Raw genomic sequence first — 224,523 nt, 5'->3', positions numbered from 1 at the left:
CCGGCGGCACCAGGAGCCCGACGACCGTGGCGATGCGGCGCGCGAGCTCGGCGGCGTCGGCACCGGGGCGGTGGGCCGGGGGCAGGCGTCGTACGCCGAGGGCGTGCGGCAGCGCGGTCGGGTCCAGGACGACGACCACTCCCCCGGGCGAGGCCGCGTGCCGCTCGGCCACGGCGGTCAGGTCGACGCGGGGCGGCAGCTGACCGCGCTGCTGCCAGAACCGCAGCCACTCCAGCCAGGCTCCCGAGCCGCGCTCGAAGCACCGGCGGGTCCACACGTCGGCGAGCATCTGGTCCAGCGGGGCCCCGATGACGACCATCCGGCCGCGACCCAGGCGGCGCGGGCCCAGCGCCCCTCGTGCGGCCGTCGCAAGGATGGGGTCACCGGCGACCCGGTGGTGGCGGGCCCATGGTCGTGGCAGGCCGCGCGGCTCGCGGGGGAGGCCGATCCGGACGACGTCCTCGGCGAGCACGCTGGTGGCGACGCGGACCAGCTCGTCCGCGGGCAGGGTCACGGGGTCGACCGGCCGGGGACCGTGGGCCGAGCCAGCCACACCGACGAGGGCCAGGTCGGGCTTGCCGCGGCCGGGGGCGGCGGCGGTCAGCACCCGGTGCGCCAGGTCCGGGGTCAGCGGCGCCGAGGCGGCGAGGTTGAGCCGGCGAAGGAGCTCCAGCTGCTGGGCGCCGGGCAGCACGCGCCCGGAGGCCGGTGCCTCGCCGGTCCACGCCGACCAGGGCGTCGTACCGCCGTGGCGCAGGTGGGCCACCCAGCCCCACGCTCGCGCGGCCCCGGGGCTCCCGGCGGCCGGTGCGGCCGCGGCGTGGCTCACCGCTCGCGCAGCCGGCGGGCCTGGTCGCGCAGCCGCCGGACCGGGGTCTCGGCGGCGGTGCGCTCGGCGGCCTCGCGGGTCATCACGGTGAGGGCGTCGAGGGCGGCACCGAGCTGGAGCTTGGGGCTGACCCGGTCGGGGTTGCGCCATGCGGCGTCCGGCTCCGGCCGGCGCGGACGCAGGTCCTCGACGTCGCCGATGACGTCGACGCCGCTGCCCTTGATCCAGTCGATCCACAGCTCGGCCTGCGCCTCCGCGTGGTCGAAGCGGTCCGGGGGCAGGCGCACCGGGATCGAGTCCCGGCTGACCAGCACCTCCTGGGCGAGGAGCTCGCGGATGAGTCCGTCGTACGTCGCGTCGCGCCACATCGGCAGCTCGAGGCGCCGGTTGAGGCGCCGCAGGAGCTGGGTCTCGGCGATGCCGAGGCTGCGGTTGGCGCGCTCGGAGTCGAGCGGGGCCCACGCGGGGTCGATGCCGAAGGCGCGGCAGAAGCGGAACCACAGCTCGTTGCCGGTCGGGCCGCGGTCGTGCGGCACGGTGACGACGTGCACGCGCTCGGGCGGCAGCTTCGCGCCCCAGTTGCTGAGCACGCTGGGCAGGTCCATGGCGCTGCGGAACCACGTCTGGCCCCGCTCGACCTTCGTCAGGAAGCGGTTGAAGGTCCACTTGCGACCCTGCTTGATGCTCTCCTGCCAGGCGGCCGGGAGCTGGCGGCCGAGGTCGCGCGCGGAGTAGACGACGTGGATCTCGCTGCCCTCGAGGTCGTTCATGACCCGGGCGATCTTGTCCGGCTTGGCCGGGGCGAGGATCTCGTGGCTGATGATGACGGTGCCGCTGGAGCGGTGCACCCGCTTGACCATCGTCTCCCACGCGCCCTGCGCGTGACCGGGCGTGCCGCCCCAGTCCTGCTCGAGCAGGTCGAGGGCCGCGCGGAAGTGGAAGAGGTCGGCGTCGACGAAGCGGTTCTTGGTCGGGATCGTCACCCCGTGGTCCGACAGCGACGACTGGTTGAGCATCAGCCGGTCCTGCAGGTAGGTCGTCCCCGTCTTGGGGGCGCCGATGTGGAGGTAGACGACGCGACTCATGGGCTCATCCTGCCAGCGCGCGTACGACGGCGCTGGGACTGGGGCGCCCGAGCCGTCCGGCCATCCACACGCTGGTCTCCACCACCGCGTCGAGGTCGACCCCGTGCTCGATGCCGAGGCCGGTGAGCATCCACACGAGGTCCTCGGTGGCCAGGTTGCCCGTCGCGGACTTCGCGTAGGGGCAGCCGCCGAGGCCGCCCGCGCTGGCGTCGAAGGTGGTGATCCCCTCCTGGAGCGCGGAGAAGGCATTGGCCAGCGCCTGGCCGTAGGTGTCGTGGAAGTGCATGGCGAGCTGGTCGGTGCGCATGCCCGCGCCGACGAAGGCGTGGACCAGGTCCTTGACGTGGCCGGCCGTGCCGACGCCGATGGTGTCGCCCAGGCTCAGCTCGCTGGCGCCGAGGTCGAAGAGGCGCTTGCCCACCGAGACCACCTGGTCCACCGGCACCGCCCCCTCCCAGGGGTCGCCGAAGCACATGGAGACGTAGGCACGGACGTCGAGCCCGGCGGCGCGGGCCCGGGCCACGGTGGGCTCGAACATCGCGAACTGCTCGTCGAGGCTGCGGTTGAGGTTTTTCTGCGCGAAGGTCTCGGTGGCGCTGCCGAAGATCGCGATGTGCTTCATCCCCAGCTCCAGGGCCCGGTCGAGGCCGCGCTCGTTGGGGACGAGGACGGGGTGGGCCCGGCCCTCCTCGCCGAGCATCGTCATCAGGTCCGCCGCGTCCGCCAGCTGGGGGACCCATTTCGGGTGGACGAAGCTGGTGGCCTCGACGACCGGCAGGCCGGCGGTGACCAGGCGGCGTACGAACTCGGCCTTGTCCTCGGTCGCGACGACCGCCTTCTCGTTCTGCAGGCCGTCGCGGGGGCCGACCTCGTAGATCGTGACGCTGCTCGGGAGCGGTTTCGAGGCTCGCTCCGCTCGCACCTCAACCATCGAGATCTCCCTCCTCGACGACGAGGAGGACGGCGCCGAGCGGGACCTGCTGGCCGGGCGCGACGTTGACCTCGGTGACCGTGCCGGCGAAGGGCGCGGTGAGCGCGAGCTCCATCTTCATCGCCTCCATGGCACCCAGCGTCTCACCCGCGGCCACCTCCTGCCCGACCGTGACGAGGACGTCGAGGACCGTGCCCGGCATCGGCGCGAGCAGGGTGCCGTCGCCGGCCGCGGGGCCGTGGTCGGCGAACGCGTCGGGACGCTCGAAGGAGTGGCGCTGGCCGCGGTGGGCGACCTCGACCTTGTGGGTGGTCGCGTTGACGTACGCCGTCTCGCGGTGGCCGTCGAGGGACAGCTCCGCCGTGTGGTCGGCGAGGCGGTGCTCGCTGACGACGACATCGTCGACGCGGTGGCCGGGTACGTCGACCCGCAGCTCGCGGCGCCCGTCCGGCGTCTCGAGGGTGACCAGCGTGCGGGCGGGCTCGCCCGCGACCCGCCAGCCGTCGGTGGCGAACGGGTCGCCGGGCCGGTCGGTGAACCGGGGGCTGTGCAGCACCGCGTCGACCCAGGCAGCGGCCACCAGGGCCACCTCGGCCTCGGGCGCCTCGACGGTCGCGTGGTCGAGCCACGCGGTGTCGATGGTGGCGTCCCGGAACTCCGCTCCGGCCGCCAGAGCCCGCACGAAGCCGGTGTTGGTGGTGAGGCCGAGGATGCCGGTGCGGTCGAGGGCGTCGACCAGCCCGGTGCGTGCGGCCTCGCGGTCCGCGCCCCAGGCGATGACCTTGCCGAGCATCGGGTCGAAGGACGAGCTCACGACCTGGCCGGACTCGAGCGCGGCGTCCACGCGGACACGGCCGGACCTCGACCCCGGTCGACCACCCGCGGCGCCCTCGGCGAAGGGGGTGGTCGGCCACCGCACCAGCTCGGCGGTGCCGGCCTGCGGGAGGAACCCGCCGAAGGAGTCCTCGGCGTAGATCCGCGCCTCGATCGCGTGCCCCTCGACGGTGACGTCGGCCTGGGTGAAGCCGAGCGGCTCGCCGGCAGCCACCCGGAGCTGCAGCTCGACCAGGTCGATGCGCTCGCCGCGGACCCGCACGACCTCCTCGGTGACCGGGTGCTCGACCTGGAGGCGGGTGTTCATCTCGAGGAAGTAGACCTCCCCCGAGTCGCTGTCCAGCAGGAACTCGACCGTGCCGGCGTTGGTGTAGCCGACCGCCTGTGACAGGGCCACGGCGCTCGTGGTGACCGACGCACGCTGGGCGTCGGTGATCGTGGGGGCGGGCGCCTCCTCGAGCACCTTCTGGTGACGACGCTGGGTCGAGCAGTCGCGCTCGAAGAGGTGCACCACGCTGCCGTGGTGGTCGGCGAGCACCTGCACCTCGATGTGGCGACCGTGCTCGACGTACTTCTCGACGAGGATCGTGTCGTCGCCGAACGCGCTCAGCGCCTCGCGGCGGGCGGCGGCCAGCGCGGCGTCGTACTCGCTGCGCGAACGCACGATGCGCATGCCCTTGCCGCCGCCACCGGCGGCGGCCTTGACCAGCACGGGGTAGGCGAAGTCGGCGGGGTCGGCGTCGAGGTCGTACGACGGGACGACGGGCACGCCGGCGGCCACGGCGATGTCTCGCGCGGCGTCCTTCTTGCCCATCGCCTCCATGACCCCCGAGCTGGGACCCACCAGCACCATCGTCTCGGTCCGCTCGATCGCGCGGGCGAAGGCCGACCGCTCCGACAGGAAGCCGTAGCCGGGGTGGATCGCCCCGGCACCGCTGCGCCGGGCGGCGTCGACGATCGCGTCGACGTCGAGGTAGCCGGGCACCTCGAGGGCCTCGTCGGCCTCCCGCACGTGCGGGGCGTCGCGGTCGGGGGCGGTGAAGACGGCAACGGTGCGCAGGCCCAGGGCCCGGGCGGTGCGCATGACGCGCAGGGCGATCTCGCCGCGGTTGGCGACCAGGACGGTGTCGAAGGAGGACAAGGCGATCACATCCGGAAGATGCCGTAGGAGGGGTCCGGCACCGGGACGTTGGCCGCCACCGCCAGGCCCATGCCGAGCACCCGGCGGGTGTCGGCGGGGTCGATCACGCCGTCGTCCCAGAGGCGGGCCGTGGAGTAGTACGGCGAGCCCTGGGTCTCGTACTGCTCACGGATCGGCGCCTTGAACGCCTCGACCTGCTCGTCGGTCTCGAGGTCGGTGCGCACGGTGGCCAGCACGCTGGCCGCCTGCTCCCCGCCCATCACCGAGATCCGGGCGTTGGGCCACATCCACAGGAACCGCGGGTCGTAGGCACGCCCGCACATGCCGTAGTTGCCGGCGCCGAACGAGCCGCCGATGACGACGGTGAACTTGGGGACCACGCTGCACGCGACCGCGGTGACCAGCTTGGCGCCGTCGCGGGCGATGCCGCGGTTCTCGTACTCGCGGCCGACCATGAAGCCGGTGATGTTCTGCAGGAAGACCAGCGGGATGCCGCGCTGGTTGCACAGCTCGATGAAGTGCGCGCCCTTGAGGGCGGACTCGCTGAAGAGGATGCCGTTGTTGGCGACGATCCCGACGTCGTAGCCGTGGATCTTGGCGAAGCAGGTCACCAGCGTCTCGCCGTAGAGCTTCTTGAACTCGTGCATCCGGCTGCCGTCGACGATGCGGCGGATGACGTCGCGGACGTCGTACGGCGTGCGGGTGTCGGTGGGCACGACGTCGTACAGGCTCTCGGGCGACTCGTGCGGCTCCTCGACCGGGCCGGGCTCGAGCCGACGCCCCGGCTGCGGGTAGCCGGACGTGGCGGGGAGGGTGTCGACGATGCTGCGGACGATGGCCAGCGCGTGCGCGTCGTCGTCGGCGAGGTGGTCGACCACGCCCGACTTGCGCGCGTGGACGTCGCCGCCACCGAGGTCCTCGGCCGTGACGACCTCACCGGTCGCGGCCTTCACCAGCGGCGGACCGCCGAGGAAGATCGTGCCCTGCTCCTTGACGATCACCGTCTCGTCCGACATCGCCGGGACGTAGGCGCCGCCGGCGGTGCACGAGCCCATCACCGCCGCGATCTGCGGGACGCCCTTCGCGCTCAGGTTGGCCTGGTTGAAGAAGATCCGGCCGAAGTGCTCCCGGTCGGGGAACACGTCGTCCTGCATCGGCAGGAACGCGCCGCCGCTGTCGACCAGCGCGATGCACGGCAGGTTGTTGTCCGCGGCCACGGTCTGCGCACGCAGGTGCTTCTTGACCGTCAGCGGGTAGTACGTGCCGCCCTTGACCGTCGCGTCGTTGGCGATCACCACGACCTCGCGGCCGTTGACCCGGCCGATCCCGGTCACGATGCTCGCGCTCGGCACCGCGTTGAGGTCGTCGGCGTCGCGCCCGTACATCCCGTACGCCGCCAGCGCGCTCAGCTCGAGGAAGGGGCTGCCCGGGTCGAGCAACCGGTCGACCCGGTCGCGGACCAGCAGCTTGCCGCGGCCGGTGTGCTTGGCCCGGGCCGCCTCGCTGCCACCCTGGCGCACGACGGCCAACCGCTCTCGGAGGTCGGCGACGAGGTCACGCATCGTGGGTGCGGCCGCGGGGGCGGGGCCGCTCGAGGGATCGCTGCTGGCGTCGGTCACGAGGTCAGGTTAGCGATCGTTAACCTGCCCTGTCGACCGGCAGGTCCTCAGGACGTTGATCGTCGTACGACGGGTCGACCGGGTCGGCTACGACCTGCGGGTGCTCGGTCAGGACCGCGCGGAGGTGCTGGGTCAACGCGGCGCGCACCCCGCGGTCGGTGAACCGGTCGGGCAGCCTCATGGCGGGCTCGCCCTCCGGAGGCCCCGCAAGCGTCACGACCTCTTCCGCGAGCCCTGTCACGACCGCGCGCAGGATCCTCGCCTGGCGCTGCGCCTGCGGGGTCGGCAGGCCCAGGCCCACAAGCACCCGGTGGGACAGGTCGAGCAGTCGTCGGTCGAAGCCCCCGACCGTGACCGCCATGTCCCAGTCGTGCCGCCCCCACGCCTTGTAGGCGTGGAGCAGGCGGAGCCGCTCCAGCCCGGCACCATCGGTGGGCAGGTGGACGGCCAGGACGTCGACGGCGTCCTCGACGCGGGGCTTGTCACCGCGACCGAGCCTGCCGGGGGCGAACGGGTGCCGACCGAGCTCGTGGGAGAAGTGGTCGTCGACCGCGGCGAACGCGCACGCCAGGAGGTGCGACTGGTTGCGGTAGTAGTAGCGGACCGTGCTGGCGCTCAGGCCGCCCTCGGCCGCGACGGCCCGCACCGTGGCGGCTCCGCAGCCGGACCGGAGGACGATCCGCTCCACGGCGGCGTACACCTCGACGTAGTAGCTCAGGTTCTGTGGTCTCATGCCGGGCTCGTACCCCGTCCGGCCGAAGTCGCATCTCGTTGTCCACAGGCACCGCGCCTGCGCACGTGCGCAGCCATGCGGAGGGGCCTGGATGCCTTCCCTGCGCGGATGCGCGGCTCTGCGGGTGGCCCCACGACCCTTCCCTGCGCAGGTGCGCGGGTATCCGGGCGGGCCTACTGCCCTTCCCTGCGCACGTGCGCAGGGAAGGGGTCCACCGTGGCTGCCATGGCTGCGCACCTGCGCAGGGAACCGACCGCGGCCGACCTCCAGAGCTGCGCACGTGTGCAGGAACACCATGGACGACACCGGGGACCGCGGTTAGCGGGCGCTAACCTTGGCCGGTGACCCCGCGGCGCCAGCAGATCCTCGACATCGCCGCGGACCTCTTCGCCCAGCGGGGCTTCCACGGCGTCTCGGTCGCCGACCTCGGCGCGGCGTGCGGCATCTCCGGACCGGCGCTCTACAAGCACTTCCCCAGCAAGGACGCGGTGCTCGCCGAGATGCTGGTCTCCATCAGCGAGGAGCTGCTGAGTGTCGGGCGCCAGCGTGCGGAGGCCGCCGGGAGCCCGGCGGCGGCCGTCGAGGCGCTGATCGAGTGGCACATCGAGTTCGCCCTCGCCCACCGTGCTCTCATCGTCGTCCAGGACCGCGATTGGTCCTCGCTCGCCGACGACGCCCGCGAGCAGGTGCGCGCGCTCCAGCGGGAGTACGTCGACGTGTGGGCCGCCGAGCTCCGCCGCGTGCACCCCGGCCTCACCCTCGACCGCGCCCGGGCGATGGCCCACGTGGCCTTCGGGCTCATCAACTCCACGCCGCACAGCGGACTGCTGCCGGACGACCAGATGCACGGGCTGCTGCACGACATGGCCCTCGGCGCCCTGGTCGCGCCCGCGTAGGACCGCTCACCCCGGAGGGTGTGGGCCACGATTAGGCTGGCGCCATGAAGCTCAGTGACACGCTCGAGACCGCGTTCAACGCGCAGATCACGCTGGAGTTCCAGGCGTCCCTCGTCTACCGCCAGCTGGCCATCGAGCTGGAGCTGATGGACCTGCCCGGGATGTCGGCGTGGCTGCGCCACCAGGCGGACGAGGAGATCGTCCACGCCAACAGGTTCATCGACCACGTCGCCGACCGGGACAACCACCCCGCCATCGGCGCGATGCAGGCACCCAGCGTGACCGGCGGGTCGGTGCTCGACGCCTTCAAGGCGGCACTCGCCCACGAGCAGAAGGTGTCGGAGTCGATCCGCAACCTCTACCGGGCCGCCGAGTCCGAGGGTGACCTCGACTCGCGCCCGCTGCTCAACTGGTTCCTCGAAGAGCAGATCGAGGAGGAGGCGACGGTCAGCGAGATCATCGGTCGGCTGGTCATGATCGACGACGACGGTCCCGGCCTGCTGCGCCTCGACGAGGAGCTCGGCATGCGCCCGATCGCGACCACCGAGCCCAAGGCCTGACCGACCCCTCACTGCCGTCCGCCCTCAGCGGCCCTCACCGCCCGCCCCGGCGGGCCTCACCACCAGCGCGCCAGGTCGACCTCCGGGTCGGCCTCCAGCGCGCTCAGCATCCGGGCGGCGCGCAGGGCGGCGTCCTCGGCCACCGCGAGGTCGTCGGTCCGCGGGTCCGCGCCCTCGCCGGCCCGGCCAGCCCCGCCGGCAGCACCACCGGACCCCATCGTCAGCTCGTGCAACCCGGCCAGCACCGCCTCCCGGGACAACCCGCGCAGCTGGATCAGCACGAACGGGTCGTTCTGGAGCAGCCAGCCGACCTGCGTGAGCACGGCCACCGCGTGCGGGCACGGGTCGAGCCACGAGTCGCACGTGCAGGTCGAGCCCAGCTCCCCGCCGTACGGCAGCAGCTCGATGCCCGCCTCCTCACAGGCCTCGACCAGGGCGTGCGGCAGCTGTCCGGCGAGCAGCGCGGCGATCCGCCCGGACTCGGCACCGACCAGCTCGACGAAGGTCGCCGCGTCGCGGTCGTCAAGGGGCGGCACGCTGATCGTGACCGTCCAGGCGTCGTCGCCGTCCTTGACCGCCGCGATGGCCGACCCGGTGTCGACCGCGATGGCGCCCACCTCGCCCGCCCGGGCCAGGGTCCGGCCGCGGCGCAGCTCCGCGACCGCGAAGGCCGACTCCTCCACCGCCCGGCCCCACGCCTTGCTCCACCACGTGCCGGCACCCCCGCCGCGACGCGGCGGGATCCGCGGGTGGGTGACGGTGTGCGCGCCGGTCACGGCGACGCCACGCCACCCGAGCCCGGGTCGCGCAGCTCCACCAGGTCTCGGAGCTCGGCGTTGCTCAGCTCGGTGAGACCGGCCTCGCCGCGACCCAGGACCGTGTCGGCCAGCGCGCGCTTGCGGGAGAGGAGCTCGGCGATCTTCTCCTCGATCGTGCCCTGGGTGACGAACCGGTGCACCTGAACCGGCCGGGTCTGGCCGATCCGGTAGGCCCGGTCGGTGGCCTGCTCCTCGACGGCGGGGTTCCACCAGCGGTCGACGTGGATGACGTGGTCGGCCTGGGTGAGGTTGAGCCCGGTGCCCCCGGCCTTGAGCGACAGCAGGAAGACCGGCACCTCGCCGGCCTGGAAGCGCGCCACCATCGCCTCCCGCTCCGCGACGGTCGTACCCCCGTGCAGGAACTGGTGCGGCACCCCCGCCCGGGACAGGTGGCGCTCCAGCAGCCGCGCCATGGCGACGTACTGCGTGAAGACGAGTGCCGCCCCGCCCTCGGCGAGGACCGTGCCGATCAGCTCGTCGAGGAGGTCGAGCTTCTCCGAGCGGCCCGACAGGCGCGGGTTGGACTGCTTGAGGAAGTGGGCCGGGTGGTTGCAGATCTGCTTGAGCCCGGTGAGCAGCTTGAGCACCAGGCCGCGACGGGTGTCCTCGTCGGCCTCCTCGATGCGGCGCATGCAGTCGCGCACGTAGGTCTCGTAGAGGACGACCTGCTCGCGGGTCAGTCCGATGAGGTGGTCGGTCTCGGTCTTGGCCGGCAGCTCGGGGGCGATGCCGGGGTCGGACTTGCGGCGGCGGAGCAGGAACGGCCCGATCAGGTCGGCGAACTGGCGCGCCTTGGTCGGCTCGAGCCCGGACTCGATGGGCGCGGCCCACACCTTGCGGAAGGCGTTGCGACTGCCCAGGAGCCCCGGGATCGCCCAGTCGAGGATCGCCCACAGCTCGGTGAGGTTGTTCTCGACGGGGGTGCCGGTCAGTGCGACCCGGGCCGCGCTCGGGATGGTGCGCATAGCGCGCGCCGTCGAGGACTGGGCGTTCTTGACGTGCTGCGCCTCGTCGGCCACGACCAGCCCCCACGGCACCGCGGCGAGCTGCTCGGCGTCGTTGCGCATCGTGCCGTAGGTCGTCAGCACGAACCCCGGGTCGCCCGCCGCTGCCCCCTCCAGCGGGGCCAGGAGGTCGTCCGGATCCGAGACCAGCCCGTCCAGCGTGCGACCGGCACCGTGGAGGCGCCGGACGGGTACGCCGGGGGCGAACCGCCGGATCTCGGCCTCCCAGTTGCCCAGCAGCGACGCCGGGCACACCACCAGCGTCGGCCCGCCGGGTGCATCCGCCCCCTCGTGCCGGTGCAGGTGCAGCGCGATGACCTGCACCGTCTTGCCCAGCCCCATGTCGTCGGCGAGGCAGGCACCGAGCCCGAGCGAGGTGAGCTCGGCCAGCCACGAGAAGCCGTGCCGCTGGTAGTCGCGCAGCGTCGCAGCCAGCCCCGTCGGCACCTCGATCGGCTCGCGCACGGCGGCGGTGCGCAGCTGGTCGCGCACCTTCAGCAACGACGCCCCGACGACCGCCTGGTGCTCGACGTCCTCGACCTGGACGACCTCGGTCAGCGTCGCGGCGAGCGCGGCCGCGGGTGCCACCCGCTTGATGAGGCGCTTGCGGGCCCGCTTGAGCACGGCGGAGTCGACGATGGTCCAGTTGTCGCGGATCTTGATGATCGGCGTGGCCGCCGTCGCCAGGTCGTCCATCTCCTGGTCGCTCAACGCGTCGCCGTGCAGCGCCAGCTGCCAGGAGAACCCGAAGAGCGCGTCCGGACCGAAGAGCCCCGTCTGGAGGGGCTCCTCGCGGCTCGCCGGCGGGCCGGAGAGCACCACCCGGGACGTCACGTCACGGTCGAGGTAGCGCGGCCACAGCACCTGGACCCCGATCGCGTCGAGCGCGAGCGCTCCCCCGTCGAGCAGGCTCAGCAGCTCGTCGCTGTCGAGGGTGATCTGGTCGGGCACCCGGAGCTCCAGCAGCCGGTCGAGCACCGGCCAGGCCTCCGCGGCGGCCCGCAGGGCGATGGAGGCGTGGGTGCGGGCCCGGTCGCCGAAGCCGTGGCTGCTGCCCGGCTCGTCGGCCTCGGTCCACAGCAGGGCCGCGTCGGCGACGTGCGCGGCGTTGTCGGCGGCGACGACCTGGAGCACGAGGCGGACGGTGCCCGCGACCAGCTCCTCCTCGTCGGCCTCCACCCGCAGGGCGATGTTGACCAGCTGGGGCCGGTCGTCGTTGCCGCGCGAGCGGGCCCGGGCGATCCGCTCCTCGAGACGTCGGGTGAAGTCGGGGTCCACCCGCGGTGGGGCCGGCGACGCCGCGACGGACCGGGCGGGACTGCGACGGGTGGCCAGCGGAGCGGCGCGCGGCATGGCGTCGGCCACGGCCTCCAGCACCGCGCGGACGATGCCCTCGGCGGTGTCGACGTCGAGGCCCTCGCGGGCCCGGGCCTGGGCCAGCCGGGCGATCCGGTCCTCGTCGGAGGCGTCCAGCCCGGACACCTGCCAGCGGGTGCCCGTCTCGTCCGGGGCGAACCGGCCGGCCGCGACCAGTCGCATGCCGAGCAGGGCGGCGCCGCTGAGCAGGGCGACGCTCGGGTGCACGTCGGGCTGCGAGTGGGCCCGGGTCAGCACCGGGAGCGCCCCCCGCATCGGGAGACTGACCGTGCGGCGCTCGTCGGAGAACTCCACCGTCCCGTCGCGGGGCTGCTCGCCCGCCCGGAAGGTGGCGGGACCGCTGACCGGGACGAAGCTCACGCCTCGCAACCTAACGCGCGACACCGACACCCCACCGCGGCGAGGTGCACACGGCCAGCCGCTAGCGTCGTACCCATGAGCATCCTCGACGCACCCCTCGCCCGCCTCGACGGCACGCCCGGCACCCTGCGCGACCTCACCGGCGGACGCCCCGCCCTGCTCGTCAACGTCGCCAGCAAGTGCGGGCTGACCCCGCAGTACAACGGACTGGAGGAGCTCCAGGAGAAGTACGGCCACCGCGGCTTCACCGTCGTCGGCCTGCCGTGCAACCAGTTCGGCGCCCAGGAGCCGGGCAGCTCGGAGGAGATCGCGGAGTTCTGCTCGGCGACGTACGGCGTCAGCTTCCCGATGAGCGAGAAGGTCGAGGTCAACGGCGAGGACCGCCACGAGGTCTACCGCGAGCTCGTCGGGACTCCCGACGACAAGGGGAAGGCCGGCGACGTGCAGTGGAACTTCGAGAAGTTCCTCGTCGACGGCGACGGCGCCGTGGTCGCTCGCTTCAACCCGACCGTGGAGCCGCAGGACCCGCAGCTGGTCGGTCGCATCGAGTCGCTCCTCGACTGAGGTGGACCTCCCCGCGCTGCTCGCCCAGCACCCCGTCGTCGACGGGCACAACGACCTGCTCTGGACCGCCCGCGAGGAGACCCGCTACGACTGGGACGCCCTCGACGTCGGCGTCGGCGGCACCCCGACCCACACCGACCTGCCGCGGCTGGCCGCCGGCGGGGTGGGCGCCCAGTTCTGGTCGGTCTACGTCCCGACCCGGCTGACCGGTGACCACGCGGTGAGCGCGACGCTGGAGCAGGTCGACGCGGCGTACGCCCTCACCACCCGGTACGCCGACCGGCTGGCGCCGGCTCGGACCGCCGACGAGGTCGAGGCGGCCTGGGCCGACGGCCGGATCGCCTCGCTGATGGGCGCCGAGGGCGGACACTCGATCAACTGCTCGCTCGGGACCCTGCGCCAGCTGCACGCCCTCGGGGTGCAGTACCTGACGCTCACCCACAACGCGAACACCCCCTCGGCCGACTCGGCCACCGACCGCCCGGTCGCGGGCGGACTGACCGCCTTCGGCCGTGAGGTGGTCCGGGAGATGAACCGGATCGGCATGATGGTCGACCTGTCCCACGTCTCGGCCGACACCATGCGCGACGCCCTCGCCGTCGCGGAGGTGCCGGCGATCTTCAGCCACAGCTCCGCGCGGGCGGTGACCGACAGCCCCCGCAACGCGCCCGACGACGTGCTGGAGTCGCTGCGTGACCAGGGCGGGGTCTGCATGGTCACCTTCGTCCCCAAGTTCGTGAACCAGGCGTGCGCCGACTGGCACCGCGGTGCCGTGGAGGCCGCGGCCGCGGAGGGGATCGCCGAGGCCGACGGCGCCCGCTTCTCGCCGTTCTACGCGGCGTACCGCGCCGCCCGACCGGAGCCCGTCGCGGACCTGTCCGACGTCGTCGCGCACTGCGAGCACGTCCGCGAGGTCGCCGGGATCGACCACGTCGGGCTGGGTGGCGACTACGACGGAGTCGAGGTCCTCCCCACCGGCCTCGAGGACGTCACGGGCTATCCGGCGCTGCTCTCCGCGCTGGCCGACCGCGGCTGGTCCGCCGACGACCTGGCCCGGCTCACCTGCCGCAACGTGCTGCGGGTGATGCGGTCCGTCGAGGCGGGAGCCCGGGAGATCCAGCGGCACCGAGGGCCGAGCCTGGCCCGGATCGAGGACCTCGACCACCCGGCAGGGTGAGGCAGCACACGTCCACAAGGACTGGGTGGTTGTCGGTGGCAACTGTCACCATTCCCGCGTGACCACAGACATCCAGCAGCACCCCGCCGGGACGCCGGCCGGCGACTCGGACAAGCTCGACAAGAACGTCCTCCTGGTGGCGGGCGTCGTCGTGCTCGGCGCGATCATGTCCATCCTCGACATCACCGTCGTGTCCGTCGCGCTCGAGACCTTCCAGCGCGAGTTCGACGCCACGGCGGCCGAGGTCGCCTGGACCATGACCGGCTACACGCTGGCCCTGGCCAGCGTCATCCCGCTGACCGGCTGGGCGGCCGACCGCTTCGGCACCAAGCGGCTCTACCTGCTGGCCGTGCTGCTCTTCACCGCCGGGTCCGTGCTCTGTGCCGCGGCCACCAGCCTCGAGATGCTGGTCCTCTTCCGCGTCCTGCAGGGCCTCGGCGGCGGCATGCTGATGCCGCTCGGCATGACCATCCTGACCCGCGCCGCCGGCCCCGAGCGGGTCGGTCGCGTGATGGCCGTGCTCGGTATTCCGATGCTCCTCGGCCCGATCTTCGGCCCGATCATCGGCGGCGCCCTGATCGACAGCGCGTCGTGGCACTGGATCTTCCTGATCAACCTGCCGATCGGCATCGCCGCGATCGCCTACGCGTGGGTCGTCCTGCCGAAGGACGAGGTCGAGCCGTCGGAGACCTTCGACTGGCTGGGGATGCTGCTGCTGTCACCCGGTCTCGCCCTGTTCCTGTACGGCGTGAGCTCCATCCCCGAGCACGGCACGGCCGCCGCCAGCGAGGTCTGGGCCCCGATGGTCCTCGGCCTCGCGCTCATCGTGGCCTTCGTGCCCTGGGCGCTCAACCGCCGCAACCTGCACCCGCTGGTCGAGCTGCGCCTGTTCAAGAACCGCAACATGACCGTCGCGGTGATCGCGATGATGCTGTTCGCGATCGCGTTCTTCGGCGCCTCGCTGCTCTTCCCGCTCTACTTCATCCAGGTCCGCGGCGAGGACGCCCTCGGCGCCGGCCTGCTGCTCGCCCCGCAGGGCATCGGGGCCATGATCACCATGCCCATCGCCGGGATCCTGGCCGACCGCATCGGACCCGGCAAGATCGTGCTCTCCGGCATCACGGTGATCACCATCGGCATGGCCATGTTCACCCAGATCGGTGCCGACACCTCCTACCCCTACATGCTCGGCGCGCTGTTCGTGATGGGCCTCGGCATGGGCGGCACCATGATGCCGATCATGACCGCGGCGCTCGCGACGCTGACCGCGCACAACGTGGCCCGGGGCTCGACGCTGCTCAACATCACCCAGCAGGTCGCGGCCTCGATGGGCACCGCGCTGTTCTCGGTGATCCTCACCAACGAGATCAAGGGCAGCGACACGGCCCCCGTCTACCTCGCGGCCCGGTCCGCCGAGGGCGATCCCTCGGCGCTGGCCGCCCTCGCGGAGCAGCTCGGCCTGCCGATCGACCAGTTCACGGCCGTGGTGGCGCAGGGCCAGGTCGCGCTGGCGGACTCCTTCGCCACGGTGTTCGTCGTGGCGACCATCCTGGTCGCCTGCTGCCTCATCCCGGCCGCCTTCCTGCCGCGCACGAAGGTCACCCCGGCCGACCCCGCGGCGATGATGGGTCACTGACCCCCACTCCGACCCGCGCTCGTCGAGCGAGCCAAGGCCGTCCCTCCTCACGGAGGGGCGGGCCGTCGGCGTTCGCGGGATGACCCGGGTCTCGGGTGCGGAGCCTCACCGGTCCCGCAGGTGTGGCACCGGCCCGGGCCACCTCCCGGCCGCCTCGGGCCGACCGCTCAGGCCTGCGTGCCGAGCGCCACGGGCAGCACCGCCGAGGCACCGGCGTCCCGGAGCGCGACGGCGGCGACGGTGAGGGTCCACCCGGTGACCACGAGGTCGTCGACGAGCAGCACCGGGCCGGCCGGCACGTCGGCGCGCAGCTCGTAGCGCCGGGTGACGGCCGCGACGCGCTGCGCGGAGTTGGTGGCTCCCCGACCGGGCCCGACCGAGGGGTCGGCGATCGCCCAGGTGCCGACGACGGGGAGCTGCATGACCCGGCTCAGGCCGGCGGCGAGGTCCGCGACCAGCTGGGGCCGGGTGGCCGACTCGACGTGCACGATCGCGACGGGACGCTCGGCCCACTCGCTCGACCAGTCCTTCATCACCGTCATCAGGCCGGCCGCCAGCGACGGCGGCACGGGGCCGTCGGGAACACCCTCGGCGAAGAGCTCGCGCAGCGCCTGACCGTGACCGAGGTCGGTGAGCCGGGCGATGGCGCGCCCCTCGGAGGGGCCGCTGCCGATCTTGCCCTTGAGGCCCAGGCCCAGGTTGGCCAGCGCGGTGGGCCACATCTTGCGCGGCTCGATCGCCACCCCGGGGCGTGAGAGCCGGGCGCTGGCGGACGCGACCGCCTCGTCGGACACCGTAGTGGTGAGCGAGAGGCCACCGCAGTTGTCGCAGCGCCCGCAGTCGACGGCGTCGGGGTCGTCGAGCTGCTCGCGCAGGTAGCGCATCCGGCACACGTCGCTGTCGAGGTAGGCCAGCATCGCGGCCTGCTCGCGCTCGCGGGCGGCGCGCACCCGGTCGTAGCGCTCGGCGTCGTAGACCCACTCGCGGCCGGTCGCCTCCCACCCGCCCTGCACGCGCCGGACGGCTCCGTCGACGTCGAGCACCTTCAGCATCGCCTCGAGGCGGTTGCGACCGAGCTCGACGTAGGACTCGAGGGTCGCGGTGGACAGCGGCCGGTCGGACCGGGCTAGCACGTCGATGGTCTGGCGGACGAGCTGCTCGGGAGGGAACGACAGGCCGGCGAAGTAGGCCCAGATGTCGCGGTCCTCGAGCTGGGGCAGCAGCACGACGCTGGCCTCGGACGTGCCACGGCCGGCGCGACCGACCTGCTGGTAGTAGGCGACCGGGGACTGCGGCGCCCCGAGGTTGATGACGAAGCCCAGCGACGCGTCGAACCCCATGCCCAGCGCCGAGGTGGCGATGAGGGCCTTGACCCGGCCCCCGACCAGGTCGGCCTCCAGCGCCTGGCGCTCGGTCGGGTCGGTCTGGCCGGAGTAGGCCGCCACCTCGTGCCCGCGCTCGCGCAGGTAGGCCGCGACTTCCTGGGTGGCGGCGACCGTCAGGCAGTAGACGATGCCGGAGCCGGGCTGCTCGGAGAGGTGGTCGGCCAGCCAGGCCAGCCGCTGCTCGGCCGTGCGCAACCGCAGCACCCCCAGCCGCAACGACTCGCGGTCGAGAGAGCCGCGCAGCACGAGCACCCCGGAGCGCTCGTCGGCGGCCGGGTCGAGCCCGCCCCCGAGCTGCTCGGCGACGTCGGCGGTCACCCGGGCGTTGGCGGTCGCGGTCGTGGCGAGCACCGGGATCCCCTCGGGCAGGTCACCAAGGAGGGTGCGGATGCGGCGGTAGTCGGGACGGAAGTCGTGGCCCCAGTCGGAGATGCAGTGCGCCTCGTCGACCACGAGCAGCCCCGACGTGGCGGCCAGCCGGGGCAGCACCTCGTCGCGGAAGCCGGGGTTGTTGAGCCGCTCGGGGCTGACCAGCAGCACGTCGACCTCGCCGGCGTTGATCGCGTCGTTGATCGGCTGCCACTGCTCGATGTTGGTGGAGTTGATCGTCACCGCGCGGATGCCGGCCCGCTCGGCCGCCTCGATCTGGTTGCGCATCAGGGCGAGCAACGGCGAGACGATCACCGTCGGGCCGGCCCCCTGCGAGCGCAGGAGGAGGGTCGCCACGAAGTAGACCGCCGACTTGCCCCACCCGGTGCGCTGGACGACGAGCGCGCGGCGCCGGTCGACGGCGAGGGCCTCGATCGCCGACCACTGGTCCTCGCGGAGGACGGCGTCGTCGCGACCCACCAGCGCCTTGAGGTGGCGCTCCGCCTCGGCGCGCACGTCGGGGCGTACGGCGTCTGTCGTCACGGTCGTCATGCGCCCTGTCTACCAAGACCTGCCGACAGTGCTCCGCACCCGCTCCCCCGCCAGCATCCGGAGGTCCCGCCCCGTCGGGAACGGGTGGTGGCTGAAGTCGCCTGCGTAGTAGCCGTCGTGCCGCCGGGGTGAGCGGACGTAGGTGCCGTGTTCGTCCTCGGTGTTCATGGCGAGCTCCTCGATGACTGGTGCGGTGGACTGGTCGAGATGACGTCGACGCTATGCCCGCGGGCACCCCGAGGGCGTCGTCGGAAGGCCGCGTCACGGGGGGCACCCGCCGACGAGGCGACGTCCTCCTTTTGATGGACGCGGGGCGGCTCCGGGCGTCGTACCGTGGCGGGGTGAGCCGAGCGGGACAGCTGCTCTCCCGGCATGGTCTCGACCTGCTGGTCGTCGTCACGGCGGTGGTGACCGCCGTGGCGACCGTCGTGCGTGACGACCTGGTGCACCCGGACGGTCCCCGCTTCGTGCTGGGCCTCGTCGGCATCACCTCGGCCGTGCTCGTGCTCCTCGCTCGGCGCCGCTTCCCCTTCGCGGCGCCGGCCACGACGTGGCTGCTGTGCAGTGCGCTGTCCTTCATGGACGCCCAGCTCGTCGTCAACGGCGCCGGCATCCTGATCGCAGGCATGGGTGCCGCCGTGCTGCTGGGCGCGCAGCGCAGCGTGGCGCTCTCGCGGCTCGGGCTCGCGATCGTCCTCCTGGGGTCGGTGGTGGTCGTGAGCAACGGGCCGAGCTCCACCTCCGACGACCTGATCTCGGTGCCGGCGATGTTCGCCATCGGCTGGCTGGTCGGCTGGGCCCTGCGTGAGCGCACCGAGCGGACCGAGGCGGCCGAGGAGCGTGCCCAGCGCGCGGAGCGGGAGCGGGAGGCCGCTGCCCGGGTCGCGGTGGCCGAGGAACGCAGCCGCATCGCGCGCGAGCTGCACGACGTGGTGGCCCACGCGGTCAGCGTGATGGTGCTGCAGGTCGGCGCCGTCCGCCACCGGATGCCGGACTCGTCCGCCGCGGACCGGGAGGCGCTGCGCAACGTCGAGGAGTCGGGTCGCAACGCCCTGGCCGAGATGAGGCGGTTGCTCAACGCCATGCGGGACGAGGGGGACGAGGCCGAGCTCGCGCCGCACCCGGGACTGGCCGACCTCGACCGGCTCGTCCACGACGTGACCGCGGCCGGGATGGCGGTCGACCTCCGCGTGGTGGGGGAGCCCGCGCCCCTGCCCGCCGGCCTCGACCTGTCGGCGTACCGCATCGTGCAGGAGGGCCTGACCAACAGCCTGAAGCACTCCGGCGCCGGACGGACCGAGGTCACCGTGGCCTACGAGAGCGATGCCCTGCGCCTCGAGGTCCGCGACCACGGCAGCACGAACGGGAGCCGCCTCGACGGACACGGGCGGGGACACGGCCTGGTCGGCATCCGCGAGCGGGTGAAGGTCTTCGGTGGCGAGATGTCCGCCGGACCTGCCCCGGGCGGCGGGTTCCTCGTCCGCGCCCGGTTGCCGCGGCACCGGGAGCCGGCATGACCGTCCGGGTGCTCGTGGCCGACGACCAGTCCATGGTGCGGGCCGGCTTCCGGCTGCTGCTCGCCGACGAGCCGGACATCGAGGTCGTTGCCGAGGCGAGCAACGGCCGCGAGGCGGTGGTCCATGCGGCACGGCTGCACCCGGACGTGATCCTCATGGACATCCGGATGCCCGAGCTCGACGGCCTCGAGGCCACCCGGAGGATCCTGGCCACGGACACCACCGCCCGGGTCCTGGTCCTCACCACGTTCGACCTGGACGACTACGTGTTCGAGGCACTGCGTGCCGGCGCCAGCGGCTTCGTGCTGAAGGACGACCCCCCGGAGCAGCTGATCGCCGCCGTGCGCACCATCGCCGCCGGCGAGGCCCTGCTCTCCCCGGCCGTCACGCGCCGGGTCATCCGGCACTTCACCAGCGCGCGGCACCAGTCGCCGCCCGCCGGACTGTCGGAGCTGACCGCACGAGAGCTCGAGGTCTTCGAGCTCATCACACGCGGGCTGTCCAACGCCGAGATCGGCCGGGAGCTCTTCATCAGCGACACGACCGTCAAGACCCACGTCACCCGGCTGCTGCAGAAGCTCGGGCTCCGGGACCGCGCCCAGGCGATCGTGCTCGCCTACCAGTCCGGGCTCTTCGAGCAGTCCTAGTCCGACCTGCGGAGTCCGACCTGAGGAGGACCCCGCACCGCCGGTTGGTCGCACCACGGTCGCGACCTGACGACGACGCGCGGACGCGGCGCCGTACCTAGCGTCGGTGGCACCCCTTGCAGAGAGAGGACCACCAGATGATCACCATCGACAACCTCACCAGGAAGTACGGCCACACCGTCGCCGTGGACGACGTCAGCTTCGTCGCCGAGGCGGGCCGGGTCACCGGCTTCCTCGGACCCAACGGCGCCGGCAAGTCCACGACCATGCGGATGGTCGTCGGCCTGACCAAGCCCACGTCGGGCACGACGACGGTCGCGGGCCGTCGGTACGCCGACCTCCCCAACCCCGGCCTCGAGGTCGGCGTGATGCTGGACGCCTCCGCCCAGCACGCCGGTCGCACGGGCCGGGAGATCCTCACCGTCGCCCAACGGACGATGGGGGTGGCCGCCACGCGCGTCGACGAGATGCTCGAGCTGGTCAGCCTCACCCCCTCCGAGGCGGACCGACGGGTCGGCAACTACTCGCTCGGCATGCGCCAGCGCCTCGGGATCGCCACCGCACTGATCGGCAACCCGGGCGTGCTCGTCCTCGACGAGCCGGCCAACGGCCTCGACCCCGCCGGCATCCGCTGGATGCGCGACCTCCTGCGCGACTTCGCCGACCGGGGCGGGACGGTGCTGCTGTCCTCGCACCTGCTGCGCGAGGTCGAGATCGTGGCCGACGACATCGTGATGATCGGCGGCGGGCGGATCGTCCGCCAGGGCACCAAGGCGGACCTGCTGAGCGGAGTGGGCAGCACCGTCCGCGCCGCCGACGTGGCCGCGCTGCGGGCGGCCCTGCACGCGGCCGGCGCGGACACCACGGCGTCCGACGACGGCACCGTCACCACCGACGCGGACCCCGCTCGGGTCGGCGAGGTCGCCCTGCGGGCCGGCGTGGCCGTCATCGAGCTGCGCCCGGCCGACAGCGGCCTGGAGGACGTGTTCCTCCAGCTCACCGCCGACACCCAACGAGAGACCGGGCGCGACACCAGGAGAGACAGGAGAGCAGCATGACCACCACCATCCCCACCGTCCACGAGGAGCGCGTGGCCCCCGTGCCGTCGATCCCCCTGGCTCGCGTCGTGGGCGTCGAGCTCCGCAAGATGTTCGACACCCGCTCCGGGTTCTGGCTGATGGCCAGCCTGGTGATCCTCGGCGTCCTCGCCACGATCGGGACCATCCTCTTCGCACCCGACGAGGACCTGACCCACAACACGTTCGCGGCGGCGATCGGCTTCCCGATGACCATCGTGCTGCCCGTCATCGCGATCCTGTCGATCACCGGGGAGTGGAGCCAGCGCACCGGACTGACGACCTTCACCCTCGTCCCGCACCGGGAGAAGGTCCTGCTGGCCAAGACCCTGTCGGCGGTGGTCGTGGGCGTCGCGGCGATGCTCGTCGCCCTCGTCGTCGGCGTGGTCGGCAACGTGGTCGGCACCGCCATCGCCGGGACCGACCCGGTGTGGGACCTCTCGGCCGCGCAGTTCGGCACCATCGTGCTCGGCAGCCTGCTGTGCCTCCTGACGGGGACGATGCTGGGCATGCTCCTGCGGAGCTCGCCGGGCGCGCTGGTCGCCTACTTCCTGATGGCCCTGGTCCTCCCCACCGTCTTCGGCATCCTGGCCACCAGCCAGCCCGACTTCGTGGACGTCAGGCCCTGGATCGATGCCGAGCTCGCCCGCTCCTTCCTCTTCGAGGGCCCGCCGACGGGCGAGCAGTGGGCGCAGGTCGCCGTCACCGCGGCGTTGTGGCTGGTCCTGCCCGCCCTGCTGGGACTCCGGCTGGTCATGAGGTCCGAGGTGAAGTGAGGAACCCCGACGCACCGCCCGGGCGCATCGCGCCGCCCGGGCGGTGCGTCACGCGTTGGCGTGGTGCGGTGTGGCGAGAACCCGCCGCGGGTCACCGGGTCGGCGGAGCCGCCGCCACGAAGGCCTCCCCGTCCAGCACGGGGACGACGTCGCTGGCATCGACCTCGGCCGCGACGACGACGTCGTCGGCGAAGCCGGCGGCCGCCAGCTCGCGCCCACCGGCGCAGTCGTGGAGGTCGGACGGCAACCCCGCCCCGGACCAGGCGTGGGTCGCGGCCCGGGCCTCCGGGCTGAGCCCACCGACCCCGAGACCGACCAGGCCGGACAGGATCGCGCCCGCACCCCACAGGTCCTCGACGCACGGACGCAGGGTGCCGTCGGGCCACCGCTCGCCGGCCGGTACGACGACGCACGTCGCGCCGTCGCGCAGCAGCGGGGCGAGGTGCGCGGCGACCGCCGAGGCGTTGCGCAGCGACCCGGCCACGACCCGGGCCCCGGTGCCGGCCAGGGCGACGGTGATGGTCGAGCCGTTGGGCGAGGGCAGCACGATCCGGTCCACGCCGGTGACCTCCGTCATCGCCGCCGGCGACAGGCTGACGCTGCCCGCCTGCTCGCGCGCCTCGAGACGGCCGACCGCCAGCAGCGCGTCGCGGGACGCGGCGTACGCACGGGCCCGCTCGTCGCGCCAGCCGAAGGGCAGGACCTCGATGCCCTGCCCGACCGCGACGGTCACCGTCGTGGTGAAGGAGAGCACGTCGACGACGACGGCCACGTCCGCGGGGACGAGGGCCGCGCCGACGGGGCCCCACTCGCAGCGGACGGCGTACGCGGCCTGGTCGTGCCCCGGCTTGATCACCGACCCATTCAACAACCCACCGGTGGGCGGGGCCGGAGGAGGCTCAGGCGCTCGCGTGCGTGATCGGCACGACCACGACCGGGCACGGCGAGTGCCGCACCACCTGGTCGGCGGTCGAGCCGGTCAGCAGCCCGCGGAAGCCGCCCGCACCGCGCCGGCCGACCACGAGCATCTCGGCACCGGCCGCGGCCTCGAGGAGCTTGGCCGACGACTGGCCGTGGGCGGCGTGCAGCTCGACGGTGCAGTCCTGGCGCAGGTGCAGGGCCTCGACGTCGTGGGCGAGCTGCTCGAGCACGGCCTCCTCGAAGTCCTTCTCCGGCGGGACGAAGCCCGGCTCCATCGTCTTGGGCCGCGGCGCGTTGGTGAGCACCCAGGCCCGCAGCACGTGGAGGGGCACCCCGAGCCGGGCGGCATGGCCGGCGGCCCAGGTCACCGCCTCGCTGGAGGACTTCGACCCGTCATGACCCACGAGGATCCCGCCATCGATGCTGACCGCTGCTCCCATGGCCCGAGGGTAGACCCGTCGGCGGGTCCGGGGAATCACCTCGATCGCGCCCGTGCCGTATCACCGGCCGACCGCGCGTCTCTTTACCTGGTGAGCCGGTGTCACGGGGGCGTCGGGGTCGAGGGGAGCACCACATGTCCATGAGCGATCTGGTCCTCGAGGGCGGGGGCGTCAAGGGTGCCGGGCTGGCCGGAGCGGTGCACGTGCTCGCGGGCCAGTACGACTTCCACCGGGTGGCCGGCACGTCCGCAGGCGCCATCGTGGCCTCGCTGGTCGCCGCGGGTCTCGGAGACCGGGTGGAGGCGCTCACCATCGACACGGACTTCGCGAGCTTCCTCGACGAAGGGCCCTACGGCCGTCTCCTCGGCCCTCTCGGCAACGGCCTCGACCTGCTCACCGGCGAGGGGATCCACCGCGGCCGCAGCCTGCACCGCTGGATCCAGGAGACGCTGGCGGACGCAGGCGTGTGGTCCTGGGGGGACCTGCGCCTGCCCGGCACCACGTCGCGGACCCCGATCGAGCACCGCTACCGGCTCGTCGTCATCGTCTCGGACGTCTCCCGTGGCCGGATGCTGCGCCTGCCGTGGGACTACGAGCGCCTGCTCGGCTGCTCCCCGGACGGCATGCCGGTCGCCGACGCGGTCCGTGCCTCGGCGTCCATCCCCTTCTTCTTCCGGCCCTGGCGCCTGCCGGTCGATCCGGCGCTGACCGGCGGCCGCACCGAGCTGGTGCTCACGGACGGGGGCATGCTGTCCAACTTCCCGATCGGGCTCTTCGACGACGAGCCCGACCACCCGACCCTCGGGATCCGGCTGTCGGCGGGCCTGCCGCTGTCGGAGGAGCGGTGGTACGACGCCGACGACCCGATGGCGCTGGCCCGGGCCCTGGTCGCCACCATGACCAACGCCCACGACCGGGTGGTCGAGGAGCGCCCGTCGGTGGTGTCGCGCACCGTCTTCGTCGACACCGGAGAGGTGCGCTCGACGGACTTCCGGCTCTCGGCACGGACCAAGAGGGAGCTCTTCGACAACGGGGTCGGGGCAGCGACGGCGTTCCTCGGTCGCTGGGACTTCGACTCGTGGCGCCGGGAGCACGGCTCCCCCCTCGTCACGGGGGGAGCCGCCTGACTCACCAGATGCGGACGCGCCGGTCCGGCTCGACCCAGAGGGCGTCGTCCTCCGAGGTCTCGAACACCTCGTGGAACTCGTCGAGGTTGCGCACGATGTTGGCGCGGAACTCCGGCGGCGAGTGCGGGTCGATCGTGAGGTACTGCTGCTCCTGCTCCTTGCGCCGCTTGGTGCGCCAGACGTAGGCCCAGTTGAGGAAGACCTTGCGGCGGTCCTCGACGGACGCCTCGCCACCCTCGGCGATCACGAACGCCTTGTGGCCGATGGTCAGCCCACCGAGGTCGCCGATGTTCTCGCCGACGGTCAGGGCCCCGTTGACCTTCTCGCCCGGCAGCGCGCGCGGCTCGAAGTCGTCGTACTGCTCGATGAGGGCCTTGGACTTGACCTCGAAGGCGGCCTTGTCGTCGGCGGTCCACCAGTCGTTGAGGTTGCCGGTGCCGTCGTACTGGGCGCCCTGGTCGTCGAAGCCGTGGCCGATCTCGTGGCCGATCACCGCGCCGATGCCGCCGTAGTTCTCCGCGGGGTGGGCGTCGGGGCTGAAGAACGGCTTCTGGAGGATGCCCGCCGGGAAGCAGATCTCGTTGGTGCCGGGGTTGTAGTAGGCGTTGACGGTCTGCGGCAGCATGAACCACTCGTCGCGGTCGACCGGCGAGCCGATCTTGGCGAGCTCGCGGTCGGTCTCGTACGCCGCGGAGGCGGCGACGTTGCCCATCAGGTCGCCGGGCGTGACCCGCAGGTTGCTGTAGTCGCGGAACTTCTCCGGGTAGCCGATCTTGGGCCGGAAGGTGTCGAGCTTGTCGTAGGCCCGCTGCTTGGTCTCCTCGGTCATCCAGTCCAGCGCCTCGATGGAGACGCGGTAGGCCTGGAGCAGGTTGGCCACGAGGTCGTCCATCATCGCCTTGGACTCCGGCGGGAAGTGGCGGTCGACGTAGACCCGGCCGACGGCCTCGCCGATCGCCCCCTCGACCAGCGCGACGCCACGCTTCCAGCGCTCGCGCAGCTCGGGCGTGCCGTTGAGGGTGCGGCCGTAGAAGTCGAAGTTGGTCTGCACGAAGGCGTCGGGCAGGTAGGGCGCGGCGGAGCGCAGCACGTGGAACAGCAGCCACGGGCGCCACTGCTCGATGTCCACCTCCTCGAGCACCGTGGAGAGGTGGGCGAGGTAGGACGGCTGCCGGACGCACGACTCGGCGATCGTCTCGGCGCTGCCGCCGAGGTTGGTGGCGTAGGCCTCCCAGTCGAAGGCCGGCGCCAACGCCTGGAGCTCCTCGAGGGTCATCAGGTTGTAGGTCTTCTGCACGTCGCGGGTCTCGGCGCGCTCCCAGTGCCCCTTGGCCAGGCGGGTGTCGAGGTCGAGGACCGTCTGCGCCGCAGCGGCGGGGTCGCCCAGCCACGAGGTCCCGGCGCCGCCCAGCTCGAGCAGGCGGGTGAGGTAGCCGACGTACGCCTCGCGGATCTCGGCGAACTTGTCCTCGCGGTAGTAGCTCTCGTCGGGCAGGCCCAGCCCGCCCTGGGTGATGTGGAACAGGTAGCGGTCGGAGTTGCGGTCGTCGGTGTCGATGTAGGACCCGAAGAGGCCGGCGCCGCCGATGCGCTCGAACTCGCCGAGGAACGCCGCCAGGTCGCGCACGTCGCGCAGCCCCTCGACGGCGTTGACCAGCGGCTGGATCGGGCGGGTGCCCATCCGGTCGATCGCCTCCTCGTCCATGAACGACGCGTAGAGGTCACCGATCTTGCGGGCCTCCTCGTCGAGCTCGTCGGCCGGCGTCTCGGCGAGCGAGGTGATGATGTCGCGCACCTGCTGCTCGGCGACGTCGGCGAGCTGGACGAAGGGGCCCCAGCTCGACCGGTCGCTGGGGATCTCGGTCTCGTCGAGCCAACGCCCGTTGACGTGGCCGAACAGGTCGTCCTGGGGACGGATGTCAGGGTTCATGCCCGGGCGGGCGTCGTCGAGGATGCTCACGGGGCCGACCCTAACCGGCCGCACCCACAGTGGTCAGCCGGCAGGGTCAGCCTCCCGGGTCAGCGCACCCGTACGACGCTCTTGCCGAGCGTGCGCCGCTCGTCCATGTCGACCAGCGCACGACCGAAGTCCTCGAGGGCGTACGTCGCACCGATCGGCGGCTTCACGACTCCGCTCTCGATCATCGGCACCAGCTCGGCCCACTGCTGCTGCATGAAGTCCTGGCGGGTCATCGCGTAGGCGCCCCAGCCGACACCGCGCACGTCGATGTTGTTGAGGAGCAGCCGGTTGACCTTGACCTCCGGGATGCCCTGGCCGGCGGCGAAGCCGACGACGAGGAGCCGCCCCTGCTCGGCCAGGCAGCGCAGCGAGTCCGTGAAGAGGTCGCCGCCCACCACGTCCAGCACGATGTCCACGCCCCGTCCGCCGGTGAGCTCCTTGACCCGGTCCTTGAACCCATCCACCAGCACGGCCTCGTCGGCGCCGGCCCGGCGGGCCACCTCGGCCTTCTCCTCGGTGCTGACGACGGCGATGGTGCGGGCGCCGTACCCCTTCGCGACCTGGATCGTCGCGGTCCCGACGCCGCCGGCGGCCCCGTGCACGAGCACGGTGTCGCCCTCACGCACCGAGCCGCGGTCCTTGAGGGCGAACTGCGCGGTGAGGTAGTTCATCGGCAGCGCCGCGCCCTCGTCGTACGACGAGACGTCGGGCAGCGGGAAGGTCCAGGTCTTGGGCGAGGCCACCCGCTCGGCCGCGTTGCCCCAGCCGGCAACACCGGCGACGCGCTGGCCCACCACCAGGTCGCTGCTGCCCGGGTCGAGCACCTCGCCGGCGAAGTCGACGCCGAGGTTGAAGGGCGGCTCGGGCTTCATCTGGTACTCCCCGCGGCTCAGCAGGAGGTCGGGGAAGGACACCCCCACGCTGTGCACCTCGACCAGCACGTCGTCGGGTCCGGGCGTGGGCTCGGGCACGTCGTTGACGACGACGTCGAGCGGACCGGTGGGCGTGACGACCTGGGCTGCGCGCATGCCGAGGAGGCTAGCGTCCGGGCGCGGCCCGGTGGTCAAGCAGAGCCGGGCCCGGTGGTCGAGCGGAGTCGGGACCTTGACCTCAGGTGCACGTGAGCACGGACCATCGCCGGATGAGCAACAAATGCGTGGCCCGGTGTCGGTGCCGCCCGTCAGACTGTGCGACATGCCGGACCCGCTGATCGACCAGCTCCAGGACACGGTCGGCGACCAGCGGGTCGGCCGGCGGCTCCCCCGCGCCCTGACCCCCTTCCGCACGCCGGCCTACCGCTGGCTCGCCCTCGCCCTGGCGGCCAGCTCGTTCGCCAGCGGCGTGTGGATCGTGGCGCTCATCTGGGAGGTCATCCGCCTCGGCGGCGGTCCCGCCCAGCTCTCCACGGTCATGACCGCCAGCGCCGTCGGTGTGCTCGTGCCGGCCCTGCTCGCGGGCGTGGTGGCCGACCGGTTCCCGCAGAAGCTCATCCTGCTCGCCGTCGCACTCGTCGAGCTCGTCGGCATGGCGCTGGTCGCGTTCCTCTCCAGCACCGACACCAGCACCCTGTGGATGCTCGCGTCCGTCACCTTCGTGACCGGCATGGGCATGGCGTTCTACTACCCGGCCTACTCCGCCTGGCTGCCCGCCCTGATCCCCGAGTCCGACCTGCAGGCCGTCAACGGCTTCGAGGGCATGGTCCGCCCGACGATCGGGCAGGCCGTCGGACCGGCCGTGGCCGGCGCCGTGGTGGCCGCGGCCTCCCCCGGGGCGGCGTTCACGGTCGCCGCCGTCTCGTCGGCGGTCGCCCTCGTCGTCCTGACCAAGGTCCCGTCCACGCCCGTACGCCGCACGCTCGACGCCACGCACGCGGGTCACCCGGTGCGCGCGGCCTTCGCCGACATGCGCGAGGGCTTCGTCTACATGGTGCGCACGCCGTGGCTGCTGGCCACGCTGCTCTTCGCCTCGCTGATGATCCTGGTGATGATGGGTCCCCTCGAGGTGCTCATCGCGTTCCTCGTCAAGGACGGCCTCGGCGGCGGGCCCAGCGACCACTCGTACGTCCTGGCCGCCTTCGGCATCGGCGGGGCGCTCGGGTCGCTGGCGATGGCCTCGGTCCCGATGCCCCGGCGCTACCTCACGGTGATGAACCTCGGGTGGGGCCTGGGCGCGCTGCCCTTCGTCGTCATCGGCCTGGCCGACTCGCTGTCGGTCGTCATCGCGGCCTCCTTCGTGATGGGGGCGATGTTCTCCTTCCCGATGGTCATCTGGGGGACGCTGCTCCAGCGCCGGGTGCCGCCGCACCTGCTCGGCCGGGTCGCCTCGCTCGACTTCTTCGTGAGCGTCTCGCTGATGCCGGTGTCCATGGCGTTGGCCGGGCCGGTCGCCGACGCGATCGGGCTCCGCAACACCTTCTTCATCGCCGGGCTGGTCCCGGTCGTGGTCGCGGTGGTCGCGATCCTCTGGGCGCGGCTGCCGGCCGACGAGGTCGCGCACCCGCTGCGCGACTGAGGCGACCGCCCAGCGGCGACGACGTGTCGACGACCCAGGTCGCCTAGGGTTGATCCGTCGTAGAGCGAAATGACGGGAAAGCATGCATGTCGATGGAATCGGAAGACCGGCCGTGGGGCTCGTGGCACGTCCTCGATGAGGGCGACGCCTACAAGGTCAAGCGCATCCACGTGAACCCGGGCCAGCGCCTGTCCTACCAGACGCACGAGCACCGCTCCGAGCACTGGGTGGTCGTGGCCGGCACGGCGACGTGCGTCGTGGACGGCGCGACCGTCGTGGCCGAGTCCGGCCAGTCCGTCGACATCGCGGTCGGTGCGGCACATCGCATCATCAACGCGCACGAGGACGCCCTCGTCATCATCGAGGTCCAGCGCGGCCACTACACCGGGGAGGACGACATCCGTCGTCTCGAGGACGACTACGGGCGGTCGGACGCGTCGACCTGACTCCCGCACCTCGAGCGGTGGTGGCTCACTCCGGGTCGACGATCGCGTTCATCTCGAAGTGCATCGGGTCGGTGTAGCCCCAGTCGCCGCCCCACGCGAAGCCCCACCGCTTGAAGATGCTCACCACGTCGCGGTCGATCTCGCCGACGGTCCCGCGCTGGTTGCCCGGCACGTTGATGTCGAAGGCGATCCCGAAGGAGTGCAGGGAGAGCTGCTGGGAGCCGGCGATGAAGCGCGGGTAGAAGCACCCGGCGTACTCCTCGACGTTGATCTCGTCGGCGAGACCGCGCTGCTCGATCTCGAGCAGGGCCGCCCGCAGCTGCGGGAAGACCACCCGGTGGCACGTCATCGTGCCGAGGATCGGGACCGGCTCGGTGCGGATGTTGGCGTCGACCCATGACTGCTCCGGGGCGATCCGGCCCGCCTCGAGCACGGTGTAGCGGAACGTGCCGACCGCGTCGGCGACCGAGCCACCGGTGAGCACGGCGGTCTGCGTGGCGCCGGGGTCGAGGTTGGGGCCGAGGATCGTCACCGACGCGTCGTCGCCGACGAGCCGGACGAGGTCCTTGCGGACGTCTCGGGGGGAGTGGATGCCGGTGTAGACGAGGAGCGCGTTGCCGGTCCCGATGCCGAGCTCCTGCCCCCACTTCTCGTTGACCACCGCGTCGACCTGGGGCACCTGCGGTGCGAAGGCCCCGATGTGCACGCGGGCCGCGTCCTTGTCGTTGCCGAGCTTGAGGTAGCCGTCGCCGTCCTGGAGGCGACGCCCGAGGGCCTTGTCGATGGCCAGCTCGCCCCCGGCCACCCGGTCCCAGATCTCCTGCAGCTCGGCCGCCTCCCGCACCGCGTAGTTGCGGTAGGTCGCCGGGTCGACCGCGGCGACGGTGATGACACCGTTCTGCACGCCGAAGTCACCCAGGGAGATCCGCTCGACCCGCTCCACGCGCCGGTTGCCGGTGATGCGCTCCACGAGCTCGTCGCCGAGCGGCTCCTTGGAGTAGATCCGCAGGTCCGGCCCGACCAGGGTGCCGGTGCGCTTCCCGGGCGGGTCGACGGCGTGCTCGGGGTCGGCGACCGGGACTGCGGTGGAGCCGTCGCCCGGGTCGTCGGTCCCCTGGTCGTCCGCCGGGGGCTCGGAGGCGGGAGCGGAGGGGCCGGACGGCGGCGGGTCTCCTGCCGATCCGACGGGGTCGTCGCTGCACCCCGTGGCCAGGGCGAGGGAGAGCAGCGTGGCGACCACCGCCGCGCGCAGGCGTCGTACTCGCGTCATCGTGCTCCCCCTTCCGCAGCCCAGCGTAGGCACCCGGCCCCGGGGGCGTGCCTGCCAGCCCGTCGCCGCCGCCCGCGGAAGGCTCGCTGGGCCCGACATTCCGTATGCTGTGCGGCGTCAGACGCAGGCGATCCGCGAGGTCGTCCTCCTCTCCGACCACGACGTCCTCCATCGAAAGGTCCCCTCACCCATGACTTCCTCGCTCGGCACGGTGCTCGTCACCGGTGGTGCCGGATTCATCGGGTGCGAGCTGTCGCGGGCCCTGGCGCCCTCCGCCGACCGGTGGGTGGTGCTCGACAACATGCACCCGCAGGTGCACGCCTCGCCGACCTCGCGTCCGGAGCGGCTCGCTGCCGAGGCCGAGCTCGTCGTCGGTGACGTGACCGACGACGCCGCGTGGGACGAGCTGCTCTCGCGGGTCCGTCCGGACGTCGTGTTCCACCTCGCTGCCGAGACCGGCACCGCGCAGTCGCTCTCCGAGAGCAACCGCCACGCCAGCGTCAACGTCGTCGGCACCACCCAGATGATCGACGCCTTCACCCGGGCCGGTCACGACCCCGCACACATCGTGCTGACCAGCAGCCGCGCGGTGTACGGCGAGGGTCTGTGGCGACGTGCCGACGGTGAGACGTTCTACCCGCCGCAGCGCACCCGCGCCCAGCTCGAGGCCGGGCAGTGGGAGGTCGAGGGTGCCGAGCACGTCCCCAACGCCGTGGCCACCTCCCTGCCGGCGCCCGTCAGCGTGTACGGCGCCACCAAGCTCGCGCAGGAGCACGTCCTGTCGGCGTGGGTGGGGGCGCGCAGCACGGCCCTGTCGGTGCTCCGCCTCCAGAACGTCTACGGCCCCGGCCAGTCCCTCAGCAACCCCTACACCGGCATCGTGCCGCTCTTCTCCCGGATCGCCGGCGAGGGTCGGTCGATCCCCCTGTACGAGGACGGCGACATCACCCGCGACTTCGTCTACATCGACGACGTGGTGTCGGCGCTGGTGGCCGCCGCGGCGACCCCGCCTGCCGGCCTCCCCCGGACCGCCGACGTGGGCACCGGCACGCGCACCACGATCCGCGATCTCGCCGAGACCGTCGCGGCCATGCACTCCGCGCCGGCACCGGAGGTGACCGGGCAGTTCCGCGACGGCGACGTGCGCCACGCCAGGTGCGACGTGGCCGCGACCACCGCAGCCCTGGGCTGGACCCCGCAGTGGAGCCTGGACGACGGCGTCCGCGCGCTCCAGGCCTGGATCGACGAGCAGAACGCCGGGGCAGGCCGCTAGATGTCGGCCCCCGCCCCCCGCTCCAACAACCTGGACGCGCTCCGACTCCTGGGTGCCGCGGCGGTCATCCTCGGTCACGCCTACCACCTCACGGGGCGGCCGCTGCTCATCCCGGGACTGTTCGGCTACCCGGTGCAGACCCTGGGCGTCGTGGTGTTCTTCAGCATCAGCGGCTACCTCATCACCGCGAGCTGGAGCCGCTCCCCCAGCGTGGTGAGCTACACCGCCGCCCGGGCGTTGCGGATCTTTCCGGCGCTCATAGTCGTGGTGCTGATCACCGTGTTCGTGCTCGGGCCCCTGGTCACGACGCAGACCGTCGGTCAGTACTTCGACAACCCGCGCACGCTGCACTACCTGGTCAACATCGTGATGCAGCCGCAGTACGACCTGCCCGGTGTGTTCGCGACCGACGTGCCCTACCCGAACGCCGTCAACGGGTCCCTGTGGACGCTGCCCGCGGAGCTCTTCTGCTACCTGATGGTTCCCCTGCTGTGCCTGGTGCCTCGCTTCGCCCGACCGGTCACGTTCGCGGCGGCGCTGGTCGTCTCCCTGGTGCTGGCGGCCATCCCGGCCGTCGACTCCCCGGTCATCTGGGGCACCCGGGTCTCCGACGCCGCCCTGATGTGGGTCTTCTTCGCCGCGGGGGCGCTGCTCAGGCTCGCCCACGAGCGCTGGCGCGGGCTCTTCCGGACCGACGTCGCGGTCGTCCTGGGGCTGGCGTACCTCATGCTGAGCGCCCTCCAGCCGACCTGGACCACGAAGATCTCCTGGATCGCGCTCCCCTACATCGTCCTGACGATCGGCCTCGCCAGCACCCCCTACGTCCGACGCGCCGCGCGGTACGGCGACCTGTCCTACGGCATGTACCTCGTCGGCTTCCCGGTGCAGCAGCTCGTGGTGGTCTACGTGGGCGTCGTCGCGATGTCGCTCAACCTGGTGCTGGTGGTGGCCATCTCCGCGATGCTCGCCCTGGTCTCCTGGCACCTCGTGGAGGCCCCCAGCATGCGCCTCAAGAACCGTCTCGTCGGACGCAGGACCAGCAGGGCGGCCCAGGTCCCGCGGGCCGGCGATCCGTCACCGAGCCTCGTCGACGAGCCCGCGGCCGAGACCGCCGCCGCCCAGGTCACGCCCATCCGGCGATCGAGCTCCGCGTAGCGGCTGCTCAGCTCGGCATCCGCGCCGGGATGGTCAGCCACGAGACGAGCCCCCCGAGGGCGAGGAGCACGGCACAGACGATCATCGCCGAGCCGTACGCCGCGTCGAGCGCGACCGGGTCGGCGTACGCGTCACCACTGAGCCCGAGGGCGACCGGGAACGCGGCGACGGCGATGAGCGACCCGGCGCGGGCGATCGCGTTGTTGATCCCGCTGGCGATGCCGGCGTTGTCGTCGGGGGCGGCGGCCAGCACGGTCGCGGTGAGCGGGGCGACCATCAGCGCGAGGCCGAGGCCGAAGACGGTCAGCCCGGGGAACACGTCGACCCAGTAGTCGACGTCCTCGCCCACCCCGAGGAGGAGCAGCGTCCCGACCGCCATCACCACCGGACCAACCGTCATCGGGATCCGGGGCCCGATCCGGGCGCCCAGCGCACCGCCTCGTGCGGCGAGGAGGAGCATGCACACGGTGATCGGCAAGGTGGCGACCCCGGCCCCGAGGGCGCCGTAGCCGCTGACCGTCTGGAGCTGGAGGACGAGGAAGAACAGCACGGCGCCGAGGGCCGCGTAGACGAGGAAGGTCATCGCGTTGCTCGCGCTGAAGGTGCGGTCGCGGAAGAGCTCGGGCGGCATCATCGGGGACTCCTCCCTCCGCTCCAGGGCCACGAAGGCGACGGCGGCGATGATGCCTGCCGCGGCGGCCCAGGGCGCGCCCCGCCCGCCCCACTCGATCAGCGCGTAGGTCGTCCCGGCCAGCGCCAGCGAGGCGAGCACCGCCCCGGTGTAGTCGAAGGTGGTCGGTGCGTTCGGGTCCCGCGTCTCCGGCACCGAGCGCATCGCGATCACCACGGTGACGACGGCGAGCGGGAGGTTGATGAGGAAGATCCACCGCCAGCTCGCGTGGTCGATCAGGACGCCCCCCACGAAGGGGCCGATCGCCGACGCCACCCCGCCGAGGCCGGACCAGGCCCCGATCGCCCGCGCCCGGTCCCTCGGCCCGAACGAGCCCTGGATCATCGCCAGGCTGCCCGGCGTGAGCAGCGCGCCGCCGACGCCCTGCAGGATCCGCGCGGCGATGAGGACCTCGGCGGTGGGCGCGAGACCGCACAACAGGCTGGCCGCGGCGAAGAGCACCGTGCCGAGCACGAACATCCGGCGCCGGCCGAAGCGGTCCCCGAGCGACCCGCCGATCAGGATCAGGGAGGCGAGCATCATGAGGTAGCCGTTGTTGATCCACTGCAGCTGCGCCAGCGAGGCGTCGAGGTCCTCCCCGATGGTCCGCAGCGCGACGTTGACCACCGAGCCGTCGAGCCAGGTCATCCCCGAGCCGAGGCTGGCGGCCGCGATCACGGCGCGCGCACGCGGCGTACCCCACCCGATCGGATCCGCGCCCACCTCCGCAGGCTAGGGCACCGCGAGGATCGAGGGGGCGCTCCAGCCCTAGGATCCGTGGTCGTGAGGACACGTTCGACCGAGCTGCGGCTCGCCGCCCACGTCGACCGGCTGGGCGAGGAGCACCCGCCGATCGAGCTCGCCTCGGTCGACTGGACCGTCCACGACCCGGCCGCGTTCTCCGCGCGCTTCGGCCACGTCCTCGACTACATGGCGCGCGTCGAGCTCGAGGTCGACCGCAACGTCCTCGAGCTGGTCACGATGCTGCCCGACCCGCCGGAGGTCGACCGGCGCTTCTACGCCGACGTGTGGCAGCCGCAGGAGATCCGGCACGGCCTGATCCTCGACGAGCTGCAGACCCGGGTCGGCCGTCCGCCGGCGACGCCGGACCTCGACACCGTCTCCGCCAAGCTGCGGGTGCTCGGCGTGCTGGGACACCTCGACCGGGTCCAGGACGTCACCCGGATGCTCTACTACCTCACCGGCATGGCCACCGAGCGCTCCGCGGTGCTGGCCTACAACCTGCTGCACGACGGCGTCGTCGAGATGGGCGAGACGGCCGTCGCGGAGACCGTCGTGGCGCCGATCCGCCGCCAGGAGCCCGGTCACTACGCGTTCTACAAGATGTCGGCGATCGGGCTCGCCGAGCAGCTCGCGCCCTGGCAGCGCTGGCTCGTACGCCGCCTGCGCCAGCTGTCCTTCGCCCCCGTCGGCGCCAACGACGCGGCCCAACGTGCCGACTTCGGGGACGTGATGGAGACCCTGGGGATCAGCGACGACCTCGAGGACTTCACCGAGACCATCGCCCGCGTCGAGCGCGATCTGCTGTGGGCGCAGGCCGACGGGATGCGGGTCCCTCCCTACGTCCTCGCGGCCTTCCGCGACGCCGCCGAGCTTGCCGCCCAGCGCCGCTCGGCCTGACCGCGACCGTCAGCCGGCTCGGGCTCAGCCGCCGAGCACCTGCCGGGCCATCCAGGCGAGGTCGGCGGCGGTCTGCTGCGCCGAGCCCGACGGCTGCATGATGTGGCTCAGCACGACCCGGACCACCATGTCGATCGCCGGCGCCAGCCGGTGCGGGGCCAGGTCGAGGTCGAAGGCCTGCACCCGCTCCTCGATGACGGTCTTGGCGGTCGCGAGCAGGGTCCCCGCGTGGGTGGTCAGCAGCGGGAGCAGCTCGGTGTCGGCGCCGTGCGTGGCGCTCACGACCGCCTTGAGCAGGGCGTTGTCCTGGGCCAGGACCAGCACGTCGTACGCCGCCGCCTCGATCGCCGCGGAGATGTCGCCGGGGTGCCGCTCGAAGGCCCCGTCGACCACCGTGAGGAACCGGTCGAGCTCGCCCAGGATCATCGCCTCGGCCAGCGCGTCCTTGGTCCCGATCTCGTTGTAGACGGTCTGCCGGCTGACCCCGGCCGCCTCGGCGAGGCGGGCCATCGTCACCTTGGCCCACCCCACGTCGGTGGTCATCACGACGGCGGCGGTCACGATCCGTTCGCGCAGGGTGGGCACGCGAGGGGTCGACATGGCGCCGAGTCTAGGCAGGCGCGTGCGGGGCGGCTCCGCTCAGTCGGCGAGCAGCAGCTCGACCCTCATCGGGCCGCCGCCCTGCTCGGGTCGAACGGCACGAAGTCGGCCTTGTCGCGGACCCCGCAGTCCGGGCAGGTCCAGTCGGCCGGGACGTCGGCCCAGGCGGTGCCCGCGGCGAAGCCCTCGTGCTCATCGCCGGCGGCGACCTCGTAGGTGTAGGCGCAGCCCGGGCAACGGGCGGCCAGCACCTCCTCGGCGAGGCCGGGCGTCTCGTCCTCCCGCTCGTCGACGACGGCGACCGACAGGGCGCCGTACCTCCGGAGGTAGCGCTCGCGCCGGCCCGGGCTGATGTTGGCGCGGCTCACGTCGCCGCCGAAGTGTGCGACCACGCGGGGGTCCATCACCCGGCGCCAGACGGGCGGGACGATGGCCAGCACGATCATCCCGGCGTAGCCGGTGGGCAGCACCGGAGACTCCTCGAAGTCGCGCAGCGCCTGGTAGCGCCTGGTCGGGTTGGCGTGGTGGTCGCTGTGCCGCTGGAGGTGGTAGAGCAGGACGTTGGTGGCGATGTTGTTGGAGTTCCAGCTGTGGCTGGGCAGCACGCGCTCGTAGCGCCGGCGCTCGCCCACCCCGACCTTCTGCCGCAGCATCCCGTAGTGCTCCATGTAGTTCACGACCTCGAGCAGCGAGAAGCCGACCACCGCCTGGAGCACGAGGTACGGCGCGACGCCGGGGCCCAGCCAGGCCACCAGGCCGCCCCAGAGCACCGCCGTCATCAGCCAGGCGTTGAGCACGTCGTTGCCGAGGTGGAAGGGGTGCTGCTTCCTGCGGGCGTAGCGGCGCTTCTCCAGGCGCCAGGCGGACCTCAGGGAGCCGAGGACCGTGCGCGGCCAGAACCGGTAGAAGCTCTCGCCGAGCCGGCTGCTCGCCGGGTCCTCGGGGGTGGCGACGCGGACGTGGTGGCCCCGGTTGTGCTCGATGTAGAAGTGGCCGTAGGCGACCTGGGCAAGCGCGATCTTGGACAGCCAGCGCTCGTTGGCCTCCTTCTTGTGGCCGAGCTCGTGGGCGGTGTTGATGCCGATCCCGCCGATGCAGCCGATCGAGACGGCCATGCCGACCTTGTCGAGCACGCCCATCCCGCCGATGGCCTCGGGGTGCGCGAGCAGGTAGAACGCGCCGACGAACCCGGCGTACTGGATCGGCAGGAAGAGGTAGGTGATCCAGCGGTAGTAGCGGTCGTTCTCCAGCGCCTCGATCACGTCGTCCGGCGGGTTGGCGCGGTCGAGCCCGACGACCAGGTCGATGGCAGGGACCACGCCGAGGATGACGATCGGGCCGAGCCAGAACCACACCCCCCAGCCGGTGAGCTGGTGCAGGCCGATGCCGAGGAACGCCAGGCTCGGCACCACCAGCCCGATCAGCCACAGGTAGCGCTTCTTGTCGGTCCAGCCGTCGGTGGAGCCCGAGGGGACCGTGCCGCTGAGCGAGTGCTCGAGGCTCATGGCCAACACCTTCCGTCAGGGGAACGCCGTGGTTCCGGGGTTTACAGGACCATAGGGTTTGTAAACCTGTTTGACAAGAGTGTGCTGTTTGTAAACCTGTGGAAGTCCCCTCACCCCCAGGTGATGCCGGCGTCCCGCCAGGTGTCGTCCCAGTCGTCGTCCGAGCAGGGCGTGACCTCGTCGCTGCGGTTCCAGAGGGTCAGGTAGAGCGCCACGGCGGAGCCCCGGAGCAACGAGTCCCCGTCGGGGCGCGCGGCGGGGTCGACCCGGGTGGTCACCGCGGGCGTCGGGCCCACGTCCACGGTCCAGGCCACGCCCCCGTCCTCGGGGAGCACGACGATGCGGTGCGGCTCGGGCGACCGCAGCCGGGAGCGCGGCCGGGTGACGAAGCCGGTGAGCAGCTCGTCGATGCCGTCGAGGGCGACCTCCTCGGAGATCCAGTCGGCGTCCGCGGCCCGCGGGAGGCGACCGAGCTGGGCCGCCAGCGCGTCCACGGCGTGGATCGTCGTCTCGTGGCACTGCCGGCGCGCCCAGAACTCCCGCGGCGCAGGCGCGTCGCGGAGGAACACCGGGGCGCTGAGGTCGTCGGGCGCACGGACCAGCGCGGTGACGAGGTCGATCGCACCGTCGCCGAGCCAGTCGAGCGGGTCGGCCGCGTCGATCCCCTCCTGCTCGAGGGCGTCCGGGTCGACCGGCCGGCCCTGGATCGTGGCGACCGCCCAGCGGTGCACCATGCCCTGGTGGGCGACGAGCCGCCGGACGGTCCAGTCGGGCGTGGTCGGCACGGGCGCGCGCAGCCCGGCGCGATCGGCGTACCGCACGAAGGCGACCATCGCCTCCCGCAGCCCCTCGAGGTGGCGCGGGACGCCGAGGCGGGGTCGGGCGGACGAGTTCGTCATGTCGCCACGGTGACAGAGGACGGGACGCGTCCGCTCGTGGTTTTCGCCGTCCCCGCCGCCCCCTAGCGTGGGCGCCATGACCGACATCCTGCTGTTCCCCTCCGTCCTGGGCGTCCGCACCGGGGTCACCGACACCGCCGCCCGCCTGCGCGCGGCCGGGCACCGCGTGGAGGTGGTCGACGTCCTCGACGGCACGACCTTCGACTCCTACGAGCCGGCGCTCGAGCGGGCTCGGGCGGCCGGCGCGACCAACGAGGCCACGGCCCTGGAGCGCTCCCGGGTGGTCGAGGGCCCCTTCGTCGCCGTCGGCTTCTCGTCGGGTGCCGCGCTGGCGATGTACGTCGCGACGCAGCGCCCCGACGACGTCCGCGGCGTCGTGGCCATGGGCGGCGCCATGCCCACCAAGTACCTCGGCGACGGCACGACCCCCTGGCCCTCCGGCGTACCGGCCCAGGAGCACATGGGTGCCCACGACGACTTCGACGACGGCCCCGAAGTGCGCGCCGAGTTCGTCGCGGACGTCGAGAAGGCCGGGGCGACGCCCGAGCTCTTCCGCTACGAGGGCGGCGGCCACCTCTTCAACGAGCCGGGCCTGCCCGACGAGCACGACCCCGCGGCGGCCGAGGAGTTCTACGCCCGACTGCTGGCCTTCGTCGCCGACTGACGCGGGCGCCGTCGACGGGGCCGACTGGTCCCCCGGGACACCCTGCGGCAGGGTGGACCCATGAGCAACGACCCCTTCGGCATCGACTTCGGCGGCACCGGCATCAAGGGAGCGCCGGTCGACCTCGACGCCGGCGACTTCGCCGGGGAGCGATTCAAGATCTCCACGCCCAAGCCGGCCACCCCCGAGGCCGTGGCGCAGGTCTTCCGCGACCTCGTCGGCCACTTCCCCGCCTCGACCTCGCCCGTCGGCGTCACCGTGCCCGCGGTCGTCCGCCACGGCATGGTCTCCTCGGCCGCCAACATCGACCCGTCCTGGATCGGCACCGACGCCGACGCCGTCTTCACCGAGGCGCTGGGCCGCGAGGTGCACGTCGTCAACGACGCGGACGCCGCCGGCCTGGCCGAGGTCGAGTACGGCGCGGCGCGCGGTCGCACCGGACTGGTCATCGTCACCACCCTCGGCACCGGCATCGGCTCGGCGCTCATCCACGACGACGTGCTCGTGCCCAACTCCGAGCTCGGGCACCTCGAGATCGAGGGGTACGACGCGGAGTCCCGGGCGGCCAACAGCGCCCGCGAGAAGGAGGAGCTCTCCTGGGAGGACTGGGCCGAGCGCCTCACGACCTACTACCGCACGGTCGAGCGGCTCTTCTCCCCCGAGCTGATCGTGGTCGGCGGCGGGGTCAGCAAGAGCTTCGACAAGTTCGGGCACCTCATCGACATCGAGACCGAGATCGTCCCGGCCAAGCTCCGCAACAAGGCCGGCATCATCGGCGCCGCCCTGGTCGCGACCCGGGCGGCGCACGGCGCCTGAGGATCAGGCCACGGGATAGGGCGTCAGCAGCTGGTCGACGGGGGCGAGCTCGTCTGTGAGCACGTCGGCACCGTCCACCCACGACCGGAGGTCGCGGCCGGTGATCACCCGCCAGTCGGTGCCGCGCTCGTCGAGCCGGGCCTGCCAGGCGGCGGTGTCCAGCGGGCGGTCCGAGGCGAGGGCGACCAGGTTGCCGCCCGCTGCCGCAGTGCGGCCGACGGTGTCCGCGTCGGCGGCCAGGGCCACGTGGTCGAAGGTCGAGGCGAGGGTCGCCACCTCGGCCCGGGCGAAGCCGAGCGGCCCGTGGTCGATGAGGTTGGCGACGTACACCCCGTCGTCACGCAGCACCCGGTCCACCTCGCCGACGGCCTCACGGGTGGCGAGGTGCCACGGCGCGCTGACCCCGCCGAAGGCGTCGCCCACGACCAGGTCATGGGTGTCGTCCCCGAGCCGGCCGAGCCCGAGGCGACCGTCCTCGACGCGCACCTCGATGTCCGGGGGCAGGTCCACACCCACGCGCGAGACCGCGGCGTCCACGACGCCCCGGTCGATCTCCGAGACGAGGCTGCTCGAGCCCGGCCGGACGGCGTCGAGGTAGCGCGGGACGGTCAGCGCCCCGGCGCCCAGGTGGTAGGCGTCGACCGCCTCCTGCCCGGGGAGCGCCGTGTCCACGGCCGACGCGATGGCCTGGACATAGGCGAACTCCAGGTGCGTGGCGTCGTCGAGGTCGACGTAGGAGTGCCGCAGGCCGTCGAGCACGAGCACCCGGCCGGACTCCCGCTCGGGGTCCTGCTCGACCACCACGCAGTGGTACGTCGTCTCGGCGTCGCAGCCGCCCGGGCCGACCGCCCCGCCGAGCCCGCCCAGCGCCACCAGCACGAGCGAGGCACCCGCGGCCCCGCGCACCAGCCGGAGCCGGGCCTCGACCGCGACGGCGGCGACCACCAGCGCCAGCCCGAGGCCGACCATGATGCCGGTCACCGGGACCCGGGAGACGAGGACGAAGCCGGTCACCACGGTGCCGACGACCGCGCCCGCGGTGCCGATCCCCGACAACCGGCCGACGACGGTGCCGGTCTCGGCGATGCTGGAGAGCCGCAGCTTGGTCACCGCCGGGGTGACGGCCGAGAGCAGGGCGCCGGGCACGAAGAGCGTCAGCCCGGCCGCGAGCAGGAGCATCGAGCCGTCGGCCGACTCGGCCGCGAGCCGCACGAGGAACGGCGTGGCGGCCACGGTCACCCCGGACACGAGCAGCAGCGGCCCGATCAGGCGCCGGGCCGGCACCAGGTCGGCCAGCCGGCCGCCCCACCAGGACCCGACGGCGATCGCGGTCAGTGCGACCCCGATGACGACGGTGTTGGTCTCGAGGGTGAGCCCGAGGTACGGCGCGAGGAGGCGCAGCGCCACCAGCTCGACGACGAGGACCGCGGCCGAGGAGCCGAAGACGAGCGCCGCCGCGGCGGGGCCGCCCATCGTGGACGGGGCAGGGGGCGGACCGGGCGGCGTGACGGTGGGTTCGGGTGCCGGGTCGCCGTCGCTCATGGGCCGATCATGACAAGCGGGGTCACGGGGCGGGATCGGCAGGCGGCTCGGTGACCGCGCGGAAGGCGTCCAGCGCCCCCCGCAGGTAGCGCTCGACCACCGCCCGCTCCTCGGCGTCGAACGACGCGTCGAGGCGCTGCAGCGACATGAACATCGGCATCAGCCGCCGGAGCACCTCCTCGCGTCCCGACGGGGTGACCGTGACCTGCGTACGACGCCGGTCACCCTCGTGCGGCTCACGGGTGACGTGCCCGTGGCTGGCCAGGCGGTCGACGATGCCGGTGCCGGCGGCGGTGCTCACCTCGAGGAGCCGGGACAGCTCCGCGGGGCCGAGCGGCCCCCGCACCAGGTGCTCCAGGGCGCCGAGCTCCGACTCGCTGAGGCCGGCCTGCCGGGCCACGATCGGGCGCATCCGGGCTGCCGCGTCGGAGAACTCGCGCAGCGCCTCGAGGCTGCCCGTCTGCTCCCACGCGTCCGCGAACGCGGTGGCAGGAGCAGCGTCGGCGGGCGCCTCGGCAGCGCCGCCTCGCGAGTCCGGCGTCGTGTTCATGCTTGGTCTTTCACCTACTTAGCGACTAAGGTACTGAACGATTATTCCACACAAGCCCCCGCCAGGAGACCGTCATGTCCACCTCCACCCTTCCACGCGGTCGCGCAGACGAGGACCAGCAGCGGGTCTCGCCGCTGCTGCGCCGTCGTACGGCGTGGCTCGTCGCCCTGCTCCCCCTGCTGGTCGCCGTGGCCCTGATCGTGGGCATGGGCGAGGGCAGCCGTGAGCGCACGAGCCTGGACAACCTGCCCGAGGGTTACGACAGCACGCTGGGCACCGAGCTGCGCGACGCACTCCCCGACGAGGACGCCCCGGTGGCGGTGGTGCTGTGGACGAGCGACGACGGTGAGCTCAGCCGCGCGGTGGTCGCCGACCTCGGCCGCCAGGCCGAGGCGCTCGGCGCCGTGCCCGCCGGCCCGACCGGCCCCGTGACGGTGGCCGAGGACGGCACCGCCGCGATCGCCGTGGTGCCCGTCGAGTCCACCTCGGCCACCGACAACTCCGACCAGGTCACCGAGCTCCGCGACACCCTCGCCGCCGACCGGCCCGACGGGGTCACCAGCCAGGTCACCGGCCCGGCCGCCGTCGAGGCCGACCTGGCCGCCGTCTTCGAGGGCGCCGACGCCAACCTGCTGCTGGTGACCGCCGGCGTGGTGGCGCTGCTCCTGCTGATCACCTACCGCAGCCCGGTCCTGTGGCTCATCCCGCTCACCGTCGTCGGCATCGCCGACCGGCTCGCCGCCGTGACCGCGACGCAGGTGATGGCCGTGCTGGACGTCGCGTGGGACGAGTCCACCGTCGGCATCCTGTCCGTGCTCGTGTTCGGTGCGGGCACGGACTACGCCCTGCTCCTCATCTCCCGCTACCGCGACGAGCTCAAGACCCACGAGTCCCGGTACGTCGCGATGAGCGTCGCCGTACGTCGTACGGCCGAGGCCGTGCTCTCCAGCTCCACCACCGTCGTCCTCGGCCTCCTCACCCTGCTGCTGTCGGTGGTCCCCACCACCCGCGGCCTCGGCCTGGCCTGTGCGATCGGCGTGGTGATCGCGGCGACCTTCGTCCTGCTCGTGCTCCCCGCGGCCCTGGTGCTCTTCGGCCGGTGGGTCTTCTGGCCGCGCGTCCCGCACGTCGGGGACCCGGCCCTGGTCGACACCGACTCGCTGTGGCACAAGGTCGGCGCCCGCGTCGCCAAGCGGCCGGCCGCGTTCGTCACCGGCACGCTGGTGGTCCTGGCGATCATGGCGATCGGCGTCTTCCGGATCGACACCGGCCTCGACCAGGCCGACCAGTTCCTCGTCGAGCCCGAGGCGATCTCCGCCTCCGAGCGCCTAGGCGAGTCCTTCCCGGCCGGCGTCTCCGACCCGGCCCAGGTGCTCAGCCGGGACGACGGCGAGGAGGTGCTGGCCACGGTCGAGTCCGTGGACGGCGTCGGGACCGCCGCGATCACCCAGCAGGGCGACGGCATCACCCAGATCGACGCCGTGCTCACCGCCGAGCCCGGCACCGACGAGTCGCGGTCGACGATCACCGACATCCGGGACGCGGTCGCCCCCTTCGAGGACACCCACGTCACCGGCACCGAGGCGACCTTCATCGACCAGGGCGAGAGCGCCCAGCGGGACCGGCTGGTGATCCTCCCGCTGATCCTGCTGCTCGTCCTCGGCGCGCTGTTCCTGCTGCTGCGGGCGGTCGTGGCGCCGCTGCTGCTCGTCGCGACCGTGCTGGCGACGTACGCCGCGAGCATGGGCGTCTCCTGGTGGCTCTTCACCGGACCGCTGGGCTTCGAGGCCCTCGACTCCGGGGTGCCGCTGCTGGCGTTCCTGTTCCTCGTGGCGCTGGGCGTCGACTACAACATCTTCCTGGTGACCCGCGCCCGGGAGGAGGCGGCGGTGCACGGCTCGCGCCAGGGCATGCTGCGGGCGCTCACCGCGACCGGCGGCGTGATCACCAGCGCGGGCATCCTGCTCGCGGCGGTGTTCGCCGTACTCGGCGTGCTGCCGCTGGTCGTGCTCGCCCAGCTGGGCACGGTGATCTGCATCGGCGTGCTGCTCGACACCCTGGTGGTGCGCACGGTGCTGGTGCCGGCGCTCGCGCTCACGCTCGGCGACCGCTTCTGGTGGCCTCGCTCGGTCGGGCCGGCCGCTGGTCACCAGGACGCCCCGGCCTGATCCGGGACGAGGACCCGCGGGGTCGGGTCAGCGCTGGCGCTGGCCCGACACCGCGGCGTAGAAGTCGCTCGACTCCCGCTTCCACAGCAGGAAGACGATCACGGCCCCGAGCACGAGGTTGCCCACTCCCAGGAGAGTGGTCACCAGCGGCTGGGGCTGGGTGAACGAGAAGAGGAACGACGCGGCCGAGAGGCCGAACAGGATCGACGACACGATCCTCGCCCAGCTGCGGCCGCGGCCGTTGGCCCAGGCCATCCACAGCCACAGCGCCACCCCGACCAGGCCGAAGAAGATCGCGAACGCCACGCCGACCGCGACGGCCGCGTCGAGGGTGGTGCCCGTCAGCTCGGTGCCCTGCTCGGACAGCGACCGCTCGGCCTCGTCGCGGATCTGGTCGATGAGGAAGAACGTCGACAGCAGGCTCACCAGGGAGAGCACGGCACCCGCGCGCATCAGGAGCACGGCGGTCCGGATCGACGCGGGCGGCTCCGCCGGGACGGGCGGTGCGCCGTACGACGCCCCCGGCTGGCCGTACCCGGGCTGCTGCCCGTAGTCGGGCTGGCCGTACGCGGGCTGCTGCCCGTGGTCCGGCTGGCCGTACGGGGACTGCCCCGGTGCCGGTGGCTGCTGGCCGGTGTACGGGTCCTGTCCGTCGGGCGTGCTGGTGCCGTCGTTGCTCATGTCCGTCTCCCCCTCCGTGCCACGACCGGTCGGTCGTCACGAGGGGGAGCCTAGTGAAGCGCGGCGCTCAGGACTCCTGGTGACTGATCGCCGCGGCGACCTTCTTGGCGACGTCGGGGTGGAAGACGCTGGGGATGATGAAGGAGGCGTTGAGCTCCTCGTCGGTGACGACGAGGGCGATCGCCTCGGCCGCCCGCAGCAGCATGTCGGTGGTGACGTGGTCGGCGCGGGCGTCGAGCAGGCCCCGGAAGACGCCGGGGAAGGCCAGCACGTTGTTGATCTGGTTGGGGTAGTCGGAACGGCCGCTGGCCACCACGGCCGCCCGCTTGCCGGCCTCGGCCGGGTCGACCTCGGGGTCGGGGTTGGCCAGCGCGAAGACGATCGCGTCGTCGGCCATGTCGTCGATCCACTCGGGCGCCAGGATGCCCGGCGCGCTCACCCCGATGAAGACGTCGGCGTCGACGAGCACGTCGTGGAGGCCGCCGGTGACGCGGCGCGGGTTGGTCGCGCCCGCCAGCTCGATGTGGGCGGGCGACAGGGTGGTGTCGTCGGCCGAGAGGGCGCCCTCGCGGTCCACGACCACGACGTCGCCGGCCCCGGCGGCGAGCAGGAGGGTCACGATCGCGGTGCCGGCGGCACCGGCGCCCGAGACGACGATGCGCACGTCACCGAGCGACTTCTTGACGCAGCGCAGCGCGTTGGTGAGCGCCGCGAGCACCACGATGGCCGTGCCGTGCTGGTCGTCGTGGAAGACCGGGATGTCGAGCGACTCGCGCAGCCGGCGCTCGATCTCGAAGCAGCGCGGGGCCGCGATGTCCTCGAGGTTGATGCCACCGAAGCCGGGCGCGATCATCTCGACCGCACGCACGATCTCGTCGGTGTCCTGGGTGGCCAGGCAGATCGGCCAGGCGTCGATGTCGGCGAAGCGCTTGAAGAGCGCGGCCTTCCCCTCCATCACCGGCAGGGCGGCGCCGGGACCGATGTTGCCGAGCCCGAGCACGGCCGACCCGTCGGTCACCACGGCGACCGAGTTGCCCTTGATGGTGAGCCGGCGCACGTCCTCGGGGTTGTCGTGGATCGCCATGCTGACCCGGCCGACGCCCGGGGTGTAGGCCATCGACAGGTCGTCGCGGGTGCGCAGCGGGACCTTCGACTCCACCGAGATCTTGCCGCCGATGTGCAGCAGGAAGGTCCGGTCGCTGACCTTGTGGACCACGACGCCCTCGAGGCCCTCGACCATGGCGACGAGCTCCTTGGAGTGGCCCTCGTCGGAGGCGGAGCAGGTGACGTCGACGACGAGGCGGTCGTGCCGCGACTCGGTGACGTCGATGGCGGTGACGATCCCGCCGCCCTCCGCGATCGTCGTGGCGACGGTCCCCACGACGCCGTGGTCGGGCGCGGTGTGCAACCGCATGGTGATCGAGTACGACGAAGCGGTGGCGGCCATGGGTCGACCCTCCCCCGGCCCGGAGGTTACGGGCAAGTCACCTGCGATCCGTGAGACGCACACCGCCCGGTGGGATCAGAGGACGCGCTCGATGTCGGAGGTGATCTTCTCCGGCTTGGTCGTCGGTCCGAAGCGGTCGACCACGGCGCCGTCGCGGCCGATGAGGAACTTGGTGAAGTTCCACTTGATCTTGCCTCCGAGCAGCCCCGACTTCTCCTTGCGCAGCCACGCGAAGAGCGGGTGCGCCTCGTCGCCGTTGACGTCCACCTTGGCGAACAGCGGGAAGTCGACACCGAAGTTGCGCTCGCAGAACGCCGAGATCTCCTCGTCGGTGCCGGGCTCCTGGCCGCCGAACTGGTCGCACGGGAAGCCGAGGACGGTGAAGCCGCGCTCGCCGTACGTGTCCTGCAGCTCCTGCAGGCCCTTGTACTGCGGGGTGAAGCCGCACTGCGAGGCGGTGTTCACGACGAGCACCACCTGTCCCTCGTACGACGCGAGGTCGGTCTCGGTGCCGTCGATGCCGGTGGCCTTGAAGTCGCCCAGGGAGGTCATGCCCGTCCTTCGGAGTGGGGGGTGGATCGGATGGGTGGGGTGCTCACGCCTCGGGCCGGGGGTCCGAGCCCGGCCCCGGCTCCCGACCCGGCTCGGCGTCCTTGCGACCGAGGACGCGGGCCCTCCAGACCAGCACCAGCACGGCGACCAGGATCGCGTCGAAGAGCAGCGTGCTCCACAGCCCGACCCAGCTGCGCACCTCACCGGAGACCGTGTGCCGCGACGGTGCGCCCTCGAGGACGCGGACGGTGATCGACCCGCTCTCCTCGGCGGCCGTCCAGGTGGCGCGGTCGACCTCCCCCGCCCACGTGCCCTGCTCGGGGTCGACGTCCTCGGGGAAGCGGTAGCTCACCCACCAGCGCGGCTCCTCCGCCGTGCCGAGGTTGCGGGCAGCCGTGACCTCGGCGGTCACGTCGGTGCCGGCGCTCTCGACGCGGAGGTTGTTCCACGTGGCCAGGGCCAGCGGGAGGTTGACCATCACCACCACGAAGGCCAGGACGGCGACGTTCTTGGCGCGCCGCCGGTCGGCGAGCAGCGCCTTCAGCCACTCCACGGCGCGGCCTCGGCGGTCGACGGGAGGACGGCGTCGGTCGCGACGGCTGGTCCGGACATGTCGACCAGTATCGGCGAGGGGGGTTTGCGGGCCGTCCCCCGGTGGCACAAGGCACCTGATCGCGACCACCACGAGGGGACACCCATGACGCACCGATCTCGCCTGGGAGGCATGGCGCTCGTCGCCGTGCTCGCCCTGGTCCTCACCAGTCTCGCCGCCTCACCGGCCTCCGCCGCCGGCAAGCGCACGCAGGGCAAGGTGTCCTACGGCAACACCTCCTGGACTGCAGGCACCTCCGGCTACGCCATCAGGGGCAAGGCCTCCGGGCCCCGGCGCAAGGTCGCCCTCCAGGTGAAGTGGGCCGACGGCTGGCACACGATCGACAAGACGCGCACCAAGCGCAAGGGCACGTACAAGTTCACCGGCTCGTTCGACTGGTACGGCGCCCACAAGCTGCGCGTGCTGGTCCCGCGGAAGAAGAGCTTCCGGGCCAGGACCTTCAAGGCGAAGAAGTTCTCCGTCGCCGTGCCGTGGACGCCGCGCGGCTCCGCGTCGGCGTACCTCCCGTTCTCCGACCGCGGCCTCACCTTCCGCTGGAACCCGTGCGAGACCGTGAAGTACCGCATCAACCCGGGCCTCGGCGGCCCCGCCGCGGTCCCGGTGACCCAGCAGGCGATGGAGCTCCTCGAGCGGGCGACCGGATTCAAGTCCAAGTACGTCGGCACCACGACCGCCGTGCCGATCCGTGGCGACCGCCACCCCCGGGGCACCGACCTCGTCGTCGCCTGGTCGCACCAGGACCTCGACCCCCGCCTCGTCGGCGCGGTCGGCGTCGGTGGCACCGGCCCCTCGCCGGTCGCGCAGTTCAAGAAGGGCAAGAAGCCGACCTGGCGGATCAAGACCCCCGGCGTCACGATGAACATGGCGTACGGCGCGGAGTACCCCATGACCATGGACGACCCGGGACACGAGACCATGGGGCTGGTGCTCATCCACGAGCTCGGCCACGCGTTCGGTCTCGACCACTTCGCCGACGACGTCCAGGTCATGCACCCGGGCAACCGCTCGCCCGCCGTGGGCGGCTACTACTCGCGCTACGAGGCCGGCGACCTCGCCGGGCTCCGTTCGCTGGGTGCCTCCAAGGGCTGCCTGACGAAGTACCGCGGCCGCTACCAGGCCCGGACCGGCGGTCAGGTCCTCACCGGCGGCGTCGTCTCGCCCGGTCGCGAGGTCGTCGACCTGGTCGAGGAGCACGCCGACCACTGACCCCCGCGGTGGCGGCGGACGACACGGGATGCTCGGGTCCCGGCGTCGTCCGCCGCCACTGTGGCGTCCGGACCCCAGGGCCATCTCACCCGGTCAGGAGGATGCCCCGCCCGCAGGACGTGGCCATGCTCGAACGCGGGTCCGAGGAACTACCCGGTCTGGACCGCACCGATGGCCCACCCGGCGGGCGCCGGCAGGCCCGATGGGAGCACGTCATGAGTGACACCCAGATGCTGATCGTCGCCGGCTACCCGGACGTCGACACCGCCGAGGCGGAGTTCCGGGCACTCGCCGCGAAGGTCGAGGCCAAGGAGCTGAGCAGCGCCGGCATGATCCTGGTCGGCAAGGACAGCGACGGCGAGCCCCGGCTCATGGACACCGGCAACCACGTGGGACGGCGCGGTGCCGGGTGGGGCGGTGGCACCGGTGTGCTCATCGGGATGTTCGCTCCACCGATGCTCGGGGCCGTCGCGGTGGGTGCGGCTGCCGGTGCCGTCGTGGGGCACTTCGCCGGCAACAAGCTGACCGCTGCCGTCCAGGAGCAGGTCGGCGCCGCCCTCGAGGCCGGCACGGCCGTCATCATCGGTGTCTTCCCGGCCGACGCCCGGTTGGCCGTCGAGCGCGCGCTCCCGGGTGCGCCCCTGAAGTCCGTCGTCGAGAGTGACGAAAAGGGCATCGACGAGCTCAAGGTGAAGCTGGCCGAGGCCATGGGCAAGTTCTCACCCGACCGCTCCGTGCTCCCCCTGCCCGACAAGCAGTTCAGCGGGGTGGCGGGCCGCACCATCGACGACTCGGTCGGCGACTGGACCATCGTGGCGGGCAAGAAGCCTCCGGACGACGCCCCGAACGTGCTCATCGTGCTCATCGACGACGCCGGCTTCGGCGGCCCGGACACCTTCGGTGGCGGCATCCGCACCCCGAACCTCACGCGCGTGCAGCAGCAGGGCATCACCTACAACCGCTTCCACGTCACCGCCGTCTGCTCCCCGACCCGCGCGGCCCTGCTCACGGGTCGCAACCACCACCGGGTGGGCATGGGCGGGATCGCCGAGTTCCCCGGCCCCTTCCCCGGCTACACCGGCGTCAGGCCCCAGGCCTGCACCGCCCTTCCCCGCATCCTGCGGGAGAACGGCTACATCACCGGTGGTTTCGGCAAGTGGCACATGACACCGGGGCGCGACATGGGCGCCGCCGGGTCGTTCGACCACTGGCCCACGGGATGGGGGTTCGACCACTGGTGGGGCTTCCTGACCGGCGCGGCGGGCCAGTACGACCCGATCATCACCCAGGACAACTCCACCCTCGGCGTCCCGGAGGACGAGGACGACAAGGTCTACTACTTCCCCGACGACATCACCGACAAGACGGTCGAGTGGCTGCACGCGGTGCGGGCGCAGGACGCCGAGAAGCCCTGGTTCGTCTACTACTCCACCGGCGCGACCCACGCGCCGCACCACGTCGCCAAGGAATGGGCCGACAAGTACAAGGGCCAGTTCGACGACGGCTGGGACGCCTACCGCGAGCAGACCCTGGAGCGCCAGAAGAAGCTCGGCGTGGTCCCTCCCGACACCGAGCTCGCGCCGCGCCCGGACGCCTTCCCCGCCTGGGACACCCTCTCCGAGGCCGAGCGCAGGCTCTACGCCCGCCAGATGGAGGTGTTCGCCGGCTTCTCCGAGAACGCCGACTGGAACGTGGGCCGGCTGCTGGACTCCGTCGAGGAGCTCGGCGAGCTCGACAACACCCTGGTCATCTACATCTGGGGCGACAACGGCGCGTCCATGGAGGGCACCGTGACCGGGTCCTTCAACGAGACGACGTTCTTCAACGGCGTCGTGTTCGAGGCGGAGGAGCAGCTCGCGCTCATCGAGAAGTACGGCGGCATCGCCGAGCTCGGTGGCTTCCACACCGCACCGCACTTCGCCGCGGCCTGGGCACACGCCAACAACACCCCCTTCCGGTGGGGCAAGCAGATGGCCTCCCACCTGGGCGGCACCCGCGACCCGATGGTCATCTCCTGGCCCCGCAAGGTCCCTGCCGGTGGTGACCTGCGCACACAGTTCACCCACTGCATCGACGTGGTGCCCACGGTGCTCGAGGTCATCGGACTCCCCGAGCCCACCGTCGTCGACGGCGTCGACCAGGAGCCGATGGACGGCACGAGCTTCGCGTACACCTTCGACGCCCCGGCAGCGGAGGAGCAGCACACCGTGCAGTACTTCGAGATGTACGGCAGCCGCGCCATCTACAAGGAGGGCTGGTGGGCGTGCACCAAGCTCGACAAGCTGCCCTGGGACTTCTCTCCCGAGACACTGGCCCGGTTCGGCCCGGGCAGCGACTGGGACCCCGAGAGCGACGTCTGGGAGCTCTACTTCCTGCCCGACGACTTCTCCCAGGCCCACGACCTGGCCTCCGAGCACCCCGACAAGGTGAGCGAGCTGGTCGAGCTCTTCTGGGCCGAGGCCGAGCGCAACCACGTCCTGCCGCTGCTGGGCGGGTTCGCGGCCTTCTTCGGGATCCTGCCGCCCATGCCGACGCAGACCCGCTTCACGTTCGCCGGCGACGTCCAGAACATCCAGACGACGATGATCCCGCGCATCTACGGCCGCTCCTACAGCATCGAGGCACACGTCCACGTGCCCGATGACGGCGCCGAGGGCGTGCTCGTGGCCTTCGCGGACTTCATCGGCGGCTTCGCCCTCTGGGTCGACGAGAAGGGCCTGCTCAACCACACCTACCAGTTCCTCGGCGTCGACACCTACCGCCAGACCTCGACCGAGCCGATCCCGACCGGCGACGTCACCCTCACGATGCTGTTCGAGGCGGACGAGTCCAGGCCGGGCACCGGTGGTCACGTCACCCTGTGGGCCGACGACCGGCAGATCGGCGAGGGCGACATGCCCCGCAGCATCGCCATGCTCTTCACCACGTACGCCGGCATGGACATCGGACGGGACAACGGCGGTGTGGTCGACCTGGACTACGAGGACCGCGCGCCGTACGCCTTCACCGGAACGGTGCGAGACGTCGTGTTCGACCTCGCGCCACACGCCCACGACTCGGAGGTCTCGCTGCACGAGGCGACCGCGCGGGCCGCGGTCGCGCACGGGGCCGCCGGCTGAGGGAGCCGCCCCCAGGAACAGACAAAGCCCCGGGTCCGAAGACCTGGGGCTGTTGTCATGTGGTGCGCGAGGGGGGATTTGAACCCCCACGCCCTTTCGGACACTGCGACCTGAACGCAGCGCGTCTGCCGTTCCGCCACTCGCGCGTGAAGCGAGGGCAAGGCTATCCCACGGCCGCGGAGGCGTCACAATCGCCGTCCCGGGGCGGCGTTCGGTCGCGGTGGTGCCCGGACGGCCGGTCCCCTGACAGTACGATCGGCCAGACCCGACGGCCGTCGAGAGGAGGCGCACGACGTGAATGCACTGCAGCGATTCGAGCGCAGGCTCGAGCAGATGATCTCCGGGGTGTTCGCCCGCGCGTTCCGCAGCGCGGTGCAGCCCGTCGAGATCGCCGCGGCGCTCCAGCGCGAGTGCGACAACAACGCGCAGATCATGAGCCGCGACCGTCGGCTGGTGCCCAACCGGTTCCTCGTGCAGCTCGCCGGCGTCGACCTCGAGCGCCTGCAGGGCTACGACGACGCGATGGAGCGCGAGCTCGTCGACCAGCTCAAGGACCACGCCGACGCCCAGGGCTACGTCTTCACCGGGCCGGTGCACGTCGACTTCGAGGCGGCCGACGACCTGACGACCGGTCGCTTCCGCATCCTGAGCCGTGCCGAGGCCAGCGTCACCGACAACGACCAGCGCACCCGCACCCGGGCCGCGCGGGCCGTCCTCGAGGTCAACGGCACCCGCCACCCGCTGCGTGCCCCCGGCCTCGTCGTCGGGCGCGGCACCGAGGCCGACCTCCGCATCAACGACCCGGGCGTGAGCCGCCGGCACATCGAGTTCCTGGTCAACGGCGAGGACCTCGAGGTCGTCGACCTCGGCTCCACCAACGGCATGCTCGTCAACGGCGCCAAGGTCGGCCGTGCGGGCCTGCGCGACGGCAGCGAGGTCAAGATCGGCCACACCACCATGACGGTCCGCGTCACCGAGGAGGGCTAGGTCGTGTCCGAGCTCACCCTGTTCCTCATCCGCTTCGCCTACCTCGCGATCCTGTGGATCTTCGTGCTGTCGGCGATCTCGGTGATCCGCTCCGACATGTTCGGCGCCCGGGTCCCCGAGACCGCCCGCGGCGCGGCCGCTCCCGCCCGTGGCAAGTCCAAGGCCAAGACCCCGTCGCGCCGCCGCGGCTCGCCCACCCACCTGATCGTGGTCGAGGGCGACAACACCGGCGCCCGTGCCGAGCTCGAGGACGCCCCCCTGCTGATCGGACGCGGCAACGACGCGGCGATCCGCCTCGACGACGACTACGTCTCGACCCGCCACGCCCGGGTGGCCGCCAGCGGCGACGACTGGTTCGTGGAGGACCTCGGCTCGACCAACGGCACCTACGTCGGCTCCGTGCGCATCACCCAGCCCACCACCATCGGCCTCGGCATCCAGGTGCGCATCGGCAAGACCATCCTCGAGCTGCGGAAGTAGGGACCTCCTCCCCATGACCGGACCGCTGCACCTGGCGTACAGCGCCATCTCCGACGTCGGCCGCGTGCGCCGCGACAACCAGGACTCCGGCTACGCCGGACCCTGGCTGCTCACGGTCTGCGACGGCGTCGGCGGGGCGGCGCGCGGCGACCTGGCCAGCAGCACCGCCGTCCAGCAGCTGCGCAAGCTCGACGCCGAGCCCACCGACGACCTGCTCGCCCTGGTCGCCGGCGCGATCCACCGGGCCGACGACCGGATCGGCGAGCTCGTCGAGGAGGACCCCGAGCTCAGCGGCACGAGCACCACGGCGACCGTGGCGCTCTTCGACGGCAGCCGGCTCGGCGTCGGGCACCTCGGCGACAGCCGCGGCTACCTGTTCCGCGGCGGCGAGCTGCGCCAGCTGACCCACGACCACACCTTCGTCCAGAGCCTGATCGACGAGGGGCGCATCAGCGAGGAGGAGTCGCGCGTGCACCCGCACCGCAACCTCATCCTCAAGGCCCTCGACGGCGTCCGGCACGAGGAGCCCGACCTCTTCGAGGTCCCCCTCGAGGTCGGGGACCGCATCTTCCTGTGCAGCGACGGCGCGTGCGGCACCCTCGACGACGCCCGGATGGCCGACATCCTCGCCACCGGCACCCCCGACTACGCCGCCGTCGAGCTGGTCCGCGCCAGCCTGGAGGCCGGGAGCAGCGACAACGTCACCTGCGTGGTCGCCGACGTCATCGACACCGAGCCCGACCCGGACCTCCAGCCCCTGCTGGTGGGCGCGGCCGCCGACCTGCCCCGCAAGGCGACCGGCGGCGTCACGGGCCGCGGCCTCTTCCGGGGGCACCGCTCCGGCGACACCGGCGAGATCGACCCGGTGCCCGACGACCTGCCGGCGGACATGCACGTCATCCCCTCCGACCCGATCGACCGCGAGGCCCAGCGCTACGCCCCGCGTCCGCCGGCCCGGTACACCTGGCTCAAGCGCCTGCTCGCCCTCGCCGTGGTCCTCGGCGTCATCTGGGTGGCCCTGGCGGCCATGTGGTCGTGGAGCCAGCAGCAGTTCTACGTCGGCGTCTCCGACTCTCGGGTGACGATCTTCCGCGGCCTCAACGCCGAGATCCCCGGCATCGAGATCTCGCACCCCTACGAGGTCACCGACGTCGACCTCGCCAACCTGAGCGAGATCGACGCCGAGCAGGTGGCCGAGGGCATCGAGGCCAGGGACCTCGACGACGCCCGCGCCACGGTGGACAACTACGCCGCCCGTCAGGACGTGCCCACCGAGACGAGCACGGGCTGATGAGCCAGAACCACACCCTGATGGGATTCGTGCACCGGCAGCGCCGGGGCGCGGAGCTCTTCCTGCTCCTGCTCGCCCTCGCGGTCGGCATCGGCGCCTACGCCGCCGTCGGCCTCGGGATGGAGGGCACGATCCCGGCCGACATCGTCGGGTACGGCGGGTGGCTGACGGCCCTCATCGTGGTCGCCCACGTCGCGGTCCGCATCTTCGCGCCGTACGCCGACCCGGTGCTGCTGCCCCTCGTCGCGGCACTCAACGGCCTCGGCCTGGCGGTCATCCACCGCCTCGACCTCGACAACACCGCCCAGTGCGTCGACAACGACACCTTCGCCCGCCAGCAGCTCATCTGGATGACGCTGGGCGTGGTGCTCTTCGTCGCCACCCTCGGGCTGCTGCGCGACCACCGCCTGCTCCAGCGCCTGACCTACACGACCGGCCTGGCCGCCATCGTGCTGCTGCTGCTGCCGATGTTCCCGATCATCGGCAACACGGTCAACGGCGCCAAGATCTGGATCTCCGTCGGTCCGTTCAGCTTCCAGCCCGGCGAGGTCGCCAAGGTCCTGCTGGTCATCGCCTTCGCCGGCTACCTCGTGCTGCACCGCGACGCGCTGGCCCTGGCCGGGCGACGGGTGCTCTTCATCGACCTGCCGCGCGGTCGCGACCTCGGCCCGATCCTGGGCATGTGGGCGGTCAGCATGTTCATCCTGGTCTTCCAGCGCGACCTCGGCTCCTCGCTGCTGTTCTTCGGGATCTTCCTGATCATGCTGTACGTCGCCACCGAGCGGCCGGGCTGGCTGGTGGTGGGCACGGCCCTGTTCGCCGCCGGGGCGTTCGCCGGCTGGCAGGCCTTCGGCCACGTCCAGAACCGCGTCAACATCTGGCTCGACCCGATGGCCTACTACGACCAGACCCCCGGCTCGGGCCAGCTGGTGGAGGGCCTGTTCGGGATGGGCTGGGGCGGCCTCATCGGCCGCGGCTTCGGCGAGGGCGCGCCCTGCCGCATCCCCTACGCCGAGTCCGACTTCATCGTCCCGGCCATCGGCGAGGAGCTCGGGCTGACCGCCGTCCTGGCCGTCATCCTCTGCTACGGCCTCATCGTCGAGCGGGCGCTGCGCATCGCACTCATCTCCCGCGACGGCTTCGGCAAGCTGATGGCCGTCGGCCTGGGCAGCATCTTCGCGCTGCAGGTCTTCGTGGTCGTCGGCGGCGTGACCGGCCTGATCCCGCTCACCGGCCTGACCACGCCCTTCCTGTCCTACGGCGGCTCGTCGCTGGTGGCCAACTGGGTGGTGATCGCGCTCCTGCTGCGCATCTCCGACCAGGCCCGACGCCCCGCCCCGCGCCTCAGTGAGGCCGACTCCGACACCGGCTCCGACAGCGAGTCGACCCAGGTGGTGAAGCTGAGGTGAACAAGCCGATCCGCACGATCTCCCTCTTCTGCCTCGTGCTCTTCCTCGCCCTCATGCTCAACGCGACGTACCTCATGTACGTCCGCTCGGGCGAGCTCACCGAGGACCCGCAGAACCGCCGCGTCATCACCGCGGCGTTCTCCCGCGAGCGCGGCGCGATCCTCGTCGGCAAGGACCCGGTCGCGCGCAGCGTGCCCAGCGACGACGCCTACGACTTCCAGCGCGTCTACCCGCAGCCCTTCAAGTACGCCCCCCTCACCGGGTTCTTCTCCTACTACAGCCAGTCCGGCATCGAGCGCTCGCAGAACGACGTGCTCTCCGGCGAGGACTCTCGGCTCTTCGTCACCCGGCTGGTCGACATGCTCAGCAACACCGACCCCAAGGGCGGCAACGTCCAGCTCACCATCGACCCCGACGCCCAGACCGCGGCGTACGAGGGGCTGCGTGCGCTGGGCGAGGACGTGCAGGGCGCCGTGGTGGCCATCGAGCCGGCGACCGGCAAGGTCCTCGCGATGGTCTCCAACCCGACGTACGACCCCAACACGCTGGCAACCCACGACTTCGGTGCGGTGACCGAGACCTTCCAGCAGCTCGAGCAGGACCCGGCCGAGCCGCTCATCAACCGCAGCATCGGCACCACGCTGCCCCCGGGGTCGACCTTCAAGCTGGTGACCGCGGCCGCCGCGATCGAGTCCGGCGACTACGACGCCGAGTCGATCGTGCCCGGCGGCACGTCCTACCAGCTCCCGCAGTCGACGACCGAGGTCGGCAACCAGGGCGGCGGCGACTGCGGCGGCAACCGGATCACCCTGACCCAGGCGCTCCAGGTCTCCTGCAACGTCACGTTCCTGTCCCTGGCCGACGAGCTGGGCATCGAGGCGATGACCGAGCAGGCCGAGAAGTTCGGCTTCAACGCGACCTCGCTGGAGGACCTCGACGGGCAGGCCCGCTCGCTCTACCCGCCCGACATGGACCCGCCGCAGACCGCGCTCTCGGGCATCGGCCAGTCGAGCGTCACCGCGACCCCGCTCCAGATGGCCCTGGTCTCGGCCGGCATCGCCAACGACGGCGTGGTCATGCGGCCCTACGTGGTGGACGAGGTCCGCGCGCCCAACCTCTCGCTGCTCGACAAGACCGAGGAGTCCGAGCTCTCGCAGGCCGTCTCGGTGAGCACCGCCGACGACCTCACCGAGATGATGGTGGCGACGGTCGACGAGGGCACGGCGTTCGCCGCGGCGATCCCCGGCGTGCGGGTCGCCGGCAAGACCGGCACCGCCGAGTCGACCGACTCGCGGCCGCCGTACGCCTGGTTCACCTCCTTCGCCCCCGCGGACGACCCCAAGGTCGCCGTGGCGGTGCTCGTGCAGTCCAGCAACACGGCCCCCGGCGACATCGCCGGCGGCCGGCTCGGCGGCCCGATCGCCAAGGCCGTCATGGAGGCGGTGCTCAACCCGTGACGACTCCTCCCACCGGGCCCTCCACCGGCGACACGCCGGACCGCTGGGCCGACGACGGCCACCGATACGCCCTCACCTCGCGGATCGCCACCGGCGGCATGGGCGAGGTCTGGCGCGGCACCGACACGGTGCTGTCCCGCCCGGTCGCGGTCAAGGTCCTCAAGCCGGAGTACGCCGACGACGCGCTCTTCCGCACCCGCTTCGAGACCGAGGCCCGGCACGCCGGCTCCCTCCACCACCCGGGCATCGCCAGCGTCTTCGACTTCGGCGAGGCGTCCCCCGTCGACGGCTCGACCTCGCCGCGGCCGTTCCTGGTGATGGAGCTGGTCGAGGGCCAGCCGCTGTCCAACCTGCTGCGTCCCCACGCTCCGATGGACCCCGAGGTCGTGCGTGACCTGCTCGGCCAGGCCGCCGTGGCGCTCGGCGCCGCGCACAAGAGCGGGATCGTGCACCGCGACGTCAAGCCCGGCAACCTGATCATCACCCCGGACCGTCGCACCAAGGTGACCGACTTCGGGATCGCCCGCGCCGCCGAGGGGATGTCGCTCACCGAGACCGGTCAGGTGATGGGCACGCCGGCCTACATCTCGCCCGAGCAGGCCGAGGGCAAGCGCGCCACCTCGGCCTCCGACGTCTACGCCCTCGGCGTGGTCGCCTTCGAGTGCCTCGCGGGCCGCAAGCCCTTCCTCGCCGACACCCCGGTGGCCACCGCCATCGCCCACCTCCGCGAGCCGGTCCCCGACCCGCCCGACGCGGTCCCGGCCGACCTCGCCGCCGTCGTACGGCGGTCGATGGCCAAGGACCCGTCCGAGCGGTACGCCGACGGCGAGGCCTTCGCGGCCGCGCTGCGGGACCCCTCGGGAGCAGCCTCGGCGGGGGCGACGACGGTGGTCGCCCCGGTGGTCGCCGGGCTCCCGGATGACGACGAGCCGACCCGGACGCAGGTCATCGCGCCGGTGCCGGCCGCCTCCCAGGCCTCCCCTGCCCCGGTACCGCCCTCCCCGCCCGCCGACGACCGTTCCCGGCGCGGCCTGCCGGGCTGGCTGCCGTGGGTGCTGCTGGCCCTCGCGCTGGGCGTGGCCGCGCTCGTCCTGGTGCAGGCGCTGGGCGACGACACGACCCCCGACGACGGGCCGGAGCAGCCGACCCCGTCGCAGACGCCCAGCCGGACCCCGAGCGAGACCACCTCCGAGCCGTCAGAGACGCCCACCTCCGAGACCCCGACCTCGGAGACACCCACCGACGAGCCGGGCGTCGAGGTCGACGAGGCGTCGTACGTCGGGCGCGACGTCAAGGACGTGGAGCCGGAGCTGCGGGACCTCGGCCTCAAGGTGCGCAAGGAGCGGGTCGACAACCCGGGCACCGAGACGGAGAACGCCGTCCTCGCGGTCGACCCGTCCGGCACGCTGGCGCCGGGCGACACGGTGACCGTGTCCTACTGGGGCAAGCCGGCACCGCAGGAGACGCCGACCGAGGAACCCACCAGCCCCACGACCGAGCCGACACCGACGGACAGTCCGACCTGATGAGCGACACGACCAGTCACACCACCTGCGCACCGAGAGGGCGACGATGAGCAACGAGCCGACCGTGATCGGCGGCCGCTACGAGCTCGGCGAGCTGCTGGGCCGCGGCGGCATGGCCGAGGTGCGCAAGGGCCGGGACACCCGGCTCGGGCGCACGGTCGCGGTCAAGCGGCTGCGCACCGACCTGGCCAGCGACGCGACGTTCCAGGCGCGCTTCCGCCGGGAGGCGCAGAGCTCCGCCTCGCTCAACCACCCCGCGATCGTGTCGGTCTACGACACCGGCGAGGAGATGTCCACCGACGGATCCGACGTCGCCCAGCCCTACATCGTCATGGAGTGCGTCCAGGGGCGGACGCTGCGCGACATCGTGCGCGAGGGCCGCAAGATCCTGCCCGAGCGCGCGCTCGAGATCACCAGCGACGTGCTCGCGGCTCTCGACTACAGCCACCGCGCGGGGATCATCCACCGCGACATCAAGCCCGGCAACGTCATGCTCACCCCCGGCGGCGACGTCAAGGTGATGGACTTCGGCATCGCCCGGGCCGTCTCCGACGCCTCGTCGACGATGACCCAGACCGCAGCCGTGGTCGGCACCGCGCAGTACCTCTCCCCCGAGCAGGCGCGCGGCGAGACCGTCGACTCCCGCTCGGACGTCTACTCCACCGGCTGTCTCCTCTACGAGCTCCTCACCGGACGCCCGCCCTTCGTCGGCGACAGCCCCGTGGCCGTCGCCTACCAGCACGTGCGCGAGCAGCCCTCCCCACCGTCGGACCACGACCAGGAGCTCGACCCCGAGATCGACGCGATCGTCCTCAAGTCGCTGGCCAAGCGGGTCGAGGACCGCTACCAGAGCGCCGCGGCGATGCGACAGGACATCGAGCGCTACCTCGCCGGCCACCCGATCCAGGCCGCTCCGCCGCCGGTGGCGCCCACCGAGGTGGTGCCGCCGGTCGATGCCACCACGACGATCCCGGCCGCCTCGACCGTTGCACCGCAGGACGACGACAAGCCCCGCGGGCGCACCGCGCTGATGGTGCTCCTCGGCCTGCTCGTTATCGCGGCCATCGCGGGTGCGGCGTACCTCCTCCCGAGCATGTTCGAGGAGGAGGTCCAGCGGGACCCGGTCCCCGCCCTCGTGGGGCTCACCGAGGAGGAGGCGCGGCTGGCCATCGGCGAGGCCGGCCTCGCGGTCGGACGGGTCACCCGGGAGGCGTCCGACGACACCCCCGCCGACGAGGTCATCCGGCAGGACCCCAACCGCGACGTCTTCGTCGAGCCCGGCACCGAGGTCGACCTGGTGGTCTCCCTCGGCAAGCCCGAGGTGCAGGTGCCGTTCGTCGTCGGGCAGCCACGGGCCACGGCCCGCGACGCGCTCCTGGCCGCGGGGCTCAAGGTCACCGCGACCGAGGTGGAGTCCGACGAGCCCCAGGGCCAGGTCATCTCCACCGACCCCGCCGCCGGCCAGTCGGTCGCCGAGGGCACGACGGTGACGATGTCGGTCTCGGACGGTCCCGAGTCGGTCCCGTCGGTGGTCGGGCTCCGTCAGGGCGAGGCGACCCGGACCCTGCGGCAGGCCGGCTTCGAGGTCGAGGTCCGCACCGACTCGACCTCCACGGCTCCCAAGGGCGAGGTCGTCGACCAGTTCCCCACCGCCGGCGGCGATGCCGACCGGGGCGACACGGTGATCATCTTCGTGTCCGCCTTCGAGGAGCCGCCCCCGACCGAGACGCCCACCGAGACCCCCACGGAGACGCCGACGGAGACCCCGGTCCCCACGGAGACGCCGACCGAGACCCCCACGGAGACGCCGCCCACGACGCCGGCCGGGCGGCGTACGCCCTGACGGGTCAGCCGTTGTCCTGGCTCGGCGTGGCCATCGGGGTCGCCCAGGTCAGGTCGAGCAGGCCCTCGTAGGCCGGGGCGGTCACCCGCGGCAGCGTGGCCACCTCGTAGCCCACCCCGCCCGTCGGGTCGGCGGCGTACTGCCGGTAGATGTCGATGTACGTGTCGTCCTCGAGAGAGGCCAGGACCTCCTCCTGCGCGCCGATCCCGACGATCTCGTACGGCGGGGAGTAGGGCACACCGTGCAGGGTGACGGAGTTGCCCTCGCACTTGATGCCCGTGGTGGAGATGACGCGCTGCCCCTGGAGGGTGACGGCGGTGGCCCCGGCCCGCCACATGGCGTTGACGACGGCCTGGATGTCCTGCTGGTGCACGACGAGGTCGTTCTGGTCGCGGTCGGTGGTCTCGATGAGGTCCTGCGGGGCGTCGGTGAGCGTGACCTTGACCGCGGGACCGGTGCGCGGGGTGAGGCCGGCCGGGTCGACTAGGGTGTCGATCTCGTCCTGGTAGCGGTTGACCGTCCGGTCGCCGAGCCCGGCGGTGAGGGTCTCGATCTCCGCGGTGAGGTCGGCGACCTCGTCGGTGAGCTCGTTGGTGTCGTTGCGCTCGGCCTGCACGACCGACGCCAGGTCGGTGTAGCTGCCCCCGCGCAGGTCGGTGCCGCCGCTGTGCTCGGCGCTGACCGCAAAGAGCGCCCCGCACAGGATGAACATCGCGGGGGTCCCGACCCGCCACACGAGGCGCCGGCGACGTGCGCGCGCGGCGTCCTCGTCGGGGCGCGAATCGGGCTGGGCGGGCATGGCGACTACGCTAACCCCCCGGTGGGCGCCTGACGTCCCATCGCCCCAGTTCGTGAGCTACGAGGAGTGGTCGTGCCCAAGTCCAGCGAGGCGTTCGTCGACAGCCCGGCGAAGGTCTTCTCCGTGAGGTTCGTCGTCGCACTGCTGCTCATCGCGGCGGGGATCGGCTGGATCCTCTACTACTACCTCGGCGTCCGGCCCGACCCCGCCGCCTTCCCGGCGGAGGAGGGCTCGCCCAAGGCGATCGCCGACCTCGGCCTGTGGAACTACACCATCGGCTTCGGCCTGATCATGGTCGGCCTCGCCATCTCGGCGCACCCGTCCACCCCGCTGGGTCGCGGTCGTGGCGTCGTGGTCGGCATGCTCGGCTGCTTCCTCATCGGCCTGCTGTGGATCTGCACCTTCTACGTCTTCTCCAACGACCTGTCGGGCCTCCCGGTCATGAACGACCTGGGCCAGTGGAACCTCGCGGTCGGCATCGCCTTCATGGCGGTCGGGTTCACCTTCGCGACCCGCTGGGAGTGACCCTCCCCCCTCGTCGAGCTCACCGGCGCCGGCTCCCGTCAGGGGGTCGGCGCCGGTGCCATTTCCGGGTGTCTCCCCCGGGGCGATTTCCCCAGTCTGGGGACAACCTGTGGAGAATTACACCCGTGTAGTTATCCACAGGTGATTCCACACCTGTGGATGGAGTGGGTGCGCGAATACCGGCCGCTGTGATTCATACAGCGCGGGGTCGCGACGACCGCCGGGCGTCATGCACGGCGAGCGGGGTACGGCGTACGGCTCAGCCGAGGGCGAGCGTGCGGACGGTCGCCAGGCCGAGCAGCGCGACGGTCAGCACCGCCATGCCGGCCCACTGGACGAGGGCGCGGCGCTCCCGGGGTGCGTAGACCAGCAGGGCGGCGATGAGGGCGCCGCCGGCGAGACCGCCGAGGTGCCCCTGCCAGGAGATGTTGGGGACCGCGAAGGTGATGAAGATGTTGATGGCCAGCAGCGCGAACAGGCTGCGCAGGTCGCCGCCGACCTTGTGGGCGACGACGCCGAGGGCGCCGAAGAGTCCGTAGATCGCCCCGGACGCACCGACGGTCAGCCCGAGCTCCGGCGAGAGCCACAGGACCGTGACCGAGCCGGCCAACCCCGACAGCAGGTAGATCGCCAGGAAGCGCACGCGTCCGAAGACCGCCTCCAGCTGAGGGCCGAGGACGTAGAGGGCGAGCATGTTGCCCGCGATGTGCCACAGCTGCACGTGGGTGAACTGGCTGGTGACCATCTGCCACCACGCCCCGTCGGACACGCCGACGAGGAACTGCCCGCCCACGGCGTCGCACGCTCCACGCTCGATGGCGTAGAGGAACTGGTCGCCCGGGGCGCAGGCGCCGTTGGGGCGCAGCCCGAGGCGGTCGACCAGCACGCTCGACGAGCGGCCGGTGACCTGGATCGCCAGCCAGACCACGACGTTGACGGCGATGAGCACCATCGACGTCAGCGCCGGGTTGGCCGAGCGCGCCCCGCCGTACGGCGCCTGGATGCTGCGCGTCGTCCGTGCGCCCTCCGCGATGCACGAGGGGCACTGGAAGCCGACCGCCGCGTCCCGCATGCAGTCGGGACAGATGGGGCGCTCGCAGCGCTGGCAGCGGATCCAGGTCTCGCGACCGGCGTGCCGATAACAGGTCGGGACGCCGGCCGCGGGATCGCCGGAGGGCGGCTGGGTCATGCGGGTGGGTGCCTCAGCGCTCGATCGTGACCGACTCGATGGTGACCGGCTCGGCCGGTCGGTCCATCGCGCCGGTGCGGGTGGTGCCGATCGCGTCCACGACGTCGCGCGAGGACTGGTCGGCCACCTCGCCGAAGATCGTGTGCTTGCGGTTGAGCCACGGGGTGGCGCCCAGGGTGATGAAGAACTGCGAGCCGTTGGTGCCCGGGCCGGCGTTGGCCATGGCGAGCAGGTAGGGCTTGTCGAAGACGAGCTCGGGGTGGATCTCGTCCTTGAACGTGTAGCCCGGGCCGCCGGTGCCGGTGCCGCTGGGGCAGCCGCCCTGGATCATGAAGCCCTCGATGACCCGGTGGAAGCCGAGGCCGTCGTAGAAGGGGCCGGTCTTGCCGTCGCCGGTCTTGTAGTCCTTGGTGCCCTCGGCGAGGCCCACGAAGTTGTCGACCGTCTCCGGCGCGTGGTTGGGGAACAGGTTGATGACGATGTCACCCTTGTTCGTCTTCAGGGTGGCCTTGGTGTCAGCCATGGTCTGCCTCTCGCGTGTCAGGAGTGCGTACGACGCCCCGGGGCGCCGCGCACGTGTCGCCGTCGATCCTGCCATGTGGTCCTGCACCGCGACCGCACGGTCGAGGTTCACCCGGACGGGGCTGTCGGTCGCTTCACGCGGCATGGTGAGATGGGTGCACTACTCGCTCCACTACACAGCAGGAGGCCTTGCATGCACATCGGCAGGAAGAAGTCGGTCATGGAACGGGCCCACGACTACGTGGAGTCCGTCGCCGACACCGTCATCCCCCAGCTCGAGGCTGCGATGGAGAACGCCCGCGACAAGGCCGGGCCCGCGCTCGCCGACGCGCGGGACAAGGCAGCGCCGTTGGTGTCCGACGCCCGCGACCGCGCCGTACCCCTCCTCCAGGACACCCGCGAGCGCGCGGTCACCCTGACCCACGACGCCCGCGACCGCGCGGTCCCGCTGCTCCAGGACGCGCGCGACCGTGCCGTCCCGGTGCTCGCCGAGGGCAAGGCACTGGCGGCCGAGAAGGCCGCGGTCGCCGCGACGATCGCCGCGGACAAGGCGGCCGAGGGTCGTGACCTGGCGGCGGCCAAGGTCGCCGAGCTGCGCCACGAGCCCGAGCCCCAGCGCAGCAAGATCAAGACCGCCCTGGTCATCGGTGGCCTGCTGGCCGTCGCTGCCGCCGTCTTCAGCAAGCTGCGCCAGTCGCAGAAGACCAAGGACAACTGGCAGTCGAGCTACACCCCGGCCCCGCCGGCCAGCCCGTCCGGCTCCGGCGTCTCGTCCCCGCTGCCCAAGAGCGGCACGGCCGGTGACCCGCTCACCGACCCGATCAAGACGCCGCTCGACGCGGACACCCCCACGGCGGTCGACGCCGCCGAGGCGTCCGACGCGATGACCGACCCCACCCACCGCGCCCCGGTGGACGACGCCGCCGGCGGCGCCCCGGGCGAGGCCCTCAGCGACGCGGTCGAGGAGCCCCACGACGTGACGACGCCGGACAACCCGGCCGAGGTCATCGACGTGGACGACGTCCCCGACAACAAGCGCTGACCACGCAGCACTGATCCACCCCAACGAGCCCCGGACCTTGGTCCGGGGCTCGTGGCATGTCCGGGGGCCCGGGTGTCCCGGGGTAGTCCGTGACGAAGGGACCCCCCACCGGCCGTGGGCGGGGTCCGTTCGTCACGGACTACCCCACAAAATGGCTTCCCTCAGGCGACCGGGCGGTTGTCCTCGACCCAGGCGTCGATCTGCTCCCACCAGCCGTAGAGCCACTCGATGCGCTCGTCGCGTCCCTCCGGGATCTCCGCGCGCGGGACCTCCCACCAGCGCATCACCAGGGTCTTGTCCATGGGCAGCTCCCGCCACAGGTCGGCGACGGTCAGCAGGTGGTCCAGCCCCGTGTGGGCCACCATCACCACGTCGGCGTGCGGGGCCGCGTCGAGGGCGGCGAGGAACCCACCCGGGCGCGGGGCGAGCACGTGGGTCATCCGCTCGGCGCGGTGGGCCATCTGGTGCAGGCCGAGCTTGTGCAGCCGCCCGATCGCGCGCTCGCGGCGGGCGGGGGTGAAGTTGCCGCCCTCGGGGAAGATCACGAACGCGTCGTTGGTGTCCAACCCGGCGGCGAGCGCGCCGATCTGCGACTCGAGGTCCTCCCCGGCCCCCGGGTCGGGGGAGATGAAGCTCGCCGGGATCCGGCGCAGGATCACGTCGATGGCCGGGTCCCAGGCGAGGGTGTCCTTGAGGACGACGCGCGGCTCGCGGCCGTACCAGTGGAGCAGGGCGTACATCAGGGTGAACGAGTCGCCCGGCCCCGCGTGGCGGCAGCAGACCAGGATCGGGCGCTCGGGGTGCCGGTCGGGTGCCGGCCCGTCGGTCCGGATCCGGAGCGCCAGCACCCGGCGCGCCTCGCGGAAGAAGCCGACCAGCGTGAACTGCACGAGGTCGTAGTGGATGCCGGCGAAGTAGGGCGACCGGATCTTCCACCCGAAGCCCGACGCCAGCCACAGCCCGAGGAGCACGAGCAGCAGCAACGACTCGGCCGTGAGGTAGAGGAACGCCACCCAGAAGAGGCGCAGCGCCCGCCAGCGGCCCGGGATCACCGGGGAGAGCGCGGCCGCCCCGATGATCCAGAGCGGCAGGCTGATCCACAGCAGGGCGGTGATCACGACCAGGGCCGGCGCGAGCACCAGCCGACGCAGCACCCAGATCACGGCCGGCTCACCGGGGGGCCGGCCCGAGGTGCTCGTCGAGATAGGCGATCGAGGCGTCGTACGTCGCGTCGATGCGGCGCTGCACCGACGAGAAGTTGCGGAACGCGAGCATCGAGTCGTCCTTGGACGACGTGCCGGCCGCCGGGAGCACGTGGGCCTCGACGTCGTCGGGGACCTCGGCGAGCTCTCGGGTGAAGCGGTGCCGGCGGGCCACCTCGAAGCTCACCCGGGCCACGTCCCACGGACGCCTGGGCACCGAGAGCGGCCGGTCGATACGGCCGACCTGGAGCACGAAGACCCGCGTCGCGCCGAGCGCGACGGCCCGTCCGACAGGGATCGAGTTGACCAGCCCGCCGTCGAGGAAGTGCTCGACGCCGAACTCCGTCTCGACCCGGGCGGGCGGGAGCAGCCCCGGCACCGCGGCACTGGCCACGATGGCCGGCACCAGCGGGCCGGAGTCGAACCAGTGCTCGGCGGAGCGCTCGATGCTGGCCGCACACACCTGGAAGGCCACCTCGAGGTCGGCGAAGGTGGTGTCGCCGAACTCCTCGGCCAGCCGGGCGGTGAGCGGCTTGGCGGAGTAGATGTGGGTGCCGGTCGAGACCGCGCGACGGACGCTGCGCAGCGGACGGTCGCCGTACACGTCGCGCGACTGCGCGGTCTGGGCCCACAGGTCGGTGAGCCGCTCGATCACCGGCAGCCGGGGCTCGCGGGCCACCATCGCACCGTTGAGGGCGCCGACGCTGGTGCCGAGCACCAGGTCGGGGGTGACGCCGCGCTCGAAGAGCGCCCGGAGCATGCCGACCTCGACGGCACCGAGGATGCCGCCGCCGCCCAGGACGAACGCGGTCGTCACGATCGAGCGCCCGTCACGTGCTCATCGCAGCTCGGCCTGCAGCTCGGGGTGCTCGGCCCGGGTGCGCTGCGTGGCGCGGTGCTCGGCCCAGAACGACAGGATCGGCACGGTCCCGCAGACCAGGGTGACGACCAGGAAGGGCATCTCCCACTGGGCTCGACGGCCGAGCATGAAGGCGGTCACCAGGAAGATCATGTAGAGCCACCCGTGCGCGACGCCGAGGTACTCGGTGATCGCCTCGCCGAACTGCTGGACGGAGGATCCGGGCGTGACCAGCTCGGGGGTGGCGGGGAAGACGCCCCACATGCTGCTGCCGTCGAAGTTGGCCAGCGGGACGCCGATCAGGATGAGGACGACGAGGAGCACACCGACGATGGTGGCCATGACGCGGTAGCGGAGCAGTGCAGCCTTCACGCGGGCGAGTCTGTCACGCGGTCCGCAGCCCGCAGGTCGCGCACCCAGCGCCACCAGATGAAGGCGGCGAAGCCACCGAAGACCCACCACTCCACGGCGTACAACAGATTCTTCAACGCGGTGAAGCTGCCCACCTCCGGCAGCGACTCGAGGCTGGCCGCCTCCAGGCCGGGCGCGGGCTCCTGCGCCACCACGTAGGCGCCGTACAGGTCGGCGTCGACGCGCTGGACGGCGTCGGCGATCCGCAGCTGGGGCACGACGTCGTCGTCCGGGTCGTCGTCGACCGCACCGGTGCCCTCCGCGGGCTGGAGCCAGCCGGTGAGCTCGGCGGAGCCGTCGGGCAGCTCGGCCTCGGGGGTGTCGCTCCAGCCGCGCACGACCAGCACCGCGGTGTCGGTCCCGGTGAGCTCCAGCGGGGTCACCGCCCAGTAGCCGTCACGGCCGTCCTGCACGCGGTCGGACACCCAGAACGAGCCCTCGGGGAGCCAGCCGCCGGCCACGTCGACCGGGCGGCCGACCTCGTTGCCGGGGAAGGGGTCGTCGGAGCCCATCACCTCGTCGATCGCCAGCGGGGTCAGCTCCGTGAGGTCGCGCGCCTCGGCGTCACGACGCGCCTGCCAGGCCTCGAGCTGCCACCAGCCGAGCCAGCCGGCGATGCCGACGAGCACCAGGGCCAGCGCCGTGGCGGCGACGGTCCGGGAGGTGGATGACACGGCCAGAGTCTGCCACTCGGCCCCCAGCCGCCCCGTGCCCGCGTACCCTTCGCACGACAGGGAGAGGCGGACATGACTGACACCCAGCCGACGGTGGTCGACGGCAGCACCGGATCGATCACCGCGCACGAGGCGGAGTGGTTCAGCCGCACCTTCACGCAGATCGCCGACCACATGGGCCGCGCCGTCCTCGGCAAGGACCACGTCGTGCGGCTCGCACTCACCTGCCTGGTGTCAGAGGGACACCTGCTGCTCGAGGACCTCCCCGGGACGGGCAAGACGATGCTCGCCCGCGCGCTGTCCAACACCATCGAGGGCAGCCACGCGCGCATCCAGTTCACCCCCGACCTGCTGCCGACCGACGTCACCGGCGTGACGGTCTACGACCAGCACAAGGGCACCTTCGACTTCCACCGCGGGCCGATCTTCCACGACATCGTGCTGGCCGACGAGATCAACCGTGCCTCGCCCAAGACCCAGTCGGCCCTGCTCGAGGTGATGGAGGAGGGCCACGTCACGGTGGACGGCATCACCCACGCCGTGGCGCGCCCGTTCATGGTGATCGCCACCCAGAACCCCATCGAGCAGGCCGGCACCTACCGGCTGCCCGAGGCCCAGCTCGACCGCTTCCTCATGAAGACCTCCGTCGGCTACCCCGACGCCGAGGCCACCGAGGAGCTGCTCCTCGGCTCGGCGGTCCGTGACCGCGCCTCGCTGGTCGCACCCGTGGTGTCCCGCGAGGTCGTCTCCGAGCTCACCCGCGTCGCCGGGGAGGTGTACGTCGACCGCGCGATCGTGCGCTACGTCCGCCAGCTCGCCGAAGCCAGCCGCGAGCTCCAGCACGTGCGGATGGGGTTGTCCGCCCGCGGCTGCCTCGCCCTCGTCCGGGTCGCCAAGACGTGGGCCGCCGCAGACGGCCGGACCACGGTCGTCCCCGGCGACATCACCGCCCTGGCCACGCCGGTGCTGTGCCACCGCCTGCTGCTCGACCCGCAGGCCCAGTTCAACGGGGTCTCGGTCGACGACGTCATCGAGCGCCTGCTCGAGTCCGTCGAGCCCCCGACCTACCGCGGCTGACCGGGGACCTGCCGTGCTGTCGCGCGCGCTCGCGGTGACCAGGACGGGGTCGCGCGTGGTGACGTCCACCGGGCGCGGCGTGCTCCTGCTCGGGGTCGTGGCGTACGCCGGGTCGCTCGTCTGGGGCCTGGTGGAGCTGCGCCTCGTCGCGGTGATGTGCCTCGGCGTGCTGATCGCAGCGGTGCCCTGGCTGCTCGTCCCCATGCGGGTGGAGGCCGACCTGCGGCTCCGCCCGCCCCGCACCACCGCCGGTGAGGCCGTCGAGGCGTCCCTGACCGCGACCAACCACGGCGCCCTGCCGCTGTGGCAGCCCCTGGTGCGGATCCCCGTCGGCACCCGGGAGACCTGGGTGCGGATGCCGTCGCTCGACCGCGGCAGCCGCCAGCGCGTCGAGGTCGTCGTCGACGACCTGGCCCGCGGGGTGCTCCAGGTGGGTCCCGCCACGGCCGTCCGGTCCGACCCGCTCGGCCTGCTGCACCGACCGGTGCGCTGGGGCGCGGCCCGGGAGCTCTTCGTGCGCCCGGCGATGGTGGTGGTGCCGACCCTGGGGGCCGGGCAGGTCCGCGACCTCGAGGGCACGCCCAGCGACCGGGTCTCGATGAGCGACCTCGCCTTCCACGCGCTGCGCGAGTACGTCCCCGGGGACGACCTGCGCCACGTCCACTGGCGCTCGTCGGCCCGCGCCGGCGAGCTGCTGGTCCGGCAGTACCACGACACCCGGCGCAACCACGCCACCGTGGTGGTCGACGCCGACCCGGCGGCGTACCCCTCCGTCGAGGCCTTCGAGCTCGCCGCCTCCGTCGCGGCGTCGCTGCTGATGTGCGCGGCGCGCGAGGAGTACGACGTGAGCCTGGCCTGCGGCGACGTGCAGCTGACCGCGCTGCCGGCCCCCGCCGTCCTCGACGGCACCTGCCGCATCGACCCGGCACCCGGTGCCGCGCCGCTGAGCGAGCAGGTGGCCACCGCGATGGTGCTGGCCCCGGAGACCAGCGTGCTGCTGCTCGTCACGGGCAGGGGCACGGACCCGGAGGCCGTCACGCGCGCGACCGTCACGCTGCCGGCCGACACCCGCGTCGTGGTGGTGCGGGCCGCGCCCGGCGAGACGGCTGGCGTGCTGCGCCATCACGGCCACGACGCCGTCACCGTCGGCCTGCTCGGCGAGCTCCCGGGCCTGATGGCGGCCGCGTCGTGAGCACACGCACCCGGCCCCTGCCGCCGTACGCCGCCGCCGACCTGCTCGCGGTCGTCGTGCTGTCGGCGATCACGCTGGTGGGCCTCACCGACAGCTTCGCCGGGATCCGCTGGATCCTGGTCGGCGTGGCCGGGGTGGCGATCGGCCTCGCCTGGACCCTCACTCTCGTCACCCTGCGACAGGGTCTCGGGGTGGTCCTACCGCTGCTGCCGGTGCCCTACCTGCTCACCGCGGGCCTGGTCGCCCTCGGGTCGTCGGGGCTCCTCCTCGGCGTGCCCGACATCGAGACGATCACCGACGTCGTGGTCGGCACCGTCGGCTCCTGGCGCGTCCTCGTGGAGACCGCGCCGCTGGTCGACGGGGAGGGCTCGGTGCTGCTGATCCCCTACGCCCTGGGGCTCTTCCCGGCCGGTGCGGCCTCGGCGCTGGCGCTGCGCAGCCGCCGGGCGGCGCTGCCGCTGCTCCCGATGGCCGCCGGGCTGGTGGTCGCCCTCGTGCTCGGCGTGACCGACCCGTTCTCGACCCTCCTCCAGGGGATCGGTTTCGGGCTGGTCTCCCTCGCCTGGGTCTCGCACCGCGGGCTGCGCTTCGAGGCCGGGCGGCGCAGCGACGCGGCCCTCGGTGCGGTGTCCGCGCGTCGCCTGCTGGTGGGCCTGGCGGTCGTCGGCCTCGTGGCCGCGGCGTCGTACGTCGTCGTCGACCAGCCGAACGGCCAGCGCCGCTTCGTGCTGCGGGAGGCGGTGACGCCCTACGACTCGGTCTACCTCGAGACGCCGCTGTCGGCCTTCCGCCGGTTCCGCGACGAGGGCCCCGGCTCCTACACCAACCTCGCGGACCGCAAGCTCTTCCGGGTCCGGGGCGCCGGGCCCGGCACGCGGGTCCGGGTGGCGGTGATGGACCGGTACGACGGCACCCGCTGGTACGCCGACGACGACACCAGCCCCGACGACTTCACCGACCGGTTCCTGCGCGTGCCCTCGCGCCTCGACAACCCCGCCCGGGGCGAGGAGCAGCTCTACACGTTCTTCGTCCGCAGCACGTGGGACCTCCCGTGGGTGCCGACGATCGGGGCGATGCAGGCCTTCGAGTTCTACGACGACTACGCCAGCGACCGGTTGCCCGACCTGCGCTACAACCGGGCCACCGACACCGCGGTCCTCCCCGGCGGGCTGCGCGTCCAGGAGGACTACGTCCTCACCGCCATCCCGACCCCCGACAAGCTCACCGTGCGGATGAAGCCGTTCCGGCGGCCCGACACGACGCTGCAGGAGGCCGCCGAGTTCCTCGACGTGCCCGCGCAGGCGTGGTCGCTGGGGGCGAAGACGCAGATGGCGGCCGTCTTCCGCATCGCCGACCGGCTCCGTGAGCGCGGTCGCTACTCCGACGGCGCCTTCGGGTGGGAGACCCGCTTCGACGCGGGCCAGGACGAGCGCCGGCTCGACGAAGGCTTCGTCAACGCGCCGATGATGGTCGGCAACGACGAGCAGTACGCCGCCACCATGGCGCTGCTCGCCAACCGCATCGGCGTGCCCGCCCGGGTGGCTGTGGGAGCCGTGCTCGGCCGCAACGGGGTGATCAAGGGCAAGCACCTCGACGCCTGGGTCGAGATCCGGGTCGCCAACGGCTCCTGGCGGGTGCTGCCGACCCGGGCCTTCATGGGGCGGCGGCCGCCCAAGCGCGACTCGGCGCCGCTGCCCGAGGTCAGGCTGCCACCCGAGCAGCGTCCCGAGGACCGGCCGCAGCAGCCCGAGCCCGAGGTCCGGGAGGAGGCGGAGGCCGAGGACCAGCAGGACGAGGCCACGGACCAGCCGTTGCCCCGGTGGCCGCTGCTGCTGGTGCCGCTCGCGCTGGGGGTCGTGCCGCTGCTCAAGGTGCTCCGACGACGCCGGCGTCGGGCCGCGTCCCCGACGTCGATGGCCTACCTCGGCGGCTGGGACGAGCTGGTCGACACCGCGCACGACCTCGGTGTCGCCGTGCCCCGCAGCACCCGGTCCGCGCAGGCCACCGCCCTCGGCGTACCCCGCACGCTTGCCCGCGACGCCGACGTCGCGACCTTCTCCCCGGACGAGCCGGACACCGCGGAAGAGTTCTGGACGCTCGTCGACGAGGGACGCGCCGGGCTCAGGTCGTCCGCCCGTCCCGTACGCCGCGTGCTCGCCCCGCTCGACCCGCGCTCGCTGCTCCGCCGCCGGCGCTGAGGATCAGCCGAACCACTCCCACAGCCACGCCCGCATGGTGAGGATCTCGGCGTGCTGGCTGCTGCTGATCGACCGGGCCAGGTCCTCGACGTCCTCGTGCTCGGCGAGGTCGCGGACCACCAGCTGCTGCGCCATCATCACGGCGGCCATGTGGTGCCCGATCATGTCCTCGAGGAAGACCCGGTCGAGCTGGTCGCCGGTGAGGTCCTCGAGGTCGCGCATCATCGGCTCGTAGTCGGCGCTGGTCGACGTGTCGGGGTACCACTCGTCGAGCCACCCGCGCATCTGCTCGACCTCGGCGGTCTGGCCCTCGACGATGGAGCGGCCGAGCTCACGCATCTCGGGGCGGTCCGACCGGGCCAGCTCGCCGGCCGCGTCGATCGCCTCCTCGTGGTGGGCCACCATCTCGACGAGGAACTCGGCCTCGCTGCGGACGGCGACGTGCATCCCGGCACCCATGAAGCCGCCGCTCATCATCGACCCCGGCCCCGATCTGCCGGGGTCGCGGTCCTGGGCGCGCGACGTCATCATGCCCGGGCCCCAGTCGTCGTCCCGGTCCCACAGCGCGACGGCGAGGACGGTCGCCACCAGGACGGCCACCACCGCCACCGAGAGCGCAACGATCGTCGGGCGCTTCATGACGGCCTCCTCGCAGGGTTCTCCTGCTACCGAGCATGCGCCGGTCCGGGCCGGACGGTCAGAGGCGGGCGCCCCGGGCCACGGTGCCGGAGGTCCTCTCCCGGGCGGCGGGGATCACCGGTCAGCCGGTGATCCGGTGGGTCGGCGTGTGCTGCAGCGTGGCCGAACCCACTGGAACCTCGGTCAGCCGGTGATTCCGCGCGACGAGGTGGAGGAGATGGTGGAGCCTAGGGGACTCGAACCCCTAACCCCCTGCTTGCAAAGCAGGTGCGCTACCAATTGCGCCAAGGCCCCCGGGTCGGCCCGCGAGGGCCGGTGAGGATCAGGACTTGTGGACGGTGTCCGTCGCCTCGGCCCACAGGGCCTGCTCGGACTTGCCCTCGTCCATCTTCTTCTTCGCGAAGGCGGCACCGGCGGCGGCCAGCAGGACCAGGATGATCTTCTTCAAGGTGCGCTCCTGAGGGGCGGGGCTGGTGCCGGATGGGGAACTGCGGTGGGCCTAACAGGACTTGAACCTGTGACCTCTTCCTTATCAGGGAAGCGCTCTAACCGTCTGAGCTATAGGCCCGAGTCGCCGCTGACGACGACACGGCCGCCACCGGCGGCCGAGGGGGAACACTACCCCACCGCCGAGGGCCGTCACAAAACGCCGGTACGCCGTCAGCGGGGGGTGTGCGCCGGTCTCAGCGCTCGTCCTCCGCGAGGGTGACCTCGATGCCCCCGAGGAGGGCCGCGGCCATGTTGTAGAGGAAGGCCGTGAGGGTCGCGATGGCGGTCAGCAGGATCACGTCGATGATGCTGACGAGCAGGGTGAAGCCGAGCACCCGACCCATGCCGACGTAGTTGGTGACGTCGAAGTCGCTGGTGTTGGTGTCACCCTCGACGACGCTCGCCACGGTCGAGTTGATCGAGTCCCACACGCCGGCGGCGCCGAGCACCGACCAGACCATGAAGACCGCCACGAACGTGACCACACCGAAGGCCACGGACAGCAGGAAGGACGTCTTCATGACCGACCAGGGGTCGATCCGGGTCAGTCGCAGCCTCGCGCGGCGCGGCGACTTGCCGGGCCCCTTGGTGACCCGACGACCGGTGCGGCTGTCGCTGGCGTCGGCGTTGGCCTTGTGCTCGGTCGCGGCGTTCGACAGCTTCGCCTGGACGCGCTCGCTCAGCGACGGCCGAGACGCGGCAGGCTCGTCACCGCGCGGGCTGCCCTGCGATCGGGAAGCGGTGCGCTCGGACATGGATCACTCCTCAGCGGACTCGGACGGACTCTCGATTGTTGCATCGTCGGCCACCTCGGGCGATTCGTCGGCGTCCGCGACGTCGGTCACGGTGCCGTCGGCGGCGTCGGTCGCGACCGGCGTACCGGCCTCGTCCCCACCCTCGACCGGGCCGTTCTCGACCTCGTCGGCCTCCTCCTCGCGGGCCTCGACCGAGCGGGCGACCACGACGACGGAGTCGTCCTTCTTGGGCTGCACGAACTTCACGCCCATGGTCGAGCGGCCCGTCGGCCGGAAGTCGTCGTTGATGGGGCTGCGGACGACCTGGCCACCCTGGGTGATCGACAGCACCTCGTCGCCGTCCTCGACGATGAAGGCGCCGACCAGCCCGCCGCGGTCCTCGTTGGCCAGCGACATCGCCTTGATGCCCAGGCCGCCGCGCGACTGCGTGCGGTAGTCGTTGATGCGGGTGCGCTTGGCGAAGCCGCCGTCGGTGATGGTGAAGACGTACTGCGGCTTGACCTCGCCGGTGCCGGCTGCGGTGGCGACCTCGTCGTTGCCGTGCGCCTCCTCGACAGCACCCTCGGTCGGGGCCGCGACCTCGTCGCTCGGCGTCTCCGCGTCGAGCCCGGCGGCGACCTCGGCAGCGACCTGGGCGGCCCGGATGATCGACATCGACAGCAGCGAGTCCTCGCCGCGGAACTTCATGCCCGACACACCGCTGGTGGCCCGGCCCATCGGCCGCAGCTGGGAGTCGTCGGCCTTGAAGCGGATCGCCTGGCCCTTGCGGGAGACGAGCAGGATGTCGTCCTCGGCGTTGGCCAGCTCGGCGCCGATCAGCTCGTCGTCGTCCTCACGGAAGTTGATGGCGATGACGCCGGCCTGGCGGGGGGAGTTGTAGTCGCCGAGGCGGGTCTTCTTGACCAGGCCGTTGCGGGTCGCGAGCACGAGGTAGGGAGCCTGCTCGTAGTCGCGGATCGCCAGCACCTGGGCGATGTCCTCGTCGGGCTGGAAGGACAGCAGCCCGGCCACGTGGCCGCCCTTGGCGTCGCGTGCGGCCTCGGGGAGGTTGTAGGCCTTGGTGCGGTAGACCCGGCCGGCCGTGGTGAAGAACAGCAGCCAGTGGTGGTTGGTGGTGGAGATGAAGTGCTCGACCACGTCGTCGCCGCGCAGGGTCGCGCCCCGCACGCCCTTGCCGCCGCGCTTCTGGAGGCGGTACTGCTGGCGCAGGGTGCGCTTGGCGTAGCCGCCGCGGGTGATCGAGACGACCAGCTCCTCGTCGGGGATGAGGTCCTCCATGGAGAGGTCCCCGTCGGCGGCGATGATCTGCGTACGCCGCTCGTTGCCGTACTTGTCGACGATCTCGGTGAGCTCGTCGATGACGATCTGTCGCTGGCGCGTCTCGTTGGCCAGGATGTCCTCGAGGTCGGCGATCTCGAGCTCGAGCTCGGCGAGCCGGTCGATGATCTTCTGGCGCTCGAGGGCGGCCAGGCGACGCAGCTGCATCTCGAGGATGGCGTCGGCCTGCACGTCGTCGATGTCGAGGAGCTGGATGAGCCCCTCGCGGGCCTCGGCGACGTCGGGGCTGCGGCGGATGAGGGCGATGACCTCGTCGAGCGCGTCGAGCGCCTTGACCAGGCCGCGGTAGACGTGGGCCTGGCGCTCCTTCTCGGCGAGCCGGAAGCGGGTCCGCCGCTGGATGACCTCGATCTGGTGGGTCACCCAGTTGCTGATGAACTGGTCGATCGTCAGGGTGCGCGGCACCCCGTCGACCAGCGCGAGCATGTTGGCGCTGAAGTTGGTCTGCAGCTCGGTGTGCTTGAGCAGGTTGTTGAGCACCACGCGGGCAACCGCGTCGCGCTTGAGGACCACGACGAGGCGCTGGCCGGTGCGACCCGACGAGTCGTCGCGCACGTCGGAGATGCCCTGGACCTTGCCCGAGTCGGCGAGCTCGGCGATCTTGAGCGCCAGGTTGTCGGGGTTGACCATGTAGGGCAGCTCGGTGATCGACAGGCAGGTGCGCCCCTTGGCGTCCTCGTCGATCTCGATGACCGCGCGCTGGGTGACCGAGCCACGACCGGTGCGGTAGGCCTGCTCGATGCCCTCGCGGCCCACGATGAGGGCGCCGTTGGGGAAGTCGGGACCCTTGACCCGCTCGATGAGCGCGTCCTGGAGCTCCTCGCGGCTGGCGTCGGGGTGCTCGAGGGCCCACCGGGCGCCGTCGGCGATCTCGCGCAGGTTGTGCGGCGGGATGTTGGTCGCCATGCCGACCGCGATTCCGGCAGAACCGTTGACCAGGAGGTTGGGGTAGCGCGACGGCAGGACGACCGGCTCCTGCGAGCGACCGTCGTAGTTGGGCTGGAAGTCGACGGTGTCCTGCTCGATGTCGCGCACCATCTCGAGCGCGAGCGGGGCCATCCGGCACTCGGTGTACCGCATGGCCGCGGCCGCGTCGTTGCCCGGCGAGCCGAAGTTGCCCTGGCCGTTGACCAGCGGCGCCCGCATCACCCAGGGCTGCGCCAGGCGGACCAGGGTGTCGTAGATCGCGGTGTCGCCGTGCGGGTGGTACTGACCCATGACGTCACCGACGACGCGCGAGCACTTGGAGAAGCCGCGGTCGGGGCGGTAGCCGCCGTCGTACATCGCGTAGAGCACCCGGCGGTGCACCGGCTTGAGGCCGTCACGCACGTCGGGGAGCGCGCGGCCGACGATGACGGCCATCGCGTAGTCGATGTAGGCGCGCTGCATCGAGGTCTGGAGCTCGATGGGCTCGATGCGTCCACCGGGGCCGGGTCCGCCGAGGTTGTCGGTGGTCTCAGTCATGGGTCTGTGTCCTTCTCGGGAGATCTACTCGAATCTAGGGCTAGGGTTAGAGACCTAGATATCGAGGAATCGGACGTCCTTGGCATTGCGCTGGATGAAGGACCGTCGCTGCTCGACGTCCTCGCCCATCAGCGTGGAGAACACCTCGTCGGCCTGGGCGGCGTCGTCGAGGGTGACCTGGAGCATGAGGCGCTGGTCGGGGTTCATCGTGGTCTCCCACAGCTCCTCGGCGTTCATCTCACCGAGGCCCTTGTAGCGCTGGACCGGGTTCTCCTTGGGGAGCTTGCGGCCCTGGGCCAGGCCGTCCTTCATCATCGCGTCACGCTCGGAGTCGGAGTAGACGAACTCGTGCTCGGCCGGCTTGTTCCACCGGATCCGGTAGAGCGGCGGCTGGGCCATGTAGACGTAGCCGTGCTCGATGAGCGGCTTCATGAAGCGGAAGAGCAGCGTCAGCAGCAAGGTGTTGATGTGGTGGCCGTCGACGTCGGCGTCGGCCATCAGCACGACCTTGTGGTAGCGCAGCTTCTCGAGACTGAACTCCTCGTGGATGCCGGTGCCGAGCGCCGAGATGATCGCCTGGACCTCGGTGTTGGCGAGCACCTTGTCGATGCGGGCCTTCTCGACGTTGAGGATCTTGCCGCGGATCGGGAGGATCGCCTGGACGCGCGGGTCGCGGCCCTGGCGGGCGGAGCCGCCGGCCGAGTCGCCCTCGACGATGAAGACCTCGCACTCGGCGGGGTTGGTCGACTGGCAGTCGCTCAGCTTGCCGGGGAGGCCGCCGCCGCCCAGCAGGCCCTTGCGGTTGCGGGCGAGGTCACGGGCCTTGCGGGCCGCGATGCGGGCCGACGCCGCGGCCTGCGACTTGCGGACGATGTCCTTGCCCTCGGCGGGGTTCTGCTCGAACCACGCCCCGAGCTGGTCGTTGACGACACGCTGGGTGAAGCCCTTGGCCTCGGTGTTGCCGAGCTTGGTCTTGGTCTGCCCCTCGAACTGGGGCTCCTCGAGCTTGATCGAGATGATGGCGGTCAGGCCCTCGCGGATGTCGTCCCCGGAGACCCGGTCCTCCTTCTTCTTGATCTGGCCCCACTCCTCGCCCCAGTGGTTGACCAGGGTGGTGAGCGCGGAGCGGAAGCCCTCCTCGTGGGTGCCGCCCTCGTGGGTGTTGATCGCGTTGGCGAAGGTGTGCACCGACTCGGTGAACGAGGTGTTCCACTGCATCGCGACCTCGAGGCTCATGTGCGCGCCCGAGGACTCGGGCGACTCGGCCTCGAAGGAGATGACGGTGGGGTTGGCCAGGGTCTTGCGTCGGTTGAGGTGCTCGACGTAGTCGACGAGGCCGCGGTCGTACTTGAAGATGCGCTCGAGGCCGGTCTCCGTGCGCTTGATCGCGTCGGTGCCGCCCTGGTCGACGCTGGCGTCCACGGTGCCGTCACCGACGGCATCGGCGACCTCGTCGGCGTGCGGTCGCTCGTCGCGCACCACGATCTCGAGGCCCTTGTTGAGGAAGGCCATCTCGCGGATGCGGTGGGTGATCGTCTCGAGGTTGTAGGTCGTGGTCTCGAAGATGTCCTCGGAGGCCCACCAGGTGACGGTGGTGCCGGTGCGCTCTCCCTCCTCCATCGGACGGACCTGCTCCAGTCCGCCGTCGGGGACGCCGAGGCTGAAGGTCTGGCGCCACAGGTGACCGCGGTTGCGGACCTCGGCGTGCAGGTGGGTCGACAGCGCGTTGACGACCGAGACGCCGACGCCGTGCAGGCCGCCGGACACCTTGTAGCCGCCGCCGCCGAACTTGCCGCCCGCGTGCAGCATGGTGAGCGCCATCGTCAGCGCGGGCATGTCCTGCCCGGGTGCGGTGTCGGTGGGGATGCCGCGGCCGTTGTCCTCGACCCGGACGCTTCCGTCGGCCCGCAGGGTGACGATGACGCGGTCGCAGTAGCCGGCCATCGACTCGTCGACGGCGTTGTCGATGATCTCCCAGATGAGGTGGTGCAGGCCGCGCTCACCGGTCGAGCCGATGTACATGCCGGGCCTCTTGCGGACCGCTTCGAGTCCCTCCAGCACCTGGATCGCGGAAGCGTCGTAGTCGACGCCGTTGGGCCTCTCGGGGGCGGATCCGTCGCTCACGCGTACCTCATCTGCTTCTCGACCACAGGGGTCGGTGACATGGGAGAGGGTCGCGACTGGTGAGCCGGCGACCCAACGACTGAGTCTACCCGTCACGGGCCCACAATCCACGCATGTGCCCTCCCAATCGGGCCACCTGTGGATGAAAAGTGCCCCTGAGCGCCCCGTGAGGGGCTCGCGGAGCGCCGATCAGGGGGTCGGACAGGTCCCTGTACGCCGGTACGGCCGGGAGATCGTCATTTCGAGGTACGCCGTCGGGGGATCAGCCGTAGGTGTCGCGCGGCCCGCGGCCGTCGCGACTGGTGAAGCGGCCCTTCTTCCAGCTCGGCAGGTGGGGCCCCTGGATGTCGATGACGGTGACCGTCCCGTGCCCCAGCTCCTCGTTGAGCCGGCGCACGATGGTCGGTGCCAGCAGCTTGAGCTGGGTCGCCCACGCGGTCGAGTCGGTGCGCACCACCAGCCGGGTGTCGCCGAACGACTCGGGCGTGCAGTGCGAGGCCACCTCGTCACCCACCAGCTCGGCCCACCGGCCGAAGACCGACTGCACCCGCAGGTCGAGCTCCCACCCGTGGTTGGCGATGAGCCGGCCCATCGCGGTCTCCATCAGCTGGGGGTCGCGGTCGGAGGGGAACGCCCCGGACGTGCGGGGGCCACCGCGGCGACGCGGGGCGTCGTACGGCATGGAGCGCTTGCGCTTCCTGGCCGTCGGCTGGCCGGGGACCGCGCCGGCGGCCCGGCGGGCGGCGCGCGCCAGGTCGAGCCCGTCGTCGCGGTGCTCGGGAACCGGCTCGGTCGTCGGCAGCTCGTCGGAGGCGGTCCCCTCCTCGGGGGGGTCACTCGTCACGACGCACCTCCCCGTCGGCCACGACGTACCGCACGCCCTGCAGCGCGACCGGCACGTCGGCGGCCACGGCCGCGGTGACCAGCACCTGCTCGGCACCGGCCACCAGCTCGGCCAGCTGCTGTCGGCGCTCACCGTCCAGCTCGGCGAACACGTCGTCGAGCACCAGGATCGGGTCGTCGCCGTCGGCGCGCAGCAGGTCGTACGACGCCAGGCGCAGCGCGAGCGCGAAGGACCACGACTCCCCGTGCGAGGCGTAGCCCTTGACCGGGAGCCGGAGGTCGTCGTTGCCCAGGGTGAGCTGGAGCTCGTCGCGGTGCGGGCCCACCAGGGAGATCCCGCGGTCCAGCTCGTCCTTGCGGCGCCGCTCCAGCTCGGCGAGCAGCGCCTCGGTCAGGTCGCCGGCCTCGGTGGCGCCGTCGAGCTCGAAGGACGGCTTGTAGTCGATCTCTGCGTCGTCGCGGCTCGCCCCGCGGGCCACCGCCTCGTAGGACTTGCCGAGGTAGGGCCGCAGGTCGTCGACGAGCCGGAGCCGCGCGGCGAGCAGCTCGGCGCCGACCCGAGCCAGGTGGGCGTCCCACACGCCGAGGGTCGAGATCGCGGTCTCGCGGGCCTCGCCGCGGGCGATCCCGGCGGTCTTGAGCAGGGTGTTGCGCTGCTTGAGCACACGGTCGTAGTCGGAGCGGACCCCGGCCAGCCGGGGGGCGCGCAGGATCAGCAGGTCGTCGAGGAACTTGCGCCGGTCGCTCGGGTCGCCCTTGACGAGGGTCAGGTCGTCGGGGGCGAACACCACGGTCCGCACGAGGCCGATGATCTCGCGGGGGCGGGGGAGCGGGGACTTGTTGATCCGCGCCCGGTTGGCCCGGCCCGGGTTGAGCTCGACCTCGAGCAGCGCCGTACGCCCGTCCTTGACCACGGCGGCACGGACCACTGCCTGGTCGGTGCCCGCCCGGACCAGGGGGGCGTCGGAGGCGACCCGGTGGGACGAGAGCCGCGAGAGGTAGTCGATGGCCTCGACGAGGTTGGTCTTGCCCTGCCCGTTGCGACCGATGAACGCCGTCGCGCCGGGGCCCAGCTCCACGTCGAGGTCGGCGTAGGAGCGGAAGTTGTGCAGCGTCAGGTGTGCGACATGCACGTGGGACCTAGCTCTCGCCCGTCTGGCGACCCTCGCCGGCGCCGGCCTGCTGGGCCGCACCCGACTGGTCGGGGGAGTGGTCGGTGGCCCCGGAGGCGTCGCCGCCCTTGGGGGCCGCGGTCCTGACCGCGTGGCCGCCGAACTGGTTGCGCATCGCGGCGACGGCCTTCATGGTCGGCGAGTCCTCCTGGCGGGAGACGAACCGGGCGTAGAGCGCCGCGGTGATGGCCGGGGTGGCGACCGCGTGCTCGATGCCGGCCTCCACGGTCCAGCGACCCTCGCCGGAGTCCTCGGCGTAGCCGGCGATCTGGCTCAGGCCGGGGTCGTCGTCGAGCGCCGCGACCATCAGGTCGAGCAGCCACGAGCGGATGACGGTGCCCTCGCGCCACGAGCGGAAGACCTCGGTCACGTTGTCGGTGAGCTCGGCCGCCTCGAGCAGCTCCCAGCCCTCGGCGTAGGCCTGCATCACGGCGTACTCGATGCCGTTGTGGACCATCTTGGAGAAGTGGCCGGCGCCGACCTTGCCCGCGTGCACGGCCCCGAAGTCGCCCTCGGGCTTGAGCGAGTCGAAGGCGGGCTGGACCTTCGCGATGTCGGCGGCGTCGCCGCCGTACATGAGTGCGTAACCGTTCTCCAGGCCCCAGACGCCTCCGGACACGCCGCAGTCGACGTAGCCGACGCCCTTGCCGGACAGCAGCTCGGCGTTGGCGATGTCGTCGGTCCAGCGGGAGTTGCCGCCGTCGACGACCACGTCGCCCTCGCCGAGGAGCTCGCCGAGCTCCTTGACCGTGGCGCGGGTGGGATCGCCGGCCGGGACCATGACCCAGACGACCTTGGGAGAGGGCAGGGCCTCGACGAGGGCAGCGAGCGACTCGACGTCGCTGACGTCGGGGTTGCGGTCGAATCCGACCACGGTGTGGCCCGCGCGGCGCAACCGCTCGCGCATGTTGCCGCCCATCTTGCCGAGGCCGACGAGTCCGATGTCCATGCGTGTGCCCTCCAAGACGATGTCGCTGCTGCTGCCACTCAACCACGCGCTCCGGCGCGGCCCGATGCTCGCGTCAGCTGAGCAGGCGACGGGGCATGAGCAGGTAGCGGAAGCCGTTGTCGGCGCTGCCGTCGGTGCTCGAGATGACCACCGGCTTGGTGGCCTGGGTGAACGACAGGTCGATGAACTCCCCGTCGAGCGCGGTGAGGCCGTCGAGCAGGAATTGCGGGTTGAAGCCCGTCGTCAGGTCCTCGCCGGTGATCTCCGCGTCGATCGCCTCGGTCGCCATCGCCTCGTCGCCGCTGCCGGCGTCGAGCACGAGCTGGTTGTCACCGAACTTCAGCTGCACCGCGGTGTTGCGCTCGGCCACCAGGGCGACGCGCTTGACGGTGTCGATGAGCTCCTGCTTGTTGACCTTGGCGACGGTCAGGTGCTCGCTGGGGAACAGCGCGCGCACCTTGGGGAACTCGCCGTCGAGCAGGCGGGTGGTGGTGCGTCGTACGCCGCCGAGGCCGGAGCCCTGGAAGCCGATGAGGCCCTCGCCGGTGCCGCCGGTGCTGAGGGCGATGGTCACCTCGGCGCCCGAGGTCATCGACTTGGCGGTGTCGCCGAGCACCTTGGCGGGCACGAGGGCCGCGACCGAGGCGTCGGGGGTCTGGGGGTTCCAGGTCAGCTCGCGGTGCGAGAGCCGGAACCGGTCGGTGGCCAGCAGCGACATGGTCGGGCCGTCGATCTCGATGCGTACGCCGGTCAGCACCGGCAGCATGTCGTCACGGCCGGCGGCGGTGACGGCCTGCGCCACCGCGTGCGCGAAGTCGTTGCTGGAGACGGTGCCGGTGGCGGCGGGCATGTCCGGGAGCTTGGGGTAGTCCTCGACCGGCATGGTCTGGAGGCTGAAGCGCGCCGAGCCGCAGGTCAGCTGGACCTTGGGGCCCTCGAGGACCACGTCGACCGGCTTGTTGGGGAGGCTGCGGCAGATGTCCGCGAGCAGCCGGCCGCTGACCAGGGCGCTGCCGTCGTCGCTGACCTGGGCCGTGAGGTCGGCCCGGGCGGACGTCTCGTAGTCGAACGTCGAGAGCACCAGGCCCTCGTTGCTGGCCTCGATGAGGAGACCCGCGAGCACCGGGGCGCTGGGACGGACCGGGAGGCTTCGGGCCGCCCAGGCAACGGCATCGGCGAAGACGTCGCGTTCGACGCGGAACTTCACTGCGGGCTCCTCGGTGCTGTGGAAGGCGTGCTGCGGTGGAGGCGGGACAACGATCCACGAGCAGGGTCGGGGCAGGGTCGAGTCACACGAACCTGTCCGTGGGAGGTGAATCCTGCCATGCCGATCCTCGTCGTGGGGTGGTGCAGGTCAGGTTGTCCCCAGGCAGGGGGCCGTATGACGTTGGACTGGTGATCGATCCGTGTAGAGGTTCGTGGGAGTCATAGCGTCGGTGGAAACTGTGGACAACTCACGTTGTCGCAGGTCGTCGCGCTCGATCTCTGTGCACAGGGGGTGTGCACGAGCCTGTCGACCCCCGGACCGGGGTGTGTACGACAGCGGGTCCGTGGACGACGGTGCGTGTGATTCCCACAGGGGGTGTGCACGACTGGCCGGGTGGAACCACACGTCCTCCACAGCTCTCGGGCTGCGGTCCGACGTGTGGTCCGACGTGTGAACCGACGTGTGACTCGTCGGGTGTCCGTCGTGCGCGGCTGTCCGGTGCCGCGTCAGGACTGGCGGGCCTGCATCTTGACCCGGTTGGTGAGCTCGCTGACCTGGTTGAAGACCGCGCGACGCTCGGCGAGCAGCTGGCGGATCTTGCGGTCGGCGTACATGACGGTCGTGTGGTCGCGGTTGCCGAACTCGGCGCCGATCTTGGGCAGCGAGAGGTCGGTGAGCTCCCGACAGAGGTACATGCCGATCTGGCGGGCCATCACCAGGTGGCGTCCGCGGCTCGGACCGGTGAGGTCCTCGATGGAGACGCCGAAGTAGGCGGCCGTCTGGGCGATGATCAGCCCGGGCGTGATCTCCGGCTCCCCGCCCTCGGGGATCAGGTCCTTGAGCACGATCTCGGCCAGGGTCATGTCGACCTCCTGGCGGTTGAGGTTGGCGAACGCCGTCACCCGGATCAGCGCGCCCTCGAGCTCGCGGATGTTGGTCTGGATCTTGCTGGCGATGAACTCGAGCACGTCCGGCGGCGCCGTGAGCCGGTCCATCGCGGCCTTCTTGCGCAGGATCGCGATGCGGGTCTCGAGGTCGGGGGGCTGGACGTCGGTGATGAGCCCCCACTCGAACCGGTTGCGCAGCCGGTCCTCCAGCGCCTCGAGGCGCTTGGGGGCGCGGTCGGAGGTGAGCACGATCTGCTTGTTGGCGTTGTGGAGGGTGTTGAACGTGTGGAAGAACTCCTCCTGGGTCTGCGTCTTGCCCTCGAGGAACTGGATGTCGTCGATCAGCAGCACGTCCACGTCGCGGTAGCGCCGCTTGAAGCGGTCCTGCCGGTCGTCACGGATCGCGTTGATGAACTCGTTGGTGAACTCCTCGCTGGAGACGTAGCGCACCTTGGCCCCGGTGTAGAGGCTGCGCACGTAGTGGCCGATCGCGTGCAGGAGGTGGGTCTTGCCCAGGCCGGACTCCCCGTAGACGAGCAGAGGGTTGTAGGCCTTGCCCGGTGCCTCGGCCACGGCGACCGCTGCGGCGTGGGGGAAGCGGTTGGACGAGCCGATGACGAAGGTCTCGAACGTGTACTTGGGGTTGAGGCGCGTCTCGAGCGCGGAGCCGGCGCGCCGCTCGGCGGCCTGTTCGTCCGCGGCCGTCGGGGCGGGGATCGCTCCCAGCGGTGCCGACATGTCGTCATGTGTCTTTGTCGACATGTCGATGCCCTGCTGGTCGGAGACCTCGGGCAGGGGGGTCGTGCCGCCGTCGTCCAGGGCGGGGTTGACCGTGACGGCCAGCCGGATCTCGCGACCGAGCGCGTCGCTCAGGGAGTCCTCGAGCTGACCCCGGAGCCGACCCTCGAGCTGGTTGCGGGTGAAGTCGTTGGGCACGGCGATGATCGCGGTGCTCTCGTGCAGCGTCACGGGCTCGCTGGCCCGCAGCCAGGCCCGCTGGTTGGGCTGGAGGTCACGGACGATCGAGCGCCAGACCGTTCCGAGGTCGGTCTCCGGGTCTTCCACGACTGCCTCCACGCCTCGCTGGTCTCGACCCGGCCGCGGTGTGCGGACCTCGGGTGCTCCACAGAGTTTTCCACAGTCTGTGAACCATCGGTCAGCGAACGCCGTCGTCGGCGTCAGAGCGCCGTACCGCGGGGGAAGAGCGGTGGTGCGGGCCATCTCGTCGCACCGGATCGCCCGCAACCTAACAAGGTCGCGACACTCGCGGCAAGAAGTCATCCACAGGCGTGGGACTCGTGTCATCATCGCTGGTTTGACCCTGTCTTCGCCTCCCGCGTACCGTTGGCCGGTCGCCTCTGGGCGATGCACGACCTTCCCCTGTCACCACTTCGTGTCGACGGGTGCCGCATGTCCACGACTTCACGCCCACCGGGGCGTGCGCGTGGGTGGGCGGTGCCGGCCGAAGCGCCGTCCCGCACCGGTGCCCCGCACCGGGTCGGAGCACCGATCCACCGGCTGTGGAGTGGACACCTTCAGAAAACGCATCGGAGACAACTCGTGAGCAAGCGTACGTACCAGCCGAACAACCGCCGCCGTCACAAGGTGCACGGTTTCCGCCTGCGCATGCGCACGCGCGCCGGCCGGTCGATCCTGTCCTCGCGCCGCCGCAAGGGCCGCAAGGACCTGGCCGTCTGAGCGACGCCTCGGCGTCTGCTCAGGGCCACGGCCGTGCTGCCGGCGCACCACCGGCTCGTCGACAGTGACGCGTTCCGCGTCACGGTCCGCTCCGGCCACCGCTCCGGGGCCCGGACCCTCGTGGTCCACCTGGACCGGAGCGAGCCGGACGCACCGGTCCGTGCGGGATTCGTGGTGAGCAAGGCCGTGGGCAACGCCGTGGTCCGCAACCGTGTGAAGCGTCGGCTCCGGCACCTGACCCGGGAGCACCTGCCATCGCTGCAGGAGCTCTCGGGTTCTGCCGTCCTCGTGGTCCGCGCCCTCCCGGCCAGCGCCACGGCGTCGTACGCGGAACTCGGGGCCGACCTGGACCGTTGCCTGTCGAGGGTGATGTCGTGACCGAGGTGCATGCGTGAGACTGCTGTTGATCGGACTGCTCCGCGCCTACCGCGCGGTCATCAGCCCGCTCTACGGGCAGGTCTGCCGCTACCACCCCTCCTGCTCGGCGTACGCGCTCGAGGCAGTCACCCAGCACGGCTCCATCCGCGGCACCTGGCTCGCCGTACGACGACTCGCCCGGTGCCACCCGTGGGCCGCCGGCGGCTACGACCCCGTTCCACCCCGTGCCGCACCAGCCGGCCCGGATCCCACCTCCACCCGAGGAGCATGAGTGATCGACTTCTTCCAGGCCGTGGGCGGCTTCATCATGGCGCCGCTGTACTACGTCATCTCCGCGGTGCTCCTGGGCTTCCACAACGTCTTCGGCGACATCTTCGGTCCGGCCTCGGGCGTGGCGTGGGTGCTGTCCATCATCGGCCTGACCCTGGTGGTGCGGATCGCCCTGATCCCGCTCTTCGTGAAGCAGATCAAGTCCAGCCGCAACATGCAGTTGATCCAGCCCAAGGTCAAGGAGCTGCAGAAGAAGTACGGCCACGACCGGGAGCGTCTCGCGCAGGAGACGATGAAGCTCTACAAGGACTCGGGCACCAACCCGTTCGCCTCGTGCCTGCCGATCCTGCTGCAGATGCCGATCTTCCTGGCGCTGTTCCGGCTCATCGACCAGGCGGCGAAGGATCCCGCGGTCGAGCGCGGCCTGATGACCGAGGAGCTCAACAACCAGTTCCGCGACGCGGTCTTCCTCGGGGCCAAGATCTCCGACACCTTCCTGAGCACGGACGACTGGAGCGTGCGACTGCTGGCCGCCGTCCTGGTGCTCGCCATGACGGCCACGACGTTCCTCACCCAGCGCCAGCTGATGAGCAAGAACATGCCGGCCGATGCGCTCACGGGTCCCTACGCCCAGCAGCAGAAGCTCCTGCTCTACGTCCTCCCCGTCGTCTTCGCGGTCGGCGGTATCGCGTTCCCGATCGGCGTGCTCTTCTACTGGACCACCTCCAACCTGTGGACGATGGGCCAGCAGTTCTACGTGATCCGCAGGAATCCCGCTCCGGGCACCCCGGCATTCGCCGCCAAGGAGGAGCGCGACAAGGCCAAGGCGATGCGCAAGGGCGTGGCGCCCGAGGCCCAGGCGACGCAGAACGAGCTCGGGTCCACGACCGCGGTCAAGGAGCCCCCGGCGGCCCCCCGCGTCCAGCCCAAGCGCCAGACCAAGGCGCAGCGGCAGGCCAAGAAGAAGCCCAAGGGTTCCTGACCCTTCCCCAGTTGTCCGCGGGGAGACCCGCTGCCCATCGATGATCCAGGAGTGACCCACGTGAGCGATCCGACCGAGACCCTGCAGGACAGCGACAGCACCGACACCTCGACGGAGGACGTCGCCGGCGGTTCGCACGAGGGCGTCAGCACCGACGACAGCGCCTCCGACGACACCGGCTCCGAGGCAGGGCGCCTCTCCAAGGTGGAGCGCCTCGAGCAGGAGGGCGACATCGCCGCCGACTACCTCGAGGAGCTGCTCGACATCGCCGACCTCGACGGGGACCTCGACATGGACGTGGAGGGTGACCGCGCGGCAGTCTCCATCGTCGGTGCCGACCTCTCCCAGCTGGTCGGCCGCAACGGCGAGGTGCTGGACGCGCTCCAGGAGCTGACCCGGCTCGCCGTCTACCGCGAGACCGGTGAGCGCTCGCGACTCATGCTCGACATCTCCGGGCATCGCGCCGACCAGCGCGCTCGACTCGTGGAGCTCGCCGCCGAGAAGATCGCGGTCGTGAAGGAGACGGGTGAGCAGCTCTCGCTGTCGCCGATGACGTCGTTCGAGCGCAAGGTCGTCCACGATGCCGTGGCCGCCGCGGGTCTCACCTCCGAGTCCGAGGGCGCGGAGCCCAAGCGCTACGTCGTCATCCTGCCTGCCTGATCGGGTCCCCCATCAGGTCCGTGTTTCACGTGAAACGAGTCCCGTGACCGAACAGCACGACCGCGCACCCTCCCCGCCGGACGAGGCCGGGAGGGTGTTTGCGTCCGACCGCCTGCCGCTGGCCATCGCGTACGCCGACCTGCTGGCGACCGAGGGCGTGGTCCGAGGCCTGATCGGACCGCGGGAGGCTCCCCGTCTGTGGGACCGCCACCTGCTCAACTGCGCGGTCCTCGGTGACGTGGTGCCACAGGAAGCCAGCGTCTGCGACATCGGCTCCGGGGCCGGGCTGCCGGGCCTGGTGCTTGCGATCGCACGACCGGACCTCCGGGTGACGTTGGTGGAGCCCCTGCTGCGGCGGACGACCTTCCTGGAGGAGGTCGTGACGGCGCTCTCGCTCCCCCACGTGGACGTGGTGCGAGGCCGGGCCGATGCGCTGCACGGAGAACGCACGTTCGACGTGGTCACGTCGCGGGCAGTGGCGCCCCTGGAGCGGTTGCTGCAGTGGTCCATGCCCCTGGTCTCCCCCGACGGCGCCCTGGTGGCGATGAAGGGGTCGAACGTCGCGGACGAGATCGACGCGGCCCGTCCGGTGCTCAGCGAGTGGCGCTGCGCGGAGCCGGAGGTGCTGACCCTCGGTGACGGTGTCCTCGTCCACAGCACCCACGCGCTGAGAGTGGCCTGGGCCGACCCTGCGCAGGTAGGTTGGCCGCTTGCTCCGGCGAAGCGCAGCTCGCGACGTCGTCGCTCCCGCTGATCAGCGCGGGCCGGCGTGGTCCGTGGTGCGTCTTCCTGCGCCAGTGCTTCGCCACGATGTCCGTTCCCGCACATGCCCGTCCCTGCACCATGCCTGTCCTGAAATTCTGTCCGTCCTGAACACGCGTGCCCGCGTGAGACAGCGAAAGGCCTCCCTCGTGTCTGAGGACCACCCGACGCACGCCTCCCTCCCCCGGGACGACCGGGACAGCGTGTCCGGTGACACCACAGAGTTTTCCACCGGTGTCGACCGCCCTGCTGAGCGTGAGTATCCACAGACGAGCCCCGTTCATCCACAGGGTGAACCCTCGGCGGTTTCACGTGAAACAACCGGATCGTCGTCGGTTTCACGTGAAACACCGGCCCGGCCCTTCCAGGTGCGGACTGCCGCCGAGGTGGCCGAGGGCACCACGGGATTCCACGACGAGACCACTCCACTGGCGCGAGCGGCGGAGCACTCCGTCCTGGCACGCACGGGCGGACTGCACCGGGGGCGCGAGGTCCCGCGTCCCGATGAGACTCGCGTGTTCGTGGTGGCCAACCAGAAGGGCGGGGTCGGCAAGACGACGTCCACGGTCAATGTGGCCGCCGCGCTGGCCCAGCTCGGGCAGCGCGTGCTCGTGATCGACCTCGACCCGCAGGGCAATGCGTCGACGGCGCTGAGCATCGATCACCACCGGGGCGTGCCCTCGACGTACGACATGCTGGTGGAGGGTGAGCCGCTCGCCGACGTGATGACGCCGAGCGAGGACCTGCCCGGTCTGTGGGTGGTGCCCGCCACCATCGACCTGGCCGGCGCCGAGATCGAGCTCGTGAGCGTGGTCGCCCGCGAGAGCCGGCTGCAGAAGGCTCTCGCCGCGCACCCCTGGATCGGGACGGCCACGGAGGCGGGTGACGAGCGCTTCGACTACGTGCTGGTGGACTGTCCCCCGTCGCTCGGCCTGCTCACGCTGAATGCGTTGGTGGCCGGGCGGGAGATGTTCATCCCGATCCAGGCGGAGTACTACGCGCTGGAGGGTCTCGGCCAGCTCCTCGAGACGGTGGAGATGGTGCGCAAGCACCTCAACCCCGCGCTCGTCGTCTCCACGATCCTCCTGACCATGTACGACGCACGCACCCGGCTGGCGGCCGGTGTCGCCAGCGAGGTGCGCGAGCACTTCGGCACCGAGGTCCTCAAGACCGCGGTGCCGCGCTCGGTCCGTGTGTCGGAGGCGCCGTCGTACGGGCAGACCGTGATGACCTACGATCCGGCGTCGGCGGGTGCCCTCAGCTATCTGGAGGCGGCCCGCGAGATCGCCACCAAGGGAGCACCACGATGACGTCCACCCCCAAGCCGGTTCGCCGTGGCCTCGGCCGCGGCCTCGGGTCCCTGATCCCTACGGCTCCCCCCGAGGCAGCCCTGACGGAGGCGCCGGGGTCACCCACGCACAACGGTGTGGACGTGACGGCGAGCGAGGGGTCCGGTGCGGACACGACCACGTCGAACCAGACCTCGGCGCCCGTCTCCGCAGCGGGTGGGGAGGTGGCCGGCTCGTGGTTCGCCGAGCTCCCCATCGACCAGGTGCGTCCCAACGCGCGCCAGCCACGGCAGGTCTTCGAGGAGGAGGCCCTGGGCGAGCTGGTCCACTCGATCCGGGAGGTCGGTCTCCTCCAGCCGGTCGTCGTGCGCCGCACGGGCGAGGACTCCTACGAGCTGATCATGGGCGAGCGCCGGTGGCGCGCCTCGCAGGAGGCCGGCCTCACCGCCATCCCGGCGATCGTCCGGCACACCGACGACAACGACATGCTCCGGGACGCCCTCCTGGAGAACCTCCATCGCTCGCAGCTCAACCCCCTCGAGGAAGCGGCCGCCTACGGCCAGCTGCTCGAGGACTTCGGCTGCACCCACGACGAGCTCGCCCAGCGCATCGGCCGCTCGCGCCCCCAGATCAGCAACACGCTGCGGCTCCTCAAGCTCTCACCCGCGGTTCAGCGCCGCGTGGCGGCCGGCGTGCTGTCCGCCGGGCACGCCCGGGCCCTGCTCAGCGTCGAGGACGCCGACCTCCAGGACCGTCTGGCGGCCCGGGTCACGGCCGAGGGCATCAGCGTGCGCGGTCTGGAGGAGATCGTCTCCGTCGGCCCCGGTCGGACCGGGTCCCCGCGGACCCAGCGCTCCCGCCCGACCGCACCGGGCCTGGGCGACCTGGCCGAGCGTCTCTCGGACCGGTTCGAGACCCGGGTGAAGGTCGACCTGGGCAAGTCCAAGGGCAAGATCACCGTGGAGTTCGCCTCGCTCGACGACCTGCGGCGGATCGTGGAGGTCATGGACCCCCGCAACCGCACCGACCGTCCCATCTGAGGCCCGCCCGGCGACCGCTGGCGGCGCCCCGGGCGTCGTACGTCCGGCGTCGCGTGCCCGCCCCGACGACCCTCCGAGCGCGCATAGTTTGGGACGATCTGGTCGGAAAGGCGGCAGCAGAACCGACCAGATCATCCCAAACTATGCACGGGCGAGCCCCTGACCTGCAAGAACAGTATTTGTCGACAAAGCGATGTAGCAACAAGTAGAGGTATTGATGTGTCGATTGAGCGGCACGTCTCAGCCCGTCGCCGGCAACGCCCGGAGCGCCCGGACGAGCGCGAGGGAGCCCGGCATCCCGGTGAGCACCTCGGGGTTGCTGTCCAGGGTGCTCCGGAGCAGCCGGACCAGCGCCGATGCCTCTGCCCGGTCGCAGTCGCGCCCGGTGCTGCGGTCCTGCTGGAGCGTGTCGAGGAACAGCGACCGGGTCTCGGCGTCGACGTCGAGACCGAGGTCGACGGCGACCCGGGACCGCATCTCCTCGTAGGCGCGCAGGGCCGCGGTCCGGTCGCCGATGCCGACGAGCCCGCGCATCAGCTCGCGCAGGGCAGGCTCGGAGAAGGTAGCCCGCCGGGTGGCCTCGGTGGCGAGTCGTACGGCCGTCGCGTGGTCCCCGGCGGCGTTGGCCTCCCGGGCGGCCCGCGTGCAGGACGTGGCCAGGAGGTCGGCGAAGGACGTCCGCGCCTCCTCCGCCCAGCTCGCGTAGGGCTCGTCGGCCAGCAGGTCCCCCGGGATGCGGTCGAGGCCCTGCAGGACCGAGGCGGCGTCACCCTCGAGGAGGCGCCGTACGTCGTCGAGGTCCACCCGGACGTGCTCGGGGTCCAGCAGGTAGCCCCCGTGACTGGTGGCGATGGCGCTGTGCCGTCCCGCCGGCAGCCGCAGCTTGCGACGCAGCAGGCAGACGTAGCTCTCCAGCGTGGTGATGCACCCGCTGGGCGGCCGCTGTTCCCACAACCGGTCGGCCAGTGCCTCCTTGGGCACCGGGTGACCGTGCTCCAGCGCCAGCAGCTCGAGCAGCTGGCGCGGCTTGACGCCCCCCAGGTCGGCCGCCCCCAGCCTGACCGCCCCGTCCACCGACATCTGGCCCAGCAACGTGACCCCGATCATCAAGACCCCTCCGCTCCCCGTCCGGACTTCATCGTCAGGGAGGGCGAGGGTGCAGCATCAGCCCCTGCGAGGGGGTTGTCGGTCCCCCCAACGGCACTGACCCGGACGGACTCGTCTGACCCGATCGGACTCGTGCGCCGGGACGGAGCCGGTGGCGCAGCTCGAGTCGGCTCGAGGACGGGCTCAGGACAGGACCCACACCCGCCAGAGCACCGCCAGCACCGCGGCGCCCGCCATCACGGTGGTCACGATCCCGCGCAGACGTGGCGGGAGGAGCGCGGCCAGGGAGACGACGAGGACCAGCTCGGCGACCAGGCACAAGAGGTCGAGGACACCGACCGGCTCCACGCGTGAGCCCGGATAGGTCGGGATGCCGTTGCCGACCGCCCCGGGCACGGGTAGGTGCTCCATCTCGTGCGCAGCGTCGTGCGGCGGGACGAAGGGCAGGTCGACGGTGCGCGACGCGACGTACAGGCCCATGATCGCGAGGTGCGCGGAGATCACGCCGACGAGCACAGCGTCCGGGAGGCCGCGCCCGAGGGCGGCGGCCAGCACCAGCTGCGCCACCCCGACACCGAGGAAGAACGCGCTCATCGGGGCGGACACCGCCCAGTGCCCCGGCACGACGACGAGGTGGATCACCCCGGCCATGGCTGCCCCCATCGCCGCGGCGAGGACGAAGCCCTCGCCGGGGAGGGGCTCGTCGAGCGAGCCGCTCGACGACACGGACGGGATGGTGGTCGCCATGGCGCGTCAGAGGGGGGTCTCGGGCAGGTTGCGGGCCGGCACGGAGAACGGGTCGTCGGCGACGTTGGCACCATTCAGGACGACGAACTGCCCCATCATGTCGTGGTCCTCGTGCACGAGGTTGTGGCAGTGCATCATGTACTTCCCGAAGCCGCCGTCGAACTTGATCAGGAGCCTGATGGTCTCGTTCTCGCCGAGGAAGACGACGTCCTTGGCCCCCTGCTCCCAGGGCTGGGCCGGCTGGCCGTTGCGCGAGAGGATCTTGAAGTCCACCAGGTGCACGTGGATGGGGTGGTGCCAGCCGCCCGAGGGGTTGCGCAGCTCCCACGTCTCGACGTCGTTCTTGTTGGTGGTCGCCAGCGCCAGGGTGAAGTTGCTGCGTACGACGTCCTCCCACGTCCGGTTGTTGATGACCCACTCGCCGCCGTCGCGGCGGAAGACGAACTGGCGGGTGCGCATCGAGTCGGCCGCGGTCAGCGACATCGCCGGCTGATCGGGCTCGAGGACGGCGGGGACCTGGTTGTTGGCGGGGTCGAACGGGTCGCCCGTCACCTCGAAGGCCATCACCTTGTCGACGTTGGCGAAGTTGACGTTGTTCTTGGGCGAGCTGTTGCGCAGCGTGATCCGGGTCCCGGGCGCGTAGCGGGCGAAGTCGATGACCACCTCGTAGCGCTCGGCGGGGGCGTGACGGATGCTCGTGACGCTCCTCGGCGCGGCCATCAGGCCGGCGTCCGTCGCCACGACGGTCATGGGTCGACCGTCGGAGAGCGACCACCGGTAGGACCGGGAGACCGAGGCGTTGAGGATGCGGAAGCGGTACTTGCGGCGCTGCACCTTCATCAGCGGCCAGGGCCGCCCGTTGACGGCGATGACGTCGCCGTAGAAGCCGGAGTCCTCGTCGAGGTTGAAGAGCAGCGAGCCGTCGGCGTTGAACATCATGTCGGAGACGATGAGCGGGACGTCGTACTCCCCGCGCGGGAGGGGCAGGGCCTGCTCCACGGCGTCGGTCATGATGTACATCCCGGCCAGGCCCATGAAGACGTTCTGGGCCGTGTGGTGGACCCCGTGGTCGTGGTACCAGAGCGTCCGGGCGTGCTGCACGTTCGGGTAGACGTAGTCCTTCCACTGCCCGGGGTTGGAGATGTCGCTGGCGTAGCCGTCGTACTGCGGCAGCGACGCCGAGCCGTGGAGGTGCACCGAGGTCCAGGGGGTGTAGTCGAGGACCGGGTGCCGACTGGGCAGGTTGTTGACCTGTCGGACCACCGCCCGCCGCCCCTTGGTGACCCGGAACGTGGGTCCGGGGACGGAGCCGTTGTAGCCCCACACCATGGTCTGCAGGCCGGGGATGATCTCCTTCATGGCCGGCTCCATCGACACCCGGTAGTAGTCGGTGGTGTCGTCGTAGCGGAACGGCGTGATGGCCGGTGGTCTGGCGAACGGGACCGTGAACGGCAGCGGCAACGCACTCGTGGCGATCCGGTTGGCCAGGGTGGCCGGCCCCCCGAGCGCGCGTTCGAGCGGCAGGGCCACCGCCGCACCCCCCAGCAGTGACAGCTTGGCCATGTCTCGTCGTGTCAGGTCCACAACGACCTCCCTCTCGATCCACCCACGCTAGGAGGAGGCGCTTGGGAAAAGATGGGAGGTCGCCCGGACGCCCGTCGCTCAGTCGCGCAGTGCTTCGTCGAGCTCGGGCAGCCGGGCCGGTACGACGGCGCGCAGCCGGGCGCCGCCGTCCCCACCGGGGCGTTCGACGAGCTCGAGACTGCCGTGGACGTCGGTGAGGAAGTGCTCCAGCAGCCGCAGACCCACGTGGCCGTCCTCGCCCTCCGGACGCGCCGGGCCACGCCCGTTGTCGTCGATCGTCACGTCGACGAGAGCATCGCGGCGGGCGACCCGGACGGTCACCGCCGTCGCGTCCGCGTGCTTGGCGACGTTGTGGAGCCCCTCGCGGACGATGCGGTAGACGAGGGTGCCGGCCGCCTTGCCCACGCCCAGGTCGGGGTCCGTCGACAGGTCGACCCCCAGCCCGTGCTCCCGGTGCCGCTGGGCCAGGGCGTGCAACGCTGCGTCGAGGTCCGCGTCCTCCAGCCCCGACGGGGCGAGGTCGGTGAGCACGCCGCGCAGCGCGCGGACGCTGCGGATCAGCACCCCGGTCATCTGCTCGCCCATGGCCCGCGCCGCCGCGGAGCGCTGGTCGTCGGGCAGCGCCTCCAGCACCACGGGGAGGGCGTAGCCCATGGCCGACAGGTCCTGGATCACGTCGTCGTGCAGCGACTGGGCAAGGCGCTCGCGCTCTCCCTGCCACGACCGGAGGGAGCGGCGCAGGATGTCGCGACGACCTGCGTTGGCGCGGTCGATGCGACGCGCCAGGGTGAGGGAGAGGGGAACGATGGCGGCGACGAGCACGAGCAGGGACCCCAGGGTGAGGGGCAGCAGCTCCCGCATGAGGACCCGCGCGTCGGCCTGGATCTTGCCGCGGGGCGTGTAGGCCTCGAAGACGAAGGGGGTGCCGTCCGCGTCGAGGACCCGGACGTAGACCTCGACCAGGTCGTCGGTGCCGGTGCCCACGTGCTGGAGGGGCTCGGGCCCCCGGTCGACGGCGTCGCCCTCCACCGCCTCGACGGCTGTCAGGGCGACGGGCAGTCCGTCGTCGTGGTCGATCTCCTCGGGGCTGTCGCCCCAGATGGGGGTGCCGTCGACGTCCCAGACGACCATGTGGGAGACCGTGCCGTCGCGCATCCGGTTGCTCAGGGCGTCGTCCAGGGCGCGCATGGCCTCCGGGTTGCCCTCCCGGACCTCGGTGTTGACGAGCGGGGCGGCGATCCCCCGCGCGATGCCGATGGTCCGGTTGCGGGCGTCCCGCACGGCCTCGTCCCGGGCGATGTGCAGGCTCATGTAGACCGTCACGGAGGCCACGCCGGCGAGCGCGAGGAAGGTGAGGACGGCGAACCGGGTGATCGCCACCTGTACGACGGACCGTTCGGCACGCTCACGTCGGCGGCCTGTGGACCTCACGGGTCCGTCACGAGTCCCCGTCTCCGAGCGTTGGCAACCGCCTCGAGCTGGGTGTGGGCGTCCAGCTTGCACAGGAGGGACTTGATGTAGCCGCGGCAGGTGTTCTTCGAGATCCCCAGCTGGTCGGCGATGTCCTGGGCGCGGAGCCCGAGGGCCAGCATGGCGAGGACGTCGTGCTCACGCGCACTGAGCGGGTCGACCTGGGCCGGCGCGGCCTCGTGGAGCATCCCCGGGTGCACCAGCAGCGCTCCGGGTCCGATGGTCTGGAGTGCGTGGAGCAGGTCGGGGAGCGAGCCGTCCTTGGGCAGCAGTGCGCGCGCCCCGGCAGCGGCCGCGCGGTGCAGGAGGTCGGCGTCGGCGTGCCCGGTGAGCAGGACGACGTGGACGTCGGGGAAGCGGGCCGTGACGGCGGCCGTCGCCTGGATCCCGTCGTACGGCGAGCCGGGGAACTCGTAGTCCATGACCACCAGGTCCGGATGGTGCTCGCCGATGACCTCGAGGCCGTCCTCGGGGGTGTAGGCGACGCCGACGCAGGACAGGGACCTGGCGCTGCCCAGGGCGAACTGGAGGAGCTCCACGAAGGTGCGGTGGTCGTCCACCAGGACGACGCGGCGCGCCCGGGTCGTGTCCGCCTGTTCGTCGGCCGGCTCGACCGCGAGAGGCGACGGCTGCATGTAGATCGTCATCAGGACCCTTCCCCAGGACCGACAGGTGTCGAGAAGGCTAGGAGTCAGGTGCGTCATCAGGTGCTCCCGAGGGTCGGATTTCCCCAGCAGAGGGGACAGGACGGGACAAAGAGGGCACCGGAGGCAAGGGGGTCGGGTCCCTCGCCTCCGGTGCCCTGGTCGTGTCGCCGGCTACCTCCCTGCGACCAGGTTGGACCTGGCCGATCTCGGACTGGTGCCGACCGCGTTGATGGCGACCACCTGGAACCGGTAGTTACCGGTCTGCGGCAGGGTCATCAAGAACGAGCGGGCGGTCGAGGGGAGGACTGCCGACTGGGTCGTCTGCAGCACTGCCCCGGCGGCGCTCATCCTGAGTGCGAACACGCGGTACCCGGTGATGGGTGAACCACCGGTGTTGGCCGGCGCCGCCCAGTTGGCCGTCGCGTTGATGGGCGCTCCGGCCGCTGCTCCGGCCACGGCGGTGCCGATGGTCGGTGCCCCCGGCGCCGTCGCCGGTGCCGGACCCGTCGGGGTGACCGTGTTGCTGGCCGCCGACAGGGCTCCCACTCCGATCGCGTTGACCGCCCGCACCCGGAAGTTGTACGCGGTGCCGTTGGTCAGGGCGGTGACGACCGTGCTGGTCGCCGTGGGGGCGATGTTGGTCACCGTCCGGATCACGTTCGTCCCGACCCGCACCTGCACGCGGTACGACGTGATGGCCGACCCGCCGTTGTTCGCAGGGGCGGTCCAGTTGACCGTGGCCGACGCGTTGCCCGCGACCGCCGTTCCGATGGTCGGCGCCCCCGGGGCCGTGAGGACCACCGGAGCCGTCGGTGTCACCGAGTTGGACGCCCCCGACGGGGCGCTCGTGCCGATCGCGTTCACCGCGAGCACCCGGAAGGTGTAGGCGGTGCCGTTGGTCAGCGTGGTGACGACGGTGCTGGTGGCGGTCGGGGCGATGCCCTGGACCGTCCTCTGCACCGCGCCGCCGACCAGGACCTGCACCTGGTAGCTGGTGATCGCCGACCCGCCGTTGCTGGCGGGAGCGGTCCACCTGACGGTGGCTGACGCGTTGCCGGCCGTGGCGTTGCCGATCGTCGGCGCTTCCGGGGCCGTGACGGCCGTCGGGGTCACCGGCGCCGAGGCCACCGAGGTGGCGCCGGCACCGACCGCGTTCACGGCGATCACCCGGAAGGTGACCGGCGTGCCGTTGGTCAGCCCTGTGACGACGGTGCTGGTGGCGGTCGGGGCGATGCCCTGGACCGTCCTCTGCACCACGCCGCCGGTCAGGACCTCGACCCGGAACTCGGTGATGGGCGAGCCGCCGTCGTCCGCCGGAGCGGTGAAGCTGACGGTGGCCTGGGCGTTGCCCGCGACGGCCGTGACGTTCGTGACCGCGCCCGGTGCGGTGGCCACGGGGTCACCGGCGAACTGCATGGCCTCGATGCCCCGCAGGGTGTCGGTGCCGTCCAGCCCGGTGCCGCCGGTGTGGGCCACCGTGGTGGTCCCGTCGGCGTTCTCGGTGATCGTGTACTCGGTCCTGGCCCCGGTGAACAGCGCGGTGTCGACCGCGGTGCCCGCCGGTGTCGTCTCGATGGTCCGCACGATCCGGAGCGATCCCGGGTCGATGCGACCGGCGAAGACGTCGGCCTGGAGGGCCGCCAGGCTGTCGACCAGGATCGTGTCGGCAGTGTCGGCCGTCGCGAGGTTGGGAGCCTCGACCCGGACGTTGAGCCACTTGTCGCCGTCGATGACGTCGTCACCGCCACGACCCTCGATCAGGTCGGACCCCGCGCCACCCAGGATGATGTTGCCTCCCTGGAAGGACGTCACGCCGGTCCCGAGCACGTCCTGCAGCCCGGCGATGCGGGCGATGCCCGCCGCGTTGAGCTCGTGGTCGGTCCCGAGGTCGGCCGCGGCCCGGTCGTCACCGCGCAGGGTGTCGTCGAAGGTCCATCCCGACAACGCCTCCACCAGGTCGAACCGGTCCTTGTTGGTCTCCACCGACGGCGGCAGGGCCCCGATGATCTCCATGTCGGAGTCACCCGCGAACGGGTCGCTCTTGTGGGTCGCCCAGTCGAAGCCGAGCATCCCCTCCGAGCGCTGGATGCCGTTGCCGAGCAGCATGATGTCGTCGCCGCCCTCGCTGTCGTAGTCGGTCTCGCCGCCGTAGCCCATCAGGACGTCGTGACCGGGCTCGTTCGGGTCGTCCTGGAAGGGAGCACCGTTGTCGCCCTGCAGCAGGTTGAACGGGCCACGACCACCCTCCATCCAGTCGTCACCGTCGTCGCCGAAGACCGTGTCCTCGCCGTCACCGGCCATGACGTAGTCGTCACCGGGACCGGCGAACGACTCGGTCATGTCGTTGCCGCCGACGATGAAGTCGTTGCCACGACCGCCCTGGTTGAGGTCGGCACCGAAGCCCTGGCCCGAGGACAGTGCGTCGTCGCCGTCGCCACCCTTGAGGGTGTCGTCTCCGGCCAGGTCGTTGAGGATGTCGTCGCCGAGCCCACCGATCAGGTTGTCGACACCGTCACCCCCCTGCATCCAGTCGTTGCCACCGTTGCCGCGGATGGTGTCGTCACCCTCGCTCGACCAGACCCGGTCGTTGGCGGCAGCACACGGCTCCGTCTCCGGCGGGCAGTCCCTGCCGTTGAAGACCACGTGCGCGGGTCCGGCGTACCGGAGCGTGCCGTTGGCCATCCTGGTGAGCTCCGTGGCCTCGTTCCAGTCCTCGGTGAGGACGTCGTCGGGGACGGGACCCGTCGTGCCGAGGTTGGCGACCTCGAAGACGAAGTCCGGCCGGGAGAACACGTCCGCCGGCAGTGCGGTGACGTCCGTGTTGCGCATGATCAGCTCGGCGAACGAGTTGCCCTCGAGCTGGGTCAGCAGGTTGAGGCCCGCGGTGCGGGACAGGTAGTAGAACCGGTCGCCGTCCTGGAGGTCCTCCATCTGCTTCTCGAACACGTAGTTGAACGTCGGACCGAGGAGACCGCCGAAGACCATCGGCTTCTCGGCCAGTCCACCCATCCACAGGTCGATGTCCTCGAGGCCGGTGGACTGGGTCGCCCAGGTGCCGGTGCTGTTGATGAAGTCCGCGGCGTCGTCGGGCGTGTTGTCGGGGTTGTTCGTCTCGTCGGCCGCGATCAGGATCTGCGCCGCGGCGCGGCGCTCGGCGTTGGTGCCCGTGATCGACGGGTGCCGGCCGTAGGCCGCGATGAAGTTGACGAACGACTCACGCCGCCTGAGACCGAACATGAAGTCGGCCCAGCTCTCGTACGGCGCGACCGCGCTGTTGTTGGACGCGGCGTAGAAGTTGCGCCGTGCCTCGTTGAGCGTCGGGACTCCTTGCTCCCGTGCTCGCGCCATGTTGATCGACGCGAGGTCCAGGGGCAGTCCGAGCAGGCTGTTGCGCAGGGCGCCGGTCACGAACTCGTCGATCTCGTTGCCCACCTGTCGCGCGCTGCCGCGGAAGACGGCTCCAGCGGCCTGGTCCGGACTCAGGGCGTTGTCGGCCCCTCGGAAGGCTGGCGGATTCAGGAACGCCTGGAGCAGTGGCATGCTGGTGTTCGCCCCGCTCGCGCTGCGGCGGGCCACCGTCTCGTTGAGCATCGAGTGGCCGAACCGGTAGACGGCGTGGGCGAACTCGGCACGGATGGACGGGTTGACCGCCGCGTTGTAGCCCGTGCCGCCCTCACCGAAGGCGTTGACCATCGGCTGCACCTTGCGCGCGAACTCCTCGAACGCGAGGTGCTGGTACTCCATCTCGGTGACGAACTTGGCGGCCTGGAAGAGCCGGTCGCCGTCCCAGACTCCCGGGCTGACCTGCCACTCGGCGATGTTGGCCGCCGTCTCGGTCGTGGTGATGACGTTCTTGATGTCCTCCACGAGGCGGTTGTGCTCCGAGTGGAAGACGTGGTGGATCGACGTCAGGCCGATGTTCTCGTTGACCCGGCCGTCACCCGCGACGAAGTGGGCGTCGAGCATCTCGTCGTCGTACGTCGTGGCGTCCGCGAGCGGTCCGGGGCCGTTGACCACCGTGTCGGTGTCCGGGGTCTTCGTGCCCGAGGGCACTGCGTTGTGCGCGATGTCGTCCAGGAACGCGTGTCCGGTGCGGAGCGTGCCTGCGGGCAGCGGGAGCCCGAGGCCACCGTCGGCAGTCGGGTCGCCCTCGACGAGGCCGTCGGCTGTGACGATCTGCGGGTAGCCGTTGGCACCCCGGGTGAAGTTGCCGTAGGGGTCGGTGGCCAGCAAGGGCACGTTGAGCACGTCGCTGTCGGCGAGCTGGATGCCCAGCATCGCCGCGGCCTGCGCCTTGACGGTGCCCCAGGTGGCCATGCCCTCCGGGGTGGTGGGGGTCGCGCCGGGACCCTCGAGGAGCCCGCCGGTCTCGACCGGGTCACCGGCCGCGTTGAGCTCGAAGTGGCGCAGGAACACCTGGTGGGCCGGGTGCGACGTGTAGGTCTGGTTCTGGTCGACGAACGCGGTGGTGGTGTTGGCCGCCTCCTGGATGTCGTCCTCCGTGCCCATCAGTCCGTCGGGCCCGGGCCGGTTGGTGGCGCGGGTGAGGACCATGAAGTTGGTCGGGCTCCCCTGGACGAACAGCGGGTCACCGGGCTGCAGCGGCATGAAGACCGTGCCGCCGCCCTTGGTCACCAGGTCGAGGCCGTGGTCGAAGAACTGGCCGAAGAGGGTGAAGACCGAGTTGTACGGCGCCGAGAGGCCGACGTCGGGAGCGACGTTGGGGATCTGGAGCGTGCCCGACTCGATCACGGGGTTGGGGCCTGCCGCCTCGACGGCGGCCGGGTTGTCGGCGCTCTGGTCGACGATCAGGTTGCTGATCCGGCGGGGCTGGGAGTCCTGCACCGTGCCGGACTTCGAGGCGTAGGACGTGCCACCCTCGGCTGCGCGGAAGGAGGCCGGCGCGTGCCGCGGGAACTCGGTGTCGGCGGCGCCCCACTTCTCCCGGCCGGCGAAGAGGTTGTTGCACGTGCCGTCGATGGTGCGCAGGCCCCAAGGGAGCTCACGACCGTTGCCCGTCGCGGGGACCTGGAACTCCCCCGAGCCGACGAGCGTCCCGCACGGGTTCGCCTGCGAGCGCGTGCGGGCGTGCTCCTCCGAGATCTTGATCTGGCGCAGGATGAAGCGGATGTCCGACCGGTTGAGGTTGAACCCCTGGCCGACGGCCGCGTTGGCGCTCGTCGACATGGTCGCTACGAGGGTTCCCTGCAGCATCCCCATCCCGAGGAGGAGGGCCAGGAACACCGAGAACCTGCGTCTTGTGTCTCGCCGTGGCCTGATTCTGGGACCCGACGCTGGATTCGTGCTGCTCTTCTTCTCGATGCTCACGATGTACCCCTCCCTGGGTTGGCCACGGGTCGGTCAACCCGCGGTCAGGTGGGGTCAGCATCGGGCGGGCCGCCTTGGGAAAAGGTGGGGCGCAAGCCTCGACAGGGGGCGGGGTCTAGCCGCCCTTCGCGGCGGCCCGCTTGGCGGCCCGCTTGCGCGCGCGCTCGCGCAGCTCCTCGGCGTCGAGCAGCTTGGCCTCCGCCAGCGTGGGGGCCGAGCCGCCGTGCCGCTGCGGCAGCCACCACGAGCCGGGCGGCTGCTCCTCGGCCGGGTAGGCGGCGATGGTCTGGTCCAGCAGCGCGCTCATCCGGGACTTGAGCTCAGCGGTCTCGGCGGCGGCGTTCTCCCCGGTGGGGTGCATCGGCTCACCGACGGTGAGGGCGATGGTCTTGCCGCGGCGGAAGTCGCGCGGGTGGTCCTTGGTCATCATCCGCTGGGTGCCCCACAGGATCACCGGGACGAGGGGGACGCCGGCCTCGGCCGCGATGCGGACCGCCCCGGTCTTGATGTCCTTGATCTCCATGGCCCGCGAGATGGTCGCCTCGGGGAAGATCCCGACGGCCTCCCCGGACTTGAGGTAGTCCAGCGCCACGTCGAGCGACTTCTCGCCCGAGGCGCGGTCGACCTCGATGTGGTGCAGGGAGCGCATCAGCGGACCGACGGCCGGGTGGTCGAAGAGCTCGCGCTTGGCCATGAAGCGCACCAGCCGCTTGGACGGGTGCGCCGCCAGGCCGCCGTAGACGAAGTCGACGTACCCGATGTGGTTGTAGGCGAGCAGCACGCCCCCGGTGCGCGGCACGTGCTCGGTGCCGGTCATCTGGATCCGCTGGCCGAGCAGCTTGAAGCCGGCGAGGGCCGTGTAGATGATCGGGGGGTAGGTGAGGTCTCGCATGCGGTGAGCCTAGGGGCTCCCGTCGAGGGTCGTACGCCGCGCGCGGCGCGGGTGGGACGGGGCGTCGGACGCGCGGGCTCAGCGGCGGGTGGCGAGGAAGTCGCCGATCCGGCCGATGGCCTCCTCCAGCACGGCGGCCTCGGGCAGCGTCACGAGCCGGAAGTGGTCGGGCTCGAACCAGTTGAAGCCGGTCCCGTGGGTGACCAGGATCTTCTTGGCCCGCAGCAGGTCGATGACGAACTCCTGGTCGTCGTCGATCGGGTAGACCTCGGGGTCGAGGCGCGGGAAGCAGTAGAGCGCGCCCTTCGGGGTCACGTTGGAGACGCCCGGGATGTCGTTGAGCAGCCGGTCGGCGAGCATCGACTGCTCGTAGTAGCGGCCGCCGGGACCGACGAGCTCCTCCACCGACTGGTAGCCGCCCAGCGCCGTCTGGATGGCGTGCTGCGCGGGCACGTTGGCGCACATGCGCATGTTGGCGATCAGGGTGAGGCCCTCGAGGAAGTCGGTGGCGATCTCCTTGGGGCCGGAGATCATCACCCAGCCGGCGCGGTAGCCGCACACGCGGTAGGCCTTGGACAGCCCGCTGAAGGTCAGGCAGAGCACGTCGTGGCCGGCGTACGTCGCGGCGTGGTGGTGCTGGGCGTCCTCGAAGATGATCTTCTCGTAGATCTCGTCGGAGAGGATGACGAGCTCGTGGCGCCGCGCGATGTCGACGAGCCCCTTGACCGTCTCCTCGCTGTAGACCGCGCCCGTGGGGTTGTTGGGGTTGATGATCACCAGTGCGTGCGTGTTGTCGGTGATCTTGGCCTCGATGTCGGCGAGGTCGGGGTTCCAGCCGTCCGCCTCGTCGCAGCGGTAGTGCACTGCCGTGCCACCGGACAGGGTCACCGCACCGGTCCACAGGGGGTAGTCCGGGGCCGGGACCAGGACCTCGTTGCCGTCGTCGAGAAAGGCCTGGAGCACCATCGAGATGAGCTCGGAGACGCCGTTGCCGATGAAGACGTCCTCGACGCCGACCTCGCGGAGACCGCGGGACTGGTAGTAGTTCATCACCGCGGTGCGGGCGGAGTAGATCCCCTGGGAGTCGCTGTAGCCCTGCGACTTCGGCAGGTGGTGGACCATGTCCGCGACGATCGCCTCGGGCGCCTCGAAGCCGAAGGGTGCGGTGTTGCCGATGTTGAGCTTGAGGATCCGGTGGCCCTCCGCCTCGAGGCGTTGTGCCTCGAGCAGGATCGGCCCCCGGACGTCGTAGCGGACTCCACGCAGCTTCTGGCTCTGGACGATGGGGCGCACGGGACCATCCTCGCAGGCCGCGGGGCGGCCTAGCATGGGGATTGCGTGCGTGGACGACGCCGGGTCGTCGCCCGCGGCGCCGCGGACGCAGGAGGTCCCCATGACACGTCGTACCGTCCCGATCACGGTCGACCACCTGGCCGAGCTGGGCGAGCCCTGCCGGTCCTGCCTGTTCTGGGAGCTCGACGCGGTCAACCGCGGCCGCCTCGACCTCGACGAGCGCGTCGCGGAGAAGCAGCAGTGGCTGTCCACGGTGCTGCGCGAGTGGGGGTCGTGCGGCCGGGTGGTGCTCGTCGACGGCCGGGTCGCGGGGCACGCGATCTACGTCCCGGCGGCCTTCGTGCCCGGCCAGGCCGCCCTGCCGACGGCCCCGGTCTCGGCGGACGCCGTCGTGCTGACCACCGTGCAGGTCCAACCGTGGGCGCGGGGCGGCGGCCTCGGCCGGTTGCTGGTGCAGGGCATGGCCCGGGACCTGGTGACCCGCGGCCAGGTGGCCGTGGAGGCCTTCGGGGACACCCGCGGCCGGGCGGTCGGCTGCGTGATGCCGGCGGAGTTCCTCGGGCGGGTGGGCTTCCGGACCCAGCGCGCCCACGTGACCACCCCGCGGATGCGGATGGAGCTCCGCTCGGCGATCAGCTGGAAGGACGAGGTCGAGGCCGCGCTGGAGAAGCTGTGGGGCGTGGTGCGCCCGGCCCCCGCCCGCGCGCCGCAGCAGCCGCGGACCCTGCCGACGCGGCGTACGCACGACGCCCCGGGCGCTCCGTGAGGAGCGCGCCGGGGCGCGGTGTGGAGAACTCGACTCAGATGAAGTCGGCGAGCTCCTTGAGGAGCGCGGCCTTGGGCTTGGCGCCCACGATCGACTTGACGACCTCGCCGTCCTTGTAGACGTTGATGGTCGGGATGCCGGTGACGCGGTAGGACGAGGGGGTCACCGGGTTCTCGTCGACGTTCATCTTGAGGAAGGTGACCTTGTCACCGTGCTCGGAGTTGATCTCGTCGAGGATCGGGGCGACCTGGCGGCACGGGCCACACCACTCGGCCCAGAAGTCCACGAGGACGGGCTTGTCGGACTTGAGGACCTGCGCCTCGAACTCGGCGTCGGTCACGGCGGCGATGTTGGCCACTGCTCCACCTTTCTGTGGGGGTCTCGGGTTGTGATCGGTCAACACCGTGCCGGGGACATCTGTTCCCCGGACGGCTGGGGTCAGAGACCGGCGGTCTGCACGACCTCGGTGATGATCTCGTCGGTCTCTGCCGGAGTGGCGTCGACGAGCGCGGCGTGGTCGAGGGCGGCGACGTAGCGCTCGGCGTCGAGGGCTGCGGCGCACCCGGTGCCGGCGGCGGTGATGGCCTGGCGGTACTGGTGGTCGACGAGGTCGCCGGCGGCGAAGACACCCTGGACGTTGGTGGCCGTCGACGGGTGGTCGACGAGCACGTAGCCCTCGTCGTCGAGGTCGACCTGGCCGGCGAGCAGCTCGGAGCGCGGATCGTGGCCGATGGCGATGAAGAGCCCGGTCACGTCGAGCTGGCGCTCCTCACCGGTGACGGTGTCGCGCAGCACGACCGACTCGAGCTTGTCGGCGCCGTTGATCGCGGCGACCTCGGAGTTCCACACCATCTCCAGCTTGGGGTCGGCGAAGGCGCGCTCCTGCATGATCTTGGAGGCGCGCAGCTCGTCGCGGCGGTGGATCAGGTAGACCTTCGAGGCGAAGCGGGTGAGGAAGGTGGCCTCCTCGATGGCGGAGTCGCCACCGCCGACGACCGCGATGGCCTGCTCGCGGAAGAAGAAGCCGTCGCACGTGGCGCACCAGGAGACGCCGCGACCGGAGAGCTCCTCCTCGCGGGGCAGGCCGAGCTTGCGGTAGCCCGAGCCCGTCGCCAGCACCACCGAGCGAGCGGTGTAGGTGTCCGTGGCGGTCTTGACGACCTTGACGTCACCGGTGAGGTCGACCTCGACGACGTCGTCGGAGATGAGCTCGGCACCGAAGCGCTCGGCCTGGGCCCGCATCTCGTCCATCAGGGCCGGGCCCATGATGCCGTCGCGGAAGCCGGGGAAGTTCTCGACCTCGGTGGTGTTCATCAGGGCGCCACCGGCGGTGACGGAGCCCTCGAAGACCAGCGGCTCGAGGGCCGCGCGGGCGGCGTACACCGCGGCGGTGTAGCCCGACGGGCCCGAGCCGATGATGATCACGTTGCGGGTCTCGGTGCGCTCAGTCATGGAAGGTTCAGGGCTCCTGGAGGGATGCGGGGGGATTGCTGCCTACGTCGGTCCCAACCGATCGTAGGCGAGGGATGTTCCCCACGGTGGCGCACACCACGACGGGGGACCGGTGGGGCGCGAGGGGCTCAGGGGGCGCGCAGGGTGGTGCTGGCCACGACCTCGTCCGAGCCGCAGACGAAGACCTCCACGTCCTGGCGGTCCTCCTCGACGGGGCGCAGCACGACCACGGCGGGGAGCCCGTCCCACGTGGCGTCCACGCGGTCGCCGTCGCCGACGTCGAGGACGCAGCCGGGGCTGGCGTCGTACGCCGTGACGGCTCCCTGGCGCGCGAGCGGCCGGACCGCGGGGCGCAGGGCCTCGTCGCTGCGGAGCGCGAGAGGGGCGGCGAACGCCGAGCCGGCACGCTCGCTGCTGGCCGCACCGTCGCCCTCGGCCAGCTCGCTGGGCGCGGATCCGGCCGCGGCGTCGTCGCCCGCGTCGTCGCCCTGGCCGGGCCCGGCCTCGGCGACCGACCCACCGCTGTCCGCCGCCGAGCCGGAGGACGCAGAGTCCGACCCACCCGTGGAGTCGAGGACCTGGGGGAGGGCCACCCCGAGGGCCACGACGGCCGCGGCGGCGACCAGCCCGGCGGCGAGGGCGCGTCGGCGCCGGGAGGCCAGGGGTACGACGGGCGCGACCGGTGCGTCGACCGGCTCGCGGCGGTCGGCGGAAGGCTCAGCGGACGGCTTGGCGGTGCGCTCTGCGGTCAGGTCGGCCAGCACCGCGTCGAGCCGGGCGACGACGTGGTCGGGGACCGGGTCGGTGTGCCGCGCCTCGGCGAGGCGGGCGCGGACGGCCGCCTCCTCGGTGGGGGACAGGGCGGGGTCGTCGGCGGTCATCGTGCTCACCTCCTCGGGAGCTGGCGGGGTCGGGTCGGTCGGGGAACCAGGTGCGGGCGCACCTCAGCGGGCGCTGTCGGGAGGCCCGCGGGGTGCACCGGTGGATGGGACGTCGGCGCCGGACGGGGGGTTCCCCACGGGAGTGGCGGGTGAGGCGGGTCTCAGTGCGCCCAGCAACGGCGCGAGGCGGGCCCGGCCGCGCGAGCAGCGTGACTTGATGGTGCCCTCGGCGCACTCCAGGATCGCCGCGGCCTCGGCGACGGAGTAGCCCTCCATGTCGACGAGCACCAGCGCCGCCCGCTGGTCGACCGGCAGGGTGGCGAGCGCGTCCAGCACCGCCCGGCGACGCTCGCCGGCGAGGGCGCTGGCCTCGGGGTCGTCACCGGCGTCGGTGGACGCGACGAGCGCGCCGCGGTCGGCCCGCTCCTCGAGGTCGTCGGGCAGGGCGTCGGCGGCGCGGACCTTGGCGGCCCGGATCCGGTCCAGGCACGCGTTGACCACGACCCGGTGCAGCCACGTGGTGACGGCGGCCTCGCCGCGGAACGAGCCGGCCCGGCGGAAGGCCGCGATCATCCCGTCCTGGAGGCCGTCGGCGGCGTCCTCGGGGTTGCCCATGGTGCGCAGCGCGACCGCCCAGAGCCGGTCGCGGTGCCGGGCGAAGAGGACACCGAAGGCCTCGGCGTCGCCGGCCACGTGCGCGGCCAGCAGGTCGGGGTCCGACCGGTCGTCCGGGACGGTGGGGAGCGTCACCCGGCCACCACGACGTCGGCGATGGTGCCGCGGAAGGTGCCGTCGAGCTGTGGGAGCGCGGTCAGCCACACGGTGACGAAGCGCCCCGACACGGCCTCGTCGAGCTCGACGGTGAGGGTGCCGCTGCCGGTGGCGGTTCCGACCGGCGTGAGGTCGGCGACGCCCGAGGGCGTCTGCCCGGTGATGTAGACGGCGAGCGACGTCGGGCCGCCGAGGGTGGCGACGTCGACCTGCCGGACGCCGCGGGTGCGGCCGAGGTCGAGGACCAGGCCCACGCCGGTCTTGAGGCCGCCCGGGCCGAGCTGCTGGTTGTAGCTCGACGTGTTCCACGAGGTGGCGGTGTTGCCGTCGAGCGCCAGCGGGACGAGGTCGGAGTTCTCCACCTGCCCGTCCGTGCCCTGCGGGTCGAAGTCGCGACCCGTCACCTCGGGGAAGGGCGTCGGGGGTGCGGTGGTCACCGGCGTGCCGGGGGGCTCGGTGGTCGACTCGTCGCCGCCGCCACGACCGATCTGGTACGCCGCGAGCGCGGCCAGGGCGACGAGCAGGCACAGGCCGATCAGCAGGGCGAGACGGATCCAGCTGCGGCCCGGGACGTCGTCGTCGCCGGCCCCGGTGTCGTAGAGGGACGCGGCACCCGTCCCGGTGTGGGAGCCGGTCTGGTGACCGCCGGACGTGCCCTCCCACGGCCAGTAGCCGCTGGACGAGGCGGCGCTGAACCCCTCGCGGGGCCGCCTCGCCGGCTGGCCCTCGGGCGGCTCGGGGGCGAAGAGCGGCTTGGCGGGTCGCTCCTCGAAGGGCGGCGGTGGGGGCGGCCGGTCGCTGCGGGCCGCCACCCAGCCGATCTCGTCGCGCTCGTCGTCGAAGACCGGCATGCCGGCCTGGGTGGGCTGGTCCACGGGACCCGTGCGGGGCGGCCCCCCGGCGTCGCCGGCCGGCTCGTCGCGCACGTCCGCGTCGGTGTCCTCGTCGACGGGAACCGGTGCCACGACCCGGGTGGGCTCGGTGACGCTCGGCACCGCGCGGGTGGCGTCGGCGGGATCCGGCGCGTCCATCGCGTCCGGCGTCCGCCCGGCCGGGGCCCCCGGGCCGTGCTCCGACGCCGGGGGCGCCCAGGGCGGGATCGTGGCGTGGTCCTGGGTGGGCTCCCGCATGCCGGAGGCGTCGCCGACGTAGTCGCGCAGCATCTCGGCGATGACCGCGGCGGACACGCCGGCGTCGGCGGACCGGCCGGAGTTGATGACCTGGTCGCAGAGGGCGTCGAGGGCGCGGGGGATGCCGGCCCGGACCCGCCGTGGTCGCAGCACGGCGCCGTGGTCGGTGGGCGCGGCGGGGAGCTGCGAGGAGGAGACGCCCGCCCACTTGCCGGTGAGGGCGGCGTACAGCAGTGCGGCGGCGTCGACGAGGTCGGCCGACCGTCGACCGGGCGGCAGGCCGTGGAGGGCGGCGTCCACCCCGAAGCCGATGATGCGGACCTGTCCGTGGTGGTCGACGAGGACGTTCTCGGGGACCAGCCGCCCGTGCGCCAGCCCGGCGGCGTGGGCGAGGGCGAGGCTGTCGGCCACCTCGGAGACGATCCACGCGGCGCGGCGCGGCTCCAGCGGTCCGTCGTTGGCCAGCATGACGTCGAGCGAGGTTCCCTGGCCCCACTCGTTGACGACGAAGCACAGGTCGTCGAGCCGCTCGGCGTCCAGGACGCGCAGCAGGCGGGGGTCGAGGTGGGGGGCCACGTCGCGGGCCGCCTCCAGGAGTCCCTCCCCCCGCGGGTCGTCGCGGGGGATGAGGTGCACGGCGACGTGCCGGTGCAGGACGGAGTCGTGGGCGCGCCAGAAACGGCCGCCCTCGCTCTCGGCGAGCAGGTCGTCGAGGCGGTAGCGCGAGGCGAGGACCTCGCCGGCGTGGATCGAGTCAGGCATCGCTCACCTCGCTCCCGATGGCTCCCGGCTGGGCGGTGGACGACCTCATCGTAGGTGTCACCGTCGCGCGAGCCGACCGGCCACGCTGTCCACGAGGGAGGTCACCTCACGGATCCGCATCAGGTGGGCCGCGACGAGCAGGACGAGTCCGCCGGCGAGCCCGGCGAGTCCGCCGCGCAGCAACGAGAGCAACATCCCGGGCTGCTCGCCCAGCCCGTCGAGCGCCATCTCGACCGACCAGGCGGCCAGCCCGGCGAGACCGCACGCCAGCACCATCCGCACCAGGAAGCGCACCAGCGCGGGGGTCTGCAGGCCGCCCAGGGTCCGGCTCAGCACCGCATAGCTGATGGTCGAGCCCACGACGTACGCCGCCAGCCAGGCGAGCACGAGCGCCGGCGAGGTCTGGTCGGGCGAGGTCCGGCCGACCAGCCACACCGCCACGGCGATGTTGGTGACGGAGATGGCGCACTGGATGAAGAAGACGAGCCGGGTCTGCTCGAGGGCGTAGAAGCCGCGGAGCATCAGGTAGTGGACGGTGAAGAACACCAGCGCCGGCCCGAAGACGGCCAGCGTGGGGGCGAAGGCGGCGGGGTCGCCGGCGCCGACGTCGAAGAGCACCCCGGCGATGTCCCTCGACACGATCGGCATGAGCACCGCGAAGGGCAGCACGACCACGAGTGCGGTGCGCAGGGTCGAGCCGATCATGGCGCCCATGTCGGCACGGCGCCCGTCGTTGGCGTAGCCGGACAGGCGGGGCAGGATCGCGGTCGTGAGCGAGACGGTCACGATCGCGTGCGGCACCATCATGATGAGGAAGCTGCTGGAGTAGACGGTGTTGCCGGTGCCGCCGCCGTCGACCGTGCCGCTCGACGCGAGCCGGGTGACGACGAGGTAGGCCAGCTGGTTGACCACCACGAAGAGGACGGTCCACATGCCGAGCCGGGCGGTGTGGCCCAGGCCGGTGCCACGGAAGTCGAAGCGCGGGCGGTAGTGGAAGCCGGACCGCCGCAGGTAGGGGATCAGGATGAGGAACTGCACGACGATGCCCAGCGTGGAGCCGAGGCCGAGCAGCAGCTCCTGCCCGTCGGTGTAGGGGCCGACCTCCTCGACGGCGTTGGCGGGACCCCAGACCAGGAGGTAGAGGCCGAGCACCGCGATGGCGATCAGGTTGTTGGCGATGGGCGCCCACATCATCGGGCCGAACTTCTGGCGGGCGTTGAGCACCTGCCCGAGCAGCACGAACATGCCGTAGAAGAAGACCTGTGGCAGGCAGTAGCGGGTGAACGCGATCGCCGACTCGAGGTGCGCCGCCCGGTCCGCGTCGAAGTAGCGGGGGGCGAGGTAGACCCGCATCAGCTGCGGCGCCACCAGCACCAGCAGCACCGTGACGACGGCCAGGAAGATGGCCGAGAGGGTGATGATCCGGGAGGCGTAGGCCTCGCCGCCGTCCTCGTCGTTCTTCATCGCGCGCACCAGCTGGGGCACGAGCACGGCATTGAAGATGCCGCCGGCGACGAGGATGTAGACCGCGTTGGGGATGGTGTTGGCGATCGTGAAGATGTCGGCGTGCAGGGCCTGGCCCAGCGCGGCGACGATCAGCAGCGTGCGGAAGTAGCCGCTGAAGCGGGAGAGGATCGTCCCGCTCGCCATCACCGCCGTCGCGGAGAGAACCCGGGAGTCGCTCACGAGGCGGCCTCGGGCTCGCCGGCGTCCGGGTCGCCGTCGCGACGACCGGCCCGCACCTGGCGTACGACGCGCACCGCGATCGTGCCGAAGAGCAGCACCGCGCCGAAGACCATGATGTACCAGATGATCGCGCTGACCCGGGCCGCGCGGATGGGCAGCGCCGCGGAGCCACCGAGGGGCGTGCCGTCCTGGTCGGTGACCACCAGCCGCACCTGGTGGATGCCCAGCCGGGAGGCGGTCACGTCGAGGAGCAGCCGGGAACGGGCGCCGGGGGCGAGGTTGAGGACCTCGGAGTCGGCGACCTCGAGGGACCCGTCGGTCGCCGCCTCGACCCGGACGGTCACCGGCTGGTCGAGCCCGTTGACGACGGTGGCTCCCAGGGTGCCGTCCTCGCTCGAGAGCGTCACCGACGGCGGGGCGACCACGTCGATGTCGGCGAGCTGGTCGTCGAGGTAGCCGGCCGCAGCGCGGGCGGACGCGGCGGCCGCGGCCTCCCGGGGACGCTGGCGGACCGACAGCGTGGCCAGGGCCTCGTCGGTGGCCTGCTGCTGCACGAGGTCGGGGCTGGTGAGCACGCCCGACATGACGGCCGCCTGCTGCCGCAGCGCCTGGGCGGAGGAGAAGCTGGTGGCGCCGAGCTCGGTGGCGGCGTCCTCCTCGGTGTAGCTGAGGTCGGCGGCGCTGAGGCCGACCGCGGAGCGGGCACTGATGTCGGTGACCGTGACCGGCTCGAGCCACGGCACGTCGAAGGCGCTGAACAGGTCGGCCGGGTCCTGGGGGTACCAGTCGTCGGGGAGCACCAGGACCACGGGAGCGGTGGACCCGGCGTACAGGCGCAGGGCCGCCTCGCTGAGCATCCGCTGACGCAGGGCGAGCGGCTCGTCGGCCGCGGTGGGTCCCGGGCCGCCCGATGCCGCCCCGGACGACGCCACGACCACCTTGTGGCCCAGCAGCCGGACCATCGAGTTCGGCGCGTCCGGAGGGTCGGCGAACGACGTGTCGCCGAGCAGGACGATGCTCTCGTCGGTGGCGGACTGCAGTGCGTCGGGGCTGATGAGGCCCTCCGGAGGAGCGAGCGTGGGGGTGTGGGCGATGCCCAGCGCGGTCATCACCTCGGCGCCCCGGGCCATCGCGTCGGTGTAGAAGACCGGTCCGTGGGTGGCCGCGGCCGACACGTCGAGGTCGCCGTACGGCAGCGACAGGACCGTCTCGCCCGCGACGAGGGCGGTGAAGCGGTCGAGCCAGGCCTGTGCCACGGTGGCGACGGCCTGCTTGTCGTCGGAGAGCTCCTCGGGCGCGGGCGGGCCGAGCGGCGCGCCGCCGAGGTCGGTCGGGAAGGGCGCCTCCGCTACCCCCGCGCCGGGCGCCTCCGTCGGCTCCTCCTCGACCTCCTCCGGGACCTCGGTCTCCTGGGCGGGGTCGGCGGCCAGGCTCCGGCTCGGGTTGCCGGCCGCCAGCCGCGCGACGGTGGCCAGCACCGCCGGGTCGACCAGCCAGCTGATGGGGGTGCCGCCGGACGCCTCCCCGGCGTCGAGCACGGAGTCGAGGCGCCCGCCGTCCCCGAGGGACGTGGCCCATCGGCGCACCCCGGACACCCGGCCGCTCGCGGTGTGGCGGACCTGGTCGCGGACTGGCATGACGACGGCGGCGTCGATGGACCCGGCCGAGGACGCGACGTACGGGATGAAGGTGCGGGCCTTGCCGTCGGCGAAGGTGTCGCGCGGGACCGAGGAGTCCCCGATCGCGTGGACGCCGATCCAGTAGGCGCCGGGCTCGGTGATCCCGAGCAGCTCGCGGGGCACGGTGAGCGAGAAGCCGGTGGTCTGCCCGGGCTGGAGCAGGTCGACGGTGTCGAAGGTGCCGGGCTCGACGACCCGGTCGCCCACGGACGCCGAGGGATCGACGGCCGCGGACGCCGCCAGCGAGGTCGCGTCGAGGATCGGAATGGTGGACCGGAAGGCGTAGAGGCCGACGTTGGTCCACGGCTCGGCGCTCTGGTTGGTGACCGTGCCGGTGATCTCGACCGGGTCGTCGTCGTCGCCCAGGGCGGCCGGGGTGATCGAGTCGAGGTGCACGATCAGCGGCTCGGCCTCGGCCGGTGCGGCGACACCGGCCGCCGGCGCGGTGAGGGGTACGCCGAGCAGGGCGGTGGCCACGGTCGCGGCCAGGGCAGCCGCCCAGCGCTGCCGTCGTCCCGGCCGCCGTCGGCCCCGCTGCCGCCGCGGGGCAGGCAGGGGTGAGGACGGGCGCGGCACGGACCGACTCTAACGGCGCCGTGGTCGTGCCAGCGGAGGACTCGGCGGTGCCGGGGGAGGCGTCCCGACCCCCTAGACTGCTCCGTCGTGCCAGACGCCCCGCTGCCCCCGCTCCAGATCGTCGACGTGCAGCGTCGCGTGGGTGCCGAGCTCGATCGCATCGGTCCCGTCATCGACGAGCTGGGCGCCCGTTTCGCCGGTGCCGGCGAGGAGCTGGCGCTGGTGGGCGGTCCGGTCCGCGACGCGATGCTCGGCCGGCTCCAGAACGACCTCGACTTCACCACGTCGGCGCACCCCGACGTGACCGAGCGGCTGCTCCGGGGCTGGGCCGACGCCATCTGGGACATGGGACGGGCGTTCGGCACCATAGGCTGCCGCAAGGGGCCTTGGCAGGTCGAGATCACGACGTACCGGGCCGAGACCTACGACCCGGCCTCCCGCAAGCCCGACGTGGAGTACGGCGACTCGCTGGCCGGCGACCTCGGCCGGCGGGACTTCACGGTCAACGCGATGGCGGTGCGGGTGCCTGGCCGCGAGTTCGAGGACCTGCACGGCGGGGTGGTCGACCTTGCCCAGCGGGTGCTGCGGACCCCCGGGACCCCCGAGGAGTCCTTCTCCGACGACCCGCTGCGGATGATGCGCGCGGCCAGGTTCGCCGCCCAGCTCGGCTTCACCGTGGCCCCCGAGGTGGTCGCGGCGATGACCGCGATGGCCGGGCGGATCGAGATCATCTCCGCCGAGCGGGTGCGCGACGAGCTCGTCAAGCTGGTCTGCGCGCCGTACCCCCGCCTCGGCCTGACCCTGCTCGTGGAGACCGGCCTGGCGGGGCACGTGCTCCCGGAGCTGCCGGCCCTCGCGCTCGAGCGCGACGAGCACCACCGGCACAAGGACGTCTACGAGCACACCCTGACCGTGCTCGAGCAGTCGATCGACCTCGAGCACCGGCTCGGCAGCGGTCCCGACTTCGTGTCCAGGTTCGCCGCGCTGATGCACGACGTCGGCAAGCCACGCACCCGCCGCTTCGAGTCGGGCGGCATCGTGACCTTCCACCACCACGACGTCGTCGGGGCCAAGATGACGCGCAAGCGGATGCGCGCGCTCCGCTTCTCCAACCACGACATCGACGCGGTGAGCACGCTCGTCGAGCTGCACCTGCGGTTCCACGGCTACGGCTCGGGGGAGTGGACCGACTCGGCCGTCCGCCGCTACGTGCGCGACGCCGGCGACCAGCTGGAGCGCCTGCACATCCTCACCCGGGCGGACTGCACGACCCGCAATCAGCGCAAGGCCGACCGGCTGCGGCGTACCTACGACTCCCTCGAGGAGCGCATCGCCCACCTCTCGGAGCAGGAGGAGCTCGCCTCCATCCGGCCGGACCTCGACGGCAACGAGATCATGGGGATCCTCGGGATCGGACCGGGCCGCGAGGTCGGCGAGGCCTACCGGTTCCTCCTCGAGCTGCGGATGGACGAGGGCAACCTCACGCCCGACGAGGCGCGGACCCGCCTGCTGGAGTGGTGGGCCCACCGCTAGCCTCCCGCCCATGAGTCACACCCGTGGAGTCACCGACGACGTCGAGCCGCTGATCGAGGAGTCCGTGGAGGTGGCCGCCGACCCGGCACGGGTCTGGTCGCTGGTCTCGGACCTGCCCCGGCTGGCGGAGTGGAGCCCCCAGGTCGTGCGGTCGTTCGTGCGGACCGAGCGCCCCATCCGGCTCGGCACCCGGCTGCTCAACGTCAACCGGCGTGGCCTGCTCGTGTGGCCGACCCAGTCGAAGGTGGTGCGCTTCGAGCCGCACCAGGAGATCGCGTTCAGGGTCAAGGACAACTTCACCGTGTGGTCCTTCACCCTGGAGCCGACCGCGACCGGCACCCGCGTGGTGCAGCGCCGCGAGGCCCCGGAGGGCATCTCGGCCATCTCCAGCCGGCTCACCAAGCGCATGCTCGGCGGCGTGCCGTCCTTCCAGGCCGAGCTGCGCGAGGGCATGCGCTCCACGCTGGCCGGCATCAAGGCCACGGCCGAGGCCTGAGCCGGCACACCGGGTGACGACGGACAGGGCGACCCGCACCGTGTCGGTGCCGATCGCCCTGTCGACGCTGTCGCCCCCCGTCCCTACGACAGCGTCACCCCCGTGGTCCACAGCGGCACGGCGCGGGTCCCCCCGGTCCCGGCGTGCCGCGTCATGCGGATGGTGCGGATGGTGCGACCGGAAGGGGGCGCTTCGGTGCCGTCCCCCTGGACGCGACCCGGGTCGCGCTCCCCTCCGGCCGGCGCCCGCGGACCCTGCGGGTCCGGTGCCCCCGTGGCACCGGCGCCGCTCCCGGACCCGCGGACGCCGCTGACCCCCCACGCGTCGTCGCCGCCCACGAGGAGACGCGCAGCGAGGACCGTCGCCACCGCCGCGAGGATCGCGACGAGGTTCGGGAGCTCCTGCATGCTGCTGCCTCCTGGGTGACGGACCGCCGACGCTTCCCCCGTACGGCGAGTGCACCCGGTCAGAGCGGGGTCCCGGCGTCCTGATACACCCGACCCGACCGGTCTGGACCAGTGGCCGCCAGGTCTCCTCCGGAAATGCCGACAGCCCCGGCGCTCGGCCGGGGCTGTCGGGGTGGTGCGGGGTGCTGCTGCGAGGTCACTCGCCGGCGATGAACTTCTCCAGCTCGTAGCGGCCCTGGTCGTCGGGCATCTGCACCGGCGGGGACTTCATCAGGTAGGTCGAGGCCGGGATGATCGGGCCACCCACGCCGCGGTCCATGGCGATCTTGGCGGCCCGGACGGCGTCGATGATGATGCCGGCGGAGTTGGGCGAGTCCCAGACCTCGAGCTTGTACTCGAGGTTGAGGGGCACGTCACCGAAGGCGCGACCCTCGAGGCGTACGTAGGCCCACTTGCGGTCGTCGAGCCACGCGACGTAGTCCGACGGACCGATGTGGACGTTGCGGTCGCTGATCTTGTCGGCCAGCTCGCCCTTGAGGTTGGACGTCACGGCCTGGGTCTTGGAGACCTTCTTGGACTCCAGGCGCTCACGCTCGAGCATGTTCTTGAAGTCCATGTTGCCGCCGACGTTGAGCTGGTAGGTGCGGTCCAGCGCGACACCGCGGTCCTCGAACAGCTTGGCCATCACGCGGTGCGTGATGGTGGCGCCGACCTGCGACTTGATGTCGTCGCCGACGATCGGGACGCCGGCGTCCTCGAACTTCTTGGCCCACTCGGGGTCGGAGGCGATGAAGACGGGCAGGGCGTTGACGAAGCCGACACCGGCGTCGATCGCGCACTGGGCGTAGAACTTGTCGGCCTCCTCCGAGCCCACCGGGAGGTAGGAGACGAGGACGTCGACCTTGTTGTCCTTGAGGACCTGGACGACGTCGACCGGCTCGGCGGAGGACTCGTCGATGGTCATGCGGTAGTACTTGCCGAGGCCGTCCATCGTCGGGCCGCGCTGGACCTCGACACCGAGGGTCGGGACGTCGGCGATCTTGATGGTGTTGTTCTCGGAGGCGTTGATGGCCTCGGAGAGGTCCTTGCCGACCTTCTTGTCGTCGACGTCGAACGCCGCGACGAACTCCACGTCACCGACGTGGTAGTCGCCGAACTTGACGTGCATGAGCCCGGGGACGGTGGCCTGCGGGTCGGCGTCCCGGTAGTACTCCACGCCCTGGATGAGGGAGGTGGCGCAGTTGCCGACCCCCGCGATTGCTACTCGTACCGAACCCATGGGGCTCTCCTTGTCTGCCTGGTCTTCTACTGGTCTGTGCTGGTGACGGGACTGCTGCTGCTGCTGATCTGTCCGGGTGACTCGCCGCGCTCGGCCCGGATGAGGTCCGAGAGCCAGCGCACCTCGCGCTCGACCGACTCGACGCCGTGCCGCTGGAGCTCGCCGGCGTAACGGTCGACCTCGGCCTGGGTGCGCTCGAGGTCCTGCTGGACCCGGGCGAGCCGCTCCTGGAGTCGGGTACGACGGCCCTCGAGGACGCGCAGCCGGATCTCCATGTCGGTGGAGGAGAAGAACGCGAAGCGGATGTCGAAGTTGTCGTCCTCCCACGCCGTGGGACCGACCTCCGACATCAACCGGGAGAACTCCTCGGTGCCGGCGTCGGTGACCTGGTAGACGATCCTGGGCCGCCGCGATGCCGGGGTGGTGGTGGTGAGCTCCTCGATGAGGCCGGTGCGCAGCATCTTCTTCAGGGCGGGGTAGAGGGAGCCGTAGGACAGCACCCGCCCCCAGCCGAGCATCAGGTTGAGCCGCTTGCGGAGCTCGTAGCCGTGCATGGGTGCCTCGTGCAGCAGTCCGAGGACTGCGAGCTCGATGGTCTCTCCACGACGTGTCACGAGACCTATCGTAGCGCTATATCAGCAGAACCTATCTAGCGTCGGCTGGCGCCTACTGGCGCGGGCTGCCGGGTGCCGGGATGGTGCCTGTCATGCGTTGTTCGTGGATGGGAACGTGGATGGAAACGTGGATGCTTACGAGCCCATGACCACCGCGCTCAACGCCGCCCCCGCTGCCGCGACCTCGTCCGTCCGGGGCCGCCAGTACGTCCCGAGCGTCTGGCGCGGGTCGTGCCCGAGCCACATCGCGACCAACTCCGGGGCGACGCCCGCCGCGAGCATCACCCCGACAGCGGAGTGCCGGAATTGGTGGAGGGTCGACGGGGGCAGACCAGCCGCCCGGACGTGAGCCCCGAACGCACGTTGGTAGGCGCCGGGACGCACCGGACCCCCGGCCGCGTCCGTGAGGACGTACCCCGACGCGACGTACGCCTCGCCTGCCGCCAACTTCGCCTCCGACTGCCGGGCACTCGTCGCCCGGAGCGCCGCCACCACCGCCGGACCGATGGGCAGGGTCCGCGACTTCCCGTTCTTCGTGGTGCCCTCGTGGATGACCGCACCGACAGCGACACGGTTCCGGGACACCGTCACGAGCCCGGTCCCGTCGTCCGCGAACGCGACGTCGTCCCACCGGAGCGCCGTGACCTCCCCGAGCCGCATCCCGAGCGCGGACAGGACCCACCCGCCGAACCACGGGTCGTCGGCCACGGACGCACGGAACGCCGCGACGTGCTCGCCGGTCCACACGTAGTCGCCGGGGTCGGCCGTGGGGACCGTGAACGCCTCGACGTCGGCCGCCGGATTCCGCGACACCAGCCCGCGCTTCACCGCGACCGCGAACGCCGCTTTGAGCGTGGCCCGGGCCATGTTGCACGTCTGCGGAGACAGCCCGCCCGGTCGACGGCTGCTGCCCGTCGTCGCCATCGCCGTCAGCATCCGGTCGACGTCCCCGGGCGTGATCGACTGCAACGTCCGCGACCCGAACGCCGCCCGCGCGGGCCGCAGGTTGTTCGCGACCGTCGCCACCGACGACGGTTTCAGGTCCCGCCGCCCGGCCAGCCACTCGTCGAGGAACCTGTCGACCGTCAGGTCCCGGCGCGGCTTGACGTACGTGCCCGTGTCGAGAGCGGCGGCCTGTGTCGTGCGCCGCCACTTCCGCGCCTCCGCAACCGTACGGCACGACTTGGACACCTGCCGGGCGTGCGCCTGCCCATCCTCCCGGGGGAGCGTGACCTGCGCGTCGTACACCACCCGGCCCGTGCTCGTGGTGCGCCGGTAGATCCCCGGCTCCACCTTCCGTCTGCTGCTCATCGTGCGTTCCTTCCCTCAGGGTGTGTGCCGGGACCCGGACAGGCCCCGGACGTCTACTCGTCGGCATCGTGCTCGCCAGCGCCGACACCGGCGGCCAGCACCCCCGTTCCAGCCCGGCGGCCTGTTTGGACCGTGGCCGCCCTGCTATCCGAGGTTCGTCCACCTCACGTGGAAGTGGGACCTCCCGTGACCGACCGCAAGCCCGGGAGCCGCTGCGACCGCTGCCAGAAACTCGTCCCGGCCAAGCACCTCCGTGCCACCGCTGTGGGCGCCCTCTGCGGCAAGTGCGCCGACAGGCTGCCCCGCCACCTCCGCCGCCCCCGCGCGGGAGGGACTTCCGTCACGTGAGAATCAGTCGAAACGCCCTACTGGCTCGCTAGACCGCCCTTTAGCATCATGCGAGCAAGGGTGTGGCTGCACGGCCTCTCCTAACCGTATGAGGCCACACTTGGAACATGCTCGTGGGAGGCGAATCTGATGAATCCTGATAATCCGCGGGGTGAGGCCGGTGCGTCGGCCTACGAACCTGAGCGTCTGTATTGCGCTGCTGGCGAGTGTCTACACGAAGCCATCGTCGTGGGTCAGGCCACCTTCGAAGTAGGTCCATCAGTCCGCGCGCCGGACTGCGAGCGACGGCACACCTTCGTCCTTCCGCTATGCCCGCAACATGCGCACCTGCTGCGGATGGACATCTCGCTCGTTGCGTTCGACAGCGGAGCACTGAGACGGGACGACGCTTAGGTTCGCGACCAACATGTCGCGGCCTCACAACTTCTAAAACAGGCACGAAATCGATCGACGCGTGCATCGTTATTGTGCTCGAAACTCCCCAAACCCCACCCGCTCGCCTCGAATCGGGGCACGACGCAAGGAACCGACAATGACCGGCTTCAAGAACTTTCTCCTCCGAGGGAACCTCGTCGAACTAGCGGTCGCTTTTATCATGGCCATCGCTTTCGCCGCGGTGGTGACAGCCACGGTAGGAATGATCATGGACCTTCTAGGCAAGGTTGGCGGGACCCCCGACTTCTCGAACTACTCGCCTGGGGGCGTGTCGGTAGGAGCGTTCTTGACTGCCCTCGTGTCCTTCGTCATTTTGTCAGCGGTCGTCTACTTCCTCATCGTCTTGCCCTATACCAAGGCCAAGGAACGGTACTTCCCGTCCGAGGAAGAGGGCACCCCGGCTGATGTGGCCCTGCTTGAAGAGATTCGCGACCTGCTCCGCACCCGTGGCGGCCACGTTTAGGTGGCAGCCGGTCGGCACAAGTGCCCGAACAGGGCGCATCGCGCATCCGCAACGTTCTGTGTTTGACCAGATGCGGGTGGGCAGGGTGAAAGCGGTCTGCGAGGGAACCGGAAATCGACCCGCAAGCAGAGGGGAAAGCCAACCCGCGCCGCTAGTACGGTGCCGGGCATGACCTCCCCGTCGAAGCCGCCGCAGCCGAAGCCGTGTCCCGAGTGCCGAACCACGATGCGCCCGGTGATCCTCCCGATGCTGCTCCACGAGACGTCACCGGAGGTGGCCTATACGTGCGGCTCGTGCGGCTACGAGTCCCACCCCTGACCCCCACCGGGCGGCTGCCTGCCGGGCCCTCAGCGTGGATCCGAGCGTGGATGGAGCCCCCACCCGCCGACCCTCCGACCGACCGCACTCGCCTGACCTGCGCGAACGGCCCCGGAGGTGTGCTCCGGGGCCGAACGCGGACATACCGTAGCGATATATCCGTTCGGCGCCATCCTGCGTGTCTGTGGCGTGCGATACCCCTGCGTACGCGACGACAGGGGCCTGCCACCGCTCTGGCCGTACCCTTGCCGCCGTGAGTGCGAAGCGCAGAGCAGACGGTCCGGCGGTCAAGCGCCGACCCACCAAGCCGAAGAAGACGACGGGCCAGCGGGTCCGCGGCATCCTCAAGAAGCTGCTGGTGGTCGGACTCGTCCTCGTCCTGCTCGGGTCGCTGGCGTCCTTCGTCCTCTACCGGGCGATCGCGATCCCGGCGCCCAACGAGGCCTTCAAGGCCCAGACGACGTTCGTCTACTACAGCGGCGGCAAGCAGGAGCTCGGCACCTTCTACGACGATCAGAACCGCGTCTCCATCCCGCTCTCCGAGATGCCGCAGCAGATGCAGGACGCGGTCGTCGCCGCGGAGAACCAGACCTTCTGGACGGACCAGGGCATCGACCCCAAGGGCATCCTGCGCGCCGCGTTCTCCAACGCCCGCGGCAACGACCGCCAGGGCGCGTCGACGATCACCCAGCAGTACGTCAAGATCCTCTACCTCACCAGCGAGCAGAGCTACCAGCGCAAGATCAAGGAAGCCGTCGTCTCGCTCAAGATCCAGAACGAGCTGAGCAAGGAAGAGATCCTCGAGGGCTACCTCAACACCATCTACTTCGGTCGCGGCGCGTACGGCGTGCAGGCGGCGGCGCAGGCGTTCTTCGACAAGGACGCCGCCCAGCTCAACCTGCGCGAGAGCGCGGTGCTCGCCACCGTCCTCAACAACCCGTCGCGCTACGACCCCGACGGTGGCAAGGAGGCGCGCGAGGCCCTCAAGGAGCGCTACACCTACGTGCTCGAGGCGATGGTCGACACCGAGGCGATCACCGCCGAGCAGGCCGAGAAGGCCGTCAAGCGGCTGCCGAAGTTCCCCGAGATCGCGGCGCAGAGCCAGTACGGCGGGCAGCGCGGCCACATGCTCTCGCTGGTCAAGGACGAGCTGCTCGCCACCGGTGAATTCACCGAGGAGCAGATCGACGGCGGCGGCCTGCGGATCACCACCACCTTCACCCCCGAGGCCATGGAGGCCGTCGAGCAGGGGGTCGACGAGCAGCGGCCCGCCGGCTACGACAAGCAGCTGCACGTCGGCGCCGCCACCGTCGAGGTCGGCACCGGAGCCCTGCGCGGCTTCTACGGCGGCCAGGACTACCTCGACTCCCAGATCAACTGGGCGGTCGCGGGCGGCATGGCCGGCTCGACGTTCAAGGCGGCCACCGACGTCGCCGCGATCCGCGAGGGCTTCTCGCTCAACGACACCTTCGAGGGCAACAGCCCGATCGACATCGCGGGCACCGAGTTCGAGAACCAGGGCGACACCGACTACGGCTCCGCCGTGTCGATGCTGGACGCCACGGAGAACTCCATCAACACCGCCTTCGTCGACATGGTCGACGCCATGCCCGACGGCCCGGCCAAGGTCATCCAGGCCCTCGAGGACATGGGCGTCCCCGGCAACAAGCCGGGCCGGTGGGGCATCCCCAACCGCTCCATCGACATCCAGGAGAACGTCGGCGTCACCCTGGGCACCGCCCAGGTGAGCCCGATCAACATGGCCAACGCCTACGCCACGCTCGCGAGCGGCGGCGAGCGCGCCGACGTGCACGTCGTGGAGAAGGTAGTCGACCGCAACGGCGAGACGGTCTACTCCGCCGAGCCCGAGATCGAGCGGACGGTCGACGAGGACATCTCCGCCGACGTCAGCTACGCCCTGCAGCAGGTCGTGCAGAGCGGGTCCGGCACCGAGGCGCTGGCGCTGGCCCGCCCCGCCGCCGGCAAGACCGGCACCGCCACCAACGACGACGGCGAGGTGTCCTCGTCGTGGTTCGTCGGCTACACCCCGCAGATGTCGACCGCGGTGATGTACGTGCGCGGCAAGGGTCGCGAGGCCCTCGACGGGTGGCTGCCGACCAGCTCCGACGGCAAGCTCGGCTACTTCGGCGGCAACTACCCCGCCAAGACGTGGACCTCGATCATGCAGACGGTGATGGAGGGCATGGAGGTCGAGGAGTTCCCGGAGCCGGTGTTCGTCGACGGCGACACCCCCGAGGGCTACGAGACGCCGTTCGTCCCGCCGGAGACCACCACGACCGCGCCGCCGCAGCCCCAGCCGACCAGGCGTCCGAGCCGGACCCCGACGATCGAGACCGAGGAGCCGTCCCCGACGGAGACCCCGACGGAGACGCCCACCGAGACGGTGCCGCCGACCCCGGTGCCCACCACGCCGGTCCCGACCACGCCCGTTCCCACCGCGCCCGTCCCGACCACGCCGGCGCCGACCGAGACGGCTCCGCCCCCGAGTGCGCCGACGGTGACCCCGACGGCGGCGCCCCGGCGGACGACGTACGCCTCGCCGACGAGGCGACGCGTGGCCACCTGGCGTCCGTGACTCCGGACCCGCGGGTCGGGGACCCGCGATGAAGGACCGGGTCCACCCGAGCCGCGACGACGCCCTCGTCCGCTCGCTGAGCGAGGTGGTCGGCGGCCCGCTGGGCGACCACGCGGGCCGGCACCCCTGGTGGACCCCGCTGCGGGTGGTCCTGCTCCTCGCGACGCTCTCCCTGTCGCTGGGCATGGTCGCCAAGGCGCCGTGCCTCGACGTGGCCGGCGAGGGCGGCACCGGCCGGTACGCCGCGCTCTGCTGGTCCGACGTCTCCCAGGCGTACGTCGAGCGCGGCCACGCCGAGCTCGCCTGGCCGTTCACCGACGACCCGGCCGTGCGGGAGCGGTACGCCGCGGGCTGGCACCCGCCGGTCCCCGCGTACGTCGCGTGGGCCGCGGCCCGGGTCACCCACGTGGTCTCCGGGTCGCCCGACCTCGACGACCGGCGCGGCGAGGCGGTCGCGGACGTCGCGGTCGACGACGACGTGCACCGCGAGGCGCGGGTCTTCACCGCCGTCACGGCGCTGTGGCTGGCGGCCGCCGGGCTGCTGGCCGCCGGGCTCCTCGTCGGTGTGCGCCGGCGCCGCCCGTGGGACGCGGCGGCGTTCGCGGCCGCGCCCGTGCTGGTGCTCCTCTGGCCGGTCACCTGGGACCTGCTGGCGGCGACCGCCGTCGCGGGTGTGCTGTGGGGCTGGGCCCGGCGCCGGCCGGGGGTGGCCGGTGCCGCGCTGGGGCTGGGGGCGGCCACCTCACCGCTGGTCGCCGTGCTGCTGGTGCCGCTGGTCGTGGTCGCCCTGCGCGAGAGGCGCGGCCGCGAGGCGTGGCAGATGGCCGCCGTGGCCCTCGGGACCTGGGTGGTCGCCAACGCGCCGGCGTACCTCTCGTCGTCGTCGGCGTGGCGCACGTCGTGGCAGGGCTACCTGCACGGCGCCGACGTCGGCTCGGTGTGGCTGCTGGTCGAGCAGGCCGGCAACACCGACCTCTCCCGCGCCACGGTGCTCACCGCCTCCGCCGTGCTGGTCGCGGCCTGGCTCGGCGTGGTCGCCGCGGTGGGGATGCGGACCCGCCTCCCGCTCGCGGCGCTCGGCACCCTGGCCGTCGCCGGGACGTTGGTCGTGAGCCCGGCGTCCGCCCCGTCGTACGCCCTGGTCCTGCTGCCGCTGGCCGCGCTCGGCGTGGCGCGCTGGCGCGACCTGCTGGTGTGGCAGGCGGGCGAGGTGCTGCACTTCGCGATGCTCGGGTGGTACCTCGGCGGGCTCCTCGCCCCGGCCGGCGGTGGGGACGCGCGGGCCTACTGGTGGGGCGTGGTGGCCCGGCTGCTCGGCCTGGCGTGGGTGGTCACGGCCGTGCTGCTGCGGGCCCGGACCGCCGGCTCAGGTGACGACGACGCTGTCGAAGTCGGTCGCCGTGAAGCGCACCCGGACGTCGATGTCCTCGCCGACGGCGGGCACGCGCGCGCCTGACGGCACGAAGAGCATCGAGGCCTGCATGTGCGGGGGCTCGGCGAAGAGCCGCTGCTTGCCGTCGATGGAGAACGGCGAGCGCACGAAGCCGACCGCGTCCATGCCCCCGCGGGCCAGGGTCGCGGCGCGGGCGCGGATGGACTGATCGCCGGTGGGAGCCTCGAGCCCGATGCCGTGCGCCGTACCGCCGCTGACGACCAGCAGGTGGCCGCTCTTCGGCATGGACCGGCCGCGGTAGCCGAAGGCCTCGCCGCGCTCGATCGGGTGCGCGTCGAGGACGGTGGAGCTCACCTGCAGTGCGCCGCGGTCGCCGAGCCAGAGGTCGGTGCCGATGCGCGGGCGGATGGTGAAGTCGGGGTACGTCGCGCGGAGCGTGGTCAGCTCGTCGCGGGTCAGGTGGCTGACGAAGACCGTGCGGGTGCCGATGCCGGCCGCGACCATGTCGTTGATGAGCCGGGTGACCTCGCCGAGGTGCGAGGAGGTGTTGAGGGGCAGGTGCAGGGCCATGCCCTGGAGCCCCGGCAGGCGCCGCTCGGCCAGCAGGTGGCCGGCCTCCACGAGCTCGCGGCGGGTCATGCCGTGGCGACGCATGGAGGTGAGCTGCTCGAGCACGAAGCGGGCGCGCGGGTCGCGGTCGGTGAGGTCGCGCAGGTCCTCGAGCCGGCTGATCGTGTGCACCACGCGGTGGCCGTGGGCCTCGGGCACCTCGACGGCACCCCCGACCGGGCGCCACGGGGTCAGCACCAACAGGTCGCCGTCGTAGCGGGTGGCCGCCTCGGCGAGCTCGCGGTAGGTGCCGACCGCCAGCATGTCGACCGGGGTGCCGGTCTGCTCCGCGTGCTCGTGCAGCCACTGCACGCGGCGGGCCAGCCGGCCGATGGTGAAGCCGTAGCCGTTGCCCTTGCAGACCGGGACGATGCCGGGGTGGGCGGTCGCGGTGGCGAGCAGGTGCCGGCGCCAGCGCTCGCCGTCCACGGTGAGTCGCAGCGTCATCCGCGACGCCCCATGTAGAGGTCGAAGGCCTTGTAGAGAGGCCGGTTGAGCGGGAGGTCCCACTCGCCGACGTACTCCACGGCCTCGCCGCCGGTGCCGACCTTGAACTGGATGAGGCCCACGTGGGAGTCGTCGGCGTCCAGGGTGTCGGTGATGCCGCGCAGGTCGTAGACGGCCGCGCCGGCGGCCAGGGCGTCACTGATCATCGCCCACTGGACGGCGTTGGAGCCCCGGACGTCGCGCTTCTCGGTGGAGCTGGCGCCGTAGGAGTACCAGGAGTGGGTGCCGACGCGGATCGCGATCGTGCTGGCGACGAGGTCACCCTCGTGGCGGGCGGTCCACAGCGTGATGCGCCCGTCCGCCTCGGCCGACAGGGCGTCGTACATCGTCTCGAAGTAGCGCAGGCCGCGCGGGGTGAAGTGGTCGCGCTCGGCGGTGTGGACGTAGAGGTCGTGGAAGGCCTTGAGGTCCGCGCGGGTGCCGCGCTCGACGACGACGCCCTGCTTGGCGGCCTTCTTGATGTTGCGCCGCCACAGCTGGTTCATCCCCGCGAGGACCTCGTCCTCCGTACGCGGGGTGCCGTCGTCGTGGACGAGCGGGATGACGAAGTTGTACTGCGGCTGGCCGGCCGCGAAGCCGCCCTCGACGGCCTGGGGACGCCAGCCGAGCTCGTGGAGCTGGGACACGACGCAGGCGCCGGTCTGGTTGCGCTCGAGCGGCGGCACGTCCGTCAGCCGGTGCACGGACTCGTTGGCGATGCCCTCCTTGACCTGCGCGGCGCTCCAGCGCCGGGTGACCACGGGTGGGCCCATCCGGACGCCGAAGGCGCCCTGTCGGGACAGGTGGCGGGTCATCGGCGCGAGCCAGGAGTCGAGGTCCTCGGTGGTCCAGTCGATGACCGGTCCCTCGGGGAGGTAGGCGAGGTAGCGCTTGAGGCGGGGGAGCTGGCGGTAGAGCACCAGTGCGGCGCCGACCAGCTCCTCGCCGGCGAACCCCTGGGTTGAGGAGCCGAGGGACGAGGCGTCTCGAAACCAGCCCAGCGACTCCGCGCGCCACTCCGGCTTGACCTGGGCCCAGCCGGGGGTCTGCAGGAAGCTCGCGCTGGGCTGGGCGGCGACGTACGCGGCGTGCTCGGCGGTCGTGATGGCCCGAACGGTCAGGGGGGTCGGCGTCGTCACCCGGGTGAGGCTACAGGGGCGGAAATGGTGGCAGGGACCAGACAAGACCCCCGTACTTGTCCGATCCCTGCTCACCCACCTAGACGCGGCAGGTGGTGGTTTGGTTGCGCGGTTCCGCCGACTTTTTACCTTTCGTCGTCGAAAGTGCCTCCGGATCAGTCCCGGCCGGCTCCCCGCGACGGCCTCACGTCGAGGACGACGGGAGGCTCCAGGCCGGCGTCGGCGGCGGCCGCGGCGACGGCCGCACGCACCTCGTGCACGGCGTCGCGGGGCACCAGCGCGACGACGGCGCCGCCGAAGCCGCCGCCGGTCATCCGCGCGCCGAGGGCGCCGCCGGCGAGGGCCGCCTCGACGGTGCGGTCGACGACCGGCACCGAGTTGGCGAAGTCGTCGCGCATCGAGGCGTGGGAGGCGGTCATGAGCGGGCCGATCCCGGCGAGGTCGCCGCGGCGGGCCAGGGCGACGCAGTCGAGGACCCGCTGGTTCTCGGTGAGCACGTGCCGCGCCCGGCGCCGGGTCTCCTCGTCGGAGAGCGAGGCCAGGGCGGCGTCGACGTCCTCGACCTCGCGCAGGGTCGCGACGCCCAGCTCGCGGGCGGCCCGCTCGCAGGCCTCGCGACGCGAGGCGTAACCGCCGTCGACCAGCTGGTGGGGCGCGTGCGGGTCGATGACGAGCAGGGTCAGCCGCGCGGCGTCGAGGTCGCAGGGCACCGGCTCGACGGTGAGGTCGCGGGCGTCGAAGAAGGAGAGGTGACCGTCCTGCGAGCGCAGGATCGCGGTCTGGTCGAGCATCCCGGTGGGCGCCCCGACGTAGTCGTTCTCGGCGCGCTGGACGAGCAGGGCCAGCTCCTCGCGCGGGACGTCCGCCCCGGCGAGGCCCAGCAGCGCCAGCGCCACCGCGCACTCGAGGGAGTGGGAGGAGGAGAGCCCCGAGCCCACCGGGACCTCGCTGACGATCTGCAGGTCGGCCCCGGGGACGGGTGCCCCAAGGTGCTCCCCGAGGACCCAGGCGATGCCCGCGACGTACGCCGCCCAGCCGGTCACGTCGCCCGGCTGCGTGGTCGTCGGGAAGTCGCCGGGCTCGAGGTCGCCGGACGTCGCGGTGACCCGCCCGTCCGTGCGGCGCCGCGCGGTGACGGTGGTGCGCTGGGGCAGCGCGAACGGCAGCGCGAAGCCTGCGTTGTAGTCGGTGTGGTCGCCGATGAGGTTGACCCGGCCGGGGGCCGACCAGGTGCCGCCGGCGGTGTCCTGCCCGCTCATGCGACCCGCTCCCGCAGCCAGGCCGCGTCGGCGGTGTGCTCGGCGGCGCCGCCCGGGGTCTCGAGGCAGACCGGGGCGCCGGCGTCGCGGATCACCGCGGCCAGCAGGTCGGCGTCGATGTGGCCGGCCCCGAGGTTGGCGTGCCGGTCGGCGCCGGAGTCGAAGGCGTCGCGGCTGTCGTTGCAGTGCACCAGGTCGATCCGCCCGGTGATGGCCAGGACGTCCGCGACCACGGTCTCGAGCGGGTTGCCGCCGGCATGAGCGTGACAGGTGTCGAGGCAGAAGCCGACCATGTCGGCCTGCTCGGTGCCACTGATGGCGTCCCACACCCCGGCGATGCGGTCGAGGTAGCGGGTCATCGCGTTGTCCCCGCCGGCGGTGTTCTCGATGAGCAGCGGCAGCTTGAGGTCGGTCGCCTCGACGGCCTTGCGCCAGTTGTCGAACCCGATGCTCGGGTCGTCGGTCTTGTTGACGTGCCCGCCGTGCACGATCAGCCCCTTGGCGCCGATCTCGGCCGCGGCGTCGACGTGCTGCTGGAGCAGCTTGCGGCTCGGGATGCGGATCCGGTTGTTGGTGGTGGCGACGTTGACGATGTACGGCGCGTGGACGTAGAGGTCGACCCCCGCCTCCCCGGCGGCCTCGCGCAGCGCCTGCGCGCCCCCGGCGTACTGCACCTCGGGGCCCTTGTAGCCCTGCGGGTCGCCGAGGAAGAACTGGACCAGCGGCGCCTGCCTGGCCTGCGCCTCGGCGATCGGGTCGGTCTGGTCCACGTGCGCGCCGATGGGGATGCTCATGGGCGTCAGGCTAGTGCGGACCGGGGACACCGGGCAGGGGCGCCGGGCTGCGGGAGGCTCCCCGCCTGGGCGGGGACTCCGTCACCGTGTGACCGTTGCAACCGCCACCCGGTGTCGGACTCGCCGACACAGTGCGCAGTCCTCAGGGGAGGACCCCGGCCACCACGAGCGCGCACGCAACGAGGACCCCGAGGCAGGCGGCGACACCCGCCCAGGCCGGCCAGTCGACGGTGGGTGTCCGCCGCTCGGGTGGCAGCGGGGGCAGCCGGTCGGTGACGACCGGTCCCGGCTCGGCGGGGATGTCGAGGCGACGGAGCAGGCGCAGGGCGGCCTCGGCGGACGCCAGCCGCTGCTCGGGGTCGACCACGAGGAGTCGCTCGAGGAGCGGGCGCAGCCGGCTGGACCCGATCTCGCCCTGGCGCGACGGCGGCAGGCCGGTGAGGAGCTGGAGGCCGACGCGGCCGACGGAGTACAGGTCCTGGCACGGGTCGGGCGGCGCACCCCGCGCCTGCTCGGGCGCCATGTAGCCGTCGGTGCCGATGGCCCCCGGGACGGTGGTGAACCGCCGGTCGGCGATGGGGGCGGCCACCCCGAAGTCGCCGAGCCGCAGGTGCGGGGTGGTGGCGCCGCCGGCGCCTGTCGCGTCGGTGGTGCCGGTCGAGTCGGTCGGGGCGAGGAGCAGGTTGGCGGGCTTGACGTCGCGGTGCACCAGGCCGGCCGCGTGGACGGCGGCGAGCGCCATGAGGAGCTGCTCGACCAGCCGCGCGGCGTACCCCACCGGCAGCGGGCCGTGCTCGTCGAGCAGCTGCTGGACCGAGCCACCGGGCACGAGGTCCATGGCGAGCAGGACGAGGTCGTCCTCGGCGGCCCAGCCCGTGGGGGCGACGACGTGCGGGTGCCGCACCCGGACCGCCTGCTCGCGCACGAAGCGGGCGAGCAGGCCGGCGGAGTGCTGTCCGAGGACCTTGACGGCGACCAGCGCACCGGTGCGGGTGTCCCGCGCCCGCCACACCGAGCCCATCCCGCCGGCGCCGACCTGGTCGAGCAGGACGTAGCGGCCGGCGACCGGCGGGAGGGCCGTCCGGGGCGGCGCCTGCCGGGGCGCTGCGTGGGCTGGGGGACGCACGACGACGACGCTAGCGACGTACGCCGATCGGTGCCGCCGGTCATCCACAGGCCCGGTCCCGCACGGATTCCACGGGGGTGGCCGGGCGCTGTTAGCCTTTCCTGTCGCTCCCTATCCGCTGGGGGCACATCCTCCTGCCACGGATCGTCCGTGGCCGCATGAGTCCGAAGGAGGTAGACACGCATGACGCGTGCCTACGAAGTGTTGGTGATCCTCGACCCCAGTCTCGAGGAGCGCACCATCGAGCCGTCCCTCGACAAGTACCTCAACGTCATCCGCAAGGACGGCGGATCCGTCGACAAGGTCGACGTGTGGGGCCGGCGTCGCCTGGCCTACGAGATCAAGAAGAACGCCGAGGGCATCTACGCGATCATCTCGCTGCAGGCCGAGCCTGCGACCGTCAAGGAGTTCGACCGCCAGCTCACGCTGAACGAGTCGATCCTGCGCACCAAGGTCCTCCGCCCCACGCTCTGAGCGTGTTTGTGGAAAACCTTTCCGATGTCGGTGGCCTCCGCAACGATGGCCCCCGACCTCACATCGTGATCATTAGGGAGTCCTGACATGGCAGGCGAGACCGTCATCACCGTCGTCGGCAACCTCGTCGACGATCCGGAGCTGCGCTTCACCCCCTCGGGTGCGGCCGTGGCCAACTTCCGGATCGCGTCGACGCCGCGCACCTTCGACCGCCAGAGCAACGAGTGGAAGGACGGCGACGCGCTGTTCCTCTCCTGCTCGGTCTGGCGCCAGGCCGCGGAGAACGTTGCCGAGTCCCTCCAGCGCGGCATGCGTGTCGTCGTGCAGGGGCGTCTCAAGTCGCGTCAGTACGAGACCCGCGAGGGTGAGAAGCGCACCGTCTTCGAGATTGAGGTCGAGGAGGTCGGTCCGTCGCTCAAGTACGCGACGGCCAAGATCTCCAAGACCACCCGCTCCGGCTCCGGCGGGGGCGGCGGTTTCGGTGGTGGCGGTGGCGGCAACGCGTCCGGCGGCGACGACCCGTGGGCCACGCCCGCCCCCCAGGGTGGCGGTCAGACCGGCGGCTTCGGCGGCGGACAGCCCGCGCAGTCCGGTGGCGGCTTCGGCGGCCAGCAGGGCGGCGGCGGCTACGGCGGCGGCTCCAGCCAGGGCGGCCAGGGCGGTGGCCAGCCGGCCAACGACCCGTGGGGCGCTCCCGGCGTGGGCGGCTCCGAAGAGCCCCCCTTCTGAGTGGGTCGCTGCCGAGCGAGCGAGGCAGCGCATTCCCGCCAGATCGAGTAGCCCGCACGGCTGAGCCTGCGAAGCCGTGACCGGGCCTGTCGAGATCACACAGCACCAACCAGTCCGAATACACCTCCACCATTCCGGGCCAGTAACCAACCTGGTCCGGGCTTCTAGAAAGGAAGCACCACAATGGCCAAGGCAGTGATTCGCAAGCCCAAGAAGAAGGTTTGCCAGTTCTGCAAGGAGAAGGCGACCGGTGTCGACTACAAGGACACCACCCTGCTCCGCAAGTTCATCTCCGACCGCGGCAAGATCCGTGCGCGTCGCGTGACCGGCAACTGCGTCCAGCACCAGCGTGACGTGGCCATCGCGGTCAAGAACGCCCGCGAGGTCGCCCTGCTGCCCTACACGTCCACCGGTCGCTGAGGAAGGGAAGAGAACACATGAAGCTCATCCTGACCCAGGAGGTCGACGGACTCGGCGCTCCCGGCGACGTGGTCGAGGTCAAGGACGGCTACGGCCGCAACTACCTCGTGCCCCGTGGCCTCGGCATCCGCTGGACCCGCGGCGGCGAGAAGACCGTCGAGTCGATCAAGACGGCCCGCACGGCTCGCGCCGCGCGCGACGCCGACCACGCCAAGGAGATCAAGACCAAGATCGAGGCCACCCAGGTCGCGGTCAAGGTCCGCTCCGGCGCCGGCGGCCGCCTCTTCGGCGCCGTCACCACCGCGGAGATCGCCCAGGCGATCACCGAGGTGTCCGGCGAGCCCGTCGACCGCCGCACCATCGTGGTCGACCAGCCCATCAAGGCGCTCGGCGCCCACGAGGTGTCGGTCAAGCTGCACGACGAGGTGTCGGCCACGGTCGCCCTCAACGTGATCCCCGCCTGACGCACACACAGCACTGCCGGCGCGGCCCGCTCCCTCCGGGGGGCGGGCCGCGCTGCATTTCGCAGTGAGTCCGCCGCTCAGTCGCCCCGTCGGACGTTGGTCCGGGCCAGCACGGCGTCGACCTTGACCGTTCTGCCCCGGCTCAGCACCTCGATGACGACCGTGCCCCGCCGCGTGCCGGAGAACTGGTCGATCACCACGATCTCGCGCCGGTCGGACCGGGCGCGGCCGAGGTCCACGGTTTGCCAGCCGGTGGAGCCGACGCGGATGCGGACCGTGCCGTAGGACGGCGCGGTGGGCGCGTAGAGGCGCAGCTCGCCGACCTTCCGGGTCTTCAGCACCAGCCGGGCGCCCTGCGTGCGGCTCACCAGGACGGAGCCGTCGAAGGCGGCCGATGCCTTCTGCTTCTTCCAGCCGGCGCGACGTCTCGGGTCGGCGGGGACGGAGAAGCCGAAGGGCTCCGACCACGCGCTCGGGGTCCCGGCCCGGTCGACGGCGCGTGCGGTGAACGTGTGGTCGCCCGACGCGACCCCGGTCAGCACCCACGGGCCCGGGGTGCACGACGTGGTCCGGCCGTCGAGGAGGCACTCGAAACGGGCGTCGCGCTCATTGCTGTTGAGCCGGATCGGCAACCGCCGCGACGGTACGACGGGTCGCTGCGGCGACTGCGCGTCGTACGCATCGGGGGTGACGAAGGCGACCGGGGCCGCGGTGTCCTGGCCCCAGGAGAGACCGGCCGGGCTGGCGTCGAGGTCCTCGCCGGGCTCGTCGTCGCCGGGGAGCGTCGCGAGGTCGTTGTAGGTGTAGCGCTGGTCGGCGGGGTCGACGGCTCGGACCGCGAAGGAGTACGGCTGGCCGGAGTCGACCAGGCCGGAGTACGTGCGCGGGCTGGTGCACGTCGTCCAGTCGTGGGCCCGGGCCGGTCCGGTCAGTCGGCACTCGAGGCCGATCGCGTCGGCGTCCGCGTCGGTGTGCGCGCCGGAGAAGGTGAAGGTCATCGTCGAGGTCGCCACCCAGCCGGCCGCGGTGGGGACCGTCGACACCCCGGTCAGGGTGGTCTCGGGCGGGACCTCGTCGTCGCACGGAGCCTGCAGGAGGCCGGTCGGAGGTTCGGAGAGACAGCCCGGGGCGGCGTACGACGGGGTCGCGAGGCCGACGGGGAGGAGGACGGCGGCCAGCGCGCTGACGGCCAGGGCGGCGGCCCGGCGGGTGGGTGTCATGTCGGCTCCGAGGTCGGTGATCACTGGCACAACGGCAGCGGGCGGGACAGGTTACGAGCCGCCGGTGCGCGTGGCGACGGCGTCGGCCTCGTCGCCGGTCGCGGCCCAGGGCCGGGCGGCGTAGGAGAAGAGGAGCACGATGACCAGCAGGACGACGCCGGCGGCCGCGGCGTAGACGGCGGCCAGGACGTCGTCGGACGAGTCGGCGGAGAACGCGAGGACGGGCGCCATGGCGGAGACCCCGACGAGGACCGTCGCCGTCCGCAGCCACGCGGAAGCCTGCCGGTCCGCGGCCGCCGCGGACCGGACCGCGAGCTCGTGGCAGAGCAGGGCGCAGGCCGCCAGCTGCGGCAGGGTCGCGGCCCACCAGAGCGAGGGATGCAGGTCACCGAGCGCGTCCTGGACCGGGGGCCACCAGACCACGAGCGACACGGCGAGGGCCGCGCCGACCAGTCCGGCAAGGAGGTCGGAGAGCCCGAGGCGGCGGGCGCCCAGGACCACCAGGACCCAGCCGACGAAGTCCGGGAGGGCGTCGTACCCCTGGAAGCGTGCGGTCAGCGCCACGATCAGCAACCCCATCGCGACGGACTGGAGGGGCTTCATGCGCGCGAGGCTAGCGCCCCGGTCACCAACCACGCGTCGCCGCGGGCGCGGCGGGTGAGGACGACGTACCTCGAGCCCATGAAGACGACGACCATGGCCAGCCAGACCGGCACCAGCCCACCCGGGCCGGCGGCGGCGAGCAGCGCGGCGGGGGCGTAGGCGGCCAGCACCAGCAGCCCGCCCCACGCGAGGTAGCGGCCGTCGCCGGCGCCGATGAGCACGCCGTCGAGCACGAAGACCACTCCCGCGACCGGCTGGCCGAGGGCGGCGACGAGCAGCACCGGGACCAGGAGCCGCTGGACCTCGGGGTCGGGGGAGAAGAGCGCGCCGATCCAGGGTGCGCACAGTGCGAGCAGCAGCCCGGTCACGATGCCGCCACCCCAGCCCCAGCGGACCAGCCGCCGGGTGAGGCGCCGGGTGCCCTCCACGTCGCCGGCGCCGAGGGCGCGGCCGGTGATGGCCTGGGCGGCGATGGCCAGCGCATCGAGGGTGAAGGCGAGGAAGGTCCACAGCGTGATGGCGATCTGGTGGGTGGCCAGGTCGGTCTCGGGGTCGGTCCCGGCGAAGGTGACGGCGTACGTGCCGACGAGCAGGCACGCGCGCAGGGTGAGCGTGCGCATCACCAGCGGGGTGCCGGCGTGGGCGGCGGCCCGGATCCCGGGGAGGTCGGGGGACAGCGGCGCCCCCTCGCGGCGTGCGGCGCGCACCACGACCGCGACGAGCACGGCGGCGCTGCCGACCTGGGCGAGGACCGAGCCGATCGCGGAGCCGGCGATGCCCAGGTCGAGGCCGTACACGAGCGTGACGTTGAGGACGATGTTGGCGACGTTGCCGCCGACGGCGACCCACAGCGGGGTGCGGGTGTCCTGCAGTCCGCGGAGCACGCCGGTCGTGGCGAGCATGAGCAGCAGCGGGGTGGTGCCCCAGATCGCGATGCGGAGGTACGTCGTGGCCTGATCGCTCACCGCGTCGCCCGCACCGAACAGCCCGACCAGCGGCTCGGCCAGGACGAACCCGGCCGCGGTCGCCGCCCCGCCGATGAGCACGGCGAGCCAGCACCCGTCGATGCCCTGGGCAAGGGCTCCGCGCAGGTCACCGGCGCCGAGGTGGCGCGCGACGCTGGCGGTGGTGCCGTAGGCGAGGAAGACGCACAGGCCGACGATGGTCTGGAGGATGACCCCGGCGATCCCGAGGCCCGCGAGCGGCGCCGTGCCGAGGTGCCCGACGACCGCCGCGTCGGTGAGCAGGAAGAGGGGCTCGGCGACCAGGGCCAGGAAGGCGGGGACGGCCAGCCTGAGGATCTCGCGGTCGGTCGTGTTCACCCCCGGAGCGTAACGACCAGATGGGGATGGTGACCATGACATGTGACGCAAGTGAAAGTTCGGATGGCCCTAAGTGACTACCTGTGTACAACCCGGTCGGACCTGTGGGAAATGGCGACGACGTGCTGCATGTCGACAAACCGACCGGCGACTCCCACATGTCGAGAAGGTGGACGGCCGGTTCGGTAAAGAACTTCACGTCCACAGGCGTCGCAACACGTTTGTGCAGGTCAGGCGCCTGCGGTGTAGTCAAGATCGACCAGTATCCACAGGCTCGTCCCCAGCTGGTGCACAACATCGTGCGTGTCGTCCACGGGCCCACGCCGGTTATCCCCAGCGCCTGTGGATAACTCGGCGTCGTGGAGTGGCCGGGCGGGTCGCGGGCGTCGTACCGTCGCGCGGTGCGGGACCCGGGCAACCGGACGACGCACCACGACCGATCCGGCACCGGACCGGTCGCCGGGACCGGTGTCGAACGGGTGTCGGTGGTCGACCCTAGGGTCGGCCCCGGCGGGACAGCGGGGTCGGATCCGGCAGTGGCCACGGGCGCAGAGCGGCCAGGAATGAGGAGTGGGACCGGTGAGCATCGCGGGCCAGGACCTGGGGCACGACAGTGGACCCCGCGACCCCGAGTACGACTGGGGTGACGGGCCGGCTGCCTACGAGCCCGGCAACGCGCCCCGTCAGCCCGGCGACCGCACCCCGCCCCAGGACAACGCGGCCGAGCAGTCCGTGCTCGGGTCGATGCTCATCTCCAAGGACGAGATCGCCAACGTCACCGAGACGCTCCGCGGGGTCGACTTCTACCGTCCCGCGCACGAGAAGATCCACGACGCGATCATCGACCTCTACGGCCGCAGCGAGCCGGCCGACCCGATCACGGTGGCCGCCGAGCTCCAGCGGCGCGGTGAGCTCTCCAACATCGGTGGCGCGCCCTACCTCCACACCCTCTCGGCCAACGTGCCGATCGCGGCCAACGCGGCCTACTACGCCGAGATCGTCCGGGAGAAGGCGATCCTGCGCCGCCTGGTCGAGGCCGGCACCAAGATCGTGCAGATCGGCTACGCCGGCGAGGGGGCCGTCGACGACGTGGTCGACCAGGCGCAGGCCGAGGTCTACAAGATCACCGACCGCCGTTCGGCCGAGGACTACGCGCCGCTGTCGGACATCATGAATCCCGTCCTCGACGAGATCGAGGCGATCGGCAACCGCGAGGCCGGGCTGTACGGCGTGCCCACCGGCTTCGCCGACCTCGACGACCTGACCAACGGTCTCCACTCCGGTCAGATGATCATCGTCGCGGCGCGACCCGCCATGGGCAAGGCGCTCGCCCTCGACACGCCTCTCGCGACTCCGGACGGCTGGACGACGATGGGCGAGGTCGCAGTCGGGGACCTCCTGTACGACGCCCAGGGTCGGCCAACTCGTGTCGTCGCGGCGACCGAGGTCATGGAGGACAGGCCCTGCTACGAGGTCCGCTTCTCCGACGGCTCGTCGATCGTGGCGGACGCCGAGCACCAGTGGCTCACCGAGACCTTGGCGGGGTCGGAGCACGGCGACGGCAGTTCCGCCCTGACCGGGCTCGAGTCACGCGTGTCGACGGATCAGGCTCATCGAACTGCCTGCGCAGTGCGCACGACCATCCAGCTCGCCGCCAGCATCGATGACCTCCACACCATCGCCATGCCCGACGGGTCCGCCGTCAAGGTGGAGTCGGTGAGCGCGATCGCGTCGGTTCCGGTCAGGTGTGTGCAGGTGGACAACGAGGACCACCTCTACCTAGCCGGCGAGTCGATGATCCCGACGCACAACTCCACCCTCGCCCTCGACTTCTGCCGCGCGGCGTCGATCCACAACAACCTCACCAGCTGCTTCTTCAGCCTCGAGATGACGCGCTCCGAGATCATGATGCGACTCCTCTCCGCCGAGGCGAAGGTGCCGCTCAACCACATCCGCAACGGCCAGATGGGCGACCAGGACTGGGACGCGCTGGCCCGCAAGATGGGTCAGGTCTCGGGGGCGCCGATGTTCATCGACGACTCGCCCAACATGACGATGATGGAGATCCGGGCCAAGGCGCGACGACTCAAGCAGCGCCACGACCTCAAGCTCATCGTCATCGACTACATGCAGCTGATGAGCTCGGGCAAGAAGGTCGAGTCCCGCCAGTTGGAGGTCTCGGAGTTCTCCCGGCAGATCAAGCTCCTCGCCAAGGAGCTCGAGCTGCCGATCATCGCGCTCTCCCAGCTCAACCGTGGTCCCGAGCAGCGCGGCGACAAGCGCCCGATGATGAGCGACCTGCGTGAGTCCGGGTCGCTCGAGCAGGACGCCGACATGGTGATCCTGCTCCACCGCGACGACGTCTACGAGAAGGAGTCGACCCGCCCCGGCGAGGCCGACCTCATCGTGGCCAAGCACCGCAACGGTCCCACCCGCGACCTGACGGTGGCCTTCCAGGGTCACTACTCGCGGTTCGTCGACATGGCGCACTGACTGTTGAGAGCCGCTGCGGTCGAGGTGCAGCGAAGCAGTAGAACGTCTACGTGTTGTTGAAACACTCGCGTTGGAGCGCCCGGGGGGTGGACGCTGCGGTGTCTCCCGGTGACTTCTGCGCCAATGCGTCCACGTGAGGCGCCACGATGCTCAGTAGCTGGTGGTGAGTCGGGGCATCGGCTCCGATGATCAGGCCGCCGCCGATTCCGACCTCGGCCCCGTCGAGGTCGGTGACGATGCACCCTGCGGCGCGGCAGAGCGCGATCCCGGCGGCGAAGTGCACGTTGTCGACGAAATGGCCGTCGCTGATGTAGCCCGCGCGACGCCCGGCCGCCACCCACGCGACGGCGAGCGTGGTCGACATGACCCGGGGACCAAACGCTGTGCGAAACGCAGCGTCGATCACCTGCGCGCCAAGGAACGGACGATCGAGCGGGCCGTCGCAGTTGACGTCGACGAGCCGAGACCCCGGCGATGGGGATATCGCGACGTCCGCCCCGCCCGCAGCTCTGAGCATGGCCTTCGTGCCGTCGGTCCAGTACACCTCGCCGGCAATCGGATCGGCGACCGCTGCGGCAACGGTGCGTGAGCCGTCGGTCAGGGCGACGTTGACGGCCACCAACGGCGTCTGCGCCGCGAAGTTGAGGGTCCCGCAGAGTGGGTCGACAAGCCACCGGCGTGTGGTGGCGGTGCCACCGCTGCGGCCAGACTCCTCGCCCTCGACGGCATCGTCGGGGAGGGCATCGGTGATCACATCGAGGATCGCGCGTTCTGCCTCGATGTCCGCGTTCGTCGCGAAGTCGATGCCGGACTTCGCATGGATGCTCAACGCTCGGCCGTAGGCAGCTCGCACGATCGCAGCCCCTGCTCCGACGGCCGCCAAGGCGACCTCAACGTCGCGCGACACCGCTGTCACGTGGGCTCGCCTGGCGAAGCGAGGTCAGCCCCGAAGACCAGTGCTGGGCCACCATGAGCGTGGACCTCGCGCTCCAGCGCGAGTCCGACCTTGGTCGCTACCCGCTGCGAGGCGAGGTTGCTCGGCCGGATGATCGCGACCAGGTGACCGACGCCGGCGTCCCGTGCGGCGGCACGCACGGAAACCGCTGCTTCGGATGCGTAGCCGCGGCGCCGAAGAGGCGTGCGAACGTGCCAGCCCACCTCGACCACTTGCTCTCCCTCAACGTCCTGCATCGTCAGACCGCAGTCGCCCACGAAGTCGCCCGCGTGGGTCTCGATCACCCAGAGGCCGAATCCGTGCTGCTCATAGCTACGGAGTGTCCAGTCAATCCAGCCCTCAGGGCCACGCGATCCGCCGGTCTCGAGAGTCGCGATCTCGGCCAGGTCGCCCGCGGTCATCTCGCGAAACCGCAGACGCAGCGTCGGTGCCGGCATCATGGTCGAACTCTAGGGTGGCGCGGACGGAACGTTCGCCGACGTTCTGTCGTGACCTGCCGGCACCAGCGCACGACGAGGCGGTGTTACTCCGGTTGCCCGCCCGCAGCCGCCTCCCGGCGGATGCGACGCACCCGGCGGGCGACGACGACGAAGACGATCGCGACCGCCACGCTGGAGGCCAGGCCGGCGACGATGATCGCGGCCAGCGGGCTGTCGACGAGGGCCGTCCCCACGGCGTACGCGACCCCGCAGATGTAGATCGACCACGCGACGCCGCCCACCGCGGACCAGCGCAGGAACTCGCCGTACGGGTGCCCGGCCAGCCCGAGGCTCGCGTTGACGACGAAGCGCAGACCGGGCACGTAGCGGCCGAAGACGAGCAGCGCGGCCGCGGACGACCCGATCACCTCCATGGCCATGGCGACCTTCTCGTTGGCCATGGCGGCGGTCAGCTGGCGCTCCATCCGGCTGCGGTTGCGGCGGGCGATCCAGTACAGCGCGGAGTCACCGATCACGGCACCTGCGGCGCCGGCGACCATCACCCAGCCGAGCTCGAGGAATCCCTGCGCGGCCAGCGTCGACGCGGCGTTGAGGGTGGTCTCGCCGGGCAGGATCGGGATGACCGCGTCGCCGAGGACCAGGGCGAAGACGGTCAGGTACGCCCAGGGACCCTCCGCCTCCTGCGGTGCGGGGCGCCCCTCGAAGGGTGCGAGCGCCACGAGTGCGACGAGCAGGAGCACCAGGACCAGCAGGGCGAGTGCGGCCCACATCCAGGCGCGTCTGTGTCCACGTGGCCTGGTCACCGGCTCGGAGTGGCTCATCGGCGCTCGCTCCCTTCCACGTCGCCCGTGGACTCGGGCTCGGTCAACCACACCATCCGTGAGCGATGTCAGGGACGAGGCGCTCCGGTCAGTCGCCGACGGCGTCGCGGATCTGGTCGAGCATGCCCTGCTCGCCCTCGCTGACCAGCTGGGCCTTGAAGCCCATGAAGCCGCCCTCCTTGGCGGCCTCGGCGGCCGCCTGGGCACTCGCGACCAGCCAGGCGCCGAAGGCGGCCGTCTCCTCCGGGGTCGCCTTGGCGGTCACGAGAGCCTTCACCTCCCGCAGCTCCGCGAGCACGGCTTCTCCGGCCGGCTGGCTCGAGGGCTTGTAACCCTTGAGCGGGTGCTGCCGCTGCTGTGCCATGGCCTGGACGTCGAGCGCCACCTCGGTCAGCAGCTGCTCGCGGCTCGGAGGGCTGGTGGCGGACTTCATCGTCGCCATCGTCTCCTTGGCCGCCTCGATGGGGCCGCCGGGATCGGCCAGGGAGATGGCCAGGCCAGCCACGAACGGTGCCCGCACGATCCGAGCCCACTCGTCCTCGGGGAAGTCGGTCTTCGCGGTCACAGGCGTTTCCTTCCGGGGACGACAGATTCTCGTCAGTTTCCACGGTGATGATGTGGATGTCACCCCCCGACCAGTCCGCCCGGGCAGATCCCCCGACGGCGGTCCGGGTCACCCGAGCCGGATGAGGCACACCGCGCGAGGCACCGGCGAGGATGGGGCGCCGACGTCACCGGCGTCCCGACCGACCACCGGAGGTGGCCATGCGTCCGAGCGGCACCATCGCGGTGGCGAAGCGCGTCGCGGTCGCCCTGCTGCTGGCCCTGCTGCTGGCCTCGTGCAGTGACATCGGCGGCGAGGAGGGCACCCGGCCCTCGATCTCGCCGACCCGCACACCCACCGCGGAGCTGCCCAGCACCACGGAGCCCACCACCGATCCCTCGGGGCCCTCGACCGAGCCGACCGAGGAGCCGACCACCGAGCCCACCGAGGAGCCGACCACCGAGCCCACGGAGGAGCCGACCACCGAGGAGCCCACGGAGGAGCCGACCACCGAGGAGCCCACGGAGGAGCCGACGGAGGAACCCACCACCGAGCTGCCCAGCCCGACCCGGACGCCGACCCGGACGCCGACCCAGACCGAGGAGCCGGAAACCACGCCGACGTCGGAGCCGACGCCGACGGAACCGGAGCAGTCGGAGACCGCCCCGGAGTCGGTCACGGAGTCACCGGAGGCGCAGGAACCCGAGGGCGAACCCACCGAGGAGGCTGTCCCGTCCTTGGGGCTGTGGCTGGTGGCGGCCCTGGTCCTCGGGAGCCTCGTGGCCATCCCCCTGGTGGTGCGGTCACGGCGCCGCAACGCGTGGGACCAGCAGCTGGCCGCCGAGGAGGCCGAGGTCTCGTGGCTCGCGCGGGAGCTCCTGCCCGAGCTGCGCAGGGCGGCCTCGCGCGAGGAGCTCGCCGGGGGCTGGACCGTGAGCCAGGCGCGCGTGTCCGCCGCCGAGGACCGGCTGACGGTGCTGGAGTCCTCGGCACCCGACGAGCCCCGCGGGGCACGGGCACGGGTGTTGCGAGACGCCTCTCGCGAGGCGCGGGCCCAGATGCAGCGGCTCCTCGGCCCGGGGGCGCACGACACGTGGGCACTGGACCTGGACGCGATCATCATCGACCTGGAGACCGCGCTGCGACCGACCCCGGCTGACCCCGGCACCGCGCCGCCCGAGGCACGCTGACCGACGACGGACGAGGCTCAAGTCGCGGCGACGACCAGGCCACGACGACGACCAGGCCACGACGACGACCAGGCCACGACGAGGTCAGGACCAGGTCAGGACCAGGCCGGTCCAAGTGCAACGAGCAAGAGATGCGGCGAGGGCGCCCGACTCAGTTCCAGAGGAGGACCGCGCCGACCAGCCCGGCGACGACGATGCCCGTCCGCAGCAGGGTCGGGGGCAACCGGCGCCCGACCCGCGCCCCGGCGTACCCGCCCACGACCGATCCGGCGGCGAGGAGCAGGACGGCACGCCAGTCGAGGTCGGCCGCGAAGACGAAGATGACGCTGGCGACGAGGTTGGCCGCCAGCACGGCCAGGGTCTTGAGGGCGTTGGCCACCCGGAACGGCAGGTCGGTCCCGAGGCCGAGCACGGCGAGCATCATGACGCCCGAGCCGGCGCCGAAGTACCCGCCGTACACCCCGGTGACGGTCGCGAAGAAGCCCGTCACCGGCGAGACGTGCAGCCGGTCGTCGGCCCCCTCGGACCGGCGTGAGCGGAGGAGCGCGGACAGTCGCGGCTGGACGCCCACGAGCAGGCAGGTGCCGAGGATCAGCCACGGCACCACGCTCTCGAAGACCGTCGCCGGCAGCGCGAGGAGCAGCACGGCCCCGACCACTGAGCCGACGGCACAGGTGGCGAGCACGACCGCCGCGACGCGGGGGTGCTCGCGCAGCTCGGACCGGTAGCCCCACGACCCGCTGATCGCGCCGGGCGTCAGGCCCACCGTGTTGGAGGCGTTGGCGACCACGGGCGGCAACCCCACGGCGACCAGCACCGGAAAGCTGAGGAGCGAGGCGATCCCGACCGTCGAGGTGAGGATCCCGGCGCCCAGCCCGGCCAGCAGCACGACGAGCTGCTCGAGCGGTGTCACTGCGTCCGGAGCACGGCGACGTCGCTCACCATCTCGACGTGGGCGTGCATGGTGCGCGCGGCGCCGTCCGGGTCGCCCGCCCGGATCGCGTCGGCGATCGCCCGGTGCCCGGCGAGGGAGGCCCGCGGCCGGTCGGGCTGCGACAGCGACTCGATGCGGGTCTCCCGGATCAGGTCGGCGATCTCGGCCATCAGCCGCGACAGCAAGAGGCTGTGGGACGCCGCGGTCACCGCGGCGTGGAAGGTCTCGTCGCCCTCGACGCCCCGACCCCCGGCCTCGATGTCGGCCTCCATCCCGGCCAGGGCGTCCTCGATGCGGTCGAGGTCGGCCTCGGTACGCCGCGCGGCCGCGAGGCTGGCGATCTTGGTCTCCAGCGCGTCGCGGGTCTCGATGATCTCGGGCAGCCGGTGGGCGTGCGCCCGGACCGCGTCGATGATCCGTGAGGGCCCGGGCGACTGGGCGACGACCGTCCCGTCACCGTGCCGCACCGCGACGGCGCCGATCACCTCGAGCGCGACCAGGGCCTGGCTGAGGGTGGCGCGGCTGACGCCGAGCCGGGCAGCGAGCTCTCGCTCGGGCGGCAGCTTGTCGCCGGGCTTGAGGTCGTGCTCGCCGATCCAGGTCGAGATCTGCTCGGCCACCTGCTCGTAGAGGCGGACCCGGGCCAGGGGCGCGGGGAAGGAGGCCTCGGGGCGTCGTGGCGGAGGCGGGATCGCGTCGGACATGACCCCAGCCTATTGACAGATGGCTCAGAGGGCTATTGGCTAGGCCACTGATCCAGTACGTGACGCCGGTCACGTCGATGGCCTCGGGCCATCACCGACAGAGGGAGAGTCCTATGGGACCGGAATGGGTGGCGATCCTCGCCTTGGTCGCCCTGTTCGTCGTGGGCACGTTGCTGCCCATCAACATGGGGGCGCTGGCGTACGTCGCCGCCTGGTTCGTGGGCATGTACGCCCTCGACCTCGACGAGAAGGAGATCCTCGCCGGCGTCAGCGGTGACCTGATCCTGACGCTGATCGGAGTGACCTACCTCTTCGCCATCGCGCGCAACAACGGCACGGTCGACCTGATCGTGCGTACGGCGGTCAAGGGCGTCGGCGGACGGGTCGCGCTCATCCCGTGGGTGATGTTCGCGGTGACCGCGGTGCTGACCGGCATCGGTGCCGTCAGCCCGGCGGCCTGCGCGATCATCGGCCCGATCGCCCTCGGCTTCGCCGGCCGCTACGGCATCAGCCCGCTGATGATGGGCATGTTCGTCGTGCACGGCGCCCAGGCCGGCGGCTTCTCGCCGATCAGCATCTACGGCGTGATCACCAACTCCGTCATGGAGGAGGCCGGCCTGCCCTCCAGCGAGATCACCGTCTTCCTCGCCAGCCTGATCGTCAACACGATCATGGCCGCGATCCTCTTCGTGGTGCTCGGCGGTCGCAAGCTGATGGCCATGCGGATCGACCCGGACGAGCCCGACACCCTGGACGAGGACCTGCACCGCGGCGGCGCGATCGTGCCGGCCCGCGGCACCGGCACCTACGCATCGACCGGCACCCAGGCGCAGGGCGTGCGTCGCGACCAGGTGCTCACCCTGGTGGCCTTCGTCGCTGTCGCGCTCGTCGCGCTGGCCTTTGACAAGAACATCGGCTTCGTCGCCATCACCGCCGCGGTCATCCTGGCGATGCTGAACGCCGAGGAGCACAAGGACGCGGTCCGGCAGATCGCCTGGCCCACCGTCCTCCTGGTCGCCGGTGTCAGCACCTACGCCACCATCCTGACCACCGCGGGCTCGCCCGAGTTCGTCGGCAAGTGGGCCGCCGGCCTCGGCACGGTGGCGATCGGCGCCCTGATCCTCTGCTACGTCGGCGGCGTGGTCTCGGCCTTCGCCTCGTCCACGGCGCTGCTGCCGGTGATCATCCCGATCGGGGTGCCGCTGATCGCGGACGGCGGCATCAACGCGGCGCTCTTCGTCGCAGCCCTCGCGGTGTCGTCGACCATCGTGGACGTCAGCCCGTTCTCGACCAACGGCGCGCTCATGCTGGCCAACAAGCCCGACTCCATCAGTGAGCCCGTCTACTACAAGCAGATCCTGAGCTACGGCGTGATCGTCACGCTGGTCGGTCCGCTGCTCGTCTGGGGCGCGCTGGTCCTGCCCGGGTGGGGCTCGTGACCGCGCCGCTGGCCGACATCCTCGTCGTCGACCTCTCCCGGGCCCTGGCCGGACCGCACGCCACGATGATGCTGGGCGACCTCGGTGCCCGGATCGTCAAGGTCGAGGCGCCGGGCCACGGGGACGACACCCGCGGCTGGGGTCCGCCCTTCGTCGGGCCGGAGGACGACCGCCAGTCGACGTACTTCCTCTCCGCCAACCGCAACAAGGAGTCCATCGCGCTCGACCTCAAGGACGAGGCCGACCGGGACGTGCTGCTGCGGCTCGTGGACCGGGCCGACGTGCTGGTGGAGAACTTCCGCACCGGCGTCCTCGAGCGGCTCGGCCTGGGCATCGACGCGCTCATGGAGCGCAACCCGCGGCTCGTGGTCCTCTCGATCACCGGCTTCGGGCACGACGGCCCGGAGGGCGGGCGTGCCGGCTACGACCAGATCGCCCAGGGCGAGGCCGGCCTGATGTCGCTCACCGGCTCCGGTCCCGACGACCCGCAGCGGGTCGGCGTACCGATCGGCGACCTGCTCGCCGGGATGTACGGCGCGTACGGCGTGCTCGCCGCGATTCACGAGCGGTCCACCACCGGCAAGGGACAGGTCGTGCGCACGTCGCTGCTGTCCGCGGTCGTGGGCGTGCACGCCTTCCAGGGCTCGCGCTGGACGGTGGCCGGCGAGGTCGGCCGCGCCCAGGGCAACCACCACCCCTCGATCTCGCCGTACGGCCTGTTCCGCTGCCGCGACGGCGCGGTCCAGATCGCGGTGGGCAGCGAGGGCCTGTGGAAGCGGCTGTGTGCCGGGTTCGACATCGACCCCGCGACGCCCGGGCTCGAGACCAACGGCGACCGGGTGGGGGCGCGCGAGCGCACCATCGAGGTCGTCGAGGCGGCCTTCGCCGACTGGGACGCCGAGCCCCTGCTCGCCCGCCTCGCCGAGGTCGGCGTACCGGCCGGCAAGGTGCGGAGCCTCGACGAGGTCTACGAGTGGGACCAGACGCACAGCCAGGGCCTGCTCGTCGACGTGGAGCACGCGTCCCTCGGGAAGGTGACCCTCCCGGGTCCGCCGCTGCGGTTCTTCGACGCGGCGGGCGGCGAGACCACCCCCCGCGACCACGCGGCGCCGCCGCTGCTGGACCAGCACGGCGAGTCCGTCCGCACCTGGCTGGAGGAGTCGTGACCACCACGGCGGACGTGCGCCGCCGCTGGGGCGCCGAGGACCTCCTCGGCCTCGTCCTCGACGAGGGCTCGTGGGAGTCCTGGGACCGGCCGATCGACATCTCGGGGCACGACGAGGGCTACCAGCGCGAGCTCGTCGCGGCCCGGGAGAAGGCCGGCACGGACGAGTCCGTCATCACCGGCCGCGGCCTGGTCCGAGGACGGCCGGTGGCGGTCGTCGCCAACGAGTTCCGCTTCCTCGCCGGCTCCATCGGGCGGGACGCGGCGGGTCGCATCACCGCCGCCGTACGCCGGGCGACCGCCGAGGGCCTGCCGCTCCTGGCGACCACGGCGTCGGGCGGGACCCGGATGCAGGAGGGGACCCCGGCCTTCGTCGAGATGGTCGAGATCACCCGGGCGATCGGCGCCCACAAGGCCGCCGGCCTGCCCTACCTCGTGCAGCTGCGCCACCCCACGACGGGCGGCGTCTACGCCTCGTGGGGCTCCCTCGGCCACGTGACCGTCGCCGAGCCGGGCGCGCTGGTGGGCTTCCTCGGGCCGAAGGTCTACGAGGCCCTCAACGGTGAGCCGTTCCCCGCCGGCGTGCAGCAGGCGGAGAACCTCGCCGCCAAGGGCGTCATCGACGCCGTCGTGGCAGCCGAGGACCTCCCCGAGCTGGTCGACCGGTCGCTGCGGGTGCTGCTGGACCCGGCCGAGCCGCCGTCGCTCCCGCGCCGCGATCCCACCGCCCTCACCACGCGCACCGCGTGGGAGTCGGTCGGGATCACCCGCCTGCCCGGGCGTGCGGGTGTGCGCGACCTCCTCCGGTACGGCGCCGCCGACACCCTGCGCCTGCGCGGCACCGACGAGGGGGAGCGCGACGAGACGGTGATCGTGGCGCTGACCCGGCTCGACGGCCAGCCGTGCGTGCTCGTCGGCCAGGACCGGACCCGCCAGGACGCCGACCGGGCCATGGGTCCGGCCGCCCTCCGCGAGGCACGCCGGGCGATGAACCTCGCCGAGGAGCTCGGGCTGCCGCTCGTCACGGTGATCGACACCCCGGGCGCCGAGCTCTCGGTCTCGGCCGAGGAGCGGGCGGTGGCGGGCGAGATCGCCCGCTGCATCGCCACCATGACCAGGATGCGGGTGCCGACGCTCGCGGTCCTGCTCGGCCAGGGCTGCGGCGGCGGCGCGCTCGCGCTGCTCCCCGCCCGCCGGGTGCTGGCCGCGCAGCACGCCTGGCTCTCCCCGCTGCCGCCCGAGGGTGCGAGCGTCATCGTCCACGGCGACACCACCCACGCCGAGGAGATGGCCACGCGCCAGCAGGTGCGGGCCCTCGACCTGGCCGCCAACGGGACGGTCCACCGGATCGTCCCCGAGCGCGAGGACGACGACGCCCGCTCGCTCGCCCGCGCCGTCGCGGCCGAGTGCGCGGCGATGCTCGTCAGCATGGCGGTCGACGGGGAGCGCGACCGGCGCTGACCTCGGCTGCTCCGGCCTGAGTGTGGCTTCGGTGTCACCTGGTGGCACCGACGCCACACCTATCTCAGCTGCCCGATGACGGCGGCCCAGCAGGTCCACCGGGCGGACCGCAGGGGCCGCTGTCTAGCGCCGGTCAAGAGGTGCCCGGTCGGCGGGCCGGACGAGCCAGGGAGCGCCCGGTCGGCGGATTCCAGCGTGCGGGAAGTGCCCCGTTGGCGGGTTGGACGAGCCAGGAAGTGCCCGGTCAGGTGCGCGCGCTGGCGTACCCCAGCGCCGCGGCGAGCCCGAGCGCGCTGCGGGGCTCGTACGCCGCACGCCACAGGCCGCCGTGCACCGCGGCGTACGCCTCGTCCTGCCACGGGTGGTCGTGGACGGGCAGCTCGGTGCTGAGGTCGTGGACGAGCAGGGCGGCCATCAGGGTGTTGGCGGTGTCCGGCTCGAAGATCTCGACGCCGAAGCGGTGCGCGCCGGCGAACGCGGCGGCCAGGGCGCGGTTCTTGACGACCGAGCGGGTCCGGGTGGACGGCGCGACGTGGAACGACACCAGCGTCCCGTCGCGGCGGGCGGCGGCGGCCCGCCAGCGCTGGATGCGCTTGGCCAGCGCGTAGTTGGGGCCCTGCACCGGCACGATCGCGTCGCTGATGCCGGGGTCGGCGGCGGGCGGGTAGGCCCGGTGCAGCAGCCGGCCGCGGGTGGCCCAGCGCAGCGGTCGGCCGACCAGCTTGGCCGCGCCGGAGCGCTCGCTGTAGGCGCGGGTGGACTGCTCGACCGCCTCGCGGGGGACGACGAAGGCGTCGGTCGGGGTGGCCAGGAAGGCCAGTGCGGTGTCGGGTCGTGCGGCGATGAGCCGGGTGGCGAGGGCGTCGGCCGCTGCGGCGACGCGGACGTGGGTGCCGCCGTCGGCGTAGAGGTAGTTGCCCAGGACGAGGCGCCCGTCGAGGGCGGCCAGCCAGTCGGACACCTCGGGCACCTCGGCGAGGAGGTCGGCGCCGAACGACCCGTCCTCCGAGGCCGACGCGTCGAAGGGGACGAGCAGCCGCCCGGCCCCGGCGCGGGCGGTGCGCTGCACGCGCTCCCACAGTGCCGGGCGCGGGAGGTCGACGGCGGCGACGGTGGCGCCCCAGCGGAGCAGGGCGGCGAGCGGACCCATCTCCGCGCCCGCACCGAGCACGGCCACGGTCCGGCCCTCGAGCCGCAGCCACTCGGGGTGGTCGATGACGAGTCCGACGGCCGTGGCCACCGACGGCTCCATCACCCCCCGCGCCACCCATGCGTCGAGCTGGGCGCGGAGGTCGGCGCCGCGCAGCTCGCGTCCGCGGTAGGGCAGGACGAGCTCGACCTGAGCAGCGCCCTCACCGAGCACCTCGATCGTGCCGAGGGTCCGCTTCGACGGGGCGGTGGCCAGCGAGGACAGCGGGGCCTCGGACCCGTCGTCGGCCGCGACGACGAGCGTGCGGCGTACGGCGTCGAGGCCGGCGTCGGCGATCGCGAGCCACGCGTCCGGCCCGGCGACGCCCGCCTCCACGAGCCGGCGCAGGTGCAGCACGTAGCCGCTGCGCCACGCCGTCTCCTGCTCGGCGCCGAGGGCCCCGACCGGGTCGACGGGGCGCAGGGCGTCGGCCACGACGGCCCGCCCGGCGCGGGTGGTGCTGCGGCGGCCGTCGGCATCGGCGGGGAAGGAGACTCCATGGGTCATGGGTCCCATCATGGGCCAGCCACCGTCAGGGTGGGCCCGCGGCTACGGTGGGGGTCTCGGAAGGAGTTCCCATGACGTCAGGTGATGACGTGAAGGACGCGGACGCGGCGCTGGTCAACGGCGAGGCACCTCCGTCGCGGCACGTCCCGCTCGACCGCGGGCGGATCCTCGACGCCGCGATCTCCTACATCGACGAGCAGGGACTCGCGGGGCTGACGATGCGTCGCCTCGGGCAGGCCCTCGGCGTCGAGGCCATGGCGCTCTACCGCTACGTCGCCGGCAAGGAGGAGCTCCTCGACGGCGTGGTGGACCGCCTCGTCGCCGGCATGCAGGCGGACGCCCAGGTGCTCGACCGACCCAGCGACGGCTGGCAGGACTTCGTGCAGCGGCTCGCCCACGGCGTACGACGCGTGGCGCTGGCCCACCCCAAGGCCTTCCCGCTGGTCGCGTCCCGACCGCCCGAGGCGCCGTGGCTGCGTCCGCCGCTGCGCAGCCTGGAGTGGGTGGAGGCATTCCTGGCCGGCCTGGAGTCGGAGGGCTTCTCCGACGAGGCGGCGGTCGCCGCCTACCGCGCCTTCACCAGCTTCCTGCTCGGCCACCTCCTGCTCGAGGTCTCCACGCTCGGCGCGGACCTCGGCCCGCTCGACGTGATGGAGGAGTCGGTGGAGCCCGGACTCGAGGACTTCCCGATGGTGAGCCGGCTGCGCCGACAGCTCGCGGAGGACAAGGCGGCGGTGGAGTTCGAGGAGGCGCTGGAGGAGCTCCTCAACCGGATGGCGCTGGTCCGCCAGGAGGGCAACGCCGGCTGACGCGGGCGGCGGAGCGGCCACCCCTAGGGCGGGAGATCACTAGGCGGGGCGCTGGGGGTGTGCTTGGTTTACAACGTAAACCGCATCATCCACTCCCTGTTGGAGGCACCACTCTCATGGAAGACACTCTCCGGGACGGCCTGCGCGATGGCGTCAGCACCGTCAGCGAGTTCCTGCCCAAGCTGTTCCTGTTCCTCATCATCCTCGTCGTCGGCCTGCTGATCGCCAAGGGCATCTCCAAGGCGCTCAACGCCGTGCTCGAGCGGGTCGGCTTCGACCGCGCCGTCGAGCGGGGCGGCGTCAAGCGCGCCATGGCCAACTCGAAGATGGACGCGAGCGACGTGGTCGCCAAGCTCATCTACTACACGCTCATGCTCTTCGTGCTGCAGCTCGCCTTCGGCGTCTTCGGTCCCAACCCGATCAGCGACCTGATCGAGCGCGTGATCACGTTCCTGCCCAGCCTGATCGTGGCCATCATCATCATCGTGGTCGCCTCGGCGATCGCCGCGGCGGTCAAGACGCTCATCGAGGGCACCCTCGGGGGCCTGTCCTACGGCCGGACCATCGCCAACGTGGCGTCGGTCTTCATCCTGTTCCTCGGTGTCGTCGCCGCGCTCAACCAGATCGGCGTCGCCACCACGGTGACCCTGCCCGTCCTCATCGCGATCCTGGCGACCGTGGCCGGCATCCTCATCGTGGGCGTGGGCGGCGGTCTCGTCCGTCCCATGCAGCAGCGCTGGGAGGGCTACCTCACCAAGGCCGAGGAGGAGGCGCCCCGCATCAAGCAGCACGCGGCCGCCGCTCCCTCGGTGGAGACGCAGGCCCGCCACCAGGCGGCCCGGGTCAACGACCACGTCTGAGTCGTACGACGCGCGCATCGGCCCCCGTCTCCCTCACGGGAGGCGGGGGCCGTCGCCGCTGCGGGGGGTCAGCGGTCGGGGGGCTCCGGGTCGTCCCCGGAGTCGTCGGTCACCAGCTGGAGCCGGTGGCGGGGAGGCTGCGGCTGCTGGCGGCCCAGCTCGCCGCCGATGCGGCCGCCGTGCGGCCTGCCGTGGTCGGCGTACTCCTCGCGCAGGAAGGCGAGGATGCGCACCGGGCCCGCGCCGAGCTCGATGCGGGTCGAGGACCGCAGGATCGAGCTGTCGACGCGTCGGCCGTGCACCCGCACCTCGGCGTCGCCGACGGCGGTGATGACGAACTCGTCCGCGTCGTCGTGGACCACCTGGGCGTGCACCGGAGCCAGGCCGGGCAGCACGACGTCGCACGACGGGTCGGACCCGATCGTGGTCCGGTCCTGCTGGAGCCAGTGGACCGGGTGGGCGCTGCGGGTGATGCCGGGACCGGGACGCTCGACGAGGCGCGGCAGGCCGCCGCGGCCCGGGTCGTGGGTCGTCGTCACCCGGCGGACCGGGCGCCGCAGGAAGGTCGGCGCGACGGGGAACGGGGTGGGCGGCGGCAGCAGCCCCGGCCCGGGGAGCGCGGAGGTGTCGTTGCGCAACCGGCCGCGCCCGGCCGAGACGACGCCGCGGATCCCGGCGACGCGCATGTGCGCGCTGCGGGTGAACGGGCGTTGCCACCACGGGCAGCGCACGTTGCCGAGGGTCACGAGCGGGACGTCGTCGGCGTCGCGCACCTGCACCGAGATGCCCAGGTCGGCCAGCTCGGTGGCGATCCGGCGCAGGCCCGCCGCGTCGGCGCCGCCGGCGAAGGCGGCCGGGTCACTGACCCGCAGGGTGAGGGCGCTGCCGCGCCCCGTGAGCGAACCCGTGACCGGCGGGTGTCCCGGGGTGTCGACCCGGAAGCAGACGTCCGCCTCGACGCGGGTCCGCAGCGTGGTCACGCCGCTTCCGGGGAGGGTCCCCGGGTGGTGTCGTCGTCGGTCGAGATGCGCAGCGTGCCGTCGATCTTCCAGGTCGCCCGCGGAGCCTTGGGACCGGTGTCGCGCGGCACCTCGACCGACATGTCGACGAACTGGTAGTTGATGGCCGCCCGACGTCCCGTGAGGAACGACCACATCTCCCGACCGAGGTCGCTCCAGTCCACGACCGAGTCGGCGCGGAATTCAGTCTGGTCCTGCGTCATGGTGAGCCTCCGGGTGCGGTAGGGTCTGCCTGAAGTTACACACGAAACTTCGACAAACTGTTTAGGTATGGAGTGAGTATGGGCACGAACGTCGCCACACCGCAAGGGCAGACCCCCGAGACGGCGCCCGCCGACGACTCGCTCCTGACCATCGGCGAGCTGGCCAGGCACACCGGGATCTCCACCCAGCTGATCCGCGCCTGGGAGCAGCGCTTCGGCTTCCCCGAGCCGGTCCGGCTGCCCAGCGGCCACCGCCGCTACACCGACGCGGACGTCCGTGCCGTGCAGCGCGTGGTGGAGGAGCGCGACCGCGGCCTGCGCCTCGAGGAGGCGATCTCGACGACGCTGCGCTCGGGCCAGGTCGGGGAGAGCAGCTCGGTCTACGCCGCGCTCGCGCGCCGCCACCCCGGGCTCGCGTCGTACACGCTCACCAAGCGCACCCTGCTCGCCCTGTCGTGGGCGATCGAGGACGAGGCCGTGGCCCAGTCCTCGAGCGGCGTGCTGCTCGGCACCTTCCAGCGCGGCCGCTACTACGGCCAGTCGCGGCGCCGGTGGGAGGACCTCGCCCGGACCGCGCAGGACGCGGTCGCGATGGCCGACTTCGAGGCCCACGACGACGAGTCCCGGCCGGCGACCGTGGCCCTGCCGCCGGACTCGCCGCTGCTGCGGGAGTGGGTGGTGGTCCACGAGGCGCCCGACTTCGCGGTGGCGCTGGTGGCCTTCGAGCTGCCCGGCCACGGGTCCGTCGGCGACGACCGGCCGTTCGAGGCGTTGTGGTCCGTCGACGGCCGGGTGGTCCGCGACGCCGCCGTCCTCACCGCGCAGGCGGGTGCCGCGGCCGGCTCGCTCGCCTCGGCGCGGGTGCTGGCCACGCTCGAGGAGAGCCCGGCCCTGCCGAGCACCCCGCCGTCCGCCGCCACCGCGGTGTTCAACCGGATGGTCGCCTACACCGACGGCAGCACGCTGCGGGCCCGGCGCCCCTGAGGGTGGAGGCGGCCGCCCGCGCGCGTCGTACTGTCGACGACATGCAGACACGAACCCTCGGAACCCACCAGGTCGGCGCCATCGGCCTCGGCCTGATGACCTTCGACCAGACCGGCGCCCAGCCGCGCCAGCAGCTCCTCGACACCGTCACCGCGGCGCTGCACGCCGGCGTCACGCTCTTCGACACCGCCGACGCCTATGGCCCCGGCGATGACGGCGCTGCGGCGCAGGGCCAGAACGAGCGCCTCATCGCCTCGCTGCTCGACGAGCTGGGCGCGCGCGACCGCGTCGTGCTCGCGACCAAGGGCGGGCACGTCCGCACCGACAGCGGGGACTGGGCGACGGACAGCACGCCGGAGCACCTGCGCGCGGCCGTCGACGCCAGCCTGGAGCGCCTCGGCGTCGAGCAGATCGCGCTGTGGCAGCACCACCGCCCCGACCCCGACGTGTCGTACGACGACGTCATCGGCACGCTCAAGGAGATCGCGGACAGCGGCAAGGTCGCCGCGATCGGCCTCTCCAACGCCGACCCCGACCAGATCCGCGCCGCGCACAAGGTCCTGGGCGACGCGCTGGTGAGCGTGCAGAACCAGTTCAGCCCCAAGTTCCTCAGCAGCCGCCCCGAGATCGACGTGTGCGAGGAGCTGGGCCTGGCCTTCCTGCCGTGGAGCCCCCTGGGTGGGCTCAACGACGCCAAGGGCCTCGCCGACAAGCACCCGGCCTTCGCCGAGGTCGCGCAGGACCGCGGTGTCAGCGCGCAGCAGGTCGCGCTCGCGTGGGAGCTGGCGCAGTCGCCGTGCGTCATCCCGATCCCCGGCGCCAAGCGCGCCGAGTCGGTCCGCGACTCCGCCGCGGCCGCCGACCTGGAGCTCACCGCCGAGGAGCTCGCCCGCCTCGACGGCTGACACGCGCCACCCCGTCGTACGACGGCCCGGGACCTCACGTCCCGGGCCGTCGGCGCGTCCGGGGCGGGGGCCGTGGATTCCGCGCGGTCTTCGCCCCGTCCGTACGCTGGCGCGCATGGACAGACCTGCGTGTACGTGCCGTTCACTCCCGAGTGCGATCGGTGGTGAACGGGCCTGATGGACACCCAGACCTTCCTCAACGTCGGCCTGGTCCTGCTCTTCGTCCTCGTCGGTGGCGTCTTCGCCGCCACCGAGATCGCGCTGGTCTCCCTCCGGGAGAGCCAGCTGGTCTCCATGGAGCGCAAGGGTGCCCGCGGTGTGCGGGTGGCGCAGGTCGCCCGCGACCCCAACCGGTTCCTCGCCGCGGTCCAGATCGGCGTCACCGTCGCCGGCTTCTTCTCCGCGGCGTACGGCGGGTCGACGCTCGCGCCCGACCTCGCGCCGTACCTCGTCGACCTCGGGATGGGCGAGGACGCCGCGCAGACGACGGCGCTCGTCGTGCTGACCCTGCTCATCGCCTACCTCTCGCTGGTCCTCGGCGAGCTCGTCCCCAAGCGGCTCGCCCTGCAGAAGGCCGCGCCGCTCTCGCTGGCCGTGGCGCCGGTGCTCGACAAGTTCGCCACCGCCATGCGACCGGTCATCTGGCTGCTCTCCCTGTCGACCAATGCGCTGGTCCGCCTGCTCGGCGGTGACCCGCACGCCACCAGCGAGCAGCTCTCCGAGGAGGAGCTGCGCGACCTCGTGTCCACGCACGAGGACCTCGACGAGGAGGAGCGCCGCATCCTCAGCGACGTCTTCGCCGCCACCGAGACCAACGTCAAGGAGGTCATGCGCCCGCGCACCGACGTCTCCTTCATCGACGGCGGGCTCACCCTGGCCGAGGCCGCAGCGCAGGTCCGGGACATGCCCTACTCCCGCTACCCGGTCACCGGCGAGGGCTTCGACGACGTGCTGGGCTTCCTGCACGTGCGCGACCTGCTGGCCATCGACGCCACCCCGGACCGGCTCGTCAAGGACGTGTGCCGCCCGGTCCTGATGGTGCCCGGCACCAAGTCGATGCTCCCGTGCATCGCCACCATGCGCCACGAGGGCACGCACCTCGCGGTGGTGGTGGACGAGTACGGCGGCACCGACGGCATCGTCACCCTCGAGGACCTCGTCGAGGAGCTCATCGGCGAGATCCGCGACGAGTACGACGTCGACGAGCGCGAGCCGTCCGGCGACCCGGCCGACATCGACGGCGGCACCAGCCTCGAGGACTTCGCCGACGACACCGGCATCGAGCTGCGCGACGGCGGCTACGAGACCGTCGCGGGCTACGCGATCGCCCTGCTCGGGCACATCCCCGAGGTCGGGGAGCAGGTCGCCGTGGACGGCGGCATCCTCGAGGTCACCGAGGTGGTCGGCAGCCGGGTCACCCGACTGGTGCTGCGCCGCGACGAGGGCCGCGACGAGGCCTGAGCGCCCGCGGGCCGGACCGGTGACGTCACTCCTCGGAGAGGCGCTTCTCGGCCTCGGCGGAGGTGACCTCGAGGCGTGACCCCATGACCTTCTCGGACGGCATGCCCATCCGCGCGAGGATCACGTGCAGCTGCGGCAGCAGCCACGACTGGGCCTCGAGGGTGACCCGCTGGAGCTCGGTCCCGACGCGCACCCAGAGCACCGGCTCGCCGTTGCGGTCGGGGAGCCAGTGCGCCTCGACCACGCCCCACGGGGCCAGGGACGCGACGAGCGGGACGATCGCGGCGTCCGCCGATCGCCGCATCGCGTCGTGGTCCATCCCGCCACGCTAGCCCCGCGTTGCCGGGGCTAGCCTCGGACCGAGTCCCGCCCAGCGTCAGGAGACCCCATGGTCGACCCGTCCGTCACTCGTCTGGTCGGGGTCTACGACGCCGACGGCGGCCTGCTCGGTGAGGCGGCGTACGTCTGGGGCAAGGTGCGCGGGACCCGCCACTGTGCGCTCTGCGACATCACCCACGGGCGCGTGCGGCGCAAGCCCGAGTGGGACCGGATGGTGGCCGACCTGGGGGTCCCGGTCGACCTGCTGCACCTCGACGAGATGCCGCCGGACGTGCGCGAGGTGGTGGCGGCGTGCGGCGCCCCCGCGGTCCTGGCCCGGACGGACGACGGTCTGAGGCCCCTGGTGGTCGGCGCCGAGCTCGACGCGCTGGGGGGATCGGTCGCCCGGCTCGGCGACATGCTCCGCGCCCGGCTGGCCGAGGACCCCGCATGACCGGGTCCGGTGTCGCCGGCGGGTGGGCGGCGACCGTCGTGTGGGTGGGCGTCGTGGTGGTGTACGCCGCGCTGTCGGGCGTCTGGACCGCCCACGACCCGGGGTGGTACTCCCGCCTCGCCAAGCCGTCGTTCCAGCCGCCGGACCTGGTCTTCGGGATCGTGTGGCCGCTCAACTTCCTGGCGCTGCTGGGCGTGGGCGTGTGGTTCACCCGCTCCGCTGATGCCACCGGCGTGTGGCCGGCCACCCTCGTCCTCGCGGCCTCGGTGGTCGCCGCGCTGGCCTGGGCGTGGTTGTTCTACGTCCCGCACCGGATCGGCGCCGCCACGGTCGCCCTCGCCGTGGCGGCGGTCCTCACCTGGGTGCTGGTGGTGCTCGTGGCCCGGTCCTTGCCCTGGGCGGGCCTCGTCCTGGCGCCCTACGCCGTGTGGCTCAGCGTGGCCACCGCGCTGTCGGTGCAGTACGCCCGGCTCAACTGAGCCGGCCACCCGTCAGGGCATCACCGGGGGCTCGAACTCGAAGGTCATCCCGAGCGCCCAGAGCAGCAGCAGCACCACCGGCAGGTGGAAGAGGAACTGCAGGAAGGTGAAGCCCACCAGGTCGCGGGCCCGCAGCCCCAGCACCGCCAGCAACGGCAGCATGAAGAACGGGTTGACCAGATTGGGCAGCGCCTCGGCCGCGTTGTAGATCTGCACGGTCCAGCCGAGGTTCATCCCGACGTCGGTGGCCGACTGCATGACGTACGGCGCCTCGACCAGCCACTTGCCGCCCCCCGAGGGGACGAGCAGGCCGAGCAGCGCGGTGTAGATCGCGATGACCACGGCGAACGCACCGCCGTCGCCGATCCGGGTGAACAGGTCGGCCAGGTGCTCCGAGACGGTGACCCCGCCGCGACCCGTGGCCTGGGTGAGGATGGCCGCCATCGCGGCGTACAGGGGGAACTGGACGAGCACGCCGGCCGTGGTCGGCACGGCCTTGGTGACGGCGTTGAGGAAGCCGCGCGGGGTGCCGTGGAGGACCAGGCCGAGGATGAGGAAGACCATGAGGTAGCCGTTGAGGCTGCTGATCACGGACAGGAACGGCAGCGTGACGAACTGGTTGACCACCCAGCCGAGGGTGAGGAGGCCGACGAGGACGGGCAGGATCCGGGAGTACTCCAGCCACTCGCCGGGGCGGGCGCGTGGGGGCAGCGGCTCGACGCGGTCGGAGAGGTCGACGTCCATGTCCTCGGCCGTGCGGATCGCCTCGCCCTGGGGGGCCGACGCCCACGCCACCGCGACGCTGAGCGCGATGAGGACCGCCGCCATGAGCAGCGACTGCCAGGTCAGGATCGTGGCGCCGAAGTCGAGGACGCCGGTGATCTCGAGCAGCTCGGGCGGCAGCGACTCGGGGGTCGCCTGCAGCTGCGCGGCCGAGGACGAGAGACCGAGCGCCCAGACGGCTCCGAGGCCGAGGTACGCCGCGGCACCGAGCGCGCGGTAGTCGGCGCGCAGGTCGCTGCGGCGCGCGATCGCGCGGGCGAGCAGGCCGCTGAAGACCAGGCTCAGGCCCCAGTTGACCATCGACACGACGCACGACAGCAGGGCCACGAAGGCGACCGATCCGCGCGGGGTGGTCGGGTAGAGGGCGATCCGCTCGATGATCCGGGCGACGGGCGGGGAGGTGGCGACGACGTACCCCGTCAGCACCACCATCGCCATCTGGAGGGTGAACGGCGCGAGGTCCCAGAAGCCGTCGCCGAAGGTCTGGGCGACGGTGACCGGACTGGCGCCGTTGAGCATGGCGGCGGCGGCGACGATGACGACGCCCGCGAGGGCGAAGACGTAGGCGTCGGGGAACCACTTCTCGGTCCATCCCGCGGTGCGCTGGGCCAGGCGTGCCAGGCCCTTCTCGTGCTCGGTGCTCGTGGTGGTGGAGGACATGGCCGTCGAAGATAGCGGAGTCGCGGCGGGCGGCCGCCGCTGCGGGGACCTCGCGGCGCGTGCGTAGATTGGCGGGCATGAGTGACGAGCGGACGATGCGCGAGCGGATGCTGGCCGGCGACCCCTACATCGCGGACGACCCGGTCCTCGCGGAGGAGTCGCGGCGCGCACAGCAGCTGACCCACCGGCTCAACACCGCCGACCCCACCGACCACGAGCTGCGTCGTGCCCTGCTGACCGACCTGCTCGGCGCCTTCGGCGAGGACAGCGAGCTGCGGCCGCCGTTCCAGTGCGACTACGGCTACCAGACGACGATCGGTGCCCGGACCTTCGTCAACTGGGGACTGGTCAGCCTCGACGTGGCCACGGTGACCATCGGCGACGACGTGCAGATCGGCCCCGGCGTCCAGCTCCTCACCGCGACGCACCCGGTCGAGCCCGGCCCGCGCCGCGACAAGTGGGAGGCGGCCCAGCCCATCGTCATCGGCGACAACGTGTGGCTCGGCGGCGGCGTCATCGTCTGTCCCGGCGTCACCATCGGCGCGGACACGGTCGTGGGCGCCGGCTCGGTGGTCGTGCAGGACCTGCCGTCCGGCGTGGTGGCGGTCGGCTCGCCGGCGAAGGTGATCCGCACGCTGTGAGCCGTACGCCGCGCGCTCACTGCCCGACGTCGCCGCGCCAGGTCGCGAGCCGGCCGGCCCGGTGCACCGCCATGATGCGTTGCTCGGCGGCGGCCCGCTGCTCGGGCCGGGTGAAGACGAGCACCACGTCGTGGGTGCGCAGCTGGGTGGCGGGCTCGAGGGTGAAGGTCTCGCCGGCGCGGGCGAGCAGCGCCAGCGTCGACCCTTCCGGCAGCCGCAGCTCCCCGGCGTACACGCCGTGCAGCTGCGAGCCGGGGCTGACCGTCACCTGGATGAGCTCGGTGCCCAGCTTGTAGAGCGACCCCGAGCCGACGTCGAAGTCGAGCGCGACCGTGTCGGGGCGCGGGCCGGGAGTGCCGACGGCGGCCTGTGGGATGAGCCGGCTGAAGCGCTCGGACTGGGTGGACATCACCGGACCGACGATGGCCAGGACGAGGACGTAGCCGGCGGCGAGGTTGCCGATGCGCTGGTCGAGCCCGGCCGCGACCGCCAGCGACGCCAGGATGATGGAGAACTCACCACGCGTCAGCACCGTGTACCCGATGGTCGCCGCCTCGACCCGGTCGAAGCCGTGCAGCCGGGCCGCGTAGACCCCGGCCGCGGTGGCCAGCACCACGGTCATCACGACGGCGACGGCGATCTCGGGCAGCACCGCGACCACGTCCATCGGGTCGATGGTCAGGCCGAAGTGGAAGAAGAAGATCGCCCCGAAGGCGTCGCGCAGCGGGTGGGTGAGGGTCCGCAGCCGCGCGGCCTTGGCGGTGGCGCCCAGGATCAAGCCGACCATGAAGGCGCCGATCGCGTCCGAGACCCCCAGGGCCTCGGCGACACCGGCGGTGATGATCGCGAGCCCGGTGAAGACGACGACCACGATCTCCTCGTCGTGGGTGCTGACCAGCCGTCCGACCAGCCGGGCACCCCAGCGGGCGATCGCCCCGAGACCGAGCAGGAAGGCGAAGGCGGTCGCGATGCCCGTGATCGCCTCGACCGGTCCGTCGGCGCCGCCGAGGACGGGCTGGAGGAGCGCGAGGTAGAACGCCAAGAAGATGTCCTCGATCACCGCGATGCCCAGGATGGTGCGGGTCTCGCGGTTGCCGAGGCGCCGGTTCTCGACGATCAGCTTGGTGACGATCGCGGTGGACGAGATGCCCACGATCCCGGCGATGACCAGCGCCTCCGCGACCCCCCAGCCGAGGCTGAAGCCGTAGACCAGGCCGCCGCCCACGTTGAGGACCAGGTAGATCGTCGCCGCAGTGACCAGCCGGCGGCCACCCGCGACGAGCTGGTCGAGGGAGAACTCGAGACCGAGGTAGAACAGCAGGAAGACGAGTCCGAGCCGCGCCACGAGCTCGAGGTCGTGCGGGTCGCTGACCAGGTCGATGCCGCCGGTGCTCGGTCCGAACACCACGCCGGCGAGCATGAACAACGGCACCGTGGGGAGGCCGAGACGGACTCCGCCCCGCGCCAGCAGGCCGCACACGAGCAGGGCACCGCCCAGCGCGATGAGCGCGTCAGCGGCGTGCGGCATGCCGGTCTCCTCACCTGCCTGGTGTGGGTCCCACTCTTCCCGAGCCGGGGCGTCGTACCCATGGGGAACGGACCCCATCCGTCGGTGGGCCTAGGGTGCGAGCACACCTACGAGAGGGCACTGCCATGAGCGAGCTGCACGTCGTCGCGACCATCCCCGTCAAGGCCGAGCACGTCGAGGCGATGCGTGAGGCGCTCACCGGGCTGACCGAGGCGACCCGGCAGGAGCCGGGGTGCGTGGCCTACGACCTCTACGAGTCGGCCGCGGCGCCCGGCGTCTTCGTCACCGTCGAGCGGTGGACCGACCAGGCCGCCCTCGACGCCCACATGCAGTCCCCGCACATCGCTGCCGCCTTCGCCGCGGCAGACGGCGCCCTCAGCGGGGACGTCGCGATCCACCCCCTCGTCCCGGTCGGCGACTAGCCCGTCCGGAGGGGTGAGCCACCCCTTGGGGGGCGCAACCACGCGGAAAGCGGTTGAGCGGTTTACCATCAAAAAGCGTGTGCGAGGACCGCACGGGCACTGATTGCTCGATGAGATGGGACCCCTTGCCCGTGGAACGACTCGCCCAAGGCTTCAGGCTGGGAGATCGCTACGTCCTCGAGGAGCGCATCGCCTCCGGTGGCATGGCCGACGTGTGGCGCGCGATGGACGACGTGCTCCAGCGCGCCGTCGCGGTCAAGATCATGCGCGCCGACCCGGACAACGAGGAGATCTTCGCCAAGCGCTTCCGTGACGAGGCCCGGCACTCCGCGGCGCTGATGCACACCAACATCACCACCGTCTTCGACTACGGCGAGGACGACCACCTCACCTACCTCGTGATGGAGCTCGTGCCCGGTGCCCCGCTGTCCGCGGTGATCCGCGAGGCCGGCACCCTCGATCCCGACGTCGTGCGGTCGATCATCAGCCAGGCCGCCCTCGCCCTGGGCGTGGCCCACGAGGCGCGCGTGGTGCACCGCGACGTCAAGCCGGCCAACATCCTGGTCCGCGACGACGGCGTCGTGATGCTCACCGACTTCGGCATCGCGCGGGCCCTCGACGCCCGCGGCCACACCCGCGTCGGCGAGATGCTCGGCACCCCCAACTACATCAGCCCCGAGCAGGCGCTCGGTCAGCCGGCGACGGGTGCGAGCGACCTCTACGCGCTCGGCGTGGTCGCGCACGAGATGCTCACCGGCATCCGGCCCTTCGACCGGGGCACGCCCATCGCCACCGCGATGTCGCACGTCAACGAGCCGCCGCCGCCGCTGGCCGACGAGGTCCCGGCCGAGCTGCGTGCCGTGGTGGCCTCCCTGCTGGAGAAGAAGCCCGAGGACCGCCCCGCCAACGCGCGCGCCGTTGCCGAGATGATGGGCATCGCGACGACCGAGCTGGCCGGCCTCGCCGAGGGGCTCGCTGCCCTCGTCAACGGCGACTGGGACGACGACACCGCGACCCCCGCGCACGACGTGCACACGGTCGCCGCGCCGGCGCGCGACCTGCTCGCCTGACGCGCGAGGCAACCGGACGGCCCCGGGCCGCGTCTTCGAGGTAGGAACACCGTCGATCCTCGGGAGACAGCCATGGCCACACCCCTCGTCCGACTCACGACCGCGCTGCTGGCCGTCGCCACGGCGGCCGGGCTGGCTGTGGTCCCTCCGGCCGCCGCCCGGCCCGACGACGGCGCGGTCACCAGCGTCCGCCTCGGGCAGCTCGACCGGGGCCCGGGCCCGGCCGTGCCGCGGGTGGTGGGCACGAGCATCGTCGAGGGCGACCGCGTCGTCGCGGTGGACGCCGACGAGGTGCAGCTGCTCGGGGTCTCGGGTGCGGAGTACGTCGCCTCGATCTACTCGGCGGAGGGTTCCTCGGTGGAGCGGGTGGCGGCCGACGGCACCCGCACGGTCGTGCTGGACCGGGTGCCCTTCGCCGTGGCGCTGTCCGGCGACGGGACGCAGCTGGTCACCACGAGGCCGCGCGGGACGCGTCGTACGGTCGTGGCGGTGCGCGACGCGACCACCGGTGACCGGGTCGCCAGGCACACGTTCGGCGCCGGGGCGTTCGTGCTCGACGCCGACGAGGGCCGGGTCGTCGTGGGCCAGACCGGCCCGGAGCGGACGTCGTCGTGGCACGTCGACCGTGACCGGGTCACCCGGATCAGCGACCGCACCGGCTACGCCGCGGACATCTCCGCCGACCGGCTCGCCGTCTTCACCGCGCCCCTGTACGACGGCGGGTGCAGCGTGCTGACGCGGATCTCGACCCCGCAGCGCGCGACGTGGCGCTCCTGCGAGCGCGCGGTCCTCGCGTTCTCACCCGACGGGCGTCGGATGCTGACAACCAACATCCTCATGGACGGCCCGCTGGGCCAGGTCGAGGTGCACACGGCTCGCGGGCGACGCGTCGCGGCGTACCGCAGCGGCGACTCCTTCGGGGTGCTCGGGTGGGAGGACGCCCGGACCGCGCTCGTCACGGTCTACGACCGGCGCGGCAGGTCGGCCCTGGTGCGCTGCCACCTCACCGACTGCGAGCGGGCCTCGGACGTCGTCGCGCCCTGACCCGTCAGAGGCGACCGACCCGGCCGCCGCCCCCGGCGGCCCAGCAGGTGCCGTCGGGCGTGCAGTCCAGGGTGTGGAAACGGCTCTCGCTGAACCGCGACCAGGTGCGCCCCCGGTCGTACGACACGCTGCTGCCGCCGACGGTCCCGGACTCGCCGACGACCAGCAGGCGACGCCCGGTCCACGCGACGTCCTCGCCGAGGTGTGTCAGGTCGCCGCCACTCGTCCAGGTGCGGCCATCGCGGGTGGTCGAGGTGGCGTCGACACCGTCGGCGGGCGCACCGAAGTCGCCGCCCACCACCACGCCGTGGCGGGGGCCTCGGAAGGCGAACCCGAAGACACCCGCCGCCTCGCCGGCCGGGATGGCGGAGTCGGTCGCGGTCCAGGTGAGCCCGTGGTCGGTCGAGCGGAAGACCCTCGCGGCCCCGCCGCCGCCACCGAACCACGCGTCCCGCCCGGCGATGACGAGGCAGTCGCCGCTGGCCGAGAAGTTGTACTCACCGGTCGAGTCGGGCATGCCGGCGTCGGGCAGCACCTCCCACGATCGGCCCCCGTCGTCGGTGGCGGCGATGCGGAACTTCCCGTCGACCGGGTCGCTCACCGCCAGGCCGTGCCGGCCGTCGGGGTAGAAGTCCAGGCAGTTGTAGAAGGCTGCCGGCTCGTCGTTGCGGAAGGTCTCGTCCCACGTGCGGCCACCGTCGGTCGTGCGGTACATCCGCGAGGCCTCGCCCTCGCCGATCGCGAGCACCGTCGCGGTGCGTGCGTCGGTCGCCTCCACGTCGCGGAAGTTGAGCCCGACGGTGTCGGGCGGGCTGACGTCCTGCCAGGAGCGACCGGCGTCGGTGGTCCGGTAGACCTTCGCGGCACCGCCACTGGTGCTCGCGCCGCTGACCCAGGCCGTACGCCGGTCGACGGCGTCGAGGCCGCGGAAGCTCTGGTCGGCGTCGACGACCGCCTCCTGCCAGGCGAGGCGGGCGCCGGCGTCGGCCCGGTCGGCGGCCGCGGCCGCGAGGAGGAGGGGGAGGGACAGGACGAGGGGGAGCACGAGCATCCCGAGACGGTTGCGCATGTCCGGCACAGTGCCGCAGCGCTCAGCCGGTGTCCAGACCCTCGCCGGTCCGGAGTACTGGCGAGAAGGTGCGGAAGAAAGTTCCCGGCGACGTGTCGCACCGGGGCGATCCCGTTCGTGGAGTGGGTGAGGGGCGCCCGATCAGTAGGGTTCCCACCGACGAGAGGAATCACGATGTCCACCACCCAGTACCTGCTCGGAGTCCACCACGGCGACGAGATCAGCTGGCCCGAGGGCGTCACCGTCGACCAGGTGATGGCCGACGTCGACGCCTTCAACGTGAAGCTCCGCGAGCAGGGCCGGTGGGTCTTCGCCGGGGGCCTGCAGCCGGCGTCGTCCGCCACCGTCATCGACGCGACCGGCGCCGAGCCGGTCGTCACGGACGGGCCCTACGTCGAGTCCAAGGAGTACCTCGGCGGCTTCTGGGTCATCGAGGCGACCGACCTCGACGAGGCCATGCGCTGGGGCACCGAGGCGTCCGCGGCCTGCCACGGCCCGGTCGAGGTGCGTCCCTTCCAGTCCGAGTGAGCGCGGTCCTGACGGGCGCCGGATGAGTGCGGGGGAGGCGCTGGCCCGGGTCGTGCGCGAGGAGCACGGCCGGATCGTCGGCGCGCTGGTCCGCCGGTACGGCGACGTCGACCTCGCCGAGGACGCCGTCGCGGAGGCCCTCGAGGTGGCCTGGCAGAAGTGGCCGGTCGACGGCGTCCCGCCCAACCCGGGCGCCTGGCTGACCACCACGGCGCACCGTCGGGCGCTCGACCGGCTGCGTCGCGAGTCCACGCGCACGGGCAGGGAGAGGGAGGCGACTGCGATGCTGGACACCCCGGCAGAACCCCTCGGCGTGGTCGACGACGACCGGCTCCGGCTGTTCTTCATGTGCTGCCACCCGTCGCTGGCGCTCGAGGCCCGGGTCGCTCTCACCCTGCGGCTGGTGGCCGGTCTCAGCGTCGCCGAGATCGCCGCCGGCTTCCTCACCGAGGAGCGGGCAATGGCCCAGCGGATCACCCGCGCCAAGCGCAAGATCCACGATGCCCGGATCCCCTTCCGGGTCCCCGAGCGCGAGGACCTGCCGGCCCGTCTGGCCGGCGTGCTCGCCGCGCTCTACCTCGCGTTCAACGAGGGCTACCTGTCGGTGGGCGCCGAGAGCGGCAGCCGCCCCGACCTCGCCGACGAGGCGATCCGGCTGACCCGGCAGCTGGTGGCGATGCTGCCGGCCGAGCCGGAGGCGCAGGGGCTCCTCGCCCTGATGCTGCTGACCCGGGCCCGCGACGACGCGCGCGTGGTCGACGGGCGGCTCGTCCCGCTCGACGAGCAGGACCGGTCGCGCTGGGACCCCGAGCGGCTGGCGGAGGGCCGCCTGCTCGTGCGGGCGCTGCTGGAGATCGGGCACCCCGGTCCCTACCAGGTGCAGGCCGCGATCGGTGCCGCGCACACCGACGCGGAGGTGCCGTGGGCGGAGGTGGTGGCGCTCTACGACCTGTTGCTGACGCTGGCGCCGAGTCCCGTCGTACGCCTCAACCGGGCGCTGGCGCTCGCGCACACGGAGGGACCGGAGGCGGCGCTGGTCCTGGTCGAGGACCTCGACCTCACGTCGTACCACCCGTGGCACGTGGCCCGCGCCCACCTGCTGCACCTGCTGGGTCGGGACGCGGAGTCGCGGGCCGCGCTCGAGGCTGCGCTGGCGCTGGACCCGACCCCGCTCGAGCGGGCCCACCTCGAGCGGCTGCGCGCGACCCGGGGCCCCGGGTCGGCGCCCTGAGGGAGCCTCAGGCCCGGACCGTGCTCGCCTCGTCGAGGTCGTCGAGCTCGTCCTCGATGGTGCGCCCGCCCAGGTGCGGCCGGACGAGCTTCTCGCCCTCGACGTCCACGTCGGGCAGCAGGCGGTCGAGCCACGCCGGCAGCCACCAGGCCTTCTCCCCGAGCAGGTACATCAGGGCCGGGATCAGCGTCATCCGGACGATGAACGCGTCGAAGAAGACCGCGACCGCGAGGGCGAAGCCCATCGACTTGATGATCGGCTCGTCGATCAGGATGAACGCGGCGAACACCGAGATCATGATGACGCCGGCCGCGGCGACCACGCGAGCGCTGTTGCGGAAGCCGTCGACCACCGCGTCGTGGGTCGACATGCCGTGGACGTGGGCCTCGCGCATCCGGGTGACCAGGAAGACCTGGTAGTCCATCGCGAGCCCGAAGACCAGGCCGATCAGGAAGATCGGCATGAAGCTGACGATGGGCTGCCCCTCGACGATCCCGAACATGCCCTCCTGGAAGACCGCGACCGTGACGCCCAGCGTGGCGAGCACGGAGAGCAGGAAGCCGAGCGTGGCGGTGAGCGGGACCAGGATCGACCGGAAGACGATCATCAGCAGCACGAAGGCGAGACCGACCACCACGGCGAGGTAGACGGGCAGGGCGCTGCTGAGGCGCTCGGACACGTCAGTGGTGATGGCGGTCAGCCCGGTCACGCCAGTGGTCGTCCCGGTCGACTCCTCGATCTCCGCCTGCTCGGCGCGCAGCGTCGTGAGGAGGTCCTCGGTGGCGGTGTCCTCGGGACCGGTCGCGGGCGTGATGAGCACGGTGGCCCCGGTGCCCTGCTCGTTGGTCCCCACGACCTGGGCGTGCGCGACGTCGTCCTGGCCGGCGGCCCAGGCGGCCACCTCGCCGAAGGCGGCGCCGCGGTCGGCCTCGGGCACGTCGCGGGCGTCCACGACCGCCAGCATGGGGGCGTCCCGTCCCGGGCCGAAGGCCTCGGCCACCAGGTCGGACGCCTGGCGCTGCGTGGTGTCCACGGACGCGGTGCTGTCGCTGGGGAAGGCCAGGTGCAGGCTCTGCAGCGGCAGGGCCAGGGCGCCGAGGCCGAGGACGACCACGACCACGACCGCGACGGGGGCCCGCGCGATGGTCCGTGCCCAGCGGACGCCGTTGTTGAGGACGAGGCCGTCCGCGTCCCGCTTCGGCCGGTAGTGGCGCACGCGTCCGCCGAACGCCTTGGACCCGGTCATGCCGAGGAGGGCGGGCAGCAGGGTGAGGGCGACGAGGACCGCGACGAAGACGGTGGCCGCGGCCGCGATGCCCATGCTCGCGAGGAACGGGATGCCCACGACGAGGAGCGCCGTCAGCGCGATGATGACGGTGAGACCGGCGAAGACGACCGCGGAGCCGGCGGTGCCGACCGCGATGCCGACGGCCTCCTCCCGGTCGTCGGTGTGCTGCAGCTCGTTGCGGTAGCGGGCCAGGATGAACAGCGCGTAGTCGATCCCGACCGCGAGGCCGATCATGGTGGCCAGCATCGGGGTGGTGGAACCGATGTCGATGAAGGCGGTCATCGCGGTGACGCCCATGATCCCGAGCCCGACGCCGACCAGGGCGGTCAGGATGGGGAGCCCGGCAGCGACGAGCGAGCCGAAGGTCAGGATGAGCACGAGCAGGGCGACGGCGATCCCGATCAGCTCCGACGTGCCACCGAGGTGGATCATGCCGGTGGTGCCGGACCCGTTGGCATCGACGGTGAGGCCGTCCCCGCGGGCGTCGTCCATGACGTCCATGAGGGCGTCGATGGTGGCCGGCTCGACGTCGGCGACCGAGTCCACGTCGAAGTCCCACTGCACGAGGCCGACCCGGCCGTCCTCGCTGAGCGGGGAGAGCGCGGCCGCGTCCGCACGGGCGTCCGCGACCGGCGATCCGGCGTCGCGTGCGGCCTGGACCATCGCCTTCTCCTGTGCCTGCGCCGCCTCGACGGGTCCCGCCAGCGGGGCGTCGGGCATCTGCGGCAGCGCGGCCAGGTCCTGGACCAGGGCGTCGACGCGGTCGGCGTACGCGCGGTCCGACAGCGTGCTGCCCTCGGGCACGGCGACGACCACCTTGACGGTGGCCTGGTCGAAGGCGTCGACCGCGTCGGGGAAGAGCTCCGCCTGGAGGTCGGCGGCCTTCTCCGAGGGGATGCCGGGGATCGAGAAGGCGTCGGTCATGGGCTTGGACATCGTCGCCGCGAAGGCGCCGACGGCCAGCACGGCGACGATCCAGCCGGCGAGGAAGAGCGGCCAGCGCCGGAAGGCGGTCTTGCCGAGGCGGTGCAGCAGGGTGGCCATGAGGGCTCCAGGTCGGGTGATGAGGGACGGATCGGGGGTGGGTCGGGGCCGGTGCTCCGGGGGTGCTTCGGCGGTCAGGCGAGCAGGTCGCGGGCCGTGCGGAGCTGCTCGGTGAAGACGTCGGCGAGGGGGACCTCGAGGTCCGGGTCGCCACCGTCGGACGTCATGCACCCGTCGAAGAGGGCGACGAGGAGCCGGAGCAGCAGGCGGGCCCGTTCGGCACCGAACTCCTTCCCCTCGCGGGCGAGGATCACCTCGACGAACTCCCCGGTGAGCTGCTCGAAGCGCTCGTGGGCGGCCATGATCAGTCGCGGCGTGGTGGTGACGAGGCGACGACCCCGCTCCATCTCCTCGCGGGTGAGGAGCTCGGAGCTGAGGAAGACCGAGGCCAGCTCGCCGACGTCATCGACGAGGTGACCGTGCGGCCCGCCCTCGAGGAAGGTGGTGAGGGCGCTCGCGGGGATCTCGGGAGGGTTGCCCAGGACGGCGTCGATCTTGCTCGGGAAGTAGTTGAACAGCGTCCGGCGGGACACGTCGGCGGCCTCGGCGAGCTCGTCCATGGTGAAGCCGTCCAGCCCGAGCTCCTCGGTGAGGCGCTGTGCGCACACGGTGATGCGGCGCTCGGTCTGCAGCCGCCGCTGCTCGCGACGCGTTGCACTCTGGTTCATGAAGTGCATTCTTGCACTCCATGCCTAGAAGTGCAGAATCACGATCAGTCGAAGGCGGCCGCACCCAGGTCGGTCTCGCCGGCCGCGATCGCGTCGACGATCCGGCGGGCGACGTCCTCGGGGGCCAGCCCCTGCGGCAGCCCGGGTGCCTGCCCGGAGAGGGGACGGGTGGCGAGACCGGTCTCGGTGTGCGGCGGCCGGACGTCGTGCACGGTGACCTTCGCCCGGCGCAGCTCGGTGCGCAGGGCGGTGGCGACGCCGCTGAGCGCGGCCTTGCTCGCGGAGTACGCCGCCATCCCCGGCAGCGGGCGCTCGGCGACGACCGCGCTGACCTGGAGGACGAAGCCCTGCGACTCCTCCAGCAGCGGCATCAGGCGCCGGACGAGGAAGAGGGGCCCGACGACGTTGGTGAGGAAGAGCTCCTCGATCACCTCGTCGGGAGTGTCCACGAGGGGGCCGAAGGCGACGACGCCGGCCGCGTTGACCAGCCCGTCCAGCCCGCCGTACGCCGCCCGCGCGGCGTCCGCGATGGCGTCGCCGGCCGTGGCGTCCCCGACGTCGGCCACCACGACGGGGGAATCGATGCCGAGGCCCTCGAGCCGGGTCGCGTCGCGACCGACGAGCAGCAGCCGCGCGCCGCGGCGTACGAGCTCCTGGGAGACCAGCGACCCGAGGGCGCCGCTCGCCCCGACGACCGCGATCCGGGCCCCGTCCAGCTCGCGTGTGCTCATGTCGGCGACAGTAGCCACCACCTGACTACCGTGGGCCCTTGTGCCGTCCCACCCGTCCGCGCTGCCCGTCCCCGCCGCCTCCGACCACGCCGGCGTCGTCCGGATCGCCGCCATCCACGTCGCCAAGGCCACCCGACTGCCGATGCGCTCGGTCGATCAGGTGGAGGCCGAGGCCGGGCGGGGGATCGTCGGCGACCGCTACCACGGCACGAAGCACCGGCACGTGACCGTGCAGAGCGCGACCGCGCTGGCCGAGTCGGCCGAGGTCTTCGGGCGTGACATCCCGGCCGCTCTCACCCGCCGCGACCTCACTCTCAACGACGGTGTCGTGCCGCGGGAGCCCGGTGCGCGGATCCGCATCGGCGACGTGCTGCTCGAGGTCGTGCGGGTCGCCGCGCCGTGCAAGCTGCTCGACGACACCATCGGCGCCGGCGCCCAGGAGGCGCTGCGGCGCCGGGCCGGCTCGGTGTGCCGGGTGCTCGAGTCGGGCACGATCCGGGTCGGCGACGCGGTTGCTCTGGGGGAGGCCGCACCGTGAGGCAGCGCGTGCGCTGAGCGTCGTCACTCGTGTCGCAGGCGGCGCCCTGACCTCGAGTCTCACCCGTTTTGGCCATGCGCCGGAGCCGTCGGCGTCGTTACCGTCGACCTCCCGGCCCGCAGTCGCCGGCCGGGTCGAGCCGGTCCTTCCGGGGGAAGGGCCAACGGGAGGAGAGCTCATGCGCCCCATGTCGTTCACGATCTCCGTGGCGGGTCTGGCCACGGCCGCCGCCCTCGGTGCCGCAGCACCCGCATCCGCGGAGCCCAGGCCCGAGGTGACTGACCCGAACGCCTCGTGCGTCGGCCAGGTCTTCGCGCCCCAGGCGGTGCACCTCGAGCCGGGCGCCATCGCCGCGCGCATCGCCGAGATCAAGGGGTTCATTCCCGTGAGCTTCGGCGCCGTCATCGGGGACTTCGCCCGCTGGCCCGACTGCAGTCCCGAGTAGGGGCTCGGCCGCCGATCAGGGGCTCGACAGCGTCAGGTCGACCGACCGGAGCCGGCCCTGCTCGTCGGCGGCGAGCACGAGCGCGAAGTCGGTGGCGCACGTGCGCCACTCCGGGCTGGGCCGCAGGACGACCAGTCGCCCGTCAGGCAGGGGGCCTCTCCTCGTCGGCGCGCACGAGACGGCGCCGTACTCGGCCGTGTGGACGATCGTGGTCTCGTTGACCACCGCGGCTTCGATGGGCCCGAGGATGTCGACCGGACACGACGAGGCACCGGAGGTGGTCGACCCGTCAGGGCAACCCTCCCAGGTGCTGCGGTCCGCGAGCGCGGCGTCGGTGACCTCGATCGATCCCGACGCCCGACCGCCGATGGACAGGGAGATCGTCCACGTGTGCGGGAAGGAGTCGGTCTCCCCGACTGCGTACTCGACGAACCGCTCGGCCAGGCGCTGGAGGTCCTCGTCGGCCGGTGACTCGGCGTCCGACACCACCTGGAAGCCCCGGGTCGAGGGTGTCGCGGTCGGCTCCGTCGGCGGGGTGCTCGCCCGTGCCGTCGTCCCCTCCGATGGAGCGGCCGGCGTCCCGGACGTCGGCTCGGTGGCGCAGGACCCGAGCAGGCAGGTGAGCAGCGCGGCACCGAGCAGCGGGACCACTCCGGGCGGCCTCACTCGGCCACCGGGGACCGGCGAGGGCCCGCGTGACCGCCGAGGCACGACCAGCGCCCGTCGGTCCGCACCCACACCTGCGTCATCGGCATCCGGAACGTCGCGGGCTCGTCGTCCCCCGACAGCACGACGTCGGTGACCTCGCAGCGGAGCACGGCGGTGTCGTCGACCACGACCACGTGCGGGTCGAGCATGGTCTGCGAACGCCAGACGGTGTGCCCCTCGGTGTTGCGGCGGACGTACTCGGCGCGGTCGTAGGTCTCCCCGACGTGGGCCGTCCACCGGAACTCCGGATGGAGGAGGGCGACCAGGCGGTCGGCATCGCCGTCGGCCAGGGCGAGCGCCCGTGCCTCGGCAGCACGGATGACCTGGGATGCGGCGTCCATGCGCGTCAGCGTGTCAGACGCACACGGGTCGAGGACGTCAGTCGGTCATATCTCGGGGAGACCAGGGCCGCGTTCCTCCACTGCGCTCCGGCGTCACCAGCCCCCGGGGAAGCGTGCCGACCCGGCGACCACGACGAGGAGGACGGCGACGGCGATGCCCGCCGCGAGGAGCAGCTCCCGGCCGACGTGGCGCCAGGGCGGGACGAGCAGCACGCCGAGCCCGACGACCGCCACGGCAACCGGCAACGCCAGGACCGCCGCCTGCTGCTCCGCGACACCTGTCACGACACCGAGCGCGACCCCGCCGGCGACGGCACGGCTTACGACGACCGGGCGGTCCCCGCGGGGCAGGCCCACCACCGTGACCGCGCCTCCCGTGGCCAGCTGGTCGGGCGCGAGGACCCGCAGCAGCAGCGTCGCGGTGGCGGGGTCGGTCACCACGACGACGTCACGGAAGCGGTCGCGCAGCGCGTGGCGCCTCACGAGCTCGTCCAGCCGGTGACCACGGTCGGCAGGGGGGAAGCTCGCCGGCGCCAGCAGCACCTCGACACGGGGCTCGACCCCGAGGGCGGACACCACCCGCTTGGCCTCGGCCGTCGGGGCGGTGAGGACGACGGGGTCGCGCCCCAGGTCGTCCCGGACACGCTGCAGCGCGGCCTCGTCCGCGGTCGTGCTGACCACGAAGATGGGTTGGCGACCGGGCACGCCCGTGACGATAGCCGGGGCCCGCACGCTCGGACGGGACGCGGAGTGCGCCTGGCCGGCGGCGGGCTACAGGGCCTTCCGCATCAGGTGGTTGGTGTGCCCGGGCGGGTAGTCCGTCTCACGGCCGTAGGTCTCGTACCCGCACCGGGCGTAGAAGTCCGGCGCCTGGAACTCCCACGTGTTGAGCTTGGCCCACCGGCACCCGCGCTCACGGGCCTGCTGCTCGACGGTGGCGAGGAGCCGACGACCGAGTCCCTCTCCCCGGTGGCCGCTGTGCACCCACATGGTGTCGATCGTCAGCCACTGCCAGACGTCGACGGTGCTGCCGACGCAGCCCCCGAGCAGCTCGCCGTCGTCGTCGATGGCGTACGCCGCCACGGGTCTCGCCGGGAGGTTCGCCGGCTCGAACCGCTCGCGGATCGCTGCCGACGCCTCCAGGTTGTGCGCCACGAGGCGGTCGGTGACCGTCTCCTCGCGACCCTCGTCCGGTCCGAGCTCGATGCGCCACGTCATGGGCCGAACGTCTCGCGACACCGAGGGAGTGGTCAACCGGATTCGTGCGGCCTCGCTATCGTCCCGCGGTGCCGAGGATCAGGCCGGGACGGAGAGCCCGTCCAGCCAGGCCTGCCAGCCCGGCTCCTCGCGTCGTACGTAGTCCGCCGCGTCGGCGGAGAAGAGGTACGCCCGGACGCCCGTGGCCGACCTGCCGTCGCCCTCGCCGTGCGCGAAGACGCTGAGCATCCCCGGGACCGGTGCGGTGAGCCGGACCAGCGTCTGCCGCTCGCCGACCCGCTCCACCGTGCCGGTGGCACCGCGGACGTCGACCTCGGAGCCCACGTCACCCAGCCCGAGCGCGTGGTGCAGGGTCGACCAGAGCGTCTCCGCCTCGCCGGGGTGGGACGCGGTGGCCTCGAGCATGGTGGCTTCCTGGCCGGGGAAGTGCGACAGGTAGAGGCGCAAGTTGTCGAAGAAGGGCTTCCAGCTGATGCCCATGTCGTCCCAGAACTCCGACTCCCAGTCGGCGCCGGTCCCGAAGCCGCTGCTGGTCACGCGCACGACACAGGTGCCGCCGGACTGCGCCTCGACGAGGAACTCGGAGGTCAACGGGCTGAGCGCGTCCGGCTCCTGGCCCATGAGGGCCGCCCAGTCCTCCTCGTAGACGATGCGGTGCGGCGGGTCCCACTCGGTGACGTGGCCGTCCGAGCCCATCTCGGGACCCATGGTGAAGTGCAGGGACCCGCCCGCGCGCTCCTCCATCTCGGTCGGCAGGAACCAGGCGCTCATGCCCCGGGCGGTGGCGACGGCCTGCCAGACCTGCTCCGGGGTGCCGGGCACCTCGACGCTGAACTCCAGGCGGTAGGGGACGTTCGGGATCGTGCTCATGAGTTCTCCTCGGGAAGGGGGTGGGACGCGACGACGAGCCGGTGCGGGCGTCCGTCGTCGTGGTGGTAGCGAGCGGCCAGGTCGAGCACCGCCGCGGTCAGGTCGTCCGCGAAGGCGGCCCGGTCGGCGGCCGAGCGGAAGCCGATCTGGGTGTCGATGGTCAGCGTCGGGAGGCGCTTGCCGGACGCGCCGGCCCGGCGCGCCAGGCTGCCGACCTCGCGCACCAGCCGACCGGCCAGTGCGACGAGGTAGCCCGCCGACAGGTGGTCGGCGTTGGCATCGGGGTCGGCCGCGGACGCGCTGACGGCCGCCGGCGACACGACGTACGACGACGCCGACGCCTGCAGGACCCTCTCGGTGATCCCGCCGTGCCGGCGCTCCTCGGACAGCTCCACCAGGCCGTGCGCCTCGAGCGACTTGAGGTGGTAGTTGACCTTCTGACGGGTGATCCCGACCCGGGCGGCGAGCCCGGCGGCGGAGGCCGGGACGGCCAGCTCGCTGAGCAACCGCGCCCGGACCGGGTCCAGGGCGGCCGCGGCCGCCTCCGCGTCCTCGATGACTTCGACGTCCTGCATGGGGTCCACGATGCGCTTGACAAGAATTATTGTCAAGGGTGGGCCGGTCCGTCTGGTGTGCCGTTTGCCCGCATCCCGACCATGTTCCGGGGACGTAGGGTCCAGCCGTGAGCCGCGTGATCTTCATGTGCGGGCCTTCGGGGGCCGGGAAGTCCACGCACGCCCACCGCCTGGAGAGTGAGGGCATGGTTCGCCTGTCCTTCGACGTCGAGATGTGGCGTCGAGGGATCTCGACCGTGCCCCTGCCTGCGGACGTCCGTGCCGAGATCGAGGCCGAGCTGCGGTCGCGGCTGCTGGACCTCGTCGCGCACGGCGCCGACGTCGTCCTCGACTTCTCGTTCTGGTCCCGACGGATGCGCGACGACTACCGCGAGCTGCTCGAGCCGGCCGGCGTCGTGCCCGAGACGATCTACCTGGCGACAGATCGCGACACGGTCCTGAGTCGGATGAGGGCCAGGCGCGGCAGTCACTCTGACGACTTCGTGCTCACCGACGACCTGGTCGCCGAGTACTTCGACCACTTCGAGCCACCGACGCCGGACGAAGGGCCGCTCACCGTCATTCGGTGAGCGAGGCGACGCTGTTCTGCGGCCGCGCACCTCGTCGGGGACATGCCCCATCACTGCGACACCTCGAGCGCGTTGGCACGTGGTCGCCCGGTGCGTTGGGGTTTGACGAACTCTTGACCATTTCCTGCCGCTATTCGAACACATGTTCGGATAAGGTAGGTGAACGGAGATGGTCCTCGCTCGTGGGGGCGCTCAGGAGCTGATCAGCGGGGGGCTGGGATGACGACCGGGCACCTGGTCCAGGAGTGTGGCGAGGCGATCGCTGCGGCCCTGGACAAGGCGGACGCGGTCGAGTTCGTGTATCTCTCGCCGGTTGACAAGGCCTCTGCGTTGCGTGAGTTCGCCCGGTTGTCGGCTCGTGTCGATGCGACCCGGCTCAGGTTGATGGCGGTCGCGGACGAGGTGACCGAGGAGAAGGGCGACCGCGATGTCGCGGCGTGGTGCCAACGTGAGCTCCTCGTCGACCGGTCTGCCGCCCGCCGTGAGATGACATTGGCGGGGGCGCTGGAGCACCGGTGGACGGTCCTGGCCCAGGCGCACCGATCCGGTGAGGTTTCGACGGCGCAGGCCGACGTGATCGCCCGGGCGTTGGACGACCTGCCCGACGAGACGCCGGCCGATGTGGTCGCGACCGCGGAGAAGACGTTGGTGGAGTACGCGGCGACGTTCGCGCCGAAGGAGCTCCGCCGGCTGGGCGGCCGGATCCTGGACATCGTCGCCCCGGAGGTGGGGGAGGAGCAGGAACGCAAGCGGCTCGAGGGTGAGGAGCGGAAGGCCCGCAGGACCACGTCGCTGACGACTCGTTCTCATGGGGATGGGTCGACGACGATCCGGATCCGGGTCCCCGACGCCACCGCGGACCGGTTGTTGACGTACCTGCACGCGTGGACCAACCCCCGCAAGCACGACGGGAAGTCCGCCGGCGGGGACGCTGGATCGGCCGGCACGGGTGCCGGGACGAAGGTGTCGTACCCGACCCGCCTGGGGCATGCGTTCTGCGCCCTGCTGGAGCACCTCGACCCGAACAAGCTCCCCCGCCACGGCGGGACCGCGACGTCCGTGGTCGTCACGATGGACTACGACACGATGATCAGCGGCCTCGGGGTCGCGACCACCAACACCGGCGGCCACATCAGTGCCTCCGAAGCACGACGGTTGATGTGCACCTCGCATGTCATCCCCGCCGTCCTGGGCGGGAAGTCGCAGCCCCTCGACCTCGGTCGCGGTGAGAGGCTCTACAAGAAGTGGCAGCGCAGGGCGATGGACCTCCGCGACGGCCACTGCCGGGCCGTGGGGTGTGACATCCCCGCGGCGTGGTGCGAGGCGCACCACCTGATCCCGTGGCTCAAGGGCGGCAAGACCGACCTCGCCGACGGCATCCTCCTCTGCTCGCACCACCACCATCGGGCGCACGACGACCGGTACCTCCACGACCGCCTCCCCAACGGCGACCTCAGGTTCCACCGCCGCAGATAAGCCGAAGGCCGGAGCGACCTGGCTACATTCGCCGCCATGCGCGAACGTCTGACCACCAAGTCCCTGGGTGGACGCAGCATCACCCTGCGCCCCTTGAAGCCCGACGATGCGCCACGGGTGCAACAGGCGTGCTCGGACCCGGAGACGATCGCGTGGCTCGGCGGCGACGTCATCAACGAGCGGTACGACCTCGACCGCGCGCACGGCTTCATCGCCCACGCGCTCGCCCGCGTCGCAGCCGGGGGATTCATGAGCTGGGCTATCGCGGACACGGCGTCGGACGACCTGCTCGGGCACATCAGCCTGATCGGGCGCGACGGCGAGCTGACCGACACCGCAGCGCTGGGCTACTGGGCTCATCCAGCAGCCCGTGGCACGGGTGTCACCACCGCCGCAGCCTTGGCCGTTGTCGACGAGGCGCTCACGCCAGCAGCCGAGGGAGGTGGTGGGCTGCGTCGCCTCACCCTGCGCGTCGCCGTCGGGAACGTGGCGTCACAGCGAGTGGCTGAGGGAGCCGGCTTCGTGCGGACCGGCCACACGCGCCAGAGCGGCCTGCTCCTCGACGGGACCTTCACCGACGAGTTCACCTACGACGTGCTGGCATCCGATCCCCGCCGACGCCACTCTCCTCCGCGTCGGCCATGAGCGTCAGCGGCCGCGCCGCGCACGCAGGACCTGGTCCGCCGTGTGGTGCGCGCCAGGACCCTCGACCGGCGCGCGCTCGACCACCGCGGCGTACTCGACCGTCCAGCCGTCGCTCGGGAGCGCAGCCAGCAGGTCGTCGTGGCCGACGTAGTCGTCCGGGTCGAAGCCGTGCTCCAGTGCCTGCGCCCGGTCCAGCGACGCGTGGTGCACCACGACCAGCGTGCCTCCGGGCGCGACCGCGCCGAGCAGGGTGGACACGATCGAGCCGTCACCGCGCAGGAGGGCGGGATAGAAGGCGCTGACCAGGTCGTACGACGCGTCGGCCGGCAAGTCCTCGAGCCCGTGGTGGCGCCACTCGACCTCGACTCCCGCGGCGTCGGCCGCCCGGGCAGCGCGCGCGAGCGCTCGGCCGGAGACGTCGAGGCCGGTGACCTGCCAGCCCTGCCGGGCCAGCCAGACGCAGTCGCCGCCCTCACCGCACCCCACGTCGAGCGCGGTCCCCACAGAGAGCTCGGAGACCTCCCGGACCAGCGCCTCGTTGGGCCGACCGCTCCACAGCGGCTCGTCGCCGTACCGCTCGTCCCACTCGTGCCCGTGACCGTGCCCGTGCTCCCCTTCACCCATGGCCCGTAGTTTGGCAGCCATGGAATATCGATACCTCGGACACAGCGGGCTCAAGATCTCGGAGATCACCTACGGCAACTGGCTGACCCACGGGTCGCAGGTGGAGAACGACATCGCGACCCAGTGCGTGCAGGCCGCGCTCGACGCCGGCATCTCGACCTTCGACACTGCGGACGTCTACGCCAACACCGCCGCCGAGACCGTGCTCGGCGAGGCCCTCAAGGGCGAGCGGCGCGAGTCGCTGGAGATCTTCACCAAGGTCTACTGGCCGACCGGGCCCAAGGGCAAGAACGACACCGGTCTGTCCCGCAAGCACATCATGGAGTCGATCAACGGGTCGCTGCAGCGGCTGCAGACCGACTACGTCGACCTCTACCAGGCCCACCGCTTCGACACCGAGACGCCGCTCGAGGAGACGATGCAGGCCTTCGCCGACATCGTCCGCCAGGGCAAGGCGCTCTACATCGGCGTCAGCGAGTGGACCGCCCACCAGATCCGCGCGGGCGTGGAGATGAGCCGCGAGCTCGGCTTCCAGCTGATCTCGAGCCAGCCGCAGTACTCCATGCTCTGGCGCGTCATCGAGGACGAGGTCGTCCCCGCCAGCGAGGAGCTCGGCGTCTCCCAGATCGTCTGGAGCCCGATCGCGCAGGGCGTGCTCACCGGCAAGTACGTGCCCGGCCAGCCGCTGCCCGAGGGCTCGCGCGCCACCGACGAGAAGGGCGGTGCCGACATGATCAAGCGCTTCATGAACGACGACGTCCTCACCCGCGTGCAGGCGCTCAAGCCCGTCGCCGACGAGGCCGGCCTGACGATGGCCCAGCTCGCCGTCGCCTGGGTGCTCCAGAACGACAACGTCGCCTCCGCGCTCGTCGGCGCCTCGCGGCCCGAGCAGGTCGGGGAGAACGTCAAGGCCGCCGGCGTGAAGCTCGACGCTGACGCGATGAAGGCGATCGACGACGCGCTCGGCGACGTCGTCGTGCGCGACCCCGCCATGACGCTGGCCAACGCGCCGCGGACCCGCGTGGTCTGAGTCGTACGCCGCCGCGTCCGCGCCGCCGATGCGTTCGGTGTCGCGGTCGCGCCTGCTTCTCGGTCGGTCGGCGTCGGGGTCAGTCCTCGACGCCGACCCCGAGGCGGTAGACGAGGTGCCCGCCGAGGTAGGCGCCCACGCCCGCCGTGGCGACCCCCGCGAGGGCCAGCCGGCGGGCGCCCCGCCGATTGCCGCGGCGGTGCCGGACCCAGGCCATGGAGAAGAGCGCGAGGGTCACGTCCATCGTCCCGGCGTGCACGATGGCGACCCGGGTCGCGGCACCCGTCGTCGTCGCGAGGTCGTGTGTCCCGGTGATGGCCGTGGGGACCGCGGCCACGCAGCCGGTGAGCAGCAGGGCATCGACCGCGGCCGCGTGCTTCTCGCCGTCGACGAGGTCGAGCAGCACGGCCATCAGCCAGGCGCCCATCGGGACCTGCACGGCGACCGGGTGCACGCGGTGCCCCAGCCACTCGCCGCCGAGCAGGTCGTCCAGGGTGGACGAGTCGTTGAACTTGTCCTGCGACAGGGACCGCGAGTAGTCGGCGAGCGGATCGAGCACCTGGGCGTCCTCGATGCGTCGTGCGAATGACTCGAGCAGGCTCATGCGTCCTCCGGAGGATCGAGGTGAGGGTCGACTCCCGCCAGTCGACCACGACCGGGCCAGGAAGGACAGGCCCCACCGGGACGCCTCACCAGACGACATCCTCCTCCGAGGTGACGACGTGCGCGGCCACGGACTCGGCGCCCGACGCTTCCCCGGCTGACAGTGCGGGGTCGAGAAGCACCCCGGTCCGCGAGGCCAGGTCGTCGAGCGGCACCTGGTAGGTCTCGAACTCCCCGAGGTCGATGGCCTCGAGCGGGTCGAGGTCCTGGGTCAGCAGGAAGGCCCGGGCGGTGAGGACGCCGTCCTCCTCCCACGCGATGACCTTCCAGAACTCGCGCGGGACCAGCACCCCGCGGTACTCGCGGTCGTCGTCGCGCAGCACCGGCCCGCCGAAGACGCTGATCCGCAACCGGTCGACCGTTGCCGCCTCGTAGAGCGCGTCCTCGAGCCGGCCCCACACGCCGTACCGCGACGCCTGGTTGAACGCGTCGATCTGCGGCGCGATGTTGGTGAAGAAGAATGAGTCGCTGTTGGCCTGCGCGGCCTCCGCCGCGGTGCCCCACGTGAGGTCGGCGCGACGCGCGAGGTGCCCGCGGTCGAGCCGGTTGTCGGCGTACAGCTCCTCGCCGACCTGCGCGTCGGCCGGCACCCGCGGGTCGAGCCGGAAGTCGTCGCTGCGCTCGAGGCGGCGCATGGCTGTGCCGTCGACGTTCCACGCGACCCAGCGGGCCAGGCGTCGCGACGTGCTCATGGTCAGCGAGAAGTGCGTGTAGGGGACGACCGGGTCGCCGTCGACCTCGACCGCGTCCGCGGCCAGCTCGGGGGCCAGCGTGGGGACTGCGACCGGCGTGGAGAGGAAGCCCTCGTCGTAGCCGGCCGCGCCGGCGGCGGCCGCGGCCTCCGCCGCCGCCTCGGCCGAGAGGGTGATGCCGAGCTTGTCGAAGACCGAGCGGGGCAGGCAGGCCAGCGCGTGCTCCTCGGAGTCGCGCCCGTCGGTCTCCCCGGCGAAGTGCAGCCCCGCCAGGACCCGTGTCGGACGGCCGTTGCCGGCCTTGAAGATCCACGCGCTTCCCGAGTCGCCACCGTCGCTCAGCTCGCCGTCCACCGGTGGGCGAGCGGGATCGGGGCGGATCTCGAAGCAGCCGATCCGGTGCTCGCCGGCCTCGCCGTAGTCGAGCCGCACGATCACGTCCACGCGCGACACCCGCCCGTGCGTGACCGCTGTCGTCCGGCCGGACTTGACCACCGGGTCGTCGAGCTCGGGGTCCCCCAGCTCGACCGGCGCCACCCCGAGGTCGAGCACGGTGGCGTCGAAGCCGCGGTCCTCGATGGTCGCGATCGCCGCGTCCCCGGCGATGCCGAGGTGGGAGCGGGTGACGACGCCGAGCCGGTTGCGGCCGACGCGGTTGTCGTCGTACGGACCGGGCTGGAGGACCTCGTCGCCGATCGCGCCGCCGGGGCCCTGGAGGACGTGCCAGTTGCTCAGCACGTGCGGCGCCCCGGTGTCGGCGTCCCAGACGATGCACCCGATCGTGCCCGCGCTCTCGGCCGCTCCCGCGACGCTGACGCCCGGGACGACCGGGTCGATGCGCGTACGCCGCGCGTCCGGGGCGGCCTCGGGCACCACGGCGTACGACGGGGCGTAGGCGCGCTCGAGGACGTCGGTCGGCACCACCGTGCTCTCCACCTCGACGGACTGCGGGATGAGGGCGGAGCCGAGGTCGTCGACCTGCTCGGGCGGCACCTTGGCCGCGACAGTGAACTGCACGCACACCACGTCGGTGCGCCGGCCGTCGACGACCTTGTGGCCGATGCCGATCGAGGTGATGTTGGGGTCGGCGAGGAAGTCGGAGCCGTGCCGGCGGACGTAGTCGCGCAGCGCGGCCGGGTTCGCGGTGGTGGGCATGCCCCCGACGGTACGGCGCATCGGGGACAGCGGGCCGACGCCGAGAGGGCAGCAACCCGCGTGGGTGCCGCCCCGTAGCGTGGAGGACGACCCCAGGAGTGATGCCGATGAAGCCCACCGTGTCCCGCACGTTCACCACCACCGCGTCGCCCGAGGCCGTCTACGACTACCTCGCCGACTTCACCAACGCCGAGGAGTGGGACCCGGGCACGGTGTCCTGCGCGCGCGTCTCCGGCGACGGCGGGGTGGGGACGGTCTACCGCAACGTCTCGTCCTTCCTCGGCCGGACGACGGAGATCACCTACACGACCGTCGAGGCCGAGCGCCCCACGCGGATCCACCTCACGGGGCACAACGAGCAGTTCGACGGCCACGACGTGATGGGCGTCCGGGCCAGCGGCACCGGCTCCGAGGTCACCTACACGGCCGAGTTCGCCTTCAAGGGTGCCGCGCGCTTCGCAGTGCCCGTCGTCGCGGCCTACCTCCCGGTCCTGGCGAAGAAGACCGTCGACGAGCTCCGCACCCACCTGGACCGGCTCGCATGAGCCGCCCGCTGCCCGTGCGGGCGCTCGACACCGTGATGGACCGGACCCTGGTGCTGGGCTACACGACCATCGGGCTGCGTGTGCGGCAGGCGCTGCCGGGCTGGCCGGCCGCCCCCGCGCCCGACGCGCTGGCCGGCCGCGACGTGCTCGTGACCGGCGCGAGCTCGGGGCTGGGCATCGCCACAGCCGAGGGCCTCGCTGCACTCGGGGCCCGCGTGCACCTCGTGGTGCGCGACGAGACCAAGGGCGGTCGGGTCCTCGACGAGATCGCCGGCCGGCTGCCCGGTGCGTCGCTGCGACTGTGGCGCTGCGACGTGGGCGACCTCGACGACGTACGCCGCTTCGCCGGCGAGGTCGCGGCCGAGCTGCCGGCTATCCACGGGATCGTGCACAACGCCGGGGTGATGCCGCCGGAGCGCTCGGAGTCCGCGCAGGGCCACGAGCTGAGCATGGCCGTCCACGTCCTCGGTCCCGTCGTGATGACCGAGGCGCTGCAGCGGCAGCTGGCCGGTGGCCGGGTCGTGCTGGTGAGCAGCGGCGGGATGTACAGCCAGGCGCTGCGGGCCGACGACCCGGAGTACCTCCGCGGTGACTACTCGCCGACGACGTCCTACGCCCGGTCCAAGCGGATGCAGGTCGAGATGCTGGCGCTGCTCGCCGACCGGTGGTCGCTCCACGACGTGACGACCTCGGCGATGCACCCCGGGTGGGCCGACACCCCCGGCGTCCAGGAGTCCCTGCCACGCTTCCGGTCGCTGACCCGGCGCGTGCTGCGTGACGACGCCCAGGGCGCGGACACCAGCGTGTGGCTCGTCGGTGCAGAGCCGGCGCCGCCCAACGGGCGCTTCTGGCACGACCGCGTCGAGCGGCCGCTCCACATCGTGCCCACCACGCGGGCCGGCGAGGACGAGCGGGCCCGGGCGTGGGCATGGCTCAAGGACGCGGCCGGCCTCGCCGACTGAGCCGCCCGAGGCGGCACCCGGTCAGGGGTTGAGCACGATGTTGCCGACCTTGCGGCCGGAGTCGACGCGCTCGTGGGCGGCGACCACGCCGTCGAGCGGGACCACCCGGTCGAGCACGACGCGCAGTGCGCCCGACGCGACCAGGTCGAGCAGCTCGCGGGCGTCCTCGACCCGTTCGGGCGCGGTGCCGACCCGGACGTCGCCGCGGGCGCGCAGGAGCTCGCCGAGGTCGGCGGCGGCCAGCAGCAGGACGCCGCCGTCGGCGAGCAGGCGTCGGCCGGAGGCGGCCGAGAGGGTGCCGACGGTGTCGAGCACGACGTCGTACCGCTCGGTGACCGACGCCAGGTCGGTGGTCGTGTGGTCGATGACGTGGTCGGCGCCCAGGCTGCGGACCAGGTCGGCGTTGGCCCCGCTGGTGACCCCGGTGACCGTGGCGCCGGCGTGCTTCGCGAGCTGGACGGCACTGGTGCCGATCGCCCCGGACGCCCCGTTGACCAGCACCCGGGTGCCCGGCCCGACGGTGGCCTTGTTGTGGAGGAAGAACAGCGCGGTCGAGCCCCCGAAGAGCACCCCGGCCGCGTCGTCGTGGCTGACGCCGGCGGGCTTGGCGACGACCCGCGACGCCGGGACGACGGCGTACTCCGCGTGCGTGCCCATCCGCAGGCCGGTCGTGCCGGCGACCTCGTCGCCGACCGCGATGCCCGTGACCCTCGATCCGAGCGCCTCGACCACTCCGGAGAACGTGTTGCCCAGCACCGTCCTCCTCGGCCGGCGGAGCCCGAAGGCCAGCCGGGCGAACGGAGCGAAGCCGCGCGGGAACCGGGCGCCCCGGATGCGGGAGTCGGCGGCGGTGACGGCGGTCGCGTGCACCCGCACCAGCACCTCCTTCGGACCGGGGACGGGGGTGTCGAAGTCGACGACCCTGACCACGTCCGGTGCGCCGTACTCGTGGACGACTGCTGCTCTCATGTCGGCTCCCTTACGCCTGTAAGTCTTGACGGGGACTGTAGCCTTACACCCGTAAGTCCGCAATGGCCCAGACCTCGGAGGTGGCATGTCGGCCCGACCCGCGCTGACCCGCGAACGCATCGTCGAGGCCGCCGTGACGGTGGCCGACCGCGGCGGCCTCGCCTCGGTGAGCATGCGCAGCGTCGGTCGCGAGGTGGGCGCGGAGGCGATGTCGCTCTACCACCACCTGCGCGGCAAGGAGGAGCTCCTCGACGCGCTCGCGGACTGGGCGTTCTCCCGGATCAGGCTGCCCCGGCCCGACCAGCCCTGGCGCGTGGCGATGAGGACCCGGGCCGCGTCGGCGCGCGCGGTGCTCTTCGCCCACCCGTGGGCGTTGGGCCTGCTCGAGTCCCGGCGGCACCCGGGACCGGCGCTGCTCCACCACCACGACGCGGTGATCGGCTGCCTGCGGGACGCCGGGTTCCCGGTGCGGCTGGCGGCGCATGCGTACTCGGTCCTCGACGCCTACGTCTACGGCTTCGTGCTCACCGAGCTCAACCTGCCGATGGAGGCCGGTGAGGACGCCCAGGAGTTCGCCGAGGGGCTCGCACTCGCCGCCGCCGACTACCCGCACCTGGTCGAGATGATGACCGAGCAGATCGCCGGCGGCACCTACGACTACGCCGACGAGTTCGACTACGGGCTCGACCTGGTCCTCGACGGGCTCGAGGAGCGGCTGGCCCGGGTCGCGGACGAACGGGTCGCGGACGCCGGTCACGGACGACAGGGGGACGGGCCGAGCGCGACGGCTAGGGTCGACGGGTGATCCGCCACACCGTCGCCTTCCGGCTCGTCCACCCGTCCGGCTCCCCCGCGGAGCAGGAGTTCCTCGACGCCGGCGCCACCCTGGCCGCCATCCCCGGGGTCCAGCGCTTCGAGCAGCTGCGCCAGACGGGCACCAAGAACGACTTCTCCTTCGGCTTCTCGATGGAGTTCGCCGACCAGGCGGCGTACGACGCCTACAACGTGCACCCGGTCCACACGGCGTTCGTCGCGCAGCGCTGGGTGCCCGAGGTCGACGACTTCCTCGAGCTCGACTACCAGCCGCTGGGGTGAGCCTGCGGTCCGTGCCCCGCGCGTAGGGTCGCGAGCATGGACACCCCCGGCACCGACAGCACCGGCACCGACAACGACTGGAACGACCCCGACGCCAGCGATGCCGACGGGAGCCCGGCCTCCTCCTTCCCGGGCGCCGGCGAGCGCGTCGACGACTCCGCCGAGGCGCTCGACGCGCAGCCCGAGGGCAACGCGACGGTCGGCGACATGGTCGACACCGACGCCGTGGACTCCAGCGCCCACGAGGTGGGGCCGGGGTCCGACGAGGTCGCCGAGCAGGCCCGTGAGCAGGCCCCCGAGGAGTCCGTCGAGGACGACGACTGACGCTCGCGTCGTACGACGCCCCGCCGCGAGCCCGGTCAGGCGATGAGCGCCGCCACCATCACGAGCGGCAGCGAGACCACCGACGCCACCGACGTCACCAGGGTCAGCGTCTTGAGCGTGCCCTTGGTCGAGAGACCGAGCAGCGACTTGAACATCCAGAAGAAGTTGCTGTTGACCTGCAGGGCGAACATCGCGCCCGACGCGATGGCGAGGCCGATCACGATCGGCGAGACGGCGAGCGAGTCGAGGATCGGCGCGATGATGCCGGCCGCCGTGATCGCCGCGACCGACACCGAGCCGATGGCCAGGTGCAGCACCGCCGCGATGAACCACGCCAGCAGGATGCTGAGGATGATCGGGGCGCCCTCGTCGGCGCGGAAGAGGTCGCCCAGGACGGAGTCGAGGCCGGTCGCCTCGATGACCGCGCCGAGCGAGCCGCCGACGCCGGTGATGAGGAGGATCTCGCCGGTGGTGTGGAAGCCCTCGGTCATGGCGTGGTCGGTGCGCTCCGCGCCGGCCGACATCCGCGAGAGCGTGTAGGCGCCGATCAGGCCGATGAAGAGCGCCATGTTGGCGTCGCCGAGGAATGCGATGAACGCGTTCGACCAGCCGCCGAGCTCGGCGAAGGCCCCGAAGGCGATGAGCAGCAACGGCACCAGGATCGGGAGCATCAGGACGAGCAGCGGCAGGCGGCGTACGCCGTGCGCCTTCTCGGTCTCGCGGGCCTCGTCCTCCGCGCGGGACATCGCCTCGTGCGCGCTCTCCGCCTCGCCGGTGAGGTACGCCGCGTCGGCGGCCTCCTGCTCGGCCATCGCCTCGTCGACCTCCTCGTCGGTCTCGGGGTCCCACCAGCCGCCGGCACTGAAGAGGAGCCGCATGAGCAGCGTGGAGACGACGGCGGTCACCAGGCCGATGACGAGCCCGTAGAGGAGCCAGTCGCCCAGCTGGATGTCGAGCAGCCCGGCGATGGAGATCGCCGCGAGGCCGGGGATGACGAACACGTAGCCGGCGAAGATGCCGCAGCCGAGCGCCGACGCCAGCACGGGCAGGCCGGTACGTCCGATGAACGGCGAGGCGCTGCGGGCCACCGGCGCGGCCAGCACGACCTGCACGTCGACGTAGATCGACGGCATGACGACGGCGAGCAGCGAGGTCAGGGCGTAGGGCAACCGCCCGGCGCCGACGCTCTTGACCAGCAGGCCCACCAATCGGCGGAACGCGCCCGTCGAGTGCAGCAAGGCACCGATCAGCACGCCGAAGCCGATGAGCAGGCCGACCTCCGCCATGATGCCGCCGAAGCCGACCGTGATCGCCTCGATCGTGCCGGCGAAGCCCACCCCCGCGGCCAGGCCCAGGTAGAGGGATCCCAGGACCAGCGAGATCACCGGGTCGACCTTGACCCTGATGATCAGCGCGATGACCAGGACGATCGCGATGGCGGTGTGGACGGCAACCATGGGGACTCCTCGCAGCGGGCAAACGGCCTCCTGTCTACCCCCTCGGTCGGGTCGTTGGCCACCGGGCCCGTCCGGTGGACTGCTGGACACCGGGCGGGTGTGCCACGCTGGCACCATGTCGTTTCCGGCGTACTCCACCGGTGCCTACCCTCCCGACGTCTACACCGGCGAGGGCGGTGAGGCGAGTGCCTGGCTCCGCCCCTCCGACACCCCGCCCGACCTCACCTACGGGAGCGGCGTCACCTGCGAGTACCTCGTCACCGGTGAGCAGTCCGGCGGCCTGCTCGGGGTCTACCGGTGGACGTTCGGCGAGCCGGAGACCGGCCCGGACCCGCACTTCCACCGCAGCATCTCCGAGCACTTCTACGTGCTCGCGGGGACGGTGAAGCTGTACGACGGGCGCGAGTGGGTCACCGGGTCGGCCGGCGACTACCTCTACGTCCCCGAGGGCGGCATCCACGGGTTCCGCGGGTCCGACCACGCGCAGATGCTGCTGAGCTTCGCGCCCGGCGGGCCACGCGAGGACTACTTCGAGACCCTCGCGCGCGGGGAGCGGATGAGCGGGGACGAGCGGGCGGCGTTCATGCTCCGCCACGACACGTTCTGGGTCTGACGGGCGGGGCCATGCCCACGGGTGGACCGCCCTTGTCCGCGCGGGTGCCACCGGACAGAGTGGAGGCATGACCCACGAGAGCGAAGGCGACTGGGGAGAGACCCAGCTGGACCAGGCCGAGCAGGCCGAGGCCGAGATCAACCTGGACGACCCGGAGGCGGGTGACTTCGAGCCGTGGAGCCCGCCGGACCGCCAGCCCCGCGGGGCGGAGTTCATCGACGGCGACGAGACGATCTCCCAGCGCCTGCGCCAGGAGGACCCGGACCCGGACGCCGGCTACCACGACCCCGACGCGATCGAGCGGGTCGGTGGTGACGACCCGGACGCGGTGCCCGCCGAGGAGGACGTCCTCGGTGGTGGCGGGGTCATCGACCCCGGCAGCGAGGAGGGTCCCGAGGCGGGGGCGCTCCACCTCGACGCCTGACCCACCCTCGTCCCCCTCGGCCGGCCCTATGCTCCGGCCATGACCTACGTCGCCTGGGTGCTGCTCGCGCTCGCAGGAGCGCTCCACGTCTACATCTTCTGGCTGGAGTCCTTCGCGTGGACCGCGGCCAGCACCCGGCGCACGTTCGGCACCACCGCCGAGCAGGCCGAGACCACGAGGCAGCTGGCCTACAACCAGGGCTTCTACAACCTCTTCCTCGCCCTCGGTGCGTTCGCCGCGGTCGGCTTCCTGGCCGCCGGTCACGAGGACGTCGGGCTCGCGCTCGCGGTGGTCTCCGCCGGCTCGATGGTGGCGGCCGCGCTGGTGCTCGTCCTCAGCGACCGGTCCAAGGCCCAGGCCGCCATGACCCAGGGCCTGCTGCCCGCGCTGGGCCTGCTCGCCCTCGCGGTCACCCTCTAGGAATACCCCCACTGGGTATGTGGTTGAGGCGGACGTCCTTACTCACAGAAGGGGAACCCATGACCCGCATCGAGCAGACCCTCCGCACCCTGGCGCCGTACGACGCCTTCCGCTGGGCCGAGGACCTCTTCGAGCACCGCGACTACTACTCCGCCGCCATCGTGCTCCAGCACCTCGTCGACACGTACTCCGACGAGCGCGACCTGGCGAGCGCCCGCGAGCTGCTCGCGCGCAGCTACTTCCACTCCGCGCTGTCCGGTCGCGCGGCCGAGGTCGCCCGCGACATGCTCGAGCGCGACCCCGGGCACGCCTACGCCGCGGTGCTGCTCTTCCGCTCGCTCGAGCGCAGTGCCGGCTCCGACCCGGCGCGTCGCGACGAGGCCCGGGCCGTACGCCGGCTGGCCGAGGCGCTCTACGCCGACGTCCCGGGCGCGGCCGCCTGATGGCCGACTACGGGCAGGAGCTGGAGTTCGGGATCTTCCCGACCCCCGAGGCCGCTCGCCTCGACGACCTCCTCGGGCTCGTGCAGCTCGCGGAGGTCTCGGGGCTCGACCTCGTCTCGGTGCAGGACCACCCCTACCAGGACACGTACCTCGACACCTGGACGCTCCTGTCCGTCCTGGGCGCGCGCACCAGCACGATCAAGCTCGCGCCGAACGTCGCAAACCTGCCGCTGCGACCGCCGGTGGTGCTCGCCAAGGCGGCGGCGACGCTCGACCTGGTCACGGGTGGCCGGGTCGAGCTCGGCCTCGGCGCCGGTGCCTTCTGGGACGCCATCGAGGCGGCGGGGGGCGTGCGTCGTACGCCGGGCGAGGCGGTCGACGCCCTCGACGAGGCGATCCGGCTGATCCGGGCCTTCTGGGCCGGCGGCAGCGTGCGCTTCGAGGGCGAGCACTACCGGGCGGCCGGGCTGCACGCCGGGCCCGTCCCGGCGCACGACATCCCGATCTGGGTCGGCGCCTACAAGCCCCGGATGATCCGCCTGACCGGCCGGTTGGCCGACGGCTGGGTGCCGAGCATGGGGTACGCCGACCCGCCCGCGCTCCCCGACCTCTCCGCGGCGCTGGACGAGGCGGCCGTCGCCGCCGGCCGCGCGCCCGAGGAGATCCGGCGCATCTACAACGTCTTCGGCCGCTTCGGCACCGGCAGCGGCTTCCTGCAGGGGACCCCGGACGACTGGGCCGAGCAGCTGGCCGGCCTCACCCTCGAGACCGGAATGAGCACCTACGTCCTCGGCACCGACTCGCCCGACGACGTCCGCCGGTTCGCGACTGAGGTCGCGCCCACCGTGCGCCAGCTCGTCGAGACCGAGCGGGCGCGGGCCGCTACTGGCTCGGCCCCCGGCGCGCCTGCCTCCGACACCCCGGGTTCCGACTCGCCGGGTTCCGACTCGCGCGCGGCGGCCGAGTCGCGCGGTGACTCGCGGAACCGCGCCGGGGTCACCCCGACTCCCGACGACGGCACCCGCCTGGTCGCCGAGCAGCCGTGGGACGAGTCGGCGCGGCCGACGCACGACGGCCCGGACGGGGCGTCGTACCCCGCTGCGCAGCAGGGCCTCGCCCAGCACCTCGTCGACATCCACGACGGGCTGCGCGCCGAGCTCCAGCAGGTCCGCGGCGTGCTCGACCAGGTGCGCACGGGCCACCTGACCGTCGGCGCCGCCCGCTCGGTGGTCAACACGATGACCATGCGGCAGAACAACTGGACCCTGGGCGCCTACTGCGAGTCCTACTGCCGGATCGTCACCGGCCACCACACGCTCGAGGACCGCAGCGTCTTCCCGCACCTGCGGCGCTCCGAGCCCGGCCTCGGGCCGGTGCTCGACCGGCTGGAGGCCGAGCACGACGTCATCCACGACGTGCTCGAGCAGTTCGACCGGGCGCTGGTGCAGCTGGTGGCGTCCGACGGCACGGGTGCGTCGGGGGAGCGAGCCCTCGACGACGTCCAGCACGCCATCGACCTGCTCACCGACACCCTGCTCTCGCACCTGGCCTACGAGGAGCGCGAGCTGATCGGGCCGCTGGCGCGGCACGGCTTCAACTAGAGGTGGGCCTCAGCCGGCGGCCAGCAGTCGCCGCCCGAGCTCGCGGACGGCCTCGCGGACCTCGTCGCCCGCCACCACGCGGAAGGGAACGGGCAGCAGCGCCAGCCCCTCGGCGTACGACGCGGCGTTGCTCGTGCTGCCCGTCAGCCGGGTGGTCGACGCGTCGATCGCCTCGAGCCGGCCGAGGTGCCGGGGCAGCCAGCCGATCCGCTCGAGCGGCGCCTCGATGACGACCTCGACCGGGTGGTCCCAGCCGACGGCGAGGTGCTCCTCGAGGGCGGCGACCGGGTCGAGGTCTTGGGGCGGACGGAAGCCGGCGTCCAGGACCCGCGCGCCCGTCACCCGGTCGATCCGGTAGGCCCGGGTGGCATCCGAGTGGTGCGACCAACACAGCAGGTACCACCGACCGTGGCGCACCACGATGGCCCACGGGTCGACCACGCTCTCCCACTCGCGGCCGGCCTCGGAGCGGTAGCCCAAGGACACCTGCCGGCTCGTGGACGCCGCCCGGACGAGGGCGGTGATGACGGCCGGGTCGGGCCGGACCGCGGAGCGGTCGGGCACCGCGGCGGCCGTGCGGCGTACGGCCTCGGCCTGCGCCGCGACCGTGTCCGGCAGGGCGGCGATGAGCTTGCCGAGGGCCGAGCCGACGAGGTCGGTCGGGTCGCTCGCGGGATGGTGCCCGTCGAGCGCGGCCATCACCAGGCCGAGGGCCTCGGCGGCGCTGAAGCGCAGCGGGGGCAGCCGCAGCGCCCGGGCCACCCGGTAGCCGCCGTACTGCCCGCGGCTGCTGTCGATGTCGATCCCCGCGGCCCGGAGGATGCTCACGTAGCGGCGTGCCGCCCGGTCGGAGACCCCGAGCCGCTCGCCCAGCTCGACCGCGCCGATGCCGGGGCTGGACTGGATGAGGTCGAGCGCGAGCAGGGCCCGCGCGGTGGGGTTGGTGTCGTCCACCCCCGCAGGATCGCACGCTCAGCGGACGCGATCCGTCCGGATCCGGTCCTACGGTGGTCGACATGACGACCACTTCCACCTCCGGCTGGACCCCGCCGCCCTGGGAGCCGCCGACCGCGGGCACCGAGACCGAGCACCTGCTGGGGGCGATCACCCGGATGCGGACGACGTTCCGCTGGAAGGCGGGCCACCTCGACGCGGCCGGGCTGGCCGCGACCCTCGGCCCCTCCGCCCTCACCCTCGGCGGCCTGCTCCTGCACCTGGCGATGGTGGAGGACTACATGTTCACCACCAAGCTGCGCGGCGAGCAGCTCGTCGAGCCCTGGCGCTCGCTGGGCCATGACGGCACCGACGACTGGGAGTTCACCGGCGCCGGTGGCTTCGCGCCCGAGGAGCTCTACCGGCTGTACGACGACGCGGTCGAGCGCGCCGACGCCCGCATCGCCGCCGCGCTGGACGAGGGCGGCCTCGACTTCGTGTGCCACATCGACGACGGCAACGGCACCCACGCCAGCCTGCGTCGACTGCTCTTCGACCTCCTCGAAGAGTACGGCCGGCACACCGGGCACGCCGACCTGCTCCGCGAGTCCGTCGACGGGGTCACCGGCGAGGACCCGCCTGACGACTGGACCCGCTGACGGTCTCGATTTCGGGGTAGTCCGTGACGATCGGACCCCTCGCGCGGCGATTGCGGGGTCCGTTCGTCACGGACTACCCCGCGGGAGGGGGCCCGGGCCCCGACCCCGCGTAGTTGGGGACGAAGTGGTCGCTGAAGTCGCGGTCAGACCTACCGGATCGTCCCCAACTACCGACCGCGGGAGATTCAGCCCTGGGCGGCCCGGACCGCCGCGACCGCGTCGGGCGTGACCGGGTCGACCAGGTCGGCGTACTCCTCGTGCTTCCCCACGAACCGCTTGACGTAGGGGCACACGGGCACGACGCGAAACCCGGCCTCGCGGGTGGCGTCGAGCGCGCGGGACACCAGCTGGCCGGCGAGCCCCTGGCCCTCGAACTCGTCACCGACCTCGGTGTGGAAGAAGATGCGCTGGCCGCCGGCGTCGACGAACTGCGCCAGGCCGGCCCGGGTGCCGTCGACCGTGATCTCGAAGCGGTCGCCGGCCAGGGTCACGTCAGTGGTCATGCCCCCAGCCTAGGAGCGCGGCGGTACGACGGGCCGGACCGGCCGTCGTCCACCACCGGTGGATCGGCCTCCTTCCTCCACAGCTCGCGGCCTCGTCCGCATGGCCGTCCCTCCCCTCGGGCAGCGTGGTTGCACCGACACGAGGGAGGGGCAGGGATGTGGCCGAGTGAGCAGACCGGGGGCTTGATGCGGGTGGAGTACGACGTGCTCTCGCGCGCCGCGGCCGAGGAGCGCGCCGTGCGCAACGAGCTGATCCGGGTGCAGGGCGAGCGCCGGGCGACCGCGCTGCCCGCGGCCGCGCTCGGGCGGATCCTGCCGAGCGAGGAGCTCCTCACAGCGGTCGACCGGGCCGACGAGGCCACCCGCCGCCGGCTGTGGGACCAGGCCCACCGGTGCCAGGAGCTGCACGAGACGCTGCGCGCGTTCCGCAACGAGGTCCGCTCGGTCGACGAGGACGTCGCCGGCCGCTTCGAGTCGATCCGGGGAGCCCTGGCATGAGGGGGGTGGCATGAGCGGGGTCGCGGCGACTGGGACCCGGCTGGAGTCGGTGGCCCTGCTCGCCGCCCTGCCGGTCGAGGTGCGCGACGTCGTCCGGCCCCTGGTGCAGCCGCTGCTCGAGCAGTGGGACTCCCTGGTCGGCGACCACGACGCGGTGCGGGAGGCTGCTGACCGTTGGCGGTCGATGGGTCGTCATCTCGACGACCTGGGGCACCGCCAGCACCGCACCGTCGAGGACACGGGCATCGGCTGGGTCGGGCTGGCCGCGGGCGGCTGGACCGTGGCCGGCACCGAGGTCGGCGCCGGGCTCGAGGAGCTCGCCGACCGGTCGCTCGACGTCGGCGACTGTCTCGACGAGGCCGCCTCCGCGGTGCACGAGACCGAGCGGCTGGTGCGCGACCTCGTCCGGGAGCTGCTGGAGTGGGCCGCGCTCACCCTCGCGGTGTCGGCGGTGACCGGATTGGTGACCCTCGGTGCGTCCACCCTCGCCGGCGCCGCGTCGGCGGCGGCGAAGGCCGCGGTCACCGGGTCGCGGATCGCGGCGCTGGTCCAGCGCCTCGCGGCCGTGCTCCGCAGCATCCAGGACCGGGTCGACGCCTACCGGGACTGGGTCCAGGGCCTGTCGACCCTGCGCCGCGCGGTGGTCGAGCGAGCCGAGCAGCAGGTGGTGTCCGTGGTGCTGAAGAAGCCGTTGCGGGGCGCGACCTCGGAGGCCACCGGGATGGACGGCCAGGTCCGCCGACCCCTCGAGTCGTTGGCGGGAGCCCCCCTGCGCGAGCACCGAGTGCCGACGTGACGGGGGCCGCTCCCTTGTCGCGCGCCCGCGCACCCGCAAGGGTGTGGGGGTGCCTCCGGGCACGCACCAGACTGACCGACCTGGAGGCGGAACCGCCGCCGGCCAGGTGAGTAGTAGAGGAGGTACGACGATGACGACGACTCCCGACGCCCCGCTCGGCGACGACGACATGACCACCGAGGGCCTGACCGCCCCCGGCGACAGCTCGGTCCCGGCCCCCGGCGGCGACGCCGACGGCACCGACGGTGACTCGACCGACGGCGACAGCACCGACGCGACCGACGGCGACTCCACGGACGCGGATGGCGCCGACGCCGACAGCACGGACGGCGACAGCACCGACTCCACCGACGGCGACAGCACGGACGCCGACGGCACCGACGGGACGGCCCTCTGAGCGCCCTCGACCTGCTGACCGGCGATGCCCAGGGCTTCCGCGAGAAGACCTGGGCGTCGCGGGTCCACGTCCACCACACCGACCCGTCCCGCCTGGTCGGCCTGCTGTCGCTCGACGACGTCGACGCACTGCTCACCTCCAGCGCCCTGCGCACCCCGGCCGTCCGGGTCGCGCGCGACGGCAGCGTGCTGCCCGAGTCGTCGTACACCCGCGGCGGCACGTTGGCCGGCAAGCCCCTGACCGGGCTGATCGACCCGGTCAGGCTGCTGGGCCTCTTCGACGAGGGAGCCACCGTGGTGCTGCAGGGGCTGCAGCGCTACCACCCGCCGCTGGCCGACCTGGTCGCCGCGCTCGAGCTCGAGCTGGGTCACCCGTGCCAGGCCAACGCCTACCTCACGCCCCCCGGTGCGCAGGGCTTCGCGGTGCACTCCGACTCCCACGACGTGTTCGTCTTCCAGACCCACGGGTCCAAGCAGTGGGAGGTCCACGGCGCGGACGGGCCCGGGGACCTGCTCCTCGAGCCGGGCGTGGTCGCCTACCTGCCGACCGGGACACCGCACGCGGCCCGCGCCCAGCGGACCGCGTCGCTGCACGTGACGATCGGCATCAACCAGCTCACGTGGCGCGCACTCGTGGAGCGGGTGGTCCGCGACGCCGTCGCCCAGGTCCCCGACGACCACCTGCCCGCCGGGTGGCTCGACGAGCCGGCCGACCTGTCCGCCGGCCTGGGGCACCACCTGCGTGAGGTCGCCGACCGACTGGTCGCCGTCGACACCGACGACCGCGCCGACGCGGAGGTGCGGCGCTTCCTCACCAGCAGGCCGCCCCGGTCCGCCGGCGGACTCCGCGACCGGGTGGCGCTGGCCGACGGGATCGGACCCGACTCGCTCCTCGAGCGCCGCGCCGGTGTGCCCTGCCGACTGGTCGACGAGCCCGGCGACCGGATCCGGGTGCTGCTCGGCGACCGGTCCCTCGTGGTCCCGGCCCGCCTCCGTCCCGCGCTGGAGGAGGTGGCCCGCCGGGAGGCGTTGACCGCGCGCGACCTGGTCGAGCATCTCGACCTCGAGAGCGCGCTGGTGCTCACCCGCAGGCTGGTCCGCGAGGGGTTGCTCCGCGTTGGCTGAGCCCTTCAGGTGCGCCGCGGACGCCGTCGAGCGTGGTGACCCGCTCCCCGGCAGCGCCTCGACGTTCCCGGCCTTCCTGCTCCTGGAGCACCCCGGCCCCTGGGGTGTCGACGCGCTCCGGGACGCCCGGCTCCCCGACGGGCTGGGCGCCCACCTCGCGTCGGCCGCGCGCGGGACCGGTGTGCGGGTGCTGCTCGCCCGCCGGCACCGCGGCGGACCTGCCCGGACGGGCGGCCAGGACATCCCGGGCCACCGGGTGATCGCCGCCCACGCCGGCGCCGGGTGGGCCGAGAGCACCATCGTGGCCGACCTCGCTGACGTGGCCGCGCTCGACCTCGCCGCCCTGGGCGCCGGCGTGCGCCCCGGGTGGACGCCGATGACCGACCCCGTGCTCGCCGTCTGCACCCACGGTCGGCACGACGCGTGCTGCGCCGAGCGGGGCCGGCCCGTCGCCGCCGCCCTCGCCGCCGCGCACCCCGACCTCACGTGGGAGGTCAGCCACGTGGGCGGGGACCGATTCGCCGCCAACCTGGTCGTGCTCCCGCACGGCCTCTACTACGGCGGGCTCGACCCGGCCGGCGCCGTCCGGGTCGCGGCCGCCACCCTCGACGGGCACGTCGTACTCGATCACCTGCGCGGCCGGTCGCGGCTGCCCATGCCGGTGCAGGCCGCCGAGGTCGCACTGCGGCGCCGGCTCGGGGAGACCCGCCTCGACGCCGTCGAGCTCCGCGGGCACCGCCGCGACGGCGACCTCGTGACGGCACGGTTCGAGGTCGACGGGGCGTCGTACGACGTGGTGGTGCGGGAGGGCCGCTCGGTCCCCGCCCGGCTCACCTGCCGCGCTGGGCGCGACTCAGCGGCGTACACGTTCGAGACCGTCTCGATCACCTAGGGCGTCGAGCCAGCGGGGGCCGCAGACTGGCGGCCTACGACGGTTCGGCCGGCCGCCAGGGTGTCGCAGCCCGCCAGTTCTCGGCGGCCCCGGTGAGCGGGTCGGGCCGCAGAGCCAGCCGGGTCAGACTGGCGGCGTACGACGGTTGAGCCGGCCGCCCGGGTGTCGGGCGCCGCCAGTGGTCGACGGCCCCGGCGACGCGATCCGAGACGGATCAGTCCGCCGAGCCGATGTGCACGAGCGCGTCGCCGGAGTTGACGAGCGCCTGCTCGGTACGCCCGATGACGATCCCGGTCCGGTTGGCGTGCACCAGCCGGAGCGTCTTGCCGAAGGCGTCGACCAGGGCGCCGAGGCGTTCGCCGTCGGTGACCTCCTGCCCGAGCTCGGCGTCGAGGTCGAGGATCCCCGTACGCCGCGCGCGCACCCAGCCGCTCGCCCGGAGCTCGGCGCTGGCCGGCGGTGGGGGCTCGTCGACGCCGTCGACCATGCCGAGCGTGGCGAGCACCCGGCGTACGCCGACGACGCCGGCGTCGATCGCGTAGGCGTCCATCCGCAGGCTCTCGCCCGCCTCGTAGAGCAGCACCGTCGCGCCCCGCTCCCGGGCGGCGTGCCGTAGCGACCCGTCGCGGATGCGGGCGTGCAGCATGACGGGCGCCCCGAAGGCGGCCGCCAGGTCCCGGGTGAAGCCGTCGTCGAGGTCCGCGCGGATCTGCGGCAGGTTGGAGCGGCGGTCGGAGCCCGTGTGCAGGTCGAGACCCACCGAGCACTTGGCGACCACCTCGGTCATCACGAGGTGGGCGATGCGGCTGGCCAGCGACCCGCGCGCCGACCCCGGGAACGAGCGGTTGAGGTCGCGACGGTCGGGGAGGTAGCGGTCGCCGTTCATGAAGCCGAGCACGTTGACCATCGGCAGCGCGACGATCGTGCCGCGCACCTGCTTGGGGTCGAGCCCGGCCAGCACCTGGCGGACGACCTCGACGCCGACGACCTCGTCGCCGTGTATGGCGGCGCTGATCCACATCGTCGGCCCGTCCTCGCGGCCGTGCACGACGCGGACCGGGAGGCTCACGTCGGCGCCCGTCACCAGCCGGGTGATCGGCAGCTCGAGGTTGCGGATCGTGCCGGCCCGCACGCGCACCGCGCCGACGGCGAACGACTCCCGCGCCATCAGCCGTCCTGCCCTTGCGGTCGGGGAGCGACGTCCACCCCGCGGTTGCGACGGCGTACCGCGCGGCGCGGCCGCCCGCCGACGTAGGACCGGTGGGAGTCGACGAGGAAGCCCTGCCGCAGCGCCTCGCGCCCGACGAGCATCCGGAAGCCCATCTCGTCGCGGCTGCTCAGGGTGACCTCGGCGGTCACGGTCCGGTCGACGAGCCGCACGGCCATCAGCACGACGTACCGCTCCTCGGAGTGCCCCGACGAGCTGCGCACCAGGCGCCGGTCGTGGACCGGGCACTCGTGCTCGACGGTGTCCTCCTCCGAGCGCTGCCAGGGCCGGATGGAGAAACGCACCCAGGCCTGACCGTCGCGGGAGAACTCCTCCACGCCGAACGCGTGGATCGACGACGACCGCGCGCCGGTGTCGAGCTTGGCCTTGATCCACTCCACTCCCGCGTCCGGGAGGGTGACCCACTCGCGCCAGCCGGCGACGATGGTTGGATGGAGAACGGCCACGCCCCCCATCCAATCAGGTGTGAAGAGTGAAGCTCGCGATCCTGTCCCGCGCCCCCCGGGCGTACAGCACCCAGCGCCTGCGCACCGCGGCCCTCGACCGCGGGCACGAGGTCAAGGTGCTCAACACGCTGCGCTTCGGCATCGACCTGTCGGGCAAGGAGCCGGACCTCCAGTTCCGCGGCAAGCAGCTCTCCGACTACGACGCGATCCTGCCGCGGATCGGCAACTCGATCACCTACTTCGGCACCGCCGTGGTCCGCCAGTTCGAGCAGATGGACGTCTACACGCCCAACACGGCGTACGGCATCTCCAACTCCCGCGACAAGCTGCGCGCCACGCAGATCCTGTCCAAGCACGGCATCGCCATGCCGGCCACGACCTTCGTGCGCGACCGCGCCGACGTGATCCCGGCCATCGAGCGCGTGGGTGGCGCGCCCGTCGTCATCAAGCTGCTCGAGGGCACCCAGGGCATCGGCGTCATCCTCGCGCCGGACATCAAGGTGGCCGAGGCGATCATCGAGACGCTCCAGAGCACCAAGCAGAACGTGCTCATCCAGCGCTTCGTCAAGGAGAGCAAGGGCCGCGACATCCGCGCGCTGGTGGTCGGCGACCGGGTGGTCGCCGCGATGCGGCGGGTGGCGCAGGGCGACGAGTTCCGCTCCAACGTGCACCGCGGCGGTTCGGTGGAGCCGGTCGAGTTGGACCAGGCCTTCGAGGAGGCGGCGGTCCGCTCCGCGCAGATCATGGGCCTCAAGGTCGCCGGCGTCGACATGCTCGAGGGCAACGACGGCCCGCAGGTGATGGAGGTCAACTCCTCGCCCGGCCTCGAGGGCATCGAGAACGCGACCAAGCTCGACGTGGCCGGCGCGATCATCGACTACATCGACAACCAGGTCGCCTTCCCGCAGATCGACGTGCGGCAGCGGCTGAGCGTCTCGACCGGGTACGGCGTCGCGGAGCTGCTCGTGCACGGCGACGCCGACATCGTGGGCAAGACCCTCGAGGAGTCGGGCCTGCGGGAGAAGGACATCTCGGTGCTGACCCTGCACCGCGGCACGTCGGTGATCCCCAACCCGCGCGGCAGCCACGTCCTCGAGCCCGAGGACCGACTACTGTGCTTCGGGCGGCTCGAGGAGATGCGCTCGATGATCCCCGAGCGCCGCAAGCGCCGGCAGAAGGTCAAGAAGCTGCCCAAGCACCCGATCCACGAGCAGGAGTGACGGCGCCCGGCTAGGGCTCCGCCGACCGCCAGCGGTCGAGCTCGTCGTCCACGGCGGCCCGGTCGGCCGCAGCGACGGGGCCGGAGAGCAATGCCTCGAGGTCGACCCCGGGGACGAGCTCCCCGACGACCTCCCGCATGCGCTCGCCCGCGGCCCTGGCGGCCTCGGTGATCGCGGCGATCACGTGGCCGGCCAGCTGGTCGGCGGACAGGCGCATCGCGTCCGGTGCGAGGTGCAGATCGGTGGGCAGGCCGGCCGGAGTGACCCGCACCCGCACGAGCCCACCGGCCGCCTCGGCCTCGCCATGCACCTGCGCGAGCTCGTCCTGCATCCGGGCGACGGCCTCGAGCCGTCGGGTGGTGTCCCGGCGGAGCCGGGCGCTCCAGTCGTCGGTGTCCATCCCCCACGGGTGCCCGCGCAGCGCCCCCGCCAACCCCGCCGTCCCGGGCCTGTGGACAACGGGAAAACCCTCAGTAGCCGCCCTCCGGCGGCACCATCTCGCCGCGGATGCCGAGCAGGCGGACAGGCCGGTCGTCGCCGAGCGCCAGGTAGAGCTCGTGGGCGGTGGTCGCGATGAGGTCGACGTCGTACGTCGGCTCGGCGAGCTTGCGGACCTTGGTGGAGGTGAAGAACGGCTTGACCCGCACCTTGAGGTGCACCCGCATCGCCGCCCGCTCCTCTCGCCGCAGGTCGGCCACGACCTGCTCGGCGAGCACGCGCAGCGCGTCCGGGACCTCGGCGGGGTCGAGGTCGCGCTGGTAGGTCGTCTCGTGGCCGTGCGCCCGGGCGACCCACGGGGTGTCGTCGGGCCAGTCCCGGCCACCCCCGCGGCCGAGGCGCCCCACGTGCGCCCCGCCGGACGGCCCGAGCTCGGCGACCAGCACCTCGACCGGCGCGCTCGCCAGCTGGGCGACGGTGTCGATCCCGAGCCCGGCGAGGCGGGCCGAGATCCGCGGGCCCACGCCCCACAGGGCGGTCGTCGGGCGCTCGCCCATGACGTCCAGCCAGGTGTCCCTCGTCAACATGAAGGTTCCGCGCGGCTTGCCGAAGCCGGTCGCGGTCTTGGCGCGGACGAGGGTGTCGCCGATGCCCACCGAGCAGTGCAGCCCGGTGGCCTCCAGGACCGCCTCCCGGACGGACCTGGCTCTGGCCTCCGGGTCGTCGGTGTGGACGCCGACGAAGGCCTCGTCCCAGCCGAGCACCTCCACCACGGTGCCGGGGAGGTCCTTGAGCGTCTGCATCACCCGGGCGGACGCGGCCTCGTAGACCGGCCGGTCGACCGGCAGCAGCACCGCGTCGGGGCACTTGCGGACCGCAACCCGCAGCGGCATCCCGGACCCGACCCCGTGCTCGCGAGCCTCGTACGACGCGGTGGAGACGACGGCGCGCTCGGTCGGGTCGCCGCGACCGCCGACAATGACCGGGCGTCCCACCAGGTCGGGCCGGCGCAGTAGCTCCACCGCGACGAGGAACTGGTCCATGTCGACGTGCAGCACCCAGCGTCCACCCGTGGTCGTCACCGATCCATCATGCTCGCCCCTTGTGCGGGCGGCGCGCGTTTGGTGGTGTGGGGGCCCGCGCCCACGACCTCCGAGGAGACCCGGTGAACATCACCGACACCGCAGACCTGTGGTGGAAGACCGCCGTCCTCTACTGCGCGGACGTCCAGACGTTCCTCGACCTCGACGGTGACGGGCACGGCGACCTGCGCGGGATGGTCCACCGGGTCGACTACCTGGCCGACCTGGGCGTCACGTGTCTGTGGCTGATGCCGTTCTACCCGACGGCCGATCGCGACGACGGCTACGACATCACCGACTTCTACGGCGTCGACCCCCGGCTGGGCAGCGCCGGTGACTTCGTCGAGCTGGTGCGCACCTGTCACTCACGAGGGATCCGGGTGATCATCGACTTCGTCATGAACCACACCTCGGACCGGCACCCGTGGTGGAAGGACGCGATACGCAGCGAGGACTCGCCGCACCGGGACTGGTACGTCTGGCGCTCCTCGACCCCGCCCGACACGAGCAAGCAGGTCGTCTTCCCCGACCAGGAGGACGCCATCTGGGACCAGGACCCGGCCTCGGGGCAGTGGTACCTCCACAACTTCTACAAGACCCAGCCCGACCTCAACCTCGCCAACCCGGACGTGCGCGAGGAGGTCATGCGCACGATGGGCTATTGGCTCCAGCTCGGGGTCGACGGATTCCGGATCGACGCGGTGCCGTTCCTGTTCACCGCGGACCCGCTGCCCAAGAGGGAGCGGAGGTTCCCCGACTTCGACCCCCACGACTACCTGCGGCGCCTCAAGGCCTTCGCCGATCGTCGCAAGGAGTCGGCGATGTTCCTCGGGGAGGTCAACGTGCCGTACGCCGACATGGCCGACTTCTTCGGCAGCGGCGACGCCGACGAGCTGTCGATGCAGTTCGACTTCATCGGGATGCAGGCCATCTACCTCTCCCTGGCCCGGGGAGACGTCCGGCCCCTGGTCAAGGCGCTGCGGGACCGTCCCGTCATCGACACCGGCAGCCAGTGGGCCAACTTCCTGCGCAACCACGACGAGCTCACCCTCGACAAGCTGAGCAAGGCCGAGCGCCAGGAGGTCTTCGACGCCTTCGGCCCGGACCCGGACGTGCAGCTCTTCGACCGCGGCCTGCGGCGACGGCTCCCGCCCATGCTCGGCGGCGACCAGCGGCGCATCCGGATGGCCTACTCGCTGATGTTCTCGCTGCCCGGCACACCGGTCCTCTTCTACGGCGAGGAGATCGGGATGGGGGAGAACCTCGACGTACCGGGTCGGCTGGCGGTGCGCACGCCCATGCAGTGGCAGGCCAGCGACGACGGGGGCTTCTCGACCGCGAGCCGGCGCTCGGTCGTGCGTCCGGTCACCGAGGGGACCTACGGTCCCGCGCAGGTCAACGTGGCCCAGCAGCGCAACGACCCGGACTCCTTGTGGTCGTTCATCCAGCGCCTCATCTCCCGCTACCGCCAGTCGCCCGAGATCGGGTGGTCGGAGGCCGAGGTGCTCGACCAGCCCGACCACCGGGTGCTGGCGCACGTCTGCCGCAAGGACGACTGGTCCCTGGTGGCCATCCACAACTTCGCCGACGAGCCGGTCGAGGTCACGGTCGAGGTGCCCGGCCTCACGCGAGGCACCGACCTCGTCGACCTGCTGAGCACCGGTCCGGCGCAGCGCACGCAGACCGGGCCCAGGGGCCGGATCACCCTCACGCTCCCGGCGTACGGCTTCGTGTGGTGGCGGGTCGTGCTGGAGGGCGACCGCCGCATCGACCACTGACCCGACCACTGACCCGACCCCGGCAGACCCGCCGGACATCGACGACAGAGAGGTTCCCGTGACCCGCATCGGCTTCCACGCCTCCCACGAGCAGGTCTCGCCACGCCAGCTCCTCACCGACGTCCAGCACGCGGAGAGGGCCGGGTTCGACATGGCGATGTGCTCGGACCACTTCTCCCCGTGGAGCAGCCGGCACGGTCACTCCGGCTACGCCTGGTCCTGGCTGGGAGCGGCCCTGGCCACCACGGACCTCGCGTTCGGATGCGTGTCGGCGCCCGGGCAGCGCTACCACCCGGCCGTGCACGCGCAGCGGATCGCCACCCTGGCCCAGATGTTCCCCGGTCGGTTCTGGGTGGCGCTGGGCAGCGGCGAGGCGTCCAACGAGCACGTCACGGGGGAGCGCTGGCCCGACAAGGAGCAGCGCACCCGGCGGCTCGAGGAGTGCGTCGAGGTCATCGGTCGCATGCTCGACGGGGAGGAGGTGACCCACCGCGGGCTGGTCACCGTGGACCGGGCCCGGCTATGGGAGGTCCCGGAGCAGCGGCCGCTCCTCATCGGCCCGGCCGTCTCGGTGCCCTCCGCGGGACGCGTGGCGGCCTGGGCCGACGGCATCGTGACCATCAACCAGCCCGTCGACGTCCTGCGGGACCTGCTGGCCGCCTACCGGGACGCGGGGGGTCGGGGGCGTGCGGCCATCCAGGTGCACCTGTCCTGGGCGCCCACCGAGGACGAGGCCGAGTCGGTCGCCCACGACCAGTGGCGCACCAACATCTTCAGCGAGCCCGTCAACTGGGACACCGAGCTCGTCGAGGCATTCGACCTGATGGGTGAGCACGTCAGTCCCCAGGCCGTGCGCGAGCACGTCCGGGTCTCGGCCGACCTCGGCCGGCACCGGGAGTGGCTGGCGGAGTACGCGGAGCTCGGCTTCGACGACATCTACCTCCACTTCGTCGGCAAGGAGCAGGCGCCGTTCATCGACTCCTTCGCCGCGGAGGTCCTTCCCTCACTGGGGGGCTGAGGCCTCCGTAGCCCGGCCCGCCGGGCCGTCCCACCACGGGTCGGTGATCTCGCGCAGCTCCGCCAGCATGGTGCGGAGCTCGTCGTAGCGCTCCGCACCGAGGTGGGCCGACCACTCGCGCGCGATGCGGCGCTCGACGGTGCGGGCCTCCCGCTGCACGGCCCGGCCCCGGTCGCTGAGGCAGACGAGCCGGGCCCGGGCGTCGGTCGGGTCCGGTCGCCGCTCGACGTACCCGGCGCGCTCGAGCTGGTCGACGAGGTAGCCGGCGGTCTGCTTGGTCACCTGGGCGGCCTCGGCCAGCTCGGTGAGCCGGGAGCCGCGTTCACCGAGGCGGGCCGCGACGCGGCCCTGCGCGATGGTGATGTCGTCGTACCCGCGCTCCCACAGGTGCTCGAGCACCTGCCTCTCCACGTGCCGCTGCGAGACGAACATCAGCACCGCCGGGTGCGGTTGGGCCATGGGTTCCTCCTTGACAAACATCGTCAGTCTATCTGACCATAAAGTGGTCAGGGAGACTGACGGTCTGGAGAGTGTCATGGAGCGCGACGAGGTCTGGCAGCACACCATCGACCAGCGGCTCGCCCTGCGCGACGTGCTCCGCGACCTCACCCCCGAGGAGTGGGACCAGCCGTCACTGTGTGCGGGCTGGCGGGTGCGCGACGTCGCCGGCCACGTCATCGCCGGCCCGCAGCTGGGCCTGGTAGACACGGTCAAGGTCATGGGCGGCATGTGGCGCGGCTACAACGGGATGATCCTGCGCGACGGGCAGCGCCGGGGGAGCGTGCCGGTGGCCGACATCCTCGCGCAGTACGACGAGTGGGCCGAGGTCCGCAAGGGGCCGCTCACCGTGACCCACGTCGAGCCGCTCATCGACGCGATCGTCCACACGCAGGACATCGTGCGTCCGCTCGGTCGCACCGTGGCGGCACCGCCCGAGGCGGCGGCCGTCGCCGCCGACCGGGTGCGCACCCTCGCCCTCCTCTTCGGCACCCGCCACCTCTTCTCCGAGCACCGCATGGTGGCCACCGACACCGACTGGGTCCGCGGCACCGGCCCCGAGCTGCGCGCCCCGATGACCGAGCTGCTGATGTTGTGCACCGGCCGCCCGACGGCCGACGCGGCGGTCTGACCCCTCCGGTGCCCTGACAGACTGGGCCGGTGATCGATCCGCTCCAGACGGTCCTCATCGTGGCCGCGCTCGTCCTCGCGCTCGTCACCGGTGTCTACGTCGCCCTGGACCGCAGCCCCGACCGGGTGCTCGTGGCGCTGCTCGCGCTCCTCGAGGCCGGACTGGTCGTCCAGGCGGTCGTCGGCATCGCCCAGCTCATCGGCGGCAGCGATGACCCCGGCATCACCTTTGTCGGCTACCTGCTGGCCGTGCTCGTGATCCTGCCGCTCGGTCTGCTCTGGTCGCTGGGGGAGCGCAGTCGCGGCGCCACGTCGGTGCTGATCGTCGCCCTGCTCACCGTCGCCTTCCTCGTCCTGCGCCTGGTGCAGATCCATGCCGCAGCCTGACGCCCGGACCCCCGCGCGGGGCAGGCGCGGGCGGGGCTCGACGTCGACCGGGCTCGGGCGCGTCCTCGTCGCGACGTACGCCGTCTTCGCGCTGGCCGCGACCGCGCGCAGCCTCGTCCAGCTGCTCACCAAGGCCTCCGAGGCGCCGCTGGCCTACACGCTGTCGGCGCTCGCCGCGGTGGTCTACGTGCTCGCGACCCTGGGCCTCGCCGAGGTCGGCCCGCGTCCCCGGGCCATGGCGTGGGCGGCCGTCGGCTTCGAGCTCGTCGGTGTCCTCACGGTCGGCACCCTCACCGTGCTCGACCCGGAGCTCTTCCCCGACGCGACCGTGTGGTCGGCCTACGGCCAGGGCTACGGCTTCCTCCCGCTGGTGCTGCCCTTCCTCGGCATCGCCTGGCTCGTGCACACCCGCCCGCGCAGCTGACGGGCGGCCGTGAGCCGGCGAGCCGTCAGGCGGTCGCGCCGGAGCCCGAGACCTGCGGGAACTCCTTCATGGCGTGGTCGGCGATCCGCTTCATCATCCAGGCGTCGACCCCGGCGCCGATGAAGCCACCCACGATCGGAACACCCCGGCCGAGCCGACCGAGCGCCTTGAGGCCGAGGCCCCGCATGAGGTGGAAGCCGACGGCCTTGTTGACCACCATCAGGGCCGCCGGCGGCAGGCCGCGGGTGGCCAGGGTGGCGAGCCGGCCGCCGCCGGTGCTCATGCCGGCCTTCTGGAGCACCTTGTGGGCGTCGGAGCCGACGAGGGTGAGCAGGACGGCGGTCTTGACGCGCTCGTCGGTGACGTCATAGCCGCGGAGGCTGGCGATCGAGCCGACCATCCGGGTCGCCTGGACGTAGAACTCGAGCACGTTGGCGGGCAGTGCGATCGGCATCGTGACGAAGCCACCGACACCGGTGACGAAGCCACCGATCCCGCCGCCGAGCGTCGCCCCGCGCGCCACGGCCGCGAGCGCCTCGTCCGTCGTGCCCTGCTTGTGCAGCGCCTTGGCGGCGATCTGGTCGGCGGAGCGGATCGGGCCACGACCCTCGAGCCCGATGTCCACGAGCATCCGGACCACGCGGTGGATGGGGCCGTTGTCCTTCGTCGGGTCCTGCGCCGCCTCGAGCGCCGAACGGGTCTCCTCGACCTGGTGGGGTCGGGGCACGAACATGTCGTACAGGCCCATGGTCACTCCTCTGTGTGGCTGATGTCGCTGGTGATCGATGGCGATCCTGTCACCCGGGCCGCCACCCGGGCTCACCCGCAGGGACAGCCGTCGGGTGGCGGGGAACACTACGAACACAAGAGTGAGACGCAGGTCACACGGCCCTAGCGTCGGCCTCCCGGGCGCACTCGGGCGCCCACCTCCTGGAGGCTCACATGCGACACCTGTCCCGTCCCGCCCGGCTCGTCCCCGCGGGGGCGCTCGTCGTCCTCGCCGGACTGCTCGCCCCACCCGCGAGCGCCGCGGCCTCGCCCACCCCGGTCGCCTGCCCGCCTGCGGTCGCCGAGCTGGCGACCTGCTGGGGCGGGCAGGACGACAACGGTGCCTACTACACGATCGCCGTCCCGGAAGAGTGGAACGGCGACCTCGTCGTGCACGCCCACGGCGGTCCCGACCTGGCCGAGGAGTCGGACCCGGCCCGCAGCGTCGAGGACCTCGACCGGTGGTCGGTGATGGTGCGCGAGGGCTACGCCTGGGTGGGCTCGGCCTACCGCCGCGGCGGCTACGGCACCCGGATGGCCGTCGCCGACACCGAGAGTGCCCGCCGGATCTTCGTCGAGGAGGTCGGCGAGCCGGACCGCACCTACGCGCACGGGCAGTCGTGGGGAGGCGACGTCGCGGCCAAGCTCGTCGAGGTCCACCCCACGTCGTACGACGGCGCGCTGCTCACCAACGGCGTGCTGGCCGGCGGGTCGCGTGGTTACGACTACCGGGTCGACCTGCGCGTGGTCTACCAGTACTACTGCGGCAACCACCCCCGCCCGACCGAGCCGCAGTACCCGCTGTGGATGGGGCTCCGCGAGGGCTCGACGATGACGTCCGCCGGCCTGCGCGCCCGGCTCCAGGAGTGCACCGGCCTCCAGTCCGACCCGGCATCCCGCACCGAGCTCCAGCAGCGCAACCTCGACGACATCCTGGCCGTCACCGGCATCCCGGAGCGCACCATCGAGTCGCACCTGCGGTTCGCGACCTTCACCTTCCGCGACATCGTGCACGCCCGGCTCGGCGGCCGGAACCCGTTCTCCAACCAGGGGATCCGCTACTCCGGCAGCCACGACGACAAGGCCCTCAACGCCGGCGTCGAGCGCTTCGCCGCCGACCCGTCCGCGCGCCGCGACCTGTCGTGGGACAGCGACCTCACCGGCGCGGTGGACGTCCCGACGGTCACCCTGCACGCCATCGAGGACCCGACGGCGTTCGTCGAGCACGAGTCGGCCTACCGCGAGACCCGCGAGGGGGCCGGCACCGACGACCTGCTCGTCCAGGCCTTCAGCAAGGAGTCCGAGCACAGCTCGCTCAGCGACTCCGGCTACGCGTCGGTGATGGGCGCGCTCGCCGACTGGGTGGAGACCGGGACGCGGCCCACGCCCGCGGACATCGCGGCGACCTGCCCGTCGTACGACGCCCGCTACGGCGCCGGCTGCTTCCTCGACCCGGCCTTCACGCCCGACAGCTACGCCTCGCGCGTCGAGCCCCGCCCCGGTGGCCTGCGCTGGCCGGCCCTCACCGCGGCCCAGGAGCGGGCCTGGTCGCACCGTCCGTCGATCGGCATCGCTCCGTGACCCGCGGCCCCCGTGTGATCGGATGAGCCAGTGACCCGCCTCACAGCACCACCTACGATGTCGCCGTGCTGAAGCGGGTCGGCCATGAGCGCTCCGTGGCGCGCCAGGTCCTGGTGCTGCAGCTGGTCGCAGTGCTGGTCCTGGTCGTCACGGCGCTCGCCCTGGCGACGTACGACGCCCGCTCCGACATCCGGGCCAGCGCCCGCGACGAGGCGGTCTCGGTCGCGCAGGCGGTGGCCCGGTCGCCGGTCGTCCACCAGGCGATGGACACGGGCGACCCGTCGGAGCTGATCCAGCCGTTCGCCGAGGCGGTCCGCGTGGACACCGGCGTCGACTTCGTGGTGGTGATGGCGCCCGACCGCACCCGCTTCTCCCACCCCAACCCCGAGCTGCTCGGCCAGGCCTTCATCGGCAACCTGGGTGGGGCGCCCGAGGGCGAGGTCTACACCGAGGAGTACGTCGGGACGCTGGGGCCGTCCATCCGGTCGATCGTGCCGGTCTTCGCCGGTACCGGCGTCGGTGCTGCGGCCGGGGCCGCGGCCGGGGCCGCGGCCGAGGACGTGGTCGCCATGGTCTCGGTCGGCATCACCTTGCGCCAGCTCGACGACCTGCTGGTCGACGAGTTCTGGGACATCGTGGTGGCCGCGCTCGCGGTGCTGCTGGTCGGCATCTGCGGCGCGTGGTTCATCAGCCACCGGCTGCGGCGGCAGACCCACGGGCTGGGAGAGCGGGAGATCACCCGGATGTACGAGTACTACCGCGCCGTCCTGCACGCCGTCCGCGAGGGCCTGCTGCTCATCGACCTCGACGGTCGGGTCCAGCTGGTCAACGACGAGGCCCGCCGGCTGCTCCGCCTGCCCGACGACGTCGTCGGACGCTCGCTGAGCGAGCTCGGCCTGCCGCCCGCTCTCGTGGAGGCCGCCTCCGGCGCCCGGGGCGCCGACGAGGTCTACGTGACCGGCGACCACGTCCTGGTGGCCAGCACCAGCACCGCGCTGTGGGAGGGCCGCGAGGTGGGTGCCGTGGTGACGTTGCGCGACCACACCGAGCTCCAGGCGCTCACCGGCGAGCTGGACGTCGTCCGCGGCCTCACCGAGTCGCTGCGCGCGCAGACCCACGAGGCGGCCAACCGCCTCCACACGGTGGTGTCCCTCATCGAGATGGGCCGCCCCGAGCAGGCCGTCGAGTTCGTCACCGGCGAGCTGCAGGTCGCCCAGATGCTCACCGACCAGGTGGTCGGGGCCGTCGAGGAGCCGGTCGTCGCGGCGCTGCTGCTCGGCAAGACGGCGGAGGCCTCCGAGCGCGGCGTCCAGCTCACGGTCACCGGCGAGCTGCCCGCGGGCGACCTGGCCGCCGGGGAGTCGGAGATCTCCACGCGCGACCTCGTGACCGTGCTCGGCAACCTGGTCGACAACGCCCTCGACGCCGTGGCGGGGCGTACCGACCGGCGCATCGTGGTCCACCTGGAGGGGGCCGAGCGGCACGTCCGGCTCGTGGTCGGCGACAGCGGCCCCGGGCTCACGGCCGAGGAGGCGGCCCACGCGCTCGAGCGCGGCTGGACCACCAAGGCCGACACCGGGGACGGCAGCGGGGTGGGGCTGGCCCTCGTCTCGCAGGTCGCCCGCCGCCTCGGCGGCAGCGTCACCATCGGCCGCTCGCCCCTGGGCGGGGCCGAGCTCACCGTCGTCCTCGGGAGCGCGTCGTGACCGTCCGGGTCCTCGTCGTCGAGGACGAGCCCCTGGTGGCCGAGGCGCACGCGGAGTACACCCGCCGCGTCGACGGCTTCGAGGTGGTGGGCATCGCCCACTCCGCCTCCGAGGCCTCGCGGCTGCTCGGCGAGCTGGAGGTCGACCTGGTCCTGCTCGACATGTACCTACCCGACGGCCACGGCCTCGGGCTGCTGCGCAACCTGCGCGCCGGCGGCGACCTGTGCGACGTCATCGCGGTCACGTCGGCCCGCGACGCCGACATGGTCAGGCGCGCGGTGGCGCACGGGGTGGCGCTCTACCTCATCAAGCCGTTCACGTTCCCGATGTTCCGCTCCAAGCTCGAGCAGTACGCCGAGTACCGCCGCCAGCTGGTCGACGCCCCGTCGGAGGTGCTCCAGGACGAGGTGGACCGGATGCTCGGCTCCCTGCGGGTGACCAGTGTCGCCGGGGTGCTGCCCAAGGGGCTCACCGCCGAGCGGCTGCAGGAGACGATGGCCGAGCTGCGTACGCCGCCGGGGGTGCTGTCGGCCCGTGAGCTGGCCGAGCGCCTCGACAGCTCCCGGGTCACGGCCCGGCGCTACCTCGAGCACCTCGCGGACGTGGGGCTCGCGGTCCGATCACTGCGCTACGGCGGCGGTGGGCGGCCAGAGGTGGAGTACCGCTGGCAGCACACCGCCGCCGATGGTGCTGGTGGCGGGGTCAGTCGTCCTCGCCGCTGAAGACGACCTCACGCTTCTGGCGGACCGAGGGCAGCAGCGCGGCGATCACGATGATGAGCGCGAGCGCCAGCAGCGTCGCCGAGATCGGCCGGGTGACGAACACCGACGGGTCTCCCCGCGAGATGATCATCGCCCGGCGCAGGTTCTCCTCCAGGAGCGGCCCGAGGACGAAGCCGAGCAGCAGCGGCGCCGCCTCGCAGCCCCAGCGGATGAGGAAGTAGCCGAGCACGCCGGCCACAGCGACGGCGAAGACGTCCCAGGAGTTGAGGCCCAGGGAGTAGCAGCCGATCGAGGCGAAGGCGATGATCGCCGGGAAGAGCACGCTGTAGGGCACGCTCAGCATCCGCACCCAGAGCCCGATCAGCGGCAGGTTGAGCATGATCAGCAGCAGGTTGCCGATCCAGAACGACGCGATCAGCCCCCAGAAGAGCTCCGGCTCGTCGTTGATGACGTTGGGACCGGGGGTGATGCCCTGGATGATGAAGGCGCCCACCAGCAGCGCCATCACCGGGTGGGCCGGCAGTCCCAGGGTGAGCAGCGGGATGAACGAGGTCTGCGCGGCCGCGTTGTTGGCCGACTCCGGCGCCGCCACGCCCTCGATGGCCCCCTTGCCGAACTCCTGCGGGTTCTTGGAGATCCGCTTCTCCAGTGAGTACGACGTGAAGCTGGCCAGGACGTGGCCGCCGCCGGGCAGCACCCCGAGCAAGGAGCCCATCGTGGTGCCCCGCAGGACGGGCATCCGGATGCGCCGGAAGTCCTCCTTGGTGAGCCACAGGCCGTCGACCTTCTTGGTCACGATGCTCGGGTTGATCCGGTGCTCGAGGTTGCGGATGATCTCGGCCACGCCGAAGAGGCCGACGGCCAGGGACACGAAGTCCAGCCCGCCGTAGAGCTCGCGGACCCCGAACGTGAAGCGCGGGACGCCGGTGAACTGGTCCTGCCCGATGGTGCCGAGCAGCAGCCCGAGCACGATCATCGCGAGCGCCTTGATCGCCGACCCGCTGGCCAGCGCGATCGAGGCGAGCAGGCCGAGGACCACGATGGCGAAGTAGTCCGCCGGCCCGAACTCGAGGGCCACGGCGGCGAGTGGTGGCGCGAAGAGCGCCACCAGCACGGTGGCCACCGTGCCGGCGAAGAACGAGCCGAGTGCGGCCGTGGCCAGGGCTGGCCCCGCCCGACCCTGCTTGGCCATCTGGTGCCCGTCGAGGGCGGTCACGACCGCGGAGGACTCGCCGGGCAGGTTGAGCAGGATGGCCGTGGTCGAGCCGCCGTACTGGGCGCCGTAGTAGATGCCGGCCAGCATGATCAGCGAGGCGACGGGGTCGAACTCGAAGGTGATCGGCAGCAGCAGGGCCACCGTCGCCGTCGGGCCGATGCCGGGGAGCACGCCCACGGCGGTGCCGAGGGTGACGCCGAGCAGGCAGATGAGGATGTTGGAGGGCTGGAGGGCGGTCTCCAGTCCCAGCAGGATGCCGTCCACGTCAGCCCCCCAGCCACTCGCCGAGGATGGGCAGGCGCAGCTGGAGCAGGCCGACGAAGACCCCCAGGCACAGCGCCGTGAGACCGATCGCGATCACCGCAGCCCGGCCGGGTCGGGTGCCGTGGCCGGCCAGGGCCGCCAGGAAGGTCGTCACCAGCAGGCTGGGGCCGAGCCCCAGTCCCCCCACGGTGAAGCCGAAGAACAGGATCGCCCCCACGATCAGGCCCATGCGCTGCCACGGGATCGGGCCACGGTCGGCGTTGGCCACCGTCGGGTCGACGCCGCGGAACGACGCGGCCACGATGATCAGCCCCAGCAGGGTCAGGATGGACCCGAGCATCAGCGGGACGTAGCCGGAGCCCATCCGCAGCGCTGAGCCCACGTCGTACCTCGCGCCGCCGATGGCGAACGCGAGACCGAGGACGACGAAGGTGGCGCCCGCCATCAGGTCGGGGAGGGACGGCCCGGACCGGCCCCCGCCGAGGCGCCCGGCGTGGTCGCCGGGCGCCGCAGGGGTGCTGCTCATTCGCCGGTGACCCCGGCTTCCTCGATGATCGGCGTCCAGCTGTCGATCTGCTCCTCGAGCTTGGCCGTGTGGGCATCCGGCGTCGCCTGGTCCTCGGCCACCGGGGTGGTGCCCAGGTCGGCCATCTGGTCGATGACGTTCTGGTCGGTCAGCGCGACCGCCAGGGCGTCGGTGAGCTTCTCGACGACCTCGTCCGGGGTGTCGGCCGGGACGTAGAGGCCGTGCCACACGCTGACCTCGACCTCCGGCAGCCCGGCCTCGGCCGTGGTGGGCAGGTCGGGCAGCGCCTCGACCGGCTCGGGCGTGGTCACGGCGTAGCCCTTGATGTCACCGGACAGGATCTGCCCCGTGGTGTTGGTGGTCTGGTCACACATGAAGTCGACCTGGCCGCCGACGAGGTCGGTCAGCGCCGGACCGGTGCCGTCGTAGGGCACCTCGGTCAGGTCGACGCCGACGGCCTCCTCGATGAGGAGTCCGCAGAGCTGGGACGCGGCGCCGACGCCGGCGTTGGCCAGCGTGACGGTGTCGGCGTTCTCCCCCACGTAGGTCACGAGCTCCTCGAGCGTCTCCGGCTCGAAGTCCTTGCGCGCCACGATCGTCATCGGCACCTCGGTGACCAGGCCGATGGTCTTGAAGTCCTCCAGCGGGCTGTACTCCAGGTCGGGGTAGAGGGCCGGCGCCGTGGACATGCCGATGTGGTGCATCAGCACCTGGTAGCCGTCCGGGTCCTCGTCGGCCACCTGGCCGGCAGCGACGGTGCCGCCGGCACCCTCGACGTTCTGCACGACGATCTGCTGGCCGAGCTCCTCGGCCATCGGCTCGGCGATCAGGCGGGTCACCGTGTCGGTGGGCCCTCCGGCGGCGAAGGGAACGACGATGGTGATGTCGTCCTCGGGATAGGCGGCGGGGTCGGCGTCGCCGCCGCCGCAGGCGGCGAGGGACGTCACCGCGAGTACGGCGAGTGCAGCGAGAGGGGTGCGCCTGGTCATGACGGCTCCTTGTTCAGGGGGATGTGGCTCACGTCACACCATGGAGCCGCCGTGCCCGGCGGTCGACGTTGTGCACCTTGTGTTCACAGGCGGGTGCCCCTGGGGGTGAGGCGCACCGCCCGCGCGGTGCTCGCGGACTCAGCGCACGGCCGAGCGGAACCCCGCAGTCTCAGGCTGTTGGTCACCACGAAGACGCTGGAGAAGGCCATCGCCGCCCCGGCGAGCATCGGGTTGAGCAGCCCGGCCGCGGCGACCGGGATGGCCGCCACGTTGTAGGCGAACGCCCAGAACAGGTTGCCCTTGATGGTGCCCAGCGTCCGCCGGGAGAGCCGGATCGCGTCGGCCGCGACCCGCAGGTCGCCGCGCACCAGGGTCAGGTCGCTGGCCTCGATGGCCACGTCGGTGCCGGTGCCCATGGCGAGGCCGAGGTCGGCCTGGGCGAGGGCGGCGGCGTCGTTGACGCCGTCGCCGACCATCGCGACGACCCGGCCCTCGTCCTGGAGGCGCTTGACCACGTCCACTTTGTCGGCGGGCAGCACGTCGGCGATGACGTGCTCGATGCCGACCCGGTCCGCGACCGTGCGGGCGGCCGCCTCGTTGTCGCCGGTGAGGAGGTACGGCGTGAGGCCGAGGTCGCGGAGCATCCGCACCGCCTCCGGGGAGGTCTCCTTGACCGTGTCGCCGACGACGACGATGCCGGTGGTGCGACCGTCCCAGCCGACCTCGATCGGGGTGCGGCCGTCCGCGTGGGCCCGGTCGACGGTGGCCCGGAGCGGGTCGTCGCCGGGGTCGGCCCCGGGGTCGCGCGCCGACTGGCGGCGTACGACATCCGCACCGTCCTCGGGACTGTCGGCTGCCGCCAGCTGCGGACGGCGGGCGTAGACCGCGCGCCCGTCGACGGTGCCGGTGACCCCGACCCCGCCGGTGGCGACGAAGTCGGTGACGGTCGCGTCGGACCCGGCGTACGCCGCGACGGCGCGCGCGATCGGGTGCTCGGAGGCCTGCTCCAGCGCCCCGACGAGGCGGAGCAGCTCCTGCTCGTCGACCCCGGGCGCGGCCACGACGGCGTGGACGGTCATCTCGCCGGTGGTGACGGTGCCGGTCTTGTCGAGCACGACGGTGTCGACGCGGCGGGTGGACTCGAGGACCTCCGGGCCCTTGATCAGGATGCCGAGCTGGGCGCCCCGGCCGGTGCCGACCATCAGCGCGGTCGGCGTCGCGAGCCCCAGGGCGCACGGGCACGCGATGATCAGCACCGCCACCGCGGCGGTGAACGCCGCCGTCGCCCCGGCACCCGAGCCGAGCCAGAAGCCGAGGGTGGCCACGGCCAGGCCGATCACGATCGGGACGAAGATCCCCGAGATGCGGTCCGCGAGACGCTGCACCTGGGCCTTGCCGTTCTGGGCGTCCTCGACGAGGCGGGCCATCTGCGCGAGCTGGGTGTCGGAGCCGACCCGGGTGGCTCGGACGACGAGGCGTCCGCCGGCGTTGACGGTCGCGCCGCCGACGGTGTCGCCCGGCCCGACCTCGACCGGGACGGACTCGCCGGTCAGCATGCTGCGGTCGATCGCCGAGCTGCCCTCGGTGACCTCGCCGTCGGTGGCGACGGCCTCACCCGGGCGTACGACGAAGTGGTCACCCACGGCGAGCTGCTCGATGGGGATGCGGGTCTCGGTGCCGTCGCGCAGCACCGCGACCTCCTTGGCGCCGAGCTCCATGAGGGCGCGCAGCGCGGCACCCGACTGGCGCTTGGCCCGCGACTCGAGCCACCGCCCGGCCAGGATGAAGGTCGTCACCCCGGCGGCGGCCTCGAGGTAGATGTTGGCGGCGCCGTCGGTGCGGTCCACGGTCAGCTCGAACGGGTGGGTCATGCCCGTCGTCCCGGCCGTGCCGAGGAAGAGGGCGTAGAGCGACCAGCCGAAGGCGGCGAGCACGCCGACCGAGACGAGGGTGTCCATGGTGGTCGCGCCGTGGCGCAGGTTGGTCCACGCGGCCCGGTGGAAAGGCCAGGCGCCCCACACCACCACGGGGGCGGCCAGGGTGAGCGAGAGCCACTGCCAGTAGTCGAACTGCCACGACGGCACCATCGCCAGCGCCACCACGGGCACGCTCAGCAGGGCGCTGATGACGAGCCGGTCGCGCAGCGGGTCCCGCTCGGGGGCGTCCTCGACCGCGGCGGTCGCGCCGGGAGGCGGCGGCAGCGCGGCGGCGTACCCGGCCTGCTCGACGGTGCGCAGCAGGTCGTCGGTGCTGACCGAGGTCGGGTAGGAGACCTTGGCCTTCTCGGTCGAGTAGTTGACGGTGGCGGTGACCCCGTCGAGCTTGTTGAGCTTGCGCTCGATGCGGTTGGCGCACGAGGCGCAGGTCATGCCGGTGATCGCGAGCTCCACGTCAGTGGCCATCGGACTCCTCCTCCCCGTGCTCGTCGGCGGGCGCGTCCGGCCCGTTGCTGCGGACGGCGAGCTCCGCGGTGCGGACCACGCCCTCGTGCTGGAAGTCGAAGAACAGCCGGTAGCCGCCCGTGCTGGGCACCTCGACCGCGAACGGGACCTCCGGGCCAGCGTCGCCATCCTCGGGGTGGACGTGGAGGTAGGCCAGGTCGCCCTCGCGCAGCGCGACCAGGTGGCCGTAGGCGCCGAGGTAGGGCTCGAGGTCGGTCACCGGCTCGCCGTCGCGGCTGACCCGGACGGCCACTGCTCCCTCGTCGAGGTCCCCCACCAGGTCCACGGTGTAGCCGTCGACCGTGTCGGTCGTCCGGTTGCCGGGGTGGGGAGCCGGGGCGTAGCGGCCGGCCACCTCGACGTCGGTGCCCAGCGTCAGCGCCGGGCCTCCGGTCGGGGTGAAGTCGGCGAAGACCCGCCACGTTCCGGGCGTCAGGTCCACGTCGGTGGTCCAGGTGCCGTCGGCGGACATCGTCGGGTGGACGTGCTGGTAGCCGGAGAAGTCGCGGCGTACGACGATGAGGTGCAGGTCCTTATCGTGCTCCTCGTCGTACGCCGTCACGGCGGCGCCATCGGGTCCGGTCACCGCGAAGCGCAGGGTCGTGCGCCCCGGGGTCAGCCCGCTGGCGGGCAGCTCGAGGGTGTAGCCGGCCTCGCTGACCTGGAGCCCGCCGGGGACGTCGGTCGCCATGGCCGTGGAGGCCGCGGGCTCCTCCGAGTCGTCGTGCGTGTCGCCCGCGTGGGTGTCGGTGGCGACCTCGACCGGGCCGACCCGGTCCTCGACGAGGCGGCCGGCGCCCCACGCCGTACCGAAGACGAGGGCGAGCGCGGTGACGAAGAGCGCCACCCGCGCCGCGGTGCTTGTCACGCGAGCTGGTAGCCGGCTTCCTCGACGGCGGCACGGACGGCCTGCTGCTCGAGGGGCTGGCTGCTCGTGACGGTGACGGCGCCCGAGTCGAGGACGACGTCCACGGACTCGACGCCGGGGATCTCGCTGATCTCCTCGGTGACGCTGGCGACGCAGTGGCCGCAGGTCATGCCGGTCACGGTGAAGGTCTGGGTGTCGGTGGTCATGGGGTCCTCCTCAGGACTTCACGAGCCGCGCGATGGCCGCGCTGGCTTCCTTGAGCTTGGCCTGCTGCTCGTCGCCGCCCTCGCGGACGGCCTCGACGACGCAGTGCTCCATGTGCTCGTCGAGCAGGGCCAGGGACAGGGACTGGAGGGCGCGGGTGACGGCGGAGACCTGGGTGAGGATGTCGATGCAGTACTGCTCCTCGTCGACCATCCGGTGCAGCCCGCGGACCTGGCCCTCGATGCGCTTGAGACGCTGGAGGTGCTTGTCCTTGGTGCCGTGCGCGACATAGCTGTGTTCCATGCCTCGAACCTACCCCTAGGGGGTATGGGTAGGCAAGGCAGGTCGCCTGGAATATCCGGCGGACACCCGCCGTTACATGTCGTACAATCTTCAATCAGATCGGTTGGAGCAGGAGCACCAGGAGGCAGTCATGCAGTTCGGCATCTTCAGCGTCGGCGACGTGACGCCCGACCCGACGACGGGACGCACCCCGAGCGAGGCCGAGCGCATCGAGTCGATGACCCGCATCGCGCTCAAGGCCGAGGAGGTCGGGCTCGACGTCTTCGCGACCGGTGAGCACCACAACCCGCCCTTCGTGCCGAGCAGCCCGACGACCCACCTGGGCTTCATCGCCGCCAAGACCGACAAGCTGCTCCTCTCCACGTCCACGACGCTGATCACGACCAACGACCCGGTCAAGATCGCCGAGGACTACGCGATGCTCCAGCACCTCTCCGGTGGCCGCATCGACCTGATGATGGGCCGCGGCAACACCGGCCCGGTCTACCCGTGGTTCGGCAAGGACATCCGCGACGGCATCAAGCTCGCGATCGAGAACTACCACCTGCTGCGCCGGCTCTGGCGCGAGCCGGTCGTCAACTGGCAGGGCCAGTTCCGCACCCCGCTGCAGGGCTACACGAGCACCCCGGCCCCGCTCGACGGCACGCCGCCGTTCGTGTGGCACGGCTCGATCCGCAGCACCGAGATCGCCGAGCAGGCGGCCTACTACGGCGACGGGTTCTTCCACAACCACATCTTCTGGAACAAGGAGCACACCGAGCAGATGGTGCGCCTCTACCGGCAGCGCTTCGAGCACTACGGCCACGGCAGCGCCGACCAGGCGATCGTCGGGCTCGGCGGCCAGGTCTTCATGGGTACGACGGAGGCCGAGGCCAAGCGCCAGTTCCGGCCCTACTTCGACAACGCCCCCGTCTACGGCCACGGCCCCTCGCTGGAGGACTTCTCCACGATGACGCCGCTGACCGTCGGCACCCCCGAGCAGGTCATCGAGCGCACCCTCGGGTTCGCCGACTACGCCGGTGACTACCAGCGCCAGCTGTTCCTCATCGACCACGCCGGCCTGCCGATCGAGGTCGTGCTTGAGCAGCTCGAGATCCTCGGCCGCGACGTCGTGCCCGTGCTGCGCGCCGAGTTCGACCGCCGCCGCCCGGCCCACGTGCCGAGCGACCCGCCCACCCACACCTCCCTCGTCGCCGCCGGGCCCGACGCCCCGCACCACCTCGTCGAGCCCGCCCGCGCGACGCTGGAGGCCGCCACCTCGACCAGCCCCGAAGGAGCCACTGCATGACCCGCACCGTGGTCGTCATCACCGCCGGCCTCAGCGTCCCCTCGTCCACCCGGCTGCTCGCCGACCAGGTCGCCGACGCCGTCAGCGCCCAGGTCGGCGCGCGCGGTGAGGCCGTGCGCCTCGAATACGTCGAGCTGCGCGAGCTGGCGGGTGACCTCGCGTCGTACATGACGAGCGGAGGCGTGCCCACCGCGCGCCTCTCCGAGGTCCGCGACCTGGTGTCGTCGGCCGACGGGATGATCGCGGTGACGCCAGTGTTCACGGCGTCCTACAGCGGGCTCTTCAAGATGTTCTTCGACGCCCTCGACACCGACGCCCTCAACGGCATGCCGGTGCTCATCGCCGCGACCGCCGGCACCGCCCGGCACTCGCTGGTCCTCGACCACGCGATGCGTCCGCTCTTCGCCTACCTGCGGGCCGTGGTCGTGCCGACGGGCGTCTTCGCCGCCACCGAGGACTTCGGCGGCACCACCGACCTCGCGGCGCGGATCACCCGCGCCGCCGGGGAGCTGGCCGGGCTCGTCGTGGGCACCGACCACGTCGCCGGCTTCGGCCCGGACGCCGGCGGGCGTCGTACGACGCGCACGTCCGGCACCGACGTGGGCCCGGTGACCGACTTCGCCGAGCTGCTGCGCGGGCACGCGGGCTGACCACTCGCTGATCACCCCTAGGGACCCCGGACGGTTGTCCGGGGTCCCTGTGCGAGACATGGTCGAGGAATGACTGACGACAAGAAGATCACCGTGGAGCGCACCATCCAGGCCCCGACCGCCGCCGTCTTCGACGTGCTGAGCAACCCCGAGCGGCACGCGCAGATCGACGGGTCGGGCTTCGTGAAGGGTGACGTGGGCTCCAACCGCATCCAGCAGGTCGGCGACGTGTTCACCATGGACATGACCGGCGACCACATGGGTGGCGACTACCAGACCGACAACACGGTCACTGGCTACTCGCCCAACCAGCTCCTCGCCTGGCAGACGGCCCCCGCCGGCCAGGAGCCCCCCGGCTGGCAGTGGGTGTGGGAGCTCGAGGCGGAGGGTTCCGAGGCCACCAAGGTCCGGCACACCTACGACTGGAGCAACGTCACCGACCAGGAGCTGCTCAGCAAGATCAGCTTCCCGCTGGTCTCGCAGGCGGACCTGGAGAGCGCGCTGACCAACCTCGACCAGGCGGTCACGGGCTCCTGATGAGTCCAGTGCGGATCCGGCCCGTCGGGGGACTCCCAGGCTGCCTGGTGATGATCCTGGTGTCGGTCCTGCTCTCGGTGCTGCTGACGCTGGTGCTCAACGTCCTCGTGCGCTGAGGATCCCCTGTTCTTCCCGTCGACGGTGGGGTCACCGACTCGTAGGTTGGTCGGTGACCCCACATCGTCGGCAAGGAGAGCGCCATGACCAGCCTGCTCAACCCCTACGTCAACGTCCTCGACGGCAAGGCCCGCGAGGCCCTGGAGTTCTACCAGTCGGTCCTCGGTGGCGACCTCAACGTGATGACCTTCGGCGACATGGGCACCGAGGGCCCGCTCGCCACGCAGGTGATGCACGGCCAGCTCGAGACGCCCGCCGGCTTCACGCTGATGGTCGCCGACGCGCCGCCGGAGATGACCCAGGTGACCATGGGCAACAACATGTCGATCAGCCTGTCCGGCCCGGCCGAGGATGCCGACGCGCTGCGCGGCTGGTTTGCCGGGCTCGCCGAGGGTGGTCAGGTGCCCCAGCCGCTCGAGGCCGCGCCGTGGGGTGATGAGTTCGGGATGCTGGTCGACAAGTTCGGGATCGGCTGGATGGTGAACGTCGCGGGTGCGCAGCAAGGCTGAACTCGCCGCGGGTGGGCGCTCGAACCGCTCAGAATGGGCGTGTGACCTCAGCACAAACCTCAGCACAAACCTCGGCACGTTGCGATGCCCGGCTGCGATAGAGGGGAGCGCCTCCCGGCACGCGCGCCATGCGACGCGCTATCCGCCATCAAGGCAGCCCGGGAGTCTCCTCGCGGGACTTGCGAGTGTCCTGGTGAGACCGCAATCGCCTTCATGCCACGAAGTCGATCGGATGCCGTTCACTTGGTCTGCAGGTCAAGTCTGGGCCTCCCCCTTTCGGCGAAGTAGTCCTCGAGCTCCCGGAACGACTCGGGGTCGAGTGCGGCGTGAGGGTCGGCCATGAGCTCGCGGTGCACCTGTGTTCGTGCGTGCGCGTAGAGCGGCTTGTTCAGGGCGTAAGCCACGTTATGGGAGTACCACCGGGGGAAGGTGCGTGCGCCCAGCCACTGCAGCGCTTGGGCGATGAACCCCGGCCTCCCGCGGCGGACCGCGAAGGCGACCGCTCGGCCGAGCAGAAACATGACGGCCACGAGCACGGCCATGGCGGTGATCGTTGAGCCTCGCTCCTCGCGGGAGAAGTTGTCCGTCAGTGTGAGGATTCCTCCGTAGTACGTGGGCACGAGGACTCTGGCCTGCTCGACGGCGGGCCCGGTGACCTCGATGAGCTGTCGCAGCGATTCCCTTTCGGGGATCGCCTCCCAGGCGTCACGGAAGTCGCCGATGTTTGCCCAGAACTTCAAGTAGTCAAGATCGCTTGCTTCCGCCACGCGTTCGTCGAATATCTGCAGCTCGTCAAGCGTCTCCCGACTCCGCTCGATCGACGCCTCCATCTCCGCCTGCGGCGGTGTCTGGGTGTTGAGATGATCGATGGCGTCCTCGATCTGCGCGCGGTGTTCCACGACGTACTGCGTGCGCCGATACTCCTCAGTCAGGGTCGGCACCGCCGCGAGTCCCTCGCGGATCTTTCCGGCCCAGGTCTGAGCATCGCTGAACGCGACAGCGATGGCCGCGGCGGCTCCCCACGCTTTGAAGAAGATCTCCAGCGCCGCGCCCAACAGCATGCGCCGAAGTTCGAAGCGTGGCCTTCGCCGCGTCTTGACCTGGTTTGTCACCGGCCGAGGGTATCTCCGACAGAATCGGAGCGCCGGCACGGTGGGTCTCGTCTCACCGGGACGCTCGCAAATCGGCACGGTGTCCTGATGAGACGGGCACGCTCAGGGACCCGGACACTCTCGCGGGCCTCCGCAGCAGTGCTTGCGGTTTTTGAGAGGTCAGGTCGGACGGTGTGCAAGCGTCCCTCAAACCCCATCATCGAAGGATCCAGCATGTTGATGCAACCTGCGTGCAGGAAGTACCGGGTCGAGGTCTTCGGGGGAGCGTCTTTCCGCCGCCAATGCACGCAAGGTTCAGCTGGACAGCCCCGCAATCATCGCCCTAACCGTCGTTACCCACGCGCATCGATCGTGATCGGCTTGGAGACAGACTTCGCGTACATGTCTTGCTTTGTCACAAGGAAGCGCAGGGTGATGGGCCGGTGGATGTTCCAGCGGAGGAAGAAGTTGTCGCGCCCGTTGCGAGCTGTGAAGAGGTCGAGCTTGGGCGCATCGACCCAGCGGCCCCTCACACGGAGCTGAGCCTTGACGTCCACAGCCCAGACAGGGCCGTAGCCGTACTCCTTCTTCACCAGAACGGTGGCGGTCACTCGCACGGGTTGGTTGAATTTAGGCGATCGGGTGGAGGCGGTAATTGATGTGCGGGTCCTGGCGGGCTTGAGCGTGATGTAGCCAGTCCCGACGATGACACCCTCGCCTGCGGCGCTGGTGTAAGTACCTTCCACGGAGACCGCGTAGCGGCCCACGGGTTCCTCCCAGTCACAGATACGTTGCGTAGTTAGTGAGCCGGCAGGCGCATCACCCAGAGTGCTATCGAGGGGATGCCTGATCTCGTAGAACATGCTGTCGACCTCATCCGACTCGTAGACGAAGACATCGGCCTCCCAAGCAGTTGCGCCTGCGGGAAGATTCAGGTCGTACTCGAAGTCGTACCGGGCGCATCCGCCGAAGGCTTGCTGGACATCCGCGTGAATAGTCGCCGCGACATCGGCATGAGCGGGGGCCTGAACGAAGGTGGCCGACAATACCGTGATGAGGAGGAAGAGAGCAGCGCGCATGTTGGAACCCTAGGCAGCGCCTCGCGCACCGCGCAGGGGATCAGGGCATCTGTCATCTCTTCTTAGTATCAAAGCGCACCAAGGGTGGACGGCATGTCTTTGTCTATGCCACAAGGACTGATGCATCGTCGGATCTACCTCGATGACTGCGTCCATTCGCCGTCTGCAGGCGTGTACCTCTCGACGTGAGTGCACACGCAACTCGCTCAGGTCATCCCGCGGGTCGGCGCGCCCAAGGAGCTGGCCGGCTCCGTGACTTCGAGGTCAGGTGCCACGACCGGCACTCGCTGCACCAGTACGAGCCGGTGGGCAGCTTTCGGTCACGGCCTTGGCTTTCGAATCGGATGGCGTGAAGGACGCGTTCCGCAGACCACTGACTGGAGTACTGCTTCTTCGAACAACGGAGCATCGCGACGTTCCTCAAGTCGCGTGCTCAACTGGTTAAGTCCAGCCCGGCACGATGAGTTCACGGTTAAACCGCTCTGCCCGGTTCGGAGCATGTGTGTCTCCGTTGATGTCGGCAGGCTAGCGCGCCCGGGTCGCTGACGCCACCAACTTAGTGGGTCGATCGGTCGTTTCAGGGCCTGCGTCGCGGAACCCGATCCTTGAGGCGAATGGTCTGGTCAAGGACTCTCAGTCGACTCAAGCCCATGCGGGCTTGGCCGTTAGTTCCGAAGGTCCCGGCCGCTTGGAACGCGGTTGCCAAGGGCCCGTTGAAGACCACTTCGTGCTCTACGCCAGAAGTCCTCGATAGCTTCAAGACGATGAGTGCTGCTGCGGCGGTGTGTGAGGTCTGGCGTATCGCTACACCGCTGGAACCGTAGGTCGCCTTGATCTCGACTTGGCGTCCATCCCCGGCGATGGCGTCGTGCCCGGCAGACGACGCGGGAACCAACTCCACGTCGAACATTGCCTCTGCGGCGGCCTCGCCGATGGAGCCCACGAGGTGACCGTCCAGTGGGAACTTCCTGCCGGGATGCATCGCCTCGAGCTCCTCGACGACGGCATGCAACTGCTCCACCAGGACAGCCGTCCGAGTTGTTCGCTCCTTGTGGTCGACCAGCCGACATTCGGGACGATCCGGTTTCTCAAACATGGTCTGATGATGCCCGTTCGGCTGGCAGCAGGGGCACAAGCTTGGCGTAGTCAGCGTCTGTCCGCCGCAGCCCGGCACGCTCGAACGCAAGCGCACGGTGTCGCCTCTGCGTGCCTCTCGGACGCGGATATCGGAGGTTGGGCCCGGTCAAGCGCCAGAAGGACCGCACCGGGACAACTCATCCTCTTCCACTTAGGCTCCGACGATGGAGCCGATTGCACTTGCCTCCCTTCTGCCCACGGACTTCGATCCGAGCACCTGCAAGCTGCATTGCGCCGTCTTCAACGGTGAGAACTATCCCATCGACGTCTTGGCCAACGACCCCGCCGAGTGGCAGCGCTGGAACTCGTGGAGAGGCGACAAGAACGACTTCAACCGTCAGTTCGTCTTCTCGCTGGCTCAGGATCGACACGACCCGACTCTGTGGCTCTTCGGTGGCACGTGGGAAGTGATCGGCCAGCGTCTTGAGCCCAGGGCCCACTCCTACGACGTCGTTCTGCGCGAGGACTTGATGGGACCCTTCGTGCGACGTCTCTATGTGAGGCTGCATCTCGCCGGGCGTCAGCGGCGGCGGACGATGGAATCGTGCCTTGGGGAGATGACCGTGTCCTCCATCCTCGAAGAGGCGTTCGTCGGGGACCCCTTCCCGGGCCATGACCGCATCAACCACACACTCGCGGACCTTCAGATCATCGTCGCCCAGCAACGGCCAGACTGGCGCATAGCCCTGGAGCACATGAAGGGCGTCTACGTGATCCACGACCAGACGACCGGCGCAAGGTACGTGGGATCCGCCTACGGAGATACCGGCATCTGGCAGCGCTGGAGTACGTACACCTCGACCCTTCACGGGAACAATGTCGGACTACAGGAGTTCCTGGTTGAGAAGGGCGAGGACTACTTCCGAGCGAACATGAAGTTCGCGTTGCTGGAGTTTTGGTCGATGCGCACCGACGACGCCCACGTCCTTGAGCGGGAGTCGTATTGGAAGGAAGTACTTCACGCGCGTTCGCTAGGCCACAACAGGAACTAACTCCCGCCCTCTGTTCGTCCGCCTGCAACGCACCATGTTCCACCGCCCCTTAGTTGGTGACCGTCGCTCCCCCTGCCGGGGCAAGCCGGGCAGCCGGGCCATCTCGACACTCGCGAGGGCCGGACTGCCAACAATTGACCGGTGTCGACGGCGCTCCAAAGCTGGTCGTTCCCGGCGCTTGAAAAGTGAGCGGTGTTGCCGAGTCTAGGACTCGGTCTGGTCGGTGGTGGTGCGGATGCTG

The 224,523-nt window shown here is 72.0% G+C and carries 218 protein-coding genes, 3 tRNA genes and 1 pseudogene (1 of these 222 only partly in view); 105 read left to right on the top strand and 117 right to left on the bottom strand.

All coding sequences use genetic code 11. The features are described 5' to 3' along the window. The 6 genes from ASG88_RS14070 to ASG88_RS14045 form a co-directional block, all read right to left on the bottom strand. A protein-coding gene (locus tag ASG88_RS14070; RefSeq protein ID WP_056888059.1) for a hypothetical protein crosses the window boundary here: on the bottom strand, window positions 1-829 show its 5' portion. The gene continues 284 nt to the left of window position 1, outside the view; 829 of the gene's 1,113 nt are visible here — the first part of the coding sequence; its start codon is at window positions 827-829; its stop codon lies off the left edge, out of view. After that, window positions 826-1,914, bottom strand: coding sequence for a hypothetical protein (locus ASG88_RS14065; protein ID WP_056888058.1), 1,089 nt, complete (start codon window positions 1,912-1,914; stop codon window positions 826-828). The genes ASG88_RS14070 and ASG88_RS14065 overlap by 4 nt, the downstream gene beginning before the upstream one ends. Window positions 1,915-1,918: 4 nt before the next feature. Next, window positions 1,919-2,845, bottom strand: a complete 927-nt coding sequence (locus ASG88_RS14060; protein WP_056888057.1) for a hydroxymethylglutaryl-CoA lyase — start codon at window positions 2,843-2,845, stop codon at window positions 1,919-1,921. Beyond that, on the bottom strand, window positions 2,838-4,829 hold the full coding sequence (locus ASG88_RS14055; protein WP_056888056.1) for a biotin carboxylase N-terminal domain-containing protein: 1,992 nt from the start codon (window positions 4,827-4,829) through the stop codon (window positions 2,838-2,840). Before ASG88_RS14055 ends, ASG88_RS14060 begins: the two co-directional genes overlap by 8 nt. Further along, window positions 4,826-6,382, bottom strand: coding sequence for a carboxyl transferase domain-containing protein (locus tag ASG88_RS14050; protein WP_082600509.1), 1,557 nt, complete (start codon window positions 6,380-6,382; stop codon window positions 4,826-4,828). The genes ASG88_RS14055 and ASG88_RS14050 overlap by 4 nt, the downstream gene beginning before the upstream one ends. 76 nt (window positions 6,383-6,458) lie before the next feature. After that, on the bottom strand, window positions 6,459-7,172 hold the full coding sequence (locus ASG88_RS14045) for a TetR/AcrR family transcriptional regulator (RefSeq protein WP_056888054.1): 714 nt from the start codon (window positions 7,170-7,172) through the stop codon (window positions 6,459-6,461). A gap of 341 nt (window positions 7,173-7,513) precedes the next feature. On the opposite strand from ASG88_RS14045, the gene ASG88_RS14040 reads away from it, so the two are divergent. Together ASG88_RS14040 and ASG88_RS14035 are read left to right on the top strand one after the other, a co-directional pair. Then, on the top strand, window positions 7,514-8,068 hold the full coding sequence (locus ASG88_RS14040; RefSeq protein ID WP_056888053.1) for a TetR/AcrR family transcriptional regulator: 555 nt from the start codon (window positions 7,514-7,516) through the stop codon (window positions 8,066-8,068). Window positions 8,069-8,112: 44 nt separating this feature from the next. Next, window positions 8,113-8,628, top strand: a complete 516-nt coding sequence (locus tag ASG88_RS14035; RefSeq protein ID WP_056888052.1) for a ferritin — start codon at window positions 8,113-8,115, stop codon at window positions 8,626-8,628. Window positions 8,629-8,684: 56 nt separating this feature from the next. Here ASG88_RS14035 and ASG88_RS14030 read toward each other — a convergent pair whose 3' ends face one another. Both ASG88_RS14030 and ASG88_RS14025 read right to left on the bottom strand, forming a co-directional pair. Beyond that, on the bottom strand, window positions 8,685-9,404 hold the full coding sequence (locus ASG88_RS14030; protein ID WP_056888051.1) for an SWIM zinc finger family protein: 720 nt from the start codon (window positions 9,402-9,404) through the stop codon (window positions 8,685-8,687). Next, complete coding sequence (locus tag ASG88_RS14025; RefSeq protein WP_056888050.1) at window positions 9,401-12,187, bottom strand: DEAD/DEAH box helicase; 2,787 nt, start codon at window positions 12,185-12,187, stop codon at window positions 9,401-9,403. The genes ASG88_RS14030 and ASG88_RS14025 overlap by 4 nt, the downstream gene beginning before the upstream one ends. Before the next feature lie 75 nt (window positions 12,188-12,262). Here ASG88_RS14025 and ASG88_RS14020 point away from each other — a divergent pair, with 75 nt between their 5' ends. The 3 genes from ASG88_RS14020 to ASG88_RS14010 are packed head-to-tail and all read left to right on the top strand — an operon-like array spanning window position 12,263 to window position 15,564. Continuing rightward, window positions 12,263-12,751, top strand: coding sequence for a glutathione peroxidase (locus ASG88_RS14020; protein WP_056888049.1), 489 nt, complete (start codon window positions 12,263-12,265; stop codon window positions 12,749-12,751). Between the two features lies 1 nt (window position 12,752). Further along, the gene (locus ASG88_RS14015; RefSeq protein WP_056888048.1) at window positions 12,753-13,928 is read left to right on the top strand and encodes a dipeptidase; all 1,176 of its coding nucleotides are present in this window, start codon (window positions 12,753-12,755) and stop codon (window positions 13,926-13,928) included. Window positions 13,929-13,986: 58 nt separating this feature from the next. Beyond that, entirely contained in the window at window positions 13,987-15,564 is a 1,578-nt protein-coding gene (locus ASG88_RS14010; RefSeq protein WP_056888047.1) for a DHA2 family efflux MFS transporter permease subunit, read from the top strand. 167 nt (window positions 15,565-15,731) lie between these two features. On the opposite strand, the gene ASG88_RS14005 is transcribed toward ASG88_RS14010, so the two are convergent. Together ASG88_RS14005 and ASG88_RS23120 are read right to left on the bottom strand one after the other, a co-directional pair. Continuing rightward, entirely contained in the window at window positions 15,732-17,870 is a 2,139-nt protein-coding gene (locus ASG88_RS14005) for a RecQ family ATP-dependent DNA helicase (RefSeq protein WP_157559738.1), read from the bottom strand. A gap of 9 nt (window positions 17,871-17,879) precedes the next feature. Beyond that, window positions 17,880-18,038: a hypothetical protein gene (locus ASG88_RS23120; protein WP_157559737.1), complete on the bottom strand. Its 159-nt coding sequence runs from the start codon at window positions 18,036-18,038 to the stop codon at window positions 17,880-17,882. Window positions 18,039-18,211: 173 nt separating this feature from the next. On the opposite strand from ASG88_RS23120, the gene ASG88_RS14000 reads away from it, so the two are divergent. The 4 genes from ASG88_RS14000 to ASG88_RS13985 all read left to right on the top strand — a co-directional run bounded on the left by ASG88_RS14000 (window position 18,212) and on the right by ASG88_RS13985 (window position 21,886). Next, a complete protein-coding gene (locus ASG88_RS14000; RefSeq protein ID WP_056888280.1) occupies window positions 18,212-19,387 on the top strand; it encodes a sensor histidine kinase in 1,176 nt (391 codons plus the stop codon). Then, window positions 19,384-20,034, top strand: a complete 651-nt coding sequence (locus ASG88_RS13995; RefSeq protein WP_056888046.1) for a response regulator — start codon at window positions 19,384-19,386, stop codon at window positions 20,032-20,034. The genes ASG88_RS14000 and ASG88_RS13995 overlap by 4 nt, the downstream gene beginning before the upstream one ends. 137 nt (window positions 20,035-20,171) lie before the next feature. After that, window positions 20,172-21,092, top strand: coding sequence for an ABC transporter ATP-binding protein (locus tag ASG88_RS13990; RefSeq protein ID WP_056888045.1), 921 nt, complete (start codon window positions 20,172-20,174; stop codon window positions 21,090-21,092). Further along, window positions 21,089-21,886: an ABC transporter permease subunit gene (locus tag ASG88_RS13985; protein WP_056888044.1), complete on the top strand. Its 798-nt coding sequence runs from the start codon at window positions 21,089-21,091 to the stop codon at window positions 21,884-21,886. Before ASG88_RS13990 ends, ASG88_RS13985 begins: the two co-directional genes overlap by 4 nt. A gap of 91 nt (window positions 21,887-21,977) precedes the next feature. Here ASG88_RS13985 and ASG88_RS13980 read toward each other — a convergent pair whose 3' ends face one another. Then, on the bottom strand, window positions 21,978-22,742 hold the full coding sequence (locus ASG88_RS13980; RefSeq protein ID WP_235534854.1) for a 2-phosphosulfolactate phosphatase: 765 nt from the start codon (window positions 22,740-22,742) through the stop codon (window positions 21,978-21,980). Between the two features lie 43 nt (window positions 22,743-22,785). Next, entirely contained in the window at window positions 22,786-23,247 is a 462-nt protein-coding gene (locus ASG88_RS13975) for a universal stress protein (protein ID WP_056888043.1), read from the bottom strand. A gap of 140 nt (window positions 23,248-23,387) precedes the next feature. Here ASG88_RS13975 and ASG88_RS13970 point away from each other — a divergent pair, with 140 nt between their 5' ends. Then, on the top strand, window positions 23,388-24,374 hold the full coding sequence (locus ASG88_RS13970; protein ID WP_162259850.1) for a patatin-like phospholipase family protein: 987 nt from the start codon (window positions 23,388-23,390) through the stop codon (window positions 24,372-24,374). A 1-nt stretch (window position 24,375) separates the two neighbouring features. Here the strand turns inward: ASG88_RS13970 and ASG88_RS13965 are convergent, their stop codons facing one another. After that, window positions 24,376-26,334 carry a M13 family metallopeptidase gene (locus ASG88_RS13965; protein WP_056888041.1) on the bottom strand — a complete coding sequence of 653 codons (1,959 nt, stop codon included), beginning with the start codon at window positions 26,332-26,334 and terminating at the stop codon, window positions 24,376-24,378. A gap of 59 nt (window positions 26,335-26,393) precedes the next feature. After that, complete coding sequence (locus tag ASG88_RS13960; protein WP_056888040.1) at window positions 26,394-27,362, bottom strand: NADPH:quinone oxidoreductase family protein; 969 nt, start codon at window positions 27,360-27,362, stop codon at window positions 26,394-26,396. A gap of 166 nt (window positions 27,363-27,528) precedes the next feature. Here ASG88_RS13960 and ASG88_RS13955 point away from each other — a divergent pair, with 166 nt between their 5' ends. Continuing rightward, window positions 27,529-28,845, top strand: a complete 1,317-nt coding sequence (locus tag ASG88_RS13955) for an MFS transporter (protein WP_056888278.1) — start codon at window positions 27,529-27,531, stop codon at window positions 28,843-28,845. Between the two features lie 92 nt (window positions 28,846-28,937). Then, complete coding sequence (locus ASG88_RS13950; RefSeq protein WP_235534853.1) at window positions 28,938-29,291, top strand: phosphomannose isomerase type II C-terminal cupin domain; 354 nt, start codon at window positions 28,938-28,940, stop codon at window positions 29,289-29,291. A gap of 25 nt (window positions 29,292-29,316) precedes the next feature. Here the strand turns inward: ASG88_RS13950 and ASG88_RS13945 are convergent, their stop codons facing one another. Further along, complete coding sequence (locus tag ASG88_RS13945) at window positions 29,317-30,561, bottom strand: M15 family metallopeptidase (protein ID WP_157559736.1); 1,245 nt, start codon at window positions 30,559-30,561, stop codon at window positions 29,317-29,319. Between the two features lie 190 nt (window positions 30,562-30,751). Between ASG88_RS13945 and ASG88_RS13940 the strand changes: the two genes are divergently transcribed. Both ASG88_RS13940 and ASG88_RS13935 read left to right on the top strand, forming a co-directional pair. Next, window positions 30,752-31,834 (top strand): NAD-dependent epimerase/dehydratase family protein, encoded by a 1,083-nt coding sequence (locus tag ASG88_RS13940; RefSeq protein WP_056888277.1) that lies wholly within the window; start codon window positions 30,752-30,754, stop codon window positions 31,832-31,834. Continuing rightward, the gene (locus tag ASG88_RS13935) at window positions 31,835-32,989 is read left to right on the top strand and encodes an acyltransferase family protein (RefSeq protein ID WP_056888037.1); all 1,155 of its coding nucleotides are present in this window, start codon (window positions 31,835-31,837) and stop codon (window positions 32,987-32,989) included. It abuts the gene before it with no gap. Window positions 32,990-32,996: 7 nt separating this feature from the next. On the opposite strand, the gene ASG88_RS13930 is transcribed toward ASG88_RS13935, so the two are convergent. Continuing rightward, window positions 32,997-34,382, bottom strand: a complete 1,386-nt coding sequence (locus ASG88_RS13930) for an MFS transporter (RefSeq protein ID WP_056888036.1) — start codon at window positions 34,380-34,382, stop codon at window positions 32,997-32,999. Between the two features lie 60 nt (window positions 34,383-34,442). Between ASG88_RS13930 and ASG88_RS13925 the strand changes: the two genes are divergently transcribed. Further along, window positions 34,443-35,300 (top strand): hypothetical protein, encoded by an 858-nt coding sequence (locus tag ASG88_RS13925; RefSeq protein WP_056888276.1) that lies wholly within the window; start codon window positions 34,443-34,445, stop codon window positions 35,298-35,300. Window positions 35,301-35,324: 24 nt separating this feature from the next. Here ASG88_RS13925 and ASG88_RS13920 read toward each other — a convergent pair whose 3' ends face one another. The 3 genes from ASG88_RS13920 to ASG88_RS13910 form a co-directional block, all read right to left on the bottom strand. Then, window positions 35,325-35,900, bottom strand: coding sequence for a TetR/AcrR family transcriptional regulator (locus ASG88_RS13920; protein WP_056888035.1), 576 nt, complete (start codon window positions 35,898-35,900; stop codon window positions 35,325-35,327). Window positions 35,901-35,965: 65 nt separating this feature from the next. Beyond that, the gene (locus tag ASG88_RS24070) at window positions 35,966-37,405 is read right to left on the bottom strand and encodes a fatty acid desaturase (protein WP_056888034.1); all 1,440 of its coding nucleotides are present in this window, start codon (window positions 37,403-37,405) and stop codon (window positions 35,966-35,968) included. Between the two features lie 110 nt (window positions 37,406-37,515). Next, window positions 37,516-38,304 carry a maleylpyruvate isomerase family mycothiol-dependent enzyme gene (locus ASG88_RS13910; RefSeq protein ID WP_056888033.1) on the bottom strand — a complete coding sequence of 263 codons (789 nt, stop codon included), beginning with the start codon at window positions 38,302-38,304 and terminating at the stop codon, window positions 37,516-37,518. Between the two features lie 76 nt (window positions 38,305-38,380). On the opposite strand from ASG88_RS13910, the gene ASG88_RS13905 reads away from it, so the two are divergent. Together ASG88_RS13905 and ppgK are read left to right on the top strand one after the other, a co-directional pair. Beyond that, the gene (locus ASG88_RS13905) at window positions 38,381-38,968 is read left to right on the top strand and encodes a dienelactone hydrolase family protein (RefSeq protein WP_056888032.1); all 588 of its coding nucleotides are present in this window, start codon (window positions 38,381-38,383) and stop codon (window positions 38,966-38,968) included. Window positions 38,969-39,028: 60 nt separating this feature from the next. Further along, window positions 39,029-39,784 carry a polyphosphate--glucose phosphotransferase gene (ppgK, locus tag ASG88_RS13900; RefSeq protein WP_056888031.1) on the top strand — a complete coding sequence of 252 codons (756 nt, stop codon included), beginning with the start codon at window positions 39,029-39,031 and terminating at the stop codon, window positions 39,782-39,784. Between the two features lie 3 nt (window positions 39,785-39,787). On the opposite strand, the gene ASG88_RS13895 is transcribed toward ppgK, so the two are convergent. After that, entirely contained in the window at window positions 39,788-41,326 is a 1,539-nt protein-coding gene (locus ASG88_RS13895) for a fused MFS/spermidine synthase (protein ID WP_235534852.1), read from the bottom strand. A 22-nt stretch (window positions 41,327-41,348) separates the two neighbouring features. Further along, window positions 41,349-41,876 carry a MarR family winged helix-turn-helix transcriptional regulator gene (locus tag ASG88_RS13890; protein ID WP_082600438.1) on the bottom strand — a complete coding sequence of 176 codons (528 nt, stop codon included), beginning with the start codon at window positions 41,874-41,876 and terminating at the stop codon, window positions 41,349-41,351. A 74-nt stretch (window positions 41,877-41,950) separates the two neighbouring features. Here ASG88_RS13890 and ASG88_RS13885 point away from each other — a divergent pair, with 74 nt between their 5' ends. Then, entirely contained in the window at window positions 41,951-44,044 is a 2,094-nt protein-coding gene (locus ASG88_RS13885; protein WP_056888030.1) for an MMPL family transporter, read from the top strand. A 27-nt stretch (window positions 44,045-44,071) separates the two neighbouring features. Here the strand turns inward: ASG88_RS13885 and ASG88_RS13880 are convergent, their stop codons facing one another. The 4 genes from ASG88_RS13880 to ASG88_RS13865 all read right to left on the bottom strand — a co-directional run bounded on the left by ASG88_RS13880 (window position 44,072) and on the right by ASG88_RS13865 (window position 47,277). Next, complete coding sequence (locus ASG88_RS13880) at window positions 44,072-44,725, bottom strand: hypothetical protein (RefSeq protein ID WP_056888029.1); 654 nt, start codon at window positions 44,723-44,725, stop codon at window positions 44,072-44,074. Between the two features lie 67 nt (window positions 44,726-44,792). Further along, window positions 44,793-46,172, bottom strand: a complete 1,380-nt coding sequence (locus ASG88_RS13875; RefSeq protein ID WP_056888028.1) for an NAD-dependent malic enzyme — start codon at window positions 46,170-46,172, stop codon at window positions 44,793-44,795. Between the two features lie 75 nt (window positions 46,173-46,247). Beyond that, on the bottom strand, window positions 46,248-46,724 hold the full coding sequence (locus ASG88_RS13870; RefSeq protein ID WP_056888027.1) for a glutathione peroxidase: 477 nt from the start codon (window positions 46,722-46,724) through the stop codon (window positions 46,248-46,250). A gap of 43 nt (window positions 46,725-46,767) precedes the next feature. After that, a complete protein-coding gene (locus tag ASG88_RS13865) occupies window positions 46,768-47,277 on the bottom strand; it encodes a hypothetical protein (RefSeq protein WP_056888026.1) in 510 nt (169 codons plus the stop codon). A 144-nt stretch (window positions 47,278-47,421) separates the two neighbouring features. Between ASG88_RS13865 and ASG88_RS13860 the strand changes: the two genes are divergently transcribed. Continuing rightward, window positions 47,422-48,543 carry a hypothetical protein gene (locus ASG88_RS13860; protein ID WP_157559735.1) on the top strand — a complete coding sequence of 374 codons (1,122 nt, stop codon included), beginning with the start codon at window positions 47,422-47,424 and terminating at the stop codon, window positions 48,541-48,543. 215 nt (window positions 48,544-48,758) lie between these two features. Continuing rightward, complete coding sequence (locus ASG88_RS13855; RefSeq protein ID WP_056888024.1) at window positions 48,759-51,662, top strand: arylsulfatase; 2,904 nt, start codon at window positions 48,759-48,761, stop codon at window positions 51,660-51,662. A gap of 60 nt (window positions 51,663-51,722) precedes the next feature. On the opposite strand, the gene ASG88_RS13850 is transcribed toward ASG88_RS13855, so the two are convergent. Next, window positions 51,723-51,808: transfer RNA gene (locus ASG88_RS13850), tRNA-Leu, on the bottom strand. A 148-nt stretch (window positions 51,809-51,956) separates the two neighbouring features. On the opposite strand from ASG88_RS13850, the gene ASG88_RS13845 reads away from it, so the two are divergent. From ASG88_RS13845 to pknB, 7 genes are read left to right on the top strand one after another with little or no spacing between them, the layout of a single operon-like run. Continuing rightward, a complete protein-coding gene (locus tag ASG88_RS13845; RefSeq protein ID WP_082600437.1) occupies window positions 51,957-52,649 on the top strand; it encodes an FhaA domain-containing protein in 693 nt (230 codons plus the stop codon). 3 nt (window positions 52,650-52,652) lie between these two features. Continuing rightward, window positions 52,653-53,129 (top strand): FHA domain-containing protein, encoded by a 477-nt coding sequence (locus tag ASG88_RS13840; RefSeq protein WP_056888023.1) that lies wholly within the window; start codon window positions 52,653-52,655, stop codon window positions 53,127-53,129. 13 nt (window positions 53,130-53,142) lie between these two features. Further along, entirely contained in the window at window positions 53,143-54,420 is a 1,278-nt protein-coding gene (locus ASG88_RS13835; RefSeq protein ID WP_056888022.1) for a PP2C family protein-serine/threonine phosphatase, read from the top strand. After that, complete coding sequence (locus ASG88_RS13830) at window positions 54,420-55,829, top strand: FtsW/RodA/SpoVE family cell cycle protein (protein WP_056888021.1); 1,410 nt, start codon at window positions 54,420-54,422, stop codon at window positions 55,827-55,829. Before ASG88_RS13835 ends, ASG88_RS13830 begins: the two co-directional genes overlap by 1 nt. Next, window positions 55,826-57,286 (top strand): peptidoglycan D,D-transpeptidase FtsI family protein, encoded by a 1,461-nt coding sequence (locus tag ASG88_RS13825; RefSeq protein WP_056888020.1) that lies wholly within the window; start codon window positions 55,826-55,828, stop codon window positions 57,284-57,286. Before ASG88_RS13830 ends, ASG88_RS13825 begins: the two co-directional genes overlap by 4 nt. Continuing rightward, window positions 57,283-58,812 carry a serine/threonine protein kinase gene (locus ASG88_RS13820; RefSeq protein ID WP_056888019.1) on the top strand — a complete coding sequence of 510 codons (1,530 nt, stop codon included), beginning with the start codon at window positions 57,283-57,285 and terminating at the stop codon, window positions 58,810-58,812. Before ASG88_RS13825 ends, ASG88_RS13820 begins: the two co-directional genes overlap by 4 nt. A gap of 46 nt (window positions 58,813-58,858) precedes the next feature. Then, a complete protein-coding gene (pknB, locus tag ASG88_RS13815; RefSeq protein ID WP_056888018.1) occupies window positions 58,859-60,655 on the top strand; it encodes a Stk1 family PASTA domain-containing Ser/Thr kinase in 1,797 nt (598 codons plus the stop codon). 4 nt (window positions 60,656-60,659) lie between these two features. Here pknB and ASG88_RS13810 read toward each other — a convergent pair whose 3' ends face one another. Continuing rightward, window positions 60,660-61,454 carry a DUF881 domain-containing protein gene (locus tag ASG88_RS13810; protein WP_235534851.1) on the bottom strand — a complete coding sequence of 265 codons (795 nt, stop codon included), beginning with the start codon at window positions 61,452-61,454 and terminating at the stop codon, window positions 60,660-60,662. Window positions 61,455-61,526: 72 nt separating this feature from the next. Between ASG88_RS13810 and ASG88_RS13805 the strand changes: the two genes are divergently transcribed. Beyond that, complete coding sequence (locus tag ASG88_RS13805) at window positions 61,527-61,979, top strand: cell division protein CrgA (protein ID WP_235534850.1); 453 nt, start codon at window positions 61,527-61,529, stop codon at window positions 61,977-61,979. Window positions 61,980-62,238: 259 nt separating this feature from the next. Here ASG88_RS13805 and ASG88_RS13800 read toward each other — a convergent pair whose 3' ends face one another. Both ASG88_RS13800 and ASG88_RS13795 read right to left on the bottom strand, forming a co-directional pair. Then, on the bottom strand, window positions 62,239-63,168 hold the full coding sequence (locus tag ASG88_RS13800) for a rhomboid family intramembrane serine protease (RefSeq protein ID WP_056888016.1): 930 nt from the start codon (window positions 63,166-63,168) through the stop codon (window positions 62,239-62,241). Between the two features lie 13 nt (window positions 63,169-63,181). Continuing rightward, window positions 63,182-63,691: a peptidylprolyl isomerase gene (locus ASG88_RS13795; RefSeq protein WP_056888271.1), complete on the bottom strand. Its 510-nt coding sequence runs from the start codon at window positions 63,689-63,691 to the stop codon at window positions 63,182-63,184. Window positions 63,692-63,883: 192 nt separating this feature from the next. Between ASG88_RS13795 and ASG88_RS13790 the strand changes: the two genes are divergently transcribed. Further along, on the top strand, window positions 63,884-64,732 hold the full coding sequence (locus ASG88_RS13790; protein ID WP_056888015.1) for a hypothetical protein: 849 nt from the start codon (window positions 63,884-63,886) through the stop codon (window positions 64,730-64,732). Window positions 64,733-64,893: 161 nt separating this feature from the next. On the opposite strand, the gene ASG88_RS13785 is transcribed toward ASG88_RS13790, so the two are convergent. The 4 genes from ASG88_RS13785 to ASG88_RS13770 are packed head-to-tail and all read right to left on the bottom strand — an operon-like array spanning window position 64,894 to window position 67,878. Then, window positions 64,894-65,895 (bottom strand): lysophospholipid acyltransferase family protein, encoded by a 1,002-nt coding sequence (locus ASG88_RS13785; RefSeq protein ID WP_056888014.1) that lies wholly within the window; start codon window positions 65,893-65,895, stop codon window positions 64,894-64,896. Between the two features lie 7 nt (window positions 65,896-65,902). After that, window positions 65,903-66,751 carry a patatin-like phospholipase family protein gene (locus tag ASG88_RS13780; RefSeq protein ID WP_082600435.1) on the bottom strand — a complete coding sequence of 283 codons (849 nt, stop codon included), beginning with the start codon at window positions 66,749-66,751 and terminating at the stop codon, window positions 65,903-65,905. 21 nt (window positions 66,752-66,772) lie between these two features. Further along, complete coding sequence (locus ASG88_RS13775; protein ID WP_056888012.1) at window positions 66,773-67,165, bottom strand: DUF3817 domain-containing protein; 393 nt, start codon at window positions 67,163-67,165, stop codon at window positions 66,773-66,775. After that, window positions 67,162-67,878 carry an SURF1 family protein gene (locus ASG88_RS13770; protein WP_056888011.1) on the bottom strand — a complete coding sequence of 239 codons (717 nt, stop codon included), beginning with the start codon at window positions 67,876-67,878 and terminating at the stop codon, window positions 67,162-67,164. The genes ASG88_RS13775 and ASG88_RS13770 overlap by 4 nt, the downstream gene beginning before the upstream one ends. 72 nt (window positions 67,879-67,950) lie before the next feature. On the opposite strand from ASG88_RS13770, the gene ASG88_RS13765 reads away from it, so the two are divergent. From ASG88_RS13765 to ASG88_RS13755, 3 genes are read left to right on the top strand one after another with little or no spacing between them, the layout of a single operon-like run. Then, on the top strand, window positions 67,951-68,955 hold the full coding sequence (locus ASG88_RS13765; RefSeq protein WP_056888010.1) for an AAA family ATPase: 1,005 nt from the start codon (window positions 67,951-67,953) through the stop codon (window positions 68,953-68,955). 55 nt (window positions 68,956-69,010) lie between these two features. Further along, a complete protein-coding gene (locus ASG88_RS13760; protein ID WP_157559734.1) occupies window positions 69,011-70,147 on the top strand; it encodes a DUF58 domain-containing protein in 1,137 nt (378 codons plus the stop codon). Continuing rightward, entirely contained in the window at window positions 70,144-72,345 is a 2,202-nt protein-coding gene (locus tag ASG88_RS13755) for a transglutaminase domain-containing protein (protein WP_056888008.1), read from the top strand. The genes ASG88_RS13760 and ASG88_RS13755 overlap by 4 nt, the downstream gene beginning before the upstream one ends. A gap of 3 nt (window positions 72,346-72,348) precedes the next feature. Here ASG88_RS13755 and ASG88_RS13750 read toward each other — a convergent pair whose 3' ends face one another. From ASG88_RS13750 to dnaA, 12 genes are all read right to left on the bottom strand, one after another. Beyond that, the gene (locus ASG88_RS13750; RefSeq protein ID WP_056888007.1) at window positions 72,349-72,984 is read right to left on the bottom strand and encodes a DUF305 domain-containing protein; all 636 of its coding nucleotides are present in this window, start codon (window positions 72,982-72,984) and stop codon (window positions 72,349-72,351) included. 218 nt (window positions 72,985-73,202) lie between these two features. Beyond that, window positions 73,203-73,278, bottom strand: a tRNA-Ala gene (locus tag ASG88_RS13745). A 28-nt stretch (window positions 73,279-73,306) separates the two neighbouring features. Continuing rightward, window positions 73,307-73,432 carry a DLW-39 family protein gene (locus ASG88_RS23850; protein ID WP_234410972.1) on the bottom strand — a complete coding sequence of 42 codons (126 nt, stop codon included), beginning with the start codon at window positions 73,430-73,432 and terminating at the stop codon, window positions 73,307-73,309. A gap of 46 nt (window positions 73,433-73,478) precedes the next feature. Further along, window positions 73,479-73,552 (bottom strand) — tRNA-Ile (locus tag ASG88_RS13740). A gap of 115 nt (window positions 73,553-73,667) precedes the next feature. Further along, complete coding sequence (locus ASG88_RS13735) at window positions 73,668-74,228, bottom strand: DUF3566 domain-containing protein (RefSeq protein WP_056888006.1); 561 nt, start codon at window positions 74,226-74,228, stop codon at window positions 73,668-73,670. 3 nt (window positions 74,229-74,231) lie between these two features. Then, window positions 74,232-77,030: a DNA gyrase subunit A gene (gyrA, locus tag ASG88_RS13730; RefSeq protein WP_056888005.1), complete on the bottom strand. Its 2,799-nt coding sequence runs from the start codon at window positions 77,028-77,030 to the stop codon at window positions 74,232-74,234. Window positions 77,031-77,084: 54 nt separating this feature from the next. Further along, window positions 77,085-79,154, bottom strand: coding sequence for a DNA topoisomerase (ATP-hydrolyzing) subunit B (gyrB, locus tag ASG88_RS13725; RefSeq protein ID WP_056888004.1), 2,070 nt, complete (start codon window positions 79,152-79,154; stop codon window positions 77,085-77,087). Between the two features lie 262 nt (window positions 79,155-79,416). Continuing rightward, a complete protein-coding gene (locus ASG88_RS13720; RefSeq protein WP_056888003.1) occupies window positions 79,417-79,998 on the bottom strand; it encodes a DUF721 domain-containing protein in 582 nt (193 codons plus the stop codon). Then, a complete protein-coding gene (recF, locus tag ASG88_RS13715) occupies window positions 79,988-81,130 on the bottom strand; it encodes a DNA replication/repair protein RecF (protein WP_056888002.1) in 1,143 nt (380 codons plus the stop codon). The genes ASG88_RS13720 and recF overlap by 11 nt, the downstream gene beginning before the upstream one ends. Before the next feature lie 7 nt (window positions 81,131-81,137). Continuing rightward, entirely contained in the window at window positions 81,138-82,118 is a 981-nt protein-coding gene (gene gnd, locus ASG88_RS13710) for a phosphogluconate dehydrogenase (NAD(+)-dependent, decarboxylating) (RefSeq protein WP_056888001.1), read from the bottom strand. A 73-nt stretch (window positions 82,119-82,191) separates the two neighbouring features. Beyond that, the gene (gene dnaN, locus ASG88_RS13705; RefSeq protein ID WP_056888000.1) at window positions 82,192-83,325 is read right to left on the bottom strand and encodes a DNA polymerase III subunit beta; all 1,134 of its coding nucleotides are present in this window, start codon (window positions 83,323-83,325) and stop codon (window positions 82,192-82,194) included. Between the two features lie 506 nt (window positions 83,326-83,831). Beyond that, window positions 83,832-85,277 (bottom strand): chromosomal replication initiator protein DnaA, encoded by a 1,446-nt coding sequence (dnaA, locus tag ASG88_RS13700; protein WP_414858640.1) that lies wholly within the window; start codon window positions 85,275-85,277, stop codon window positions 83,832-83,834. 495 nt (window positions 85,278-85,772) lie between these two features. Between dnaA and rpmH the strand changes: the two genes are divergently transcribed. From rpmH to ASG88_RS13660, 8 genes are all read left to right on the top strand, one after another. Then, complete coding sequence (rpmH, locus tag ASG88_RS13695; RefSeq protein WP_056887998.1) at window positions 85,773-85,910, top strand: 50S ribosomal protein L34; 138 nt, start codon at window positions 85,773-85,775, stop codon at window positions 85,908-85,910. A 33-nt stretch (window positions 85,911-85,943) separates the two neighbouring features. Continuing rightward, window positions 85,944-86,288, top strand: a complete 345-nt coding sequence (gene rnpA, locus ASG88_RS13690) for a ribonuclease P protein component (RefSeq protein ID WP_056887997.1) — start codon at window positions 85,944-85,946, stop codon at window positions 86,286-86,288. Window positions 86,289-86,301: 13 nt separating this feature from the next. After that, window positions 86,302-86,559, top strand: a complete 258-nt coding sequence (gene yidD, locus ASG88_RS13685; RefSeq protein WP_056887996.1) for a membrane protein insertion efficiency factor YidD — start codon at window positions 86,302-86,304, stop codon at window positions 86,557-86,559. Beyond that, on the top strand, window positions 86,560-87,540 hold the full coding sequence (yidC, locus tag ASG88_RS13680; protein ID WP_082600434.1) for a membrane protein insertase YidC: 981 nt from the start codon (window positions 86,560-86,562) through the stop codon (window positions 87,538-87,540). 51 nt (window positions 87,541-87,591) lie between these two features. Then, window positions 87,592-88,200: a R3H domain-containing nucleic acid-binding protein gene (locus tag ASG88_RS13675; protein WP_200956450.1), complete on the top strand. Its 609-nt coding sequence runs from the start codon at window positions 87,592-87,594 to the stop codon at window positions 88,198-88,200. A 43-nt stretch (window positions 88,201-88,243) separates the two neighbouring features. Beyond that, window positions 88,244-88,954 carry a 16S rRNA (guanine(527)-N(7))-methyltransferase RsmG gene (gene rsmG, locus ASG88_RS13670; RefSeq protein ID WP_056887995.1) on the top strand — a complete coding sequence of 237 codons (711 nt, stop codon included), beginning with the start codon at window positions 88,244-88,246 and terminating at the stop codon, window positions 88,952-88,954. Between the two features lie 523 nt (window positions 88,955-89,477). Further along, the gene (locus ASG88_RS13665; RefSeq protein WP_321163828.1) at window positions 89,478-90,272 is read left to right on the top strand and encodes a ParA family protein; all 795 of its coding nucleotides are present in this window, start codon (window positions 89,478-89,480) and stop codon (window positions 90,270-90,272) included. After that, window positions 90,269-91,291 (top strand): ParB/RepB/Spo0J family partition protein, encoded by a 1,023-nt coding sequence (locus ASG88_RS13660; protein ID WP_056887993.1) that lies wholly within the window; start codon window positions 90,269-90,271, stop codon window positions 91,289-91,291. The genes ASG88_RS13665 and ASG88_RS13660 overlap by 4 nt, the downstream gene beginning before the upstream one ends. A 240-nt stretch (window positions 91,292-91,531) precedes the next feature. On the opposite strand, the gene ASG88_RS13655 is transcribed toward ASG88_RS13660, so the two are convergent. From ASG88_RS13655 to ASG88_RS13620, 8 genes are all read right to left on the bottom strand, one after another. Continuing rightward, window positions 91,532-92,398 carry an AfsR/SARP family transcriptional regulator gene (locus tag ASG88_RS13655; RefSeq protein ID WP_056887992.1) on the bottom strand — a complete coding sequence of 289 codons (867 nt, stop codon included), beginning with the start codon at window positions 92,396-92,398 and terminating at the stop codon, window positions 91,532-91,534. A 183-nt stretch (window positions 92,399-92,581) separates the two neighbouring features. Further along, window positions 92,582-93,124: a hypothetical protein gene (locus ASG88_RS13650; RefSeq protein ID WP_157559733.1), complete on the bottom strand. Its 543-nt coding sequence runs from the start codon at window positions 93,122-93,124 to the stop codon at window positions 92,582-92,584. Between the two features lie 27 nt (window positions 93,125-93,151). Beyond that, window positions 93,152-94,708 (bottom strand): multicopper oxidase family protein, encoded by a 1,557-nt coding sequence (locus tag ASG88_RS13645; protein ID WP_200956448.1) that lies wholly within the window; start codon window positions 94,706-94,708, stop codon window positions 93,152-93,154. A 99-nt stretch (window positions 94,709-94,807) separates the two neighbouring features. Then, complete coding sequence (locus tag ASG88_RS13640) at window positions 94,808-96,109, bottom strand: sensor histidine kinase (protein WP_056887989.1); 1,302 nt, start codon at window positions 96,107-96,109, stop codon at window positions 94,808-94,810. Between the two features lie 47 nt (window positions 96,110-96,156). Further along, window positions 96,157-96,846 (bottom strand): response regulator transcription factor, encoded by a 690-nt coding sequence (locus tag ASG88_RS13635; protein WP_162259849.1) that lies wholly within the window; start codon window positions 96,844-96,846, stop codon window positions 96,157-96,159. Between the two features lie 171 nt (window positions 96,847-97,017). Next, window positions 97,018-102,033 (bottom strand): peroxidase family protein, encoded by a 5,016-nt coding sequence (locus ASG88_RS13630; RefSeq protein WP_200956447.1) that lies wholly within the window; start codon window positions 102,031-102,033, stop codon window positions 97,018-97,020. A 256-nt stretch (window positions 102,034-102,289) separates the two neighbouring features. Beyond that, on the bottom strand, window positions 102,290-103,066 hold the full coding sequence (locus ASG88_RS13625) for a lysophospholipid acyltransferase family protein (protein ID WP_056887987.1): 777 nt from the start codon (window positions 103,064-103,066) through the stop codon (window positions 102,290-102,292). Window positions 103,067-103,144: 78 nt separating this feature from the next. After that, window positions 103,145-104,359: a pyridoxal phosphate-dependent aminotransferase gene (locus tag ASG88_RS13620; RefSeq protein WP_056888267.1), complete on the bottom strand. Its 1,215-nt coding sequence runs from the start codon at window positions 104,357-104,359 to the stop codon at window positions 103,145-103,147. Window positions 104,360-104,459: 100 nt separating this feature from the next. Here ASG88_RS13620 and ASG88_RS13615 point away from each other — a divergent pair, with 100 nt between their 5' ends. Then, on the top strand, window positions 104,460-105,125 hold the full coding sequence (locus ASG88_RS13615; RefSeq protein ID WP_056888266.1) for a GNAT family N-acetyltransferase: 666 nt from the start codon (window positions 104,460-104,462) through the stop codon (window positions 105,123-105,125). A 34-nt stretch (window positions 105,126-105,159) separates the two neighbouring features. Here the strand turns inward: ASG88_RS13615 and trxA are convergent, their stop codons facing one another. From trxA to ASG88_RS23840, 7 genes are all read right to left on the bottom strand, one after another. Next, window positions 105,160-105,483, bottom strand: a complete 324-nt coding sequence (gene trxA, locus ASG88_RS13610; protein ID WP_056887986.1) for a thioredoxin — start codon at window positions 105,481-105,483, stop codon at window positions 105,160-105,162. 80 nt (window positions 105,484-105,563) lie between these two features. Next, window positions 105,564-106,577 (bottom strand): thioredoxin-disulfide reductase, encoded by a 1,014-nt coding sequence (gene trxB, locus ASG88_RS13605; protein WP_056887985.1) that lies wholly within the window; start codon window positions 106,575-106,577, stop codon window positions 105,564-105,566. A gap of 128 nt (window positions 106,578-106,705) precedes the next feature. Continuing rightward, window positions 106,706-107,458 carry a hypothetical protein gene (locus tag ASG88_RS13600; protein ID WP_157559732.1) on the bottom strand — a complete coding sequence of 251 codons (753 nt, stop codon included), beginning with the start codon at window positions 107,456-107,458 and terminating at the stop codon, window positions 106,706-106,708. A 63-nt stretch (window positions 107,459-107,521) separates the two neighbouring features. Then, on the bottom strand, window positions 107,522-108,208 hold the full coding sequence (sigM, locus tag ASG88_RS13595) for an RNA polymerase sigma factor SigM (protein WP_056887983.1): 687 nt from the start codon (window positions 108,206-108,208) through the stop codon (window positions 107,522-107,524). Further along, a complete protein-coding gene (locus tag ASG88_RS13590; protein WP_056887982.1) occupies window positions 108,205-110,121 on the bottom strand; it encodes a protein kinase family protein in 1,917 nt (638 codons plus the stop codon). The genes sigM and ASG88_RS13590 overlap by 4 nt, the downstream gene beginning before the upstream one ends. Window positions 110,122-110,178: 57 nt before the next feature. Further along, a complete protein-coding gene (gene murJ, locus ASG88_RS23845) occupies window positions 110,179-111,807 on the bottom strand; it encodes a murein biosynthesis integral membrane protein MurJ (protein ID WP_235534848.1) in 1,629 nt (542 codons plus the stop codon). Next, entirely contained in the window at window positions 111,804-114,062 is a 2,259-nt protein-coding gene (locus ASG88_RS23840) for a DUF6049 family protein (protein ID WP_157559731.1), read from the bottom strand. The genes murJ and ASG88_RS23840 overlap by 4 nt, the downstream gene beginning before the upstream one ends. An 87-nt stretch (window positions 114,063-114,149) precedes the next feature. Between ASG88_RS23840 and ASG88_RS13575 the strand changes: the two genes are divergently transcribed. Beyond that, window positions 114,150-115,595, top strand: coding sequence for a CCA tRNA nucleotidyltransferase (locus tag ASG88_RS13575; protein ID WP_056887979.1), 1,446 nt, complete (start codon window positions 114,150-114,152; stop codon window positions 115,593-115,595). A gap of 10 nt (window positions 115,596-115,605) precedes the next feature. Then, the gene (locus tag ASG88_RS13570; RefSeq protein ID WP_056887978.1) at window positions 115,606-116,091 is read left to right on the top strand and encodes an SRPBCC family protein; all 486 of its coding nucleotides are present in this window, start codon (window positions 115,606-115,608) and stop codon (window positions 116,089-116,091) included. Window positions 116,092-116,174: 83 nt separating this feature from the next. Here ASG88_RS13570 and ASG88_RS13565 read toward each other — a convergent pair whose 3' ends face one another. From ASG88_RS13565 to ASG88_RS13550, 4 genes are all read right to left on the bottom strand, one after another. Beyond that, window positions 116,175-116,498 (bottom strand): hypothetical protein, encoded by a 324-nt coding sequence (locus ASG88_RS13565; RefSeq protein WP_056887977.1) that lies wholly within the window; start codon window positions 116,496-116,498, stop codon window positions 116,175-116,177. Between the two features lie 196 nt (window positions 116,499-116,694). Further along, the gene (locus ASG88_RS13560; RefSeq protein WP_056887976.1) at window positions 116,695-117,777 is read right to left on the bottom strand and encodes an inositol-3-phosphate synthase; all 1,083 of its coding nucleotides are present in this window, start codon (window positions 117,775-117,777) and stop codon (window positions 116,695-116,697) included. A gap of 26 nt (window positions 117,778-117,803) precedes the next feature. Further along, entirely contained in the window at window positions 117,804-118,391 is a 588-nt protein-coding gene (locus ASG88_RS13555; RefSeq protein WP_056887975.1) for a PadR family transcriptional regulator, read from the bottom strand. Between the two features lie 135 nt (window positions 118,392-118,526). Then, entirely contained in the window at window positions 118,527-119,702 is a 1,176-nt protein-coding gene (locus tag ASG88_RS13550; protein ID WP_056887974.1) for a tyrosine-type recombinase/integrase, read from the bottom strand. Window positions 119,703-120,582: 880 nt separating this feature from the next. Between ASG88_RS13550 and ASG88_RS13545 the strand changes: the two genes are divergently transcribed. The 3 genes from ASG88_RS13545 to ASG88_RS13535 all read left to right on the top strand — a co-directional run bounded on the left by ASG88_RS13545 (window position 120,583) and on the right by ASG88_RS13535 (window position 125,318). Next, window positions 120,583-120,948: an MscL family protein gene (locus ASG88_RS13545; RefSeq protein WP_056887973.1), complete on the top strand. Its 366-nt coding sequence runs from the start codon at window positions 120,583-120,585 to the stop codon at window positions 120,946-120,948. Window positions 120,949-121,519: 571 nt separating this feature from the next. After that, window positions 121,520-123,862: a transglycosylase domain-containing protein gene (locus ASG88_RS13540; RefSeq protein WP_082600426.1), complete on the top strand. Its 2,343-nt coding sequence runs from the start codon at window positions 121,520-121,522 to the stop codon at window positions 123,860-123,862. 28 nt (window positions 123,863-123,890) lie between these two features. After that, window positions 123,891-125,318 (top strand): glycosyltransferase 87 family protein, encoded by a 1,428-nt coding sequence (locus tag ASG88_RS13535; protein ID WP_056887972.1) that lies wholly within the window; start codon window positions 123,891-123,893, stop codon window positions 125,316-125,318. Here the strand turns inward: ASG88_RS13535 and ASG88_RS13530 are convergent. The 5 genes from ASG88_RS13530 to ASG88_RS13510 form a co-directional block, all read right to left on the bottom strand. Next, window positions 125,229-126,311: an alanine racemase gene (locus ASG88_RS13530; protein WP_056887971.1), complete on the bottom strand. Its 1,083-nt coding sequence runs from the start codon at window positions 126,309-126,311 to the stop codon at window positions 125,229-125,231. The two genes, ASG88_RS13535 and ASG88_RS13530, sit on opposite strands and share 90 nt — an antisense overlap. Next, window positions 126,308-127,489 carry a lipid II:glycine glycyltransferase FemX gene (locus ASG88_RS13525; RefSeq protein WP_056887970.1) on the bottom strand — a complete coding sequence of 394 codons (1,182 nt, stop codon included), beginning with the start codon at window positions 127,487-127,489 and terminating at the stop codon, window positions 126,308-126,310. The genes ASG88_RS13530 and ASG88_RS13525 overlap by 4 nt, the downstream gene beginning before the upstream one ends. A 155-nt stretch (window positions 127,490-127,644) precedes the next feature. Beyond that, entirely contained in the window at window positions 127,645-128,748 is a 1,104-nt protein-coding gene (galK, locus tag ASG88_RS13520; protein WP_056887969.1) for a galactokinase, read from the bottom strand. Next, window positions 128,745-129,542 (bottom strand): deoxyribonuclease IV, encoded by a 798-nt coding sequence (locus tag ASG88_RS13515; RefSeq protein ID WP_056887968.1) that lies wholly within the window; start codon window positions 129,540-129,542, stop codon window positions 128,745-128,747. The genes galK and ASG88_RS13515 overlap by 4 nt, the downstream gene beginning before the upstream one ends. A gap of 142 nt (window positions 129,543-129,684) precedes the next feature. Further along, the gene (locus ASG88_RS13510; RefSeq protein ID WP_235534847.1) at window positions 129,685-130,668 is read right to left on the bottom strand and encodes a serine/threonine-protein kinase; all 984 of its coding nucleotides are present in this window, start codon (window positions 130,666-130,668) and stop codon (window positions 129,685-129,687) included. Between the two features lie 183 nt (window positions 130,669-130,851). Between ASG88_RS13510 and rpsF the strand changes: the two genes are divergently transcribed. The 4 genes from rpsF to rplI all read left to right on the top strand — a co-directional run bounded on the left by rpsF (window position 130,852) and on the right by rplI (window position 132,755). Beyond that, window positions 130,852-131,142 (top strand): 30S ribosomal protein S6, encoded by a 291-nt coding sequence (rpsF, locus tag ASG88_RS13505; RefSeq protein ID WP_056887966.1) that lies wholly within the window; start codon window positions 130,852-130,854, stop codon window positions 131,140-131,142. A gap of 87 nt (window positions 131,143-131,229) precedes the next feature. After that, complete coding sequence (locus ASG88_RS13500) at window positions 131,230-131,871, top strand: single-stranded DNA-binding protein (RefSeq protein WP_056887965.1); 642 nt, start codon at window positions 131,230-131,232, stop codon at window positions 131,869-131,871. A 183-nt stretch (window positions 131,872-132,054) separates the two neighbouring features. Then, entirely contained in the window at window positions 132,055-132,291 is a 237-nt protein-coding gene (gene rpsR, locus ASG88_RS13495) for a 30S ribosomal protein S18 (RefSeq protein WP_017933521.1), read from the top strand. Between the two features lie 17 nt (window positions 132,292-132,308). Continuing rightward, entirely contained in the window at window positions 132,309-132,755 is a 447-nt protein-coding gene (rplI, locus tag ASG88_RS13490; protein WP_056887964.1) for a 50S ribosomal protein L9, read from the top strand. Window positions 132,756-132,832: 77 nt separating this feature from the next. Here the strand turns inward: rplI and ASG88_RS13485 are convergent, their stop codons facing one another. From ASG88_RS13485 to ASG88_RS13475, 3 genes are read right to left on the bottom strand one after another with little or no spacing between them, the layout of a single operon-like run. Further along, window positions 132,833-133,975, bottom strand: coding sequence for a hypothetical protein (locus ASG88_RS13485; protein WP_157559730.1), 1,143 nt, complete (start codon window positions 133,973-133,975; stop codon window positions 132,833-132,835). Between the two features lie 51 nt (window positions 133,976-134,026). Further along, the gene (locus tag ASG88_RS13480; protein ID WP_056887962.1) at window positions 134,027-134,578 is read right to left on the bottom strand and encodes a hypothetical protein; all 552 of its coding nucleotides are present in this window, start codon (window positions 134,576-134,578) and stop codon (window positions 134,027-134,029) included. Next, window positions 134,575-135,942, bottom strand: a complete 1,368-nt coding sequence (locus tag ASG88_RS13475) for an MATE family efflux transporter (RefSeq protein ID WP_056887961.1) — start codon at window positions 135,940-135,942, stop codon at window positions 134,575-134,577. The genes ASG88_RS13480 and ASG88_RS13475 overlap by 4 nt, the downstream gene beginning before the upstream one ends. 537 nt (window positions 135,943-136,479) lie before the next feature. On the opposite strand from ASG88_RS13475, the gene dnaB reads away from it, so the two are divergent. After that, window positions 136,480-138,393, top strand: coding sequence for a replicative DNA helicase (gene dnaB / locus ASG88_RS13470; RefSeq protein WP_268791112.1), 1,914 nt, complete (start codon window positions 136,480-136,482; stop codon window positions 138,391-138,393). A gap of 46 nt (window positions 138,394-138,439) precedes the next feature. Here the strand turns inward: dnaB and ASG88_RS13465 are convergent, their stop codons facing one another. The 4 genes from ASG88_RS13465 to ASG88_RS13450 form a co-directional block, all read right to left on the bottom strand. Continuing rightward, window positions 138,440-139,300, bottom strand: coding sequence for an inositol monophosphatase family protein (locus ASG88_RS13465; protein ID WP_157559760.1), 861 nt, complete (start codon window positions 139,298-139,300; stop codon window positions 138,440-138,442). Window positions 139,301-139,305: 5 nt separating this feature from the next. Next, the gene (locus ASG88_RS13460; protein WP_056887960.1) at window positions 139,306-139,788 is read right to left on the bottom strand and encodes a GNAT family N-acetyltransferase; all 483 of its coding nucleotides are present in this window, start codon (window positions 139,786-139,788) and stop codon (window positions 139,306-139,308) included. Window positions 139,789-139,871: 83 nt separating this feature from the next. Beyond that, a complete protein-coding gene (locus ASG88_RS13455) occupies window positions 139,872-140,558 on the bottom strand; it encodes a DedA family protein (RefSeq protein ID WP_056887959.1) in 687 nt (228 codons plus the stop codon). 139 nt (window positions 140,559-140,697) lie between these two features. Next, window positions 140,698-141,174, bottom strand: coding sequence for a hypothetical protein (locus ASG88_RS13450; protein WP_056887958.1), 477 nt, complete (start codon window positions 141,172-141,174; stop codon window positions 140,698-140,700). A gap of 200 nt (window positions 141,175-141,374) precedes the next feature. Here ASG88_RS13450 and ASG88_RS23540 point away from each other — a divergent pair, with 200 nt between their 5' ends. After that, on the top strand, window positions 141,375-142,343 hold the full coding sequence (locus ASG88_RS23540; protein WP_056887957.1) for a hypothetical protein: 969 nt from the start codon (window positions 141,375-141,377) through the stop codon (window positions 142,341-142,343). A gap of 151 nt (window positions 142,344-142,494) precedes the next feature. On the opposite strand, the gene ASG88_RS13440 is transcribed toward ASG88_RS23540, so the two are convergent. Both ASG88_RS13440 and ASG88_RS13435 read right to left on the bottom strand, forming a co-directional pair. After that, window positions 142,495-143,256: a sulfite exporter TauE/SafE family protein gene (locus ASG88_RS13440; protein WP_056887956.1), complete on the bottom strand. Its 762-nt coding sequence runs from the start codon at window positions 143,254-143,256 to the stop codon at window positions 142,495-142,497. Further along, a complete protein-coding gene (locus ASG88_RS13435; RefSeq protein ID WP_056887955.1) occupies window positions 143,253-143,981 on the bottom strand; it encodes a FadR/GntR family transcriptional regulator in 729 nt (242 codons plus the stop codon). Before ASG88_RS13435 ends, ASG88_RS13440 begins: the two co-directional genes overlap by 4 nt. Window positions 143,982-144,094: 113 nt before the next feature. Between ASG88_RS13435 and ASG88_RS13430 the strand changes: the two genes are divergently transcribed. From ASG88_RS13430 to ASG88_RS13420, 3 genes are read left to right on the top strand one after another with little or no spacing between them, the layout of a single operon-like run. After that, on the top strand, window positions 144,095-145,420 hold the full coding sequence (locus ASG88_RS13430) for an SLC13 family permease (RefSeq protein WP_056887954.1): 1,326 nt from the start codon (window positions 144,095-144,097) through the stop codon (window positions 145,418-145,420). Further along, window positions 145,417-146,586: a CaiB/BaiF CoA transferase family protein gene (locus tag ASG88_RS13425; RefSeq protein ID WP_056888264.1), complete on the top strand. Its 1,170-nt coding sequence runs from the start codon at window positions 145,417-145,419 to the stop codon at window positions 146,584-146,586. The genes ASG88_RS13430 and ASG88_RS13425 overlap by 4 nt, the downstream gene beginning before the upstream one ends. After that, on the top strand, window positions 146,583-148,046 hold the full coding sequence (locus ASG88_RS13420; protein WP_235534846.1) for an acetyl-CoA carboxylase carboxyltransferase subunit alpha/beta: 1,464 nt from the start codon (window positions 146,583-146,585) through the stop codon (window positions 148,044-148,046). Before ASG88_RS13425 ends, ASG88_RS13420 begins: the two co-directional genes overlap by 4 nt. Window positions 148,047-148,290: 244 nt before the next feature. Here the strand turns inward: ASG88_RS13420 and ASG88_RS13415 are convergent, their stop codons facing one another. Beyond that, complete coding sequence (locus ASG88_RS13415) at window positions 148,291-149,742, bottom strand: hypothetical protein (RefSeq protein ID WP_082600421.1); 1,452 nt, start codon at window positions 149,740-149,742, stop codon at window positions 148,291-148,293. 71 nt (window positions 149,743-149,813) lie between these two features. Here ASG88_RS13415 and ASG88_RS13410 point away from each other — a divergent pair, with 71 nt between their 5' ends. Beyond that, window positions 149,814-150,551, top strand: a complete 738-nt coding sequence (locus tag ASG88_RS13410; protein WP_056887953.1) for a TetR/AcrR family transcriptional regulator C-terminal domain-containing protein — start codon at window positions 149,814-149,816, stop codon at window positions 150,549-150,551. 116 nt (window positions 150,552-150,667) lie between these two features. Further along, window positions 150,668-151,411 (top strand): mechanosensitive ion channel family protein, encoded by a 744-nt coding sequence (locus ASG88_RS13405; RefSeq protein WP_056887952.1) that lies wholly within the window; start codon window positions 150,668-150,670, stop codon window positions 151,409-151,411. Between the two features lie 68 nt (window positions 151,412-151,479). Here the strand turns inward: ASG88_RS13405 and ASG88_RS13400 are convergent, their stop codons facing one another. Then, complete coding sequence (locus ASG88_RS13400) at window positions 151,480-152,391, bottom strand: FHA domain-containing protein (protein WP_056887951.1); 912 nt, start codon at window positions 152,389-152,391, stop codon at window positions 151,480-151,482. Next, window positions 152,388-152,633, bottom strand: a complete 246-nt coding sequence (locus tag ASG88_RS13395; RefSeq protein ID WP_056887950.1) for a hypothetical protein — start codon at window positions 152,631-152,633, stop codon at window positions 152,388-152,390. Before ASG88_RS13395 ends, ASG88_RS13400 begins: the two co-directional genes overlap by 4 nt. Window positions 152,634-152,711: 78 nt before the next feature. On the opposite strand from ASG88_RS13395, the gene ASG88_RS13390 reads away from it, so the two are divergent. The 3 genes from ASG88_RS13390 to ASG88_RS13380 all read left to right on the top strand — a co-directional run bounded on the left by ASG88_RS13390 (window position 152,712) and on the right by ASG88_RS13380 (window position 155,983). After that, complete coding sequence (locus ASG88_RS13390) at window positions 152,712-153,617, top strand: DICT sensory domain-containing protein (protein ID WP_056887949.1); 906 nt, start codon at window positions 152,712-152,714, stop codon at window positions 153,615-153,617. 41 nt (window positions 153,618-153,658) lie between these two features. Next, a complete protein-coding gene (locus ASG88_RS13385; RefSeq protein ID WP_056888261.1) occupies window positions 153,659-154,522 on the top strand; it encodes an aldo/keto reductase in 864 nt (287 codons plus the stop codon). Between the two features lie 177 nt (window positions 154,523-154,699). Further along, window positions 154,700-155,983: a hemolysin family protein gene (locus ASG88_RS13380; protein ID WP_056887948.1), complete on the top strand. Its 1,284-nt coding sequence runs from the start codon at window positions 154,700-154,702 to the stop codon at window positions 155,981-155,983. A 25-nt stretch (window positions 155,984-156,008) separates the two neighbouring features. Here the strand turns inward: ASG88_RS13380 and ASG88_RS13375 are convergent, their stop codons facing one another. Further along, window positions 156,009-156,302: a hypothetical protein gene (locus ASG88_RS13375; protein ID WP_056887947.1), complete on the bottom strand. Its 294-nt coding sequence runs from the start codon at window positions 156,300-156,302 to the stop codon at window positions 156,009-156,011. 69 nt (window positions 156,303-156,371) lie between these two features. Between ASG88_RS13375 and ASG88_RS13370 the strand changes: the two genes are divergently transcribed. Beyond that, window positions 156,372-156,755 (top strand): hypothetical protein, encoded by a 384-nt coding sequence (locus ASG88_RS13370; protein WP_056887946.1) that lies wholly within the window; start codon window positions 156,372-156,374, stop codon window positions 156,753-156,755. Continuing rightward, complete coding sequence (locus ASG88_RS13365; protein WP_056887945.1) at window positions 156,752-157,234, top strand: TspO/MBR family protein; 483 nt, start codon at window positions 156,752-156,754, stop codon at window positions 157,232-157,234. Before ASG88_RS13370 ends, ASG88_RS13365 begins: the two co-directional genes overlap by 4 nt. 12 nt (window positions 157,235-157,246) lie before the next feature. Here ASG88_RS13365 and ASG88_RS13360 read toward each other — a convergent pair whose 3' ends face one another. Further along, the gene (locus ASG88_RS13360) at window positions 157,247-158,677 is read right to left on the bottom strand and encodes a short-chain fatty acid transporter (protein WP_056887944.1); all 1,431 of its coding nucleotides are present in this window, start codon (window positions 158,675-158,677) and stop codon (window positions 157,247-157,249) included. 77 nt (window positions 158,678-158,754) lie between these two features. Between ASG88_RS13360 and ASG88_RS13355 the strand changes: the two genes are divergently transcribed. Beyond that, window positions 158,755-159,318: a sugar O-acetyltransferase gene (locus ASG88_RS13355; protein WP_056887943.1), complete on the top strand. Its 564-nt coding sequence runs from the start codon at window positions 158,755-158,757 to the stop codon at window positions 159,316-159,318. A gap of 16 nt (window positions 159,319-159,334) precedes the next feature. On the opposite strand, the gene ASG88_RS13350 is transcribed toward ASG88_RS13355, so the two are convergent. Further along, complete coding sequence (locus ASG88_RS13350) at window positions 159,335-160,846, bottom strand: cation:proton antiporter (RefSeq protein WP_082600420.1); 1,512 nt, start codon at window positions 160,844-160,846, stop codon at window positions 159,335-159,337. 125 nt (window positions 160,847-160,971) lie between these two features. On the opposite strand from ASG88_RS13350, the gene ASG88_RS13345 reads away from it, so the two are divergent. The 3 genes from ASG88_RS13345 to ASG88_RS13335 all read left to right on the top strand — a co-directional run bounded on the left by ASG88_RS13345 (window position 160,972) and on the right by ASG88_RS13335 (window position 163,382). Beyond that, window positions 160,972-161,268, top strand: a complete 297-nt coding sequence (locus ASG88_RS13345; protein WP_056887942.1) for a putative quinol monooxygenase — start codon at window positions 160,972-160,974, stop codon at window positions 161,266-161,268. A gap of 131 nt (window positions 161,269-161,399) precedes the next feature. Further along, window positions 161,400-162,338 carry a serine/threonine-protein kinase gene (locus ASG88_RS13340; protein WP_200956446.1) on the top strand — a complete coding sequence of 313 codons (939 nt, stop codon included), beginning with the start codon at window positions 161,400-161,402 and terminating at the stop codon, window positions 162,336-162,338. A 72-nt stretch (window positions 162,339-162,410) separates the two neighbouring features. Continuing rightward, window positions 162,411-163,382: a hypothetical protein gene (locus ASG88_RS13335; protein WP_056887941.1), complete on the top strand. Its 972-nt coding sequence runs from the start codon at window positions 162,411-162,413 to the stop codon at window positions 163,380-163,382. 4 nt (window positions 163,383-163,386) lie between these two features. On the opposite strand, the gene ASG88_RS13330 is transcribed toward ASG88_RS13335, so the two are convergent. After that, window positions 163,387-164,451: a WD40/YVTN/BNR-like repeat-containing protein gene (locus ASG88_RS13330; RefSeq protein ID WP_200956445.1), complete on the bottom strand. Its 1,065-nt coding sequence runs from the start codon at window positions 164,449-164,451 to the stop codon at window positions 163,387-163,389. 174 nt (window positions 164,452-164,625) lie between these two features. Between ASG88_RS13330 and ASG88_RS13325 the strand changes: the two genes are divergently transcribed. Beyond that, window positions 164,626-164,979: a YciI family protein gene (locus ASG88_RS13325; protein ID WP_056887940.1), complete on the top strand. Its 354-nt coding sequence runs from the start codon at window positions 164,626-164,628 to the stop codon at window positions 164,977-164,979. 22 nt (window positions 164,980-165,001) lie between these two features. Next, window positions 165,002-166,210, top strand: a complete 1,209-nt coding sequence (locus ASG88_RS13320) for an RNA polymerase sigma factor (protein WP_056887939.1) — start codon at window positions 165,002-165,004, stop codon at window positions 166,208-166,210. Window positions 166,211-166,217: 7 nt separating this feature from the next. Here the strand turns inward: ASG88_RS13320 and ASG88_RS13315 are convergent, their stop codons facing one another. From ASG88_RS13315 to ASG88_RS13305, 3 genes are all read right to left on the bottom strand, one after another. Beyond that, window positions 166,218-168,542 carry an MMPL family transporter gene (locus tag ASG88_RS13315; RefSeq protein ID WP_056887938.1) on the bottom strand — a complete coding sequence of 775 codons (2,325 nt, stop codon included), beginning with the start codon at window positions 168,540-168,542 and terminating at the stop codon, window positions 166,218-166,220. 74 nt (window positions 168,543-168,616) lie between these two features. Then, window positions 168,617-169,210 (bottom strand): TetR/AcrR family transcriptional regulator, encoded by a 594-nt coding sequence (locus ASG88_RS13310; RefSeq protein WP_162259848.1) that lies wholly within the window; start codon window positions 169,208-169,210, stop codon window positions 168,617-168,619. A gap of 44 nt (window positions 169,211-169,254) precedes the next feature. Continuing rightward, the gene (locus tag ASG88_RS13305) at window positions 169,255-169,941 is read right to left on the bottom strand and encodes an SDR family NAD(P)-dependent oxidoreductase (protein ID WP_056887936.1); all 687 of its coding nucleotides are present in this window, start codon (window positions 169,939-169,941) and stop codon (window positions 169,255-169,257) included. A 40-nt stretch (window positions 169,942-169,981) separates the two neighbouring features. On the opposite strand from ASG88_RS13305, the gene ASG88_RS13300 reads away from it, so the two are divergent. Both ASG88_RS13300 and ASG88_RS13295 read left to right on the top strand, forming a co-directional pair. Then, window positions 169,982-170,479, top strand: coding sequence for an MOSC domain-containing protein (locus ASG88_RS13300; RefSeq protein ID WP_200956444.1), 498 nt, complete (start codon window positions 169,982-169,984; stop codon window positions 170,477-170,479). Between the two features lie 178 nt (window positions 170,480-170,657). Continuing rightward, complete coding sequence (locus tag ASG88_RS13295) at window positions 170,658-170,924, top strand: hypothetical protein (protein ID WP_056887935.1); 267 nt, start codon at window positions 170,658-170,660, stop codon at window positions 170,922-170,924. 15 nt (window positions 170,925-170,939) lie between these two features. On the opposite strand, the gene ASG88_RS13290 is transcribed toward ASG88_RS13295, so the two are convergent. The 6 genes from ASG88_RS13290 to ASG88_RS13265 all read right to left on the bottom strand — a co-directional run bounded on the left by ASG88_RS13290 (window position 170,940) and on the right by ASG88_RS13265 (window position 174,636). Beyond that, window positions 170,940-171,590 carry a hypothetical protein gene (locus ASG88_RS13290; RefSeq protein WP_157559729.1) on the bottom strand — a complete coding sequence of 217 codons (651 nt, stop codon included), beginning with the start codon at window positions 171,588-171,590 and terminating at the stop codon, window positions 170,940-170,942. After that, window positions 171,587-171,973, bottom strand: coding sequence for a nuclear transport factor 2 family protein (locus ASG88_RS13285; protein WP_056887933.1), 387 nt, complete (start codon window positions 171,971-171,973; stop codon window positions 171,587-171,589). Before ASG88_RS13285 ends, ASG88_RS13290 begins: the two co-directional genes overlap by 4 nt. A 93-nt stretch (window positions 171,974-172,066) precedes the next feature. Next, a complete protein-coding gene (locus ASG88_RS13280; protein WP_056887932.1) occupies window positions 172,067-172,678 on the bottom strand; it encodes a hypothetical protein in 612 nt (203 codons plus the stop codon). 66 nt (window positions 172,679-172,744) lie between these two features. Next, window positions 172,745-173,191, bottom strand: a complete 447-nt coding sequence (locus ASG88_RS13275; protein WP_056887931.1) for a GNAT family N-acetyltransferase — start codon at window positions 173,189-173,191, stop codon at window positions 172,745-172,747. Window positions 173,192-173,269: 78 nt separating this feature from the next. Further along, on the bottom strand, window positions 173,270-174,061 hold the full coding sequence (locus ASG88_RS13270) for an SRPBCC family protein (protein ID WP_056887930.1): 792 nt from the start codon (window positions 174,059-174,061) through the stop codon (window positions 173,270-173,272). After that, window positions 174,058-174,636 carry an ArsR/SmtB family transcription factor gene (locus ASG88_RS13265; RefSeq protein ID WP_056887929.1) on the bottom strand — a complete coding sequence of 193 codons (579 nt, stop codon included), beginning with the start codon at window positions 174,634-174,636 and terminating at the stop codon, window positions 174,058-174,060. Before ASG88_RS13265 ends, ASG88_RS13270 begins: the two co-directional genes overlap by 4 nt. A 107-nt stretch (window positions 174,637-174,743) precedes the next feature. Here ASG88_RS13265 and ASG88_RS13260 point away from each other — a divergent pair, with 107 nt between their 5' ends. From ASG88_RS13260 to ASG88_RS13250, 3 genes are all read left to right on the top strand, one after another. Then, the gene (locus tag ASG88_RS13260) at window positions 174,744-175,205 is read left to right on the top strand and encodes an AAA family ATPase (RefSeq protein WP_200956443.1); all 462 of its coding nucleotides are present in this window, start codon (window positions 174,744-174,746) and stop codon (window positions 175,203-175,205) included. Window positions 175,206-175,424: 219 nt separating this feature from the next. Next, a complete protein-coding gene (locus tag ASG88_RS13255) occupies window positions 175,425-176,681 on the top strand; it encodes an HNH endonuclease signature motif containing protein (protein WP_056887928.1) in 1,257 nt (418 codons plus the stop codon). Between the two features lie 36 nt (window positions 176,682-176,717). After that, window positions 176,718-177,326, top strand: a complete 609-nt coding sequence (locus ASG88_RS13250; protein WP_056887927.1) for a GNAT family N-acetyltransferase — start codon at window positions 176,718-176,720, stop codon at window positions 177,324-177,326. A 3-nt stretch (window positions 177,327-177,329) separates the two neighbouring features. Here ASG88_RS13250 and ASG88_RS13245 read toward each other — a convergent pair whose 3' ends face one another. Beyond that, on the bottom strand, window positions 177,330-177,950 hold the full coding sequence (locus ASG88_RS13245; protein ID WP_200956442.1) for a class I SAM-dependent methyltransferase: 621 nt from the start codon (window positions 177,948-177,950) through the stop codon (window positions 177,330-177,332). A 19-nt stretch (window positions 177,951-177,969) separates the two neighbouring features. On the opposite strand from ASG88_RS13245, the gene ASG88_RS13240 reads away from it, so the two are divergent. Continuing rightward, the gene (locus ASG88_RS13240) at window positions 177,970-178,980 is read left to right on the top strand and encodes an aldo/keto reductase family protein (protein ID WP_056887926.1); all 1,011 of its coding nucleotides are present in this window, start codon (window positions 177,970-177,972) and stop codon (window positions 178,978-178,980) included. A 79-nt stretch (window positions 178,981-179,059) separates the two neighbouring features. On the opposite strand, the gene ASG88_RS13235 is transcribed toward ASG88_RS13240, so the two are convergent. Beyond that, a complete protein-coding gene (locus ASG88_RS13235) occupies window positions 179,060-179,584 on the bottom strand; it encodes a DUF2231 domain-containing protein (RefSeq protein WP_056887925.1) in 525 nt (174 codons plus the stop codon). Between the two features lie 85 nt (window positions 179,585-179,669). Further along, complete coding sequence (locus ASG88_RS13230) at window positions 179,670-181,490, bottom strand: DNA/RNA non-specific endonuclease (protein ID WP_082600414.1); 1,821 nt, start codon at window positions 181,488-181,490, stop codon at window positions 179,670-179,672. A 107-nt stretch (window positions 181,491-181,597) separates the two neighbouring features. On the opposite strand from ASG88_RS13230, the gene ASG88_RS13225 reads away from it, so the two are divergent. Then, window positions 181,598-182,035, top strand: a complete 438-nt coding sequence (locus ASG88_RS13225) for an SRPBCC family protein (RefSeq protein WP_162259847.1) — start codon at window positions 181,598-181,600, stop codon at window positions 182,033-182,035. Continuing rightward, on the top strand, window positions 182,032-182,997 hold the full coding sequence (locus ASG88_RS13220) for an SDR family NAD(P)-dependent oxidoreductase (RefSeq protein WP_056887922.1): 966 nt from the start codon (window positions 182,032-182,034) through the stop codon (window positions 182,995-182,997). Before ASG88_RS13225 ends, ASG88_RS13220 begins: the two co-directional genes overlap by 4 nt. A gap of 21 nt (window positions 182,998-183,018) precedes the next feature. Here ASG88_RS13220 and ASG88_RS13215 read toward each other — a convergent pair whose 3' ends face one another. Continuing rightward, on the bottom strand, window positions 183,019-183,966 hold the full coding sequence (locus tag ASG88_RS13215) for an NAD(P)-dependent alcohol dehydrogenase (RefSeq protein ID WP_056887921.1): 948 nt from the start codon (window positions 183,964-183,966) through the stop codon (window positions 183,019-183,021). A gap of 85 nt (window positions 183,967-184,051) precedes the next feature. On the opposite strand from ASG88_RS13215, the gene ASG88_RS13210 reads away from it, so the two are divergent. The 3 genes from ASG88_RS13210 to ASG88_RS13200 are packed head-to-tail and all read left to right on the top strand — an operon-like array spanning window position 184,052 to window position 185,385. After that, window positions 184,052-184,771, top strand: a complete 720-nt coding sequence (locus tag ASG88_RS13210; RefSeq protein WP_082600412.1) for a TetR/AcrR family transcriptional regulator — start codon at window positions 184,052-184,054, stop codon at window positions 184,769-184,771. Further along, window positions 184,768-185,061, top strand: a complete 294-nt coding sequence (locus ASG88_RS13205; RefSeq protein ID WP_056887920.1) for a Dabb family protein — start codon at window positions 184,768-184,770, stop codon at window positions 185,059-185,061. The genes ASG88_RS13210 and ASG88_RS13205 overlap by 4 nt, the downstream gene beginning before the upstream one ends. Before the next feature lie 36 nt (window positions 185,062-185,097). Next, a complete protein-coding gene (locus ASG88_RS13200; RefSeq protein ID WP_056887919.1) occupies window positions 185,098-185,385 on the top strand; it encodes a hypothetical protein in 288 nt (95 codons plus the stop codon). Window positions 185,386-185,420: 35 nt separating this feature from the next. On the opposite strand, the gene ASG88_RS13195 is transcribed toward ASG88_RS13200, so the two are convergent. Next, entirely contained in the window at window positions 185,421-186,842 is a 1,422-nt protein-coding gene (locus ASG88_RS13195) for a GntP family permease (protein WP_056887918.1), read from the bottom strand. A 115-nt stretch (window positions 186,843-186,957) separates the two neighbouring features. Between ASG88_RS13195 and ASG88_RS13190 the strand changes: the two genes are divergently transcribed. The 5 genes from ASG88_RS13190 to ASG88_RS13170 all read left to right on the top strand — a co-directional run bounded on the left by ASG88_RS13190 (window position 186,958) and on the right by ASG88_RS13170 (window position 190,343). After that, a complete protein-coding gene (locus ASG88_RS13190; protein ID WP_056887917.1) occupies window positions 186,958-187,455 on the top strand; it encodes a cupin domain-containing protein in 498 nt (165 codons plus the stop codon). Window positions 187,456-187,522: 67 nt separating this feature from the next. Next, window positions 187,523-187,879: a hypothetical protein gene (locus ASG88_RS13185; protein WP_056887916.1), complete on the top strand. Its 357-nt coding sequence runs from the start codon at window positions 187,523-187,525 to the stop codon at window positions 187,877-187,879. Between the two features lie 39 nt (window positions 187,880-187,918). Further along, window positions 187,919-188,299, top strand: a complete 381-nt coding sequence (locus ASG88_RS13180; RefSeq protein WP_056887915.1) for a DUF1304 domain-containing protein — start codon at window positions 187,919-187,921, stop codon at window positions 188,297-188,299. A gap of 59 nt (window positions 188,300-188,358) precedes the next feature. Continuing rightward, window positions 188,359-188,742, top strand: coding sequence for a hypothetical protein (locus ASG88_RS13175; protein ID WP_056887914.1), 384 nt, complete (start codon window positions 188,359-188,361; stop codon window positions 188,740-188,742). After that, window positions 188,742-190,343 carry an LLM class flavin-dependent oxidoreductase gene (locus ASG88_RS13170; protein WP_056887913.1) on the top strand — a complete coding sequence of 534 codons (1,602 nt, stop codon included), beginning with the start codon at window positions 188,742-188,744 and terminating at the stop codon, window positions 190,341-190,343. The genes ASG88_RS13175 and ASG88_RS13170 overlap by 1 nt, the downstream gene beginning before the upstream one ends. 9 nt (window positions 190,344-190,352) lie before the next feature. On the opposite strand, the gene ASG88_RS13165 is transcribed toward ASG88_RS13170, so the two are convergent. Next, window positions 190,353-191,297 (bottom strand): helix-turn-helix transcriptional regulator, encoded by a 945-nt coding sequence (locus ASG88_RS13165; protein ID WP_056887912.1) that lies wholly within the window; start codon window positions 191,295-191,297, stop codon window positions 190,353-190,355. Window positions 191,298-191,359: 62 nt separating this feature from the next. Between ASG88_RS13165 and ASG88_RS13160 the strand changes: the two genes are divergently transcribed. After that, a complete protein-coding gene (locus ASG88_RS13160; protein ID WP_056888256.1) occupies window positions 191,360-191,935 on the top strand; it encodes a DUF664 domain-containing protein in 576 nt (191 codons plus the stop codon). A gap of 185 nt (window positions 191,936-192,120) precedes the next feature. On the opposite strand, the gene ASG88_RS13155 is transcribed toward ASG88_RS13160, so the two are convergent. Continuing rightward, the gene (locus ASG88_RS13155; protein WP_056887911.1) at window positions 192,121-192,438 is read right to left on the bottom strand and encodes a GNAT family N-acetyltransferase; all 318 of its coding nucleotides are present in this window, start codon (window positions 192,436-192,438) and stop codon (window positions 192,121-192,123) included. A gap of 156 nt (window positions 192,439-192,594) precedes the next feature. Here ASG88_RS13155 and ASG88_RS13150 point away from each other — a divergent pair, with 156 nt between their 5' ends. From ASG88_RS13150 to ASG88_RS13130, 5 genes are all read left to right on the top strand, one after another. Further along, window positions 192,595-192,936: a hypothetical protein gene (locus ASG88_RS13150; RefSeq protein ID WP_056887910.1), complete on the top strand. Its 342-nt coding sequence runs from the start codon at window positions 192,595-192,597 to the stop codon at window positions 192,934-192,936. 10 nt (window positions 192,937-192,946) lie between these two features. Next, window positions 192,947-193,732: a WXG100 family type VII secretion target gene (locus tag ASG88_RS13145; RefSeq protein WP_056887909.1), complete on the top strand. Its 786-nt coding sequence runs from the start codon at window positions 192,947-192,949 to the stop codon at window positions 193,730-193,732. Between the two features lie 130 nt (window positions 193,733-193,862). Then, a complete protein-coding gene (locus ASG88_RS13140; protein ID WP_056887908.1) occupies window positions 193,863-194,129 on the top strand; it encodes a hypothetical protein in 267 nt (88 codons plus the stop codon). Between the two features lie 185 nt (window positions 194,130-194,314). Continuing rightward, the gene (locus ASG88_RS13135; RefSeq protein WP_321163826.1) at window positions 194,315-195,253 is read left to right on the top strand and encodes a JmjC domain-containing protein; all 939 of its coding nucleotides are present in this window, start codon (window positions 194,315-194,317) and stop codon (window positions 195,251-195,253) included. Continuing rightward, window positions 195,246-196,145 (top strand): sucrase ferredoxin, encoded by a 900-nt coding sequence (locus ASG88_RS13130; RefSeq protein WP_056887906.1) that lies wholly within the window; start codon window positions 195,246-195,248, stop codon window positions 196,143-196,145. The genes ASG88_RS13135 and ASG88_RS13130 overlap by 8 nt, the downstream gene beginning before the upstream one ends. Before the next feature lie 214 nt (window positions 196,146-196,359). Here ASG88_RS13130 and ASG88_RS13125 read toward each other — a convergent pair whose 3' ends face one another. Continuing rightward, entirely contained in the window at window positions 196,360-197,313 is a 954-nt protein-coding gene (locus tag ASG88_RS13125) for a succinylglutamate desuccinylase/aspartoacylase family protein (protein WP_056887905.1), read from the bottom strand. Next, window positions 197,313-197,819 carry an ATP-dependent zinc protease gene (locus ASG88_RS13120; protein ID WP_082600501.1) on the bottom strand — a complete coding sequence of 169 codons (507 nt, stop codon included), beginning with the start codon at window positions 197,817-197,819 and terminating at the stop codon, window positions 197,313-197,315. The genes ASG88_RS13125 and ASG88_RS13120 overlap by 1 nt, the downstream gene beginning before the upstream one ends. Before the next feature lie 26 nt (window positions 197,820-197,845). Between ASG88_RS13120 and ASG88_RS13115 the strand changes: the two are divergent. Both ASG88_RS13115 and ASG88_RS24220 read left to right on the top strand, forming a co-directional pair. Further along, window positions 197,846-198,706, top strand: a pseudogene (locus tag ASG88_RS13115) (ATP-grasp domain-containing protein); the annotation flags it as partial. A 27-nt stretch (window positions 198,707-198,733) separates the two neighbouring features. Further along, entirely contained in the window at window positions 198,734-199,039 is a 306-nt protein-coding gene (locus ASG88_RS24220) for a cation:proton antiporter regulatory subunit (RefSeq protein ID WP_414858642.1), read from the top strand. A 10-nt stretch (window positions 199,040-199,049) separates the two neighbouring features. Here the strand turns inward: ASG88_RS24220 and ASG88_RS13110 are convergent, their stop codons facing one another. Together ASG88_RS13110 and ASG88_RS13105 are read right to left on the bottom strand one after the other, a co-directional pair. Continuing rightward, the gene (locus ASG88_RS13110; protein WP_056887902.1) at window positions 199,050-199,439 is read right to left on the bottom strand and encodes a YbaB/EbfC family nucleoid-associated protein; all 390 of its coding nucleotides are present in this window, start codon (window positions 199,437-199,439) and stop codon (window positions 199,050-199,052) included. A gap of 70 nt (window positions 199,440-199,509) precedes the next feature. Next, complete coding sequence (locus tag ASG88_RS13105; protein WP_235534845.1) at window positions 199,510-200,559, bottom strand: DNA polymerase IV; 1,050 nt, start codon at window positions 200,557-200,559, stop codon at window positions 199,510-199,512. An 83-nt stretch (window positions 200,560-200,642) separates the two neighbouring features. Between ASG88_RS13105 and ASG88_RS13100 the strand changes: the two genes are divergently transcribed. Together ASG88_RS13100 and ASG88_RS13095 are read left to right on the top strand one after the other, a co-directional pair. Then, a complete protein-coding gene (locus ASG88_RS13100; RefSeq protein WP_056887901.1) occupies window positions 200,643-202,337 on the top strand; it encodes an alpha-amylase family protein in 1,695 nt (564 codons plus the stop codon). A gap of 58 nt (window positions 202,338-202,395) precedes the next feature. After that, window positions 202,396-203,355, top strand: a complete 960-nt coding sequence (locus ASG88_RS13095; RefSeq protein WP_056887900.1) for a TIGR03885 family FMN-dependent LLM class oxidoreductase — start codon at window positions 202,396-202,398, stop codon at window positions 203,353-203,355. Here the strand turns inward: ASG88_RS13095 and ASG88_RS13090 are convergent. Further along, window positions 203,341-203,814: a MarR family winged helix-turn-helix transcriptional regulator gene (locus tag ASG88_RS13090; RefSeq protein ID WP_056887899.1), complete on the bottom strand. Its 474-nt coding sequence runs from the start codon at window positions 203,812-203,814 to the stop codon at window positions 203,341-203,343. The genes ASG88_RS13095 and ASG88_RS13090 overlap by 15 nt on opposite strands. Window positions 203,815-203,890: 76 nt before the next feature. Between ASG88_RS13090 and ASG88_RS13085 the strand changes: the two genes are divergently transcribed. From ASG88_RS13085 to ASG88_RS13075, 3 genes are read left to right on the top strand one after another with little or no spacing between them, the layout of a single operon-like run. Beyond that, window positions 203,891-204,484: a maleylpyruvate isomerase family mycothiol-dependent enzyme gene (locus ASG88_RS13085; protein WP_082600409.1), complete on the top strand. Its 594-nt coding sequence runs from the start codon at window positions 203,891-203,893 to the stop codon at window positions 204,482-204,484. A 29-nt stretch (window positions 204,485-204,513) separates the two neighbouring features. Continuing rightward, window positions 204,514-204,870, top strand: a complete 357-nt coding sequence (locus ASG88_RS13080) for a hypothetical protein (RefSeq protein WP_056887898.1) — start codon at window positions 204,514-204,516, stop codon at window positions 204,868-204,870. After that, window positions 204,857-205,294, top strand: coding sequence for a hypothetical protein (locus ASG88_RS13075; RefSeq protein ID WP_056887897.1), 438 nt, complete (start codon window positions 204,857-204,859; stop codon window positions 205,292-205,294). Before ASG88_RS13080 ends, ASG88_RS13075 begins: the two co-directional genes overlap by 14 nt. Before the next feature lie 25 nt (window positions 205,295-205,319). On the opposite strand, the gene ASG88_RS13070 is transcribed toward ASG88_RS13075, so the two are convergent. Continuing rightward, complete coding sequence (locus tag ASG88_RS13070; protein WP_056887896.1) at window positions 205,320-206,042, bottom strand: EcsC family protein; 723 nt, start codon at window positions 206,040-206,042, stop codon at window positions 205,320-205,322. A 194-nt stretch (window positions 206,043-206,236) separates the two neighbouring features. Here ASG88_RS13070 and ASG88_RS13065 point away from each other — a divergent pair, with 194 nt between their 5' ends. The 3 genes from ASG88_RS13065 (at window position 206,237) to ASG88_RS13055 (ending at window position 210,071) form a co-directional block, all read left to right on the top strand. Further along, window positions 206,237-207,643 (top strand): alpha/beta hydrolase family protein, encoded by a 1,407-nt coding sequence (locus ASG88_RS13065; protein ID WP_082600406.1) that lies wholly within the window; start codon window positions 206,237-206,239, stop codon window positions 207,641-207,643. Between the two features lie 65 nt (window positions 207,644-207,708). Continuing rightward, complete coding sequence (locus ASG88_RS13060) at window positions 207,709-209,349, top strand: sensor histidine kinase (RefSeq protein WP_157559726.1); 1,641 nt, start codon at window positions 207,709-207,711, stop codon at window positions 209,347-209,349. Then, complete coding sequence (locus tag ASG88_RS13055; RefSeq protein WP_056887895.1) at window positions 209,346-210,071, top strand: response regulator; 726 nt, start codon at window positions 209,346-209,348, stop codon at window positions 210,069-210,071. The genes ASG88_RS13060 and ASG88_RS13055 overlap by 4 nt, the downstream gene beginning before the upstream one ends. On the opposite strand, the gene ASG88_RS13050 is transcribed toward ASG88_RS13055, so the two are convergent. The 7 genes from ASG88_RS13050 to ASG88_RS13020 all read right to left on the bottom strand — a co-directional run bounded on the left by ASG88_RS13050 (window position 210,052) and on the right by ASG88_RS13020 (window position 216,882). After that, window positions 210,052-211,551 (bottom strand): tripartite tricarboxylate transporter permease, encoded by a 1,500-nt coding sequence (locus ASG88_RS13050; protein WP_056887894.1) that lies wholly within the window; start codon window positions 211,549-211,551, stop codon window positions 210,052-210,054. The two genes, ASG88_RS13055 and ASG88_RS13050, sit on opposite strands and share 20 nt — an antisense overlap. Before the next feature lies 1 nt (window position 211,552). Next, the gene (locus ASG88_RS13045) at window positions 211,553-212,077 is read right to left on the bottom strand and encodes a tripartite tricarboxylate transporter TctB family protein (RefSeq protein ID WP_082600404.1); all 525 of its coding nucleotides are present in this window, start codon (window positions 212,075-212,077) and stop codon (window positions 211,553-211,555) included. Then, entirely contained in the window at window positions 212,074-213,066 is a 993-nt protein-coding gene (locus tag ASG88_RS13040) for a tripartite tricarboxylate transporter substrate-binding protein (RefSeq protein ID WP_056887893.1), read from the bottom strand. The genes ASG88_RS13045 and ASG88_RS13040 overlap by 4 nt, the downstream gene beginning before the upstream one ends. A gap of 83 nt (window positions 213,067-213,149) precedes the next feature. Next, window positions 213,150-215,468, bottom strand: a complete 2,319-nt coding sequence (locus ASG88_RS13035) for a heavy metal translocating P-type ATPase (RefSeq protein WP_056887892.1) — start codon at window positions 215,466-215,468, stop codon at window positions 213,150-213,152. Further along, a complete protein-coding gene (locus ASG88_RS13030; protein WP_056887891.1) occupies window positions 215,458-216,375 on the bottom strand; it encodes a hypothetical protein in 918 nt (305 codons plus the stop codon). Before ASG88_RS13030 ends, ASG88_RS13035 begins: the two co-directional genes overlap by 11 nt. Continuing rightward, window positions 216,372-216,581 carry a heavy-metal-associated domain-containing protein gene (locus ASG88_RS13025; RefSeq protein ID WP_056887890.1) on the bottom strand — a complete coding sequence of 70 codons (210 nt, stop codon included), beginning with the start codon at window positions 216,579-216,581 and terminating at the stop codon, window positions 216,372-216,374. The genes ASG88_RS13030 and ASG88_RS13025 overlap by 4 nt, the downstream gene beginning before the upstream one ends. A gap of 10 nt (window positions 216,582-216,591) precedes the next feature. Further along, complete coding sequence (locus ASG88_RS13020; protein ID WP_056887889.1) at window positions 216,592-216,882, bottom strand: metal-sensitive transcriptional regulator; 291 nt, start codon at window positions 216,880-216,882, stop codon at window positions 216,592-216,594. A gap of 130 nt (window positions 216,883-217,012) precedes the next feature. On the opposite strand from ASG88_RS13020, the gene ASG88_RS13015 reads away from it, so the two are divergent. From ASG88_RS13015 to ASG88_RS13000, 4 genes are all read left to right on the top strand, one after another. Continuing rightward, on the top strand, window positions 217,013-218,170 hold the full coding sequence (locus ASG88_RS13015; RefSeq protein WP_056887888.1) for an LLM class flavin-dependent oxidoreductase: 1,158 nt from the start codon (window positions 217,013-217,015) through the stop codon (window positions 218,168-218,170). Further along, complete coding sequence (locus ASG88_RS13010; protein WP_056887887.1) at window positions 218,167-218,820, top strand: FMN reductase; 654 nt, start codon at window positions 218,167-218,169, stop codon at window positions 218,818-218,820. Before ASG88_RS13015 ends, ASG88_RS13010 begins: the two co-directional genes overlap by 4 nt. 69 nt (window positions 218,821-218,889) lie before the next feature. Then, window positions 218,890-219,357 (top strand): SRPBCC domain-containing protein, encoded by a 468-nt coding sequence (locus ASG88_RS13005; protein ID WP_056887886.1) that lies wholly within the window; start codon window positions 218,890-218,892, stop codon window positions 219,355-219,357. A 200-nt stretch (window positions 219,358-219,557) separates the two neighbouring features. Next, window positions 219,558-219,983, top strand: coding sequence for a VOC family protein (locus tag ASG88_RS13000; RefSeq protein WP_056887885.1), 426 nt, complete (start codon window positions 219,558-219,560; stop codon window positions 219,981-219,983). A 239-nt stretch (window positions 219,984-220,222) separates the two neighbouring features. On the opposite strand, the gene ASG88_RS12995 is transcribed toward ASG88_RS13000, so the two are convergent. From ASG88_RS12995 to ASG88_RS12985, 3 genes are all read right to left on the bottom strand, one after another. Next, window positions 220,223-221,095 (bottom strand): hypothetical protein, encoded by an 873-nt coding sequence (locus ASG88_RS12995; protein ID WP_157559725.1) that lies wholly within the window; start codon window positions 221,093-221,095, stop codon window positions 220,223-220,225. Between the two features lie 332 nt (window positions 221,096-221,427). Next, complete coding sequence (locus ASG88_RS12990) at window positions 221,428-222,153, bottom strand: hypothetical protein (protein ID WP_056887883.1); 726 nt, start codon at window positions 222,151-222,153, stop codon at window positions 221,428-221,430. Between the two features lie 577 nt (window positions 222,154-222,730). After that, complete coding sequence (locus tag ASG88_RS12985; RefSeq protein WP_056887882.1) at window positions 222,731-223,249, bottom strand: DUF6998 domain-containing protein; 519 nt, start codon at window positions 223,247-223,249, stop codon at window positions 222,731-222,733. A 205-nt stretch (window positions 223,250-223,454) separates the two neighbouring features. Here ASG88_RS12985 and ASG88_RS12980 point away from each other — a divergent pair, with 205 nt between their 5' ends. Next, window positions 223,455-224,282, top strand: a complete 828-nt coding sequence (locus tag ASG88_RS12980; RefSeq protein ID WP_056887881.1) for a GIY-YIG nuclease family protein — start codon at window positions 223,455-223,457, stop codon at window positions 224,280-224,282. The last annotated feature ends 241 nt before the right edge of the window (window positions 224,283-224,523 follow it).

Origin of the sequence: Nocardioides sp. Soil777 (genome assembly GCF_001428425.1) — a bacterium.
Classification (GTDB): domain Bacteria; phylum Actinomycetota; class Actinomycetes; order Propionibacteriales; family Nocardioidaceae; genus Nocardioides; species Nocardioides terrigena.
The sequence above is the reverse complement of the archived record's forward strand: the minus strand, read 5'-3'. Positions and strand labels throughout refer to the sequence as shown.

What these genes read in the sequence shown, in the direction of transcription:
- ASG88_RS13320 (WP_056887939.1), top strand. Translation starts at nt 165,002, where the DNA reads ATGAGTGCGGGGGAGGCGCTGGCCCGGGTCGTGCGCGAGGAGCACGGC.
- ASG88_RS13195 (WP_056887918.1), bottom strand. Translation starts at nt 186,842, where the DNA reads ATGGTTGCCGTCCACACCGCCATCGCGATCGTCCTGGTCATCGCGCTG.
- ASG88_RS13065 (WP_082600406.1), top strand. Translation starts at nt 206,237, where the DNA reads ATGCGACACCTGTCCCGTCCCGCCCGGCTCGTCCCCGCGGGGGCGCTC.
- ASG88_RS13000 (WP_056887885.1), top strand. Translation starts at nt 219,558, where the DNA reads ATGACCAGCCTGCTCAACCCCTACGTCAACGTCCTCGACGGCAAGGCC.
- ASG88_RS12985 (WP_056887882.1), bottom strand. Translation starts at nt 223,249, where the DNA reads ATGTTTGAGAAACCGGATCGTCCCGAATGTCGGCTGGTCGACCACAAG.
- ASG88_RS12980 (WP_056887881.1), top strand. Translation starts at nt 223,455, where the DNA reads ATGGAGCCGATTGCACTTGCCTCCCTTCTGCCCACGGACTTCGATCCG.
- ASG88_RS13515 (WP_056887968.1), bottom strand. Translation starts at nt 129,542, where the DNA reads ATGAGCATCCCCATCGGCGCGCACGTGGACCAGACCGACCCGATCGCC.
- ASG88_RS14065 (WP_056888058.1), bottom strand. Translation starts at nt 1,914, where the DNA reads ATGAGTCGCGTCGTCTACCTCCACATCGGCGCCCCCAAGACGGGGACG.
- ASG88_RS13810 (WP_235534851.1), bottom strand. Translation starts at nt 61,454, where the DNA reads ATGCCCGCCCAGCCCGATTCGCGCCCCGACGAGGACGCCGCGCGCGCA.
- ASG88_RS13940 (WP_056888277.1), top strand. Translation starts at nt 30,752, where the DNA reads ATGACTTCCTCGCTCGGCACGGTGCTCGTCACCGGTGGTGCCGGATTC.
- ASG88_RS13975 (WP_056888043.1), bottom strand. Translation starts at nt 23,247, where the DNA reads ATGGGAGCAGCGGTCAGCATCGATGGCGGGATCCTCGTGGGTCATGAC.
- ASG88_RS13255 (WP_056887928.1), top strand. Translation starts at nt 175,425, where the DNA reads ATGACGACCGGGCACCTGGTCCAGGAGTGTGGCGAGGCGATCGCTGCG.
- ASG88_RS13460 (WP_056887960.1), bottom strand. Translation starts at nt 139,788, where the DNA reads ATGATGCCGGCACCGACGCTGCGTCTGCGGTTTCGCGAGATGACCGCG.
- ASG88_RS13880 (WP_056888029.1), bottom strand. Translation starts at nt 44,725, where the DNA reads ATGAGCAACGACGGCACCAGCACGCCCGACGGACAGGACCCGTACACC.
- ASG88_RS13735 (WP_056888006.1), bottom strand. Translation starts at nt 74,228, where the DNA reads ATGTCCGAGCGCACCGCTTCCCGATCGCAGGGCAGCCCGCGCGGTGAC.
- ASG88_RS13145 (WP_056887909.1), top strand. Translation starts at nt 192,947, where the DNA reads ATGAGCGGGGTCGCGGCGACTGGGACCCGGCTGGAGTCGGTGGCCCTG.
- ASG88_RS14045 (WP_056888054.1), bottom strand. Translation starts at nt 7,172, where the DNA reads ATGAGACCACAGAACCTGAGCTACTACGTCGAGGTGTACGCCGCCGTG.
- ASG88_RS13305 (WP_056887936.1), bottom strand. Translation starts at nt 169,941, where the DNA reads ATGAGCACACGCGAGCTGGACGGGGCCCGGATCGCGGTCGTCGGGGCG.
- ASG88_RS13600 (WP_157559732.1), bottom strand. Translation starts at nt 107,458, where the DNA reads ATGACCGCCGACGACCCCGCCCTGTCCCCCACCGAGGAGGCGGCCGTC.
- ASG88_RS13150 (WP_056887910.1), top strand. Translation starts at nt 192,595, where the DNA reads ATGTGGCCGAGTGAGCAGACCGGGGGCTTGATGCGGGTGGAGTACGAC.
- ASG88_RS13375 (WP_056887947.1), bottom strand. Translation starts at nt 156,302, where the DNA reads ATGGACCACGACGCGATGCGGCGATCGGCGGACGCCGCGATCGTCCCG.
- ASG88_RS13175 (WP_056887914.1), top strand. Translation starts at nt 188,359, where the DNA reads ATGACCCGCATCGAGCAGACCCTCCGCACCCTGGCGCCGTACGACGCC.
- ASG88_RS13530 (WP_056887971.1), bottom strand. Translation starts at nt 126,311, where the DNA reads ATGACGCTGCGACTCACCGTGGACGGCGAGCGCTGGCGCCGGCACCTG.
- ASG88_RS13405 (WP_056887952.1), top strand. Translation starts at nt 150,668, where the DNA reads ATGGAAGACACTCTCCGGGACGGCCTGCGCGATGGCGTCAGCACCGTC.
- ASG88_RS13475 (WP_056887961.1), bottom strand. Translation starts at nt 135,942, where the DNA reads ATGTCATGGTCACCATCCCCATCTGGTCGTTACGCTCCGGGGGTGAAC.
- ASG88_RS13070 (WP_056887896.1), bottom strand. Translation starts at nt 206,042, where the DNA reads ATGGGCCTGTACGACATGTTCGTGCCCCGACCCCACCAGGTCGAGGAG.
- ASG88_RS13325 (WP_056887940.1), top strand. Translation starts at nt 164,626, where the DNA reads ATGTCCACCACCCAGTACCTGCTCGGAGTCCACCACGGCGACGAGATC.
- ASG88_RS13390 (WP_056887949.1), top strand. Translation starts at nt 152,712, where the DNA reads ATGGGCACGAACGTCGCCACACCGCAAGGGCAGACCCCCGAGACGGCG.
- ASG88_RS13920 (WP_056888035.1), bottom strand. Translation starts at nt 35,900, where the DNA reads ATGTCGACCCCTCGCGTGCCCACCCTGCGCGAACGGATCGTGACCGCC.
- ASG88_RS13635 (WP_162259849.1), bottom strand. Translation starts at nt 96,846, where the DNA reads ATGACGATCTACATGCAGCCGTCGCCTCTCGCGGTCGAGCCGGCCGAC.
- ASG88_RS13170 (WP_056887913.1), top strand. Translation starts at nt 188,742, where the DNA reads ATGGCCGACTACGGGCAGGAGCTGGAGTTCGGGATCTTCCCGACCCCC.
- ASG88_RS13625 (WP_056887987.1), bottom strand. Translation starts at nt 103,066, where the DNA reads ATGCGAGACCTCACCTACCCCCCGATCATCTACACGGCCCTCGCCGGC.
- ASG88_RS13125 (WP_056887905.1), bottom strand. Translation starts at nt 197,313, where the DNA reads ATGGCGCGGGAGTCGTTCGCCGTCGGCGCGGTGCGCGTGCGGGCCGGC.
- ASG88_RS13415 (WP_082600421.1), bottom strand. Translation starts at nt 149,742, where the DNA reads ATGACCCATGGAGTCTCCTTCCCCGCCGATGCCGACGGCCGCCGCAGC.
- ASG88_RS13180 (WP_056887915.1), top strand. Translation starts at nt 187,919, where the DNA reads ATGACCTACGTCGCCTGGGTGCTGCTCGCGCTCGCAGGAGCGCTCCAC.
- ASG88_RS13410 (WP_056887953.1), top strand. Translation starts at nt 149,814, where the DNA reads ATGACGTCAGGTGATGACGTGAAGGACGCGGACGCGGCGCTGGTCAAC.
- ASG88_RS13950 (WP_235534853.1), top strand. Translation starts at nt 28,938, where the DNA reads ATGGAATCGGAAGACCGGCCGTGGGGCTCGTGGCACGTCCTCGATGAG.
- ASG88_RS13485 (WP_157559730.1), bottom strand. Translation starts at nt 133,975, where the DNA reads ATGACACCCACCCGCCGGGCCGCCGCCCTGGCCGTCAGCGCGCTGGCC.
- ASG88_RS13360 (WP_056887944.1), bottom strand. Translation starts at nt 158,677, where the DNA reads ATGTCCTCCACCACCACGAGCACCGAGCACGAGAAGGGCCTGGCACGC.
- ASG88_RS12990 (WP_056887883.1), bottom strand. Translation starts at nt 222,153, where the DNA reads ATGCGCGCTGCTCTCTTCCTCCTCATCACGGTATTGTCGGCCACCTTC.
- rplI (WP_056887964.1), top strand. Translation starts at nt 132,309, where the DNA reads ATGAAGCTCATCCTGACCCAGGAGGTCGACGGACTCGGCGCTCCCGGC.
- ASG88_RS13970 (WP_162259850.1), top strand. Translation starts at nt 23,388, where the DNA reads ATGAGCGATCTGGTCCTCGAGGGCGGGGGCGTCAAGGGTGCCGGGCTG.
- ASG88_RS13215 (WP_056887921.1), bottom strand. Translation starts at nt 183,966, where the DNA reads ATGAGAGCAGCAGTCGTCCACGAGTACGGCGCACCGGACGTGGTCAGG.
- ASG88_RS13230 (WP_082600414.1), bottom strand. Translation starts at nt 181,490, where the DNA reads ATGCCCACCACCGCGAACCCGGCCGCGCTGCGCGACTACGTCCGCCGG.
- ASG88_RS13330 (WP_200956445.1), bottom strand. Translation starts at nt 164,451, where the DNA reads ATGCGCAACCGTCTCGGGATGCTCGTGCTCCCCCTCGTCCTGTCCCTC.
- ASG88_RS13630 (WP_200956447.1), bottom strand. Translation starts at nt 102,033, where the DNA reads ATGTCGACGAGCGCCAACGCGGCCGTCGGCCAGGGGTTCAACCTCAAC.
- ASG88_RS13385 (WP_056888261.1), top strand. Translation starts at nt 153,659, where the DNA reads ATGCAGACACGAACCCTCGGAACCCACCAGGTCGGCGCCATCGGCCTC.
- ASG88_RS13615 (WP_056888266.1), top strand. Translation starts at nt 104,460, where the DNA reads ATGACACGTCGTACCGTCCCGATCACGGTCGACCACCTGGCCGAGCTG.
- ASG88_RS13535 (WP_056887972.1), top strand. Translation starts at nt 123,891, where the DNA reads ATGAAGGACCGGGTCCACCCGAGCCGCGACGACGCCCTCGTCCGCTCG.
- ASG88_RS13220 (WP_056887922.1), top strand. Translation starts at nt 182,032, where the DNA reads ATGAGCCGCCCGCTGCCCGTGCGGGCGCTCGACACCGTGATGGACCGG.
- ASG88_RS14050 (WP_082600509.1), bottom strand. Translation starts at nt 6,382, where the DNA reads ATGCGTGACCTCGTCGCCGACCTCCGAGAGCGGTTGGCCGTCGTGCGC.
- ASG88_RS13015 (WP_056887888.1), top strand. Translation starts at nt 217,013, where the DNA reads ATGCAGTTCGGCATCTTCAGCGTCGGCGACGTGACGCCCGACCCGACG.
- ASG88_RS13765 (WP_056888010.1), top strand. Translation starts at nt 67,951, where the DNA reads ATGACTGACACCCAGCCGACGGTGGTCGACGGCAGCACCGGATCGATC.
- ASG88_RS13155 (WP_056887911.1), bottom strand. Translation starts at nt 192,438, where the DNA reads ATGACCACTGACGTGACCCTGGCCGGCGACCGCTTCGAGATCACGGTC.
- ASG88_RS13560 (WP_056887976.1), bottom strand. Translation starts at nt 117,777, where the DNA reads ATGGGTTCGGTACGAGTAGCAATCGCGGGGGTCGGCAACTGCGCCACC.
- ASG88_RS13140 (WP_056887908.1), top strand. Translation starts at nt 193,863, where the DNA reads ATGACGACGACTCCCGACGCCCCGCTCGGCGACGACGACATGACCACC.
- gyrA (WP_056888005.1), bottom strand. Translation starts at nt 77,030, where the DNA reads ATGACTGAGACCACCGACAACCTCGGCGGACCCGGCCCCGGTGGACGC.
- ASG88_RS14060 (WP_056888057.1), bottom strand. Translation starts at nt 2,845, where the DNA reads ATGGTTGAGGTGCGAGCGGAGCGAGCCTCGAAACCGCTCCCGAGCAGC.
- ASG88_RS24070 (WP_056888034.1), bottom strand. Translation starts at nt 37,405, where the DNA reads ATGAGCCTCGAGCACTCGCTCAGCGGCACGGTCCCCTCGGGCTCCACC.
- ASG88_RS13750 (WP_056888007.1), bottom strand. Translation starts at nt 72,984, where the DNA reads ATGAAGCGCCCGACGATCGTTGCGCTCTCGGTGGCGGTGGTGGCCGTC.
- ppgK (WP_056888031.1), top strand. Translation starts at nt 39,029, where the DNA reads ATGAGCAACGACCCCTTCGGCATCGACTTCGGCGGCACCGGCATCAAG.
- ASG88_RS13550 (WP_056887974.1), bottom strand. Translation starts at nt 119,702, where the DNA reads ATGAGCAGCAGACGGAAGGTGGAGCCGGGGATCTACCGGCGCACCACG.
- ASG88_RS13545 (WP_056887973.1), top strand. Translation starts at nt 120,583, where the DNA reads ATGACCGGCTTCAAGAACTTTCTCCTCCGAGGGAACCTCGTCGAACTA.
- ASG88_RS14020 (WP_056888049.1), top strand. Translation starts at nt 12,263, where the DNA reads ATGAGCATCCTCGACGCACCCCTCGCCCGCCTCGACGGCACGCCCGGC.
- ASG88_RS13245 (WP_200956442.1), bottom strand. Translation starts at nt 177,950, where the DNA reads ATGGGTGAAGGGGAGCACGGGCACGGTCACGGGCACGAGTGGGACGAG.
- ASG88_RS13660 (WP_056887993.1), top strand. Translation starts at nt 90,269, where the DNA reads ATGACGTCCACCCCCAAGCCGGTTCGCCGTGGCCTCGGCCGCGGCCTC.
- ASG88_RS13570 (WP_056887978.1), top strand. Translation starts at nt 115,606, where the DNA reads ATGAGTCACACCCGTGGAGTCACCGACGACGTCGAGCCGCTGATCGAG.
- ASG88_RS13985 (WP_056888044.1), top strand. Translation starts at nt 21,089, where the DNA reads ATGACCACCACCATCCCCACCGTCCACGAGGAGCGCGTGGCCCCCGTG.
- ASG88_RS13355 (WP_056887943.1), top strand. Translation starts at nt 158,755, where the DNA reads ATGAGTGACGAGCGGACGATGCGCGAGCGGATGCTGGCCGGCGACCCC.
- ASG88_RS13310 (WP_162259848.1), bottom strand. Translation starts at nt 169,210, where the DNA reads ATGAACCAGAGTGCAACGCGTCGCGAGCAGCGGCGGCTGCAGACCGAG.
- ASG88_RS13075 (WP_056887897.1), top strand. Translation starts at nt 204,857, where the DNA reads ATGCCGCAGCCTGACGCCCGGACCCCCGCGCGGGGCAGGCGCGGGCGG.
- ASG88_RS13350 (WP_082600420.1), bottom strand. Translation starts at nt 160,846, where the DNA reads ATGCCGCACGCCGCTGACGCGCTCATCGCGCTGGGCGGTGCCCTGCTC.
- ASG88_RS13295 (WP_056887935.1), top strand. Translation starts at nt 170,658, where the DNA reads ATGCGCCCCATGTCGTTCACGATCTCCGTGGCGGGTCTGGCCACGGCC.
- ASG88_RS13005 (WP_056887886.1), top strand. Translation starts at nt 218,890, where the DNA reads ATGACTGACGACAAGAAGATCACCGTGGAGCGCACCATCCAGGCCCCG.
- ASG88_RS13085 (WP_082600409.1), top strand. Translation starts at nt 203,891, where the DNA reads ATGGAGCGCGACGAGGTCTGGCAGCACACCATCGACCAGCGGCTCGCC.
- ASG88_RS13870 (WP_056888027.1), bottom strand. Translation starts at nt 46,724, where the DNA reads ATGACCTCCCTGGGCGACTTCAAGGCCACCGGCATCGACGGCACCGAG.
- ASG88_RS13885 (WP_056888030.1), top strand. Translation starts at nt 41,951, where the DNA reads ATGTCCACCTCCACCCTTCCACGCGGTCGCGCAGACGAGGACCAGCAG.
- ASG88_RS13370 (WP_056887946.1), top strand. Translation starts at nt 156,372, where the DNA reads ATGGTCGACCCGTCCGTCACTCGTCTGGTCGGGGTCTACGACGCCGAC.
- ASG88_RS13210 (WP_082600412.1), top strand. Translation starts at nt 184,052, where the DNA reads ATGTCGGCCCGACCCGCGCTGACCCGCGAACGCATCGTCGAGGCCGCC.
- ASG88_RS13795 (WP_056888271.1), bottom strand. Translation starts at nt 63,691, where the DNA reads ATGGCTGACACCAAGGCCACCCTGAAGACGAACAAGGGTGACATCGTC.
- ASG88_RS13890 (WP_082600438.1), bottom strand. Translation starts at nt 41,876, where the DNA reads ATGAACACGACGCCGGACTCGCGAGGCGGCGCTGCCGAGGCGCCCGCC.
- ASG88_RS13265 (WP_056887929.1), bottom strand. Translation starts at nt 174,636, where the DNA reads ATGCAGGACGTCGAAGTCATCGAGGACGCGGAGGCGGCCGCGGCCGCC.
- ASG88_RS13365 (WP_056887945.1), top strand. Translation starts at nt 156,752, where the DNA reads ATGACCGGGTCCGGTGTCGCCGGCGGGTGGGCGGCGACCGTCGTGTGG.
- ASG88_RS13380 (WP_056887948.1), top strand. Translation starts at nt 154,700, where the DNA reads ATGGACACCCAGACCTTCCTCAACGTCGGCCTGGTCCTGCTCTTCGTC.
- ASG88_RS13855 (WP_056888024.1), top strand. Translation starts at nt 48,759, where the DNA reads ATGAGTGACACCCAGATGCTGATCGTCGCCGGCTACCCGGACGTCGAC.
- ASG88_RS13200 (WP_056887919.1), top strand. Translation starts at nt 185,098, where the DNA reads ATGGACACCCCCGGCACCGACAGCACCGGCACCGACAACGACTGGAAC.
- rpsR (WP_017933521.1), top strand. Translation starts at nt 132,055, where the DNA reads ATGGCCAAGGCAGTGATTCGCAAGCCCAAGAAGAAGGTTTGCCAGTTC.
- ASG88_RS13455 (WP_056887959.1), bottom strand. Translation starts at nt 140,558, where the DNA reads ATGTGGGCCGCACTCGCCCTGCTGGTCCTGGTGCTCCTGCTCGTCGCA.
- ASG88_RS13345 (WP_056887942.1), top strand. Translation starts at nt 160,972, where the DNA reads ATGAGCGAGCTGCACGTCGTCGCGACCATCCCCGTCAAGGCCGAGCAC.
- ASG88_RS23540 (WP_056887957.1), top strand. Translation starts at nt 141,375, where the DNA reads ATGCGTCCGAGCGGCACCATCGCGGTGGCGAAGCGCGTCGCGGTCGCC.
- ASG88_RS13935 (WP_056888037.1), top strand. Translation starts at nt 31,835, where the DNA reads ATGTCGGCCCCCGCCCCCCGCTCCAACAACCTGGACGCGCTCCGACTC.
- ASG88_RS13035 (WP_056887892.1), bottom strand. Translation starts at nt 215,468, where the DNA reads ATGGCCACTGACGTGGAGCTCGCGATCACCGGCATGACCTGCGCCTCG.
- ASG88_RS13860 (WP_157559735.1), top strand. Translation starts at nt 47,422, where the DNA reads ATGACGCACCGATCTCGCCTGGGAGGCATGGCGCTCGTCGCCGTGCTC.
- ASG88_RS13905 (WP_056888032.1), top strand. Translation starts at nt 38,381, where the DNA reads ATGACCGACATCCTGCTGTTCCCCTCCGTCCTGGGCGTCCGCACCGGG.
- trxB (WP_056887985.1), bottom strand. Translation starts at nt 106,577, where the DNA reads ATGACTGAGCGCACCGAGACCCGCAACGTGATCATCATCGGCTCGGGC.
- ASG88_RS13480 (WP_056887962.1), bottom strand. Translation starts at nt 134,578, where the DNA reads ATGAAGCCCCTCCAGTCCGTCGCGATGGGGTTGCTGATCGTGGCGCTG.
- ASG88_RS13225 (WP_162259847.1), top strand. Translation starts at nt 181,598, where the DNA reads ATGAAGCCCACCGTGTCCCGCACGTTCACCACCACCGCGTCGCCCGAG.
- ASG88_RS13040 (WP_056887893.1), bottom strand. Translation starts at nt 213,066, where the DNA reads ATGACCAGGCGCACCCCTCTCGCTGCACTCGCCGTACTCGCGGTGACG.
- ASG88_RS13895 (WP_235534852.1), bottom strand. Translation starts at nt 41,326, where the DNA reads ATGAGCGACGGCGACCCGGCACCCGAACCCACCGTCACGCCGCCCGGT.
- ASG88_RS13835 (WP_056888022.1), top strand. Translation starts at nt 53,143, where the DNA reads ATGACCGGACCGCTGCACCTGGCGTACAGCGCCATCTCCGACGTCGGC.
- ASG88_RS13270 (WP_056887930.1), bottom strand. Translation starts at nt 174,061, where the DNA reads ATGAGCACGATCCCGAACGTCCCCTACCGCCTGGAGTTCAGCGTCGAG.
- ASG88_RS13910 (WP_056888033.1), bottom strand. Translation starts at nt 38,304, where the DNA reads ATGACGAACTCGTCCGCCCGACCCCGCCTCGGCGTCCCGCGCCACCTC.
- ASG88_RS13045 (WP_082600404.1), bottom strand. Translation starts at nt 212,077, where the DNA reads ATGAGCAGCACCCCTGCGGCGCCCGGCGACCACGCCGGGCGCCTCGGC.
- ASG88_RS13335 (WP_056887941.1), top strand. Translation starts at nt 162,411, where the DNA reads ATGGCCACACCCCTCGTCCGACTCACGACCGCGCTGCTGGCCGTCGCC.
- ASG88_RS13435 (WP_056887955.1), bottom strand. Translation starts at nt 143,981, where the DNA reads ATGTCCGACGCGATCCCGCCTCCGCCACGACGCCCCGAGGCCTCCTTC.
- ASG88_RS13235 (WP_056887925.1), bottom strand. Translation starts at nt 179,584, where the DNA reads ATGAGCCTGCTCGAGTCATTCGCACGACGCATCGAGGACGCCCAGGTG.
- ASG88_RS13185 (WP_056887916.1), top strand. Translation starts at nt 187,523, where the DNA reads ATGACCCACGAGAGCGAAGGCGACTGGGGAGAGACCCAGCTGGACCAG.
- ASG88_RS13240 (WP_056887926.1), top strand. Translation starts at nt 177,970, where the DNA reads ATGGAATATCGATACCTCGGACACAGCGGGCTCAAGATCTCGGAGATC.
- galK (WP_056887969.1), bottom strand. Translation starts at nt 128,748, where the DNA reads ATGAGCGGGCAGGACACCGCCGGCGGCACCTGGTCGGCCCCCGGCCGG.
- ASG88_RS13945 (WP_157559736.1), bottom strand. Translation starts at nt 30,561, where the DNA reads ATGACGCGAGTACGACGCCTGCGCGCGGCGGTGGTCGCCACGCTGCTC.
- ASG88_RS13090 (WP_056887899.1), bottom strand. Translation starts at nt 203,814, where the DNA reads ATGGCCCAACCGCACCCGGCGGTGCTGATGTTCGTCTCGCAGCGGCAC.
- pknB (WP_056888018.1), top strand. Translation starts at nt 58,859, where the DNA reads ATGAGCAACGAGCCGACCGTGATCGGCGGCCGCTACGAGCTCGGCGAG.
- ASG88_RS13285 (WP_056887933.1), bottom strand. Translation starts at nt 171,973, where the DNA reads ATGGACGCCGCATCCCAGGTCATCCGTGCTGCCGAGGCACGGGCGCTC.
- ASG88_RS13025 (WP_056887890.1), bottom strand. Translation starts at nt 216,581, where the DNA reads ATGACCACCGACACCCAGACCTTCACCGTGACCGGCATGACCTGCGGC.
- ASG88_RS13875 (WP_056888028.1), bottom strand. Translation starts at nt 46,172, where the DNA reads ATGGCCGCCACCGCTTCGTCGTACTCGATCACCATGCGGTTGCACACC.
- ASG88_RS13010 (WP_056887887.1), top strand. Translation starts at nt 218,167, where the DNA reads ATGACCCGCACCGTGGTCGTCATCACCGCCGGCCTCAGCGTCCCCTCG.
- gnd (WP_056888001.1), bottom strand. Translation starts at nt 82,118, where the DNA reads ATGGACATCGGACTCGTCGGCCTCGGCAAGATGGGCGGCAACATGCGC.
- ASG88_RS13830 (WP_056888021.1), top strand. Translation starts at nt 54,420, where the DNA reads ATGAGCCAGAACCACACCCTGATGGGATTCGTGCACCGGCAGCGCCGG.
- ASG88_RS14005 (WP_157559738.1), bottom strand. Translation starts at nt 17,870, where the DNA reads ATGACGACCGTGACGACAGACGCCGTACGCCCCGACGTGCGCGCCGAG.
- ASG88_RS14035 (WP_056888052.1), top strand. Translation starts at nt 8,113, where the DNA reads ATGAAGCTCAGTGACACGCTCGAGACCGCGTTCAACGCGCAGATCACG.
- ASG88_RS13990 (WP_056888045.1), top strand. Translation starts at nt 20,172, where the DNA reads ATGATCACCATCGACAACCTCACCAGGAAGTACGGCCACACCGTCGCC.
- ASG88_RS13110 (WP_056887902.1), bottom strand. Translation starts at nt 199,439, where the DNA reads ATGGACACCGACGACTGGAGCGCCCGGCTCCGCCGGGACACCACCCGA.
- ASG88_RS13395 (WP_056887950.1), bottom strand. Translation starts at nt 152,633, where the DNA reads ATGACGCAGGACCAGACTGAATTCCGCGCCGACTCGGTCGTGGACTGG.
- rpsF (WP_056887966.1), top strand. Translation starts at nt 130,852, where the DNA reads ATGACGCGTGCCTACGAAGTGTTGGTGATCCTCGACCCCAGTCTCGAG.
- ASG88_RS13020 (WP_056887889.1), bottom strand. Translation starts at nt 216,882, where the DNA reads ATGGAACACAGCTATGTCGCGCACGGCACCAAGGACAAGCACCTCCAG.
- ASG88_RS13655 (WP_056887992.1), bottom strand. Translation starts at nt 92,398, where the DNA reads ATGATCGGGGTCACGTTGCTGGGCCAGATGTCGGTGGACGGGGCGGTC.
- ASG88_RS13790 (WP_056888015.1), top strand. Translation starts at nt 63,884, where the DNA reads ATGCACATCGGCAGGAAGAAGTCGGTCATGGAACGGGCCCACGACTAC.
- ASG88_RS13645 (WP_200956448.1), bottom strand. Translation starts at nt 94,708, where the DNA reads ATGGCCAAGCTGTCACTGCTGGGGGGTGCGGCGGTGGCCCTGCCGCTC.
- ASG88_RS13190 (WP_056887917.1), top strand. Translation starts at nt 186,958, where the DNA reads ATGTCGTTTCCGGCGTACTCCACCGGTGCCTACCCTCCCGACGTCTAC.
- ASG88_RS13160 (WP_056888256.1), top strand. Translation starts at nt 191,360, where the DNA reads ATGACGACCACTTCCACCTCCGGCTGGACCCCGCCGCCCTGGGAGCCG.
- ASG88_RS13960 (WP_056888040.1), bottom strand. Translation starts at nt 27,362, where the DNA reads ATGCGCGCAGCCCAGGTCGTCACGCCCACCGGTCCGCTCGACGTCGTC.
- ASG88_RS13955 (WP_056888278.1), top strand. Translation starts at nt 27,529, where the DNA reads ATGCCGGACCCGCTGATCGACCAGCTCCAGGACACGGTCGGCGACCAG.
- ASG88_RS13430 (WP_056887954.1), top strand. Translation starts at nt 144,095, where the DNA reads ATGGGACCGGAATGGGTGGCGATCCTCGCCTTGGTCGCCCTGTTCGTC.
- ASG88_RS13590 (WP_056887982.1), bottom strand. Translation starts at nt 110,121, where the DNA reads ATGCCTGACTCGATCCACGCCGGCGAGGTCCTCGCCTCGCGCTACCGC.
- ASG88_RS13250 (WP_056887927.1), top strand. Translation starts at nt 176,718, where the DNA reads ATGCGCGAACGTCTGACCACCAAGTCCCTGGGTGGACGCAGCATCACC.
- ASG88_RS13565 (WP_056887977.1), bottom strand. Translation starts at nt 116,498, where the DNA reads ATGCAGGAGCTCCCGAACCTCGTCGCGATCCTCGCGGCGGTGGCGACG.
- ASG88_RS13995 (WP_056888046.1), top strand. Translation starts at nt 19,384, where the DNA reads ATGACCGTCCGGGTGCTCGTGGCCGACGACCAGTCCATGGTGCGGGCC.
- ASG88_RS13800 (WP_056888016.1), bottom strand. Translation starts at nt 63,168, where the DNA reads ATGACCCAGCCGCCCTCCGGCGATCCCGCGGCCGGCGTCCCGACCTGT.
- ASG88_RS23120 (WP_157559737.1), bottom strand. Translation starts at nt 18,038, where the DNA reads ATGAACACCGAGGACGAACACGGCACCTACGTCCGCTCACCCCGGCGG.
- ASG88_RS13275 (WP_056887931.1), bottom strand. Translation starts at nt 173,191, where the DNA reads ATGACGTGGCGCATCGAGCTCGGACCGGACGAGGGTCGCGAGGAGACG.
- ASG88_RS13500 (WP_056887965.1), top strand. Translation starts at nt 131,230, where the DNA reads ATGGCAGGCGAGACCGTCATCACCGTCGTCGGCAACCTCGTCGACGAT.
- ASG88_RS13315 (WP_056887938.1), bottom strand. Translation starts at nt 168,542, where the DNA reads ATGGCCACCCTGCTGCACCGCCTCGGCAAGACCGCCTTCCGGCGCTGG.